This is a genomic window from Singulisphaera rosea (genome assembly GCF_054877945.1).
This window is the reverse complement of record NZ_JBTYIP020000016.1, coordinates 1-229,493: the sequence shown is the minus strand read 5'-3', so window position 1 is coordinate 229,493 and position 229,493 is coordinate 1. Positions and strand designations below refer to the sequence as shown.

Below are 229,493 nucleotides of genomic sequence, written 5' to 3'. Positions count from 1 at the left end.
TTTCCGCCTCCGCTCTCGGGTCGAGCGACACGTCGTGCCCTGCACCAGCCGCACGTTAGCCGCTCTGGGACGTCTACGCCCCGCCCCCGCCCCCGCCGGTCAATCGATCACGATCAGATCCCGGCTGGTCTTCGAGAGGAGTTCCGCACCTCGATCGGTGACGACGACGTTATCGATGAGGCGGGCACCGAGCTGCTCGTCGCCGATGAAGACCGGCGGCTCGACCGTCAGGACCATGCCGGCTTCGATGGTGTAGGGGCTGCCGTTCAGCATGTGGAGCGGCTCCCCCCAGGTGGGGGGGAAGCCCGGGGCCAGGCCGTAGCCCGTCGTGTGGACCCGGCAATGCTCGAGCCCGGCATCGACGATCACCCGCCTGGCAGCCTCGTGAGGGACGACCGCCGAGACGCCTGGGCGGATCGCGGCGATGCAGGCGTCCGACGCCCGGCGGACGAGATCCTGGAGTTCGAGCATCCTCGGCGAGGGCCGTCCCATGCAGAACTGGCGGCCGATGGTGGCCGTGTATCGCTTGAAGGTCGACCCGTATTCAACACTGCCGAAATCCCCTTTTCGCAGACGACGATCGGTGGGGGCCCCGTGGCTGAATGCCGAGCGATCCCCGGAGACGAGGTTGATGGGGCTCGCCGCCAGGCCGCTGCCAGAGTTCATGAGGGATTGATAGACATCCCCCGCGATTTCCAGCTCGCTGCGGCCTTCCTTCAAGGCCCCGATGAAAACGTCCATCGCAACGTCGGCGATCCGGCTCGCCTCGCGGATGTACTTTCGCTCGGTCGCGGACTTGATCAACTTGAGGTCGTGGACGAGCTCACTCGGCTCGGCGACAAGCGAAGCGCCGAGCCATTCCTTGAGGCGCACGTAGTGATGGGGATGGAGGTAGTAGGCCGGGACCTCGATGCCGACCCGGCCGCGCCTGAGGCCATGGTCATCGGCCAGGCGGGCGAATGCGGCGATCGGATCTTCAACCCTCCCGCCTCCCCAGGTTCGAAGGTCGTCCACGATCGCGTCGGCGAGGAATTCATTCTTTTCACCGTCCCGCGTCAGGACGCTGATGGGTCCCGGCTCGGCGGAGATCAGGAGGCATTGGAACTCCTGATAGCTCTTCGCGTCCGAACCCGTCAGCCAGTGGATCGAGACCGGGTGGAAGAGGACCATCCAGTCGAGGCCGGCCGCGCCGATCGCCTCGCGGACCCGGAGCCTCCTCGTCGCAAATTCGTCTGTAGAAAAATCGTGTTTTGACATAGCTATCTAGCTTAGAAACCCAGACATCTTAAGTCCATACCTTCTCTCAAAAATTTAAATTGATGCCCGAAGCTCGCGAGCATCCCGACGCACCCGGCAGTCCGATTGGAGGCCGGGGGCGACGGGGGACGCTCGATCCCCAGGGACGCATCCCCCCCGAAGAGGACGAAACCGGAATGCCCGACACCTCCACGACACGTCCGCCGACCGCCGCCGAAATCACACACGACGCGCCGACCCGCGTCCGATGGCGCGTCCTCGCCTTGCTGATGGCCTACGCCGGGTTCTGCCATTTCAACCGAGTCAGCATCTCCGTGGCGGGCACCGAGCATATCATGGCGGACTATGCCATCGACCCGGAACAGATGGGCACGGTCTATTCTTCGTATCTTTTTATCTATACGATGTGCATGATACCGGGCGGGTGGTTGATCGATCGCTTCGGGCCCAAGAAGGCCCTCATGGCGATGGGATTCGGCTCGGCGATCCTCGTCCCCGCCACCGGCCTGACGAGCCATGCCACGGCGGTGAGCATCCTCCTGCTGCTTTGCCTCATCCGCGGGATGCTCGGGGTCGTCAGCTCGCCGATGCACCCGGCCGCCGCCAAATGCGTCTCCTTGTGGATGCCCCCTCGGCAGCAAGGGCTGGCCAACGGGCTCGTCACCGGCGCGGCGGTCGCAGGTGTCGCATCCACGTATTTCGCGTTCGGCTTCCTCATGGATCTCGTCGGTTGGCCGAATGCCTTCCTGGTGGCCGGCCTCACAACGTTCCTACTGGCGGCCGTGTGGACCCTCTACGCGACCGACCTGCCTGGAGAGCATCGATCGACCAACTCGCGAGAACTCGCCTTGATCGAGGGAGACGAACCCGCCGGGGCGATCATCGCCGAAGCCCCGTCGCGCCCCCCTTTCGGCCCGGATGATCCGGACGAGCAAGGGGGAAGGAGCAGCCTGATCGCCATGCTCGGCAATCGAAGCCTGATCCTGTTGACTCTCAGCTACGCGACCGCCAGTTACTTCCAGTACCTGTTCTTCTACTGGATGCAATATTATTTCGACACGGTGATGAAGTTGGGGAAGGCCGATGGCCGCCTGTATGCGACCATCACGACCGTGGCGATGGCGGTCGGCATGATGTGCGGCGGCTGGCCCGCCGACCGAGCCCGAATCCGATTCGGCCCACGACGGGGGAGGGCCGTCGTCCCGATGGGCGGGATGCTCGCCAGCGCGCTCTTTCTCATCCTCGGGATTTCCTCGAGCCATCTGTTCTGGGTCGTGACCTGTTTCACTCTGGCGATGGCTGCGCTCGGGACGTGCGAATCGTCGTTCTGGGTGACGGGCGTGGAAATCGGCCGGAAGCGAGGCGGGCTGTCCTCCTCGATCCTCAATGCGGGGGGAAATGTCGGCGGTATCCTGGCCCCCATCCTGACCCCGCTCTTCAGTAAATCCTTCGGTTGGCAGGCAGGCCTGGGCGCGGCCAGTGCATTCTGCGTCTTCGGGGCGTTGCTCTGGCTTTGGATCGATCCGGATGCGCGAAGGGATCCCCGCTCTACCTAAGGCGGCCAACGTTCGCGTGGAATTATTTCGACCTTTCGACACGAGCCCGAAGCGCCGGCGAGTGAGTCTCTTCGCACGAAATCGAAGAGACTCACTCGCCGGCGCTTCGGGATCGTAAAGAGTCATCCCAGGGCGATGTGTCCACTGTGACACCGTCAGAATGCTTCACCACAAAGGAACAGAGAACCATCAACGCATATCCAAGGATGACTGGCTCTCTCTGGCTTCTTCTCTTTGTGCCCTTTGTGCCTTTGTGGTGAGATCCTCTCGGTTCGGAACTCCGTCGAAGGCCCCGACCACACCCCTCAATGGGCGAGGGTCTGGGCCTTCTCGATCAGCCCGAAGAACTCGGCGCGATAGCCCGAAGCATCCCGTCCCCGGCACCCGCCCGCAAGGTGGAGGACGTCGGGATAGGTCAGGTTTCCCTTGTAGGGGGAGTCTCGCAAGAGCATCCCGAAACCGGCGACGGCGGAGGCGAATCGGAAGTCGTCGGAGGCGTGGCCCAACACCGTCCCTTCGTCGACGACGGGGTGTTCGACGAGCCGGCTCTCGGTCCCCTCGGGTTCCTTGTATCGAAGCTTGACGGTCAGCGATTCCTGGCTCGGCACGGCCGTCGATGCGGTCGTTTGATACTTCAGCGGGTCGACGCCGGGAAGATCTTTTTCCTTGCCGGGGGGGACCAGCTCGTAGAGGGCGGTCACGTGGTGCCCCGCGCCGATCTCGCCGGCATCCTTGGTGTCGTCGTTGAAGTCTTCCTTGCGGAGCAACCGGTTTTCGTAGCCGATGAGCCGGTAAGCCCCGACCTTCGCCGGGTTGAACTCCACCTGGATCTTCACGTCTTTCGCGATCGTCACCAGGGTCGACCCCATCTCTTCGACGAGGACCTTGTTCGCCTCCTGGGGCGAGTCGATATAGGCGTAGTGGCCATTCCCCTTGTCGGCGAGTTTTTCGAGGGTGGCGTCCTTCAGGTTCCCCATGCCGAAGCCGAGCACGCTGAGGAACACCCCGCTCTTGGCCTTCGCCTCGATCAGGCGGGTCAGCTCCCCTTCGCTCGTCATCCCGACGTTGAAGTCGCCGTCGGTGGCGAGGATCACTCGGTTCGTCCCCCCCTTGATGAAGTGCGCGGTCGCCGTGTCATACGCGAGTTGGATCCCCGCCGCACCGTTCGTCGAGCCGCCCGACTGGAGTTGCTCGAGAGCCGAGAGGATCTGGGCTTTGTGGAGGCAGGAGGTCGAGGGGAGGACCAGGCCCGACGCCCCGGCATACACGGCGATCGCCACGCGGTCGTTCTCGCCGAGTTGCTCCACCATGCGCTGGAGCGAGGCTTTCAGGAGCGGTAGCTTGTTCGGCTCGGCCATCGATCCCGAAACGTCGAGCAGGAAGACGAGGTTGCTCGGCGGGCGCTTGTCCTGCGCGATCGGACGGCCCTTCAGGCCGATCCGGGCCAGCCGATGGTCCGAATTCCAGGGGCAGCCGGCGATCTCGACGCGGACGGAGAAGGGAGTCTCTCCGACTGGGGGCGGGTCGTTGTAGGGGAAGTAGTTGAGCAATTCTTCAATCCGCACCGCATCCTTGGGGGGCAATTGCCCCTGCGCGAGGAATCGGCGGACGTTGGCATAGCTCGCCGTGTCGACGTCGATCGAGAAGGTCGAGAGGGGTTCTTGCCCGACCGGCTTGAACGCATTGTCAACGATCCGGTCGTAGGCCTCGGTATTCGGCTGCACCGCGAGACGTTCGGACTCGCCCTCGGCCAGGCGCCGGTCCTTCAACATCCCGGGCCCCGCCATCCCTCCCCCCATCTGTTGGCGAGCGAGGAGGGCGCCGCTCATGCCGGGTGTCGCCGATTTCGGGGCGGACGAGGCGAGAGCCTCGCTCACCGCCCCAGCTGGGGGTGGCGCGGCGTTCCCCGGAACCCGGGGGGCGACCGTCTGATTTGCGCGATTCGGAGCCGCCTCCTCGCCGCATCCCGCAAACGACGTGGCCAGGACGAGGAACGAGGCGGCGGACCAGGCGCGGCGGGCCGGAATGGACGCTCGCATGAACGCAGACTCCTCGGCAAGAGATGGGAATTGCTCCTCCCCGTTAGACGGGGAGACGACGGCGAAGTTCCCGAGAGATCACGTGCCGAGGGTCGGGTTCCTTAGGAACCTCCTCCGACGAGCCAAAGCGGGCAATCTCGGCGGACCGCCTCGTTCGCGGCGAGTGCGAGCCGGGCGAAGGCGTGGATTTCGGGGGCGTCGGCGACCCAGCCGTCGTCGGGGTCGAGGTAGACGTTCAGGAGGTCGCCCAGGGCCGTGTCATCGAGCGCGAGATCCCAGCGCTCGGCCAGTTCGGCGAGCTCGCGGCGGAGGCCTGGCAGGCTCGCGCACCACAGGGCCGCCCCCGCGGAGAGGGGGAGCGAAACGGCCTGGACGTTCGCGGGGAGGTAGACGCCTCGACCGTCCTCGCCGAGGGCCAGGAGGTTGGGCACCGCGTCGACCCCGAGCTCCTCGGACGCGCGCCGTTGGAGGTCGACCCATCCGGTCTCGGCCAGCTCGCCGAAATGTCGAGGGGGGACGCCTTCCCAGTCCCCCTCCGCGCCGAAGGCATGGTCCAGGACGCCGGCCACCTCGTTGGCGAATCCCTCTTCGAACGTCCCCCTCGTCCCGCCGACCGTGAACGACAAACCCATGGTGCTCTCCTTATCCCCAACCTCCGACATCGGCCGGGATGGGCCAGCATCCTGGTCCGGGCCGGCCTCGTCTACACGCAGGTTTCCGGGAGGGCCGTGCCGTGGCAGGCCGAGGATCCGCAGTGATCGAAGGCCCCGGTCCCCGTGTCATTCGCCTGGGGACGAGCGATCGCATCGTTGCCACGACGAAAAAAACCGTCCCCGAGGGAGTGCCCCGGGGCCGAAGCCCCGATCGGAGACGGTTGGGAGGGACATCGAAATCGGGGGATGCGCGGCGACAAGACTCGGCCCGCGCCCGAGCGGTCGGGCGTCCCCAAAACGAAAACGCGCGAGGTGTCTTCACGTCTCGAAGCGTTTCGCCCCGAGGAGACGAGGAACGGGAAGGACGTGATGGGCGTTACGGAGAGCATGGAACGTCTCTCGACGTCATCGTCTCGGAGCGCGCAACCCGATTGTTGCTCTCGACGGCTTGGGTCTGGATTCAGGAACCGAAGCGTCGTATCCTCGCAGACTGGCGGCAAACGACCACGCCCTGAGTCTGGCCCCGCGATTCGGCTCTGTCAAGCATTTGTTTTCGGGAGGCGGATTTTTATGCGGCGATGTTGGGCGTGCGAGTGGCTCGGCGGTGCATTGATCGTGGCATCGGCGACCTTGGCGGGACTTGGGCAAGACGAGGGGCGATCTTCTTCCCCCGGATTCTCCCCGAATTCGCTGTCGAAGGAAGCGAAGGCCGAGTCCCATGCCCTGACCGTCCCGACCCCTGAAAACGCCCGGACTTGGCTCCGGACCCTGACCGAAGAGCCCCACGTCGCCGGCACCCCGGCCGACCACAAGACCGCGATTTTCGTCCGCGACAAGCTCCGCGAGTGGGGCTGGGAGGCGGAGATTTCGGAATATGAGGTTTTGCTCAATTACCCCGAGACAGTCGGTCGGGGGCCAAATGGCAACGGACAATCCCTTCTCGCCATGGTCGCACCAACCACGAAGCTCCTCCCGAACATCGAGGATCGACTCCCTTCCGATAAGGATTCCGCCAGCCTCGATGCCTTCGGTGCCTTTCACGGATACGGCATCTCCGGAGACGTCACCGGGCAAATCATCTACGCCAACTACGCACGCCCCGAGGATTTCGGCACGCTCGAAAAACTCGGGATTGACGTCAAGGATAAAATCGTCCTCGCGCGCTATGGTGAGATCTTCCGCGGCCTCAAGGTGCGCAACGCCCAGAAGCGCGGAGCCAAGGGGATCCTGATCTATTCCGACCCGGCTGACGACGGATACGCCAAGGGGGACACCTATCCGGCCGGCCCATTCCGCCCCGGTTCGGCCCTCCAGCGCGGCAGCGTCCAGTTCCTCTCTCTCGGGCCGGGAGACCCTTCCACACCACACGGCCCGTCCATCAAGGGGGCGAAGCGGCTCCCCATTCATCCTTTTCATGGCTTCCCTATCGCTTCTTTCTCCTCAATCAATGACGATCCAGAAGGCAACCTCAGCGTGAAGGGGTGGGAGAAAGCGACGGGCTTCGTCCGCGAAGATTACTACGCCACCATCCCCGCCTTGCCGATCTCCTACGACGCCGCCAAGCCGATCCTCGAGGCCCTGAGCGGCCCGAACGTCCCGACAGGTTGGCAAGGGGGACTTCCGCTGGCCTACCACGTCGGGCCCGGGCCGGCCGAGGTCCACTTCGCCACCAAGATGGACTACAAGGTCCGCCCGATCTGGAACGTGATCGCAACCATCAAGGGCGAGGTCGAGCCCGACCGCTGGGTCATGGTCGGCAACCACCGCGACGCCTGGACCTATGGCGCGGTCGACCCGTCGAGCGGCACGGCCGCGACGCTCGAGACCTGCCGGGCCCTCGGGGCGGCGGTCAGGAACGGGTGGAAGCCGAGGCGAAGCCTCGTGTACGCCAGTTGGGATGCCGAGGAATACGGCCTCGTCGGCTCGACCGAGTGGTGCGAGGAACACGCCAAGGAGATCGACGAGAAGGCCGTGATGCTGCTCAACGTCGACTCGGCCGTCGCCGGCCACGACCTCGATGTCGACGGCGTCCCCTCGCTCCGCGATTTCTTCCTCGACGCCCTGGGGGCGATCACCGACGTCCGGTCGGGCCGGTCGCTCCGCCAGATCTGGGTCGACAAGCGACGCTCCCAGTGGGCGAGCCAGGCGAACCTCAACCTGCCCGACCCGCTCTGGGGCGAAACCGCGGACAAGGAGGGGCGGGCCCCTGCCCGGTTCTCACCGCAGTTGGACCCGCTCGGGTCGGGGTCGGACTACACGGCATTTTTGGACCACCTCGGCGTCCCCTCGCTCGACGTCGGTTTCAGCGGCAAGTATGGCGTGTATCATTCGATTTACGACGACTTCACGTGGATGGAGCGAGTCTGCGACCCCGAGTTCCTGACGCACACGATGGCGGCCCGGCTCTACACCGTGATCGCGATGCGTGCCGCCGCGGCGGACGTCATCCCGATGACCTTCGTCCCCTACGCCGAGGTCCTCCGCGAGGAAGTCGACGACCTCCGCCGGATCGTCGAGCGAAAAGCCAGGGCCGCGGACAACGCCTCGGGGAAAGCTCCCCTCGAGTTCAAGGGGCTCTCGAGACTCGTCGACGCCGTCAAAGCCTTCCGCGAACGGGCCGAGGCCCTGGACCTCGCCACGAAGGATCTCGCCGGCCGCGACGGCGTCGCGGACGCCAAGCTCGCCCGAGTCAACGACGCATTGACCCGGATCGAGCGGGCCTTCCTCCTCCCGGCCGGCCTCCCCGGCCGCCCCTGGTTCAAGCACTCCGTCTACGCGCCCGGAGTGACCACCGGCTACGCCTCCTGGCCCCTCCCCGGCGTCCGCCAGGCCATCCTCGAATCCAACCCCGACATGCTCTCCACCCAACTCCCCGCGCTCGTCGACCGCATCAACGCCGCCACGGAAGCGATGAAGACGGCGATCGATGCGGCCCGGTAATGGAAGACACTCTTCACCACAAAGGCACAATGACACAAAGAGGAGAAGATTTTAGCCACGGATTGAACACGGATGAAACACGGATAAATTCAAAAGAATTCATCAAATTTATTTAATACAATTAAATTTGATTTTTTAGAATTTCCATCTGCGCCAATCTGCGTCATCTGTGGATCAACTCTCCTTTCTCTTATCCGTGTTTCATCCGTGTTCAATCCGTGGCTAAAAATCCAAAGACTCGACATCTCTCACAGACCCAGGAACCACCGCACATGAGCATCGAGACGACCGGCCGGGAATCATCCACACTGCCGAGGGTGCTGGGGCCGGTTTCGGCGCTTTGCGTGGTGGTCGGGTCGGTGATCGGGTCGGGGATTTTCATCGTGCCGGCGAAGGTCGCGCGGGATGTCCCGTCGCTCGGTGCGATCGTCGTCGTCTGGATCGTCGGCGGGGCCTTTAGCGCGGCGGGGGCCCTGACCCTGGCCGAGCTCGGTGCGATGCTCCCCCGCGCCGGCGGCCCGTACGTTTATCTTCGCGAGGCCTACGGGGCACTCCCGGCGTTCCTGTTCGGCTGGACCGAATTCTTGATCGCCCGGGCCGGGTCGATGGCAACGCTCGCCGCCGCATTCTCGTACTACTTTTCGCAACTCCTCCCGCCCCCGGGCGAGATCCGCGGCGAGATCTGGCAGGCGGGGGCCGCGGTCACCGCCATCGCGATCGTGACGACGGTCAACGTCCTCGGCACGGCGCTCGGCGGGGGCCTCCAGGTCATCGGGACGGCCCTCAAAGTCGGCGGGGTCGCCACCCTCATCGCCCTCCCCTTCGCCACGGGAGGCGGGAGCGCGGCCAACTTCTCGCCGATCTGGCCGGCCGAATTCACGCCCGCCCTCCTCAGCGGGATGATGGCCGCGATGGTCGGCGTGCTCTGGGCCTACGACGGTTGGATCAACGTCACCCCCCTGGCCGAAGAGGTGCAGGAGCCCGGGAAGAACATCCCACGGGCCTTGATCTTCGGGATGGCGGTGCTCATCGTGCTCTACCTGTCGATGACCCTCGTCTACCACTACGTCCTGCCCTTGTCGAGGATCGCCGACCTGAGCACGGCCAAGGGGGCCGACAAGGCCGTCGCCGCGGCCTTCTGCCGAGAGCTCCTGGGAGGGCCGGGGGTCGTCGCGATCTCGCTCCTGGTGATGGCCTCGACGTTCATCTCGCTGAACGGCAACGCCCTGACCGGGCCCCGGGCCTATTTCGCGATGGCCCGCGACGGACTCTTCCCGATGGGGCTCTGCCGGATCCATCCACGGTTCCAGACCCCGGCCAACGCCGTGCTCGCTCAAGGGACCTGGGCGATCTTGCTCACCATCGCCGGGACCGCCTTGATCCTCGCCACTCCGCACCCCGAGAGCCAGCTCCCCGCCCCGATCCTCGCCGCCTGGACCAAGCTCAACAAGACGCCGCTCTACGACCTGCTCTACACCTACGTCATCTTCGGGGCCAACGTCTTCTACTTGCTGGCCGTCACCAGCGTCTTCGTACTCCGCGCCAAACGCCCCGAGCTCGACCGCCCCTATCGGACCTGGGGCTACCCGATCACGCCGATGATCTACGTCGTGGCCGCGCTCATCCTCCTCGGCAACATGCTCCGCGAAACGCCGACCGAGTCGATGGTCGGGCTCGTCATCATCGCCCTCGGCATCCCAGCCTACTGGGGCTTCCGGCGATACGCTTCGCCCTCACTCGTGGAGACCGCACGCCCATGAGTCGTCCTCCGTTCCATCACCAACACCGCCGAGACTTCGTCCGCACGCTCACCCTCGGCCTCTCGGCCGCCGCCCTGCCCTCGGGCACCACAAGCGCCGACGAACCCGCCAAAGGCGCGACGCCCCTGCCCTCCCCCGAGTCCGAAACCGAAGCGAGGATGGCGCTCGTCCTCGCCCGGTTCGGCAAGCACCTCGACGCCAATGCCCGAGACGCCGTCCGCGCCGAGGTCGAGTCGATCACCCGACGCGCCGAGTCGCTCCGCAAGTTCCCCCTCTCCAACGGCGACGGGCCCCTACCTGTATTCACCCCGTTCCGGGGAGAATTGATTAAAGACTGATTCGCCACAATGGCACAAAGAACACAAGGATTTAAAAATCCTTATTTTACCTTTGTGCCCTTCGTGCCTTCGTGGTGAATCCTCTGGAGCATTCCCCCATGACCGAGCTCACGTTCGCCCCATTGACGTTCCTCGGGGCCCAGCTCCGGTCGGGGGCGGTTTCGTCGGTGGAGTTGACTCGGTTTTTCCTCGATCGTCTGGAGAAGCACGGGGCAAGCTACAATTGCGTGGCCACGATCACGCGTGAGTTGGCGCTCGAGCAGGCGGCGCAGGCCGACGCCGAGTTGAAGAAGGGCCGGGACCGTGGGCCGCTCCACGGGGTCCCCTACGGGGCCAAGGACCTGCTCGCGACCAAGGGGATCCCGACCTCCTGGGGCTGTCCCCAATTCAAGGATCGGATCATCGACCAGGACGCGACCGTGGTCCGCAAGCTCCGCGAGGCCGGGGCGGTGCTCGCGGCCAAGCTGAGCATGGTCGAGCTCGCCGGAGGGATGGGGTACCGACAGGCGAACGCCAGCCTGACCGGCCCGGGTCGCAACCCGTGGAAGCCCTCGCAGTGGAGCGGCGGGAGCTCGTCCGGCTCGGGCTCGGCCGTCGCGGCGGGGCTCGTCCCGTTCGCGATCGGGACCGAGACCTGGGGCAGCATCACCTCGCCGAGCAGCTATTGTGGCCTGACCGGGCTGAGGCCGACCTACGGCCGGGTCTCGCGAGCCGGGGCCATGGCCCTGAGCTGGACGCTCGACAAGATCGGCCCGATGGCCCACAACGCCCACGACTGCGGCCTCATCCTCGCCGCGATCACCGGCCCCGACCCCGACGACCCCTCGGCCAGCGAGCGTCCCTACCGCTACCCTCCCGTCGATGCCCCCGACCGCCCCTTGCGGCTCGCCGTGCTCAAAGGAGGCGTCGACGACGCCGAGCCCGACATGAAGGCGAACTTCGAGCGGGCCGTCAGCCTCTTCAAGACCTTGGGCTCGGTGACGGAAGTCGACCTCCCCGACCTGCCGTTTAACCCGGTTGCCTCGACAATCCTCGGCGCCGAGGCGGCCTCCGCCTTCGAGGAGATGGTCGACTCGGGCGACGTCTTCAAGCTCGTCGCGCCCGAGGACCGGATCGGAGGATTCGCCGACCAGGCGATCCTCGCGACCGACTACCTCCGGGCCCAGCGGATCCGCGGCCGACTCTGCCGCGACCTCGACGCATGGTTCGCCCCCTTCGACGCCGTCCTCACCCTCCCCAGCGCCGACCCGGCCCCGACCGCCGACGGCCCCTTCGACCGCCCCCACCACAGCAAGTCAATGGGAGGCGCCGGCAACATCTGCGGCACCCCCGCGATCGTCATCCCCACCGGCCTGACCAAGGGAAAACTCCCGACCGCGATCCAGCTCGACGGCCGGGCCTATTCCGAAAACCGCCTCGTCGCGATCGCGCACGCATTCCAGGCAATCACGGATTGGCACCGCGCCCACCCAGATCTCTCGTCTCGATAGGAAGTCTTTACCACGATGGCACAAAGACACAAAGTATTTGGAAATCAAATTTTGTTTCTGCTTTCCTTTGTGTCAAGGAGATAGCATCGACCATCGCCGCGGCACGTCGGTTGCCATAGCGGAGCGACTTACTGCACCGTAACCGCCGGACTGGTGAGTGCCCTCAGGGGAAGCGTCCGGCGGCATCGGTCCACGGTCGTACCGCCATGAGGACGGCCGTAGTCGACAGTCCGCCTTGGAGTTCGCGATGTCTCGGCCCGGAACGCTACGGTTCCTGTCCGAGCCTCAGATGGAGGTCATGAACGTCGTCCGGGACCAGGACGAGGCCACGGTCGCGGACCGTACGCGGAGGTGATCGCCGGGAGCTTCCGCTCGACCGTGACCTCCACACCCAGTTGCTTGAGGTGGAGAAACAGCTCCCGCCACTGGTGATGACCCCGCACTCGGACGAGCCTCGGCCTGCGGGCGGATCCGTCCAGCGGACGACTCATGGCGTGGGCCAGGAGCGTGGCGAGGTCATTGACCGAGGGCCTGCCCTGCACCGGCAGATCAGCCAGGAGGTTCTCTCCTGTCTTTGTGACGACCATGCCGAGGTAGTCGGTCCTGGACTGCGTCATCGGCTTGGGTAGTGCCCCGAAGTCGGCCTCCCAGACCTCTTCGCACTGGGGGACTTGCTTCAATTGGCTCTTGACGAAGGCCACCCCTCTGCCGAGCTTGAGCTTCTCCTCCTCAGCCACGGTTATTCTCCTCCAACATTCACCGGCTTCGCCACGAACTCGGAATCGTCGCCTTCGTGAATGAAGAACATGCCGTGCAATTCATCTTCCTGGAGGATTGCCCAGCCGCGGCCCGTTAGCGGGGTGCCGTCCGCGCCATCACCACCTTCCCATGAGAACTCCACGGCAGGTTTTCCTTCACGGTTTGTCATCCTGGCGTCGATCTGCCCCTGGATGTAACCGAACTGGAAGGAGCCACGGCCCTTGTCCTCGACTTTGATGTAAGCTTGGACCTCTTCGTCGAGATAATCATCCTCCCATTCGCTCATCGAGACGATACGCCAGTGGCCGATGAGTGGTGACTTGGGTTGCGTCTTCTTCTTCGCCATCATCATCTCCACCTTGTCTCAACTGCCATTGTGGAACCAGTAAGCATAGTCCTGGATCAGCTTTCGGTTCCCCACGGCATCGTCTAGCTCGGCCAGAGGCACGTCGAAGGATCCCTCTCGGGTCCGGGCTTCGACGATCAACCCGACGTCCTCTTCCAGGTCGTACTCTTTGGGGTCGGGCAATCGGTGGACGGTCAGCGACGAGCCGTCCTCGTCAGACCGGGCCTTGAAAGGGAACTTCAGCTTGTCCTTCAGATAGTGGTAATAAGCAAGTAACGTCTCCTCACTCACCTCGGGGAGTGGATCGTCGCTGGTCAAGCCGAGAGCCATACAGACCCGATCGTCTTGGTCCTTCTCGGACAACGCTCTGGTGACGATCGCCGTCGGCATCTCGATGGGGACAGCGGCACCGTCGTTGATCTCGAGGACTTGCTCACCGAGCCACATCGACTCCGGTTCCAGGCCATCCCGCTCGCACCGCTTCATGTAGATGGGGTGGATCGCAAGAAGGGTCGCCTGGTCCCAGTCGATCAGGTAAACATTCTCGTCCTTGTCGTGCTCGACCTCCCGGATGACCCCCGCCCAACCGCCGAGAGGAATGTCGGCGAAATTCGGGTCGGGGACGCCGGGCTTGACCCGGACTCTGGTCCCCGGCCCGAAGCGGGAGGGGGGTGATCCGCCCTTGGTGCGAGGCATGGCTCACTCCTCGACAGGGCGACCGGAGCGATCGCCCGGGATGAATGGGATCAATCCTTTCTTGAACGCCTCTTCTTGCGCCTCACGCTTCAGGATTCGAGCATCGACGAGGAATCCATGGATCTGGATCATCCAGGCCCTCGGGTTCTCGTCCATCCGGCTGGGCAGTACCCATTGCGGGTCGAGGGTGCGGATCTTGAACAGTTCACGGATCGCCTTCGACTTGCCCTGGCCGGTGCTCTCGGCCACGCCGAACGCCTTGTCGATGGCCGGCAGCTTCATGTGAGGCTTGCTTGCCTTGTCGTCGAGGTAGTTGACCCAGCCGATCGTGCGGACGATCCCGCAGGCCCAGGTCGTCGGCTTGCCCCCGAGCAAAGGAGAGGGCCGCTTGCGGGCCAAGGCCGCTGCGAGCTTCCGACAGAGGGCCTTGTACTCGTCGGTCAGATGCTCTCGACAGAAGGTGTCGGTCAGCGCCACGACAGCATCATAAGCGGGACGGGCCGCCGCCGGCACCTTGCTCTCCTCGCCCGGCTCGTGCTTGCTCCCAGCCATCAGCGAACTCCCCCTTTCTCCTCGCCCCGTTGACGAACTTCGTTTTCGTCGTCGGTCTTGATTGTTCGCCGGTTTCACGGCCCATCATCCCGCCTCGGCTGCTGTCCGCCAACGTCCCGTTCGAAGGCACTCAGACTCGACGGGCTCACCAGGACAAACGCACGGCGGCATCTTCTGCAATCAGCAGACCAGTATTTCGATAGTCTGCGCCACAAACCCTCGACCCAGTTCCTTGGATTATGCAAGGGCTCAAGAACAACCCAAGACCCGAACGGCGTCTTCGATCGAGGGACGATAGAGGTCGGGGAAGTGGCTGGCCAGTCGCGTCGTGTCGAGCGAGACGTCGGCGGGGCGGGGCTCGGTCATGACGGCGTCGGCCTGACGGTTCGCGAGGACGAGGGAGGGATCGAAGCCGGCGGCGGTCGCGACGCGACGGATCAGGTCGAAGCGGCTGACCCGCTCGGCGCCGGCGAGGTGGAGTCGGCCGGTCGCGTCCGAGGTCACCAGTCTGCCCAGGATCGACGCGGCGGTGGCGAAGTCGAGTGGGGTCCGGAATTCGTCCTCGAAGAACGACTGGGCCTCACCCCGACGGAACGCGGCGAGGGTCCGGTCGAAGAAGCCCTCGCGCCCGCAACGCGACGGCCCGTAGAGCAGGCAGACCCGCGTGACCAGACCGTGGGGGGAGGCGAGGACGACGTCCTCGGCCTCGCGTTTCGTCTTGCCGTAGGCCACGACGGGCTCGGCGGGGTCGTCCTCGCGGTTCCAGGCCCGGGCCCCGTCGAAGACCAGGTCGGTGGAGGTGAAGATCAGCCGCCGATCGTGGGAGGTACACCACTCGGCCAATCGCGCGGTCGCCTCAACATTGACGGCCCGGCCGCGTTCGGGGTCGCGCCGGACGCCTTCCGTCGAGCTCAGGGCCGCGGCATGGAGGATCACGTCGGGATTCGCCCGCGACAGGGCGAGTGTGGTGGCCTCGGAGTCGGTCAGGTCGACCGGGATCAACCGGATCCCGCCGCGTTCCGCGGGTTCGCGGTGACTCCAGGCCGACACGTCGTGCCCGAGCCCCAACAGGGTCTCGATCAGGTAGGCCCCAAGCTGGCCGCTCGCTCCCGTCAGGACAACCCGCATCGGCCGAATCTCCCGAATCCCGAAGGCAATCCCGCGCGACATTCGCTGCAAGCCGAACCGTACGACGACCGATCATAGGACGACGAGTGGGATAGGGATAGCCATGAATGACCGCGAGAGAGGTCGGCCTTGGGAAAGGGAGCGGGCGAGATGGACATTCGCGAGTTGCCGTTGCATGACCTGGTCCTCGACCCGAACCTCAACCTGCGCGACCGCCTCGACGACTTCACCGTCGAGCGTTACGCCGAGGCCTGGGACCGACTGCCGCCGATCACGGTCTTCGAAGTCGAGGGCCAGTGGGTCGTCGCCGACGGTTTCCACCGCCACGCGGCGGCGGTGACCCTCGGCCGAAAGTCGATCTCGGCCGAAGTCCGCGAGGGGACGTACACTGACGCACTCGACTTCGTCGCGAGCGTCAACCTCTTCCACGGGCTGCCGCTCACCCGCGCCGAGCGTCGGAGGGCGGTCGACGTCAAGCTCCGGATCCATCACGACTGGTCGGACCGCCGGATGGCCGAGGAGTTGGGGGTCAGCCGAGAGCTCGTCGCCAAGACCAGGCGCAGCCTGATCGAGGCGAACCAGATCCCGAACAACCCCGGCCGGGTCGGGGCCGACGGCAAGGTCTATTCCTCGGCCGGCCTGCCCAAAGATCCGAACGAGCACCTACCGAAAGGTAAGGCGAGCGCCCAGCAGGACGACCCCCGAGACCGGGGCGGTCGAGAGAGCGACACGCCCCCCTGGGACGACGCGACCAGCCCGATGCCCGCCGTGTCCCGGCCTCCGGACTTTTCGGATTCGGCGACGCCCCCCTGGGAGGCCGAGGACGCCAAGGCCGTCGCCCTTTCCGACCCGATCCCCTCGGCCGCTCCCACGATCGACGAAATGCTGGCCCTCATGGGCAAACAGGTGATGGAAGTCATCACCTGGACCCAGGCCGAAGGCTTCAACGAAGCCTATCGAGGCGCCAGCGGCAACGCCCGAGGCCTGTTCCAGGCCGCGGTGATCAAGCTCGCCGCCAGGGCCGACCAGTTGCGGAAGGGTTGATCGGCCGAGATCAGCCCCGGCGACACCTCGACGTCGGCCGACCGAGATCCATCAAAGCATTCCCACTCACCAATCCAAACAACACCCCGTCCGCGACGCTTCGCACGTCGCGGACGGGGTTGCTCATTATCTCGGGCCTCGATCGTTCAGGGGACGTCGGCCTCGACGGTCGAGCCCACGGCTGCCGGGACAATCGGGTCTCGGAGGCGTCGCAAGAGATGCTCACGGACGTCTTCCGGCCAGTCTCGAATGAGTTCCGCGACACGTCCGGAGTCGTCGGCGAAGAGGGCCCGCGTCGCCTCCTCGAACCCGGGCAGGTTGCCGGCGAGGGCCGACATGAACTTGTAGGTCGCCTCCCGCCTTCGTCTTGCGAAGTCTCGGCCTTCGTTCGCGCGCCGCGCCTCGTCCACGAGCTTGCGAAGGGCCACGGACGCCCCTCCCGGCTGGCTGGCCAACCACTCCCAGTGCCTCGGCAAGAGCGTCACCTCGCGGGCGACGACCCCCAGCCTCGGCCGGCCGGGGCCGCGAGGGGTAGCCTCGGCCTCGGTGGTGGATCCCGACGTCTCGTCGGGCGAGGCGAGACGCCCTTCGACATCCTCAACGGTGCCGCGGAAATCCATCTCAACCTGCTCGCCTGTCAGGTCGTCGAAGATCAGGATCGGCTCACGACCTCCCCGATCGACGACCACCTTCGTGCTCAAGGCCACCTCCCGAAGGTCGCCCGAGGCAATACATCGGAACCCCTCGAACGCCATCCACCGCCGCTGCGTCGAGACCACCATCACCTTCACCCCTTCCTCCCGGTCATGATCGACTGCGGAGGAATATTACCCGGACAAAATCACAAGTCAATAATATCCGGGTAAAATATCGACTGTGGAACCCGCGCCAGTTTGGACATCGTCGAAAGACGGGGCCACAGACCACGGCCACCGAAAAAACATGTCATCATTATTAAAAGTTTGGCCCGTGATCCCTATCTTGATTTCAAGGGACGGGTCACGGCACCCAACGAATCGGCGGATTGGGATGGTGCCGGGCCGCGCGACAGGTTCAAACCAGCTCGCAGAGGACGCTGTCGGCGAGGTAGAGGCCTTCGCGGGTGAAGCGGACGCGGCGACCGTCGTCGTCGAGGAGCCCTCGGGCGACGTAGGTCTGGACCACGGGTCCGGCGAGGGCGTCGAGGGTGATGCCGGTCCGGCGTTCGAAGTCGGGGCGATCGATGCCGGTGACGGTCCGACGGAGCATCAAGACGGCGGTTTCGCGGGCGCGGGCCTCGGGGTCGAGCCGCTCGGTCGGGCCGGTGGCCGGCTCGCCCGACTCGAGGCGCCTCAGGTAGGCGGGGAGGTCGCGAGTGTTGACCGATCGGACACCTTCGAGGTATCGGGCCGCGCCGACGCCCACGCCGAAATAGGCGTCGTTCGCCCAGTAGACCAGGTTGTGTCGCGACTCGTGCCCGGGCCTCGCGAAGTTGGAGATCTCGTACATCGCGAGCCCCTCGCGATCGAGACGGTCGATCGTGTGGGCATACATCGTGCGTTCGCTCTCTTCGTCCACCTCGTGGACGAGTCCCGCACGCCACTGCTTCCATAAGGCCGTCCCTTTCTCGTACACGAGGCCGTAGCACGAGAGATGCGAGGGCCCGAGCTCGAGGGCCGTCTCGAGGTCGGCCCGCCAGAGCTCCGGGGTCGAGCCGGGGACGCCGAAGATCAGGTCGAAGGACCATTGAGGGAATCGCGGACGGACCCATTCCAGGGCCCTCGCCACTTCCTCGGGCGCGTGGTTCCGCTCGAGGACCTCAAGCAGCGCCGGCTGGAACGACTGGGCGCCAAGGCTCACCCGGTTTACCCCACCCGCCGCCAGCACGTCCGCCTTCTCTTCGTCGAGCGTCCCCGGGTTGGCCTCGACGGTCCATTCGCCCCCGGGCGTGATCGGATACCAGCGGCGGATCATCTCGACCAGCCGGCGCAGTTGCCCGGCGTCGAGCCGGGTAGGGGTGCCTCCGCCGACGAAGATCGCGTCGACTTCCTGAGGCTCCCCCATCATCGCCATCTCACGCTCGAGTGCGGCGAGGTAGCGGTCGGCCTGGTGATCGACGCCTGCGAGCGAGGCGAAGTCGCAATAGCCGCACTTATGCGCACAAAAGGGAATGTGAATATAAGCGGCGCGAGGCCAGACCCAGGGATCGAGCATGAGAGGTCCAGACGAGGCTACGCCTCGAGACGGGCGGAACCGGAGAGGGTGGGTCGCGGCGACGCGGGCCTTGGTCGGTTCGAGGGATCGAGGCGAGGGGACGTCAGAGGACGGCTTCGAGGAATCGGATCTCGGGGACGTGCGACTTGACGGTCGCCTCGATCCCCATGATCAGGGTCATGGTCGAAGACGGGCACCCGGCGCAGGTTCCCTGCATCCGAACCTGGACGATGTCGTCCTCGTCGACACCGACCAGTTCGACGTCCCCGCCATCGACGAGGAGCCCCGGGCGGACGTGCTGATCGAGCACCGACTCAATCCGATCGCGGAGCTCGCAACGACGGCTATCGGGATCCAACATGCGTGAATCTCCTCGACAGGGCTGCGTAGGGGCGACAAATCCTCGAGATGACGCCTCGGATCAAGACCCAGCCCGCTCCACGCCGGGCTGAGTCGAATCTCATCGGATCAATATTTGCCGCCACCATACCCACCACCGCCGTAGCCACCGCCGCCGCCATAGCCTCCACGACCACCACCGCCGCCGCCATAGCCTCCACCACCATCACCCCGAGGGCCGCCGCCCCCTGGTGTCCGTGGGCGGGCCTCATTGACCGCGAGGCGTCGGCCCTCAAAGTCGTTGCCGTCGAGGGCCTGGATCGCCGCGTCGGCATCGTCGTCGCTGTCCATCTCGACGAAGCCGAACCCTCGGCTCCGCCCCGTCTCGCGGTCGCTCAAGACTTGAGCGGAGCTGACGGGACCGAACTGTCCGAAGAGTTCTTGAAGGAGCTCCGAGGTGGTCGAGTAGCTCAAATTCCCCACATAAAGCCGCTTCGCCATCGCTGATCGCCTGGAACAGGCCCCCCCAATCCACCACGGAATCATCAACACACAAGACTGGGCCGACCGGACGTGTCGAGGTCTCGCCCTGATCCCGAAAGCCGGAGACGTGCGGACGGTCGTAACTCGACCTCGGCGCGACCTCGGATCACGATCACAAGGCAGTATAAGCCGAAGAGTACGCCCCTTCAACGTACCCCCGACAATTCAAGCACTCCCTGAAGTTTGCATCGCCCCGTCAGGGACCCTTCGGCGTTCTCCGTCAAGCAACAAATATCGATGACATTTTCAATAAAAAGCTTCGCTCGCCAAATTTCACCCACTCCACATCAAATCCAAATCCGCACTACATGCGTGGACTCGAAAAACCTTGTCTGTTTTCGACGGCCCGACATCCGATCGAAGACCGAGCAGGAATTCCCAACAATAGATCAACCCATCAAGTTTTATTGTTTTTGAAATCATCCGTGTTCCATCCGTGGCTAAAAAGAACCTCCGTCCTCTCCGCCTTGAAATCGGGCTTGGGCCTTGAGGATGGCCTTCCTCTGGTGCAAGATCATGGCGGCCTCCTCGGGCCGGGGTCGACCACCGGGTGCGGCCGGCGACGCCCCTCCGCATTCGGAGACGCCTTTTCACCCCGATCGCACGCTTCGGACGGAGGGTTAGGCCGGTCGCAACCTCGCGAGCGACGCCCCGACCTCCACGACGTGGCTCGAGGCCAACACCAACGCCCTCAAGTCGGAGTCGCCCATGTTCGCCTCTCGGTATGCTCGGGCCCTCGGAATTGCTTGGACATTCCTACTGCTGTTCACGAACCCGGCCTCTTCAGCCTGGGCCGAGACGTGGCGAGTGACCGTCGAAGGCCAGGGGACCGACCTCGAGGCGACGCCGGTCGTCGCCGAGTTGAGTGTCCCCGTGCCAGCGGGCGACTACGTCCTCCAGACCGACGGGACGAGCAAGCCCCTGCCGGCGAAGGTCTTCGTCGACGGGAAAAAATCCTACCTGAGCGTCGTGCTCGAGCGCGTCCCGGGGAGGTCGCCCGCGACTTACAGCCTGAGGCACGAGGCGACTTCCGCGGGTGCACACCCCGGCATCGAGCTCCGGCCGGCCGGCCAGACGGTGGAGATCCTTTCGGGGGGCAAGCCGTTCACCGTCTACCGGACGGGCCCCGGGCCCAAGCCGTTCTATTTCCCCGTGTTCGGGCCGACCGGGGTCGCGGTCACGCGTGCGTACCCCATGGAGATTATCAAGGGTGAGGACCCGGATCACCCCCACCAGCGGTCGATGTGGTTCACGCACGGCAAGGTCAACGGCATCGACTTCTGGTCGGAGATCAAGGGGCACGGCTCGATCCGCGAAACCTCTCGGGAAATCATCGACGGCGGACCGGCCGTCGGGGTGATCCGGACGACCGACGACTGGTTGGCGCCCGACGGCAAGAAGGTCCTCGAGGACGTCCGCGACGTCCGGTTCCACGACACCGGGGCCGTGCGCATCATCGACTTCGGCATCACGCTGAAGGCGACCGCGGGGCCAGTGACGTTCGGCGACACGAAGGAGGGAATGTTCGGATTGCGGGTGGCGTCGAGCATGGACGTCAACAAGAAGACGGGGGGCAAGATCACCAATGCCGAGGGGCTGACCGACGACGCGGCCTGGGGCAAGCCTTCGCCCTGGGTCGACTACACCGGCCCGGTCGGCGGCCAGACGCTCGGGATCGCGATCATGAACCATCCCGAGAGCTTCCGATTCCCGACCACCTGGCACGTCCGGACCTACGGCCTCTTCGCCGCGAATCCGTTCGGGTGGCACGACTTCGGCAAGGCCCAACCCGGCGACCACACCCTCGCGCCCGGCGAGTCGATCCGCTTCCGATACCGGGTGCTGCTCCACGGCGGCACGACCGCCTCGGCCAAGCTCCCCGCCGCCTTCGAGGGTTACACCAAGCCGCCCAAGGTCAGCGTCGTGGCCGAGTAATCATCGGCGAGATCCATGGACCTCGCGCCTGGAATGAACCCCCGAGGGGGATTACAATGACTTCCTCAACATCCAGGGGCCGTGGGCACTGAATCCCTCGAGGAAGACTGTCGTCGGGCGCAGGTCGAAATGAACGACCGCGACGACGACCCCGAGTTCTTCGAAATGACGCCCCGAGTCTCGTTAGCGTGAGATTCTCCGATCCGTGACCCCCGGGCCGTCCTCGGACGTTCCGGGGAACGCTCGCGGACGACCGAAAGTGACGGGGCGTTCGATGCGAGAAGAGGATCCAGCCGATCGGACGAAGGCTCCCGAGCCTCCCGCGTTCGACGTCTGCGTCGTGGGGGGTTGCGGACACGTCGGCCTGCCCCTGTCGCTTGCGTTCGCCAGGGCGGGCCTCCGGGTCGCCATCTATGACATCGACGAACGTGCGGTCGCCACGGTGCGCTCCGGCACGATGCCCTTCCTCGAGCGGGGTGCCCAGCCCTTGCTCGAGCAGTTCATCGGCAAGTCGTTGATCGTCTCGAGCGACTCGGCCCTCGTGGCCCAGGCGCGATTCGTCGTGGTCGTCATCGGCACCCCCGTCGACGAGCACCTGAATCCGACCTTCCACAAGATGAGGCGATTCTTCCGGTCGCTCCTCCCCCTCCTGGCCGACGGCCAATGCCTGGTGCTCCGCAGCACGGTCCTGCCCGGGACGACCGACAAGATCCGGGAGCTCGTCCAGGCCGCGGGACGTGACGTCCGGATCGCCTACTGCCCCGAGCGGATCGCCGAAGGGAAGTCGCTCGAGGAACTCACCTCGCTGCCCCAGATCGTCTCCGGCTGCGACGAAGAGGCCCTCGCGCTCGCCAGTGAGCTCTTCGGCAAGATCGCCAGCTCGCTCATCCCGCTCTCGCCGATCGAGGCCGAGCTCGCGAAGGTCTTCACCAACGTCTGGCGCTACATCCAGTTCGCCACGTCGAACCAGTTCCTGATGATCGCGACCGACTACGGCCTCGACTTCTACCGGATCTTCGACGCGGTGACCCGCGACTATCCCCGGATGGCCGGCCTGCCCCGCAGCGGCTTCGCCGCCGGCCCCTGCCTGTTCAAAGACACGATGCAGCTCGCCGCCGCGGCGAATGACAACTTCGCGCTCGGCCAGGCCGCGATGCAGATCAACGAAGGGCTGCCGAACTTCCTCGTCCGACGGCTCAAGGTCAACTACCCGCTCTCCCGGATGCGGATCGGCATCCTGGGCATGGCCTTCAAGGCCGAGAGCGACAACGCACGCGAGTCGCTCTCGTACAAGCTCCGCAAGATCCTCGAGTACGAGGCGGCGGACGTCATCTGCACCGACGTCTACATCAAGGACCCCACGTTCGTGCCGGTGTCGGAGCTGATCGAACGCTCCGACCTTGTCATCCTCGGGGCCCCGCACGGTGCGTACCGGTCGCTGAGGTTCCCCGAGGCCTTGCCGGTTGTCGACGTCTGGGATTTCTTCGGGAAGGGAACGGGCCTGAGATGAAGGTTCTCGTCACCGGATCCGGCGGATTCATCGCCGGCTACCTCGTCGAGGAATTGCTGGCGGCGGGACACTCGGTCGTCGGGCTCGACAATTTCTCCAAGTACGGCCCGCTCGACCGAACGTACGACACTCACGACCGTTACCGCAAGGTCGTCGGCGACGCCAAGGACGTCGCCCTCGTCCGCGAGTTGCTCGAGGACTGCGACCACTTCGTCGCGGGCGCGGCGATCATCGGCGGGATCTCCCTGTTCCACGAGCTCGCCTACGACCTGATCGCCGAGAACGAGCGGATCACCGCCGCCGCCTTCGACGCCGCGATCGCCGCCCACCGCGACGCCAAGCTCCAGAAGATCACGGTCGTCTCGTCGTCGATGGTCTTCGAGAGCACGAACGTCTACCCGACCCCCGAAGGCGAGCAGGCCCTCTGCCCTCCCCCGCGCTCGACCTACGGGTTCCAGAAGCTCGCGACCGAATACTTCGCGAAGGGGGCGTGGGAGCAGTATAAGCTCCCCTTCACGATCGTCCGCCCGTTCAATTGCGTCGGCATCGGCGAACGTCGCGCCCTCTCCGACAAGGAAGTCCTCTCGGGCAACGTCCGCCTGGCACTCAGCCACGTGGTGCCGGACCTCGTCCAGAAGATCCTCAAAGGACAGGACCCGCTCCACATCCTCGGCGACGGCCAGCAGGTCCGCCACTACACCTACGGCGGCGACCTCGCCCGGGGGATCCGCCTCGCGGTCGAGTCCCCGGCCGCGCTCAACGACGACTTCAACCTCTCGACCGACGTCTCCACCACCGTCCTCGAGCTCGCCGAGTTGATCTGGCACAAGGTCCGGGGCGACGAGCCTTTCCGATACGTCTCCGACACCCCCTACACCCACGACGTCCAGCGCCGCGTCCCCTCCGTCGAGAAGGCCAAGCGAGTCCTCGGCTTCGAGGCCAACGCCCCCCTCTCCGAGGTCCTCGACGAGATCATCCCCTGGGTCCAAGGCCAGATCGAAATCGGGGGAATTTGATTCTCGGAAGGGCTGACTTGCGAAATCCAGGTTCTGTTTGTCAGTGACCCGACAGAACCCTAAGACCAGCCATGGATGGAGCACTTGCAAGAAAAGGCGGATCCATCCACAGATGACGCAGATTGACACGGATAGAATCGCAACAATTCCTCGATTTCATCCGTGTCAATCTGCGTCATCTGTGGATCGCCTTCAGCGTTATTGGCCTCGCCCGATGTCGAGTCGTTGTCTTTTATCCGTGCCCCATCCGTGGCTAAAAAGGTCCCGGCATCGATGACCACCGCGCCCGTCGACGTCGACTTCGTCATGCCCGTCTACAACGAGGGGGCCCAGATCGGCCGGGCCCTCGAAGAGATCTACGCGAAGGTGCCGCTGACCAAGCGAGTCCTCGTCGTCTACGACTTCGACGGCGACAACACCGTGCCGGTGGTCCGCGAGCTCGCGCCCCGATTCCCCGGCGTTGAGCTCGTCAAGAACAACCTCGGCCGAGGCGTCCTGAACGCCGTGCGGGCGGGCATCGCGGCGACGACCGCCGAGGTCGTCATCATCACGATGGCCGACCTCTCCGACGACCTGGGGAACGTCCCCCGGATGGTCGACCTGATCCGCAACCAAGGCTATGACATCGTCTGCGCCTCGAGGTACATGAAGGGGGGCCGCCAAATCGGTGGCCCTCGGCTCAAGAAGTTCCTCTCGCGATCGGCCGGCCTCTCCCTCCACTGGCTCGCGGGACTCCCCACGCACGACGCGACCAACGCCTTCCGCGCCTACCGTCGCCAGGTCCTTTTAGATCACCCGATCGAAAGCCAGGGCGGCTTCGAATACTCCCTCGAGATCACCGCCAAGGCGTTCGCCGCCGGTTGTCGAATCACCGAAGTCCCGACCACCTGGCGCGACCGCTCCGCCGGCGAGTCCCGCTTCAACCTCCGCGCGTGGCTCCCCCAATACCTCCGCTGGTATTTTTACGCGTTGACCCATCGCCCCTCGGGACGTCGGGTGAAGCCGTAGAGCAGATCCTCGGAGGTACGGAAACGGGGAGGATTCACCACAAAGGCACGAAGGACACAAAGCAAAGCAAAAGCAATTTTTACAATTGTTCGTTTTAGTTTTTCTTTGTGTCCTTCGTGCCTTTGTGGTGAATCCTCCCTCTTAATTGCGCAACCCGGACCGAGACCCAGCACCATGACGTTCGCCAAGCCTGGTTGTTCCCCCCGACTCATCCTGGGCGTCCTCGCCTTCTGCCTGCTCGCGGCATTTGGAGAGGCTCGCGCCTCCGAACTGCGCGTCGGGGCCTCGACCATCAGCATCACCCCCGACCGGCCGGTCGCCCTCTCCGGGCAGATGCATACCCGCATCTCGCAAGGGGTCAGGAGCCCGGTCACGGCGACGGCCTTGGCGTTCGAATCGAGGGATGAGTCCAAGGTTCTCGACCAGGCGATCTTCGTCGCGTGTGACCTCGTCGCCATCGACTCGGCGGTGATCAACCGAGTCCGTGGACTCCTCAAGGGACGGCTCCTCGACTTCGATCCCCAGAAGCTCGTCATCAGCGCCACCCACACGCACACCGCACCGTTGCAGCAGGAGGGGCAATACCTGATCCCCAAGGACGGCGTGATGCAGCCCTCCGAGTACTCCGAATTCCTCGCCGGCCGCGTCGTTGATGCCGTCGCAAAGGCCTGGGAGTCGCGAAAGCCCGGCCGGGTCGGCTGGGGTCTCGGCCACGCCGCGATCCCCCAGAACCGTCGGGCCGTCTACGCCGACGGCCAGACCATCATGTATGGAGCGACCGACCGCCCCGACTTCCGAGGCATCGAAGGGCCCGAGGACCACGGGATCGAGGTCCTCTTCGTCTGGGACGGCGATGGTAAACTGATCGCCTCGGCAGTCAATGTCGCCTGCCCGGCGCAGGAGGTCGAGGGTGACTCTTTCATCGACGCCGACTTCTGGCATCAGGTCCGCGAGTCGTTGAAGGCAAAGCACGGCAAGGACCTCGCCATACTCGGCTGGACGGGAGCGGCCGGCGACCAGTCCCCACACCTGATGTACCGCAAGAAGGCCGAGGAGCGGATGCGGACGCTCCGCAAGATCACCCGGCTCGAGGAGCTCGCGAAGCGGATCGTCGCCGCCTGGGACGAGGCCTACGAAGGAGCCCGCCAGGAACAGATCACCGGGGCCGTGCTCGTCCACCGAGTCGAGACGATCGACTTGCCCCCCAGATTGGTCACCGACGAGGAGTTCGCCCGCACCCGGAAGGAGATCGAGGTGCTCTCCAAGGATCCGCGAAACACCCGCATGACGAACTGGCACCAGGACGTCGTCAACCGCTACGAACGCCAGAAGGCCGGGAAGGTCAAGCCTTATCGGATGGAGTTGCACGCCGTCAGGGTCGGCGACGTCGCGATCACCACCAACGACTTCGAGCTCTTCACCCAGTACGGCCTCCAGATCAAATCCCTCAGCCCGGCGCTCCAGACCTTCATCATCCAGCTCGCGGGCCCCGGCTCCTACCTCCCGACGGCCGAAGCCGTCAAGGGCGGAGGCTACAGCGCGATCGTCGCCAGCAGCGAGGTCGGTCCCGAAGGAGGTCGCGTGCTCGTCGATCGCACGGTGGCGCTGATCCAATCCCTCTGGCCGTCGAAGTGACACTGGGAGGCCCGGATCGCCCTCTTCTACAGGGACAGACGTCATCCGTACGGAGGTTCCCCCAACGAAATTGCCGAACCCGCCCGCCCGAAAGGTGTCCTGGAAAGGAGGGCCTGATCGCCCCTCCCCCGACTCATGCCGGGCCACATACACCTTCGGAAGATGACGTCGCCGAAATGAGCCTGAACCACTATCTCGTCTTCGGCGACCTCCACGGCCGGATCCTCCCGGCGTTCCGACTGGCGATGGCCTGGGAGCGGGAGCATGGGATCCATCTCGACGGGCTGCTCCAGGTCGGCGACCTCGGCTACTTTCCCGATCCGTCTCGGCTCGACAAGGCGACCGCCCGGCATGCCGCCGCCGACCCCCTGGAGTTGGGGGCCTGCCTGATCGCCGAGCCCACTCGCGAGGCCGATGCCGTGCTGAATGGGCAGGACGGCCCGCCGCCTCCCCTCTGGTTCACGGCCGGCAATCACGAAGACTTCGAGGCACTGGCCACGCACGAGCGGAACGGAGGGAGGCATTCGTCGAACTTCCCCGTCGATGCCTACCTGCTCGTCCGCTGCATCCGTGACGGCCGGGTCGAGACCCTGCCCGGCCCCCTACGAGTGGGTGCACTCTGGGGGATCGATGACCGCGCGCCGAACGCCCGCCGCCGGACTCCCGACCGGGGCCGCATCCGGGAGGAGAGCGTGACCGCGCTGGCGAGTTCGTCGTTCGACGTGCTGCTCTCGCACGACGGCCCGAGGGATGCCGTCCTCACGGACAGCGGGAGCGAAGGTCTCGGCCTCATGCTCGAGTTGGCCAAACCCTCGTTCGCCTTCTTCGGCCACTACGGGAGCCGCTTCGGACAGGTCGCGAGCCCGGCGGGCGGCACTCAGGTCTATCAATTGGCGGGGTTCGAGTTGAGGCGAGGTGGCTCCTGTGCGGAAGAGGGCAGCGTCGGCCTCTTGAGTTGGGAGAATGGCTCGGGGACATTCCACTACCTGGAGAATTCCTGGCTACGCGGCTTCACTCGCCACAACTGGCACCACGAACGACACAACCGAGTCAGGGAATGAACCTCGAGACGGAAGCGTATCTCGACCAGAAGTCGCGATGGCCCAAAGCTGGCCGACATATCCTCGCCCAGGCCAATGCCGAGTCGGTCGTCGTGTACCAAGCGTACAACCCGAAGATCGGCCGCTATGCGGCCCAGCATGGCCATTTCGGGGGCGAATTCAAGGTCGGTCGGATGACCTGGATCAAGCCGAACTTCCTCTGGATGATGTATCGTTCGGGGTGGGGCACGAAGGTCGACCAGGAGGTGACTTTGGCCGTCCGCCTGCGCCGGGAGGCCTTCGACGAGATCCTCCGCCGGGCGGTCCCCTCGTCATTCTCGGCGGAGGCCTATGCGAGCCACGACGCGTGGCAGAAGGCGGTTGCCGAGTCCGACGTCCGGCTCCAGTGGGATCCCGACCACGGGCCATCCGGCAATCCCGTCGAGCGCCGGGCGATCCAACTCGGGCTCAGGGGCGACGTGGTTGGCAGATACGTGAAAGACTGGCTCATCGGTATCGAAGACATCTCCGACTTCGTCGCCGAGCAGCGGTCGAACGCGGTCGCCCCATTCGACCGACTGGTCATGCCCCGAGACGCTGTCTATCGCATCGAAGATCCGAAGGTCGCCGCTCGCCTTGGGATCTCCGAGTGGTCCCAGGCGCCTTGAGTCGTTAGAGGAGCCAACGGCGGCTCTCTTCGGTTCATCGCACCGGGGCCGCGGTCTCCGCGCCTGCCCTCGACGGCGCCAGCACTCGACGCGAGTAAAAGAAGAGGCCGACGTCGGAGCGGACGAAGGCGTAATGGGCCCTCGCGGGCTCGACCAGGGCCATCGGGAGACCGAACCCGTAGGATTCATACTCCTTCGCGTTCAGGTCGCTGGTCGTGACGATCCAATCATATTCCTGCGCCTCGATCGCCCGCTTCATCCGGGTCGGTTCGAGCCGTCCGGTCTCGACGAGCATCCGGAAGAGCCAGGGGTCGCCGAACGCCGCCCGTTCTTTCTGGTGGAGGTCGAAGAGGCCGGAGTCGGTCAGCAGTCGCGCCTTCGGATCCTCGGCCATCCGGTACACTTGCTGATAGGTGCGTAGGAGTTGGTGTCCCAATGGCCCTCGCAGGTCCTCGGACGTTTTCCAGGAGGCGAAGGCCTGTTGCGCGGTGAGGAGCGTCCCGAACGGCAAGGCAAGCAGGCCGAGGGTGGCGGCCAGGGTGGTGAAGACGCGTCCCCGCTGAGTCGTGACGGTCGAGGCGGCGTTCCAAAGCGTCCCCACCGCCAAAGCTTCGACCACGCGGAGGCTCAGGTAGTAATTCAGGTCGGCGCCTCGCTTGCTCGACCCCAACAGACTCGCGGCCAGGATCACGACCGCGAGTGTGCTCGAGCGCACGTCGCGGGGCCGGCGCGAGGTCCAGAGGATCAGACCGATGACGGGGAAGACGATGAGGTCGGTCGAGAACAGCAGCACGCGTTCGATGGTCGAGACCCAGTTCGCGAAGTCCGAGGGAGATTTCGACTCACCCAGTAGGTCTCGGGCAAAGTTGGGTTCGGCCACGATCGTGACCGCCGCGACCACGGCTGCGAGGCCGGCCGAACAGCCGAGGACCACCGCGATCGCCCGCCGCCGTTGGCCTTCGAGGAATAACGAGATCCCGAGCGCGACCAGGAAGATCGCCGCGGTCTGCTTGGTCAGGATCGCCGCGATCAGGACCACGCAGCCGAAGACGCATCCCCGACGCGACTTCAGCCCCCCCAGGAAGAACCCGGTGATCCCGAGCGTCTCGGCCATGAGGTCCGGCCGGACCATGACCGAAAACCCGAGCATCGGCCCCGCCCCCAGACTGAGCACCCCGCCGGCGACGGCCGCATCCCGGCCGTATTTCCGGGCGAGGTACCAGGCCAGCCCGAACGTCGTCGCCAACGCCGAGGCGAACGTCAAGGCGCGGCCGATCGTGAACAACCCGGCGATGTCCGCGCCCATCGCCCGACCCAACAGACCAACCAGTGTAAAATACAAGGGTCCGAAGAAATTCGACACATGCGGATAATCGGACCAGGATGGATAGAGCGAAACGCCCTCCTGAACGCGCTCGGCGAGCAGGACCATCTTCGCCTCGAGGTGGAACGTTTCGATGGGCACGACCAGTGCGGAGGACGCGTACGCGAGGTAGAAGATCACCCTCGACGCGCCGAGGACGAGGACCAGGCCGAGTGTCAGGCGAAGGGCAAGACCCATGGACAGCAAGCGACCTCGTGACCACGATATGCGTTGTCTTCGACGACCGGGGCAAAGTCCCCGGGACTCCCACGATAACGTCTCCGAGTCGGTCGGCAACAGACCCGCCACGTGATCCTCCGATCGTCCACGGGCCGGTCCTCCACCAATCGCGGTCCGAGAACCAGGCCATCATGCTCCAAATCCCATCCGCCTTGCGGGCGATCGTACGCCCGGCCGAGAACCTCGCCCGTTCGCTCTGGGCCAGGCCCGAGGTCCGCTCGCGATGGCCCCTGGCGGTCGTGGTCGTGGTCCCGCTGGCCTTCCTCCTGATACCGCTCCTGTTCGATCTCTTCTTCACCATCCCCTGGTCCGTCCGCAAGGTGATGGGGCAGCTCACCTTCATCGGGATCCTGGGACTTGGCCTCCGTCGCCTGCTGACCGTCAAGCCGACCGACGCCTGGCTGGCCGACGACTCCTCGGCCGACATTCCCGCCCCCGGGTTGGTCGCCCGAGCCCTCCCCTGGGTCTTGCAGCTTGCGATTGCCTCGCTCGCGTGGCCATTGCTCCGGTACCCGGAGAACCTAGGATTCGGCGACTGGGATCATCACCTCCAGAAGTTCGAGGCGATCCGGCAGACGATCCTCGTCTGGCACCAGTTCCCCTGGTGGACGCCCTGGGTCAGGGCGGGCTTCCCGCTGGCCTCCGAGCCCGAGAGCGGGTTGGTCTCGCCCGCCACGCTCCTGATCCTCCTGTTCGGCACGGGGGTTGGGCTCCGCCTGGCGACGGTCGCCTGCCTGATGATCGCCGTGGAAGGAGCACGTCGGCTGGCCTGGCACTGGTTCCGCGAGCCTTGGGCGGCCGTGGCGGCGGGCCTGATCTACGGGATCAATGGCGCGGTGCTCGTCTACACGGTGGCCGGGTACTTCATCCCGATGAGCTTCTGCGCGGCCCCCTGGATGATGTACCACGCCTTCCGGATCGGCCACCGCCTACGCGACGGCCTCGCCCTCGGCGCCTGGGCGGCGTTCGACATCCTCAACGGCATCCAGTATCCCAGCGTCTACGCCTTCGTGCTCACGGGGCTTGTTTGGATCCGGGCCCTCCGCGTCCAGCCGCAAGGACTCCGAGCACGCTTGCTGGCCCACACGGTCGCCGCCCTCGGCGTGGTCCTTGCCCTGACAGGCTGGCGGCTCGCCACGAGCGGGGCGGTCCTGTGGGACTATCCCCGAGTCTGGTCGTCGTTCATGGACGACCCGCCGTCGAACGCCTTCCATTGGCTCTTCCTCCGCCCTGGGCCGGCCATCCTCGAGACGGCCACCAGCACCTACTTCTGGGAGTCGACCCGATACGTCGGCCCGGTCGTCGTGATCCTGGCGTTCGCGGGGTTGATCCGAGGCTGGCGCTGGTGGCACACGCTCACGCTGCTCGGCTTCTGGCTCGCGCTCGGGTCGGTCCAGTCGCACCACCCCAGCTACTGGCTCACGATGTGGCCGGTCTTCAAGACGATGCACGTGGTCTCGCGATGGCGGATCTTCGGCATGCTCGGCCTCGGCTTGTCCGTCGCCAGCGTCGTGGCCCGTCTCCGGATCGAAGGAGGAGCGCTGCTCCGAGGTCTCGCTGTCATCCTCGTGCTCGTGATCGCCGTCGACCTCGTCAGCTACGGCCATGAGATCCTCCCCGTCGCGACCAGGGACAAGCCGACTGACGACGTCTTCCCCGGCCCGAAAGTCGAACGGGTCGTGAACGTCCAGAACAACCTCGGCTTCCCCGCGATGCTCCGAGGTTACGGGGTCGTGCGAGCCCACGAGCCCCTCCTCGGCTACGACCGCAACCTCGCCACCGCGCGAATCTGGCGAGGACATCCCGAGTACCTCGGCGAATCCTGGGCGAACGGGAAGGCCGTCGAGCCCGAGTCCTGGAGCCCGAACCGCATCGTCTACCGAGTGCGGCCGAACGAAGAGGTCCACGTCAACCAGAACCCCGGCTCCTGGTGGCTCGTCAACGGCCGGCAACTCTTCCCCGACTGGCGATGCGCGGAGTGGACCAAGGACTTCACCGCTCGGGCCGACGACCAAGGACGGCTCGAGCTCCAGATCGTCCCGAAGGGCCTCGCCCTAGGGCTCTGGATTCACGCCGTGGGGCTCGTCCTCCTCGCCCTAACCGTCGTCTGGTGCCTCCGCCGACCCATCCCCCGCCCGACCATCGACGGAGAAGTCTGCACAGAATCATCCACTTCGATTCCAAATCTTTTACCGCAATAGTCGCAATAGACCTTTGTCGCATCAGATCCCGAGCCCAGTGTTCGCTGCAGATCTCGCGACCTTGCCGGGTGAGACGATCCCGTCGAGTGGGATGTCGTGCGGCTCGACGGGCAACGCATCGACCCATTGGCAATCGAAGGCGATCGCCCAGCGCGGGACGTCGGGGCGAAGGGTGGGGAGGAGGCGGTCGTAGTGGCCCGCACCTCGGCCGATGCGGAAGCCTCGGTCGTCGAACCCGAGGCCGGGCACGAGAACCCAATCGACGCGTTCGGGAGTGACCTCGGGACAATGGGCGGCCGGCTCGGGGATCGCCAGGGTCCCCGGCGTCAGGTCATGGTCGAGGTCCCCAACTTCAAAAAGCCGGAGCTGCCTGGCTCTTCGATCGACTCGGGGACAGATGACGCGTTTGCCGAGCGTGAGGGCACGCTCGAGCATCGGCCGCGTGGCAATCTCCTCGGGAAAGGCCGACGCGTAGAGCAAGACCGTCGATGCGCCCGCGAAACCCGGCAGCTCCGCGAAACGGCCGGCCAGCCATTCTTCCTGAGACCGACGCTCGTCGAGGTCGACGGCCAGGATCCGCTCGACGAGCGCCTTGCGCAACGCACGTTTCTCGGGCTTGAGGTCCATCGTGGGTTCGCACACGCGTTAGGGAAATGCAATCGTGCCCGTGTTCCCTTCGGCTTCCGAAGGGAACACGGGCACGATTAAATAACCTCCACCGCAATGCCGTCAGAGCGCTTTTGAGAACCCGCAGTTCAAGTGGGTGCCTTGGACCTTCATGGACATGCCAAGAGGCCGTGAATCGGCTCCCAACGGGTTTTCATTGGTTCGCCAAAAGAACACCCCGTGTCGAACATGGCAGAGGTTAGTCCGACCGAAGCCAGACGCCCCCAGTCTATCTCCGCCCCGGATCGACTGCAAGACAAAGGCACGCGAGAAACCGGAGGTCATCGGGACGAGGCACCGATGCGTGCGATCATGGCATAGGCTTCGATTCCGAGGGGATTTCCGGGCCTCGGAACCGCTGGAGTTGGTCGCGGATCCGTGCGGCCTCTTCGTAGTCTTCGAGGGCGACGGCCAGCTTCAGTTGCTGCTCGAGTCGATCGACGGGCCCTTGAGGACGGCTGCTCTCGACCTCGCGCTGCCAGCGGAGCAGGAACCCGAGCTCCATGCACTCGGCCTCCTGGTCGGCCCGGTCGTAGTCGACGAGGAAGGCGCGGATCGCCTCGATGCCTCGGTCGATCTCGGCGAGGGCCGTACGGTGGTCCTCACGCTCGAGCGACTGGAGTGCCAGGGCACGCGTATGCATCATCGTCACATAAGGACGATATTGATCGAACTGGAGCCGGTCGCGTCGACGGGCCGCGTGACGGACCACGAACGCGAAGAGGCGCAAGTTTCGCTCGGTGTCGCGAGCGACCAGGTCGAACCGATGAAGATGGAAGGCGGCGAGGTAGCGTCGGTAGTATTGCAGCCCCTCGTGCATCAGGACCGCACAGGACTCGGAGTCGAGCGAGAAACCTTCTTCGTCGCGAACCTTGGCCTCGAAGAACTCCAGGAGGGACTCGAAGCCCGACGGCCTCTGGCCGTCGGGGCGGCCCGCGAGTTCCATCTGGAGCAGGCCGAGATCCACTCTCATCTGGATCTTATCCTGGCCGTCGGCCCCCGCGACGATCCTGACTTGCAGCTCGTCGGGGTCGTGCTCCCAACCGTCCAGGATCGCGGTGATGTCCTTGCTCAAGCGTCGCGCCTCCGTCCGGTTCGCGCCGGGGGTTCGGTGAACGGACTCTCGCGGTTGGTTCTACGCTCCCGCGTGGGGAGGAGTTCGAAACTCAGGTAGGCGAGGTCCCCCTCAGTCGCGAAGGACGCCCAAGTTTAGGCAGCCCCGAGCCCACCGACAAGGGGCGACGGTCGCGAGCCTCGAGTGACAGGCAGATCCCGCCCCCTGCCCTCGAAACAGCCCGCCGGACAGGCAGGGCACCCCTGCTCCAGGGATCGACCGTCGAAAGCAACGGCTAGATCACCAAAAGAAATCCGCGCCTCCCTCGCCCCAGCAGAAGCCTTGGGGCGAGGGAGGCGCGGCGAAAGGAAGACGATCGATCGGAGGAGGATCGCCGGGGGACGACTCAGAGCTCGTTGCCGTCGTGGATCATCGGCTCGAGTTCCTTGGTGTTGCGTTCGACGGCGAGGACGATGGTCCGTTCCTCGACCCCGTCGGGGCTGGCGGCGACGGCCGGGATGATCTGGCGGGAGTCGGGCAGGCTGAAGCGGACGGTGAAGGTCCCGTCGGGCCTCAACTGGACGGGCTCGCCGGACAGGGTCACCCGGGCATTCGGCTCGGTGGTCCCGTAGACGATCAGTTCGGCGTCGAGCTCGAAGTGGAAGTCGCGTCCCAGGGCGGCCAGGGCACCTGTGCCCAGGCTCTGGAGCGAGAGACTCTGCATCGGCCTACGAAGACGCTCCTCGAAGAGGTCGCGGAGGTCATCCGAGCCGCCGCTGCCGGACGCGGTCCCGCCCGACTGGCTGTAGATCTTCTGGAACTGCTCCTGGACGCTCGCCCAATTCTCGTCGAGGGCGTCGGAGGCGCCGGCCTTGGGCGTGCTGACGACGTTGGACCGGGCCAGGACGAAGAACTTGCCGCGGCGGGCGAGGTAGCCGATGTCGACCCGGAACGACCGGGGGGGCGTGGCGACGTCGATGTACCAGTTGTTGACGCCGCCGTGGATTTCAATGTCACGCACGTGCCGCTCGGAGGCGGAGGTCGTGTCCTCGCTCGTGACGTCCGAGACGCGGAGGATCGGCCGGGCGGTGTGCCATTCCTGCCCCAAGGCGGCCTGGGCCCGGGCCAACGTGGATCGGCTCAGCTCCCAGTAGACGTGGAGCCAGTACGGATCGCGGACCATGGCGATGATCCGATCCTTGACGCACGCGTGGTCCAACGCACGCGGCGGCATCACGGTCAGGGGACGCGACGGGGCCGCCGGGGCGGTCGGCTTCCGGGAGGCGGGCGAGGGACGCTCGGCCGATTCCACGGCCTTCGGCACTGGCGCCGCCTTCGCGGACGCCTTCTTCGGGGTCACCGGGGGGACGGACAAGGCGCGGATCAGTTGATCCTTGCGCATCGCATGCCACCCGACAATCCCTTGATCTTTGGCCAATTGCGCCAGATATTTCTTATTGCAGTCCTTGAGCGTTTCGACGGTCATGCGGGGCCACTCCGTCTCCATCCGCGGCGCGTGCATTAGACGCGGACTCGGACAAGGAACGCGGGGGATCATCCCTGAGTAGGCCGATCCGGAAAACTCCATGCCTCCCGGACTGCGATACCGGGGCGGACCACCGTCGGAGTACGACCATCGCCCCTCCGCCGCGTCCTCGACCTAAAAACAGCAAGGGCGGCCATCCTCCCGTTCGTTCCACGGAAAGAGGCCGCCCGTCGTTATTGGTCGGATTCGCAGCGCGAGGGTGACGGCATGGTCGGACCCCGTTCTGGCTCGTGCCGGACGCATTGCGTAAAATCTCGCTTGGTCGTTCATAACAAATCCCACTCTTCGTGTCAACGAAAATTTCGCCCCGAGTGTCCGGCAACGGACATGCGACGCATGGATGTAACGAGAGAAACCGGGTCGTCCCTGCCGGACGTCCGGATCACGCCTGGCGGCCGCTCGAGCCTCGCGGAGTCCCGACCCGGAGGCCTCTCGGGGACTTTGTGAAAAATTTCTCGAAGAGGGTCCCTGGGGAGTTGACAGCCAATTTTGGGCGGGTATAAATGGATCGCGAGTGGTCCGTCCCGCCGCGTTCTATCCCGACCGACTCATGGTCATTCGGCTTCGTCCCTTGCCTTGACGAGGGATTCGGGAGGCGTGCGTGGAACGGCCTGATCCGCCCTCCATCCTGTCGATCGCCATGCGTTGGGCGTCGCGAGTCTCCACCATCGGGTTGGAATTCGCGGTGCCCGCCTTGATCGGGGCGTTCCTGGACCGATGGTGGGCGTCCCCCCCATGGGCCACCGTCATCGGGGCCTTCCTCGGGTTCGTCGTGGGGATGGTTCACATCCTCCGAATCGCCCGAGAGGACAGCGGGGGATCGACTCCGAGCCGTTGATCGCCGGCCGGGGCCGGCGGACTGGCGAGCGTCGACGTCTGACGGCCGCAGTCACCGCTTTCGAGGTCGGGCCCGCAGTAGATTGTCGAGTCATCGAGGACTTTCGCAGCCATGCCCGAGCACGGTCACAGCCCGCTCAGCCACGTGGTGGACCACCCCACCTTGGAACTCCCCTACTGGAAGTTCCCCTATGCCGTGGAGTTCGAACTCCCCAGCATTGCGGGCATCCAGGTCACTCGGTTCATGGTGACCGAGCTCATCGCGGCCGTGCTGATGCTCCTGATCCTGCCCATGGTCGTCGCCCACGCGCGGAAGAACCAGGTGACGCGCGGCGGGTTCATGAACATGTTCGAGGCGATGCTGCTCTTCATCCGAGACCAGGTCGCGCGTCCGGCGATCGGGGGGCACGGGGCCGACAAGTTCCTCCCCTATCTCTGGACCGTCTTCTTCTTCATCCTGTTCAACAACGTCCTCGGCCTGATCCCGGGGATGGCCTCCGCCACGGGGAATATCAACGTGACCGCCGTCCTGGCGGTGATGACGCTGGTGGCCGTGGTCTCGGCGGGGAGCCGAGAGATGGGGGCCGTCGGGTTCTGGATCGGGATCGTGCCCCACCTCGACGTCCCCTTCTGGTGGCTCAAGCCGCCGCTCTGGGGCCTGATGTTCGTGATCGAGGTGGTCGGGCTCTTCATCCGGCACGTCGTGCTCGCCGTGCGACTCTTCGCGAACATGTTCGCGGGCCACGTGGTCCTCGCGGTGATCCTCGGGTTCATCGTGGCGGCCAAGGGGCCGATCTTCTACCCCGTCATGGGGGCGAGCGTGATCGGGCTGATCCTCCTCAGTCTCCTGGAACTATTCGTCGCGTTCTTGCAAGCCTATATCTTCACGTTCTTGTCCGCGTTGTTCATCGGGTCGGCGGTGCACCCGCACTGACCTGCCCCTCGGGCGTCGCGGTTTTCTCGGGTGGTCGTTTCACCCGGGGACGGGGCCGGGGATCCTCGTCCTCAACAGACGGCGGGCCGTTGTTTCGGCCCCGCGGATATCCCCCCCCAAGGTGTCTAGCCAACTAGGAGACAGTGGTCCGATGAAATTCGTCAAGTCCGTCGCTCTCGCTTTCGGCCTCCTCTTGTTCGCGCAGGGCTCGGCGTCCGCCCAGACGACCACCCCGAGCGGCCCGGTGGTTGATTTCGGCGCCGTCGGCGCCGGCATCGTGATCCTCGGGGCCGGCCTCGGCATCGGCGGCCTGACCAAGTCGGCCGTCGAGAGCATGGCCCGCCAGCCGGAGATGGCCGGCAACGTCCAGACGGCCATGATCATCTCGGCCGCGCTGATCGAGGGTGTCTCGTTCTTCGCGCTGATCATCATCCTCATCAAGTGAGCGTGCGACGGGCGGAGCGGCCCGTCCGTGGGGAGATCGCCCGGCGACCCTCGGCCAATTGCCAGGTGGGACGCCGGGCCGCCCTCCGTCTCGTCACACGACTTTGATTCGAGCCTGCCCCCTCACGAGGTCCTCATCCATGTCCCGGCGATCCCTATCGGCCCTCGGACTCCTGACCCTGGCGTTCCTGTTCGGGCCGTCGGCACGGCCGACGGGCGCCGCGGAGCCGACCAAAACCCAAGCCGAACCCGCCGCCCACGCCCCGGCCGCCGCACCCGCCCATCCCGAGGCCGGGCACGCCGCCGAGGGCCACGCGGCCGCGGCCGACCCCAATATCCTCGAGCCCCAGCCCTCGCTCGTCATCTGGACGGTGGTCGTCTTCCTCGGCCTGATGTTCGTCCTGGGCAAGTACGCTTGGAAACCCCTGATCGAGGCGCTCCACCGCCGCGAAGAGCATCTCGAGCACGTGCTGGTCGACACCGAGAAGGCTCGGGCCGAGAGCGAGCGACTGCTCGCCGAGCATCGCCGCCAGATGGCCGAGGCCGAAGACCGCGCCCGCGCCCTCCTCGAAGAAGCCCGCGGCCAGGCCAGGGCCACCGCCGAGGAGATCCTCCAGAAGGCCCGGGCCGAAGCCGAGGCCGAGCAGAAGCGGGCCCAACGTGAGATCGAGGTTTCGCGAGACAACGCCCTCGCCGACATCCGGTCGAAGACGGCCGATCTCGCCGTCTCGGTCGCGGCCAAGGTCCTCTCCAAGACCCTCGACAGCGACGGCCACCGCCGCCTGGTCGAGGCCGCGATCAATGAGTTGCCGACCGCCCCGGCGTCGGCCAACGGACTTGGGGGTTACATCGCATGAGCGCCGCCAGCGCCTCCCCCGCGTCAATCGCCAAGACCTTTTTCCGCGACGAGAACCCCGAGGTCACCCGGTCCTACGCCGAGGCCCTGGTCAACGTCGCGGGTCACGGCGAGCAGGCCGAGGCCGTCCTCGACGAGATCGACGCGATCGCGACCGACGTCTTCCTCGCCCATCCCCAGTTCGCCGAGTTGCTCGGCTCGCCCCTGGTGTCACCCGGCGACAAGGACCGGATCCTCGTGACGACCCTCGAGGGGAAGGCCCAGCCCACGGTCGTCAAGTTCCTCAGGGTGCTCAACCGGCACGGCCGCCTCGGCTCGTTCGGGCCGATCTCGCGAGCGGCCCGTGCCCTCCGGGACCGTCGCCGCAACCACCGTCCCGTCGTCGTCCGCTCGGCCGTCCCGCTCGACGAAGCGCAGGAGAACGCGCTCCGCGATCGGCTCACCCGGATGCTCGGCGCGACCCCGATTCTGCAGCTCGCGGTCGACCCCTCGCTGATCGGGGGTCTGGTCATCCAGGTCGGCGACGACCTCTATGACGCCTCGATCCGCAACCGACTCGAACAGCTTCGCAAACGTCTGATCGAAGGGAAGGCGCATGGATAAGTTCAGGGCCGACGAGATCACATCCGTCATCACGAACGAGATCGAGCAGTTCCAGTCCCAGGTGACGCGGACCGAGGTCGGTCGCGTGCTCGAGGTCGGCGACGGCATCGCCCGGGTCCACGGCCTCTCCGGCGTGATGACCGGCGAGATGGTCGCGTTCGAGAACGGTGTCACCGGGTTGGCCTTCAACCTCGAAGAGTCGTCGGTCGGCGTCATCATCCTCGGCGACTACACGGCGATCCACGAAGGCGAAACCGTCACCGCCACCGGCCAGCTCCTCCGCGTGCCGGTCGGCGAGGCCATGGTCGGCCGCGTCGTCAACCCCCTTGGTGTTCCGATCGACAACAAGGGAGCGATCCAGACCTCGCACTCCCGACTCGTCGAATCGACCGCGCCCGGCATCGCCGGCCGGCAGCCCGTCGACGAGCCGATGCAGACCGGCATCAAGGCCATCGACGCCATGACCCCGATCGGCCGAGGCCAGCGCGAGCTGATCATCGGCGACCGGAAGACCGGCAAGACGGCGATCGCCATCGACACGATCCTGAACCAGAAGGGCAAGGGCGTCATCTGCGTGTACGTCGCCGTCGCCCAGAAGGAGTCGACGACGGCCGGCCTGGTCGAGATCCTCCGCAAACACGGCGCGCTCGACTACACGATCGTCGTCGCCGCAGGCGCCAGCGACCCCGCTTCGCTCCAGTACATCGCCCCCTACGCGGGCTGCGCGATGGCCGAGTACTTCATGTACGAGAAGGGTGAGGCGACCCTCGTCGTCTACGATGACCTCTCGAAGCAGGCCGTCGCCTACCGCGAGCTCTCGCTCCTGCTCCGCCGCCCGCCGGGCCGCGAGGCCTACCCCGGCGACGTCTTCTACGCCCACTCGAGGCTCCTCGAGCGGTCGGCGAAGCTCGCCAACAAGTACGTGATCGTCCCCGACCACGCCCCGACCGAGGCCGAGAACGTCACCGAGCAGTGGGGCGTCAACCAGAAAGTCTACCTCGGCGTCCCCGGCCACGAAGAGGCCACCCACGACCTCAAGGCCAACTACCCGACCGGCCACAAGATCGTCAAGACGACGAGCTCGGGCGGCTCGTTGACCGCGCTCCCCTTGATCGAGACCCTCGAGGGCGAAGTCTCGGCGTACATCCCGACCAACGTGATCTCGATCACCGACGGTCAGATCTACCTCCAGCCCGACCTCTTCTTCGCGGGCGTCCGGCCGGCGGTCGACGTCGGCATCAGCGTCTCGCGCGTCGGCGGCAAGGCCCAGATCCCGGCGATGAAGAAGGTCGCGGGCGGCCTCCGGCTCGACCTCGCCGCCTTCCGAGAGCTCGAAGCCTTCGCGCAGCTCGGCACCGAGCTCGACAAGGCGACCCAGCTCCAGCTCGACCGCGGCTACCGGATGGTCGAGCTGCTCAAGCAGCCCCAGTACCAGCCGATGGAAGTCGTCGACCAGGTCATGAGCATCTATGCCGGCTCGGAAGGTTACCTCGACGACGTGCCGGTCAAGGAGGTCTCGCGCTGGGAGACGCAGTTCCACGAGTTCGTCCGCGACCACAAGTCGAACGTCCGCGGCCGGCTCGAGCAGGAGAAGAAGCTCACCGACGCCATCGTGGGCGACTTGAAGGCGGCCCTCACCGAGTTCAAGGCGCGGTATCGTTCCCCCGCGGCGAAGGCCGCCCCCGCGCTGGCGGGTGCCTAAAGCCTTCGACCCGATGTCGAATTGAAGGGGGTCGTCGGCCGGCGACGCGGACCTTCGCCGACCCGGAATGGTCGTCCTCGAGCGACTCTCCGCGTCGGCCCGCATCCCCCGCCGACGACGTCCCTCGATTCGCAGATCACCCCCGCTTTCGCGAGAGACACCGATGGCCAAGGCCCGAGCGATCGTCAAGCGCCGCAAGTCGGTGCAGAACATCCGGAAGATCACCCGGACGATGGAGCTGATCGCCACCGCCCGGTTCAAGAAGGCGCTCGACCGCGCCACCGAGGCGGAGGCCTACACGCGCAAGATCGCCGAGCTGGTCGCCGACCTCGGCTCGACCTCGCTCGAGGTCTCGCACCCGCTCCTCGAGGTCCGCGAACCCGTCAAGCGGTCTCTCCTGCTCGTCCTGACCAGCAACCGAGGCCTCGCCGGCGGCTACAACGGCAACGTCATCCGGGTGGCGTCGCGGACCTACCAGGACTACCAGCTCGAGGGCGTCGAGCCGATCCTCGAGGTCGCGGGCAAGCGAGGGATCAACTACATGCGGTTCCGGGGGACCCCGGCCGCCAGCACCTACACCCAGTTCGAGGACCGGCCCCAGTTCGACGAGGTAGAAGTCCTCGCGAACAAGTATATCGGCATGTTCATCCGGGGCGAGATCGACCGGCTCGACGTCGCCTACACCCGGTTCATCAACAGCGCCCGGCAAGAAGCCGTCGTCCAAACCCTCCTGCCCATGACCACCGCCCAGGTCGGCGAGGCGGGCGCCTCCGTCCGCCAGGCCAAGCGGAAGGCGGGCGAGGGAGCGGCCGCCAACCCGTCGAAGGCCGAGCGGATCCCCTACGAGTTCGTGCCCGATCCCGAGACCATCCTCGAGGAGATCGTGCCGGTCTCGTTCAAGGTCCGCCTCTTCAAGTGCTTCCTCGACGCGGCCGTCAGCGAGCAGATCGCCCGGATGGTCGCCATGCGGGGCGCGACCGAGAACGCCGACGACATGATCAAGTCCCTCACCCGGCTCTACAACCGAGCCCGGCAGGCGCAGATCACCCGCGAGCTGGCCGAGATCATCGGTGGCGCCGCGGCCTTGGAATAAAAGGAATAAGACTTTCTCACCACAAAGATACAAAGAACCAGACAAGGCCAAGAGTCAGGAAAGATTGTCTCGCCGGACGGTCATGGCGATGCGGGAGATGACTCCCCGGTCTTTCAAGACCATTTTTATCTTTCTTTGTGACTTTGTGCCTTTGTGGTGAATCCCGCATCCCTCAATCCATCCCACAAGGTTCCTCCCAATGGCCACCGCGACCGCGACCGGACGGATTTCCCAGGTGATCGGCTCGACCTTCGACGTCGAGTTCGATGAGGGGCACCTCCCCGACATCTACAATGCCTTGAAGGTCGACGCCAAGGAGAAGGGCGTCGAGATCCACCTGACCGGCGAGGTGCAGCAGCAGCTCGGCGGCAACCGAGTCCGGTGCGTCGCCCTGGGTTCGACCGACGGCCTGGTCCGCGGGATGCCCGTGATCGACACCGGCGGCCCGGTGAGCGTGCCCGTCGGCAAGGAGACCCTGGGCCGCGTTTTCAACCTCCTCGGCGAGCCGATCGACGGCCGTGGCGTCGTCCCCGCCTCCGAGCACTGGCCGATCCACCGCGATCCGCCCGCCTTCGACAACCTCTCGCCCAAGACCGAGTTGTTCGAGACCGGGATCAAGGTCGTCGACCTCCTCACGCCGTTCGTCCGAGGCGGTAAAATCGGCCTCTTCGGTGGCGCCGGGCTGGGCAAGACGGTCATTTTGACCGAGCTCATCGCCCGTATCGCGAAGGTCCACAGCGGCTACTCGGTCTTCGCCGGGGTCGGTGAGCGGACCCGCGAGGGGAACGACCTCTGGCTCGAAATGCAGGAAACGAAGATCGGCAGCACGGGCAAGTCGGTCATCGACAGCACCGTGATGTGCTTCGGCCAGATGAACGAGCCCCCCGGCGCCCGGCTCCGGGTCGCCCTCTCGGCCCTGACGATGGCCGAGTGGTTCCGCGACTCGACCGGTGCCGACACCCTGCTCTTCATCGACAACATCTTCCGCTTCAGCCAGGCCGGTAGCGAAGTGTCCGCACTCCTCGGCCGTATGCCGTCGAACGTGGGCTATCAGCCGACCCTGGCGACCGAAATGGGCGGCCTCCAAGAACGGATCACCTCGACGAACCAGGGTGCGATCACCTCGGTGCAGGCCGTCTACGTCCCCGCCGACGACCTCACCGACCCCGCCCCGGCCACGACGTTCGGCTTCCTCGACGCCTTCATCGTGCTCCAGCGCTCGATCGCCGAGAAGGGGATCTTCCCCGCCGTCGACCCGCTCGGCTCGACCTCGCGCGTCCTCGACGCCCAGTACGTCGGCCAGGAGCACTACGACGTCGCCCGACGCGTCCAGGGTATCCTGCAACGCTATCGCGAGCTCCGCGACATCATCGCGATCCTCGGCGTCGACGAGCTGTCCGAAGAAGACAAGATCGTCGTGCACCGGGCCCGCCGAATCGAGCGGTTCCTCTCGCAGCCGTTCTTCGTCGCCGAAGTCTTCACGAACAAGGCCGGTCAGTACACCCCGCTGGCCGACACGATCCGAAGCTTCAAGGAAATCTGCGAAGGCAAGTGGGACCACCTCCCCGAAGGGGCCTTCCTCTACGTCGGCTCGGTCGAGCAGGCCGAAGAGCAAGCCAAGCGGATGGCGCGCTGAGACCCGAGCGATTGACCCTAGGCCGATTTTCGAGGAGCGTGCACCGCGATGGCTATCCACGAGACGGTGGATCCGGAGAAGACCGGCAAGAAAGGGAGCCACCGGCTCCAGTGCGTGGTCGTCACGCCGGAACGGACCCTGTTCGATGATGTGGTCGAGTTCGTCGTCCTCCCCCTGTACGACGGCGAACTCGGCATCCTCCCCGGGCGCTCCCCGCTGATCGGCCGCCTCGGCTTCGGCGAGCTCCGCACGAAGGAGGCCGGCGATACCAAGCGTTACTTCATCGACGGAGGGTTCGCCCAGGTTCGTGACGACATCGTCACCGTCCTGACCAACCGCGCGATCCCCGCCGCCCAGATCGACACCGCGACCGCCGAGCGCGAGCTCGAGCAGGCCGAGGCCCGGCCCGCCACGTCGGAATACGACCAGGCGGAGAAGGCCAAGGCCGTCGCCCGCGCCAGGGCCCAGCTCCACATCGCCGCGCCCAAGCGTTGAACAAGGCGAGTGATGCGTCAACGCTAAACGTTGAGGCCATATCTCAGGCTTCACCCGCTTAAGGATGATCCCTCGGTAGGCGAGGCACTCCTGCCCCGCTCTTTCCCCTAGGCTCCTGCAACAAGAGCGGGGCAGGAGTGCCCCACCTACCGGGGGGACCTCAGCAAGGACGGGCAAGAGTGCCCCGCCTCTCAAGCCTCGATCGAAGGGGCGAGGCCGGTGTCGAAGAATCCAGGGGCGCGGGCCAAGGACCGTGACGACCATCCCTCGCCGGTCCAGGCGTGATGGACGACGTTCACGTCGTCATCGTTTAGCTCGATCTCCAGGAACCCCGGCGGGCGTAGGCCGGTCGGATCTCGGAGTAAGGGTGCGCCCGCGTTGAGACAGAGCTGCCGAGGAATGGCCTCGGGCACGAACGCCCAGGCGGCGTGCACGTGCCCGCAGCAATAGAGATGCGGGCCAACCTGGCTGAGCCAGTCGGAGACCTCCGACGCGTTCTTCATCCGCTTTGGGGCAAGCTCGGCCGCATAATGGCCGGGGGCCGCCAACGGGTAATGGCTTGCCACGATCACGCGCCTCGGTCGCTCGCCGGGGTGGCCGACGAGCCCTTTCGCGCGGGCGAGTTGTTCGGGCGGAAGATAACCTCTCGCCGAGATGTGCGAACGAGTCGCGTCCATCCCGAGGATGGCCGTTTCCCCGTCGAGGGTTCGAATCCAAGGGTACGCCCCTTGCGGAGCAAAAAGGCCGAACCATTCCTCGAACTGGCGGTAGCGGACCGATCCTGTCGTATATCGGTCGTGGTTCCCGGGGATCACCGTCACCCGCGCCGGGTCCAGCAAGAGTTCCGCGAGCGCCCCGCGCGCATCGCGAAACTCGTCGGGAAGCGCCGTGGTCGTCAGGTCGCCCGTGATCAGGATGTGGTCCGGCGCCAGCCCGACCACCCTCGCCACCACCTCGTGCAACCGCTCCAGCCGGAACTTCCTCGCCCGGCCCGTCACCAACTCCAACATCCCCACCGCCCGCTTGTTCATCAGGCGCAAGGGGTTGAACGCATAACGCCAGACGTGGATGTCAGACAGGTGGACGATCCGCAAGCTCGCACGCCTCCACCGCGGTTGAGAGGTCGGCCGATGGGGTCACGGATCGAAAACGGACAGGAAAATGGATCAACAGATACCGCGAATGAACGCAGATTTTAATCATTCGAGCATTCTCAATCTGCGTTCATCGGCGTCATCTGTTGATTGATATGTCTTCTCTCATCCGTGTTTCATCCGTGGCTCGATCTCCCCTCAGAGATGCCAGCCGAGCCAGCCGACGAGGATATCGTATGCGGAATGCGTGCCAACCGCGACTCCGAACCCTCGAACGACGAAGACCCAGGCGAAATAGACGCCGGCCAGCCAGCGGAAGATGAACGCGAACCAGGTGAAGGTTTCTCCGGGGGTGCCGGCGTGGTGGGCGACGGAGAAGAGCAAGGCGGAGGTCGTCACGGCGAGGCTGCTCGCCAGGACGGTCGGCATCTGGAGCAGGCGGAGGGTCCCGAAGAAGAGGGGCACGAGCGCGAGCCGGAACAGGGCCTCTTCGTAGACACCGGCGCCGAGGAACCCGATCAGCGCCGAGGCAGGATGACTCGAAGCCGGGGGATTCGTCGCCAGGACGGTCGCCGGGGGACGCTCGAGGAACGTGAACCCCAGGTCGACGACCCGGCTCAGCCCGATCAGGGCCACCGCGAAGATCAGGCTCTCGACCGCCATGCCCAGGAGCGAGGACGGGGGAAAACGCCACTCTCGGTGGTCGAACGCATGCCAGGCGAGGAGCGAGACGACGAGGAGCAGCGGGAGGAACCACTGGTCGGTCAGGCCGAGCCTGACCAGGAACTGGCGCAACCAGGCGTCGGCACCCGTACGGAGCGTCTCCGCCGATTCGCCCCCGAGCCAGAGGACCCCGAACTCATAGGCGAGCAGCAACGGGGCGACGAACACCAGGCACGGCAACGGCCGGCGCGTCGTGATCCAGTACGATCGGCGCCCATCCTCGATCGCCGGCGACTCGCCCCACCAGTGGTGGTCGTAGCCAAACCGGGACCGGGACCGCCGAGGAGGAGGCGCCGGGGATCGTCGGGTCGTTGTTTTCACAACTCTTCGGATCGGCCAGCTCCCCCCGAAAAATTGAGGACGCAAAGATTCTGTTGGAGGTTTCGAATTCGACAAAATTTTCGTAATGACCGAAAAGAACGAAATGTCGACGGATCTTGTGGCACTAAACCTCGCCCGCTACCATAATCGCATGGCTATTGTGCCGCCTGCGACGGACAGGTTTCTGAGGTTTTGGTCCGATCCGAGGCCTCGGCACTTTCGGCCACCGCAAGGATTCCGCCCCGCCGCCTTGGGACACGAGCATGTTCGGGTGCTCCAACGTTGTCCCTACAGGCCTATCCGTCCTCCGGATTGAGACGCCTTTCGGTGCGGAACACCCGCCGATTCGCGGGTTGTGGCGGTCGTCCGATTTCGCCCGTGTTGGAGGGTTGGCGTGTGACTTCGCGGTTTTTCCTGGCCCTGCTCGTCGGTACCGTCATCGTGGCCGGCTGCAGCGACGCCTTCAACCCCGGCCCGCTCGTTTACGAAGAGACCGAGGCGCTGACTCGGGAGTTGGCCGACAAGACGAAGCCCCACCTCGCGGGCAAGGCCAAGCTCCAGGACGGCGTCCGCAAAGGCCTGGCGAAGCTCTTCGGCCCGAACCCTCGCGAGATCAACATCCCGAAGGACTCGGGCCTCCCCGCGGGGGGCCGGCGGCTGGCGAGCTTCGAGTGGGTCGGTGAAGGCGCGGGCCGGAAGCGGCAAGCGATCGCCGAGGCCGGCGCGAAGGAGGCCTCAGCCCAACAGAAGGGGGGATTCGCCCTCTATCGCGTCCACTGCGTCCAGTGCCACGGCGTCTCGGGTGCGGGGAACGGGCCGACGGCCGACTTCCTCTTCCCCAGGCCCCGCGACTACCGCCCGGGCAAGTTCAAATTCACCTCCACCCCCAACGGGGCGAAGCCGACCCACGACGACCTCCTCCGGACGATCCGAGACGGCCTGCACGGCACCTCGATGCCCGCGTTCGAGGCCCTGATGAGCCCGTCGGAGCTCGAACAGGTGACCGACTACGTCGTCTTCCTCAGCATAAGAGGGGAGACCGAGCTGGCCCTGATCGACGAGGCCGCGATCGCCGACGAGAATGATCCCGAAGCGCTCAGCGACGAGGTCGTCCAGGGGGTCGCGAACAGCGTCTTCGGCAAGTGGAAAGACGCGGAGACTCAGGTCTTCAATCCCCCGTCGTCCCGAATCGCGTCGACCTCCGAGAGCATCCTCCGCGGTCGGAACCTCTTCCTTGGGCAGAAATCCAAGAGCGGGAACTCGGTCGACTGCGTCGGCTGCCACGGCCGCAAAGCGAACGGCGACGGCGCCAGCTTCGTCTCGCAGGACGTGATCGACGACGTCATGTTCAGCGGGGGGCCTTCCCTCATGCAGGCGAGGCTCGACACGTATCCGGAGAAGGTCCGCGAGATCTGGAAGAACTCGCTCGACGACTGGGGAAACCCGCTGCGTCCGGCAAACCTGAACCGTTCCCTCTACAAAGGAGGGCGACGGCCCATCGACCTCTACTGGCGCGTCGCCAAGGGGATCACCGGCGCCAAGATGCCCGGCCACTATCCGACGCTCGACACCGACGAGGTTTGGGACGTCGTGAACTTCATCCTCGCGCTCCCGTACGACGCCCGGTTGCTCGACGGTGTCCCGCCTGCCGGCACGGCCCCCCCCCCCTCGCCCGCCGTGGCCAGGCGTTGAGAGCGAAGGCCCTCGGCCTCGCCCGGCCCCTTTCGCGTGATCGGGGGCCGGGGGCCGCAAAGCGCCTTGCCGCATCGATGGATCCGCTTTTGATCTTGTGATCGAATCATGGGGCGAGGACTGCCCCCGTGCTCTTGGAGATCGGTGGGTCGGTCCCACCTCATCGAGTCCTCGAAGGTTCCGAACCCGCGACGTCATCGAAATCGGGTCTCGCCCGCCGCCGTCCGACCCCTCGCACTCGAAGCCCGACTATGGGAGCGTTTCCGTGCGTCATTGGAGTCTCTTTTTCGCCCTGGCCGCGCTCGCTTGCATCGGCGCGTTCTTCTACGCGCCATTCTCCCCGGACTGGTGGCTTCCGAATAACCCGAACGAACCCTACCACTCGGTCTCGACGTTCGGGCGCGAGATCGACACCCTCTTCCTGATCATCCTCTGGATCACCGGCCTCACGTTCATCGGCACCCAGGTCGCCCTGGTCTGGGCGACGCACCGCTTCGTCGACCGGAAGGACGACGAGGGGCGCCCGGTCCGCCCGGCGACCTACTTCCACGGCAGCCAGCGGCTCGAGGTAATCTGGACGATCATCCCGGCGGGCATCCTCGTCTTCATCACGATCTACCAGATGGGGACCTGGGCCCAGATCAAGTTCCGGACCTCGGAGCCCAAGGTCCAGCCGATCGCCGAGGTGACCGGCCGACAGTTCCAGTGGTACATGCGATACCCGGGGACCGACGGCCGGCTGAATACGGCCGACGACCTCGTGCGAGTCAACGACCTCCACTTCGTCAAGGACAAGACGGCGCTGATCCACCTCAAGTCGTCGGACGTCCTCCACTCGTTCTTCCTGCCCCAGATGCGGATCAAGCAGGACGCGGTCCCCGGCCTGACGATCCCCGTCTGGTTCGACGCCGACCGATCCGGGAACTACGACCTGGTCTGCGCCGAGCTCTGCGGCTGGGGGCACTACAAGATGCGAGGGAACGTGACCGTCCACGAGACCCAGTCGGACTTCGACGACTGGATGCGGAAGGCGATCGACGCCCAGAACGTCAGCCAACTCACCGGGGCCGGCGGCCCCCAGGGAGAGACGACACCACAATGAGCGCCGAACACGCCGCCAACAGCCACGCGCCAGGGCACGGTCACCACGCGGACCCGCACGTCCACGAGGACCACCGGAACTTCATCCAGAAGTATATCTTCTCGACCGACCACAAGGTGATCGGGATCCAGTTCCTCTTCTCCGGCCTGCTCTTCTTCGTGATCGGCGGCCTGCTGGCGATCGCGATCCGCTGGCAGCTCGCCTGGCCCTGGTCGCCGATCCCGTTCCTGAGCAAGGCCCTCTGGTCGAACCCCGCGTACGGCTACAAGATGCCGCCGGAGTTCTTCAACAAGCTATTCACGATGCACGCGACGATCATGATCTTCTTCGTGATCATCCCCATCCTGACGGGCGCCTTCGGGAACTACCTGATCCCGCTGATGATCGGGGCGCGCGACATGGCGTTCCCGAAGCTGAACATGGTCTCGTACTGGGCGATGCCGTTCGCCTTCGCCGCGATCATCGGGTCGTTCTTCGTCGAAGGCGGGGCCCCCGAGAGCGGCTGGACGAGCTATCCCCCCTTGTCGACCTTCAAATGGGCGACCCCCGGCTCGCTCGACGGGCAGACCCTCTGGCTGGTCGCGCTGCTCTTCGCGGGGATCTCGTCGCTGATGGGGTCGATCAACTACATCACGACGATCCTCATGCTCCGGGCCCCCGGCATGACCCTCTTCCGGATGCCGATGACGGTCTGGGCGCTCTTCATCACCGCGCTCCTCCAGGCATTCGCGCTCCCGGTGCTGACGTCGGCCCTGGTCATGCAGCTCCTCGACCGCCTGGCGGGGACGAACTTCTTCAGCCCGTTCGACTGGAGCGTGGGCAACGCCCCGGCGGTGGTCGGCGGCGGCCAGCCGCTCCTGTTCCAGCACCTGTTCTGGTTCTACTCCCACCCGGCGGTCTACATCATGATCCTGCCGGCGATGGGGTTCGTCTCCGACATCATCTCGACGTTCTCGCGCAAGCCCCTCTTCGGCTACAAGCCGATGGTCATCGCGATCGGCACGATCGCCGGCCTCGGCTTCCTCGTCTGGGGGCACCACATGTTCCAGTCGGGCATGAACCCGACCCTGGGCGCGACGTTCATGCTCTCGACGATGATGATCGCGCTCCCCTCGGCCGTGAAGGTCTTCAACTGGCTCGGCACGATGTGGGGCGGCCGGCTCCAACTGACCTCGGCCATGCTCAACGCCATGGCCTTCGTCTCGATGTTCGTCATCGGCGGGCTGTCGGGGATCTTCATGGCCGCGACGCCCGTGGACATCCACATCCACGACACGTATTTTATCGTAGCACACATCCATTATGTGCTCTTCGGCGGGAGCACGTTCGGCATCTTCGCGGCGCTGTACTACTGGTTCCCGAAGATCTTCGGCCGGATGATGAACGAGAAGCTGGGGAAGTTCCACTTCTTCTTCTCATTCCTTTTCTTCAACGGCACGTTCTTCCTGATGCACATCATCGGGATGCACGGCCACCCGCGCCGGGTCGCCGACCCTTCGGTCTATCCGTTCCTCCAGGGGGCGGGGATTACGAATATGAACATTTTCATGACCTATAGCGCCTTCGGCCTCGGCCTGGCGCAGATCCCGCTCATCCTGAATTTCTTCTACAGCCTGGTGTTCGGCCCGAAGGCGGAGGCGAACCCCTGGCACGCGAACTCGCTCGAATGGGTAGCCCCCTCGCCGCCTCCCCACTACAACTTCGAGACGATCCCGACCGTCTACCACCCGGCGTACGAGTACAGCCTGCCCGGCACGGCCTCGGACTTCCTGCCCCAGACCGAGCCCAGGCCGCCCAAGGCGGGGCCGCTCGACCCGATCATGGCCTAGACCCGATCCCGACCCTTTTCGGAGCGCCTTCGGGGCGGCCCCCGGCTTCCCGAGGCCCCTTTGCAAAGCGATCCCATGAAACCCGACCCCGATCCTGAGCCCCGCACCCCCCGGCCCGACGCCTATCGGCGCGGGCCGCACTGGGTCGCCGTCTTCGCCGCCGTGTTCACCTGGCCGCTCATCTTCGTCGGCGGCTCGGTGACCACCTACCGCGTCGGCATGGCCGTCCCCGACTGGCCGACGACGTTCGGGATCAACATGTTCCTGTATGATTTCTGGAACGCCCCGTTCGGCGTCAAGGTCGAGCACACTCACCGGCTCTACGGCGCCGCCGTCGGGCTCTCGACCCTCTTCCTCGCGGGCTGGTTCCTCCTGGCCGAGCGCCGCCGGCTGATGAAAGGGCTCGGCGTGCTCGCGCTGGTGACGGTCATCATCCAAGGGGTGCTCGGGGGGACCCGGGTGACCCACAACTCGACCATGCTCGCGGCGATCCACGGCGTGACGGGCCAGGCCTTCTTCGCGCTCATGGTCACGCTCTGCGTCCTGACCGGCCGAGACTGGATCGAAGGGGCGAATCCCCTGCCCGACCCCGGGAAGTTCCGCCGGCGCACGGCCGTGACCCTGGGCATGGTCGCCGCCCAGATCGCCGCCGGGGCCTGGCTCCGGCACTTCCCCTCGGCCCACGCCTTGTGGTTCCACGCCCTGGTGGCCGCGGCCGTCTGGGGCCATGCCACGATGCTCGCCATCCGAGTGGAACGGCAGAAGGCCGAGGTCCCCTCGCTCGTCCCGTCGTCGAGGGCGATGACCATGGCCGTGGCGATCCAGATCGCCTTGGGCGTCGCCGCCTGGTGGATGCTCAGCCCGATCGACGGGACCCCTCGGACGGTCACGATCCTGCAGGCCATGATCCGCACCGGCCACCAGGCCAACGGGGCCCTGCTCCTCGCCTCGACCGTCGTCCTGACCCTGCGAGCGTTCCGGCACCTGGCACCGGCCGGCGAGCCTGTGCAAGTCCCTCGAGTCTCCCTGAATCCGGAGGTGGTCGCGTGAAGACGGCGGTGTCCCTCGGCCCGACGAGCCTGGCCGATTCCCCGGAGGATTCGATCTGGGCCGACACCCGCGGCCGACTCTCCTCGTATGCGGCCCTCGCCAAGTTGCGAGTCGCCTCGCTGGTCCTCGTCACCGTCGCGGTGGGCTTCGTGCTCGGGGCCCGCGGGGCTTCGCACCCCTCCACCCTGCTCTTCACGGTCCTCGGGACGGGCCTCGTCGCCACCGGCGCGAGTGCCTGGAACCAGTACCTCGAGCGGCATCGGGACCGACTGATGCGGCGGACGGCGAACCGCCCCCTGCCCGGCGGCCGGATCTCCCCGCGCGAGGCCGCGATCTTCGGCACCGCCACCGCCGTCGTCGGCGTCGTCATCCTCTTGGCCGCAGCTAACCCACTCGCGGCGGCGGTCGCCTCGGTCACCTTCGTGCTCTACGCCTTCGTGTATACGCCGCTCAAGCCCGTCACGACCCTCAACACGGCAATCGGCGCGATCCCCGGAGCCCTCCCCCCCGTCATCGGCTGGGCCGCGGCCACGGGTCGGCTCGGCGTCGAGGCCTGGGCCCTGTTCCTGATCGTCTTCCTCTGGCAGTTCCCGCACTTCCTCGCGATCGCCTGGATCTACCGCGAGGACTACGCGAAGGCGGGCCACATGATGCTCCCGACCGTCGACCCCCACGGGGCGATCACGGGCCGCCAGGCCGCGGGGTACGCCCTGGCCCTGGTGCCCGCCGGCCTCCTGCCCGCGTCCATCGGGCTCGCCGGCCCGGTCTACTTCGTTGGGGCGCTCGCGCTGGGGATCTACTACCTGGTGTACGCCGTCCGGTTCTGGGCCGGGGTCAATGACGCCTCCGCCCGCAAGCTGATGTGGTCCTCGTTCATCTACCTCCCCGCGATCCTCGCGCTCCTGCTCCTGAACCCCATGCCCGCCTGACCCTCGGGACGTCCGAGCATCGAGGCACGCGGCCAGGTCGGCGGTCCGACGGGCCACCCGAGCTGATCAATCGCCCCCTCCGTACCTTCGCGGAGAATCTCTTCCCTTGAGGGAAACCAGTCGAGATGGCAGACAACGACCATCCCCAGGACGGCGCTGAATCCGAGCTCGTCGGCCACGTGACGCCGGCCGGCCGGACGGCCATCCAGCACCCCCCGGTGACCCCCGGCAAGGTCGCGATGTGGCTCTTCCTCGCCACCGAGATCATGTTCTTCACCGGGCTGATCGGCTCGTACATCGTCCTCCGGGGAGGGAGCCCCCCCAACGCCTTCAGCAACGCCTTCCCCCCCGCGACCGACCTCACCGGGAAGCTGGACACCAAGGCCCTGATCCTCAAGTCGGCCGGGGCCAAGCCCGAGGAAGTCGCCGGGGTGGTCGAGGAGGCGATGGTCCTGGACAAGATGCAAACCCGGGCGCTCGACCGGCGCATCGTCGCGATCGAGCAGCAGAAGCTCGACGCCGGCGAGACCGCCGCCAAGCTCGGCGAGGCCACCAAGGAATTCCGCAAGGAACAGGCCGAGCACCTGATCCACGCGCTCCCCGCCGGCCTCCTCTTCGGGGTCTCCGAGGACGCCGCAAAAAAGGTCCTCGACCGCCTCGTCGCCGCCGGGGCCGAGGCCGAAGTCGTCCCGCTGGCCACCTTCAACTGGCCTCGGCCCTACGACTTCATGACCAACCCCCTGAGCATCGACCTCACGGCGGCGAACACGTTTATTTTGATTTGCTCATCGCTCACCATGGTCTTCGCCCTGAGCGCCTTCCAGCAGAACGAGCGGCGCAAGGGGACGCTCCTGCTCCTCGCCACCGCCCTGATCGGCGCCACTTTCCTCGGGGTGCAAGTCTACGAATACTATCAGTTGTGGGAGGGCCACCACTATCCGCCCGGCGTCAGCGCGAGCGGGCACTTCCGCCCCAACGTGAGCTTGTTCGCCTCGTGCTTCTTCACCATGACGGGGTTCCACGGCGCCCACGTCGCGGCGGGCGTCATCATGCTCGTCTGCATCACGCTCCGCTCGGCATTCACGGGAGCCTATCACCGCAGCCATTACAGTCCCGTCGAGCTCGTCGGCCTCTACTGGCACTTCGTCGACCTCGTCTGGATCATCCTGTTCACCGTCGTCTACTTGATCTGATCGGAACCGAACCGGACGGGCGCCGACCGCCCCGTCCCAGGCTGAGCGAGAACCTCTCCATGGGCGAGACCAACCTGACCCCCGACCAGGAGATCGAAGTCGAGTCCCACGCGCCCTATGCAAAGGTCTTCGTGGCGCTCCTGGTCTTTACGGTCCTCGAATACGCCTACGCCTCGTTCCTGACCCTGCCGTTCCTCGTCCTCGTCTCCGGCCTGCTGGTGATGGCGTTCACCAAGGCCGCGCTGGTGGGGATCTACTTCATGCACCTGAAGTTCGAGGGGCTCTGGGTCTACGCCCTCCTCGTGCCCGCGGTGATCCTCGCGGTCGTGCTGACCACGGCCCTGATCCCCGACGTGGTCTGGCAACCCGTCAACCAGAAGAATCCCGACCTCAAGGATATCCCGAAGACCCCGATCCAGCCCGGCGCGGCGGCCTCCCTGACCCGGTCTATCGGCCCCGTCGCCTGACCCTTCGAAGCGGATCAGCCCCCCTTCGCCTCGCCTCCTCCTCTAGCCCCAAATGGTAGGCCGACCGTGGACGCGTCTTATCGCCTCGGACTGTCGATCGTCGTCGCGACCGTCGTCGCCACGGCCGGGCTCTGCCTCGCCGCAACCGCCCTGCGTCCCCAAGCCGCCCGATCCGGCCAGGATCTCGGACAGGACCCGTTCGGGCTCGGGACCTTCCGCCTCACGGAGCGGTCCGGGAAGACGATCACCGACGCCGACCTCACCGACCGCGTCTGGATCGCCTCGTTCATCTTCACCCGATGCCCGCTGTCGTGCCCGCGGATCTCGAGCGTCATGAAGAGCCTGCAGAGCCGCCTCGAAGGCTCCTCCGCCAGGCTCGTCAGCGTCTCGGTCGACCCCGAGCACGACACCCCCGCGGTCCTCGCCGAGTATGCCGCCAAGTTCTCCGCCGACCCCGACCGCTGGTGGTTCCTGACCGGGCCGAAAGACGAAGTAAGCCACCTGGTGGTCGACCGGTTCAAGCTCGGCCTGTCGATGGCCAGCGAGGCCGACCAGAAGGCGGGGGCCGAGGCCTTCTCGCACAGCAACCGCCTCGCGCTGGTCGATCGGGGCAACAAGGTCGTCGGCTACTTCGACACGACCGACCCCGCCGCCCTCGAGTCTCTCCTCGGCAGGGTGAAGGCCCTGGCCCCTGCCGAGGCTTCGGTGCCCCCCTGGGTCCGACAGCTCCCCGCCGTCAACGCGACCCTGAATGCGGCCGCCGCCATCCTCCTCGTCCTCGGCTGGACCCTGATCCGGCTCGGGAGGATCCGAGGCCACGTCATCTGCATGGTCTCGGGGGTCGCGGTCTCCGGCCTCTTCCTGGGCTGCTACCTCGTCTACCACTTCCAGATCCAGGGGGGCGTCCCGTTCCGAGGGACCGGGCCGATCCGGCTCCTCTACTTCACGATCCTGATCTCGCACATCCTCCTGGCCGTGGCGATCGTCCCGTTGGTCGCCCTGACCCTGACCCGGGCCCTGCGGAGACAGTTCGACCGCCATGCCCGGATCGCCAAGCTGACGTTCCCGATCTGGCTCTACGTCTCCATCACGGGAGTCGTGATCTACGTGATGCTCTACCAACTCCCGCTCGCCTCGTCATGAACCTCGCGACGGCCCGAGTCAGCGCGACTCGGGTCGTTCAAAGACGAGGACACTCGCCCAGACCCCTTCGCCCGGGTTGAACTCCTTGGGCCGTCGGTCGTTGAAGCCACCACTCCGGATGACGAACCGGTCCCCTTCGAGCCGGTAGATCGCGCGAACCTCGGGGACTTCCTCACCGTCGAGCGTCGTAAACTTGATCCAGTCGACGGCCTTCGGGCTGACCGACTCGTCGATCTTCAACTCGCCCTCTGCCTGGATCTTGATCCCGAGGGGTGTCGAGATCGTGGCGGCGACATCCTTCCCCTTGATCTCGATCCGCACCGTCGTCCCCTTCTTGAGGCCGACTTTGGTCTCCCAGTGTCCCTGAAGCTTCCCCAGGTCGCCCTCAGTCGAAGGTGCCCCAGCGAACGCCGAAACCGCAAGCAGCAGGCCCAGAGTCATCGTGGTCTTCATCGGGGTCCAACCTCATCTATGGAGAATTACGCTTGGAGTCTGCCCTCATCATCGAAGGCCGCGTCGAGGAGATCTCGGCCTTCTTCACTCGCGTCACGACAATAATTTAGTATCTCAATCGCAATAGTCAAGATTTTTTGCAATCATCCTGATCAAGATCAGGATGATTCGCCGCCACGCGACGCCCCATTGGTACGCACCGGGGACAATCTTGGGACGATGACGCATCAAAAGAGATGCGAGTCCGACCTCCCGATCGAGGGAAAAGGACCGCCCTGCGTGCGACCGTCAAATCCGGCGCGGCCTGCCCGATATACTTGAGATTCAATGACATAAAAACCCATCAGGATTTTCGACAAAAGCAACTGTCCGGAATCACCATCCCGCCGCCATCGCGACGGAATTGACGCAAGTCCTGGACAGGAGTAAACTTCGTAATACGTTGTCGTTTCAGGAGATTCTGCAGGTCGTCCGGATCCGACGAGGTGGTTTTTTTGGGATTTCGGCGAAGGGCCGGGAGTTGGCGAAATGCGACGATTCGGACGAGTCTTGCGGGCGTTGGTGGTCGTGGCGGCGTTGTCGCAGGTCGCGTCTGCCTGCCCCAACTGCAAGGAGGCGGTCGCCGCGCAGCCGAGCGAGGTCGCCGGAATGCAGGCAGGTTATAACTGGAGCGTCCTCTTCATGATCGCCGTGCCCTTTACCCTTATGGGCACCGGATCGTTCATGGTCGCCCGCGCCGTGAAACACGGCGCCATGCCCGAGTTGTGATCCGAATGGACGACTTCGCGGCTGCCGCAACCCTGGTGGCAAAGGCCCAGAGGATTGCCGTCCTCACGGGGGCGGGCGTCTCGGCCGAGAGCGGGATCCCGACCTTCCGAGGCCTCGGTGGGCTCTGGAACGGGCGAGACCCGATGAGTCTCGCCACCCCGCAAGCCTTCGACGACGACCCCGCCCTGGTCTGGGAGTTCTACAACTTCCGCCGCGACCTCGTCGCGAAGGCCGAACCGAACGCTGGCCACCGCGCGCTCGCCCAATTCGCCGATCGCCACCCTCACGTCGCCCTGATCACCCAGAACGTCGATCGTCTCCACCAACGGGCCGGGAGCCGCGACGTCCTCGAGTTGCACGGCAACCTCGCCGACGTCCGCTGCACGGGCTGCCGCCGGACGGTCGACCGATCTGGCGAGACACTTCCTCCCCTGCCCCGTTGCGAATCGTGCGGAGCCCTGGAGCGTCCGGCCGTCGTCTGGTTCGGCGAGAGCCTACCTCAAGAGGTGTGGCGGGCCGCCGAGGCGGCCGTGGAGTCGTGCGACCTCCTCCTTGTTGTCGGCACGAGCGCCGTGGTCTACCCGGCCGCCGGCCTCGTCGTCTCCGCGCAGAACGCGGGGGCCTCCGTCATCGAGGTCAACCTGGAGTCGACCCCGGCGGGCGATTGCGCCGACGTCGGGCTCTACGGCAAGGCCGGAGAGATCCTTCCCAGGCTCCTCGCCGGCCCTCCCGCGTAGACTTACTGCAGGCGCCTACCTCGTTGAAAATCACCCTCAGACCGGGGAACGGAGCCGCCCCGCGGGTGTGTTCGCGGCGAGGTCATTGCCCATCTCGAGGACAGCCTCCTCGATCGCCGCCTGCCAGCGGTCGCCGTGCTTGGCGACGGCCGCGGGTCGGTTATAGGCGAAGGTGAGACCTCGCGAGTTATTGATCAGGGCACCGAGGCCGTTCGCGTCGAACGCCGGGGCGACATCCACGGCCGATCCCCCCTGCGCCCCGTATCCCGGGACGAGGAACGGGACCTGGGGCAACGCCTCGCGGAGCTCGGCGAGTTGCGTGGGATACGTCGCCCCGACAACCGCTCCGACCAGGCTATACCCCGACTCCCCGCAATGGGGCGAGCCCCACTGCCCCACCTTCTCGGCCACGTGCCGATAAATAGGCTTTCCGTCGCTGAGCAGATCCTGGAAATCGCCTGCGGATGCGTTGCTCGTCCGGACGAGGACGAAAATCCCCTTCCCCTCCCGAGCGGCGACCTTCACGAACGGCGCGATGCCGTCACCCCCGAGATACGCGTTCACAGTCAGGGCATCGGCCTGCCAACTGGGCTCGAACTGCCCCCCCACCGGTACCTTCCCCAGATACGCCCGCGCGTACGCCTCGGCCGTCGACCCGATATCGTTCCGCTTCCCGTCGATCAGGACGACGAGCCCTTTCTCCTTGGCATAAGCCGCCGTCGCATGCAGGGCCGCAAACCCTTCCGGCCCGTACGCCTCGTAAAACGCCGCCTGAAACTTGACCACCGGCACGAGGGGCGCGACCACGTCGACGACCCCCCTCCCAAACACCCGAAACGCCTCCGCCACCCCTCCCCGATCACCCGGGAACGCGTCGAGAAACCCCGCAGGCAAATCCTCAGGCCGCGGGTCGATCCCCACACAGATGGGATTCCCCGCCTTCCGAGTCGCCGTGATCAAACGATCAGAAAAATGCACGACGCTTATTCTCCCAAGACTGCATTGACATCACGCTCGGAGATCATACAATACTCACTCACCTGCGGGTAGCCGCCAGTGTGAACAGCAAAACGGGGCGTAGCGCAGTTTGGCTAGCGCGCTAGACTGGGGGTCTAGAGGTCGTGGGTTCAAATCCCGCCGCCCCGATTGCTTACTACAAAAGGACTTACGTCGATTCGGCGTGAGTCCTTTTTCATTTCCTCGCTTCAACTCCACAACAATTCCACAACATCGCGGGCTTTACGTGGGGATAGGATTGGGCGACGGCCCCTCCTGTTCCACGGAGAATCCGCATGGCGACCCTGGTCAAGGACAAGCGCGGCAACTACTTAGTCGCATTCCGCTGGGCCGGGAAGCAATTCACCCGGTCGCTCGACACGACCGACGAGCAGCTGGCGTCCGCCGGCGTCGCCCGCGTCGAGGAGACGATGATGCGGCTCAAGCGAGGCTGGGCGACCATGTCCGCCGACGCCGACCCGGGCATTTTCATCGTCTCGGGGGGCACCGTTTCGACCAAACCTGTTGTGGAATCGCCCGAGGTCCACAACACTTTTCCGGCCGCAATGACCCTGGGCCGGCTGTTCGACCTCTATGTCGCCGACCTGCCGGCCGGGAAGAAAGAATCGAACACGCTGCTCACCGAGCGCATCCACCGGAACCACCTCTCACGCATCCTCGGGGGCGAGAGCGCCGTCGAGTCGGTCACGTTGGCCTCCGCCCAGCGTTACGCCGCCCGGCGCTCCCAGGAGCGGTGGCGCGACCGCCCCATCAGCAGCGACACCATCCGCAAGGAACTCAAGACCCTCCGCTACGTCTGGGGATGGGGCCAGAGCCTCGGCCATTTACCGGTCGCCTGCCCGTGGCAGCTCAAGGATCTGCAGCTCGGCAAGGACCGAGGTCGCGAGCCGTTTCGGACGACCGAGGAGATCGAGCGCCGCATCGCGCGCGGAGGCCTCTCCAAAGAGGAGCAGGAACGGCTCTGGGAGTGCCTCTTCCTGAGCGGGTCGGAAATCCAGGCGTGCCTCGATTACGTCAGGCGCTTCGCCACCGCCCGCTTCGTCTACCCCATGATGGTCTTTTGCGCCCTGACCGGCGCCCGGCGCAGCGAGATCTGCCGGTCGCGCATCGACGACTTCGATTTCGACAACCGGGTCGTCCATATCCGGGAACGCAAGCGCGACCAGAGCAAGCGGGAAACGATGCGCCTCGTCGACATGCACGAGGTTCTCGCGGACGTCATGGCCGACTGGTTCTCCCACCATCCCGGCGGCCAGTACACCCTCTGCCAGGAGGACGGCAATCCCGTCTCGGTGTCCCTGGCGACGGAGCAACTCGGGCGTACCCTGGCGGAAAGCGAGGAGTGGCGGAACGTGCGGGGCTTCCACACGTTCCGCCACTCCTTCGCCTCGATCCTGGCGATGAAGGGCGTCGACCAGCGGATCATCGACTCGATGATGGGGCACCAGACGGAGGAGATGCGGGCGCGTTACCAGCATCTCTTCCCCAAGGCCAAGAAACGGGCCATCGACGAGCTGTTATCGTAGCGGCAGTAAGCCATGGTTGCGGATGCGCTCGAGTTCTTGACGGGGGACAACCCATTCCTTGGTCCGGCCCCGGCCGCAGGACCGCTTCTCGGCCCTGATCCGCCCCAGTCGCGCCCACTCGCGGACCGTGTACGGATCACGATCGAGGATCTCGCCGACTTCGGCGGTCGTGTACCAGTCCTTCACCGTCTTCTCCTGCACCAGCGTTTCCAGCATGCGCTCGATCCGCTCCAGCCGACCGATCATTTCCATTGTCATTCGCCCCTCCGAATCGTGTCAGTTCCTCATGGATGATCAGGTAAAACTCCCGGTCCGCATCGCCCCACTCTTCCTCGCGAAGACAGGCCTGGACGATACGGCGACAACGTTTGGCGATGCGGATCGCCGTCTCATGGGTCCTGGGGTCAGTTGGTGCTGAATCCCACACGCCGATCCCTCCTCTCTTTTTCTTCCTCGTACCGATCCATCGCGTGAAGGATCGAAAAGAGGGTCTGGGCCAGGCGTTGATGCTTCGGTTCGCCGGGCGAACGGTCGAACTGATCGAGAATGACCAGGGCCGCCGCCAGCGCGTGCTCATAGCGAGAATCCGGGTCCATGACTCATTCCTCGTAATTATTAGAATATTCTTACTTGATTTCTCTTCGAGCATGAGAGTCGACGCCATCCCTGGACAGGTCTCCTTCCTGCCCTGCGCGATGGGCCAATTGCCGTCGGTTTCCGGGCGGATCTCAGCGCCGACGTCGTTTTTCGGGACCGTCATTTCCGCCCTGGCGCCGGTCATTGCCCGAAATCTCAAGGCCACCATCCCTGGCCGCGCCATCACCCGCTCCAGCCCCTTCCACGGCGCGTCCGAACACGACATCCCAAGACGTGAGGAACGCGATCTCCTTGTGCGGATTACTGGGCGCCGCTCTCACCAGCTCGGTGAGCTTCTGGCCGTCGCCCAGGGCGGCATCCAGCACCTTGGGCGAGATCTCGCCCTGGCGAATCGGATAGTACAACGCCTCGTAATGCTCCTGGCTGTCGAGGCCGAAATCCACGATGACCCCGGCGCTCGGCCAGACGTCGATCAGGATCGCCGCGACCAGGTTCTTCGTCGCCGGGCGAACTTCGGCGAGTTGAGTCTCAAAATCACGTCCTTCGCTCATGAAATTTCTCCACGATTTTTTATGATCAACCAACTTGCAATTTGACTCCGCGGCCTGGAACTGGCTCGCTACCGTCCACGGCCGTGGGACCGCTCCTGCTCAATGCCGAGATCCTGCTCCGGCGAATAAGGCTGCGCCTCCTGCACCATCTCGCCGAGTGACGGCATCTCGACATTGCGGTCCTTGCTCACCTCGTAGGGAGTGGGGCTGAAAATCGTCCCCATCTCGTAGGCCTGGATGCTGTCGGGGAACGCCTTGAGGGCCATCCCGATCTCATCGATGCCCTGGCGGCCCGCCGCCTGGATGAAGCTATCCCCGAGGATGGCCTGGATCGGGCTGGCGACGGCCTCCGCGGAGATCTTCGCCGTTTCCCACAACACGCCGGCCAGGGTGATCGATTCCTCTCTCGCGTCCTCTTCAGCCACGTGAAGCCTTCCTTTCTGGGTTGATGGCTACCAGGTTTCCGGAAGCCAGGGATTGAATCCGGAGCCGTCATGAGGCATGGGATTCGGAGGAACGTAAGGCCGCCGACGCCGCGACCGCGTACGAGCGGGCGGCTCCATCGGCTGCCAGGGATCGGCGGGCCGCCACTGCGGACCGCCATCGCCGGGAAACGCCCCGGCCATGCGACTCGGTTGCAGGCGAGGTACCGGCACCGTCGAGACGAACGCCAGCCCGAAGACGCTCGCGGCGAGCAGGAACACCGACGTCAGCATGGTCCCCAGGCCCAGCCGGTTCGAGCGGCCTGTACCGCCGTCGCGGAACTCGGGGTCGGCGTAGTAACGAATCAGCCGGGCGGGAATGACCGGCATGTTTTTATGGAATAAGAGGGCCATGTCGGCTGGAAGCCGCAGCACCTCTTCGGGCTTGTAGAGCCGCCTCGCCATCTCCGACGTGGTCACGCTCGAGCTGGTCGAGCGCTGGCCCGACTGCGGCCCATTGCCGGCGAAACCGGTCGGTTCGGAATAGCTGGTGCTCCTTTGCCGCGACTGGGTGGTGATCGTCGCGTCGCCGATCCTGCGGCTGATGACATCCGCCGAGTCGATGGCGTTGATCCCGAAATATTGCTGCGTGTCGATATTGTCGAGGAACACACCGGCCCGCTCGCCGAACGCCTTGGAAAGCTGCCCCATCGACTGGAAGAAGAACCAGAGCCGGATGCCGTAGCCACGCATCAGCGTCACGGCATCCTCCAGCGCCTGGATGTGGCCCAGATGCCCCGCCTCGTCGATCAGGAGAAGGAGCGGGTTGCGCTCGTCGGCCCCTCCCCGCGTGACGCGCCGCAGGATGCTGCCGATCCAGAGCCGCATGAGCGGGGCCAGCGTGACCAGGCGGTCGGGCGGCAGGCAGAGATACACCGTCGCCCGTTCCCGCCGGAGATCGAGCGGGTCGAAATCGTTGGTCGTGCTGTGATTCCTGATGGCCGCGCTGTCCAGCCATGCCGTCTGACGCTGGAGCGTGGACATGACGCTGGCCTGTTCCTCGTCCTTGAGCCAGCGCAGTTGATGACCGAGGCGGGCCAGGTGGGGGATTTTCGTCATATGCCCGATCGCCTTGGCGAAGTTATCGGGGTTGGCGATGATGTCCCGCACCCACTGAAGGTTGCGCTCATCGGGGTTCGGCGAACTGCAGACGAAGGCGATGATGCAGGTCAGGACCACCTCGGCCATGTCGTTCCAGTGCGGCTCGTGCTCTTTCCCGGTCCTGACGATCAGCATGTTCGCGACGTCCCGGCACTGGTCGAGGAAATCGGGCGAGGCCGAATCGAGGAAAGCGAGAGGATTGAAGGACAGGCCTTCCCGGCCGGTGATGCCGAACGGGTCGAAGAGCACGATCCGATGCCCGAACTTTCGTTGCCTGTGCCCGGCCGTGATCGAGTACAGCTCCCCCTTCGGATCAACGACCACGCACGAGAACACATAACTGAGCAGGTTCGGCACGAGCACGCTGACCGACTTCCCGGCTCCGGTCGGCGCGAAGGTGACGAGGTGGACGAACTGGCCCAGCCGGATCAGCCCCCGGCGACCCCACACGGAGCCGAGATGGGCGGCCAGGAAGCATTCAATCGCCTGCGTCGACCGCCAGCGGGGAGACAGGAGTGCTCCCAACCCTTCAAGCCGCGTCGGTCCCGGGAGGTAACCCGTGCCGCCGAGGACCACGCCGTGATCGGTGGCCGTCATCCCCGTCGCGAGCAGGTCACTGAACGTGGCCTCCCTGGCCGTGCCATGCGCGTATCCCGAGCCAAATCGGCCCCGGCACGTCCGCCAGGCGACGAGGACAACAAGCAGGATGCCCGGCCCAGAGAACCGGTGGCCAAGGGTGGCGAGGCAGGCAACAAAGCCCGCGACGGCCGCCACGAGCACGATCCGAGTGACGATCGCGCAGAATCCGCGAAACATCGGGGAACCCTCCGACCTGGCCGGGGAATTCTCCTGGCCGCCTACCCCCCGGTCTGGGCAGTCGACCTGTCCTGGGACGCATGAGGATCGGTATGACAACCCGGTCATCCGCGAGTCAGGCGGTAACGGGCATGGTGTGGCAGTCAAGCCTGAAGAAGCCCGGCCGGGGAGGAGACCCCCGGCCGGCATCGGTGGTCAGTTGACGCCGGGCATTCGGTTCGGCCTCATGGCCTTGCGGGCCGCGACGTAGCCCATGCCCAGGGCAACGGCGTCGTCGGCGAAGCCCACGGGAAAGAGCAGATCCGGGATGCAATCGATCGGCATGGCAAAGTAGCCGACCGCCAGGAGCACGCAGCCCCAGTAACAGATCCGCATGCACATCTGACGCATTTCGGAATTCTGGGGCATCGACAGGGCCACGAGGAAGGCAACCGGCAGGACCACGGACGCGAGCGTGAGGCAGATCACCATCGTTTGCAGCAGCTGGAACATGTCACCTCTCCTGAACGAGGGAACCTGGGAAGGGAAAACCGCACGACCACATTCGGATCATGGATCACTTATAAAAGCCACAATTGATGTCGCGGATCAGCCGGGCGACGCCCGCGACCGAGATGCCGTCCTGGCGGATCGGGATGCCGTCGGGATCGACGATGGTCAGCTGATACAGGGCTGGCGCCTCGCCCGGCCACAGCCTGCGAGCGAGGCTCCGTACACCGGTGAAAGCACCACCTACAACCAGGCCGAGGCCTCCGCCCGCGAGTCCGACGCAGGCCCATCCGCCCAACATTTCCAACATGGTGAGTCCCTCGAATCTGCCCGATCGGCGATCCGCCTACGCCGGCGGAACGCACGGCCGGTCACGCGATTTCTCGACAATCCGGTCGGCCGGTCGGCGCGACCTCACTGGAACAGGAAGGGCCAGCCTTCGGGCGGCACGTCGACATACTTGGCGAGCCTGCCCGCAAGGGCCTTCATGTCCTCGGACACGGCGAAGGCCGAGTCCTTCTCGCCCACGGCGACGGTCACCGCCCGGCCGTTATGCCGGAGCGTGACGGTCCGGACCCGGGTGCCCTTGGACGTCGATCCCTTCTTGAGCCGCGCGATGAAGGCCGCGACTTCGTCACGGGTCGGCCTCCTGCCTTCCTCGCCGTGGACTTCCGCGAAGTCGAGAGCAGGTCCCATCAGCGCCAAAGGAGCGGCCGCGATCAGCGACCGGACACTGAGGCCGAGGCGCTCGGCGCGGCTCCTGTATTCGGGCGGGATGCGCCGCTCGCCGAAGGCCCGGCTGAGCGTCGCCCCCGAGACATTGAGATGCTGGGCCGCCTCGCCGTGCGTGCAGCCGGTCAGTTCGATATACCTGGCCGCCCGCTCGGCGATCTCGTCGCGACTCATCACGCGACGCGAGTGATTGTGCTGGAACGTGAGCTTGATCCGCTCCGCCTCCTGCACGAACCGGCCACGGTCGAAGGCCCAGAAAGGCTTTCCCAACGCACGGGCCACCGCGAGGCGACGGCTCCCCTCCAGGCAGAACCGTTTTTCCGGCGGCAGGTCCGGCGACGGGTACACCCACCCCGGCACCAATTGCCCGTGCTCCCGCACGCTCTCCATGAGGTCGGCGAGCATCGCCGGTGAATAGGCCGGATTCCCTTCCGGCGTGATGATCAACTCCGGGTCGAAGAATCGGGGAAGCGGGTCCGGCCGCGAGGCCGTGGGTTCCAGGATCGCAATGTTCATCGAGGAGTCATCCTTTCGAGGATCAGGCAGGCGGGGCGCGCACGCCGGACGCAGGCGGGACACGCGTTCCGCGGGATCGGGATACCGAGGCAATCGGCAAGGAAAGACCGCGAGAGTACCGGCGAAGAGGCGGGACGGAGGTTTACTTCAGGACTTCGAGGATATCCACATCCCTGCCGCAACCGCTGCAGACGAAGTAGCTCCCCAGCTTCTGCGACTCCTGCATCAGCTTGATCTTCATGTGAATGATTTTCGTGGCATCCCTCGAGCCCGACCAGGCGGCCGCCAGGAGCGCCAGCCAGCCGGTGCTGACGCCCATCACCGCCCCGGCGGCCATGACCATGGCGGTGCCCCCGAGCACGGTGGCGACCTTCTTCGTCTTGGGCTTGACCCTACCGCCGCAGGTCTTGCAGGTCAGCGTCATCGAAAGCTCCTCCAGGGTTCGGCCTCCGGGCGATCCGCGAAGCCAGTTGTTTGGCTTCCGCTCCTGCCCTCGCCAACCAGTACACGCCCCCCACGGGATGTTGACCGAATCCCAAGGATTTTTCTCCGGAGCGTCCGAATCGTGTCACTTCATTCAACATGTCTCGTCACCATCACAGGTCATATCCCCTTCCCAGCGTGTCACCGGATTGTCAAAATAAGGATCCGCGCGTGGAGAGCACGCGACAAGAAAAGCCGTTGCAAAATTAAAAGCTGTGGTTGGGTGGCAAACGGGGGTACCTCGATGGAAAACCGGGAGAAGGATGGTTTGCGAACGAGTACCCGATTTCTCGATCGGCTACGCGACGGCGCTGATAGCGAGGCCGTTGTGCTGTTCGTCGGGCGTTACCAGGGGGTTATCTGGAAATGGTGCCGCGCCAAGGGATTACAAGTCGCCGACGCGGATGACATATCTCAAGCCGTCATAATGCGAGCCCTTAATCACTTTCAAAACACGGCCTATGACCGCACGCGTGGCGGGTTCCGGAAATGGCTCGGCACGGTAACACGAAATGCCTGCATCAATTTCTTCAAGCGGGACGAATCGGCACGTTACCGTCCCCTCGCGGACGACATCATGAGCCTGGAGAAGGCCGTCGACGATCTTGCGAACGACGAGTTGATCCGGGCGGCCCTCGACTCCGTCGAGAAGGAAGTGTCGCCCCGCGACTGGGACATCTACCGGCGGACGACCTTCGAGTGTCATAAGTCGGCCGCTATCGCCGCGGAATTCGGTATGAAGGAACTCGCCGTTCATAAAGTCGTGAGCCGCGTGCGCGGTCGATTGAAGGATAAGTACGCCGAGCTCGAGGGCAACGATGACGAGCCGGAGGCCATGGCATGAAGAAATGCCCCTCCGACGAGCAGTTGAAGCAGCTCGTGGACGACGAGCTGGGAGGGGCCGAGTCGGCGGTCGCCGAGGCCCATGTCGAAGCCTGCCCCGATTGCCGGGATCGTCTCGACCTGCTGGCCCGATTGGCCGAGCCCTCGCAGTGGCGAAAACGAGTGGTGCAAGCCTATCAGGATGAAGTCGTCTCCTTACCCCGGGCGACCGCCGCCGGCTTCATCGGCCGCCTGGGCTCCTACGACATCAAGGACGAGTTGGGGCAAGGCGGGATGGGGCGGGTCTACCGCGCCTACGACAGCCGGATCCGCCAGTGGCGTGCCATCAAGGTCGTGAACCGCGACATGGCCGCGTCCCCCAAGTATCGCGCTCAATTCATGCGCGAAGCACGGGCGGCGGCGGCCATCACGAGCGACTTCATTGTCATCGTCCATCACGTCGAGGACGACGCCCCCGGTTTCCCGTGGCCATTCCTGGTGATGGAGCTCATCGAAGGCCAGTCGCTCGACAAGTGGCTGGCACGGGCGCACGAATCCGAGGCATCGGCGGGGCACTTGACCGCACGGCAGACCGCCACGATCGCCTACCAGATCGCCAGAGGACTGGCCGCCGCTCACAACCAGGGCCTTGTTCATCGCGATGTGAAGCCCTCGAATATCCTGCTCGACCGGAAGACGAAACGGGCCAAGATCGCGGATTTCGGGCTGGCCAGGCTGATCGAAGGCGACGAGGTGCGGCTGACGGAGACCTCCGAGGCCCCCGGATCTCCGTCCTACATGAGCCCGGAGCAGTTCGACGCGCCGGGGTCGGTCGACGGGCAGAGCGATGTCTTCAGCCTGGGCGTCGTCCTCTACGAGATGCTCACCGGCCGGCTCCCCTTCCCCGGCAAGACGCGAACGGTCGTCTCGGACCAGGTCCGAAACAGCTTCCCGGCCGCACCTCAGGCACTGTGTCGTTCCGTGCCGCGCGATCTCGGGATCCTTTGCATGGGGTGCCTGGAAAAGGACCGGGCCGACCGCATCGGCAGCGCGGCCAAACTGGCGGAAGACCTGCGCCGGTTCCTCAATCATGAACCGATTCGGTACCGACCCCCGGGTCCGATCCGCCGTGCCCAGCTCTTCGCCCGCCGCAATCCCACGCTGGTGATGTTGACGTCGGTGTTTTTCATCGTCGCGGTCTTCGGGACGGCCCAGTTTCGCACCGCCCTCCTGAACGCGCAGGAACAGACCAAGAATGAACAAAAGACCCACGAGCTGACCAAAGGAGAGCGGGCAAAGGCAGAGGCCCTCGCCAGGGCGAAATCCAAGCTTGCCGAGGACAAGGCGAAGGAGGCCAGGGAAAAGGCCGCGGAAGCGGCGGCGAGCGACCGGCGCAAGCGCCACGAGATATACATATCCGATATGCAACGAGCCTGGCTGACGCAGGCGGAGAACCGCCCCGACGAGGTCAGGACCCTGCTCATGAAACACATCCCCCAGGATCAGACGGGCGTCCCTGACCTGCGCGGATTCGAGTGGTTCTACCTCGACCGTTTGCTCAGCACCGGCGTCCGTTCGCTTTCGTTCGGCGATGTCGCGCGCGCCGTCCGTTTCAGCCCCGACGGCACCCGGCTCGCCGTGCTCGGGTCCCTCAACGGTACGTCCTGCGTCAAGGTCTGGCAGGTCTCCGACGGCGCGCACCTGTCGACCCTCACGCTCGGCCGCACCCAGATTGTCAACACCACCGAAGGCTCAGGAGCCACGGTCGAGGTCAACTACGGGGGGCACGAGGGTGTGGCTTACAGCCCCGACGGGGCGTTCATCGCCGCGACCTGCCTGCTCTTCCGGGGCAATCGCGGCGATCGTCGCGACGGCATGGTCAAGGTTTGGGAGACCGGCACGGGGCGTGAGGTCTTCACCGCCACGGACGCCGCGATCGCGGGCCGCTCCGTCATCTTCAGCCCCGATGGTAACTACCTCCTGGCGGGCGGATACAATTTCGCGACGTTGGTCTGGGAACTCTCGAGCCGAGAGTTGAAGTGGACCCTGCCCGCCTACGAGCCGGGGTCACCCTTCGGAGCGGGACTGTCCCCCGAAGTTCCCCGACCCCGCCCGGCCTCGGCCGGCATCTTCAGTCCCGTCATCACCCTGGCCTTCAGCCCGGACGGAAAGCGCCTCGCGCGATCCACCGGCCACATCATGCACTCTCCGCCGACGGACCGCACGCTCGTCCGGTCCCTATGGCTCCCAGGGCGTGAAAGGGGGCGCGGAGACCTGGGGTCCGAGGTGACGAACGAAGGCCCATCACGCGACAACCTCCTGACATTCAACCCAACGGGAGCCTGGGGGGTGGCAGCTCAGGAACGTTCCGCCGACTCGGTCTGCATCGTCGACCCTAACCGTCCTCAGCCACGATCGCATTCCGTGGGTATTCGCTCCGACCGGAACGACCGATTTGAGGGACCTGCGTTTTCCATCGAGGGAGGTCCGATTCTGGCGTTAGCCGCCGGAAACTCGCATCTCGCCATCGCCGGCCGCGATGGCTTCGTGACCTTCGGTGCCGTCGATCCGGACACACGTCTCTTCTCGAACCCCACGCGTCTGCGCGGCCATGTCAGCGAGATCCGATCCCTGGCGATCAGCCCGGACGACAACCATGTCGCCGCCGTGAGCAACAGCGAGGTCACCCTCTGGGATGTCCGCCAGAAACAGGGACGAGAAGCGTTCCTGAGCGCAATGCTCAGGTTGCATCGGCCAGGCGCGCTCGACAACAACTCTCCGCAGAGCAGCCCCGACGGCCGTTGGCTCTACAGCACCGAGCGACAGCACAACCTCAACACCATGAATGGCCCACCCGAATCCCGTATCGACATCTTCGATACCGCCAATCCCGATCAGGGTCCACGGCATCTCAAGACCCACCTCGTGAGTGCCAGCATGTTGGCGGTGAGCCCGGACGGCTCGCTGTGCGCCATCCCAGGGGAAGACCGGGAAGCGAATCAAGCGGTGAAGCGATACATGGCCGGCGACCGCAACCGCGCGCCAAGTCTCGCGGAAATCACCAGACGAACGGAGCAGGACGTCGGCATCAGTCTCGTGGAAATCTCGACGGGGCAGGTCAGACGGGAGCTGAAGGGTCATAAGGGGCCGATCACGACCCTGAGGTTCAACCGCGACGGAACGCGTCTCATCTCCGGCTCGCTGGATCACACCTGGCGTATCTGGGACGTATCCACCGGCGGCGAGCTGCGACGCCAGTCGGGACAAGCACGTGCGGTGCGTGCCGGGTTCAGCCCGGACGGGCAATGGATCGTGAGCGGGGACGGCCAGCGCAAGATCCGGGTCTGGTCCCAAGCCAGCGAGCAACCCCTCCGAACATTCGATTGCGACCGCGGCGAGAACGCGAAGGACACGCTGCCCCGACCGGTCGTCTGGGCCATTCATACCAGCCCATCCAAGGCGCTACTCGCATTCCCAGAGGCCGGTGGCAATGTCCAGGTCTGGGATTTGACACATGACATATCGCGATACCTCTGCATCAATTTCGGCCGGTCAATCGAGGCCATCGCATTTTTCGGTGATGGCACCCGACTGCTCACGGCCGGAGACGGAGTCCTGAGATTCTGGTACCTGGAAACGGGGAAGGAAATCTTCTCCATCCCAGCCGATCGCGACTTATACGGCCGGTTGCCCGAGATCGCCGCATTGGTGGATCGCCTTGAGCGTGAGATGGAGACCTCGGGGCAAAAGGACCGCTCCTTGACAGGTCAGGACTCACTGTAATGGCTTCGCACCTCGTTCCGAAACGACTTCGCGATTGGTAAGCATGGATGAAATGATGCTGCCATCTGTCCCAAAGGGAACGAAAGCCGTTGCATTTGCAACGATTGACGCTCATTTCGATCGAAATAACACAATCGCCTGGAGCTTTAATGTCTCAGAATAGGGTTTTAAGGACAGTTGGGGCAATCGAGGAAATGACTTCGGTCGATCACACCGGAGCGGGCAACGAGTTCCTATCAGCCAACCGCACATTCCCGCCGGGGTCCGAACGAACCCTCGATCATCGTCGGGCGTCTGTTTCGATGGACAATGACGCAACGGGAGAGCGGCATGAGCGCAGAGGAAGAAAGACTTGAGACGCCTTCGTGGCTGGTTCCCGTTCTCGATCGATTCGAGCGGGTCGGCTACTTTGAGGATTACTTCATCGCGGGACACATTTCCGAAGCCATCACGAAGGCGGAGTCCACCACGGAGGCGGAGAAGAAGGCCGCTAACGCGGAACGCTGGGCATTTCAGCTCTCTCCGCAGGATTCCGGCGAGCCGAGTTGCTGGAAGACGCACTTCGGCCCTTCGATGGAGATGGGCGACGCCCGCGTCCCGGACATCACCTGGATCAACCCCGCCGTCATCGCCTACTGGACGGAGCGGATGGCCCAGGCCAAGCACCCGCTGCTCCGCGCGCGGTACGCAGATTTGGTCTGGGACCTGTCCAAGGTTGCCTGCAACTTGAAGCCTCCGATCGAGGCGGCGAGAACGGCCGTCGACGGATATGCGGCCTGCGCCGGGCTGGCCGAGGCGGACAGCACAATCGCCGTCTCCGACAAATTGCAGCGGGCATTGAAGATCGCCTTGAGCGTCGGGGACAAGCCCCGGGCCGATAATATCCGCAACGCTCTGTTCGATCTCTTCAGCCGAGTGAACGAGACCTGGGGATGGTTGACGCTCTTCGACATCGTCGAGGAGCAGACCAAGATCAAGTTCTCCTCGACGCAAACCGACTCGATGATCGCTGGGCTGGAGTCGTACGTCACCACCATCGCCGCGAAGCCGGAGGGCGAGGAACCGGGTCCGGTCTTCTCCGTGGCTGGGCGCCTCATAAACTATTATCAGCGCCTCGGCGGAAAGGCGAACGCCGAGCGGGTCATACTGGCGAGCGGGCAGGCAGTCGAGCGCCGATCGGCCTCCGCCAACCACACCGTCGCCCACTTCTGGCTCGACCAGGTGTTCCGGTTCTACCGAGTCCACGGCTTTGATGTGGAAGCCGAGCGAATCCAGATCTTGGCTCGCCAGCGTGGCGAGAAGGCCGAAGGCGAGATGAAGTCCGTCGCCGTCGAGTTGGAGATTCCGCCCGAGGATCTCGAGAAGTTCCTGAGCGGCATCACCGAAGGAGGACTGGACCAGGCATTGACCAACATCGCGGGTTACTTCGTTCCCAACCCTGATGAGCTGCGGGCCACTTCGGAGAAGCTACGGAAGCAGTTTCCGCTCGCCTCGATGATCCCGATAACGAAGGTGAGCGAGGGGCAGGTCGTCGGCAACATCGGGACGGTCGATTCCGACCCGGAAGGTGCGTTGCTGCACGAGATCTCGAAGGCTATCGGCTATGCCATGCCATTCCTGGAGAAGGCGCTCGACAGGGCGAGAGAGCGGTATTCGGCAACACCCGAGCAGATCGTCGGGTTCCTGTCCAAGTCCCCGGCCTTTACCGTCAGGTTTCAGGGCATCATCAAGCTCGGAGTCGAGGCTTACTTCGCAGGCGACCATCCGAAGGCGATCCATCTTCTCGTTCCGCAGATCGAGAGTGCTCTTCGGTTCCTGCTGACCTTGCTCGGTCGCCCGGCCAATAAGGCTCGTCGCGGTGATCTATCCTCGATGACGGAAAAGACCCTGACGGACATCCTCGAGCACGAGCCCGTCATCAAGGGGATGATGGGAGAGGCGGCCCACGTCTACGTGCTTTCGTTTCTTGCCGATCCGCGAGGCAGAAACCTCCGCAACCGAATGTCCCACGGCCTGATGGCCGCCGAGGAGTTCAACCGTGGGATTAGCGACCGCGTCCTCCACATCCTTCTGATGCTCGGCACGATTCGGCGGAAGGAGACCACGGAGGCCCGGCCGGATGAACCGGGAGGCGAGGCCACCTCCCCAAACTGACTTAGAGCCTATCCCAGTAGGCGGGTTTGAGCCTTGAAAACAAGGCGATTTTCAGCCTACTGGGATAGGCTCTTAGCCACCCCCGATGGCTCGATGCGGCGGTGTGGCTGAAAGCTAGGTCGACGAACTCAGTCCAACACCTCGGGCGATGAAACCGACGCGCAGCGTCCTCAAGGTTCAGCGGGTCACATCCGCCACTTGCTCGCGGCGAAGGCGGATTACGGGAAGATGCAGGTGGATGGTGGTTCAAGGAAAATGTTCTCTGCGATCCGTAGAATGCCTGAAGAAGAGCCCCCACGTCTTCCTTGCGTGTCCAGGGAAAAGGCAGGTGTCGCGTGCCCAGCATTACCGCTAGTTCTACCCCGCCCAACCAGGCCGCCCTCACCGCCCTGCTGAACCAATATGCAGGACGCCTGAACGGCCTCGGCCGCTATACCGCCACCGTCGTGGGTTCCAGACTGGACCTGACACCCGTCCTTGCGCCAGTGCACTTCCTGCAGGTCTCGCCCGGAGCGCGTGCGGGCCACATGACCGATTTTTGCACCTTCGTGGGGCAAAACCCACCGAGGCCGATGGTGGATGCCTACGCTAATCACGCGGGTGATGTCGGCATGCCGACGGAACAGTTCAAAACGGACCTCACCGGTTGTCTGGTGGACGCCAACCGAACTTTCCCCGACAAACTTCAGGTTCTCCAGAACGCCTTGGCCCAGGTCCATCGAGATGCGCTCCCTGATATCTTCGAGACAGTGATTCTGCCGTGGTTCTTCGGTGTCTACCCCAACGGACGAGTGCTCGCCGCCACGCAGACAGCGGAGGGGGGGACTTACGAATTCCTCCTGCGCAACTTAGTTGGACTGGCGCGCTACGGTTTCGAGACCCTCCGGGCCGATGCAGCTCGCCGTAAGCCCTACATGGATCTACTCCAGCCGCTCGATGCTCGGATTGAGAATATCGCCAAGCTCTGTGTGCAGTACAATGGCCCGTTTATCGACGGTTTCTGTCTCCGTGGCATTTTCTCGGTGTTCGTCCTCATCCCCGACGAGTCGGTCCATAGGCGATCGTTCCAGAATGTGAGCATGTTCGATATGATTGCCCCATATTCCTCTGTTGGGGCGGCTGGGGACATACACGTCGAGGATGGGCATAGCGACACGATCCGCGCCATCCATCCGAAGCGGGCCGCTGCCGACATCGAGGACTGGGTGCGGTATTGGCTGAATCGGGCGGATGCAACGCTCGATCGACTCTACAACCTCTGCCGGGCAGCGGACGGAGCCGGGAACGTTGACTTGGACGAGTACCTGCGGGGCATCCTCCAGTTCGAGCGCATCTTCTTCGAGATCACGTGGTCCTGCTCGATGCTGGACCAGTTCCTGCGAAAAGTGGTGACTTACGCGGTTCTCGACAAGGTCACGGCCTTTATGTCCGGTGCCTGGGGCGCGAATGGAACGGCAAAGTTCGTCAACTTCATGACGTCTGCGTTCATGGTGACTCGCCTGTCACAACTGATTCAGAAGCCAGGTCTTCCGGCAGCCACTCTGGGCTGGCTCCAAACGATACACAGCAACATGGTGGCCAAACAGCGAATGCATACGTTTCCGAGCAACCTGATCCAGGGAGGGACGGTCGATTGGGCCGCCAGAGCAGCCCACCTTGGTCAATGCGCAGCCTTGCCGGGGAGCGCTGCAGTCGTGAGCGAAGAGGCTTACATCGGGCAACTTGTCCGCGCAGTGCGGAACACTCACCATGGGTTCGCCGATCTCTACGACCGACCGTTCGCTGTCCTGAGTTCCAGCAGTGGCGTGATCAGCGACGAGCTTCCGGCCGTGCTGCCGTTTCTCGCCTTCGCCATGCTTGATGATCCCGATGCGGCTCTCTCGCATTCGTGGTGAGAGCATTCCTTGGAAGACGTGGTCAACTTTCCGGCGGTGCTTGGCCATGAAACCCCTGCCGTGCGGGTTGGAACCCGCTGTTGCGCGCCTCGGTCCGGCATACCGACGCGCGTTAGAGAACGGGGAGGAGAGTCCTCCCTCCGTGCCCGTTTCAAGCCAGTTCGCTTGATATAAAAAAGAGCACTGATCCGCTTGGGTTCGTGCTGGTTTGCTTTCGGAAAGCCACGGCCGACACGACGCATTCCCCGGCCTATGGGCCTGGGGCTTCCGTTGATTGATAACCTCCAAGCTTCAGGGCCGCATCCAGCCCTGCACTCATGGTCCGGTCTCGAATTTGGCCGATCAGCGGCCAGGCACTATGGCCACGATCCGCGTGCGTTTCACAAGCGATCTCGATGGCGATCAGAAGTGCCGGTAGCCCGAATAGCTGGAGCACATCCCCCGAAGCGACTGAGCCGGGCGAGACATGGCCCTCCTCCAATTGCCGCAAGGCGCGGTGGATTCCCTCCAGTCGGTTCGCATATGAAACCAGGTGCGGCAACTCTCTGCCCGCATCGTTTCTCAGGAGCGACGCCAGTCGCATTTCCGGCGGTTCCGGCTCGCCGACCGACGCCTGGCGATATTTCCTGGCCGATTCGATCAAGGAACCGGTGACCGATCCTCCGAAGAGCACCCGACCGACCACACTCGTCACCAAACCCCAGCTTTCGGAACCGAGATCCCGTCGTGTCAATTCGGTGCGTTCCCCCGAGGATGTCTCGAGCGTCGCCCGAGGCACGGGATTGCCGCTCAGTCGGGAGTACCGGCTTCGATACCGGTAAGGTGCGGCTGGGCCACCTGCTCGCCTGATATGCTCATCGTCCATGGCTTTCCCCATTTGCGAGAATTGCCAACATCTCACTTAAGCCAAGTTTTCATAGAAAAATCAGATATTCACACCACTATATAAATCACTAATACAATCAAATGTACATATCCAGAGAGTCAGTCCTTGGCCCCGGATGGCCTCAAACGACCACCGACCGTTCATCCTTGTCTCCCCCCAGGCGTGGAACTGGCCCCGGGTTGTGGAGCGGCGGAGGGGCCGTTTCAGTCAGATTTCTGAACTTGATCGAGTGGACCACCGGCTTGTCATCCTCCTCGAAATCCCTGGCTTCCGGCAGTTCGTAAACCCACAGCATCCGCTCCTGGACGAGGTATTCGTAGAGATGCCAGAGCTTCCGTCCTTCGAGCGTGACTTCGATGACGGCGCGTGCGCCGGCGAACTGAAGTTTCAGGACGTTCCCTTTGCCCAAAGCGGACGGAATGAACTGGCAGCCGCCCGGATGATCCGTGTCGAGATGCGCGTAAAGGCAGGTGCGCACGGAGAGGTCCCGCGAGATGAAATTCACCGAGGGAACCTGGTGAGGACTGGGCCGGGCATACGCCTGGTAGTTCTCATGGTCGGGATTGAAAGAATCGAGACTGGAGGGAGGGGCCGCCGCCTCGGCCGTTTTGGGACCGGGCGGCGGATTGTCGAGCAGGTCCTTCATGCTCGTCCGCACCCAGTTACGCTCACGTACCGAACTATCGTCCATGGCTCATCTGCCTTTCCTCGGCTTGTGGCTTGAGGTGATCGTCTCCGTGTGCCGTCCAGGGCCGAACCAGCATAGCGGCCCGTCGCCAGCGCGCAAGCTGAACCCGCCAGCGGCTGCGTTGAACCGTCGGCATCGATTCGGGCTTGGGAGGTTCCAGCAGGTCGAGGGCTGCCAGCTTGGCCGAGGACCGGCCGATTGCGTCACGCAGTCCGGCTTTATCGTCGGTATAGACCGTCACGCCCTGCTTCGCGCGACTCGCGGTCACATAGATCTGCTCCATGTTGGACGCGGCGAAGGAGTGCGACGACTGGCCGACGATCGCCCGCTTGACGGTCTTGCCCTGCGCGCCGAGCGACGTTTCCACGCCGTATTTGAAGTGACCGAAGTCCGCGGCAACGATCCAGCCGTTTTCCAGTCGGATGTTGCCGTCTTCGGTGAAACCCGCCACCTTGTACGCTTTGCCGTTACGGATCTGGTGATCGCCGACCAGGGTCTTGCCATTGGCAGTGAAGCGGATCACGTCCCCTTCCGACAGCTTGATCGACGCCTTGCGGTATGCCTGGAACTTGGCCGCCTCGCCCAGCGGTAGTGATTCGCGATCGACCTCCGCCACCTCGATCCGCGAGCCCGAATTGTGCCCCTTCGCCCGTTGGAAAAACTGAAGTATGTCCACAACGCCAGGCTGGTAGAAGCGATCTTCTCCCCGCTGCGCTTCGGTCAGGTTCGATGCGATTAGCTGCGGGAATTCCCGTTCATCCTCACCGAGCCTACCCGCGCTTCGCAGGGCGTCCCGGACCGCGTCGGTCACCCGCCTCCCTTCGGCATGCGTCGGGCTCAACAGCAGAATCTCATCCCATTTGAGGCCGTGCTTCAGGAGCTGAACATACTCGTCTGCGATCGAGTGGTAACGCTGCGCGTCGTCGCCGATCTCCTTTACCCATCCCAGCGCGTCGATTTTGTCGAAGCCCTCGGCCGTCTGTCCGGCATACATCAGCCCAACCGCGCCCTTATGGTCGGCGTTCTCCTGACGTTTGATCGTCCTGATCCGGAACGGCGTCAGGCCGCCGTACTCCTGGATGACCCGCATGAACGCCCCTGCCCCGACACTGCCGTGCTGACGGGAGTCGCCGACGAGATCGAGCCGCATCTCCCCGGCTTTGGCCGTCTGGAACAGCCGGAACGCGTCCTTGTGCGAAAGCATGCTGACCTCGTCGACGACGACACGGCCCCCTTGGGCCACTTTCTGCATTTTTTCGCTCAGCAGAAACGCGGCAACGGTCTCCGCCTGGAAGCCGGCCTTGCGCAGTTCGTCCACCGCCGTGGTCGTACTGCCCAGGTAGGTCACCCCCTGCCCCGCCAGTCGCATCCCCTCGTGGAGGGACTGCAGGGCGGTCGTCTTCCCGACCCCGGCCGCCGCATCGGTAAGCGTCACCCGGTCCTGCGAGCCAAGCAGCCCGGTCACCATGCTCCACTGGTCATCATCGAGCTGGCCGCGCTCCAGGCCGACGGGCACGTCGACCGGAGATACTGTGCCCCGCCCGCTGGCGGCCCAGCCGGTGTAGAACCGTTCCTCCGCAAGCGTCTTCTTCGTGGTCGCCACCACGCGACCGTTCTTGACCCGGGTGATGACCCCTTGGTCCAACAATTCGCGATTGATCCCTTCCGGGGTCGCGCTCCCCAGGCCGTAGCGTAACGCCTCGATTTCCAGATGCTTGAGCGGCACGACACTTTCCTGCTCGAAGTGATGCAGGATGCTATGTCGGACTGCTTCGGCATTGCCGATGCCTGGCTGCGGAGCTGGAAGCGACGACTGTTTGACCACCCTGTCCAGTTCCGCCTTATCCTGGGTCGTGAGCCGGCCGAACCAGTGGTCGCGCAGTTGCTCACGCGAGAGATCTTTCTGCTTGTTCTGCCGCGTCGTCGCCGCCAGCTTGGCGATCGCCTTCGGATCGGTGATACCCAGTTGCTTGGCCGTGGCCATCACCTCCTGGGTCCGCCGGGAGTATTTTTCGACCAACCCGCGACTGACACCATCGACATCCCAACCGGCGTATTTGAGTTTGCCCCGGTCGTCGACTTCGTACCGCGGCGCCGCTTGAAAGCCGATCCCCGCGAGTTGCTCGGCCAGACGCGCGTGGAACCGCATCATCCATTTGTCGCCGTCGGATTTCAGGTCACCGAACTGCCCGGCCTTGAAACAGTGCTCGACGGGATCATAGGTCACGTTGAACGCGACCACGTGCCGGTGCATCTGGGGATCCGGCAGACCGTCTTGCTTGGTGGGTCGGCCCTCGAAATGGTTGAAGCTGGCGTAGACCAGCTTGCCCGTCACACGGTCATAGTCCGCTCCGTCTTTCCTCACCCGTGTCTTGGCCTCCGCTTCGATGTCGCGCATGGTCTCATCAACCGCCCGGTTGAAGGCACCGAGGATTCGCCCGTCCTGCGTCCATTCGTAGAGCAGGCTCACGCTCTTTGGGGCCGAGAAGGTGAAGTCGTAGGCAACGCGTCGCTCGGTATTGTGCCGAAGCGTCAGCGGCGTCATGTCGCGCGGGTCGAGATTATCGGCCAGGGCGTCGAATTCGCGCTGACCAACCTCGCCCGACAGGCCAAGCATTTTCGCCAGTTGCCCGCCCCATCGGCCCGGTGGTTCGTGGCTCCCCTCGATGTAGTAGTCCCCGGCCGAGTAGTAGGCCTTCACGGCATCGGCGGACTCGCACACGTGGATTTCGAGCATGGCGAAATTCTAAGCCGTCATTGTGATCGGTCAATCGATACTTATCAGCTTTCTGTTTCATTCTGAGACGGTTGCGCGTAGCCGCGGCTCCCTGTCCCAACGCCTCACTTCGCAAGCCGAACGGCGTCCTCTCTACTTACACGCGATCCGCCCAATCCTGACATTACCCTCTCCGTTTTTTGTGTCCGGTTCTTCAGAGCGATCTTCCTTCCCATTCCGATTCCAGCCCGCCCGTGGCCTTTGCGTCGGCACGTATGAACCCGCCGTCCGGCCAGGCAAGCGGAATGACGGTTCCGTCCCAGAGGGTGCCCTCCGTAATTCCGCTTGCCTGTCACTTCGCTCCGGACTGCGGCGGGTTCTCATGTCGTGCCGTAAGGCCTCGATGGTCGGGGCCGGAAATGCAAAAGAGAAGGAGAACACCATGTCAAAACCCGCACACAAGATCCGCATCGGGGTCCTGCAAGTCACGATCTGGAGAAACAGCGGAGAGAAGGGCAACTGGTACAGCGTCGTGCCGAGCCGCAGCTACAAGGACAGCCACGACACCTGGCGCGAGACCGAAAGCCTGGCTTTCGACGATCTGCTGACGATGGCCAAGTTGTTCGACAAGGCCCACAGTTGGATCGCGGACCAGCAACGAGCCGAACAGGCGGCCCGCAAGAACGCCGAGGCAGGCGAACAGGAGGCTGCCTGAGGTGGATGCCGGCGAGGCGGTCTTCCGCCCGCCGGCTCCCGCTCTTTTCACCATCCAACAAAAGGAGAATCTCATGAAACATCACGAAATCACCGATATTCCGACCCGACTGATCGCCCTTGGCAAACTCGAGAAATCCCCGCTCAATGCCCGCCGCACCGCGGGCAAGAACGGCCTCGACGAGCTTAAGGCGTCCCTCCGCGCGCACGGGCTGATGCAAAACCTCGTCGTCACGGCCACGCCTGGCGACACTTACCTTGTAATCGCTGGAAGCAGGCGGCTCGACGCGCTTCGGTCGCTGGTCGCCGAAGGCGTATGGCCCGACGACTACGCCGTGCCGTGCCAGGTCGTGAGCGAAGAACACGCCCTGGAGATGAGCCTCGCCGAGAACACGGTCCGCCTCGCCATGCATCCGGCGGACGAGTTCGAGACGTTTGCCGAGTTGATCGCCAAGGGTTATGCCACGTCGGCGGTTGCCGAGCGATTCGGCGTGGACGAGAAGCATGTCCTGAAGCGCATGAAGCTCGGCCGCGTCGCGCCTGAGTTGCTGGCGGAATATCGCGAAGGCCAGCTCGATCTCGAATGCCTGATGGCGTTCACCATCACCGATGACCGCGCGCAGCAGATTAGGGTCTACGAATCGCTCCAGCCCTGGCAACAGGACAACGCCCGCCACATCCGAAGCTGCCTCACGGAGGCCATGGTCGAGGCCGACAGCAAGCTCGCGAAATTCGTCGGCATCGAGGCCTACCGGGCGGAAGGCGGCACGACCCGGGCCGATCTCTTCGGCGAGGACGTCTATCTCGAAAAGCCGGAACTACTCCAGCAACTGGCGGTCGAGAAACTCGACGGCATTCGCCAGGAACTCGAAGCCGAGGGCTGGGGATGGGTCGAAGTCAGCCTCGACCGCGATTGGAATGTCACCTCCGGGTGCAGCCGGCTCGAACCGGTGCCTCTCGATCCTCCCCAGGAATTACTGGAACAGAAGGTCGCCGTCGAGGCAGAGATCGACGAGATCCAGCAAGCCCTTGAGGACATGGAATCGGACGAGCTCCTCGAAGCACTGGATGAACTTGAAAGCCGGCTGAGCGATATCGAGAGCCAGCTCGATTCCTTTGCGGCCTTCGATCCCGAGCAGATGAAATCGGCGGGCTGTTACGTCACCATCTCCCGCGATGGCGAACTTTCCGTCGAGGAGGGGCTGGTTCGCCGACAGGACCAGAAGAAGGTCGATGCCGAGGTGGACGAGCTTCCCACGGCAAGGCAAGCCAAACCGAAGGGCGGGTTGCCGGAATCGCTCCAGCGCGATCTCGAAGCCTACCGCCTCCAGGCGGCCCAGGTCGAAATCGCGAAGCACCCCGGGATCGCCTTCGACCTCCTCGTCTTCAAGGTGGCTCGTTCCGCGTTGGGGACGTATCCGGTCTACGACGGGCCGGACGTGCTTTTCCGCCAGCACCACGGGACCCCTGCCGTGCAGCGGGAAGAGACCGACGCACGGATCGCCCTTGAGAGCATCAAGGACGGTCTGCCCGCCGAATGGCTGAATCCCAATAGCGAGGCGGAGCAGTTCGCCGCCTTCCGTAAATTACCGGACGCCGGGAAACAAGCGATCCTCGCGTACTGCACGGCGCTGACCCTTCAACCTGATCTCTCGGCCGAAGACGTCGAAGCCAGCGCGTACGACGCCGCCCTGGCTCTCACCCAAGGAAACGTGGCCGGCTACTGGCGTCCGACGAAGGACAACTTTCTCGGTCGCATCACCCGCGATCAACTGCTTTCGATCGGCCGCGAGACGTTTGGCGAGCAGTGGGCACAGGCCCGACGAAACGACAAGAAGGGCGAGCTCGTCGACCAACTCGACCGAGCCTTCCGAGCTCCCGAGCAGCACGGTCGCACGAAGCAGCAGGTCGAGGCACTGAGAAACTGGCTCCCCGCCGGGATGCAGTTCACTTTCTGCCCAGCCGAGCCTGAATCACCCTTGACCGAGGAAGCGACGAAGGCGGCATAACTAACCAACGGGCGGGCCGCAGCGCCCGCCCGCTGCTTGATCGACGGCACCAGACTCTCATCAAAGGTCAACATCGAAAGCCCGCGAGTCCCAGTCCAGCGCCAGCAATTGGTCCAGGGCAGGCTCTTGGATTGGCAGGGCGTACTCGTCCTGGAACCAGACGATCACGAGGACGGACAGGTCACGATCAGGGTCGCGTGCGGTGCCCACATCCTTGAACACCCCGATGCACCGCACCATCGGCAGCCATTCGGGAGTTCGGTGCGGGGAGTGTTCGACGATTGGCCGCATATCCCCGGGCTCTCTCAAGTAATCTCGCCGGGATGGCGGGATCAGATGCGGCCTGGCACCGGGCACACAGCGCCGCGCGGCCACTCGAAGCGAAGACTCGATGTACCAATCGTTGGTCTTGGCGTCCGGAGTGCCTTCCAGTAAGCCGGCATAGGACATCTCCTGGTCGAGGGCTTCCAGGGTGATCGTTCGTCCGGACTGAAGCGTGATCTGGCATCGGAGGTGATAGGCGACGTTGTATTGCAGCCCCACGGGATATCTCCGCCTCGCAACGGCGCGGTTCATCGGACCGGACAGACGACGACGCCCTTGAGGATACCAATAGCGGCGTAGCGAGCCAGTTCCAAGCTGCCTCATTGGCAAGAATCTGGGTATCAGAAGGTCAATCACCTCAAATCGGTCGCCATTTCCCACCATCCAAAGCGATCCTTCCTCCCTGGCTTCATTGACGCCCTGCGGCCTTCCCTGAGGCACGCTGGACCCGCCGCCGGCCCGTTCAAGCTGCCAAGGCCGTTTCCCTTCGGGAGCCTCGGCCTTTCGCTTGAGCGGTGTGCTGCGCTCCGGACTCGGACGGGTCCCAACGCGGTGCCATCAGGCCGCGATGGTCGCGGCTGAAAACGCAAGGAAGGGAGATCACCCATGGTTGATGCCAACAACGACATGCCGGGAGACGAGACCTATGACTCGGTCGCCGCACTGATGAGCTACGAGTCCGGTGAACTGGACGAAGCGGGTACGATCACGCTGTTCCAGCACCTCGTCGACACGGGACTGGCCTGGAAGCTTCAGGGCCACTACGGACGAACCGCCCACGCCCTCATCACTGCCGGGCGAATCACCCCGCCGGAACCGGACGCGAAGCCGGATGGAACCGCCGGCGATGCCACGGCGGGTCCCGAACCAAAATCGCATCGCGTTTCGACCGGCCAGATCGTCGCCACCCGCAACGCTCTCGAGCGGCTATCCGCCGATGAGATCACCCTGGGCCTGACCCGTCACATGACCGGCGACTGGGGAAAAGTCTGCCCCGAGGACGCCAGACAAAACGAGCTCGCGCTTCGCGAGGGCTTCCGGCTCTTCTCCGTGTACGGCGAAGGCGAACGGCGATTCTGGATCATCACCGAGGCCGACCGCTCCTTGACCACGGTCTTGCTCCCTCTCGACTACTGAACACTCCCACGGAAAGGAACCCCATCATGACTCTCTTCAACGTTCACATCTACCGCGAGATGAGGCTCAGTTTCGAGGGCATCGAGGCGGATAGCCCGGAGGCTGCCGCGACGATCGCCCACGAGAGACCGACCGGCGACGCCGACGGCATCGACGATTGCGACGGCGAGGACCTCGGCGCGCTCGTTGACGTGGTTGGCGACGAGACGTTCGAGCAATCCGTGATCATCGATTTCGCCGCCGAGCGCCTCCGAAAGGCCGCCCCGGACCTACTGGCCTGGTCGAAACAGGTCGTCCAGTTACAGGGATCGGGAGCCTCCATTCCCGACACTCTCCGCGTCGCTGCCACCCTGCTGATCGCCACACTCGAAAACGATCCCACGACCACGTACCAGCCGGAGCCATGCCGTCTGGATACCCCCTCGACCGGCGAGGCGGGTACCGCCAGGGCGAACTACCTTGAAATCTCCGAGGACGCGTGCCACGACCACGATCCGATGGTGACCAACCACCTCAATCCCGAGGCAGGGTGAGCCTTCCTTGACCAAGGGCGATGCCTGTTCGAGACCTACGGCGAGGAACTCGAATTCGAGGGGCAGCAGGCTCCGAACACAGTCTGGACCCTGGTAGACGCGGATGAGGCCAAACACCGCGTCGGCCGGTCCGCCTATGCCAGAAGCCTCAGCAACCGGCCGAGCACATCCTCGACGATCTCTCGCGGGACGTTCCCGGCATAGCCCGCCTCAAGGGCCAGAAGATCGAGAGCACGCGGTCGATGGCACAGCACCACTCCCTGGGTATACGTGCCCCACAGGCTAACGGCAAACTCCTGGTCGCGGACGAGACTGCCGGCTGAAGTAATCGGGCAGACCAACTGAGTACCGCGCGCGTTGAACGCACGAGGAGAAACGACCAGAACGTGGGAAGAACCGGCATACTCCCATCCCTGGAGCGGGTGGAGTTCGACGTAGTAAATGTCGCCGCGATCCATTACCGCGTTTCTCGGCCCATCGGTGCCGCCCCAATACAGACCTGATCGGCAACACCTGGCGACACGGCGAGTCCGCGCGGGGCCAGCCCGCGGCGCGGCCGCCAGCACGGTTCACAGGTCAGGAGACCATCATTCGTCGACAGCCTGAGCTCGGAGTGCGACCACAGGCCGAGGCCGCCGAGAATCCGTTGCGGTCTCGGTATCACCACCGATCCGTCCGCACGTTGAGGTCTTGCCCTGCTCATGAGGATCCCCTCGGTTGAGATTTCTTCAATCTCAACGCGTCTATCGCCGTCGCGCAAACGGACGGCATGGGCACCCTCTCCGATCCTTCCAAGCTGCGAGGTCTTGTCCTGTTCACGCCGATTACCGCGGTTGCGATTTCTTCAATTCTAACGCAGAGATCGCCGTCGCGCAAGCAGATCGTTGAGCGACTGACCGTCGGTGACATGACCTTCACCCCTCTCCCCTCACGCCCTCCGGATGCATCTCGGGCCACAATGACTGGCCCCGGTTCCCTGCCTTTCTGCACTGGGTCGCCCGGAGTTCCGGATCATCAGTCGATTGGCTGAATCTATCAACGAAAGTGGATTGGTAGCTTTCAGACTCCTCCCCTTAACTTCGTTAAGGCCATTTTTCCCGGGAAAGTCCTCGCCGCGGACCAATCCTGAGGCCTCGCCCAGTTGGATGACTGACATCCTTCATTCTTTCCGGATTTCCATCTTTCCCTCTTGCTCGCAAGATGGCTTTCAAGCCAGAAAGCAAGCTTTCCGTCTTTCCTTCAATCTCGCCCTGCGGCCTTCCACCCGGATTTCTTTCAAGCCATCTTTCATGATTGATTTCTGGCCATCTTTCCCTGCGTCAATCTGACGGGCTTTCTTGCCGTCATTCCGTCCGTCTGTTCTGAAGGAAAGAAGGAAACACATCTTTCCATAAATAATTCTTGCAAGTCTAAAAGAAAGCCAGTAAGCCAGCAGACATGATCATCGCAATCGCCAATTCAAAGGGTGGGGTCGGCAAATCGACACTCGCCGTCCATCTCGCCGCCTGGCTTCACGAGCAAGGCCATCGGGTGACCCTGGCCGACTGCGACACCCAGCATTCGAGCTCCGAATGGATTGGCGAAGCGATGCCTGAGGTCAAGACGGTCCGGCTCGACAGCCCGAACATGATCCTGAACGAATTGCCGCTCCTGGGCAGCGATGCCGACTACGTGGTGGCCGACGGTCCCGGTAGCAATACGGAAACCAGCCGGGCACTCTTGCTGCGGGCCGACCTCGCCATCGTACCCTGCAAAGCGAGCATGCTCGAAGTCCGGGCGCTGGCCAAGGCCACGGAAGTGCTCCGACAGGCCCAGGATATCCGGGCCGGCAAGCCGAAGGCCGTGATCGTCCTCAGCATGGTCGGCAAGAACTACCGCCTCACCAAGGACATGAAAGAGGCCGCCGCCGCGCTGCAATTGCCGCTGGCGAGCACACCGATGATCTTGCGCCAGATCTACGCCGACGCGCCGGGACAGGTCGCCGTCGTCTGGAACTTGGGTTCACGCGCTCACGAGGCGGCGAAAGAGGTGACGCAGCTCTTCCGCGAGTTGCTTCCCGACGCGGTCCGCAAGAGATCCAGGAAAACAAAGACGTCTCCGGCGAAAGCCGTGGCGGGGTGAGGGGAGGCGAGGATGGCTGAACGACGCGCACTGGTCGAAGGATTGAAGCCATCCTCGCCTCCGGTCGACCCGCAGAAGGAGAAGGAATTCGTCTTCCGGGGAAAAGCCGACCCGGAATCGGAGGCACCCGTGGCAACCCAGGTCGCAAGCGCTCCATCGGCTGCCGGCAGTCAGGCGAGAGTACCGCTGAGCACACGCATGCGGGCGGAGCTTTTCGGCGCGTTGAAACGAGCCTCGCTCGAGCGCCAGCTCGGCGGGATCGAGCCGAACACGGTGATGGATATCGTCGATCTCGCCGTCGAACACTGGCTACACACGAATGGACACATCAAGTAACTCAAGGGACGCAGTTTAGAACCTGGCAAAAGCGAACTCGGCCCCCGAACGAAGCAGGCGTAACCTGCTAACCGTCTCACATTGCGTGGTTCTCCGTGGATGCGACCGTAACCGATACCTCGAACCAAACGCCGACTCCGAAGGATTCGGCCGAGGTAGCAATACCGGCGGCGGGCGGCCGGACGACACGTCGCCTCCTCAATGCCCGCGAGCAAATCGTCAATACCCCTCCCGATCGGACGGATTTCCTTCATACGGTCATGTGCCAGGTCGGGATGCCTCGACGCATGACGGAGGCCCGCGTCTTCGAACGCCATTGCGGTCACGTCAGCGTCCTCCTCGAGGCCGGGCAGCTCTGGAACGGCAAGGAATGGGTTCGACAACCGCTCCCTCATGGGACGACCCCGCGCCTCGTGATGGTGCATCTCAGCTCCGAGGCCATCCGGACGCAAAGCCGCCGCGTCGAGATCGGCGACAGCACCAAGCAATTCCTCACGGCCCTCGGCATGCAGCCGAACGGAGGAGAACGGGGAGGCTACACCATCTTCCGGAAGCAGATGGAGGCCCTGGCCGCCTGCCGGCTGACGATCGGCATGCAGACCGAGGGCAAGGTCGTCACCGTCGACGCCAAGCCAATCAAACGCTTCGAGGCCTGGCTGCAACATGACGGGGCCCAAAAGACGCTTTGGCCCGGCGTCCTGGAACTCTCGCAGGACTTCTACGAAACCCTGGCCAACCACGCCGTCCCGCTCGACTATCGAGCAATCTCCGCCCTCAAGCATTCCGCCCTGGCCCTCGACATCTACACATGGCTCGCCCACCGCCTCTGCCGGATCGGCAAACCCGAGGGGATCAAGCTGAGCTGGGAAAACCTCCGGGACCAGTTCGGACAAGAGTACCTGGACTCGAAGAATTTCAAGCGCGAGTTTCGGGATGTTCTCCGCCAGGTCTGCACGGTCTACCCCGATGCCAAGATCGACGGGACGCCTGGAGGGCTAATCCTCCGTCCCTCACCGCCGCCGATCTCGAAAACGCTGGTCGCGCTCCCGCGATTCCTTCAAAACCAAGAGGTTGTGGACAAGCCAGAGGATTGACGAGGTTATCCACGCTGAATCGCCACCCCCTCAGCGCCGAATCGCCACCCCTCATTGGTAAATTCTCACGCTGAATCGCCACCCCCTAAAACCTATAGTAGTAATACCTATAATCCTTTACTGGTAGTTTATCGGCCTTATCTTGTGGAAAACTCGCTTCTCGGCATAGGAAACACGAACCCCTCGAACGACGGCATGGGAAAGGCAAGATGCATTCGGAACGGCACGGAACTGCCCTAGCCACCTCGACATGCCCCGTAAACCGCTCTGAAGGCCCTCCAGGGATGTGCTCCACACTGGGCGGCTACCCTCCCAGTCAGGGACCAGCTTAAGCCCTCCAAGGGGCATTTCCAGGGTACTGTCGGCTACCCATTCCGGAACGCCAGCGAGGGCAGCCTCCACCTCATGGCGAACGCCATGCGCCGCTTACATCCGGTTAGAAATGCGTTTGAAGCAATCGATGCTCGCGGTGGTAGTGCAACCCTGGTTCTGTAATTTCCTGGGCCGACGCCAGGCGGATCACCCCAGCCCCATCGTCAGATACTTCCGGTTCATCTCCCGGTCGTCGCTCACTTCCATCAGCACCGCACTAACCAGCCGGAGCAGCGAGGCATCGTTGGGAAACAGCCCCGCCACCCTCATCCGACGCTTCAACTCCGCGTTGAAGCGTTCCAGCATTTTCGATGTCCTCAACCGTCGCCGATGCGGCCGGGGCAAGGCTATAGACGGGCAGGCCCTCCGACAACGTTCGCCTCCAGCCACGACACCAGCTTCGGGGCACTCGCCCGGTACTTCTTCACCACCAGGTCCGCGTGCCAGACCCGCTCAAGGCCGCCCACAGGCGGCTGGTCGAGCGCAATGCCGAGACGTTCTTCCGCGACCATTTCCGCAAGGGGCTGCCGAGCAGCATCGACGAACTGGAGTGGGGCTCCCTTATCCTCGCCGGGCTGCACGACATCCCCTGGCCCCAACGATCACCGCCCACTCCATTATCGCTGTCCGGTCCGGCTCCACGCCGAGGGCCCGGAGCGACGGGCTCGTCAGCTTCGAGAGCGCCAGCATGACGGGCGTAGCGTCCGAGAAGGTCATCTCCACGGGGCATCTCTGCCGGGATCACCCCGAGGTGATCGCCAAGGTCGGGCGGATCCTCGCCGCGTGCGGCAGCCCGGCCCGTGGTGAAAAGCGACAAGGCACGCCCTGATCGAGAAGGTCTCGCAGTGATGAATCTGCCGCTGAGACGTGGGAACGACCGAGTAACACCCGAGGCGGCGGGGGATCGGAAGGCGGGGGATCGTCGCCGCCAGTAGCTAACCCCGATGCCTCGCCTGACCCTTGAACACCTCGCGGCCGTGCCAGTCGAGATGCTTCGGCTCCGGCCGCCAGTCGGGGTTCTGCGGATCGCGAATCGGCTTGCCGTGGTGAGCCAGCAGCAACTCCTGGAAGCCCGTGGTAACGTTGGCCTGGTCGGAGACGAGCAGCACGCCCTCGCGCACGGTGAAGGCTCCCAGATCGAACGTCTTGTGGTGCAGGACGCAGAGAGCCAGGCCGTTATCCTCCGTCTCGGGGCCGCCCGCCTGATGCCAGCGGATGTGGGCAGCGTCCAGGGCGATCGTGACCGAACCGAGGTGCACGTCGAAGCCGCAGACGGCGCAGCGATACTCGTAAGCCTTCAGGACTCGCAGGCGGAAGGCCGGGTCGCGCTTTCGGCGAGTGATGGCGGTCTCCAGCGTCAGGCCGACCGCGTTCAGAATGTCGGAGTGAAGCGACTCGGGAAAGTGCCGCTCGAGGATCCGGCTCGCGATGGCGGCGGCGAGGCTGGGATCCGAGGAGAGGGCGGCCTGCACGTCGGGCGAAAACTCGGCCCGGACGTCCTTCGACCGCAGCTCGCCAATGCGGGGGATGTCGTCGCCAGTCTTGAGGGCCAGACCAGGCGGCGCGTGGACAGTCCAAACGCCGTCGCGCTGGAGCCGCCAGAAGGGCTGCTCGGGGTGGTCAGACTTCCGCGGCGGCCCGAACTCGCGCAGCAGGGCGGTTAAGTCCGGCTCGACCTGGCGGAACGTGACGTCCTTCTGCCCAGCCTGCCACCGGCCGAGAGCGTAGAGGACGAGGAGCGGCTTGTGCGGGGCGCGTTGGTCGCCCTGCTTCCAAATGCTGATGTCGTCGAAGCGAGTTAGAACATCGTCGGTGTTCACGTTTACTATCCATCACGACAGGCTGTTGATCTACAGCCGGAACACCTGCTGAGACTGTCGGACACGACAACACGGGCAGATTCAACTCCCATCGAAGCCGGGATCAAACTCCGGTTCGTCGCCCTCGCCGTGATCAACCTCCGCGTGAACTTCCTGGTATTCGACCCGTCCCTCCGAGTCGATGACGGCTTCGCAGTTCCCCACGATGCGATCACCACATTGAATCTTATCCTCGAGCTGTTCGCCCGAAGCACTGAAGTTCAGATTTACGATGCACTCTCCGTTCGCGAAGTTGATGTCCTCGATTTGGTAATCGTCCAAGAAGAAGTACACAGCGTTTGTACTCGCGATCGCACTGTTGAACTCCTCCGAATCGGCGATCTGATGGTGCGTGTCCGCGATCTTGGCTTCCACCGCCTCGAACCGCTCAGTCTCTGAGAGAACATTCAGGTACTCGATGTACCCAGCCTCCACGAATGCGAGAAGCTCTTTGAGCTTGTGAAGCGCCCCCTTTATAGTCTCCATCGGGATTTCAGACCCCGGGCCGTGGACGATGGTGTTGCGAATCTTGCGGACCTCGTTGTAAAGATCCACACGGGACCGGTCCAAAACCTGATACTTCACCAGATCATCAGCCGAGGGGATGATCTTCCTTGCCTTACCCACTCCAGAGGCGCGACGCCCGATCTCAGACTCCAGTTGCTGCCAGCACGTGATGAACCCCCCAATCGTGGCGTTCACCCGCCCGGCGGCGTTCTCCGCAACCGCCTCGGCGTCTTCTGCCGGGACCTTGACCTTGGAGAGCTTACCGATCGCCTCTTGCAGCTTCGGTTTTATCTCACCGATGAGCTTCTCGATGTCGTCCAAGTCGGATTTGCCCATTAGGGCGTTGTGTGCGACCTTGCACCGAAGCTCATAGAGCTTCTCCCACCGGGACTTCAAGTACCCGTCCTCGCAGGTCACCAACTCTCCGAAGTATCGCTTTCCAGTTCGACTCAGGGATGAAGGTCTGGAGGGCCTTCGCATCCTCCTCTGTCTTCACATCTTTGAGTTTGGCGTACAAGTCCTGCGGTGTTTTCTTCGAGTAGTTCGCAAAAAGAAACTCACCGAGGTGGATGAAGTCCACGGTATCGAGAACGTTCAGGTAGTCCTTGCGCTTGCTGTTGCGAACGGCATCCTCCACCGCCTTCGGCAACGTCTCTTCCGCCCATTCACGCCCGACGGTCACCAACATGAAGTTGGCGATCAGTCGCCGCATCAGGTTCTCGATCTCGTGGATCAGGGGGTACGCCTTGCGGGCATAGTGGGCTGAGAGGTCATCCCAAAGGGTTTCCGTCTCGCCTCCGGCCTGACGTACCGTGCCGCGAACGGTTTTGAGGAGTGAATTGAATCGCTCTAACGACTCGACATCGGCGTCTGGGTCGCCATCCCATGTGAAATGGAGATGGAAGTACCGCTGCTTCTTCGTAGCCACTTCGCCGTCAGAGAGTTGGAGATTGCAGGCGGGCTGTCCTTCGTACCGGATCTCACCACCCGCCACCTTGATTTTGGAGTCTACCTGCAGGAGGCGCGTGAAACTGGCCGCCGAATCACAAAACGACTCGGCGCGTCGAAATATCGCCAAATACTCGATGGTTACCGCCATGCTCGTGCCCGTATTCCCTGCCTATCGGAACATCCCATCGGTGCGCTCGCCCTAACCGGGGATGTATACAAGGGTTTCGATCGTGGATCGGAGATTGTACGCTCCGCCCGCACTCGGTCAAAGCGTCTCGGGACGCAGGTCGAGTCGGTGTTGCTGGGGCTTCCTCGGCGCCGCCTTGGCCAGCCCTTCGAGGATGGCCGGAAGTGGATTGGCGATTACATTGCGGAGCCTGCCAGCAGCCGTGAACCCGTGCCCGCAGCTAGAACAGGTGCGGGCCGCCGAGGGGGTATAGGCCGCCTCGCCTCGGTCGAACTGGGGCTGTTTGCAGGCCGGGCAGTTGGCCGACCGGACCCGGCCTTTCAGCGACGGCATGACGTTCTGGGCCATCAACACCCGGACCATCTCGGCTTCGAGCCGGACCCCGTCGATGATAACCTCATTGTAGGTCTCGTCCGTCTCCGGTTCCGACTGGCCTTCGCGATAAGCGTGGACGTGGATGCCCTCGGCTTCCTCGTGATCCCCTGTCCAAATGAAAGCCGCGTTCGACCCCCAAATCTGGATGCCGCCTGGGTAATCAGCCTGCCGGATATCCAGATTCTCTTTCGCCGGGGCCGTCCGGTGCTCGCCCACCCCGCACGCCTGGCGAACGCCCATGATCGGATTCCCGATCCCATCCTTCGAGTCGCGGAAGTGCCGCCCACAGTCCGCGCAGAGGTGACGGTGATGAGGGTGGACACTGAAGAAGTCCTTGTCGAGGTGTGCCCAGCCACAATGGGTACACTGAACGTAGGACATCTGGAAGCCGAACACCGACGAGACCATGTAGTAGATCGCGTCGATCTCGTTGACGAGCACGCCGTCTTTCGGCAATCGGGAGCCCTTGAGCCGCACGGCCCGGCGCGTCCAGTCGATTTCCTTCTTGTCGCCCGGCTTGGGCCTGGCGTGAACGTGGATGCCGCGGTCCATGTCGAGCCGCGTCGTATCGTAGACGGCCGGAACGGCACCCCACAGGGCGACGCCGCCGAGGAACTTGTCTAGGTTCAGGTCGAGGATATCTTCCGGAAGCAAGGGCGGCTCGTCGGCCGCGCGGCATTTGGCCGCCGGCTTCCCGTACTTCGCGGTCGCGTCGGCCTTGTGGACGCTGCACCAGTATCGGATGCCGCCGTCCCGGCGTTTCGCCACGGCGGTTACATGGCATGGAGTGCCCGGGGCGACCAGCTCGCTGCCGGGGAAGTCCATCGCCTCGAACAGCGATTGTTGACGGTCTGACCGCTTACCCGAAGCCTTCGCGACCATCGTCCTTCCTCCTTATCCCACCATGCGGGCCACCTCGCTCAATCCACGAAGCACCGCGACGGGGCGTGGCTGACGCACGTTGTCCTTTAGCGCCTCCAGTAGGCGGCGCAGCTTCTCAACCTGCTTCTCGTTCATGTTGCTGCAGCGACCGATGATCGAGCGGACGGAGTCGCCCTTCTTCCCGAACACGTCCTGCAGGATCTCCAGCGTCAGCCGCCGCCCTTCGGCAATCTCCGTCGGAGTGGACAGCACAATGGGATTCGTCCCGATGATGTAGTTCTGAATTCGCCGGTCGAATTTGTTGTGGCCGTCCAGCACGTGCTGCTTCCCCTCAGCGTTGACGATCACGTTGCCCGTGAGCTGGCCGTCCTCGCGCTTCCTCAACCGCAAGTCCGGGAATCGTTCGTAGGCCTCGATAGCCGGGATCTTCTCCGCGATTTCGAAGCCGCCCATCACGAGCTGAGGCACGCCCGGGACCTTGCCCGAGACCGTGAAAATCTGGTCGCCCTTCTGGAGCTTCTCCCGGATGTCGGGGCGGCACGCCCCCAGCGTCGGGCACGGCCCGAGGTAGGGGTCTTTGACGTGCTTGCCCTTGTCGGGGTCATACCCGCTGCTGGTCACAAAGATCTTGGCCTTCATGGTTCAATCCTCGGGGGTGAAGCCCCAATCCAGAAACTGCTTGAACTCTTTCCCCTGCCAATGCTCCAGAACCTTGTCGTGCTGGAGGCGACCGATCACGATGCCCGGCCCGATTCCGATAGACTCCGAGAACTCATAAATCTCCTCGCTGGTCAAAGTCTTGCCGTGAAGCCGTAGGAACTCGGCGAGTGCCTTCGGCGGGATGAGCGTGTCGGCCGCAAAGCGGTCGGCCTCCTCCTCGTACCTCGCCATGTCCTCGTCAACGACCTCGTCGCCCATCTCCTTCGCCGCGTTGTCGATCACGAACGCCTGCAATCCGCGATGAAGAAGGATGTGGGCGACTTCGTGGAAGAACGTGAACCAGAACTGGTCATCGGTCTTGTACCGGATGGTAAGTCCGATCACGGCGTGCTTATCGTCGATCCACCAGGCGCAACCGCTGATCCGAGTGCCCGGTAGTCCCGGCACGAACACGAGGGCGACCCCGGCCCGCGAGCAGATCGCAACGGCCTCTTCCAAGGCCTCGCCGACCTTCTTTTGGGTCAACCGTCGCAGTTGTTCCAGCGACGCCCGCAATCGGACCTCATCGAAGTCCGCAAGCTTCAACTTGGCGGCCTCGATCTCGACTTCGCGTACCCATGCCGAGATCGCTTCCTTTCGGGGGTCGAACACCTGCGTCTGGCGGAAGGCGACCGGTTGGGCGTCCCACTTAGACTGCCACGCGGCGGGCGATCCCACGCCGAAGTAATCCAAGAGGGCTTGGGCGTCGGAAACGCCCTCGGCCAGCGTGTACTGAAACGCCCTCATCACTTTCACCGGGAACCGCCGGGTCCACTCGCTCAGCGACGGCGACTTGGCCGGCTGCTGGGCACCGGTCGCGAACTTAACGATGTCGCTGATCCGGGCCGCCGAGAGCGGGACTGCGGCGGCGGTTTCGTATGCGGCCTCGGCCTCCTCGGGCGTAAGCGGGCTGAATCCCTTCTTCCTTCGGAGCTTGCCGATGGCGCGATCCCAAGCTTTATCGGCGTCCGAGTTCATGGGTTTACCTCTGTGTGGTCCCGGAGGGTTTCCAGATGTTGGACCTTCTCCCGGATTTTCTTCCACACCTTGCTCCGCGTCGCTTGGACCACATTCTTCTTCTTGTCGTGTTGCCTCATGAGCAGCGCGGTGTCCGCCTCACCGGGGCCTCCGGCCGCAACGTCCGCCCGCGCCACGATCTGCTCGAACCCTTTCAGCTCGTAGTCGATTATCCGCTCCAACTGCTTCATGTACCAAGCCGTCCGCGACGACAGCTCATCGTCGGGCTGCTCCGATAGCGGATCAGTCGGATCGAATTCCAACTCGTTGGCCGGTTTTCTCCTCACGCCTTTCAGGATGTCCAGAGCGGCGTGATGGGCGATCTTCAGGAACCACGGGCCGAACGGTCTCGTCCCTTTGAAGCGGTGAGCGTTCCTCCACAGCTTCATGGCGGCCCTGTTGACCGCGTCGTCGATGTCGGGGTGTTGCAATTGGTGCCGGAACCGGTGACGGAGATCCCCGGTAACTTTCGGGGCGTGTCGCTCCATCAGTTCGGCCAGCGCGTGCTCGTCCTGATTCTCCGCAATTCTGCGGACGAGCGTCGCGTCGTCGTCTCCTGGCGTTTCACCCATCGCTTGGAGCCTCCGGCCTTCCACCCTCCTATACGCCCGCCTCTTAACCAGAACCGCGAGAATTTCTGCGACCTGGCCAAATGTCCAGAATAACAAGCTTCCGTCCGGCCGTCGCCGACAAAAATCGCCGGGACGGTTAAGCGGTCGCCGTAACCAAGGGCGAGGCGGGAGAGCCGCCCGGGAATCCACCCCAGAGTGGACGACAGCGCACAGTCGCCCCAGCGGCGACCGGAGAAGGCCCGATGGATACCATTGCAGAGGCCCGCAAGGGTCACGACCACGGTCATCACGACGACTGCGAGAAGCGGGTCAAGGTGCCGTTCAACAACAAGGAGGTCTTCCTCCACCCCGGTCACCTGAGCGTGGCGACGCTCAAGCTGCTGGCGGGCATCCCGCTTACCGACGACCTCGACCAGTTGGTCGGGTCGAAGATCGTGGCCCTGCCCGACGACGGCAAGGTCCACATCACGGGTTGCGAGATCTTCCTCCACCACCCAAAGGACGGCGGATCGTCATGATCTTCTCCCCCGACGAAGCCCGGGAGCTGGCCGACACGTTCCCGGGCACCGAACGGGCGGAAGAGGCTGGGGTCACCTACTTCCGCATCCCCGACGTGACCCTCCCGGACGGCTGCGGCCCGTCCCCCATGACGTTGTTGCTCTGCCCCTCGCATCTGGGGGGCTACGAATATCGGTTGTTCTTCTCCGAGCGGGTTAACACCCCGGTCGCGAAGAACTGGAATGGCAGCATCCACATCCTCGGTCGGACGTGGCACGCCTTCTCCTGGCAGGCGAAGGAGAAGGTCACGCTGACCCAGATGGTGGCCCGCCTATTGAGGGCATTGACATGCCCATAACCATCCACCTTCCGCGGGACCTCTACCAAGGGGTCCTTGCGGACCTCCGCCGGCCGCATGAGCACGCCGCCGAGCGGATCGGTTTCCTCTATAGCCGACTCGAACCAGCCCAGCATCTGGTGGTGATGACCAGGTACGTGCCCATCCCGGACGAGCGGTACGTGGTCGATGACACGGTCGGCGCTCGGATCGATGGCGACGCCATCCGGGCCGCCATGCAGGGCGTCCTCGACACTGGGGAGGGGGTGTTTCACACCCACCTTCACGAGGGGCCGGGAATCCCTTGGTTCTCCCGGAAGGACGACGAGGAACTGCCGAGGCTGATTCCAGCCTTCCGCGCGGTCGGCCGGACACAGGCGACAGGCTTGTTCCTGCTCAGCCCCGATTCGGCAATTGCCGATGTCTGGGTGCCCGGTGCGCAGGGGCCAGAACGGGTCACCAGAATCTCGATCGTCTAGACCTTCAAGAATAGGAGCGAGGCATGAGCGAACGATACTCCCGGCAGGGCTTCCTCGGCGAGGCCGGGCAGCGCGCCATCGAGACCGCCCGGGTCTGCATCAATGGCCTGGGCGGTGGTGGCTCGATCATCGCGCCGGAGCTGGCCCATCTCGGCGTCCAGAACTTCGTGCTGTACGACCCTGACCCTAGCGACGAGTCCAACCTGAACCGGACTATGACGCTGACCATCGCGGACGTCGCGATCAGAACCATGAAGGTCGAGGCGGCTCGGCGGCGGATTTTGGAGATCAATCCGCTGGCCGACGTCGAGACCTACGCCTGCCGATGGCAGGATCGACCGCAGGCCCTGGACGGCAGCACCCTCGTCATGGGGTGCGTCGATTCCTTCAGCGAGCGCCAGCAGATCGAGGCCTGCTGCCGCCGCCTGTTGGTCCCTTACATCGACATCGGCATGGACGTCCACGCGGGCGACCCGCCGGCGATGAGCGGCCAGATCATCCTGTCGGCCCCGGGCGGCCCGTGTATGTTCTGCATGCACTTCCTGACCGGGGAGAAGATCGGCCGCGAAGTCGCGAACTACGGGGTCGCCGGGGGTAAACCGCAGGTCGTCTGGGCGAACGGCGTGCTGGCCTCAACCGCCGTGGGGATCGCCGTCAACATCCTGACCGGCTGGACCACAACGACGCCGATCTACCTCCAATACAACGGCAACGATGGCACGCTGGCGCCGCACATCCGGTTGAGGTACATTGCGCCCGGCCCCTGTCCGCACTACCCGGTCGATCAGGCCGGAGACCCCGTGTTCGTGAAGCTCTAGCTTAGGCTACGACGGATCCGTTAGGCACGCACAAAGTCTTAGGACGCGAGTTCAATTCTTCCCACCTCCAACCCCCGTCCCGAGACTCAGCCACCTCCGGCCAACCCCATGATCTGCCGCCTAACGGAAGGCGTCAGGACGGGCCATTTTGCGACCAGCTCGCGGAGTACCGCGGCCGTACAGACATCATGCAAACACCCGGTGGGGCAATCGTCGCAAGTGCAATCCCGAAAAGGCGTTTCGGAACAGTCGGTTGCGGGTGCAATTCCTGCCGCCTCCATAACTTGCGTCGAATGCCAGCTCCTAACTGGCGACGCCAAGAGATGACGAACCCCCTTCTCCGGAGGGGGTTTCGTCGTTTACAGGCTGTCCGCTCTTCTCGCCCTCCGTGCCACCCGCTGACAGCTCCTGACCCAAGACGCCGCCCGAAACCCGACGTATTTCCGACAATTCAACAGGTACGCATTTTTTTGGCACAGGAAGATTGCCCAGCGCATCGGCCCGGTCCTGCATCCCGATGTGGGTGTACTTGGCCGTCTGCCTGATGTCGGCGTGGCGGGCGAGTTCCTTGGCCTCCATGATCGAGGCCCCCGACTTCACCAACCCGGTGATGTGGGAGTGCCGCCCCGCGGCGTGGAAGTCGGCCAGCCCCTCGTGCGTCTCGTAGGGCATGCCCGCGCGCTCCAAATCCTTCTGGACCATCGTGTAGGTTTTCTTCCGGGCCAGCCGGGGGAACAGTGGCGCGTCCGGCTCCATGTCCTGCGTCCATTCACGCACCATTGCAACCAGTTCCGGATGCATCGACAGCGTGTCCTTGCGGTGGTGCTTTGAACTGGACGCCTGCACGACGAGGGTCGGCTGCTCGTCGTCGAGCTTGAAGGAGTTCGGCGTCAGGCTGGCCAGCTCCAGCCGCCCGAGCCCGGTGAGGACCGCAACACCGACGTTGCCGCCGGTGGGAGTGAACATGCAGGACATCATGGACTCAGCACTCAATGGCTCAGGTGGTACGCCGGGCAGTGCGAAGGCTACCGCCGACAAGTGATCGTGTTGAAAAACGTCGATGCCGAAACGCGAAAAGCGAACGGTTAATGATCGAACGTCGAACCGACCGCGTAGAGCGCGCACGCGCCGCCCAGCGATTTCTTGACGGCATCGCATCCCTGATCTTCATCGGCCTTGTCCTCGCGTCCTGCTTTGGCTGCACCAGCCACGCTTGCCACATCCTTCCTCCGTTGGCTTCCCCTCAGTAACCGGCACTCTCCGAAGCGGAAAATCCGGCCGCGTGTGGCCATGCGCCCACCGGTCGCTTAGAATCCACCCATTTGCCGCCCCGACACGGTTGATCCGTCCGTCCCGCCGATGTAGGTCGCAACGGTTATGCGGACTGAACAAGCGAAGAATAGGAAATCTGGGCATTTTTCCGGTTGCACCGTCGTGGTACGCTCTAGCTGCAAGTCCAAGCGGCAAAGCGGAAAGTGAACTTCGCTAGCCCTTGAGAATAAGGTATACTCCGGTAACGGGTTACGGCATTCTACCTTGATATCGAAAGGCGGCGGCGGTCCTATGGTTCCGGGCTCAGATCGCTGGGACGTCGGTGACGCTTCAGACTGGGCGCGCGTGCTTGGTCTCGTGCCGGTGCCTCTGTTCGGAAAAGCCTCATCGGTCTACCACCAGAGCGGGAATGTCCTGCTGGACGGCCAGCGCTCGAGCTTCACCTTCCTGATGTCCGACGACGCCACGGACCTTTTCAGCAACCGGCCGCTCGAATGGTCGTGGTCATCCTTCCTGAATCACGCCATCATCGCCGACGTGAAAAAGGAAGTCGTCCTTCTTCGCAGGTGGGATTCACCCGAGGCGATCCGCAAGTTCCAGCTCCCGAATTCACCGCGCGGCGTCACGCAGCTCTTCAACATCGTGAAGAGCGGCAAGCCCGTCGCTCACACGGATGTCATCCTGCACCTCCTGCGGGCTTTTCGTGCCATACGCGGGGCCATCAGTGGAGCGGACAACGGCCACGAGTCGCTAAAGGTCTTCAACGCCCTGATCCTTGCCTCGAAGGCCGTAGCCGACAAAGCAATCGACCGGGCCGAGATCGGCAAACGGAACAACATCGGCGGTATCGTCTCGATGCTTGAGGGCCTGAAGGGCGGCTACATCGAGCTGCTAAAAGCGAGCGGAGCGCTGGAAATCATCGGCACGACAAGATCAATAAATTCCGACATTTTGCTTTCGCGGTTTATCGACGCTGAAACCCAGTTCCAGTATTCGCTCGAACCCAATCTCCTGATGCGGCATGCCTCCGGCCAGCTCTATCAGGAAGCGCATTTGGCCCTAGAGCGCCAACCGGCACAGCCTTCACTTTTCCCCGGCATGGATGAAGCCGACGCGGCTACGCTCCCGCCAGCTCGTTCAGACGTGAGATTCACGCCCGTCGCCCTCGCCCGCACCCTTGTGCAGCAGGCTCTGGACGCGCTTGGCGATCTTGCCGCTTTCTCCTTTCTCGACATCCTTGACCCCGCGTGCGGGTCGGGCGTCTTTCTCATCCAGGCGATCCTTGAGCTGGTGAATCGCGGGTACGGCGGGAATGTCAGGATTCGCGGGCTCGACCTGTCGCCTATCTCATGCACGATGGCGAATTTCTGCCTTGAGCACGCGAGTCAGGACGCCATTGCTGCCGGGATGAGCGTCACCTATAAGGTCGATGCCGAGGACGCGCTGAAGGCCGATTGGGGCCACCCGGATGTCGTCCTCATGAATCCGCCGTTCAGTCATGTGGACCGGATGGACAAGGATCAGCTCGACATCGTGAAGGCGGTATTGGGAAAGCTCGACAGGGGCCGAAGCGATAAGGCGATGGCGTTCTCGTGGAAGGCATTCGAGAGCGTTAAGCCGGGCGGCGTCGTGTCGTCTGTGCTACCCGCGCCGCTGTTAGAGACTTCGGCGGGCGACCGCTGGCGTGAGACGCTTGCGAAGGAATCTCGCTTATCGCTGCTGGGCTGCTTCCGGGGCTATGGCTATTTCAAAGGCACGAAAGTCGAGCCCGCATTCATCGTGCTGAAGAAGCCAAAGGGTGCGCCGCCACCGGAACAAGTCACCGTCGTCATCGCCACGGATGGGGCCGAAGACAGCGCGCTTCGGGCCCTGCGCCAAGACCCGGAGTTCGTGGACCGGCAGGACAAGAGCTTCGAAGTTTATAAGGCACCCGCTGAATTCATCACCGAGCAACCGACATGGACGCCGCGATCAGAGGGATACCGCCGCGCCGTCGAATGGTTGGAGACTTTGGAGATTCCAACGGTTGGCGCTTTGTTCAACGTCCACCAAGGGGCGCTCACCGGGCTGAACGACGCCTTCCTAATCGGCGCGGAAACCTACGACAAATTCAAGCCGGGCGAGAAGGATTATTTCAGGCCCACGGCGGCGACATCGACGATCCGAAACGGAAAGCTGTCGCCAAAGGCATATGTATTTTTCCCCTACGGAAGCAATGGCCTGAAGCTGAATACGGAGGATGAAGTAAGGACGGCCGTTCCGACCTATTACCGTGAAATTCTGCTGCCGCTCAAATCGAAGCTGCTGGCTCGCGCCCGCGTCGATGAAGAATTCTGGTGGAAGCTCACCCACGAACGCGAATGGCAGCGTGAGCCGTCCCCCAAGATCGTATCGGCTTATTTCGGGCAGCGGGGAAGCTTCGCCTACGACGACTCCGGGCAATATGTCGTCACGCAGGGGTATGCTTGGGTTTGGCTACGCGAGCAGTCCTCCTCCATCGAAATCGAAGACCCCGCCGATCTCGACTCAGGCCTGCCAACACCGGTTGGGTTCCATGACAGCCCGCTGCCGTGGGCTTATCTCGCCCTGCTGAACAGCGAAGTATTCGGCAGGTTTCTTTCCTTCGCCTGCCCGGTCATGCAGGGCGGCCAGCTCAACCTTTCTTCCCGGTACGTGAGCAAGGTCCACATCCCCGACCTGTCCGCCGAATCGCCCTCCACCAAGGATATGGTCAAAGGGCTTTCCCGCATCGGACGCGCGATTCACTCCGGCGACGACTACGACCTAGAGCGGCTCAATAACCTCGCTGCTCGGGCCTATCAGATGCCGCTCGGAGAAATCCTCTCCCGCGACATCTAATGGGAAATCCCATGCACGGGGTAAATAAGGCCAGTATCGATTCCTTACACACGAATATCGCCGACATCGCCCAAGCGGCGGCGGAAAGCCCGCTCAGGATAGTCTCGCCCAGCCATCCGAAAGGGTTCGGAAACGTCGATGCCAAGACGCAAATAAACTTCGAGCTTGATGTCGATAATGCGGGCGGTGGCGTTATCGACGGCACATCCTTCGACCGGATCGAACGCGATCTTGGCGGCCGGGTTTTCGTCTTCCGGCTCAGGAAGCAATCGCCGGAAGAGCCGACTCTTTGGGCCGGTTGGTACGAGCAGTGGATGGCCGAGGGCGACGGAAAATTTAATCTGGTCGGGCTATCGTGGACGTTTTATTGGGGCGTCCTCTATCGTCCGCGAAAGGCGATCCTCCGGGCTGAATGGGACTCGCTTCATTATCGGAGCCCTCGGGCTGGCCAGCCGCATTGGCACATCGACCCCGACCTGCTGGTCGATTCGTACCACCTGTTGCCCGCTGAAGCGCCGCCCGCTCAGGCCGAGGGCGACCTGATCGAACTTCCCGCCGAAGAAGAGCCGGGGCTTGTCGAGATCGTCGAGCCCAGCGGGATGCAGGAGCTTTCGCTGAAGGGGATGCACCTTGCTATGGGTGGATGGAATCATGGAGAAGCCCACCCGAATTGGTGGCGATGCTCGCTCCCCGAAAAATGGAACGAGATCACCAAATGGGCGGAGCGCACGCTGGTCTACGCCAAGGAGCAATTCGAGAAAGAGTTCCACGCCAACGCGCCGATTTGAAGCCGCGGAATCTCGCGACGCAGGTGCAATTCACCCGGCCTCCAACCCCCGTCCCGAAACTCAAACGCCCCGCACCAAATCAATGATCGCGTCCCTGACTTCCGGCGTCAGCGAGTGCCATTTTCCGACAAGCTCGCGGAGTGCCACGTCCTCCCGATAGCCGTCGCGACAAGCCCACCCAAGGGTTTCCGCAACTGCATATGGACAAATTGTTTGCGTCATCAGAGACATGGGTACAATTCCCGCCACCTTCGGTGTAATCCTTGAAAGCGTTTCTCTCCGAACTAACATGAAAAGAATTTCGCCATAACCTCGCCCGGCAGCCTGGCTCCAGCATGGATTCCGGAGGCCGTGCTCAGAGTCGTCAAGCGATAATGGCAGCCGATCCGGCTGGGAGCCGACAAACAGCGCATAAGCCGCTCGCGGATAATGGCCCGCGCTTCATCCTGTTCTGGGCGAGTGAAGCGCCTTTACAGACCGCTCTGACCGGCGTCACTATACGTGATCGACACGGTCCAGTCTTCGACCACGTCGCGGCCAACTCCGGATTTGGAACTGGCGGTGGTGATTCAACTCCGCATGGTGCGTCTCGAAGGCGATGGTCAGAAGGTTGTCCATGCCGAATCCCTTCCCTGTTATGTTGATGAAGATGCCAGCACCCCGGTGAATCCGCACGGATCCGTCGGCATACGATTCAAAGAGTCAACGAGCGTCGATCGCGGCACGCCCACCGACCGCGCCACCCCGGAGACCGTCATCCCGCTTAGCATCAGCGCACGGGCTGCCCCTATTCTTTCGTCATCGAGCTTGCGGGGCCGTCCGCCTTTGCGGCCCCGGCGTTTCGCCGCCGCCAGGCCCGCAAGAACTCGCTCCCGGATCAGCGACCGTTCGTACTGCGCCAGCGCCCCAAAGACATGAAACAGGAACTCGCCCATGGCTGTCGTCGTATCGATGGTTTCGGTAAGCGAGCGAAATCCAACCCCTCTGGCCCGAACTCCGCTCACGATCTCGATCAAATGTGGCAGGGAACGTCCAAGGCGGTCGAGCTTCCAGACGACCAGGATGTCGCCCTCGCGGAGGAATTCGAGACAGGCCTGGAGTCCAGGCCGGTCATCGCGGGCGCCGGACGCTTTGTCTTCGTAGATATTCCGCTCATCGACTCCAGCCGCGCGCAGTGCATCACGTTGCAGATCGGTCGATTGCCGATCATCAGAGGTCGAAACCCGTACATAGCCGACAAGCATTTCACGAAAACCATCAAAACAGACCGTTTCCGTGATAAATCACGTCTCGGAGTTTCCGTCAAGGTTTTTCGTGAATCGGCAACTCTCTCGGATCGAGAAAACCGGTCGAAGGTGGCTGGCCCGTTCTGGTCTTACGGAAAACACCTGTTATACCGAATCTTGTGGATCACTGACTATTGAGGGCAGCGGCCCACCGGAAGCCGACCGCCCCGCGTACGACCTCGGGCTGGTCGATCAGCCAGCGGCATCGCTCCACCAGGGTCCCTTGCAGAGAATCCAGGTCGTCGAACGCCTGGTTCGCCACCGCCTCGCGCAACAGGGGCCATAAGGGCTCCGCCGGCTGCAGCTCCGGCGTGTAGGCCGGCAGCCGGTGCAGCACCACGTTCGCCGGGATCACCAGACGCTTCGCCACGTGCCACCCCGCGTTGTCCACCAGCACGGCCAGCAGCTTCTCGCCCGAGGGGTCCGCCCAGCGGGCGAACTCCTCCAGGGCCAGGCCCATCCAGTCCGCGTTCGCCGACGGGAGCAGCAACTCGAGGTTGCGGCCGCTGGCCGGGTGCACGAAGCCGTAGGCGTAGAGCCACTCGTACCTCGTCCGGCCTGGCGCGATCGGCCGACGGCCGATCGTCGACCAGACCCGGCGGGTGATCGGCTTCAGGCCCAGCCTCGCCTCGTCCTCGGCCCAGAGCTCCACCACCTTATCGGGGTGGTCCCGCCGCAGGCCCTCGAGCCGGTCCCCCAGTGCGTCTTTTCCACGCCCGCTGCTGGGCGGGCGTGGCGGCCTCCGTGTGGACGGGTCGAGGGACCTGCAGCGACATCCCCAGGCCTCGCAGCCAGGACCAGCCGGTCTGCTTGCAGACGACGACCCCCCAACGCTGGCGGACGTAGGCGGCGACCTTGGGCCCGCTCCAGAGGCCGCCGTCGGGCGGGGCGTGCCGCAGGGCGTCCCAGAGGTCGATCTGCTGGTCGTCGGTGAGCTTGGATTGGCCGCCGTTGGTCCGCACGCGGCGATCTTGCAGGCCGTCGGGGCCTTCGGCGTTCCAGCGCTTGAGGACCTTCCGGACCCAGCCGGGCGAGAGGCCGACGACGCCTGAGACGCGCTCCGGAGTGGGGGAGTCGGGCCCGGTCAGGAGCCAGAGGACCTGCCAATGGGTCTTCTCCAAACCCGAGCGGCAGGAGCGGTAGCGAAGGGAGATCTCGTCGTGAGTCAGGTGAGGGGCGATCGGCAAACGTGTCCGGGCCATGGTGATACCCTCCAGTCGTGGATCACCCCTCTATTGTAACGCTTCTGATCCAGAAGATTCCGTATTATTCGTGATAGCAGCCACGTCTGAAAGCGAGAATCTTCTCACTGACGACGGCTTCACCTCCCACGCTAAGGGGTCCCTCCACTCCGGCCGTCGTCGGATGAATTGACGGAACGTTCGCGGAACTTGTTTCAGCCCCGAACGCGACGATCGTCGGCGCCGAGTGGGTCATCCTCAAGCGTCGCGATAAGGAGGACCGACGCGACATGGAGTTGATCGGAGACGGTTTCCCCGGCTAATCTCGCCTGGACGACGCGATGCGACAGCGCCAGAAGGTCGGGGATCGACTGGCGGAGACGCTCGGCCGCGAAATCGATGGTCACGGGTTGATCGGGCATCTCGTCTCCGGCCGGAGTGATCTCGGCGGCCAGGTTTTCACCGTCGCAATCCTCGATGGCAACGGCTTCGTCGGTCGGCTTGTCGTGAGCGATCGCGGCAGCGGCCTGCGCTGTTTCCGCCTCGATGCCTTCGAACGTCAGCCGCATCTCGCGGTAAAGGTGGACGTGGTAGAGTGTCATCATCTGACTCCTTTCAGAAGAGGGGCGGCCGGCAGAAACGCCCCAGTTGTGAACCTTGTTCGGATCAAAGACAATCCGACTGCCGAAGTCTGGTCGCCCGGCCCTTGGCGAAAAAGACCGGTTTAGGACGCAACGGCAGGCCTGGAACGCTGGTCTGCCCTCCTGGCCGAACTTCCATTCCTGGTTTCGGCGACCCGCGATCAAACGGTCTTGCCGACGCCACGCGCCCTTGGTTAAGCTATCATGCAGGATAAAGGACATTATCTGTAACTGTCTAACAATGTCCGAGTGTCCGCATGTCAGATGGAGATTCGTTTCACCTCCTCCACCGTAGCCTTATCTCCTCTCCGATCGTAGAGCTTGGTTGTGCGGGGCGACTCGTGGCCGGCGATCGCCTGAGCACCCTCGAGTGTGCCGCCGTTCTCAAGGTAGTTGGTGATACCGGTGGCGCGAAAGCTGTGGCAGCCAATCGTCTCGGGTAATGCCGCCGCTCGGGCTCGTCGTTTGATCCTCTTGAGCGCGTCGATGGGCGACATCGCCTTCCGCGTCAGTGCATGATCACGTCCAACGGTACGGAAGAGTGGACCCTTTTGGTCATCCACGATGCCGCCTGTTGCGATGTATGCGTCAAGATAGAGGGCGGCCTTGGGGTGCGCCGGGACGTAGTGAAGCTTGCCGCCCTTTTCGTGCAGCCGGAACCAGCCTTGGCCACCTTCGGTGTAATAATCACCCACCTCCATCCCCAGGGCGGCTCCGATCCGGGCGAAACTGAAGGCCATGACACCGATCAGAGCACGGTCGCGCAGGCCGATGATCGTCGAGGCGTCGATGCTGTCGATCAGGCGCCGGGCTTCCACCGCCGTGAGTACCGGCGTTCGGCCCCGCTTGATGACGTACTTTGGCCCGCGCACGGACGACGCCGGGTTGAACGCCACGACGTGGCCCGTCACCAACCAGTCGAAAAGCATGCGGATCGCGGATAGGCATTGCTTGACGCTCGGCTTCGAACCCGGGTGCTGCTCGACATAGGCCGCGACCGTGACCGGTTCGACCTGCTGAAGTTCGAGGCCGCGATCATCGCACCAGGCAAGAAACTTGGCGACGGCCCGCGCGTAGGCCCGCCGCGTGTTCGCGTTCCGGATCTGGGCTGTGAAGAATTCCACGAATCGCTTGCCCGCCTTGTCTCCCGCCCTGACGACGATGGCTGGAAGCCGAAAGCCATTCCCTGGCCATTCGACCAATTCTGCCAACCCTTCCCTTGCTCCCCGAGCGGCACACATTCGCAGGCCTCCGTCGATGCAGGATAATGTCCTTTATCCTGCACTCAATCATATCTCAATTGATTAGGACGGCGCAAGCAAAAAAACGCCATCGAGCGTCTGTGCGATCCTCCGCCCCGAACGGAAAGCCTCCGAGGTCCTCGAAACCAGCGTGCCTCTGATCAAGTCGCAGGTTTTCTCCAATCGACAAAGGTGTGCCGATGAAAACGCCCGGGAAACGCCCAGAGAGAGCATCCGCGATCCGCCCGCGACAGGTGGGGGGCGAATGGAGCCGTAAGAGACGCGAACGCAAGCCGGTCCTTTCATTCGAAGCGATGGAGGGGCGGATCGTCTGCGCTGCGGGCAATCTCGACACGACGTTCAACAGGACCGGGACGCAGATTGTTCGCTTCCCAAACACCGACCTGCAGAGTCCGACGGCCGTTGCCAATGCGATCGCTGTTCAGAGCAACGGCAAGACGATTTTGGCAGGCCAGATCAACGGAGGATTCAATTTCGGATTTCAAATGGCCGTGGCCCGTCTGAACACAGACGGTTCGCCCGATACCACATTCGGCACTGGGGGCACCCTCACCATCCCCGTCAAAGTGAACGGCGAAAGCACCGCCGTGGATGACGTTTCCGGAGTCGTCATTCAGCCCGATGGAAAGATCGTCATTGCCGGAACCGCCGATTGGGGATCGCGGTTCGCCGTCTTTGCGGTGGTGCGCCTGATGCCGGACGGCTCGCTCGACTCGACGTTCGGCAATGGCGGCGTCCAGACGGTGGGATTCGCAGGAGCCGCCACCACCGCGGGAATGGCGATCGATTCTTCCGGGAAGATCGTCGTGGCGGGCACCATGACCACAGATACGAACGGCTCCGAGTTCGCCGTCGCCCGCTTGACGTCCAACGGAAGCCTCGACACGAGCTTCGGGCAGTCCGGCACGCAGACGATCACGTTCGATCCCGCCTCGTCCTCGAAGGACACGGATCGCGCCATCGCGATCCAGTCGGATGGAAAGATCGTCCTGGCAGGTTATCACCCGAGCGTCCGGCAGGGATCCTTTGCACTCGCCCGGTTGAATTCCAATGGCACTCTGGATCGTTCCTTTGGGACTTCTGGTGTTCAATACACGGCGCTGGCCGGGACTTCCAACACAGGCGCGACGGCGATGGCCATCCAGCCCGACGGCAGGATCGTCGTCGTCGGCACGATGGATCACACCGGTTATGAAATCGCGCGTTTCGACACCTCCGGGGCGCTCGATCCCACCTTCAATGGCACCGGTCAATTCTTTCTCCCCTTCCACAATGCCCTTGGATTGGGTCTGACCGCCGACGCCAGCGGCGTCGCCATCGAACCCGATGGCCGGATCCTTGTCTGCGGGAACGTCACCGCGGCAGTGTCCGGCGACCTTGTCGATTTCGGAGTTGTCCGCCTCAACGCGAACGGAACCCTCGACACGACCTTTGCCGAGAGTGGCGAGCGATTCATCGGCTTCGATGAGAAACCGACCGGCATCGATCAGAACGCCGCCCGAGCGCACGCACTCGCACAGACACCCGATGGAAAGCTGGTGGTCGCAGGCTCCGCCGGGATCAGCTCGATCGCCAGCGCCGACGATCTCAGCTCGGATTTTGGCGTCGCCCGTCTCATCCTGGGGGGATCGACCACACCCACTCCGACACCAACCCCGACTCCCACCCCAACGCCAACTCCCACACCTACCCCAACGCCAACGCCGACTCCCACCCCGACTCCGACCAGGGGTCCCATCAAGTCGCCATCAGGGGCGACGAATCCCAACCAACCACTCACACCGCCTCCGGCAGCGTCGCCGCTCCCCCCGGGCTATGCGACCACCCCTCCGCGCATCATCCGTAATCGGTTCGTGCGCGGACGCGGCGGCGTGAGACAGATCGTCCTGAAACTCGACCAGGCCATCCCGTCACGGGCCGCGATGAGCGCAGCGATCATCACCCTGGATGGATTGGGCGTGGCCGGGACGTTCGACCAGACCATCCGCATCGCAAGGGTTGTCTACAATCGCGCAGCCCACACGATTTCCATCGTGCTACCCAGGCGCCAAACGTTTCATGGGCAGGCCCAGTTAACCGTCAGCGCGGCCGGCATCGTGAATCTGCTCGGCCAGAAACTCGACGGCAACGGCGACGGAACGGGAGGGTGTGGCAAATAATCCTGGCGCCAGGCCTGCGGGTTAGTCAAGATAGGCAGGAACTCTTTCCCATCGGAGGTCTTTGCCATGTCAGCCGAGCCGAAACTCTCACGCGACGAGTTCATCGCACAGATGCGAGCCAAGATGGAGGCGATGCTCGGCCAGGTCGCCGACGCGATCAACGACGCTCCCCCTGGGTACATCATCTCGGGCAGCGAGGAGCGGGTCCGCGACCTCTTCGCGGGCCTGCGACAGCAGGCCTTCGAGAAGGGATTGCAGATGCGAGTCGATGCGGCGGAGGCCGCTTCCCCCCCCTCCGGTGGACCCGAGCACCGGCAAGGCCAAGCGGAATAAGGGCCGGCAAGACTTCACCGTGCTGACGATCAATGGCCGGGTGCGGCTCCGGCGACGCCGCTGGCATTCCCCGCACGAAGGCTCGACGGCGCCGATGGACGCCTGGCTGGATACGGTCGAGGGCACGATCAGCCTGGGCGTGCGCGAGATGGCCTGCCGGCTCAACGGCGATGGCAAGAACTTCGATAAGGCCGCGGCCAACCTCAAGCGCACCGCGCAGGTCCAGCTCAGCGGCGAGACGCTCCGGGTGCTCGTCGAGGCCGAAGGCAGGCGCGTCTTGCAGGCGCAGCGGTCGGGCGGACTGCCGTTGGGCTGGTCGGCGGCCGACTGCAAGACCGAGGGGAAGGCCACGCGGATCTATGTCGGCAGCGACGGCGTGATGGTGCCGCTGGTGACCGAGGCCGAGAAGGCGTCGCGACGGAAGAAGGTCAGGGAGAAGCGGCGGCGGCGAGGGAGGAAGGCGCGGCCGTTGCCCGCGAGGAAGCCGGGCGCCGACCAGTCGTACAAGGAGTTCAAGATCATCGCCATCTACGACGAGGCCCAGGACCATCGCCTGGTCTGCGGCACGCGAGGCGATTGCGAGGCGGCCGGGCGGCTGATGCGGCGAGAAGCCGGCCGAGTCCGGCTGGACCGAGCCGACGAGAAGGTAGGCAACGTCGACGGCTCCCCGTGGATCCGGAACCAGGTCGAGCGTCAGGGCCTGCCCCTGGATGCCTTGGGATTGGACTTCTACCACCTCGGCGAGAACGTGCATAAGGCCCGGCGGGCGATCTATGGGGATGATGACGAGGCGGGCAAGGAATGGGCCGGCCATCTGCTGCACGTCTTCAAGCACGAGGGCTACGAGGCGGCCTGGACCCGACTGCTGGCGTGGCGCGTGGCGCTGAAGCAGGGCCGTCCTGCGGCGGATCGGCTGGTGAACTACATCGGCGAGCGACGGGAGATGATCCGTTATCCCGAGTTCCGGTCCAAGGGCTGGCAGATCGGCAGCGGTCCGACGGAGGCGACCTGCAAGACGCTCACGGCGCGGCTGAAAGGGTCGGGCATGCGCTGGGACAGCGACAATGCCGAGGCGATCATGGCGCTGGAAGCATTGACCCAAAGCGACCAGTGGGATGAATACTGGCAAACACAGCTACGGCGAACGGGTTGAGTCCGCCATGAACTTTTGCCACACCCGAACGGGAGGGGATGATTTCGTCGAGACGGTCCGTCTCTAAAATGTCCCGGCGACGCTGGCGGCTGGCGACCTGATCTTTCCAGGAGGTTTTCCGCTCCGAATCTCCCCGTGACGAGCGGTCTTGACGCTCCACCGCCAGCCGATCGCAACTCCCGGAATGGACTCGATCCGTTCGGAGGCGAGGGAGGTCTCTGTCTTCCGCCTTGCTCTTCCCCCGAACCATGTTATAGGGAAGCATGGCGAAAAAACGCACCCCTTCCAAATCCGTGGCCGCCCAACTGCCGGACGCCGGCTACGACGCTGTCCTGGCCGAAGTGATCCATCTGCTGGAATCGGCCCGGCAGGTCGCCGCACGTTCCGTCAACTCGATCATGACCGCCACCTACTGGGAAGTGGGTCGACGAATCGTCGAGGAGGAGCAGCGGGGAAAGGGCCGCGCCGAGTATGGCGAGCAACTCATCACCCGGATGGCCAAAGACCTCACGAAACGATGCGGCCGGGGCTTTGGATACCGCAACCTTTACCAGATGCGTCAGTTTTACTCGGCTTACCCGCCGATTTTGCAGACGCCGTCTGCAAAATCCGGACGGGGCGAGATGCCCGAAAGGCCGGCGCTGGCCGATATCGCAACCCGGTTCCCTCTCTCCTGGTCTCACTATATCCGCCTGATGTCGGTCGCGAATCCCAAGGCTCGGGACTTCTACGAATCGGAAGCCTTGCGAGGCGGGTGGAGCGTTCGGCAACTCGACCGCCAGATCAGCACGCAGTTCTACGAGCGGACGATGCTCTCTCGCAACAAGGCGGCCATGCTCACCAAGGGCCGGAAGGCGCGGCCCGAGGACGCCGTCACTCCCGAAGAGGAGATCAAGGATCCGCTGGTCCTGGAATTCCTCAATCTCAAGGATGAATACTCCGAAAGCGACCTCGAAGAGGCACTCATCCGCCACCTGGAGACCTTTTTACTCGAGTTGGGGGACGATTTCACCTTCGTCGGCCGCCAGAAACGGCTACGCATCGATGACGAATGGTTCCGCATCGATCTCGTCTTCTTTCACCGCCGCCTTCGCTGCCTCATCTTGATCGACCTCAAACTTGCTGCCCTCACCGCAGCAGATATTGGTCAAATGAACCTCTATTTGAATTATGCCCGACATCACTGGACACGCGTAGGCGAGAACCCGCCGGTAGGGCTGATCCTTTGCGCCGAACACCGGGCCGGTGTCGCCAGATATGCTCTGGAAGGCCTGTCGAGCAAGATCCTTGCCGCCGAGTATCGCACGGCCCTACCGAGCGAGGAAACCTTGACCGCCGAACTGGAGCGGACGCGCAAGGCCCTGGAGGCGCGGAGCGGCATTGCCCCAGACGCTGATCATTCTTGATCGAGAGCGTTTCCCGACTGCTGCGAAATCGAACGGCCCTGGACCTGTCGGGGCGCAACGATCGGCACCGCTTGCGGGCATGGCGGCCTCCATTGAGATTTGCCTGGGCGGAACGGCGGACGCGAAATCTCGTGCGCCCTGTCGCTCCGATTCCAACGGACGAAGCCATGCCGATTCCGTCGCCTGAGGCGTCCCCGCTTCGCGGGCCGGGTGCTTTCAGGCTCCGCTTCGCTGCGGTCCCTCCGGGACGGCCTCCGGCCCCTTCCCGCCCCCTGACGCTGGTCGGCGACGGGCAAGCAGAACGCCCGGCATCCCTGCCGGTCATCCCGCTGGCCGATCCGTCGCCTGGCGGAAGGTCGCTGCGCTCCCGCGCGGTCATGATTCCAGCCGGTTTCACCCCATGTTGACGTGGGGGGTGAAACCCGCCGGTTTGCTTTGAGCGGAGGGCCGCTTCGCGCCTGCTCCGCAAGGATCCCCCTCCCGTCCCCCGGCGGGGGACGCGGGGAGTTAAAGGCGAAAGAAGGGTATCGCCGGTTTGACGGATCGCTCCCGTTGGTCGGCATGTGCTGTTGTTCTCAAACGTGCCACCTCGTCGCTTCCGGCTTGCGCTTTCTCTCCCTCTGTGCTATGAGCCTGACAAACAGCGATCGATCGTTCCCACCTTCCCATGGCACCGGGGCCGTCTCTTCCACCGCCCCTCCTGCCGGGGTTTCTTCGCAAACCCGACGATGCCGACAGGCGCCGGGACGCCGTTTCGCAACCAGGAGGCGCGGCCCATGCAATACAAGACGATCATGCTCGAACTGATCCAGGACCGCCCGAAGCTGCACAGGCAGCTCCAGGCGAGCCGAACGCTGCTGTCGACCCTGGACCGCTACGCTTCGAGCCTCAAATCCCGCCACGCCCACTGGACCGGCCAGCTCATCCGGGCCGGGCTGGCCAAAGACCCGCTGGTGATCGCGAGCGAGGCCCTGGAACTGGCGATCGAGGAGATGAAGAGCGCTTTACCCTCGGGAGCGACCCCGAGCGGAAGCGATTCGGAGCCGCCCTCTCTCGACGCGGCGATGAGTTATCTCCGCCGTCATACGCCGCCCGCCTGAACGCCTCGCGTGCGACCTCCCGCCAACCCCGCCTTCCCTTTCAGGTTTCTCCAGGCCGGCGCGATCCTGACGGCACTCCCCAGCCGCAGGAACCGCCGGCACCAGTTTCAGAGGATGCCCCTCCCCTGCCCTCGTCCCCGCACCGGGCCCTGGATGACGGCACGGTAATCAGCCCGCCGGGCCGGGCCAGCGGAAACCCGGTTCCCCCTGAAGGCCTCCCCCCATTTTCCGCTGGCCCGGTCGCTGCGCTCGCTTTGCCCCAGCCTGGGGCTGATTCCTTTCCGAGCCGTCAGGCCCCGATGGCGGGGCCGGGAACCGAAGAAGGAAACCACGTCATGGAAAGCACCGCCACACACGTACCCATTGCCAGACTGCCAGCCCTTGAATGCAGCGCCGACGTCGCGCGGACTGGCGGCGAGAAAGCCAAGGCCCGAGACCTGCTGGCGGCGATCCGCACCCTGAAACGGATCGAGCAGGACCAGCGAACAGCGACACCGGAGGAACGCGAGATCCTCGCCCGCTTCGCAGGCTTCGGCCCGGTGGCGCTGTCGATCTTCCCGGACCCCGGCACTCAGCTGTACAAGGACGCCAGCTGGCAGGCGCTGGGCGAGGACCTGTTCTCATTGCTTACGACCGAGGAATATGAGAGCGCCCGGCGCACGACATTCAATGCGTTTTACACGTCGCCCACCGTCATCCGGGCCTTGCATGCGGCGCTGGCCCGCCTCGGTATACCGCCAACCGCCACCACGCTCGAGCCGGGCTGCGGCGTCGGGAATTTCATGGGCCTCGCCCCGCAGGAGATGCGTTTCATCGGCGTTGAGCTTGATAGCATCTCGGGCCGCATCGCCCGCGTGCTCCATCCCCTTGCGGACATCCGCATCGAAAACTTCCGCGACACGCGCCTCCCCGAAGGCAGCATCGACGCCGTGATCGGCAACGTCCCCTTCGCCGACGTGCGGCTCGACTATCGCGGCCGGAAGCTGGCCCTGCACGACTACTTCTTCGCCAAGTCACTCGATGCGCTCAGGCCCGGCGGGGTGCTCGCGCTGGTGACCACCCACTTCACCCTCGACAAGCAGAACGCCGCCATTCGCGAGACCCTCGGCTCGAAAGCCGATTTCCTGGGAGCGATCCGCCTGCCTTCCGACGCCTTCAAACGCGAAGGCACCTCCGTCGTCACCGACATCGTGTTCCTGCGCAAGCGAGCCCCTGCTGAGCCGGTCAACCACGCCGACGACACCTGGCTGGAGACCGCACCGCTTGTCATCGAGGGGGTCGAGTTTCCCATCAACCGCTACTTCCTGAAGCATCCCGAGATGGTGCTGGGCACCTGGAGCCGCAAGAACCGGCTCTATGGCGATGAATCGGGTTACAGCGTCAGTGGCAACGGCGATCTCGCCTTGCAACTCGACGCCGCCATCCGGCATCTCCCTGAACTCGCACCGGCGGCGGTCTCGGACCGGCCCGCACCGGCTTTCACTCCGCCACCCCTTGAGCGACACATCGCCGAGGGAAGTTTCTTCGTAGGCGATGACCGCACGATCTGCCAGATCGAGGAAGGGCAGTCACGACCGGTCACCTATAGCGGCACGCTGCTCAGAGCCGACGGCACCATGACCGGCAAACGGCTGGCCGCCCTGGTCGGCCTACGCGGCCTCGCCCGCCGTGTATTGCAATCGCAGAACGAAGGCTGGCCGGAGGAGGACCGCGTCGAGGCCCGCCGTACCCTGAACCGGGCGTACGACCTGTTTGCGTTTACCTACGGACCCATCAACAAAACCACCTTCTCCGAGGCGAAAGACGGTGGTGTCATCCGCCGCATGCCCAACCTCGTGAAATTCCGGGAAGACCCAGACGCCATGCTGGTCATGGCCCTCGAGGACTATGACGAGGTGACCGGCAAGGCGGTCAAAGCCCCGATCCTGCTCAAGGACGTGGTGGGCAAAAGCCCGCCGATCACATCGGTGACCTCGGCCGAAGAAGGGCTGCTGGTGTCGCTCGACCGCACCGGCGGCATCGACTTGCCGTTCATCTCGCGGCTCTACGGCAAGCCGGAGGAGATGATCGTCGCCGAACTCGGCGACCTGATCTACCGCGACCCGGAAACGAACGACTGGCAGACCGCCGACCAGTATCTCTCGGGCAACGTGCGCGCGAAGCTCGCCATCGCCGAAAGCGCCGGCGCCGAGTTCTCCCGCAACGCCGAGGCGTTACGTCATGTCCAACCGGAAGACGTGCTGCCGGGCGACATCGACGCCGGCCTCGGTGCCCCGTGGATACCGGTCAGCGACATACAGGCGTTCGCCGCCGAGTTGTTTGGCGTCGCACCGACATCCATCCCCATCGGACATCTCAAGAAGGACGCCCTCTGGAGCGTCGAGGCAAGCCACGCCGCAGAGGCCTCGGTGGCGGCCATCGCCGAATACGGCACGAGCCGGGCCAACGGCACCTGGCTGCTCGAGTTGGCCTTGAACCTGAAAACTCCCGTCATTTACGACATCGTGCATAACGGTGAACGTGAAGAGCGAGTGGTCAACCAGGACGCGACGCTCGCCGCTCGCGAGAAGCAAACGCAGATCAAGCAGCGCTTCAAGTCCTGGGTCTTCGCCGATCTTGACCGCACCGAGCGACTGGTTCGGCTCTATAACGACACCTACAACAACCTGCGTCCGCGGCTGTTCGACGGCTCGCACCTGGAGTTCCCCGGCCTGAGCCAGGGCATCCGGCTCAACCCCCACCAGGTGGATGCCGTGTGGCGAGGGATGAGCAGCGGCAACACGCTGCTCGCCCACGCCGTCGGCGCCGGCAAGACCTTTACCATGGCCGCCACCGGCATGAAGCTCAAGCAGGCCGGCTTGGTCAAAAAGCCCATGTACGTGGTTCCCAACCACATGCTGGAACAATTCGCCCGCGAGTTCATGCAGCTCTACCCCAACGCCCGGCTTCTCGTCGCCACCAAGGACGACCTGGCCCACGACCGCCGCAAGCTTCTCACCGCCAGGATCGCCAGTGGCGAGTGGGATGGCATCGTCATCACACATTCGAGCTTCGAGCGCATCGGCATGTCGAACGACTACCTGGAGCGGTTCCTCCGCGAGCAGATCGCCGAATACGACCAGTTGCTCCGCGACCACGCCAGCGGCGGGACACCGCGCAATATCATCAAGACCATCGAGAAGCAGAAAGTCCGACGCGAGGAGCGGCTGAAGGAACTGGCCGCCGAGGACAAGAAAGATGATGGGCTGGTGTTCGACGAGTTGGGCGTCGATCACGTGTTCATCGACGAGGCCCATTATTTCAAGAACCTCGAGACGCCGACGAAGATGGAACGCGTGGCCGGCATCCAGACCGGGGGCAGCGAGCGGGCGTTCGACCTCTACATGAAGGCCCGCTACCTCGGCGAGCGTCACCCCGGCCACGGCGTCACCTTCGCCACCGGCACGCCGATCAGCAATACCATGGTCGAGCTTTTCACCATGCAACGCTTCCTCAATCCCGAGGGCCTGGCCTCGCGCGGCATCGAGCATTTCGACAGCTGGGCCGCCACTTTCGGCGAAGTAGTCGACACCATGGAAATCTCGCCCGACGGAGCGTCCTTGCGACCCCGAAGCCGGTTCGCACGCTTCACCAACCTCCCGGAATTGCAGCAGATGTTCCGCGCCTTCGCCGACGTGCAGACGGCCGACATGCTCGACCTGCCCCGGCCGAGGCTCGAAACCGGCAAACCGATCGTCGTCGCCTGCCCGATGTCTGACGAGCAGCGGGCGCTCCAGGCCGAACTGGTCGCCCGCTACGAGCGGCTACGATCGCAGAAGGTCGATCCGAGAGTCGACAACGCCCTGGCCATCACCACCGACGGCCGCAAGCTCGCCCTCGACGCCCGGCTGCTCTCGAATACGGCCGAGGATTTCCCCGGCTCGAAGATCAACGCCCTGGCCGAAAACGTGACCGCGGTCTGGAAGAAAACCGCCGCGACACGCGGCACGCAGATGATCTTCTGCGATATGGGCGTCCATCCGACACCCTGGGACTATTGCGTCTATGATGAGGTGATCGAAAAGCTGATCGCGAGCGGGATTCCCCGCGATCAGATCGCCGCCATCGGCGACGCCGATTCCGACGCCAAGAAGCAAGCCTTGTTCGACCGGGTCCGCTCGGGTGCGGTGCGAGTGTTGCTCGGTAGCACCCAGAAGATGGGCACCGGCACCAACGTCCAGAAACGACTGGTGGCCCTGCATCATCTCGATGCCCCATGGAAGCCGGCCGAGGTCGAGCAACGCGAGGGGCGCATCCTGCGACAGGGCAACGCCAATGAGGAAGTGGCGGTCTACCGTTATGTGACCGAAGGATCATTCGACGCCTATATGTGGCAGGCACTCGAGACCAAGGCCCGTTTCATCTCGCAAGTGATGACCGGCGACAACGCCGCGCGCCGGGCTGAGGACATCGGCGGCCAGGAATTGAGCTATGCCGAGGTGAAGGCGATCGCCTCGGGCAACCCGGCCGTCCTCACGCTGGCCGAAGCAGACGCCGAGTTGCAACGCCTGGCCGTGCTCAAGAAGAACCACTCCGACGAGCAGTACCTCGCCCGGCGCGCCCTGCGCGAGTTGCCGCAGACCATCGCACGGCTCTCGCAACGCCTGGCGGGGCTATCGTCCGACCTGGCCACCGCCGTCGCACATGCCGCCGATCCGCTCACCGTCAGGGATCGCGCCTACCGCGGCGACGAGGCCCTGGCGGCGCTTGGCCGCAGCCTCGACGCCTTGCCGGAAAAGCCGCGCGCCTTCCAAACCTTCACGCTCGGACGATATCGCGGCCTCGCCTTCGGGCTGATGCTGCACGCGAATGGAGTCGCCGAGGTCTTCCTCGAAGAGCAAGCGGTCCGCTCCGTCATGCTCTCGCGCGACCATCGCGGTCCCCGGGCGGTGCTGAACGCCCTGGCCCGGCTCGCCGATAGCTACCCGGACCACTGCGCGGCCACACAGCAGGATCTCGCAATCGCCGAGGGTCAGCGCCGCGACTACGAGGCACGCATCGGCCACCTTTTCCCTCATGACGCCTATCTCGCCGCGCTAACCGACTTACGCAACCAGCTCAAAGCTGGACTGTCCGCATCGCAGCACGAGCCAACGGAGGGCAAGCTGCCCGTGTCCGAGCTTGCCGACCGCATCAAAGCCTTGAAAGCCGCCCATACGATCGACGGGACGCCAGAGAGGACTGTGGCACGCCTTCACCTCGCCGGCGAGGTACCCGTCACCACCCGCATCCGCCGCCGCAATGAAGGGCCCGCCACAAACTCGGGGCCAGCCTTTAACGAACCGACCTCCATTGCCGTCCACCAAGAAGCGGCGTCAGAAAGCGATTCCCAATCGCGTTCACATGCGATAATACATCTGGCAGACGATGCAGAAGACCGCATGTCAGAACCAACGACTCAACAGGAAAGGAGATACGTCATGGGAAGGAGCAAGAACAAACCCGCCGAATCCGCACAAGACATGGACACGTCAGGGCAAGCCGCCAAGGACGCCGCGCCCCCAAGCGCCGTTGATTCCACTCAGGCCGGACATGACCTGGTGTCGACTCCAGACCGGCCCTCTGGCCAAGAAATCGGGGCGGAACCGAGAAAGCCCATCGTCACGCCAGACCCGCGCCCGGTCATGTCGATCAGTCTCGGCGATACGCGGGGAAGCCCAAGGGTTCAGCTACGGCGCAGTCATAAATACCGACAGATGCAAATTTATTTCGAGCAGCGGCCCGAGGATAAATATCTTCTGATGCTCAAGCACGCCGGTTGGATCGACCGCACCGAAAGCGAAGGCGTGTGGACCAAGCAGATCGCCCCGGACGCGCGCTGGCAATCGGTCGATAAGATGGAGCGAGAGTTCAAGGAGGTCGTCAACGCCATCCGCCAGGACAAAGGCATAGAACCAGTCATGGCCGTAGTTTCCATCGCGTAGACTGAAATGCTTTCGGTTAGTCGGACACTACGCGCAGGTTCCGACCTCGGTTCGGGAACGCCCTCCAAGGTCGATCCGAGAGAAAAGGGACGACGCTCCTCTGGAATCGCGGCGAGAAATGTTGAACCGGCACCCGATTCGAGGACGGACGATCCCGTAACTGGGGCACGCTGACAGGTGTTGACACTCGGCCCGCTGCTAGGTTGCTGTGGCCATTCATTGGGAATTAGCCGATCTCACTGCCAGTCTCAGTGGTTCGGAATTCATCACAATCGAGTTTCATGTTGCATTGAGCTGTGGCGGTTGCCTTTCGATCAATAACGCTCCTTCGGATCCGTATAACGAAGTGGACACATCTCGAAGCCATAGCAGCATCGTCCTCAGCCGGAGGCGCGCCATCTGGTAGCGCGCCCCGCCGCGGCGAGGGGTCGACAGCACCTCCCGGTGCAGCCACACCCAGATGCTCCGCAGCAGGAAGCCGATCTCCACGTACAGGAACCGCGCGTCGAATCTCCGCGTCGTGGTTCAAATCCAGCACTGGTTCATCTGGCGATAGCTGGTCTCGACCCCGAACCGCTTCCGATAGGTCAACCGGACCCGATCGGGCGACTTGCGGCCGATACACCAGCAGGCGTAGGCGAGCGCCTCACGGCCCTTCTTACCCCGCTCGCCGCGAGAGTTGCGGCATTGCACGCGGATCGTCACGATCGCCTTGCGCCTCGCGGAATTGCTCAGGGTGTGGCGGGCCCATCCGCCCCGCTTCCATCGCTTGAGGGCCTGCGAGCCGCTCGGCCCCGAGGGATGGGTCGCGGGCCGGCCGTGGGCCACCACGGGCATCAGGAACGGATGGCGAGCGGCCTGGAAGTAGCGGATCTCCTCGACCGAGTAGAACTCGCGGTCGACCACGATCTCGCCGCCCGCTAGGCCGAGGTGCAGTCCGTCCCGGAGGGGAGTTCCGGGTCGTTCGGAGGCGTGCCATCCGAAACTGGAAGGCTGCCTTCACCGGGAGCTCACTGCGGGCCAACGCGTCATACGGGCTGATTCACCCGCTTCCGCGCCTCTGCTGCAAGGCGGACATTCTATGGCCGACATCACGCCCAGAGACGCTGCTCGAGCCACTGGAACGAGAGCTTCCTCTTCTCATCGCTCAGGGCCATATCCGGCTCGCGCTTCACGCCCTCGGGCATCCAGATCTCGATCCTCACCGAGTACCACTCGGTGGGCTCGCCGCGCACGATCTCCGCGTGCTCTGGATTCGTCGGGTCGTGGATATAGGACAGGTCCAGGCCGGTGAAGGGCTTCTCCGATTTCGACCCTGTCGATGCCGAAGATTATCGAGCTGGCGCGTTGCGAGTGGATCGGCCAGAAATCGAACTGTTGACTCATCAGGAGCCATAGAACTGGAAGGACACATATTTCAATTGGACTCGGACTTGCCGCGTGTGGGTCGGGCCTGCGGTTGCGGTTCTTCACAGCGGCCGACTGGACAATCGACTCGGGGTGGAACAAAAAAATAATACACACTCGATCTCTTCTTGTTTTTCTAGAACTATATTACTTGTTGATCGGTGATGAGTTGGGATACGTCACCATGAGAAGGGGCGGAGTTGATCTCCTGTTCCGAGTCGTAGCCGACCGCCACGAACGTGGCAACATCCTGGTAACGAGCAACCTGCCGTTCAGCCAGTGGAATCAAATCCTTCGGGGCGAGCGGATGACGGCGGCGCTGTTGGATCGCCTGGCCCACTATTCGCAAATTTTCGAGATGAACGGAGAGCTGCCGTTTCCGAGAGCCGATGAAAAAAATAAATATAAAATTTCAAGTGATGATTTGTTGACGCTCTTGCCCAGAGCGGCCATTCTGAAGACCGAGGTGGGTTAGCATTATTCGCTCAGGGTGGATCAATTTTGCGCGCCCGGTTCCACATGAAGTGGCCGAGCGCATTTGAGGTGATCATGATGGCGCCAGGCATCTGATGGTCCTGCCACCACTGCTTGTCCCCCTGGGCACAGAAGATGTCGTGAGGTTGGCGAACCGGAGGTACTCCCATCAATGAGGAATGCCCGGTCAATTACCATATCAATGGCAGCCTCTCGGAAGTGTTCGGCATCGCACCGAGGTCCTAGCCGACGAACCGGCGCAGGACGATGGTCGTGTTCTGGCCGCCGAAGCCGAAGCTGTTCGAAAGGACCGTGTCCACCCTTTGCTCTCGGGCCGCGTTCGGGATGTAATCGAGGTCGCATTCCGGGTCTGGATTCTCCAGATTGATGGTCGGCGGCAGGACGCCATCGCGGATGGCGTGCAGGCAGGCGATCGCCTCCACCGCGCCACCTGCCGAGACGAGATGGCCGGTCATACTCTTGGTGCTCGAGATCGGCACCTTGCGGGCCGAATGGCCGAAGACGCCCTTGATCGCCAGGGTCTCGATCGAGTCGTTCGATGGAGTGCTCGTCCCGTGCGCGTTGATGTAGTCGATGTCCTCGGGGTCGACCCCCGCATCGGCCAAGGCCCCGTTCATCGCGGCGATGGCGCCGCGTCCCTCGGAGTGGCTGTCGGTCAGGCGGAATGCGTCGGCTGTGGAGCAATAGCCGATGATCTCGCCGAAGATGCTGGCCCCGCGGGCTCTAGCATGTCCCAGTTCTTCGAGGACCAGCACGCCCCCCCCCTCGCCGAGGACGAAGCCGTCGCGGTCCCGGTCAAACGGCCGGCTCGCCCTCTCCGGCTCGTCGTTCCGGGTCGACATCGCCGTCAGGAGGATGAAGCCCGTAAGCCCGAGCGGATGGACCATGCTATGCGTGCCCCCGGCGAGCATCACGTCGGCGTCGCCCCGGCGGATGACCTCTGTCGCCTCGCCGATCGCCTGGGCGCTGGCGGCGCACGCCGTCTGGCAGGTCGCGTTGACGCCCCGGGCCCCAAAGACGGCCGAGAGGTGACCGGCGGGCCCCCCTGGTTCCTGGTCTGCTTCGCGGACCGGGTGGAGTGTTCGGAGCCCGAGGCTCGTGAATCGCGCCGTGTCGACGACGCCCTCGCGGCTCGAGCGATGCATCAGGCTGGCGAAGCGATCGAAGTCCTGCTGGCCCTCGCCGGAGCCCAGGTAGACGCCGAGCCGGGACCGATCGTGCTGGGCGTCATCAAGGCCGGAATGCTCGATGGCGAGCGTCGCCGCGGCCAGCGCGAGCTGCGTGGTGCGGCTGTGATGCTCCCAGCGAGAGGCATCCCCCCGGTAGGCCGACAGGCTGAACCCGGTCACCTCGGCCGCGATCCGCGTGGCGAACATCGAGGCGTCGAAGAGCGTGACCGGCCCCACACCGCTCCGGCCTTCGCGCAGGTTCCTCCAGGACGACTCGGTGTCGCCCCCCACCGGGGTGATCATCCCCATGCCCGTCACGACCACCCGCCGCCTGGCTCGATCCATCGTTCACGCCCCCTATACCATGCCAACGCCACCTGGGCGCTTGTGTATACGGCGGCCGGCCGATGCGGCGCGCATGAGAATTCTTCGCAGAGCATGGCGAGTTCGATCGCCTACACGCCGCCGTACCGGATTGCCGCCGCTTCATATCCGCCGAGGGGCTCGATGCGCATCAACTTCTCGACGCCGAAATCGTCGCGGGGTGGCGCCTCCGAGAATTGTGTGCTCGTCGCCCCGCGCAGGAGGGCGCAGACCGCGTCCATGTGGGCGTCGAACAGCCTGATCAGCGAATCGGGGTTCTCTTCTAGCTCGGTGGCGTCTCCGCCGGGGCGGAAGGTGGTGGCTAACCCGGATGGGAGCTCCTCCACTGCCGTCCCGCCGAAGCCCACCAGGACGCTCCTCAACATCAGGGCCAAGGACCCGAGCGGGCGAGAGTTCCAATGAGGACTCGGCGGCCATAAGTTCGCAGGGTTGGGATTCGAGCCGGTGGTGGATATTGCGTCCCAGGCGTTCGAACCCCTGCCGGAGCTGCTCCGGGGTCTCCGCCGTCTGGTATTGGGGTTTCATGACCCATAAGAAGTCATCCTGCGTCTCGAATCCATTGATAGGCCTTCAAAGTCATGTGAGATCCCCGATCTAAATCAAGCAGGTATGGCTCCCCTACGGGCCTTGTTGACCCTCGGCCCCACGCCCACCTATTGGCCGCCCTTCAGGACACGCTCGGTCGATGCCGGATACTTCGCCAGCATCGCGGCCGGCCGCCTGGGTCGGGCGACGAGTTCGCCGCCGCAGTTCGGGCAGAGCCCGTGCAACTCGCCCTCAGCGCAGGCGGAGCAGAAGGTGCACTCGAAGGAACAGATCCGGGCCTCGGGCGATTCCGGGGGCAGATCTCCGTCGCAGCGTTCACAGTTGGGGCGAATCTGGAGCATTATTTAATCTCGGAGCCAGGTCTTCGTCCGCCGCAGCCCTCGCCGATCGGGCCCGGCCCAGCGCGACCCGATGCCGCCGCCAGACGGCGGAGCGATCGAGCTGGACGTGGGTCAGTTGATGTTGCAGCACTCTCCTGGGCAACCGAAGACCTTCTCGCCCTTATTGATGGACATCCTCGCTTCGGCGCGAGCTTTTTCTAACCGAATCTTGTGGTCGAAGAAGCCGAGGTTCAACTCGATGTCCTTGCCGACGGTTTCGGTGGCCGCGTCAAAATTCTCCTGGATTAAGGACCGCTATCGTCTTGGTTTGCGGGTCCTTGAAACATACCTGTCTGTTTCGAGCGTGCGATTTTAGAGCGGGACGGGGGGAAAGGCAACAGGCCCATTCCGGGCACGCCCCCCCTGCCCGCCTGTGTGCATATCGCCCCCTCGTTCATGCCGTGCCTTCAGGCCATGCCGGTAACCTGACCGATCCGCTTGTGGAGCTGGCCGAAGTCGATCCCCAGAGTGGTCGAGGGTTTTTCGCCGGAGCCTGTCGCCAAGTCGCCGGACAAGAGCTCGGTCGCCGCCTGGGCAAGATTTCCCATGACGCGAGCGTAGAGCGCGACGCCGAGGCTCAGCCGCGCCACGCCGGCTGCCTGGACCTCGGACCAGGGTGCGATCCCTTGCATGGTGCCGACGACCAGGTTCACCGGTTTCGGGGCGACGGCACGTACGATGGCGCGTACCGCGTCCATGTCGCTCGGGTAGGGTGCGTAGAGGACGTCGGCGCCGACCTCGGCGAAGGCTACGAGCCGCCGGATCGTGTCGTCGAGGTCCGGCCGCCCCTGGAGGAAGTTATCCGTGCGGCCTGTGAGCACGATGCGGCCCTTGGCGACCTTGGCAGCAGCCTTCACCCTGGCCACGGCCTTATCGAAGTCGTGGATCGGCCGCTCGGGGTCGGCGGTCGTGTCCTCGATCCCGACTCCGGCGAGCCCCGCGGCGATCGCCGCCTCGACCGTCTCCGCGACGTCGCTCGGCTCCGGGCCGAAGCCGTCCTCGAGGTCGCCGTTCACGGGCAGGCCGGTGACGCGGATGATGAGCCGCGCGTTCGCCAGGTGCTCGTCGCGGCTGACGGCATGACGCCCGTCCTGTCGGCCGAGGGACAGGGCGATCGCCGCCGACGACGTGCCCAAGGCCTCGAAGCCCGCGTCCTTCATCAGGAGGGCGGACGCGCCGTCCCAGGGATTCGGCATGATGAATCCTCCGGGCCTTTCGTGCAAGGCCCGGAAGCGTTCGTAGAGTTCTGACTGGCTGGGCATCGTGAATCTCCGTTTCGATTTCAAGTCACAAGGAACGCGCCAGGGCAGTTGACGCAGGCTCAGGTGAACGTTTTCCGGTGCGCGCTTTACGTAGCGGCAAATGGCGTATCAGGCTGATCGGCGGGCTCGACCTGCTGCCGATCTCTCGATTTGCTCCTATGAATGATCGTGTAAAACGCAGGGGTGAACACGAGCCCGAATATCGTCACGCCGATCATCCCGGAGAACACCGCAGTCCCGAGAGATTGGCGCATCTCCGAGCCGGCCCCGGTCGCGACGGCCAGCGGCGCCACGCCCGCGATGAAGGCGAGCGAGGTCATCAGGATCGGGCGGAGGCGCGTCTGCGCGGAGTGTACCGCCGCTTGCTCGGCGGAATCGCCTTCGTTGTCCTGCCGGTGCTTCGCGAATTCGACGATCAAGATTGCGTTCTTGGCCGCCAATCCCAGGAGCACCACGAATCCAATCTGGGCCAGGATGTCGATCGGCATGCTCCGGGCGTCGAGACCGAAAGCCGAGGCGAGCAGGCACATGGGCACGATCAGCAGGATCGCCAGCGGCGTCTTCCAGCTCTCATACTGGGCGGCGAGCACGAGGAAGACGAACAGGCCGGAGGCCGCGAAGATGACGAGAGTCGGGATGCCCGGCTTCTGTTGCTGGAAGGCCAGATCGGTCCACTCCGTCGCGATGCCGGTGGGGAGCACTTCGCGGGCGATCTCGGCGATACGCTTCATCGCCGTGCCCGAGGAGACCCCGGGCCCCGGCGCGCCCATGACCTCGGCGGCGGGAAAGAGGTTGTAGCGCGGCACGCGGTAAGGCGCGGGCTTGTCCCTGAAGCTCGCCACCGAGCCGATCGGCACCATCTCGCCGAAGGCGTTGCGCACCTTGAACCGCGAGGCGTCCTCCGTCGTCCTCCGGAATTGCTCGTCCGCCTGGACGAACACCGGATATGTGCGCCCGAGATAATTGAAATCATTCACGTACTGCGATCCGAGATAGAGCTGGAGGGTGGAGAATACGTCGGTCGGCGTCAGGCCGACCTTCTCGGCCTTCAGCCTGTCGATGTCGGCGTAGACCGAGGGCGACGACGCGTTGTAGAGGGTGAAGACGCCGCCGAACGTCGCATCCTTGTTCGCCGCGGCGACCAGGGTGTTGGCCGCTTTGGCGAGCGCCTCTGGGCCCACTCCGGCTCGATCTTCGAGCATCAGCTTGAAGCCGCCCGCGGTGCCCAGGCCCTGGACGGGCGGCGGCTGGATCACGAGGATGTTGGCATCCTTGTAGCCGACGAAGCGTTTGCGCAGGGATTCGATCATCGTCACCGCGTCCGAACCGGGCTCCGAGATCCCGTACAACGAGGGCAGCGAGCAGAAGACCGTCCCCACGTTGGGGGCGACCGTCGCGGTGGTCACGTCGTACCCGGTAGCGGGCGAGGTATGCGCGACGCGGGTCTTCAGGGCGATGTCGTTCACGTCGCGCACCACCCTGTCGGTCCGCGCCAGGCTCGAGCCCGGCGGCAGCTGGATCACGATGGCGAAGTAACCGATGTCCTGATCCGGGATGAAGCCGCTGCTCATGCGAGACATCTGATAGCCCGTCAGGCCAATCAGCCCGAGATAGACGACCACGATGACGGCGGTCGCCCTGACCAGGCGGCCAGTCACCTTGCCGTAGCTCGCGGACAGCCACTCGAAGGCGGCGTTGAAGCGGCCGAACAAGAGCCGACCAAGACGGCCCAGGACGTTCGGCTTCTTGTGGTGTTCCCCCACTTCGTGCGGCTTCAGGAGGACGGCGCAGAGGGCGGGACTCAGCGTGAGGGAGACGAAGCACGAGATCACCGTCGAAGCGGCGATGGTGGTCGCGAATTGCTGGAAGAACAGCCCCGAGATGCCGGAGATGAAGGCCGTCGGGACGAACACGGCGCAGAGGGTCAGGGCGATTGCGATCAGCGCCGTGGAGACCTCGGTCATCGTCTGATGCGCCGCCTCGCGCGGCTGCATGCCGAGGGCCATGTTCCGCTCGACGTTCTCGACCACCACGATGGCGTCGTCCACCACGATCCCCACCGCCAATACCAGGCCGAACAGCGACAGGTTGTTGATCGACATGCCGAACCCGGCCAGGGCCGTGAAGGTGCCGATCAGCGAGATCGGGATGGCGACCACCGGGATGATCGTCGCCCGCCAGCTCTGCAGGAATATGTAGACGACGCCGACCACCAGGGCGATCGCGATGAAGATGGTCTCGATGACCTCCTCGATGGAATAGCTCACGAAGGTCGTCGGGTCATAGATCTTTATGTAGTCGATGCCCGGCGGGAAGCTCTTCTTCAGCTCCGCCATCCTGGCCCAGATCGCCTGCTCGACCTGGACCACGTTCGCATCCGGCGTGGCGATGACCCACCAAGGGCTCGCCACATGGCGATCCGCATAAGCCAAGGAGCCATAGTCGATCGAGCCGAGCTCGACCCTGCCGATGTCGCGGATGCGAGTGACGTGCCCCAGGTGGTCCGATTTGACGATGATCTCGCCGAACTGCTCGGGGGTCGTGAGACGGCCCAGCGCCTCGACGTTGATCTGGTAGGCCGCGGGGTTCGTGACCGGCGGCCGATTCAGCACACCCGCCGAGACCTGGATGTTCTGGGCGCGCAACACATCCAGAATTTCATTTGCGTTGATGTTATAGGCCGCGGCCTTGTCCGGATCGATCCAGATCCGCATAGCGTACTGCCGCTCGCCCAGGGTCCAGAAATCCGAGACGCCCGGGAGCCGCGCGATCTCGTCCCTGATGCGGAGCATGTAGTTCGACATGTACTCGGCACTGCGAGATCCGTCCGGCGAGTACACGTGCACGCCCAGAAGGAGCGCCTGGATAGTCTTCTTCACCTGCACGCCCTGGAGTTGCACCTCAAGTGGCAGGCGGGACAGCGTGTCCTGCACGCGATTCCTCGTGAGCAGGAGCGCCGTGTTCGGGTCAGTGCCGATCTTGAAGATCACCGTGATGGCGAGGCGGCCGTCGCCCGTGGACTGGCTGGTGATGTAGTCCATCTTCTCGACGCCGTTCACCGACTGTTCCAGCGGCGTCGCGACCGAGCGTGCGATCGTCTCCGCCGATGCGCCCGGATAGTAGGCGGAGATCTGGATCGTCGGCGGGACGATGCTCGGGTACTGCGAGATCGGCAGGAGCATCATCGCCGCCAGGCCGAACAGGGCGATGAAGACGTTGACCACCGTGGCGAATCGCGGGTGGTCGATGAAGAAATGCGCGAGCTTCATGGGATTAGTCCTGGTCGTTCCCGAACTTGATCGAACCGGCCTTCGGCGAGACCTTCGATCCCGGCGTCGTCGTCTCAACGCCCTCGACGACGACCCGGTCGGTGGGGTCGAGGCCTGAACGGATCACCCTCAGACCGCCGCGAAGGTCGCCCAACTGCACGGCCTTCGGCTTCACCACGTCGTCCGACCCCACGGTCATGACGGCGTACCCCGATTGATCGGGGAGTACGGCCGAGTCCGGCACGAGGAGAGAGGCCGAATGGTTCGGCAACGCCAGGCGGACCCGGGCGAATACGCCGGGCGCCAGCAGCAGGTCGGCGTTGGCCACGGTGGCCCGGGCGTGGATCGTGCCGCTCGATCGATTGAGGCCATTGTCGATGAAGTCGAGGGTGCCGATGCGGCTGTAAACTTTTTCGTCGCCGAGCGACACCTGGAGCTTGTCGGCGAGCGGCCCCTTCTGGGTCGCACGTTCACGGGCGAACGTCAGGTAATCCGCTTCGCTCATGTCGAAGTCGAGCCAGATCGGGTCGAGCGACACGAGCGTCGCCAGGAGGGTGGTGGCGACCCCGCCCCGGCTCCCCGCGATCAGATTGCCGACGGAGACGAGATGGGTCCCCATGCGGCCCGTGAAGGGCGCCGTGATGCGGCAGCGATCCAAGTCGAACTGGGCGTCGCGGATCATCGCCTTGGCGCCTTCTACGGATGCCTGGGCCGCCCTTTGTTCCGCGGCCCACTGGTCGACTTCCTCAGCGGTGCCCGCGTCTCGGCGCCTCAGAGCCTCGCGACGGTCGAGCTGGCGGGCGGTGAGAGTCAGGCGCGCATTCGCGCTGTGCAACTGGGCCTGCGCCTGACTCAGCTTGATCTCGTACGGCACCGGGTCGATCGCGAACAGAAGGTCGCCCTGCTTGACGACATCGCCATCCTTGAAGCCGATCTCGGTCAGCGTGCCGCCGACTTGGGCACGCAGCTCGACTCGCTTAACCGGCGAGAACTGGCCCAAAAATCCGAGCCTACCCTCGATGTCGCGCTGGAGTGGCGTGCTGACGATCACGGTCGGGAGAGCCGGAGGAGGAGCCGTTTCAGCCTCTACCGACGACGGGAACGGGTATCGCGTTGCGAAGGTTGCAGCTACAAGCAGAGCCAGCGCGACAGCCGTGCTCGCAAGAATCTTGACGCCGCGCCCCGTCGAACTTTGGTGGGCGGAGGGGGCGGCTTCCAATTGGTTGAGGCTGACGTTCACTGCATCCATCGTCTAAGTCCTTCAAATGACCTTGTGTTTATCGACTTCCTCGCCAGTCCCCCATCCTCATTTCGACGCTCGATAGATGATCGACGTCCTCTATAAAAATTTATAAGAGAGCCACCGGCGATTGTCAATGGCTGGAAAATCCCGGTCATCGGCGTTACTATACATGATAGCCAACAGCTAAGATTTTTCCGGGAGGGTCGTTCGGATGAAAAAATCGAGAGAGGAGACGGCGGAAACCCGGAGGCGGATCCTGGAGGTCGCCGCTCAGGAGTTCCGACGCAAAGGGATCCTCGGGACCGGATTGGCCGAGATCATGGCGGCCGCGGGGCTGAGCCACGGCGGCTTCTACCGCCATTTCGCATCCAAGGACCAGCTGGTCGCCGAGGCCTTCGCGGCGGACATGGAACAGTTCATCGGCTCGGCCGCGGCCGCGGCCGAGGGGGGTGAGGACAGCCTCCTGAAACACTTCGAGGACTACCTTTCGGGCGAGCGGCGCGACGATTGTCTGGGGCCATGCCCGCTCACCGCCCTCGGGAGCGAGCTGGTGCGGGCCGACGCGGAGACGCGCCAGGCCGCATCGCTGAGCGTCCGCAAATTGATCGACGCCCTTGCCGCGCGAGGGCACACCAGGAGCGCGGCGTCGGCGAAGGCCGACGCCATCTTCACGCTGTCCTCCCTCATCGGGGCGGCCACGCTGGCGAGAATGGTCGACGACCGCGAACTCTCGGACACGATCCTCGGCGAGGCGAGGAAGCGCCTGGCGACCTCGCGGATGAGGCACCGGTCGAAGCCCGCTGCATCGACCGGCCAATGACTCAAGTACACCGAGGCCGGCCTTTCGCTGGGCGAAGAGCGAGTCGTCTCCTGTTCCCCCGGCGAGGACGGGTGGACGGGCCGTGCCTCTTTCGTCGCGGGGATCGATAGAGGCCGGGAAGCGGTGGGGTGATGCGTTGAGCGGATATGAGCCGGACATCCTTGGTGACGGTCTCGACGTGATATTTTGCGGCTTGAACCCCGCCGCGGGCGCCGCGGTAGCAGGCCACAATTTCTCGAATCCATCAAATCGCTTCTGGCGGGTGCTGCATCTGTCCGGGTTCACGGGCGTCTGCCTCCGACCTCAAGACGAGCGCCGCCTGCTCGATTACGGATGCGGCATCACCGCGGTCGTCCGCCGGCCGACCAGGCGGGCGGCTGAGATATCGCCGGAAGAATTCAGAGCAGCCCGGCCCGGCTTTGAGGCGAAGATGCGGCGTTACGCACCTCGTTCGATCGCCTTTCTCGGGAAGCGGGCCGTGTTGGTCATGCTCGGCCTGCCGGAAGTCGAGTGGGGTCAGCTCCCCACGGGATTCGCGGGGACGAAGGCCTGGGTACTCCCCAACCCAAGCGGCCTTAACAGGGGGTTCACGCTCGAAGCTCTCGTGGGAGCCTACTCCGAACTTCGGCGGCAGCTTTGATCCTCGGTCGGGCCAAGTCGCCCACGCGATCACGAGTGAAGATCGCCGTGCTGCCGTCGTAGTAGCACGGGGCGTCCGTCGACCTGAAGCGCATGAGGCTCATGGCTCTCCCTGCCTGTCAGGCTTCATGAGCCGGGAAATCCGTGTACCCTACTCCCCGCTCGGCGAGTACCAGGTCGTCTCGTCCGGTGCCGCCAGCGGCCAACCGTTCCTGAACCGCTCCACGAGGTCCGGATTGCTGATATACGGTCGTCCAATTGAGATCATGCAGATGGAGGGGCCGGAAAAAGGCGCTGCCCATGCCTGCCTCTTATACAACCATGTGAGGTGGTGTTCCAAACAATTACAAGTCACCGACAGCTCGGCGGAGCCGGAAGATGGCGAGGCTCTCGTCGTAGAGCGCGCTATAGAAGTTGTAAAGGGACTGGATTCGCCGATTCTCGGCGTCGAGAACTTCCGTATAATTGCTCACTTCATTGGCATAACGATCTCTGATGACATTGGTGTTTTCTTCGGCCTGGGCGACCGCGTCGCGAGCGACTGGAACTCGGAGATGGGCCGTTTGCAGGTCGATCCACCGGGTTCGCACCTGGAGAGCGATATCGGCTCCGAGGTCAGCGCGCTGGTTGAGCGTGGCTAACTCTCGCTGGCGGATCGCCGCGGCGCGTCGGCGTGTAGCCCCACTGTCGGTGATGGTCCAGTTGGCCGAGAGCGACATCGCCCCGTATCCTTGGGGCGCGAGGCCGTCGGCTCCCAGGAACGCGAAACCGCCGCTGATGCCGACTTGCGGACGAATGTTCGAGAGCGTCGACCGTGCCTGGGCACCGAACGTCTGCGCTTGCGAGGTCAGGCTGGCAAGTTCAGGACGCCTCATCGCTTGACTGGTCAACGAGGCGAGCTCGGATTCGTTCATTTCCCCGGAATCCGAATTCGCCTCCATAGCCCGCTCTGCGAGCGCCTTCCAGTCAGCGTCCATGGGCGGGACCTTCGACAGCTCGTCGAGTTCAACGACAGTGCCGAGGGGGCGACTGAGATAGCGGTTGTAGGTCGCCCAAGCCGTCTTCAGCGCGTTTGCCGCCTGGATCTCGCCGATCCGGGCGTTCTTCAGAGAGACCTGGGCCGCCAGTTCATCGCTGCGGATCGCCAACCCCTGCTCGCGGCGAGTCTTTACGTCCTTTGCGAAGGACGAGAGTTGCTTGACATTGCTCCTTGCAACGTCGAGATTCCGCCGGGCGCGAAGGACGCCGATGTAGGACTCGGCTACGATCAGTTTCAGGTCGAGCGCGGTCCGAGATTCCTCGTGCCGCTGCGTGTTCATCCGAAAGCCTGCGGCATCGATGTCGCGTAGGAGTTTGCCGCCGGTGTAGAGCGGCAGGTTTGCAAATGTGAGCGATATTGGAAGATCGTTCTGATTCTGCCCTATCGCAGGGAAGTAATGTGGTAGGCCCGTGCTCGGTGAGATCCTTGAGCCGAGATTGACCGTCGGCGAGTTGGTGAGGAGGAAGTTGTAGTTCTGCGTAGTCACGGTCGGCAACCGTGCCCGCTTCGCGGCGGACAGGTCGCCTCCTGCCGCGTTGCTCAACACATGTTGTGACTGCAACCTGTCATTGACCTGGAGAGCGATGCCCCAGGCATGGTCGAGGCTTTCCGCTCGCGCCTCGCGGACCGGCTGCCCTACGGCGAGGAGCGCCGTCAGTGCGAGGACGGCCCCAGAAATTCTCGTCATCAGAATCACCACCCTTCCGTGGGCTAGGCGAGCATCCTTGTTCTTGCGGCTTGCCTCGCCGCCCTGGCGAACTTTCGGCCGATCCGGAGGACCGTCCTCCATTCTTCTGTCTTGTTGCGGAACCGGCATCGATTCTCCGTCTCTGCGTCGCTGAGTCCCCGCCCGGCAGACCTCCGACCGTACACGATCCGCCCTCGCTGCCGCTGGGACACCCGGCACGTCGTTCAACAGGGACCGGCGGAGCGGATGGGCGCAGACGTGCCACTCGCCACGTCCGCATGTCTCTCTACTCCGAGGATTCGTAGAACGCAGCAGGCTCTATGGAAATACATGCCGGCGTAATCGAGCGCAGCGGCCGCATGGCCGTGGAGAGTGTCATGAGGCAACAGCGAGCCGAGGCTTAAACCGTCGCAGCGCGTTGAATTGAGAAGGGATGAAGGCCCTGCTCAGTCTAGGAACGAGACAAGCTCTTCGACCTGGACGTCGGACACCTCGATGAGGCGGCAGTTCGCCTCTGGCGCCCGCGGCCAGCAATAGCAACGGGAGGCGTGTCGCCCCAGGCGACGGGCGGATCAGGGGGACCATGGATCCCGCCTTCGGTATTATCGTAACAATAAAAGGCACAATTTAGAAATCCCGGGTCTTTTCGCCCCCACTCGATCGTCGATCGGTCAAGCGGAGCAGCTCATCGCACGGGTCGAGCGCGGCGGGCTTACCCAGCGCCAGCCGGATCACCGACGCCTCGCCGGCCAAGAGGTGAATGTAGCCGGAAACGGAGAGGATCATCTTCTCGACCGTCGCGAAGTAGAAGAGCCCATCCTCATCGAAGGCGCCCGGTGAGTCGACGGGTTCGCTCAGATGGTGTGGTCCGAGGCTCCGCAGAGCTCCAATAAGGGTCTCCAAGTGCTCCGAGAAGATGAGGGTCAGGTCGGGGACGGTCTCTTCCAGTTCGGCCCCCGTCCCCCAGCGGGCGTAACGGGCCTCGAAGCCGTCGGGAACTTCCGGCAGATCTTCATGGCGGATGGTTACGAGCGTCTCCCTCAGGGCCATCGTCGCCTCGCCGAGGAGAGACTCGATGCTCCTCCATCCGTTGCCGGGCTCGCGATCCATCTCCTTCGCGCAGATGCCGGCCACTGCCGACCGCATCGAAATCCCTGCCGTCGTGAGGCTTATGATGAATATGGCCGTTACTTCGGGCATGCAATTCTCCTTAACGGCAGGCGTCGGCGAACGGGTTTCTTGACGATGAGCGGCCGGATCTCCGCGACATTGAGCAGACGAACGGTTGGCGATAGAACAACTACTGTTCGCTCAGGCGCTGACCTTGGCTTTCACCAATCTTGATTGCATCTGACACAAGCAAGAGAGCCGCGCGTTCGATCCACGGTCATCGACTTGGCGCCATCGCTCGTTTAGAATGACTGAGCGTGTGGCTCCTTCGACTGGACGCTCACATGAAGGAGCGGATGAGGTGCGCGCCGAGTCGGTCTCGAGCTTTTGACGGGGCGCGACATGATTAGAGCCGAAGTCACAATATGCGAAGCTCGAACGTCCAGTTTTCTGTCGCCGTGCACATCATGACGGTCCTCGGGTACTACGACCACGCGCTGAATTCCTCGACGCTGGCGAAGAGCGTCGCGGCCGAGCCCAGCTTCGTCCGCCGCTCGCTCTCCAAGCTCGTCAAGGCGGGCCTCGTCAAGACGACGCGCGGCAAGACCGGAGCCTCCGTGCTGTCGCGCCCCGCCGAGGACATCACCCTCCTGGAGATCTATCGGGCAAGCGCCGCACCGGGCGTGTTCACGATCCACGAATACCCCGTCGATGAAGAATGCCCGATCAGCTGTCATATCAAAGATAGCCTCTCGACGGTTTTCAATGATACTCAGGCGAGCTATGAGCGAGCCCTGGGCAGGACGAGCCTCGCCGACATCGTCGCCGACATTCGGCGGCGGGAAGGCTGACAGTTTTCCGACGCTCCTTATTGTGATATTAGTCGTCGCATTTCAATAATGCAAGGGTCGGGATGCCGTCCTCAGGGCACCGACTCCATGGGGACTATGCAAGTGAGGGGCTTCTGCTGCCGGCGGTCCGGGTTGCCTCCATGCGCCGCCGAGGATTTGGTTCCTGGGAGTTGGGATGGAGTTGCCGATGGCACGCGACTGCGAAACACTCGCTGCCATCCACGGCCGCTTCGACGAGCTCGCCAGCCATCACCGGACCGAGGACGTGCCGCAGGCGATTCAGGAATTCGTTCGCCGCGCCGCGAATGATCAGCAGAAAGTGACGCGCGGATGAAACTGCCACGGCATGTATACCACTTGGCCGAGGAGTCGAACTGGCCGTCGATCCGGCGCAGCGGCCTCTTGCCGGCAGCGGAATTGATCGCCCGTGCCGGGCTGAGCGAGTCCGACCGCAATCGACTGGTGCGGTCGCAGCGGCCAGCCCACACGATACTGCCGGATGGGGTCGAGATCCGAGATCAGCGGCCGATGCCGGCCACCGCCCTGCTCGCCTGCCTGGTCGGCATGGATCCGGCCGACTGGTATGCCCTGGTGAACGCTCGGGTGTTCTTCTGGCTCGATCCGGACCGGCTCAACCGGCAGCGAGCCGCATGCCGATCACGGCCGCAGATCGTCCTCACCATGGACGCCGCGCGTCTGGTCCGGGGCTATGGCCATGCGGCGACTGTCAGCCCGATCAACAGCGGTAATGCCCGACGTCGGCCCGCGCGACGCGGGGCCGCGACGTTCGTCCCCTACTCAACGTGGATCGAGTCGGCATGGGCAAGCGAGGCGATGTCGCTCGGCACCAAGGAGCGGAAATCATCGCACCAGCCGGCCGAGCTGACGATAGCCGGAGCGATCCCCGACGCGATGCAATACGTGCTCACCACGATCCGTCTCGCAGCGGGCGAGCGGTTCCAGGAGAGCTGAGAGTTCTCTCGTCACCAGGTACGACGTGCTGTAGAGATATCCGAGCAGGGTCCTCGGCTCGATGCTCGGGAAGTGGTCGCGAGCGAGGGCGGCGCCACGTGCGAAGTGATGCGCACCGATCAATTACCCGCTCCTGCCCGGGCCTCATGAACGAGCGACGTCTCCCGGGGCCTTCCGCTCAGCTTGAGAAGGGCGACATAGAACGCCGGGGTGAGGAACAGGCTGAAGATCGGGACGCCGAGCATCCCTCTAAAGACCGTGATCCCGAGCACCTTCCCCATTTCGGAGCCCGGACCGACCGTCCAGGCAAACGGGAGGACGCCGAAGATGAAGGCTAGGTAGCCGTCCAAATCCTGGGGAGGCTGAAAGCAAGGGGTCTCGGAGGCCTGTGCTCCTCAAGACAATCGGTTTGGGAACATCCTGTTCACTCAAACCGCTTGTTTTCCAGGGTCTCCAGACTGTGAACAGCTAACGAGGGGCGTCATGATGATCGGCCGGAGCCGAAGTCAACAGGCCTCGGCGGCGGCCTCGAAGGCATCCTGGCCAAGTTCCTCCTGCTGCTTGGCGAACTCCACGATCAGAAGGGCGTTCTTGGCCGCCAGGCCGAGGAGCACGACGAAGCTGATCTGGGTGATCAGGTTGTTGCCCATACCGCGCAGCCACATTTCCCCGAAAGCGAATGGGAGGCAAGTCGGGGCAATCAAGATGATGGTCAGCGGCAGCGACCAGCCCTCACACTCCGCCGAGTGCACGAGGAAGGCGAAGAGCACGCAGATAGCGAAGTTGTACAGTGCGATGTTGCCCGCGAATTGCTCCAGGCACGCAAGGTCGGTCCACTCGATCGTCAGATCGGCCTGCAATAGAGGCGCGTGGTCCTGACCGCCGCGAAGAACAGCCATCGAATCGATGATCCCGCGCGGCCACGGCTTCGTGCCAACGGTCAGAGTCGATTAGCCCGAGCTCTTCCACTTCTTGCACGATATTCGGGCCTACTGAAGGTTTCACTGGATGACTGTCGGTCCTCATCCCGATCGCCATCCCCTTCGGCCCGAAACAGGCCGGAAATGAGGCACACCGCGACCCGTCACGCAGGGGTCACCATCCTGAACGTGGCATGTTCCGGCCCGAGCGCCTTGAGCAGGTCCTCGGGGATGAAGACCTCTCCGGGGGCCCTCGCGCCGACCGTGATGAATTCACCCCGGACCAGGCGATCGACCGCTATCCCGGTGAGGGGGGCGGAGACCGCGTATCCGTCGCGCCCGCGCGTAATGGCCCGCCGTCGTTCGTCACCGCGAGTGACGATCACATCGACCACGAAGTTCTGGTCGGATCGGCCCATCTCGTCGGCGGGTTTCGGCCCGGGCGTCGAGGGATTAAGGACGTCCTTGATTGCGATCTGCGTGAGATAGTTGTGGTGCTCGGCGGTCTTCACGTGCCGCGAGAGGAGTATGGTTTCGCAGAACGGCACCTCGAGGACGACCTGCTCACCAACCGGTTCCTCAAAAATCCAGGTCTTCTGGGCGGGCTGGGACGGAGCGGGCGTGAGCCGGCCGCCGACGTAGATCAGATTTCCGACGCGCTTACCTTCGATGGTATTCCGCGTCCCCTGCGTGGGATGCCACCTGTCGAATCCGATGTAGGTCTCCACCCGGTCCGCCGCGTCCCACCCCTTCATGAGGGCGGTGACCATCAGGTCGGAGAGGCCGCCGAAGAATGCCATCGCGGGGAGGAAGACGATCCCCGCTTCGCGCGCCGGCCCGTCGAACTTCTCGAAGATCCTGGCCGTCGCTCCCTGCTCCGCGGAGACGTCGGTGTAGTGGATCTTGGCTCGCAAGGCCGCGTCGGCGACGGCCTCAGCCGTGTCGAAGAACGGCCCCGCGGCGTTGATGACCGCGTGAGCCCCGACGAGGGCCCGATCGAGCGACCCTGGATCATCGATCGTCGCGTGTCGGCGAATGACCCTCTCGTCGAACCCCGCCGCTTCGAGCGCCCCTGCGTTCCTCGCGATGGCGATCGGCGTAATGCCGCGCCGCAGCAGGTCCGCAACCATAAACCGGCCCGTGTAGCCGGTCGCCGCGACGACGGCCACCACAAACTCGGTCGCCATTGATTGGCCCATCCGCCCCTCCATTCGCAAGCTACAGACCTGTTTGTATCGGACGCTACAGAACCGTATGTTTCGTGTCAAGCCCACCAGCATCGGACCGCTGGACCGACGCCTCAGGGGCGACCCACTCCGTGGGCGGTCTTACGGCGATCGGCCGGATTAACCAGCAGCGCCGGTCCCTCCGCCATGGAGGGGGCCCTCTGGCCGTGGCTTCAGACGGTCACGACGATCTTCCCGAATTGTGTGTTGGCTTCGAGAAAGCGGTGGGACTCGACGATCTGATCGAGGCTGAACGTCTTGGCAATGATCGGCTTGAGCCCGCCCGACTCGAGGCCGTCAACGACCCAGGCGACGGCGGCCTTCAACTTGTCGGGGTCCGACGTGGTCGTCAGCAGGACGGCGCCGGAGATGTTCAGCACCTTCGGGAAGAGCGAGAAATGTGGCAGCACGATCGGCTCCGGACTCAGCGCGCCGTAGACCAGCATGCGCGCGTGCGGAGCGGCGGCTTCCATCAGCTTGTTGAAGGTCGGGCCGCCCACCGGATCCAAGACGACCTCCGCCCCCTTGCCACGGGTGACTTTTTTCACCTCGGCGACGAGATCCTGCTCTTCGGTCGCAACCACATGGGCGGCACCGGCGGCCTTGAGCCGTTCGCGTTTTTCGCTCGTTCGCGTCAGGGCCACGGGGACAGCCCCGACCAGATTCGCGAGCTGGATCGCGGCGATGCCGACGCTGCTGGAGGCGGCGGGAATGAGGACGAATTCGCCCTGAGAAAGCCGAGCCGAGCCGATGAGGGCATCGTAGGCCGTGAGATACGCCATCCAGACGGATGCGGCCTCCTCATAGGAGAGCCTCGAGGGGTGTTTCACCACCGCACTCACTGGCGCAATGGCCGTGTCGCCGTAGACGCCGTAAGCGTTCATGGAGAAGTTGGGCACCGTCGAGACGACGTCCCCGGCCTTGAAGTTCTCGACGTCGGCGCCGACGGCGTCGATCACGCCGGCCGCCTCGTAGCCGATCCTCGCCGGCAGGATCGGCGTCTCGAAGTATTTCCCCCGGCGGAAGGCCGCTTCCGCGCGGTTCAGCCCGAGCGCCTTGACCTTGATGCGCACCTCGCCCTTGCCCGGGGCCGCGACTTCCTCCTCGAGAACTTCCAACTTCTCGGGCCCGCCGACCTCTTTGAATCGAACGACTCGTGACATCTCTTATCCCCTTTGGTCTCAACAAAATGGCGAATCGTTCCCGGCCATGAGCTGTCCGGATAGCGGCGATCGGATTCGACGAACCCGTTGTCATCCCGCAATAACCGATTCGTCGTCGGCCTTGATGCCGAACGGCCTTAGAATTCTCATTGCTACAGACCTGTCTGTTTCGGACGATACAGATGGCTCCGTAGTGTGTCAAGAAAGCTTCAGGTAGAATCCCCTTATGGCTAATCAAGGGGATCGCATCAGAACGCCCAGGAATTCCTCTGTCGGTCAGGGTGGGGCCGACGTCCGCAACAAGATCCTCTCCACGGCCACGGAGCTCTTCTACAACCAGTGCATCCGCGCGGTCGGCGTGGACCTCGTCGTCGAGAAGGCCGGCGTGGCCAAGACGAGCCTCTATCGCCATTTCGGGGCGAAGGACGACCTCGTTGTTGCCTTCCTGCAGCGCATGGACCAGGACTTCTGGGAGACTTGGGATAAAGTCGCGGAGGAGCACCCGACGGACCCCAGGGCCGAGCTCAATGCGCAGCTCGATTGGATCGGCGAACGCGTCGCCCGGCCGGAGTATCGAGGCTGTCCCCAAATCAATGTCGCGGCCGAGTATCCCGAGCTCGATCATCCGGCGCGCAAGCTCGCCAAGGCGCACAAACTCGAGATGCGACGCCGACTGAGGGTCATCGTGGAGAAATTGAATTGCGAGTCGCCCGAAGAACTTGCGGGCCAGCTCGCTGTGCTCATCAACGGTGCTTTCGTCAGCACGCCGATGTACGAGCCGGGCGAGGCGACCACGCTGCTGCGGCGGGCGGCTGACGCGCTGATCACCGCCAGGCTTCCGGCGAAGGCCGCGAAAACCCGCGTCAAGCCGAAACGCCGATCCGGCGGCAAGCCCTAGGGTCGATCGCAGCGGACTTCGGTCACTCCCGCCTCTTATCAGCCACGGGCCTCCATCCACCGCTTGAGCGTGCAGGTGGATCTGCCGTGAGTCATGCGCGAGTCTCCGCGCCTCAGGAAGACTGCCCCGTCCGAGTTTGGCTCGCTACCCGGACCAGGAACCCCTCCCCCCATCCCTTCATCTGGATCAGAATCGGCTCCAGCGTGCGCCCGAACTCCGTCAGCGAATAATCGACCCTCGGAGGCACCTCGGCGTAGACCTTCCGATCGACGATGCCGTGGGCCTCCAGCTCCCTCAGCTGCGTCGTGAGCATGCGCTGGGTGACTTCGGGGAGTTTACGCTTCAACTCGCCGAACCTCATCGTCCCGCCAAGGAGGTAGCCGAGGATGACCCCCTTCCACTTGCCGCCGATCACCTCCAAGCAGGCTTCCATCGGACAACCGTAATGCCTGTCGTAGCTCTTGTGCCTCATGGTTTCCGCCGCCCCATTGGTATCTTTTTTCTCACTACCACACATTATTGTGCCTACTTGCCACGTTCAAGGGTAGCGTCCTAGGATTCGCCCATTCATGGATCGGATTCGGTAGCGATTCGAGCGAGGACGGAACGATGAGCAGGTTCGGCGACAAGGTTGCGGTGATCACGGGCGGCAGCAGCGGGATCGGACTCGCGGCTGCCCACCAGTTCCAGAAGGAAGGGGCCGCGGTCGTCATCTCCGGTCGTGACCAGCGCACGCTCTCGGAGGCCGGCGGCGCGCTAGGGGACGATACGCTGGCCGTCCAGGCCGACGTTACGGTGATGGCCGACCTCGATCGCCTCTTCGCTGCGATCGAGCAGCGCTTCGGGCGGATCGACGTCCTCTTCGTCAACGCTGGCGTCGCCAAGTTGTCGCCGTTCGAGTCAACCCCCGAGAGCCTGTTCGACGAGGTGGTGGACACGAACCTCAGGGGTGCCTTCTTCACCGCGCAGAAGGCGTTGCCGCTGCTCGCCAAGGGCGGGGCGGTCATCTTCAACACCTCGTTCTTCGGCCATATCGGGGCGGCGGGCACGTCGGCCTACTCCGCCAGCAAGGCGGCGGTGAGGTCGCTGACGCGGACGCTCGCGACGGAACTCCTCCCGGTCGGGGTGCGGGTCAACGCCGTCAGCCCCGGCCCGATCTCGACCCCGATCTACGGCAAGCTTGGCCTACCGGCCGAGGCCGTCGAACGGCTCGGCAAAGTGATCCAGGATCAGATCCCCCTCAAGCGATTCGGCACACCCGAGGAGATAGCCACCGTGGTCGCCTTCCTGGCCTCCGACGAATCGTCTTACATGACCGGGTGCGAGCTGGCCGTGGACGGCGGACGGACTCAACTCTGATTCGCAGGCGGGAAGGCCCATTTTTCACGGCGACCGGAAACGATGAAGGACAATCAACAGGAGATACCATGTTCACACATCGCGTAGAGATGAACTTGGACAAGCAACACTCCGCCCTGGTGTTGACGGACATTCAGAACGATTTCCTTACGGAGGGGGGCATCTACCAAAGCATGATCCGTGAGGGGCTGAAACGCAACAACGTGAATGCAAACATCGAGGCTCTGCTGAAGGCCGCGAAGGACTACAGCTTTCCCGTCTTCCTCTCGCCCCACTACTTCTATCCCCACGATCACAAATGGGTCGCTCCGCTCGGCGCGATGGAGGATCTCGCGCTCAAGGGGGGGGTGGCGGCGCGACGTGATCCGCTCAGCCTCGAAGGCTTTGCAGGCTCGGGCGCCGATTTCCCCGAACATCTCAGGAAGTATCTCCAGGACGGCGAGACGACGGTCACTTCGCCGCACAAGACCTACTCGCCCACCAACGACCTGGTGCTCCAGCTTCGCCGGCGGCGGATCGACAAGGTGATCATGGCCGGCCCCGTCGGGAACCTCTGCCTCGAAGGTCACATGCGCGAGCTCATCACGAACGGCTTCGAGATCGCGATGGTCCGCGATGCCACGGCCGGCGGGACGAACGAGGAGGGGGACGGTTACCAGGCCGCGATGGTGAATTGGCGGTTCATGGCCAATGCCGTGTGGACCACGGAGGAGGCAGTCCGCCGGATGACCGAAGCCGCGAAAAGCTGAGGCACGCTTTGGTCGAGTCGGGCTGACGCCCTTCCGGCCACGCCGGGACCGGACCCGGCGACGTGGCGACAACCGAGGGGCGGCGCCGCGATGCTGCCGCCCCACGTCAGTCCCGCGCCACTAGCAAGGAAGCGCGAACAACTCACGCTTGATCACAGGAGGTTCTCATGGGCAAAAGTCTTATTCTCGTCGTCGGTTCCAACTCCACTCAGCTCGAAGCGCTGGGTGGCGGCACGATCACGGTCGGCCAGTTCCTGAACGAAACCGCTATTCCCATCCTGGCGCTGCTCGAAGCGGGCTATGATTTCCTGCTGGCCACCCCCACCGGCGAGAAGCCGCATGTCGACAAGGATTCCGATGTTCCGTTGTATTTCGGCGGCGACGAGGCGGCCCACAAGCGCGCCAAGGACTTCTTCGTCGACCATCCCGCGATGAACGATGTCCGTACCCTGCGCTCGGTCATCGACGAAGGCCTGGGTCGCTTCGCCGGTGTGTTCTTCCCCGGCGGTCACGCGCCGGTGGTCGATCTCATGCAGGACCCCGAAGTGGGCGAGTTACTGCGTCACTTCCATCACCACAACAAGCCGACCGCCGCGCTCTGCCACGGCCCCATGGCGATCCTGGGCACGCTCGAGAATGCCCGGGATTTCCGGTCGGCTCTGCTCGACGGCGACTTCGAGAAGGCCTCCAACCTGGCCGAGGGATGGCCGTACGCCGGCTACCGTATGACCGTCTTCTCGCGCAGCGAGGAGGCATTCGCCGAGGAGAACGTCTTCCGCAAGAAGCTCCGCTTCAACATGCCCGACGCGCTCGAGACGGCGGGAGGAGAGGTCGTCACCGCCGGGGCGAATTTCACGCCGCATGTGATCGAGGATCGCGAGCTCGTGACCGGCCAGAACCCGATGTCGGACCACGCGCTGGCCTCCAGATTCATCCAGGCGCTCGACCGAGCGGCCGTCCGGTGAGGTCGCAGGCGGTGAATCTCATGCCTCATTCTTCCATTCGGCAAAGGGGCCTCGGGATGGATCAGGAACAAGTCGCCTCGGTGGTCGCCCGGTTCTACGCCGCACTGCGGGCAAACGACGTGGACGCCTGGGTAGGACTCTTCGCCGCCGACGCCACGGCCCGCGACCCGGTCGGGACGCCGCCCCTCCGGGGGCACGACGGGCTGCGGGATTTCCTGCTGGGCGTCATGCGGCAGTTTGAGACGTTCGGCCTGACCGAGGAGGAAGTCTTCTGCGTACCCGGTGGGGCGGCCGTCCGATGGAAGGGGTCGGGCCGAGGCAAGAACGGCAAGGACGTTTCGTTCCGGGGGATCGACGTCTTCGCCATCGACAGCGAGGGGCGGGTCACCTCGCTCGACGCTTATTGGGACCCTGCTCCGGTGATGCAGTCCATTTCCCGGTCAGGCTGAGGGATGGCGCGTCGCCATCGCGATCTTCTCGAATCCAGGCGTGGCCGACCACGATAGTCCGGCCGCTTTCGAAACAGGAAACCAGGCAATCCTGTGACTCAAATCATGGATAACTCGCATCCACTCTTTATCACAATCCGGCTCGGAGCGATCGAGCTTGCTCATCGCATCGTGCTCCCAGCCATGAGTCGTCTGAGGGGTCATTGGCCGAGCAGCGTGCCGAGCGACCTGATGCTCGAGTACTACAGCCAGCGGGCCTCCGCCGGAGGTTTGCTGATCACCGAGGCCACCGCGATTGCGCCGAACGCACGCGGATCCTGGGGGATGCCGGCCATCTACAACGACGAGCAGGTGGCAGGCTGGAAGCGCATCACGGACGCGGTCCATGCCAAGGGAGGATACATGTTCTCCCAAATCTTTCACGCCGGCCGCACGTCGCACATCTCCTTGATCGGTGAGCAGCCGCTCGCACCTTCCGTTGTTCCTGCATATTGCGAAGACCCGGAGGTCTACGTGGCCGTGGCAGACGACGGCTTCGTGCACCCCTCCCCCCACAGGGCCTTGGAGACTGTCGAGATACCGGGCATCGTCGAGGAGTTCCGCGCCGCCGCCGTCAACGCGAAACGTGCGGGCTTCGACGGCGTCGAGGTGATGTCCGACAACGGCCAATTGCTCGACCAGTTCCTCCAGGACAGCAGCAACAAGCGAACCGATCACTATGGCGGCTCGGTCGAGAACCGGTCGCGAATTCTCTTCGATGTGTTGAATGCGGTCATCCCCGTCTGGGGATCACACCGGGTCGGCGTACGCCTCTCGCCGAGCGGAACGTTCAACGGCATGACGGACAGCAACCCTCGCGTGCTGTTCCGTTCCATCACAGAACGGCTGAACGACTTCGGCCTCGCCTATCTCCACATCATCGAGCCGCGAGTCAAAGGCCACGAGACGATTGCCGAACGCCAGGAGCCGCTTGCGGCCCGGGAGTTGAGTAAGGTATTCAGCGGGCCGGTGATCGCCGCGGGCGGCTTCCGCCCCGAGACGGCTCGAGCCGCCGTCGCGAACGGCGACGCTAGCTTGGTCGCGTTCGGCCGCCATTTTATCTCGAACCCAGACTTGCCCAAGCGGATCCGGGCGGGAATCCCGCTCACTCCGTACGATCGGAGCACCTTCTACACACATGACGCGCGAGGCTATACGGACTATCCCCCGGCCGGCTCGGACTCAGCGAAATGAGCGCGACGACGACTTCGGTCGCGTCTGACTTTCGGTTGCTTCTGGCAACCGACACTCGTGACGCGACTCGCCCGAGGTTACCCCAGGGGATCCCGATCCAACGAGCCATGGCTATCCCGCCCTTCATCGGTCATTACCTCGCCGACGACTTTCTCAACGGATGGACGACGTCCAAAGGCGTCAAGGCGGATTGGGTCCACGATGGGAGAGCGTCCCAAGATTGGCTCGAGCGATCAGCGGTGCAATCGCGTCTCGCTTTCGTGAAGGCGCAGGCAACGGGCTACCTCTCTATGCAGCCGCGTGAGGGCCAGGGACCTCCGCGAGTGGCCGCAGGAACCCGCCCGACCTCATACCGGCCGAGGGCTCACCGCCGACGTTTGCCCCGGGTTGGCCCTCCTGAACGAGCTTCTCCTCAGAGGAGACAAGCATCTTCGCGTCGAATCTAGCGGCCAAGTCGATGAAACGTCGAAGTCCGACCGTCGGCCCCACGGCCTCGTCGACGTGGGGCGGTGGACTACGAGCGAACATTTCCTGGAGCCTATCGCCGAGATCGCTGGCCTTCCTCGACGAGATCAAAGCGCCCGTCAGGCAGTGGTGCAGGATGGGCCAGTGCCGCAATCGGGCAATGGCCGCGGCACGTCGGGCTCGCGCCTCGCGAGGCGGCGGTCCCAAATGGCGGCCGGCGAGCGTCCTCCTGGCGACTCGACATTTTGACTCGCATCGGCGTTGGCGGCGTGAAAGGCCAGCATATCGAATCCGCCTATTGATCTTTTGGCAAATTTGACGGCAGAATTGCCGACACAGGAAACAGACCGTTCTGTTTCATCGGCCGCCGTCTACCTGATCGGTCGAACCTCAAGCGAATAGGAGTTAGCATGACTGCACAGCCTGGGACGATCGTCACCTATCCCGAAGACCTGAAGTGGCAGGCCGTCGGGCCGCTCGACGAGAACGGCAAGGGGATCTTCGTGTCGCTCATCTATGGCGACCTCGAGAAGAAGGGTCCCACGAATTTCCTGATGAAGTATTCCGCAGGAGTCAAAGCGCCGCCGCACATCCATTCGGGTGATTACTACGCCGTCGTGGTGTCCGGTCGATTTCGGCACTATCTCGAGTCGGAGAACGAATACGAGATCCTGACGCCCGGCGCGATGTGGTTTCAACGAGGAGATGTGGTGCACCAAGACGCCTGCGTCGGCCCCGAGGACTGCATCCTGAACATCTTCTGGCCGCAAGGCTTCGACGTGCATTTCGTCGACGCGAAATGACCGCTCTGGGCCTCAATCGAGGAGATTTCCGGCGGATCCTGGCAATTCACGCTTCGAGTTCCGGTGCCTGAGGTATCCGGTGAGGTGGTCGTTGACGATCCCCGTCGCCTGCATCAAGGTATAGCAGATCGTCGCCCCGACGAAGTCGAAACCCCGCTCCTTCAAGTCCTTGCTGACCGCATCGGACAGCGCGGTACGAGCGGGGAACTCCTGGTGCGTCTGCTATGCGTTCTGCACCAGTATTTCATCCCGGAGCTTATATGTATAGTCATTAAATACCCAGAATTTCTTATGCGTCGCCAGAAGATGACCTGCCCCCGGCCGTGCTCCCACTCGCTATGTTGGTGCCCCAGCTGCTTGGCCCGCTACCGATTTCCTGGCCCATAAGCCATGCGTCCTTGGATACGATCTCGCTCTTGGTCGAAGAGCACCAAGGCCATGAAGAAGTCGCGCTACACCGAGGAACAGTTTGCCTTCTCGCTTCAGCGGGCCGAGGCCGGCACGCCCGTGGAGAACTTCTACCGCAAGCTGGGCGTCAGCGAAAGGACGGCAGCAGACTGCCCCTGCAGACGCGCCTCTTCCGTGTCCGGGCGACCCTGGGATAATTGAAGCTGTCGCCCTTCTCCGCCTGAGCCGATGGATTGCTCGAAGCCTCCATCAGTCCGATGGAGCTATGCCATGTCAACTCGAATCGAATGCCGGCCTCCCGCTCCTATCCCCCCGCCTCCACTACGCCGCCCGAATCAACGAGGGCGAGGATGGCAAGGACGAAGTCCTGGGGGAGCGAAGCCCAAGCCGCACAAAGGCATTCGAGATAGGGTCAGCCGCTGTCAAATCGTGTAATTCGGTGGCCGGGGCGTGCTGCTGAGGCGTTGCCAGCAAGCGAGATGAAATCCGTAAATCATTGTCGTTAAAAGAACTTGAGGACGCCGGACTTCGGGTACAATTCCCGCCACTCGCGGCGTAGGTACCGATCGACTACCCACCCAGTCGGCACCTAGCGTTACCGTATTCAGAATGCCAACTTCGATCACATGCTTCGAGATGCCGTAACCTGCTTCTGTCTGGTCTACGGTGGCTTTGATCTACGAGCGAAATCGGGTGCTATTCTCGCATGTCCCGATGATCCCAACCACCCACGGCTTGATACTTCCCAGATATCATTTCGACCAAGTATGCACACATTCATGCAATCCTGAAACCATCTGGGTGACATGCCTCTTCGCAACCCAGGTGTCCGGCCGCCCGAATTCCACAACAATTCCACAACAAAATGGCACATGGACAGACCATGCAGCCCACATCCAATCCCCACGAGGAATTTCCATAACTCTCTTAAAATCAAAGTGTTGCACTTAAATCCAATACAAAACAAATACGAATCCATTGCGGCAAAGTCAGACTGGGGGTCTAGAGGTCGTGGGTTCAAATCCCGCCGCCCCGATTGACAGAAGTCCTTGCGGGACAATAAGGTAGGACGACCGAAAGGTCGTCCTATTTTTATTTGTCCCCTGCCTATGACACGCTATCCGGAAAATTGTCCGCCGATTTGCACGGATTCTTACCGCTTGGGACGGGTTCCAGGGGCGGCCGGCCCGCGATAGAATCCGGGCCGTCGAGGACTTCACGGAGGGGAACCTATGCCCGAGATGATCTCTCTATCTGAATCCGCCTCGGCGTTGCTCCGCCGCCTCGTCCTCACGGACGACCATGTCGAGGTCACGCCCGACACGAGGCCGCTCTAGCGGGAGCTGGCCGAAGCCGGGGTCATGTATCCGGTGTCGGGCTTCCGGCACGGGCCGGAGGCGATGTTCCGCTTCACCGAATCCGGCTGGAGGGACCGCCTGGAAATCCTCGCTCGGAGAGGCGGATCGCCCTCAGCAGCTTCCTGACCCGGCCGCCGACCGGCAGGTCGGGCTCCGGCGCGTGCTCCACGGCGAAGTCGTGCGTCCCGCCCCGAGCCTCCTCGTATTCGTGGGCGATGGTTGCGTCGATGCGCACTCGCAACGTCTCCGCGGCTCAGGACCCGATCGGGTGGAGTCCGGGATTCAGCACGCCCGAGTCGACGCTGATCGTGCCCCCGGGGGCCACCCAACTTCGGTGACCAGTTTCATTGCGGCACGGCACCTAAATCCTTGGCCGGAATCGCTTTTGTTGCCTGTTCAGGGTGTGCAGTTTCGGGGGCTTCGGAGGCTTGTGTGGCTTCCGACGGGCCACTCCCGACAGGCCTTGGCACTCTTCTGCTCTCGACCTTCGGCAACGCATCCCTCCAGACGCTTGCCGTAGCCCTGATTTCTCCCTTTGGCCCGCCCTTCGAGTTCCTTGCGGATCTCGATCAGCACCCTCCGGGGGCTGATCGCCGGCCCTTCCACCTTCCTGGCACCCTCTCCCCTCAATGCCAGATCGGCATGGGCCAAGAGCACCTGCGTCGCCAATAACGAGAGCTCGGCCTCGCGACGGACCAGCCTCACCGTACGGCTTGACAATTTCACTTTATTAATCGTACGCTTGTAAATCCGGAACACCCCCTCATTTCGCCAACGCCATCGGTAGAATCGGGCGGCCGTCTCCAACGACAACCGGGCCGGGTCGAGGATATCGGTCAAGAGCCAGACATTTCGCTTCGCACTCCCCTTGGCCTTGATCCGGAGCACGCGGCACTTGATCGCCGGCTTCCCCGCCTCCTGCATGCACTTGGGCCAGTACAGGACCGGCCCTTCGCTCCATGTCCGCATCTCCGCCTCCTCGAGCGTATACAGCGAGACGCGAGATGACATCCGGAACAGGAACGAGCGGTCGGTCTGGAGGATCGCTCGCACGAGGTCGTAGCCCATGTAAGCGGCATCGCAAATGATCAACGCCCGTGGCGAGAGCGTCGCCAGCAATCCTCGCAGGTGCACCTGCTCGGCCGCGGTGCCCGGGCCGATTTCCCAGGACCACAACAGCCCGGTCGAGAGGTGCACGAACGCGGTCACCCAGAGGGTCGGGGCCCCATCGGTCTTGCCCGCCTAGCCGAGCCGCGCCTCGAGTTCGGTGGTCCGAGGGCACTCGAGCCGGGAGCCGTCGCAGCCCATCGGCTCGAAGCCCTCGACGGTGAGGCGCGAGGCGTAGCGGTTGCGGAGCTCCTGTCGGACCCCCTCGGCCAACGCCCCCAACTGACGCATCGGGATCCGACGAAAGGCCTTCTGGAATCCTTTGATGGTCGCGCCCGGCCGCTTGCGCGCCCGGTAACAGGTGACGTAGAACCCGCGAGCGGTCTCGAATCGTTCGCCCTGGGAATCGTCGGCGGCCCAGGTCATGGTCATCATGATCAGGACGAGCGGTTGGAGGTCCCAGCGCGGCAGGGACCGGCGCCGGGCGTTGGCCCCTCAGGCTTGCTTCCAGACCGAGGGGGTAAGAAACTTGCCGGAGGTTGCCGATCAACGATTGAGGTCGTTGCAAGGTGCGCAGCTTTCGGGCTGCCTTCATCGCCGTCGTTCCTAAGCCGGGTGAGTGTTGGTTGGTAGCCACACCCATCTTGCCGGACGAAGGCGATGTTTTCATCCCAAACGCGAGGGCGCCGGATGGCGGCAAAGCACCCGTCAGGTTGAGTTTACGAGCGAAACCTGGCATCAATCGTCATCGACATTGGACGCCACGCCGAACCTCAAGGCTCGGGCCGAGGAACTACCTGCGGAGGTCTGGGAGGTCCTGGAACGCCCCGCGCGGCCGGAGCCGACGAGCGGCCGGCGAACGCCAAGGATGCAATCGTTCGACGCCGAGAGTTCACCACGTTGCGATTGGTGTCGGAGGATGTGGCGGAATTCGACCATCGGCCGACGACGTGCGAGCAGGACTATCGGTTGGTGGTGGTGCGCAAGAACATCTCGAAGGAGAAGGGTGAGGCTCGGTTGCAGGACGAGGTCCGGTATTTCTACTACATCACCAATGACCGGGAGAGCACGAAGGCCGAGGTGGTGTTCGCGGCGAATGACCGTTGCGACCAGGAGAACCTGCTGGTCCAGTTGCACGGCGGGTGTCGCGTCTTGCGGGCGCCGCTGGGCGACCTGTCGAGCATCTGGGCGTACATGGTGATGACGGCGTTGGCGTGGGTTTTGAAGGTGTGGTGGGGGCTGCGGCCGCCGGAAGGCCCCGGTCGCCATCGGGAGTCGTACCGTGAGGAGAAGGAGTGGGTGCTAGGCCTTGAGTTCGAGTCGTTCGTGCAGGCATTCGTACGCCTTCCCTGCCAGTTGGTGCGGACGGGCCGACGGCTGGTCTATCGGATGTTGTCATGGAATCCGTATCAACGGATTTTCTTCCGACTTGTCGGTGTGTTGCGATGTTGAATCGAGCCTCCACTTGAAGTCGGAGTCCGGATGCTCCGATCAACCCGCGGCGCCGAGAGCGATCGAGCAGTCAAGCGGTGTGAAGTGATGCAGACTCGATCGCCTGTGGCTCGATCGCTCGAAGTCGGGCGATAGGATCGGCGTCCGCTCATGATTACCGGGCGAGCGAGCTGGCAAACGCACGATCGGTTCGCTTGTTTAAGGCCTAGTGGCGGATATCTCGGCGTCCATATGTCATGAGCAAGCTCTCGCTTCCGAATCCGCCGTGTCCGTTAGGGGAGATCGGATCTCAGCAGGCCGCCCACGGCCTCGTGAAACCGATCTGACAGCCGAATCCACATATTGCGATCGGCCTCGGCGTTCAGTCTAGTCGGATCTCCAGCGGTGGCGATGGCCAGCCGTACCAACTCGGCAGTCGTGAGATCCACGACCTCCTCCCGTGGATCGATCCCGTCCAACCGCTCGGCGATCTCGTCGTCAAGTTTCGCCGTTTTGAGGATCAGACGACGTTCGGCGGCTGAGAATGGCACGCTCACTGTATGGATGCCTCGGGCCATTGCCCCCGTCGCTTCTCCACCTCGGCCCCGAGATGGTTGGCGTCGTGCAGCAGCCTTTGTGTTCTTCGCCCGCTGGACGGGCCACTTCGCCTGGGCAATCCACTCTTGCAAGGTGGTCAACGCTTCGCCCACAGTTTTGCCGGTCTTGCCTTCAAACACGACCCCTTCCTCGTCCATGACACGGACCACGAAGCCTTGCCCTGCTTCGACTCCGATCTCGATGCGGCCGTGGGTCTTGACCCAGTTGACCACCGCCGGGAAAGCCTCGTCGAATTGCTGGGGAGTCGTGATGATTGGCACCTCCTGCCCGATCCGGCTCGACTTCAACTTCCTGACATAATCGGCGGCGGCATCATCCCAGAGGGGAAGCTCCCCCTGCGTCTCGACCTCGATCTTGAGTTGCCCGAGGTGTGGGATCAATTCTTGCCACTGCGGGTTGTTCCGCAGGATCAGACGGGCGGGTCGCCGTGCCCCCATCGTCCAGGGACGCTCCATCGCTTTCGCCAACAGATTGGCGAGATCGTTGATCGTCGGTGCTTCTTCGTGTGCCAGGAGGGCGAGGTGGAAGTCCTCAAGCCGGGTCAACACCATGCCAAGCCAGAGTTCGCCATGACGCCGAGCATTCCAGCCCTGGACCGAGATCGGCTGGATGTCGGCCTCCCAGACCTCGTCGGTCCTCGGGAGGCGACTCAGGCGGCTCTTCACGAAGTGCGAGGTCTTCCCCAGGATTAGTCGGTCGGGGACTTGCGTCATGGTTCGTGACTCCGAATCGGGGAGGTTCGATCGAGGCCGCCGGATCAGAGCAAACGGGCCTCATTCCCCCCGGCCCCGTACGCCCCGGATCGCCGGCAAGTTGGCCTCTGTCAGGACGGAGTTGAGTCGGTCGATCACCGCCTGCTTCTTCGCCTCGAAATCGTGGAACATCGAGTGCCTCCAGAATTCGCAAGTGCAACTCTCCTCGTCGATCTCACCGGACCTGACGTGCGACGTGTAGAGGCCACGCAACACCTTCATTTCGTGGTAGAGGGCTTCGAGCGACATCCGCCACGCTCCGAGCAAGCTCATCGACTCGGCCAGGATGCTGGGCCGGTCGTGCTCATGGAGTAGAAGACGATGCCGATGAGCATGCCATTCCGGCAGAGCCAGTAGCTCACGAGCAGGGACCAGTCGGTGATGTCGCCCAGGGGAGCGAGTCGGGCCATCATGGTCCCGGACGTTATGCGTCCCTGAGCAACCCGATGCGGCCCCGTCGGGAACCTACATCCAACGTCACGCCTCGCTCCTCACGGCCCGCACCATCGCCGCCGCCGACTCCCTCCCGAATCGCCGCTGGACCCGCCGCATGTACGGGTAGCCGATCCGGGCCAGGACGGTGTGCGGGCGGGAGAACGCCAGGATGTCGTACCAGACCCCGCCGCCCGCCCTGTCCCACTCGACCAGGAACCGCTCCTCGCCCGTCCCGGAGTGACCCGGCAGCGTCCCGTTGGCGAACCCGAACCTCGTGACTGGCCCCGCCTCGTCCACGACGTAGGCGATCCGGCAGGCGTTGAGCCACCACAGGCCCAGGCACCGGGCCACGACCGCCACGACACCGCCCGCCTCGATCGGAGCCTCGGGTGGCCACGCCTCCACCCAACCCAGGGGGAACTGGTCCCAGCGTCCCAGGGCCGCCCTCGCCGCCCGGAACGCCGCCTCGCCCTCGCCCAGCCTGATCCGGGTGTGGTCCACGAGGTAACCCGGAGGGGGCGTCGTCGCCGTCGCCCCGACCTCTGGGTAGGAGAAGTCGAACTGCGCCTGCGCCGCCAGGAAGTCCCGGATCGTGTCGTCGGACGGCCTGCGGAGCGGCATCATCGGCGTCCCCTGGGTTGGCCGTCGCCTATCAACGGCTCGGGCCCTGAGGTTATGATAGGCATCGTCACGAGAGATTCCAGCGGCCCACGGGCCCGGGGGACACCAGACCATGCCGATCCGGGAGGGCGAGGGCGGCCCGATCACCCTGCTGACCGGCGGCAGCGGCTACGTCGGCGGGCGGCTGATCCCGCTGCTCGAACGGCGGGGCGGCAGGCTGCGGTGCCTGGCCCGCAGCCCGGAGGCGATGCGCACCCGTGTCGGCCCCACGACGGAGGTCGTGCGGGGGGACTTGCTGGACCGTCCGTCGCTGGACATGGCCCTGCGGGGCGTCCACACGGCCTACTACCTCGTCCACCTGATGTCCGGGTCCGGGTCGAAGGACTTCGAGCGGGAGGACCGCCGGGCGGCGTCGAACTTCGCCGACGCCGCCAGGGAGGCCGGGGTCCGACGGCTCGTCTACCTCGGCGGCCTGGGCGACGACGCCGACCCCGGCCTCTCGCCCCACCTCCGCAGTCGCCACGAGGTCGGCGACATCCTCCGGGCCTCCGGCGTCGAGACCGTCGAATTCCGGGCCTCGATGGTCGTCGGGGCCGGCAGTCTCTCCTTCCAGATGATGAAGGCGCTGACCGACCGGCTGCCGGTGATGCTCTGCCCGAGGTGGCTGACGACGCCCACCCAGCCGATCGCCGTGGACGACGTGCTGGCCTACCTCGTGGCGGCCCTGGACCTGCCGCCGGGCGGGAGCCGCACCTTCGAGGTCGGCGGCACGGACGTGGTGAGCTACGGCGACCTGATCCGGGAGTACGCACGGCAGGTGGGGCTGCGGCGGTGGCTGATCTCGGTGCCGGTCCTAACGCCGTGGCTGTCGGGCCTCTGGCTGGCCCTGGTGACGCCAACCAGCTTCGTGGTCGGGCGGCACCTGATCGAGGGGCTGAAGAACCCGACGGTCGTGCGGGATCGGGCGGCCCTGGAATCGTTTCCCATCCAACCGATGGGCGTCGGGGAAGCGATCCGGCGGTCGCTGGAGGTCGTGCCCCCCCCGGCCTGATTCCCACCTCCTCTGCGACCGACCCCCCGCTACCGCAGCCGCTTGAGCGGCTTGTTCATGGCGTCGAGGTCGTGAGCCTCCGGATCGAATTCGCCCTCCCACTCCAAATACTCCTCGTGCCGCTCGTGCTCGGGGTCTCGGATCGCCTCTGCGAACTCCAGGTAGCCCCACGGCCCGCCCAAGTCGCCCGGTGGGCCGGCCCCGCTTGCCGTCGATGCACAGCGGGTGGGCCATCCCCTGCTCCGGCGACACGATCTTCTCGACGAGCACCTCGTGCCGCCAGTTGTCGCCGAAGTCGTAGGTGTAACGGAGCTTCGTCTTCCCCTCCGAGGCGAACCAGCCGAGCTTCGCCCGCCTGGAGTGCTTCATTTCGAGGTCGGTCATATCGCTGGGATCGGAGTAATGCAAGCCGCCGACCTCGAATTCGTACAGGTGGTAGTTCTCCTAACTCATCGCCACCTGAATGACCTCGTGCAGCTTCGCCAGCGAACAGTCGGGGACCAGCCGCCGCCGCCAGATCGGCGGCCTGATGTGCTTGAACTTGACCTTCAGTTGGTAGACAATCCTCGTGGCTTACGACTTCGCCGTGACCCTCTTCGCCGTATTCCTGCCGGCCTTTGGGGTGGCCCGCCTGGGCCCTCCGACTCGCTCCACTTCGGCGACGGCCTGGTTCAGCAGGTCGGTGATCTTGCCGGTTCGAGCTACAACCTCCGGACGCAACTCCGAGGAGACAGGCCAGGCACAACACTCAGCCGCTCGTAAAACGACGGTGGAGTTCCTGGACGGTGAGTCGAACCCTGCGACAGAGCAAATGAGCCGTTGGGGCATCCACGGGGTCACTCTTTTCTTCATCATTTGCCTCAACCATGGTGGGAGGGTCGTCTTCCACCACTTCGTCGGGGATGGCTGAGAGGTCGAACTCCTCGACATCGGAGGTCTCACCCTCCGTGACGCTTCCAGACTGAGTCATCGCCGCCCTCATAGGGGACACTAACCGGGTCACCTCACTACCTTCTTGTCTAAGGGAATAATAATTGAACTTCCCAACCCGCCTCGTCTCTACCAGTCCGCCGTGACGCAGAAGCGCAAGGTGGTGGCTGACGGCGGGCTGGCTCATGCCGCCCAGGTCGGAGCAGAGTTCGCCGACGTTTCTATCTCCGCCAGATAGCATGATAAGGATCTGGAGCCGGGTCGGGTCCGAGGCCTGGCGGAACAGGGCGCTCACCCTGGTCCCATCCGGGTTTCCGAACCGAAGTACGGCCTCGGTCAGCGTGACGCCCTGGTCGGTCAAATTATAAAAATTAAACTGTCCTTCCCGACTGGGCGTGACCAGCCCTGAGACCCGCAGGAGTGCAAGATGGTGGCTGACGGCGGGCTGGCTTTGGCCAAGCAGGACCTCGCAAAGTTCCCCGACATTGTGGCTCTGGTCGGCGAGCAGGATGAGGATCTGGAGTCGGGTCGGGTCGGCCAGGATTCGGAACTGGTTGGCAACCTCCCGAACGACCTTATCGAATGAGGGGCTGGCTGCCACGGTTGCCTCTCGGACCGGCGGATCGGTATCTTCCGCTTGGTCTTCTGGCTCTTCGGGGTCGACGTCTTCCTTCTCGTCAGCCTCCAAACCCCAGAGGACGAGCTCCTCCTTTTCCGTCCGCTCAATGTCCTCCATATCGGTGAGGCCGTGATCTCTGCCAGGTTCCTCGAGCTCGGGTATGTCCGTGGCACTCGTGTCATTTAGGGCCACACGATCGCCAGCGTCATGCGAAGTAACCTGATGAGATCGCCTCAGTGCAGCTGTTAGTTCGGCGATTTCCTGGGCGGACCCCTCGGCCTCGACGACGACCCCATCGAGTAGGACGATCTTTGCCCGCATCGCTAATCTCCGCTCTTCGTGCAGTTTCAGACCTCAGATGCAATCAACGCCCCGTTGGCTTCCGCCCGCTGCCACTGGCTCCGCTGAACGATCTCCTCGCTGAGCGAGCGGTAGAGCTTGGCGAAGGGCGGCGTATACTTGACATTGAACGATCTCGGATTACGGTTCGGCTCGGTCGCCTCGGCGATGGCTGCGGCATTGGGGATCACGGTCTCGAACGGTCTCGGCAGTTGGGAGTAAGGCTCGATGCCCTTGGCCGTGGCTTCGATGACCTTGCGGTGCATCTTGTTCTGGTCACGATAGAGCGACCAAAGTGTCCCCATGCCCTTGATCTTGATACCTTGTGACTGGATACGCTCGTGCAGGTATAGCGAACCCCGGACAGAGAGCCGGTCCGGGATGGAAGGGACGATAAAGGCGTCGGCGACCATCAGGAATACTTTGACCTGGAGGGCGATACTAGGCGGGCAATCGATAATTGTAAAATCATAATTTGCCTGAAGCCATCTCTGTAAAACCTCTCTGCGATTTCGGAAGAAGGCGAGGAACTGATCGTTCGACTTATGGCCCCGACGTGCCTTCGCCATATTCGTCGAGAAGTCATCGATTCGGAACGAGCAAGGGATGGCGGAGAGCTTTGGTATCCCTCCCCCGATGTCCGACACCTTGGAAATCACGTAATGCGGGAATTGGGACGATCGAAACTCGTCATCGAGCATCGCCGCCAGCATGTCGTGGAGGGTGGACTTCTTCCGTTCGCTGTTCAGCAGACGGCTTTCACCTAACAGGAGTTCGCCGGACATGCACTGGTGATCGGCATCGATCAAGAGGGTGCGATATCCCGATTCAGCCAGGCATTCGGCGACGGCAACGGCGTTGGTGGTCTTCGCCACGCCGCCCTTGAGGTTGACGAAGAGCAGGATGGACATCGGAGGCTCCGATCATCTTCGGGTATAGCCTCCTTGCTCGGCGGAAAACGTCGGACGAGCCGTCGTCGGCTTCGAATCGATGGAACCCCGGGCCGCTTCGCGTGACCGGGGTTTCGTAGAAAACACTTTATCCAGCCTGCACCTCTTACGCAATCAACTCACGATCGATTTGTTCAGCCGAACTAATCCGTGATCTCCTCAATGCGATGACCGGCCCAGATCCTCGCCGCGCCAAAGTCCATGGTCGAAGCCGATGTCGGCAGCTGCTTCGACAACCCGCCCGAGGGGGTGGTCATGCCCCACGGTGACGGGAAGCCGTGACTCTACCGACGGGGCCGGAAGGTAGGCTACGCCCGCCGGGACGCCTTCGACCGCTAGCCCTAAAACAAGCGTACCCAACACGATGACATAGGGATGACAGCGGTCTGCGCCCTATAAAACAAGGCATGCCACGAAACTATGGAAATCGAAGAGGCGCTCACTCGAAAACGCACACGCTCGCGCAAGTGCCGTTGCCAAAACCCCTTAAATCCAAGTTGGAGGGGCGTGAGAGGGTTTTCGATACGCTTGGTTTAGGGCTAGCTGGGCCGACTGGGCGAGCAGTTCGCCGTCGAGGTCGAGCGGCGTCGGCTCGTGGAAGCCGGGCGTGATGACCTGGCGACCAGGGTCGAGCAGTTCGCCGAAACATGCGGGGACGGCGGGGGGTTCGACGTGCTGTCGTTTGAGGGGACCGACGACTTGGTGTGGTGGATCGAGGTCAAGACGACGGGGCTGGGGAAGTATTTCTCGTTCGTCATGTCGGCCAACGAGGTGCGGTGCATGGAAGCCTTCCTCGAGCGGTTCTGCCTATATCAGGCTTTCGAAATTCGCCGTGGATCTTGAGATCGCCATTGAATACGACCGTTAGACTACACAGCCTATCTAAAACCAGATGTTCTTAAAAAAAGCACCCCTATAAAATTGATGCTAATCCCGAATTCAAAGAATCGACCAAAGTGAAAACATACGGTGCTTACTGCCGCCACGGTGCAGATCCGCAATTCCAAGACCAATGCTCCCCGGGCGAATATTCCCTTGTATGTCCAAAATATTTCTCGAATGTACGAGTAGCCTCTGGACTTCGGCTTCCCTTCCGTTTGCCATGCATTTGTTTATGCGCAAGAATCCGCTTGATTAATTCGGGAGGCCAGTCGTGAGTTCCTGACGAATCGAGAACAATCAGTTCGTCCAGCGACAACTTTCTCAATTGCTGAATAATTGCACTGCTTAGGTGCATAGTTCTGTTTCAGAACTTGCTCTGCAATCTTTTTTAACTCTTGATCGTTTTCCTGCTCAATACGACTTGCGGTTCGCTCGTGCTGAGGGATAGATTTCGAGAATCCCGGACGCAAAAGTGGTCGGTGGGTAGACTGGCGGGATGAACACCACCGAACCCCGCATCGTGCGTGTCGAAGCCGTGGCCGACCTCCCTGTCCTTTGGGCCACCTTCCAACGACTGGACCTGCCGGCCACCCTGGACCGCCACTTCCCCACACCGCTCCACTGGAAGGGGCCGCTCACACCGGGCGAGGTGCTGACCGTCTGGCTCCTCTTTCTCGTCTCTCAGGGGGATCACTGCCTCAACCACGTCCAACCCTGGGTCGCCCAGCACCAGGGGACCCTCTCCGCCCTTCTGGGCAAGCCTGTCCGGCCCACCGACGCCCACGACGACCGGCTCGCCGATTGGCTCACTCGACTCGGCGTCGGCGACGCCTTCCGCGCCTTGGAGCAGGACCTGAGCCAGCAGACCGTCCGCGTCTACCAACTCCCCACCGACCTGGTCCGCATCGATGCCACGACGGCCAACTCCTACGCCGAGGTCCTCTCCGAGCAGGGACTCTTGCAGTTCGGCCACAGCAAGGACGACCCCAATCGCCCCCAACTCAAGATCGCGGCGGCCATCCTAGATCCCCTGGGCCTGCCCCTGGCCACGACCGTCGTGCCCGGCAACACGGCCGACGATCCGTTATCTATCCCGGCCATTCAAGCCGTACAACAGTCCCATTGAGCCTGGCATTGCGTGCGTTGACGCTGGTGGAGTGGGTGGTGCGCGAGAGTCTGCGGGTGGACGGTTCGAAGCATGGAAGGGAGCTATGCAGGTCAGCCGGGCCGCAAGACGGCTCGTCCCGGCGCGGAGTTTCTGCTGGGAGCGATGGAAACGATCAGCGCGAGCGTAGTGGAAGTCAACGGGCAGAGATACTCACTGCTTTCGCCGTTGACCGATGTGCAGAAACGCCTACTCGAACTCTGGGGACTACCACTAGACTTATATGAAGCGGTCGCCCGCGGATTCCCAAAACTTCCCGCAAATACGAGCGAACCGTAAGTTTGGATGATCATCCTCAAAAAGTCTTTCGGTGTCGAAAAGAAGTTATCGTTTCTTCTTGCCGACGGCCTTCAGGCGTGGCAGGAGCAACAAGTCGGCCGCTTCCTCGACATCTCCGAGCAGCGTCTCGCGCGGCGTGCCCATCTGTGCGCGCACGGTCAAACCGCGGGAAAGGTCGATGACTTGGCTCGCGCGTGCGGCGATAGGGAAGTCGGACGGGATTTCTCCCGCGCTGATCCCCTCCCGGAAACGACGTTCCACCAGCGCCACGGCGCCTGCTGCGGCGTTCTGGAGGAACTGCCGAACCTCGGCGTCGTTCACGAGCGGCGCGACGCACACGATGAGACATCCCGGGACGCACCCCTCTTCGGTCGCACTTTCGACGGCGAATCTCATGAAGCTTGCGAGCGAGTCGCGAATGGATTGCGGCGTGAGGAGTGCCTTCGCGGCGAGAGCGCCCTTCGTCTCGGCGTACGCGCGGAGGACGCGCAAGAATAGAGTCCGTTTGTCCCCGAAGACGGAATACAGGCTCGGCCGTCCCACGCCCATCCCGGCGACGAGGTCGTCGATCGTCACACCGTCGTAACCCTTCGACCGGAACACCCGAGTCGCCTTTTCCAGCGCCTCCTTCTCGTCGAAGCCGCGCGGTCGTCCACGCGGCCTAGCGTTATTTTGAATCATTTGGTTCAAAACTCCTTGACGATGCCAATCACTCCCATTATCCTACCGTGCGGTTCTAAATTCAAGGCATAAGGAGAGCATGCATGGAACATTCGATCGCGCTCGTTACCGGCACGACCTCCGGGCTCGGTTATGCGGCAGCCAGCATGCTCGCCACCAAGGGCTACCGCCAGGTCCTCGTCACCGGGCGCAGCCTGGCGCGGGTCCAGGAAACGGCCGCTCAACTCGCGGCCGAGACCAAGACGCAGGTCTTCACGCCGCTGGAGCTGGAGCTGGACACCCCGTCCAGCGTCAAGTCCGCGTTCGCCGAGTTGGTCAAGCGGGGTCGGCCGATCGATTTCCTACTGCTCAATGCCGGGATGGTCCCAGGTAAGGAGCGCGTGCTCACCGCGGAGGGCATCGAAGCGTCTCAGGGCCCGCTGATCGGCCATCATGAACTGACTGTCGGGTTGCTCAGCGCCAACCTCCTGAGCCCCAACGCGCGGATTGTTATCGCCGGCGCGGAACCTGCCCGAGGGGGCGTACCCTTTTTCAGCTACACCGACGTGCCCGCCTTCGCGGCCAAACACCATCAGGGTGACCGAACCGCCGCTGTGGAAGCCCTGATCCGCAACGGGCCGAGCGTCAAGTACGTGCCCAACAATGCGTATGCCGACGCAAAGCTCATCATCGCTTGGTGGGTCGCGGCGCTGGCGCGGCGGCTGCCCTCCGGCATGGCCGCGTACGCTGTCTCGCCCGGTGCGGCGACCGACACCAAGGTGGTTCGAAACGCTGGCCCGGCGTTGAAGTATCTGTTTATCCCAATCGTGAACCTCATTCCCGGCATGAATCAGACGCCGGAGACCGCGGCCCGTCGGTACCTCCAGGCGTCGGAGTTCGGAACCGACGTCTCGGGGCAATTCTTCGCCTCGGCTCAAGGGAAATTCACAGGCCCCATTGAGGCGATGCGCCACCCTCACCTCCACGACCGCGCCAGCCAGGAAGCCGCGTGGCAGGCCGTCGTCAAGGTCTCCGGCGTCGACTTGTCTTACTCAGCCTCAAGGGCGGTGTCCTGAAGGAGCGTCAGTCGCCGAGAACTGGTGGCGGCGACCGGAGTCAGCAGGCGATCGCAGAGCTACATGCTCGTCCATGGGGTCCTCCGGTATTTTAAAACAGATAGTTCAAAAATCCCTTGACCGCGGGCGCAACGCCCCTTATGATACTAAACAGTTCAAAATCAGCAAAGCAACCCTGACCTCAGGATAGGAACAAACATGGATCGATACCAAGGCAAAAAGGTGGTAATCATCGGCGGCACGAGCGGCATCGGGCTCGCGACGGCGAAGATGCTCGTCGATGGGGGGGCACGCGTCCTCGTGACGGGTCGCTCGCAGGCCGGCCTGGAATCGACGCAGAAAGAGCTTGGGAAGGGCGGCGTCGCGGTTTCGAGCGACGCGCGCTCGTTGACGGACATCGACGCCCTCGCCTCTCGGGTGAACGCCGAGTTCGACACCATCGACCTGCTCTTCGTCAACGCCGGCTTCAGCCTCTTCGCACCTCTCGAGAACACGACCGAGGCGACCTTCGACGAGATGTTCAACCTGAACGCCAAGGGACCGTTCTTCGCGGTACAGAAGCTCGCGCCGCTGATCAACCAGGGAGGCGCCGTTGTCCTCACGACCTCGACCGCAAACATCAAGGGGATGCCCTTGATCGCCGCATATGGGGGGGCCAAGGCCGCGCTGCGATCATTCGCTCGGACGTTCGCCGCCGAACTGCTTCCTCGGGGGATTCGCGTCAACGCGGTGTCGCCCGGCCCCACCGAGACGCCGATCATCGGCAAGGCGTTTCCCGATAAAGCAACGGCCGACCACCTCACCGGGCAGATGCGCGAAGCCAATCCGATGAAGCGCTTCGGGACGCCGGAGGAGGTCGCCAAGGCCGTCCTCTTCCTCGCGTTCGACGCGACCTTCACGACCGGCGTCGAGTTTCCGGTCGACGGGGGTTGGTCGCAACTCTGAAATGCAGGGCACTCCGCACACTTCACCCAGACGGAGGTTCCGGCGTAACAATCCTTGTGCCGGTCCTCTGTTCCATTGCGACTCACGGGCCGAAGACACTCCGATCTCGGTGCGATCGGGAGCGCGTCGATTCGCCATCCGATCAAAGGCGGTGTCGCTGCTTAACTTTCCGGGGAGACTTGCAAAATGAAGATGCGGAGAATCGTGACCGCCGAAAGCAAGGCGGGCGTCGTGGTGCAGGTGAGCGACCTGCTCGAGACGACCTCGGCCGATCTCCCGACCAATATCTGGGGGTTCGACCAGCTTCCTGACCTGCCCCTCGCAGCCGAGCAGGTGCTCGGCGAGTACAAGCAAAAGGGCTTGTTCGGTCCGAAAGGCGCCGTCCGCGTCGACGTCCAATCATTGCCCCCGGAGACGGGCAACCAGGCGCCGGATCTTGAAGCGCTTCTGGCCAAGCTCGATCTCGGGACGGGCCACAACATCACGCCCGGCAAATCGGGCGGGGGGATGCACCGCACCGACAGCATCGATCTCGTGGTCGTGATCAGCGGCGAAGGGGAACTGGCTTACCCCGACGAAGACGGCCAGTTGAAGGAAATCCACCTCGAACCTGGCGATTTCATCGTGCAGAACGGCAACTTTCACGAGTGGCGCAACCGCTCCGGCTCGCACTTCGTGGTTCTCATCGTCACGCTCGGGGCCGAACGAAAAGCGACCTGAGGAACAAGGGGCCATCAAGCAAGCACCCGACGCTGCCCCCAACCGGGAACGAAACAAAGTGCCTAAACTGAAAAATGAGAACGTTCCCGTGATGGTGTTTGATGGCGTCGTAAAGCTTCCTCCAGAAGCAAACGGTGCCGTCATTGTTGGCGGTTCGAATGCCACGGCTTACGCGGCGTATTTCTCGGCCAAAGCCGGCGTTCGCGCTGCCATACATCATGACTGCGGCATCGGTCGGGATGAGGCGGGGGTCAGAGGTCTGCCTTGGGCGGACCAGCATGGCATGGCTATGGCGGCCGTAGCGACGGACAGCGCCCGGGCCGGCGACGCCGCAGACATGCTCCACCGGGGGATCATCAGTCGCGTCAACAAACTTGCGGCCATGTGTGGCGTAGAGACCGGTCAAACCGTCGCACAAGCAGTGGAGCTATTGAAGTCTGCCCCCTGGCCCCACGCAGACGTGGAAGCACTGGTAGAGGAACGCGCCTTTGTTGACGGCATCCTCTGCATAGGCTCCATCTCATTTGCTACTCCAGAAGATGCAGGCTTGGTCGTGGCAAGCGGTAGTCATGGCGGCGTAACGGCTGCTCCATTTACGCGTTCCTTCAAGCCTCGCCTTGTTTTCTTCAACGATGCCGGCTTCGGCGTCGATCGCGCGGGCGTAGCCTGCCTTCCTCTTCTCGATTCGGATGGTATTGCCGCCGCTACGGTCGCCGCGAGTTCGGCGCGTATCGGTGATGGCGAGTCGACGCTGACACGGGGCATTATCTCGGCGGTGAATGAAACGGCATACCGACTCGGTGCCAGGGTCGGGGCGACGGCCCTTGAAGTGGCGCGCACCGTAGTGGAGAGAACATGAATAGTCCACGCGCGGAACAAGCCGAATCACAACGAGGAAGAAAACAAAATGTCTTTATTGAAAAACAAGATCGCCGTCGTCACGGGGGGCAGCAGCGGCATCGGCCTCGCGACCGCCAAGAGGTTCGTTGAAGAGGGCGCCTCTGTGTTCATCGCCGGTCGCCGCCAGGCCGAGCTCGACCAGGCCGTCGCGGAGATCGGCATGAACGTCACCGGAGTAAAGACCGACATCTCAAAGCTCGATGATCTCGACCATCTCTACGAGATCGTTGCGAAGAAGGGCAAGATTGACGTGATTTTTGCGGGTGCGGCTTTCGTCGAGAAGACGATGACCGCAGCTGCGACACCTGAGCATTTCGACAAGACCTTCAAAACCAACGCCAGCGGCACCTATTTCACCGTTCAAAAGGCGCTGCCCTACTTGAATGATGGGGCTTCCATCATCCTCGTGGCGTCCGCCGGGAAGGACAGAGGCTTTCCGGGCCGCAGCACCTACAGCGCCACCAAGGCGGCGCTCCGGTCGTTCGCCCGGACCTGGACCAACGAATTCAAGGAACGGAAGATCAGGACCAACGTGCTGAGCCCGGGCCCGGTCGACACGCCGATGTTCGACTCGCAGTTCCCGTCCAAGGAAGGCGCCGCCGAGGCCAGAAAGCAGATCACGGCGATGATACCTCTGGCGCGTCTGGGGCGCCCCGAGGAGGTCGCCTGCGCAGCCTTGTTCCTCGCCTCGGGCCTGAGCAGCTACGTCGCCGGCATCGACCTGCTCGTCGACGGAGGCCTGACGTCTGTCTAGCCGATAGGTGAGAGTACCGTGATGTTTTTGAACTTCCCCGCCTCGCGCCGCTGGAGTTGATTTGGTCCCCGACACGACGTGGGTTACCCGGACGGCCATTCCACGGTGGGCTGAGACGCCACCCGGGATCGCCCCTAAAAGAAACGGACGAAGATATGGCCCCGCGTGAAGCCGTGTTTCCCGCCAACCGACATGCTCTCTACGAGGCCCACGGCTATTCCGCCGCTGTGCGGTCGGAGAATCTTCTATTCGTGTCGGGCCAGGTCGGCGCCCGCCCAGATGGTTCGCCCGAACCCGATTTCGAAGCTCAGGTTCGCCGAGCCTTCGCCAATCTAGAAGCCGCGTTGATCGCCGGAGGGTGCGGGTTCGATGATATCGTCGATGTCACGACGTTTCATACCGACCCCGAGGAGCAGCTCGGCACGATCATGACCGTGAAGGGCGAAGTCTTCAAAAGCGCTCCTTACCCGAGCTGGACGGCGGTTGGGGTCAACTGGCTTGCGGGCTTCGACTTCGAGATCAAGGTAATCGCACGCATTCCGTCTCGTACATCAGCGTCGGTGAGCCGCAGCAACCCTCCAACGATGTGGAATATGGCATCGGTCGGGTTCTCGCAGATCAGTGTGGTGGAACCAGGCCGCCTCGCCTTCCTGTCCGGCCAGATCGCAGCAACGCCTGGCAGCGAGGACGTGCCCGAAGACGTCGCTGGCCAGGCCAAGCTCGCAACCGCCAGCCTCGCCGCTGCACTCAAGGAACTGGGGGCGTCTGCACATGACATTGTCATGCTGCGCGTCTACGTCGTGAATGCGACCCGGGAAACGTTCCAGCAGGCCATTACCCCTTTACGCGAACTGCTCGGGGACGCGATGCCCAGCATCACGACGATTGGCGTCCAGGCACTCTATACGCCGGAAATCAAGGTCGAGATTGAAATGGCGGTGCGTCTCCCCTGAAGAGGGAAATACCGGTCACGGCCATCGAACTCCGGCGGGCGTGTCAAAGGCGGAAGCGCGTGTCGGCTAAATTGCTAGCGATCCGTCAATCGAAGATCGACGGATCAGGGGCGTGAGTAGCAATGGACCGTAGCCGTTCACAAGGTGGCTTGGCTGCTTCGGTGTGGTCGATCGGAGGGTCTGATCTGCGAGCGAAATCGGGTGTGCTTCTCGCATTTCCTGATTACCCCAACACGCCGTGCCCTGATACTTCCCACGTATCAAATCCGAGAAAGAGATACAACCGTTCACGCAAACTCGAAGGCATCTGGGAGACCGCCCTCCTCGCAATCCAGGTGTCCGGCCGCCCGAACTCCACAACAAAATGGCACATGGACGGGCCATGCAGCCCCCATTCAATCCCCACAAGGGATTTCCATAACTCTCCTAAAACTATTGAGTTACACCTATATCCATTACAAAACAAATACGAATCCATTACGACAAACTCAGACCGGGAGCCTAGAGGTCGCGGGTTCAAATCCCGCCGCCCCGATTCGACGAAAAGCTTTACAAGACATAGAGATGCGACGAAATCAATGTTGTCAATTTGTTATTTGACCATATGACCTTATATTCTATCCGAAAAATCATCCGCCGATTCGCACGGATTCCCATCGAATGGGATGGGTTCCAGGGGTGGTCACGCGGTGATAGAATCCGGTCGTCGGAGGTCATCACGGAGGGGAACCCAATGCCCGAGACGGTCGCGCTGTCCGAATCCGCCCCGGCCCTGCTCCGCCGCCTCGTCCTCACGGACGATCACGTCGAGGTCACGGCCGACACCCGGCCGCCCTACCGTGAGCTGGCCGCGGCCGGGATCATGTATCCGGTGTCGGGGATGACGCGCGGGCCGGAGGCGAACTTCCGCTTTACCGACGAGGGCTGGGCGCGCCGCCACGAGATCCTTGCTCCTCAGTCGGATTGTCCTGAGCAGACTCCTCGCCGCCCCGCCGATCGGGAGGTCGGTCTCCGGGGCGAGTTCCACCGCCGCCTCGTGAGTACTGGCTCGCTATTCCATGTCCTCGTAGGCGATGGGGGCGTCGATTCGCGTGCGGGGCCGCGCCTCCCGCCAGGCCTGCGGGGTGGGGGGCGGCAGGTGCGGCATCTGCTCGGGATTCAGGACGCCGGAATCGACGTTGATCCTCCCGTCCGGCGTGACGCCGCCCGCGTCCCGCTCGTACGGGTTGAAGGCGCTCGCCGCGAGCCCTCGCCTGACGTAGGACTCCGCGATCTCCCTCCATTCGCGGGCGGACGACACGGCGTGCAACGCCGGATCGGCGGGCACGGCGGCGAGCCCGCGCCCGGAAGGCGACGGGCCGATTATGCCGGGAGATGAGGTTCAGTCGGGCGGATCCGCGCTCATGGGACGAGCATACAACGCCCAATGGGCCGGCGCAATCATAGAGACGGTGCTTGGCCATAGGCTCGCGCGGAGATGCGAAAGACGGACGGTGCCGAACTTTTCCGGTATTCGGGACGATTTTCACCGATTATAACTGATCCAATTAACATCGAGCCCCACCAGCTAGTAATCTCGCTGCGGTACGATCCGTCAAGGATCGAGACTCTGGAAAAGAAGGTTGAAGCGCTGGTGGGGAGCATCAAAGACGGCCTTCTCCACATCAGAGAACTCGTGGACCACTACAATTCCTATTGCAAGTAGAATGCCCTTGCAAGGATTCGGGAACGGCAGCAGGAAGTCGCAAAACACAAGTTTTTAAATCGGGGATGACGGCGTGGGAATCAAAGCACTCGTCTTCATTTGCGCCCTTGGCCTGGGGATTGGCTGTGACCGTTCGAACAATGTGGGTCCTAGTCCCGTAAGCCCCTCGACGCCGGGCAATACCCATCAGCAAGAGGGAGAGTTCGCCTCGAAGGACGCATTCTCCTACGCGGGGAGGGCACAAGACTTTCTGGTTGAGGGCAAATACGACCAAGCCTTGCAGCAATATGATCGGGCCCTTGAGCTTAGACCTGACGAGTCAACGTTCCGGAATTCTCGCGGTTTCACATGGCACATGAAAGGAATCCAAGACAACGATCGCCCTGCTTGTGAAGACAGAGCACTGGCTGACTACGCTGAAGCAATACGGCTTGCTCCGAATCGTGCCTCGGCTATCAACAATCGGGCGTGGCTTTACGCAACTTCCAAAGTTGATCGGTGTAGAAATGGGAAGCTCGCAGTCGAGGAGGCCACCAAGGCGTGTGAACTCACCGGCTGGAATAATCCCGGTTACGTCGACACGCTCTCGTGCGCATATGCCGAGATCGGAGATTTCGAGCAGGCCATCCGATGGCAAAGGAAGGCGCTCGAAGACCCAACCTACCGGCAAGATGAGGGTGATAATGCGAATGTCAAACTTACATTGTATGGCGACAAGAAACCATTCTGGGAATGAGCAGGACTGCGATCGATTAAAATATTAGCTATCATTATTAAGATATGTTCATTATTAAAAGTTTCGGCCTGATTCAGGACTGAATGGCACTCGCCATAGGCTCCGCCGAAAAGGGGCCTCTAGCAGGTGATTCGGAGATAACGTTTGATGAACGTCATTTTGATCATGCCGACGCAATTCACCGCTGTCTTCTCGTAGCGTGAGACGATCCGGCGACATTCCTTCCGCCAGCCGATCAGGCGCCACGACGTTGCGTCGACGGTGCGCCTTTGTCGAATTCCACCGGCCGCCGAACGATCTTCGTTCTCCTTCGATGGGACTACCAACTTGATCTCCAGATCGATCAGGTACTTGTCGATCCAATCGGCCCGGTATCCCTAGTCCCCAGACGCCGCCACCGGCAAGGCGACCGGCTCACCCTCGCCGTTGCGGATTTGCTCGTCGGCACCCACCAACACTGGATTGAAAGGATCGCATGTCCCCAAGACGGGATTTGAATGGAAGGTCTGCGGGCGGCCGGGCGCGATACCCGATTGTGATGGTAGGAATCGCTGATTTCGGTTATGGTCGCCCGCGGCGCGACCGAACTGGCAAGGTGGCCACGTCCTGCATCACGGCCGGAGGACTTCGGCGAACTCGTGGTTGTGGGCGAACGGTTTGAGGATTGTGCCGCGATGGTGCTTGGCAATCGCGGTATCACGTATTCCATGGATGGGATCGCTCCCTCGGATAGAGAATATTCATGCCGCTCAAGCTGATCCCCCTCGGCGCCGTTACTTCTGGCTCGGCCGGGAGTTCGGGCTCTCGATCCCCCCGGTCCGTCCTCCGCGAGGGCGTACTGATCGGCTTGTTGGCCTTGACTCTCAACCTCATCGGCAACGGCCGGATCAGCCTTTGGGATCGGGACGAACCGCGATATGCGGAAGCCACCCGAGAGATGCGGCAAAGCGGCGACTGGGTCCATCCCACGTTCAACGCCGAACCGCGCTACCATAAACCCGTTCTGATTTACTGGCTGATGCTCGCCGGGACGGCCATCGGCGGCGACAACCCGTTCGGAGCGCGTCTCGTGTCGGCCCTGATGGGTACGTGCACGGTTCTCCTGACGTGGTGGTGGGGGCAGCGTATCCTGGGTGATCGGGTTGGGCGCCTTGCGGCCCTCGTGCTGACGACCATGCCACTCATGGTGGCCGAATCGAAGTTGGCGACGACGGATGCGACCTTGACCTTCTTCGTCGTCGGCTGTCAGGTCGCGCTGTGGGAGCTCTGGCAAAGGCCTTCCCGCGGAGCCTGCGCGGCGTTTTGGTCGCTCCTGGGACTCGCGGTTTTGACCAAGTCGCCGGCGGGCCCGGTGTTGCTCGTCGCCTCGGTCATGACCGGCTGGCTCTGCGGCGGACCAAGCCCGCTCACCTACCTTTCTCGGCTCCGATGGCGGTGGGGCCCCTTGTTGTTCGCGGCGATCGTGGTGCCGTGGAACGTCGCCATCCTGTTGCGTTCGCAGGGCGAATATTTCAATGTCGCAATAGGCTTTCACATCATCAAGAGAGCCACTCACGGGCTGGAGGAACACGGCGGGTTCCCCGGCTATTACGTCGTGCTGGGGATGGCGACCCTCTTTCCATGGTCGGCGCTCTTGCCCACGGCGCTCGTGTCGGCCTGGTCGAGCCGGAAGGCGACCCCCCTCGTGGGCTTCTTGCTCGGTTGGGTGGTGGGGCCGCTCGTCCTCCTGGAGTGCGTGCGGACGAAGTTGATCCACTACTATTTGCCGGCCGTGCCGGCGATCGCGCTACTGATCGCGTGGGTGCTCGTGCGATCGAGCGAGTCGCGAGTCGGTTTACCCTCGTGGCGGCTGGGCCGGGTTGCTTGCGCGACGCTCGCAACGGTCGGCTTCGCCTTGACGGCGGGTCTGGTCGGGTTTGCTCTCAAGGTCCTCCCGCCCCCCATGCAAGTCCCTGCGTTGGTCCTGACCGGCGTGATCGGGGTGGCGACGGTTTTCAGCCTTCGCGAGCTGTCGGCCGGCCGGATCGAACGCGCGACTCGAGGAGCGATGATCTTCTCGGCGCTCTCGCTCGCCATCTTCGCCGGCTGGCTTCTCCCCTCGGGCGAGCCGTATCGCACGTCGGCCGTCGTCGGCCGTCGTCTCGCCGCACTCGAGGCTTCGTCAGGGGCTCAACCGTTACTTAGCTCCTTCAAACCGCCCGGGGCCGTCTTCGCGCTTGGCCATCCTGCCCCTACGGTCCGGACCTGGGCCGACCTCCGGGAGAGGGTCGATGGCTCCAACGCGGTCCTCATCCCCCTGATGCCGCACGAACTCTCGCAACTTCGACGTGACCCCCAGTTCGTCGCCGAGATTCAAGAGACCGTAAGCGGGTTCAACGCCGAAAAGGTCCAGTCGGAGACCTTGTACCTCACCATCGTCCGCTCGAACCCATCTCAGGTTGCGACTCGACGTATTCCGCAGACGAAGTAGGTCGACGGAAGCCGTCGCACAACGACGTGAATCCCGAGGCCAGCGGACCGGTCGGGGGCGTGGTGCGGGCGCGTCCTCGATTCCCTCCACCCCGATCACGGGGCACCTGCGTGGCGGTCGCAGGCCCAATTATCCGCCGATTGGCTGACGCGTTCTGTGGCTCTCCTGAAGCGATCGGAGCCATATAATTCGGCGAAATGGGCGAGGAAGGCTGCAACGGCGTTGAGTTCATTCGCAGTGAACACTTTCCTCCGGCTATAGTCCAGCATCGAAGAGGCGATGCCTTCGGGTTTGACATCCGCAGCTTCCGAATCCTCCAGGGAGCCGAGCATGAACGCGGGGAGCCAATAACGGAAGGCGGGCCCGGTGAAGAAGGAGAGCGCGGCAGAGTGGTGACGCAGGTCTTGGATCCCGTGACCTCGCCAGGTCGTCCCTCGAAAATATTCGACGATGCCCTCGTCCTGATGGGTTGCGGAGATCTCGAGGAAGGCGTCACCCGGCGCGGGAGTCTCCGCGAAGGCCGCCTCGATTCGATCTCGAATCTCTGCGATTGTCATGATTCTTGACCTCCGTGGGTGTGCCGCATAGAAGCCAGGACCGAATACCCAGGATCATCCGCGGGGTTTCATCGGTTCAAGCTCGAATCGTGCGACAGGAAAGCATCGCGGGGCCAGCCATGAACATGACCATCGCTCGACAGTCCGAACAGACGAGCATGCCTGCCATCCGGTCGATGTTCCTCGACTACGCAGATTCGATGGGTCTCGACCTCGAATTCCAGGGATTCTCCGAGGAACTCGCCTCGCTCCCCGGCAAGTACGCCCCTCCCTCCGGTTGCATCCTGCTGGCGACGGTCGAAGCCGAACCGGCGGGTTGCGTCGCGTTGAGGGCGTTGGGCGACGGTGTGTGCGAGATGAAACGGCTGTTCGTCGATCCGAGATTCCGGGGGCTCAAGCTGGGCCGGAAGCTCGCGGGGCGAGTCATTGAGGAGGCACGGACCCTCGGATATGACCGGGGATGCGGCTCGACACCATCGCCTCGAGGATCGGGGACGCGGTCGCCCTCAATCGGGCGCTGGGCTTCCGCGAAATCCCTCCCTACTGCGACAGCCCGTTCCCCGACGCAGCATTCATGGAATTGGATTTACGTTGAATGATCATCAACCAATAGATTCCGCCGGCGCAGCACCTCGCGAAGGACGGAACGATCGCCGCGCATGGCGCGGGCTTCGTCATCGGCCCGAGGGCGCGTCTCGCCGTTTGAGCATTCCTCGTTTTGCGACACAACCTATCGAACGGGTCGCTTGAGCAGCGGTTGGAGAACCTTCTCGAACTCTTTCGCCTGCCGATAGAAGCCAAGGTCCGTCGGGTGTGAAGAGTCGACGGCTCCTTCATTGTCGTCGCCGAGCAACTGGTCACCGGATAGATAAAGCAGGTTCTTGTCTCCCGCCGCGATCAGGGCATCGAAGGCTTTCTTGAGGGCGGCATGGTTGCCGACGTTGCGTTCGGCATGTTGGATTTGGATCCAGGAATCGGTGTAGCGGCGATCCTCCACGAGGAGGATCGGGACGGTGGGGTGGGCCGCGCGGAGTTGGGCGACGAGTGGTCCGGTCCGCTCGGCCGTTTCCTGGCCGACGAGATTCGGACAGCAGTCGATCACGAACACCGCCGGTTTCAATTCCACCAGGAACCGTCCGACCTCGGGCTCCATCTTGCCGTTGCCCGAAAAGCCCAGGTTGATCACAGGTCGACCGAACCAGCGTCCGAGGAGCGCGGTATGCGTCATCCCGGGACGGCTCGCGCTCGCGCCGTGGGTGATGGACGTGCCATAGAACACGATCGGCTTCGCCAGGTCGGCAGGATAATCAGGGGCGTCGGCGATCGATTCGTTCGAGGGGACGCCGACTTCCAAGGACTCGACGATGTTGTAGAGCGGCAGATACAGGAGATACTCGCGGTGACCTGGAACTAAGCCCGTCGCGAGGATGAGCTCATTGGTTTTCGCGGCCGGCTTACCGCAGGCGACCCATCGCCAGGTTCCTGCCGGATCCCTGGCATACAGGTCGACACCGCTCACACCCGTGGCGGACATGTGGGGTCGGGCGAGTTCGCTCTTCGCGAGAGTCCAGCGGGCATGAATGGTCGTCGCCGAGGTCGTGAAGCGGACGCACAAACCGGCCGAGTCTCGGCTTAGATTCCAGACCTCGTCGCGGACGACCCCCTTGGCCCGAGAGGGGAGTCGATCGTAGGGGGCGAGCGTGTCCGTCCAGCCCCGGCCTTCGACTCCTAACTGTCGGACGTCATACCAGCGAACTCCGTCCTTCTCGGTGGACTTCAGGTCGTCCGCCTTGAGGGAGGCCGTCGTCAAGAAGGGTAGCAAAAGCCAAGCAGATAGGACTCGTTGAACGTGGCCGGACATTCGCTTCTCGTTTCTTGTCTATGGGACAGACCCCAGCGACCGCCTGATCGGGGAGAGTGAATTCTCAGTCGAAGAGGAGCCCGACCTAAAACGGATCGACCCCCGTCGAGCCCGTTCCGAGCCGTTGGTTTGCTGAGGATCGTGACGGAATCGCACGGTTTCCGATGCACCGAAGGTGTCCGAGAACACCGGAGGGCGAGGGTCATTACAACGCGCCCATCTCGGACATGCAAATGGGTGACTTCGATCCGTCGAGCGACGGCCGACAACCCTGACCGGAGCTTGAATCGTGCGCGACTCGCTGACCGCACAACTTATGACGCCATCGACACCTGAGGCATTGTCAACGAACCTCGCGGCACGTGGCAGGTCCTCCCTGCGGGTCATGTCTCGAACGACATCAAGGACGTTCCTATCCCTTCACGTCGTCACGACTTCCTGCGAGAACAGGTCGTCGGATGTGGGCTTTTTCCAAACCCTCGAAAAAACTCTGTCACGCCCCGCGCAATTCACCGGTTGAGGACAGATTGATGAATTCCCCGGGCCGAGCCCTTCGGTCCGGTTGGGAATTGCACCCGGGGCACGTGCTCGCGACGTCTCGGGCTCATGGAATTGCGCTTGCGACCCCCTCTCCTCTTGAAGTCGTCAGCCCCGGACCTCGGCCGTTCTCGATTCGACGATTTTCCACTGAAGGAGTCCTTCATGCGACGACGTCGCGGCTTTACCCTGATCGAACTGCTCGTCGTGATCGCCATCATCGCGGTCCTCATCGCCCTGCTCCTGCCCGCGGTCCAGGCCGCGCGCGAAGCCGCCCGACGTGCCCAGTGCGTCAACAATCTCAAGCAGCTCGGGATCGGGATGCATAACTACATCAGCTCGGTGGGCACGCTCCCGCAGGGGATGAACGGGGACGCCTGGGGGACCTGGTGCAACGCGATCCTCCCGTTCATCGAACAGCAACCGCTGTTCAACGCCTGGAATTCTTATGGGAACAACATGGGCCGGCCCGGCGATGTCGACAGCCCCTTGCGCTACAGCGGCGAGTGCAATATCACGGTCACTTCGAGCCGCGTGAGCGCGTTCTACTGCCCGTCGGACTCGAACAACAGGGTCACCTCGGGCATCAACGTCAACTTGAACGGCGTGCCGACGCCGATCACTTCGCAGAACTACGTGGTCAACTTCGGCAACACCGACATGGAGCAGATGACCCTCAACGGGGCCACGTTCCTGATGGCCCCGTTCACCGACATCGGCTCGCCGCTGGTCGACATCGCGGGGGCAAACTACCAGCAGCGTCAGGCTGACGGCACGGCCATGACCACCTACCCGGTCAGCTCGATCAGCGACGGGCTCAGCAACACCATGATGGTCTCGGAGGCCGTGGTGGGCGTCCCGGGGAACGGGGCGCTCGACCTCCGCGGGTTCACCTGGCTTGGCCCTTGTGCGCTCTTCACGGCGTACCTCGCGCCCAACAGCACCTCGCCGGACGTCACGTTCCCGGGCCTGTGCAACTACCCCTACGCCCAGAATCCCCCCTGCACCACCGCCGACCTCATCTGGTACCTGGCGGCCCGGAGCCGGCATTCGGGAGGCGTGAACGTCGGCATGTGCGACGGGAGCGTGAAATTCATGAAGAACTCGATTAACCTCGTGACGTGGAGCGCACTCAGCACGTCCCAGGGAAATGAGGTGATCAGCGCCGATGCGTACTGACATCCCTGGCGTATCCCGAACGGCTTCGCTCCGACGGTTTCTCGGAATCGTCCCCGCGCTCGCCCTGGTCGGTTGCGGAGGGGGGGAGGAGGACAAACTCCCCCGGGAGGCCGTCTGGGGAAAGGTCTCGTATGACGGGATCCCCCTCGCGAAAGGGGCCATCCAGCTCCGGTCGGCACCGAACGGCGGGGGGACACCCATCGTGATCGGGGGCCTGATCCGAGACGGAGAGTACTCGATCGCTCGGGCCGAAGGGCCCGTGCCGGGGACCTACCAAGTCTCGATCACCGAGGAAACCGAATCGAAACTGAAACCCGGCGAGGCGCCCGGGCCGTTCCTGAAGCCCAAGGCGTCGCGGCTCCCGACGATCTACAACATGCGCTCGACACTCAAGGCCGAGGTCAAGGCCGGCCAGGCCGAGTCCATCGACTTCGACCTCAAGAAGGCCGAGGAACCGGCGCCCGGCTCTTCGAAGTCCAGATTCCGTCACCGATGAGGAACAGGAACCGAGCCCCGATGAAAACGCATCCCGCCCTCATCCTGTGTGCCCTGGCCATGAGCATGATCACCTTCGCCGACGAGGTCCCCCCCACCTCCGTCGGCGTCGCCAGGGTCGACATCACGCCGACGGGGCCGATCCGGCTCCACGGCTACCTCGGCCGCTCCGCCGAGGCGACGGGGGTCGGACAAAAAATCTGGGCGAAGGCCCTGGCGATCGGCACCGACGAGCAAAAGCCCGCGGTTCTCGTGGCGGTCGACAACCTCGGAGTTCCCGAGGCGATCACCGCCGAGGTCGCCGCGAGGCTCGGCCGACGGGCCGGGCTCGCACGAGAGCGGCTCTCCGTCGGCTCGTCGCACACCCACTCGGCCCCCTGCCTCACGGGGGTCGCACCCAACATCTTCGGCAAGCCGATCCCGGCCGAGGACCAAGCTCATATCAACAAATACACACGCGACCTCGTCGACAAGCTCGAGGCGGTCTGCCTCGACGCCCTGGCCGACCGCAAGCCCGGGCGGCTTTCGTGGTCGCAGGGCCGCGCCAAGTTCGCCGCGAACCGGAGAACGCCCGGCGGGCCCGTGGACCACAGCTTACCAGTCCTCAAGCTTGTCGGGCCCGACGGGGCACTCCGGGCGATCGTCGCGAACTACGCCTGCCACTGCACCACGCTCCGTCCCGAGGAAAACCTCATCGACGGCGACTGGGCCGGTTACGCCCAAACGGCGATCGAGGCCGACCACCCGGGCTGCATCGCCCTGACCCTGGTCGGCTGCGGGGCCGACGCCAACCCGACCCGGCAGTACGTCGCCGGCGCCGCGAAGGACCACGGCAGGGCGCTCGCCGACGAGGTCAACCAACTGCTCAAAGGGTCCTGGACCGAGCTCCCCGAGGTCCCGAAGATCTCCTATGAAAAACTCTCGCTGCCCTTCGACAAGGTGCCCACCCGCGCCGAGCTCGAGGCGATCGAGAAAGGGGGCGGGCCCGTCGGCCACAACGCGACGCTCCAACTCGCCAGGCTCGCCCGAGGCGAGGCGATCCCGGCCGAGCTCCCGTACTCGGTGCAGGCCTGGCGGTTCGGCAACGCGCTCGCAATGGTCTTCCTCCCCGGCGAAGTCGTCGTCGACTACGTTCTCAGGCTCAAGAAAGAGCTCGACCCGGCCCGGCTCTGGGTCACCGCCTACGCCAACGACGTCCCCTGCTACATCCCCTCCGAGCGCATCCTCCGCGAAGGGGGCTATGAAGGCGGGCTCGCGATGACCTACTACGCCCGGGCGTCGCGATTGAAGCCCGGCGTCGAGGCGATCATCATCGACGCGGTCCATCGCGTCGTCGGGCCCGGGTTCGACCCTTCGAACACGAAGCATGCGGACGACGACTCGCCCCCGGCGCTTTCGCCCGAGGAGTCGCGACGGGCCTTCCGAACCAAGCCGGGGCTCAAGGTCGAGCTCGTGGCCTCCGAGCCGCTCGTGAAGAGCCCGGTCGCCGTCGACTTCGGCGCCGACGGCAAGCTCTGGGTCTGCGAGATGTATGACTACCCGTCGGGTCTCGACGGCGAAGGGAAGCCCGGCGGGATCATCAAGTTCCTGGAAGATCGCGACGGCGACGGCCGCTACGACACGGCGACCGATTTCCTCAAAGGGATCCCGTTCCCGACCGGCGTAACGGCCTGGCGCAAAGGGGTGCTCATTTGTGCCGCGCCGGACATCATCTACGCGGAGGACACCGACGGCGACGGCAAGGCCGACGTCCGCCGGACGCTCTTCGAGGGGTTCGCGACCGAGAACTTCCAGGCACGCGTCAACGGGCTCGCGCTCGGCCTCGACAACTGGGTCTACGGCGCGAACGGCCTGATCGGCGGCGCGATCCGAGGGACCGCGAGCGGGCGGGATATCAGCATCGGCGGGCGTGACTTCCGCATGAGGCCCGACACGGGCGAGTTCGAGCCGGCGTCGGGCCTGACCCAGCAGGGGCGGGTCCGGGACGACTGGGGGAACCAGTTCGGCGGCAACAACAGCGTGCTCATCCAGCACTATCCCCTCCCCGACCACTACGCCCATCGCAACCCGAGGGTCGCCGCCCCCTACCCCAGCGTCGTGCCCGCCCAAGGGGAGGCGATGCAGCGGCTCTACCCCGCGAGCCGGACCCTGGCCCGCTACAACGAGCCCGATAGTGCCAACCACGTGACCTCGGCGTGCAGCCCGCTCATCTACCGCGACACGCTCCTCGGGGCCGAGTACGCCGGCAATTCGTTCACCTGTGAACCGGTCCACAACCTCGTGCGACGGCTCATCCTGGAGCCCGACGGGGTGACCTTCTCCGCCCGCAAGGCCCAGGACGAGCAGTCGTCGGAGTTCCTCGCCTCGACCGACCCGTGGTGCCGGCCGGTGCAGGTCCGCACCGGCCCCGACGGGGCGCTCTGGGTGGTCGACATGTACCGATTCGTGGTCGAGCATCCGCGCTGGATCAGCCCCGAACGCCTGGCGACCCTGGACGTCCGGGCGGGAGCCGAAAAAGGGCGGATCTACCGCGTCTTCCCCGAAGGCCAGCCCCCCAGGGCGGTCCCGCGCCTCGACGCCCTGTCGACCCTCGACCTGGCCTCGGCGATCGACAGCCCCAACGGCACACTTCGAGACAACGTCCAACGCCTGCTCCTCCACCGCGCCGACCGCGAGGCGGTCCCGGTGCTGGAACGCCTCGCCCGCGAGGCCGGCCACCCGGCGGCGCGTGCCCAGGCCCTCTGTGCCCTCGACGGTCTCGGCTCGCTCACCCCGAAGCTGCTCCCGGCGGCGCTCGCCGACGCCAGCCCCGGCGTCCGTCGCGAGGCGGTCCGACTCTCCGAGCCCTGGTTGGGCAAGGATCCCGCGGTCGTTAAGGCGATCCTGGCGATGGTCGACGACCCGGCGGCCACGGTCCGCTACCAGGTCGCCCTGAGCCTGGGAGAGTGGGCCTCGCCCGAAGCCGGCAAGGCCCTCGGCAAGATCGCGGTCGAGGACGGCGCGGACCACTGGATCCGCGCGGCCCTGCTCAGCTCGTCGATGCACCACGCCGGGATTGTGCTGGAGAGCGTGGTCGCCTCGGCGAACGCCGGCGGTCCCCCTTCGGCGCTCGTCGAGCCTCTGATCGCGACGGTCGCGGGATCGAAGGACCGAAACGCGATCGCCCAGGCGCTCGCCGCGATCCGAGTCGACGGCACGAAGCCCGAGCCCTGGAAACTCGGAGCCCTCGCCGAGCTCCTCGACGGCGCCCGCGATGAGTCCCTGGCCAACGACCCCGTCGTCAGGGCGTCGATCGCCTCGGCGGCCACCCTGGCGGCCGACCAGGGGGCGCAGGTCGCCGCTCGCCTCGTCGCGCTCCGGCTCCTGGGCCGTGTCACTGCCTCGCGCGACGCCGACCGCAGTACGCTCGCCGAACGACTCGACCCGAGCGAGCCGGCCGAGATCCAGCTCGAGGCGGTCCGAACCCTGGCCAAGCTCGGCGATCGCCCTGCCGCCGAGGCGATTATCGCCCGTTGGGCACGCCTCGGGCCGAGCGGCCGGGCCGAAGCCCTCGACGCCTTGCTCGCCCGGCCGGAGACTTCCGAGACGCTCGTGGCCGCATTGGAGAGCGGCTCGATCGTCCCCGGCCAGATCGACGCCGCGCACCGCGAGCAGTTCCTCTCGAAAGGTTCGGAGTCGCTCCGCGATCGAGCCTCACGCATTTTTGGATCCCAGGGAATCGGGCCGCGCCGAGCCGTGCTCGAGGCGTTCGCCCCGGCCAAGCAGATGACCGGTGATTCGACGCGCGGCAAGCAGGTGTTCGGGAGGATCTGCGCCGCCTGCCACAAAGTCGGCGGTGTCGGCCACGAGGTCGGCCCGGACCTCGCCGCGTTGACCGACACGTCGGCCGACGCGCTGATCGGGGCGATCCTCGACCCGAACCACGAGGTCGACGCACGATACGCCAGTTACACCGCCGCACTCAAGGATGGTCGTGTCCTCACCGGACTGATCGCCGGCGAGACCGCCAGCGCGATCACCCTGAAGCGGCAGGAAGGACAAGCCGACACGATCCTCCGCGCCGACCTGGAAGAGCTGGCGACCTCGGGACGTTCGCTCATGCCGGAAGGCCTGGAGAACGACCTCAAGCCGGCCGATTTGGCCGACCTCATCGCCTTCCTCTCCCGGGACGTCCCCCGTCCGAAGGACCTCGACGGGAACCGGCCGAGGACCGTCGAGCCGGGCCCCGACGGTTCGATCCGCCTCGCGGCGGAGGCGGCCGAGGTCTATGGCCCGACCCTCACTTATGAGACCGAGTTCGGCAACCTCGGCTACTGGCACAGCGCGGGGGACCGCGCCGCCTGGAACTTCCGCGTCGAGAAGCCGTCGACGTATACGGTCACCGTCGAATGGGCCTGCGACGACGCCTCGGCGGGCAACGCCTACCTCGTCCACGTCGACGGCGCACCGATCCGGAGCCGGTTCACGTCGACCGGATCCTGGGCCAATTATGACTCCATGTTCCTCCGCGAGCTCACCCTGGCGGCCGGGGTCCACCGGCTCGAGATCCGGCCGTCGGGGCCGGTCCAGGGGGCCCTGGCCGACGTCCGCGCGATTGTGTTCACGTCACGATCCGGCGGCGGCCTCCGCGAGGATCCTGCTCCCGCGACGAAGGCGAAGCCCAAGGCCTCGGCGGACGAGTTGGCAAAGACGATCCTCGACCCGGCGACATCCGGCCCTCGGCGGGAGGCGATCATCGGCGAGCACCCCGAGCTCTCGTCCGAGCTCGTCACGGCGATGAGCCGAGGCCTGGGCCCCGACCGTGAGGAGCAATACCGCCGGATCCCCTGGATCTGGCGCGTCGCGATCGCGGCCGGACGCCGCAACGACGCCGACGAGCTCGGTCGCCTGCTCGCCGCGTCGCTTCCCAATGACAAGGCGCCGCTCGAGGACTGGCAGGCCGTCGTGATCGGGGGAGGCCTCATCAACGGGATCACCCAGGCGGGTGCCTGGCCCGCCGAACGGCTCGAGTCCATCGTCCGCGACGACCAGGCCCTCAGGGGCCGTTGGCGAAGGGCCCTCGACCTCGCCTCGACCATGACCGACGCCAAGGACGTCCCCGAAGGGACCCGCTACGACGCCTTGCGCATGCTCGGCGTCGAGCCCTGGGAACGCCGCGGTGCCCAGATCGCGCGTTACCTCGCCAAGGGCGTCTCCGCCGAGCTCCAGCAAGGCGCCGTCTGTGCACTCGGCGACGTCCCTTCCCCCGAGGCGACCAAAGCCCTCCTCGCCAACTTCGGCCACTACACGCCCGGAAACCGCAAGTTCACGATCGAGGCGTTGCTCCGCGACGACGACCGACGCGCCTCCCTGCTGGACGCCGTCGAGGCCGGCCGCATCACCAAAGCCGACCTCGGCGACGAGGCGACCCAGACCTTGCTCGACCCCTCGAAGAATCGCTCCCACGAGCGGGCGAAGCGGCTCCTCACCCGGTGAGCTCACCCCGCCGACATCTCAACGACATGGCCCCCGGCATCATCCAAAGATGTCGAGGGCCGTTTTCGTTGGCACCTCGATCGGGGAAACCCGTCGCACACTGCGTGAAGAGGCTACCCTGAGATAAGAGGACGTTTCGCGGCCACAAGACCTCGGCAGGGTCTCAACTTTAGGCTGGGTCCGGGCGATCGGCCACGGCAGCCCCCATCGGGGCCCGAAGCCGAAACGGCCACTTTCCAAGCCTCGATGTCGGACCTCACCGGAAAGGATGGGATGCGGCGATGAAACGCACCTTAGGCGCGATCCTCCTCTGCTTGATCTCGGGCGAGTCGCTGGCCTGGGAGAGTCCTCCGAGACCGTCCCCCGGATCGGCGACGTCGAGTCCCTCGTCCGCTGCCATCGACGAAGCCATCCTGGGCGAGATGCGGAAGCGTCACGTCCCCGGCCTATCTCTGGCCGTGATCCAGGGGGGCAAGATCGTCAAGGCGACGGCCTACGGCGTGACGGAAGAGGGTGGAGTCTCGCCGGTGACGACCTCCACACTCTTCCAGGCCGGGTCGGTCAGCAAATCGGTCGCGGCCTCGGCCGCTCTGCGACTGGTGGAACGGGGCAAGCTCTCGCTAGATGACGACGTGAACACTCGGCTCACCACATGGAAGGTCCCGGAGAACGAATTCACCAAGACGAAGAAGGTCACCCTCCGCGGACTCGTCAGCCATACGGCCGGCCTGACCGTCCACGGATTTCCCGGCTATCCCTCGGGTGCGCCGGTCCCGACCCTCGTCCAGATCCTGGACGGAGTGAAGCCGGCGACGACCGAGCCTATCCGGGTGGACTGCCTTCCCGGCAGCCGTTGGCGATACTCGGGCGGGGGGTACACCGTGATGCAGCAGATGATCGTCGACGTCACGGGCGAGCCGTTCCCGAAGTTCATGCGCGACACCGTGCTGGAGTCGTTCGGGATGAAGGAGAGCACATTCGAGCAACCGTTGCCACCCGAGAAAGCCGGGCTCTCGGCGTGCGGCCACGATCAAGCCCGGGGCCGAGTGAAAGGGAGGTGGCACATCTACCCGGAGATGGCGGCGGCCGGGCTGTGGACGACCCCTTCCGACCTGGCGCATTTCGCCATCGGGGTGCAGGAGGCCCTTGAGGGGAAATCGGACAAGGTGCTGTCTCGCTCGATGGCGCGACAGATGCTCACCAGCCAGAAGAACGACGTTGGGCTCGGAGTATTCCTGGAGGGGAGCGGCCATGCGCTCCGATTCGGCCACAACGGCCGCGATCGGGGGTTCGACGCGAGATTGATCGCCTACGCGGAGACCGGCCAGGGCGCGGCGATCATGATCAACGCAAACGACAACTCCGGCATGCTCTCCCGCATCGTGCAAGCCATCGCCCGAGAGTATCACTGGCCCGACTATCCCTTGCCGGATCTCGCGCAGGCTCCGGCGGTCGCAGTGGCCGAGGACCAGCTCCTCGCCCGGGCCGGATATTACGAGTTCGCGAGCCACCGGATCATGACGCTGGCGACGGGCCCTGACCGGCTGCAAACCGTCGTCGATGGGCTCCCAGACGAAGACTTCCTGCCGGAGACCGACGACCGTTATCGTTCGACGCAACATAACGCCCGGATCACCTTCATCAAGGATGCAAGTGGTGAGATCCGTGAGTTCGTCTGGAAGGAAAACGATCGCGAATGGAACGTGCCACGCATCGGGCCCCTCTTCACCTCCCTCGAGCCGCGAACCGATCCCGACCCGCGGAGGACGGAGACGATCGTTGCCACCTTGGGGGCCATCCAACAGGGAGGGAAGTTCGTCGCCGACACGCCCGCACTCACCCCAGGTGCACGCGACGTCTTCGGCAAAGGCTCCGAACCGGAGATGGCCGGCCTGCAATCGCTGAGATATCTCGCCGAGCAGGACGTCTCCGGGCGAAAGATCCAGCGACACAAGAGCGAAGTGGGCCGCATCGTGTTCTTCCAGATGGTGACCGACAAGGCGAATCACTGTCTCCTCATCCACCTCACGGCAGATGGCACGATCACGGACTACGACATCGTCCGAGCCGGAACGAAGCGTTGAGGCGCACCGTCGGGGCCTTTCCTTGATCGCACAAGGGCCCCGCCTCCATGAGCTGCGGATCCCGCGCGCAAGCTCCTCAGGCCGCCCGAGGAGACCGGTCCAAGCTTGCGACCGAGCCAAGGTCCATCGACAGAGCGACTGGCCCTTGGCCTTTTACCACCAAGGTCGAAGTCCCGCTCCTTGACACGATTCGACGTTTAGCTTATTATCGAATCATGAGCCACGTTTTCAAAGCCCTTTCCGATCCGACACGTCGTCGTGTGCTGCTGCTCCTGCGCAAGGGGCCGATGAGCGCGGGCGATCTCAGCGACCAGTTCGACGTCTCCAAGCCGACGATGTCGGCGCACTTCGCGGTGCTGAAGGAGGCCGACCTGGTGCACACCGAGAAGTCCGGCAAGTCGATCATCTATCACCTGAAACTCTCGGTGCTCGAAGAAGCTTTGCTGGGCTTCGTCCATTCGTTCGGCCTGGGCGCGAAGGCAACGGAACCCAAGAAGGAGACGTCTCGATGAACAAGGAACTGAAGGCCGGTCTCGCCTGGTGCGGCGGTATCTTCGCCGTGGCGATCGGCGCGACCATCGCACGCAAGCTCGGATATATCGAGGGCGATACGGTCACACGGATGGTCATCGGCATGAACGGGTTGATGATCGCCTCCAACGGCAACCAGCTCCCCAAAGCCGTGATACCGCACCCCTACGCATTCCGAGCCAGGCGGGTGGCAGGCTGGACCGCGGTGTTGAGCGGGCTCGTGTTTGCCGGACTGTTTGCCTTCGCGCCGATCCCGGTGGCTGCGGCGGTCGGGACAGGCGCGGTCGTTGCGGGCATCGTGGTGACTCTCGGTTATTGCGTGTGGCTGGATCATAAGGCGAAAGCCGCCTGATTCAGCTTTCTCCGAGGCCCGCCAACCGCGTGGCCGGGCAGTCGTCGATCGACGAGGATCGACGAAGACGCGTCGTGGTGCATCGACGGCACAGCACAGTGGGCCAGGCGAAGTCTCGGACGACGAGGCCGACGCTCACCGGGGATATTCCGGATCATTCCCGCGAGAGGACTCCAGGGCCCAGCCCTGCGAGAACGATTCGGCACGCACCGGCCGGAACGCGGCCCATCCCCAAACGCAGAAGGCCCCTGATCCAATCGCCAAGAGTTACCCAAGGAGAGTTCCATGACTAACCATCGATTGAGTTTATGCCAGCGGACTGCGATCTGGATCGCAGTCGTGTGGTTAGGCCCGGTGTGCCTATCGACCGGGGCCGAGGAGAGGGCAGCCTTCCCGGTCGCCACGCCCGAAAGCCAGGGCGTCTCGGCCGAGGCCGTACGACGATTGGCCGATGAGGTGGAAGCCTACGTGATGAACGGCACGATCGTCGGAGGCGAGCTCCTGATCGTCAAGAACCGCAAGACGATCTTGCACGAGGTCTTTGGAGCACGCGATCGCGAAGCCAAACGACCGATGGAGCGCAACACGATTTTCAACATCCGCTCGATGACCAAAACCCTGACGGGCGTCGCCGTGCAGATGCTGGCCGACGAGGGAAAGCTGCGCCTGGACGACCCGGTGGCGAAATACCTGCCTGGCTTCGACAACGACAAGTCGAAGGCCATCACGATCGAGCAACTCCTGCAACATCGGAGTGGTTTACCCCTGACGATCATGACGGTCAAAATGGACCAATACCCCGACCTGCAAGCCCAGGCGAAAGCCGTCGGGGAGAAGGGGCCACAATTCAAGCCGGGCGAGAAGTTCTGGTACTCGGACGCCGGCAGCGACGCCGCGGCGGCCGTCGTCGAACGGATCAGTGGAATGACGATCGACCGCTTCGTCGCGGAGCGGATCCTCCAGCCGATGGGGATGGCCGATACGTTCTATCTCTCGAAGGCCGACGACCCGCGCAAGCCGCGAGTTGCCAGCCTGTATTTCGGCGCCCCGGGGAAGTTTACGCGGTACTGGAAGCCGGACGGGGCACCGTTCTACCCCTTCGCGTGGGGCTCGCAGTCGCTCTACTCCACCCCCGCCGATTATGCCCGCTTCCTCACGCTCTGGATGGACGGCGGCATGGCCGGTGGGAAACGACTGCTCTCGAACGAGGCGATCGCCCGGATCCTGACTCCCGTGTCGCCGATGAAAGCACTCGGAAGCGACGGACCTTACCCGTGCGGGTTTTTCGGTCTGAAGCCGCAATACGGCCAGATGTCCATGCTCTACGCGCCGGGCGAAAGCCCCACCCGGTCGGAAGTGAGGGGCTTCGGTCATGGCGGTTCGGATGGTACAGGGGCCTGGGCCTTTCCCGCGGAGGACCTGATCGTCTGCTACTTTACTCAATCGCGGGGCGGGGTCAGCACGGTCCGGTTGGAGACGACGATCCAGGACGCGCTGCTCAAGCGCGAGGGTACCGGCGAAGTGCCCGATGAGTTGAAACCCCTGATCGGCACCTATACCGCGAACTTCGGGCCATTCAAGAACACCCCGTTCCAGGTGCTATTCCGCTGTGGAAAGCTCGCCCTGGATATCCCCAGTCAACTGGTTTTCGAGCTGAAGGAGCCCGACAAGGAAGGGCGTTGGTCGTTTGCACTCGCCAGCTCCATCGCCGTCTCGTTCAAGAAAGACGGCGGGGGCAAAGTGCTGGCCCTGGTGCTGCACCAATCCGGGATGTCATTCGAGTTGCCGAGGGACAAGCCGGTTGAGGGCGAACCGCCCAGGAAGTGAGTGTTGGCCCACACGGGATGCAATCCTTGCCCCATAAGTCGTCGAGATCCAATCCCTCGTTTCCAAGACCACTGTCATCTTTTACCCATAAGACGCGAGAGATCCATCACTCGTCCCCGCGGGAATGCCGTCTTCGGACGCCCTGCGTCCTCTTTTTCGACGACGGAAGGCCGCCTGAAACCCGTCGGAGCGAGCGAACGAGCCCTCGGCAAAATTCCCGATTCGATCCCTCATCGGCAAGGGAGGCTTGATCCGGATCGTGCCACTTCTGTACGGCACAAGGGTCGTCCGCGGCCCGAAACACCGACGCGGAGCGTCGAAGACGGCATTCCCACGGGGTCCGTGGGACGGAGAATTGAACACTCAACGGCATTTTGTGGCAAAGTGTGGATGTCGTGGAGCTCATGAATGCTGCCCCGAGCACCTGGAGTCAGATGCTCGGGGCGGTTGCCTCTTGATCGACGACATGTTTATTTCCGTTCAGATCCGGAATGCACGTCTTTACTGATCCTTCGGGTCGAGGGGCTGGAACAGGGTCTCGGGGATCTTCACGTCGAAGTCGAGGAAGAACCTCGTCACCTGCACGCCCGAGGAGTTCGACGTCTTGCGGCGCACCCGGCCCGGATACCAGTAGCCAGCCGGAGAGCGTTTCAGGTCTTCCAACGTGGTCGTGTCGATGTATTCGACCTTGGAAGAGTTGGCCCCCGAGAAGACGGCGGTCTCCGTCTTCATCGAGAGATAGCCCTCGTTGGGTGCGACCCAGAGGCGGTAGAGGTCGGGAAATTTCGGATCAGTAGCGTGGGTGTTGCGTACGCGAACCCGGATCGTGCCGGGCGGGCCGTCGTCGGGCTTGGGCTCGAGCACGAATTCGCGGTCGTCGCTCGGCTGCCAGACCGAAGGATGGCCGATCTGCTCGGGCATCATGTGGGCCCAGGGCATCAGCGGGTCGTCCGACGGGTTGATCGCCTGGGTCATCGCCAAGGATACCGGAGGCAACTCCTTGAAGCCCGGATTCAGGTTGCCTTCCGCCAGGCGATAGTATCGGATCTTCTCGCCGTCGCAGATCGCGGATGCGACAGAGGCATAGTCGTCCTGATGGGTCGCCCACCAGGAAGGGTCGGTTAGAGCCTCGGAAGGCCATTCCAACGACCGGGCGAAGAGTTGGTCGATCCGCCACTTCCGGCCTTTGCGCCAGACACGGTTCGCGTCCCCGATCCGCCCCTCGACGCCGAAGAGCATGATCGCCCGGTAGTCGTCGAATCGGTTGCGGCCGGCCTTGAGCCCCGCCAGGATTCGGTCGAGGTCGTCGCCGGGGATGCGGTCGATGACCTTGGCGTCGCGAGGCGCGCCGAGCTGATAGATGTCCGCGGGGCCCGAGTCCGGGTAGTCGAACTGGGTCACGTGCGACATCCCGTCGTTGTCCGTCGTCCACGACTTGGGGAGCTTGGACCTCGGGTCGACGCGGATCGTCATCCGCTGGGGCCCCTTCGCGGGGTTGCCGACGATGCGGAGGGTGAGCGCTATATCGAGCCAGGGCTTCCCCCCCTCTTCGACCTCACGGCGAGACTGGCTGACCACATCCATTCCCGGGAATGGGGATTTGGATGGCCCCTTGGCGTCGAGAAGTTGCTCGTAGAAATTCAAGCTCATGGCCTGGCGATCGGACGACTCGGGGAGGCGGTAGAGGATCCCCTCGGCGGGGGCATATTTCATGTAGATCCGCAGCGTGTGGTCGTGGTACTCGAGGGTCTGTCCGTGCCGAAAGGCGACGATCCCCGCCTTCGGGCTGAACCAGGTCTCGCCGTAGACCTTGTCATCCGGCCCGAGGCTTCGGCCATGGATCCAGGGTTTCCCCTGCATCGCCTGCGCGACCTGGGCCCATGCGACCTTGGGGCGACTCATGGCGACGATCAGGCCCACGACCACCAGGGCGGCCACGCCGGTCCCGAGGAGCCAGCGGAGCGTCCTGGGCCTGGCTTCTCGAAGGGGGCCGAGCTGCTCGAGGATGCGAGAGCGGAGCGCCTCGACATGATCGGGGAGGGGTTCGGCGCGAGGGTCGCCGGCTTCGCGGAGCCAATCGCTCATCTGTCGATCCTCATCGGACGGTCCGGACATCGCTGGGTTCATGGGACTCGCCCTCGCTCGTGTTGGTGTTGGAGACGTAAGGCCGCAGCAACGCCCGGAGCTGTTCCCGGGCCCGAGTGAGGAGCGACTCGACCGCCTTGGCCGACTTCCCGGTCCGGTCGGCGATCTCCGAGACGGACAGCCCCTCGACATACTTGAGCCGCAACGCCCCCCGCCGATCTTCGTGGAGGCAGAGGAGCGCGGCCCGCACCATGTCGACCCGCTCGACGCCTTCGAGCCAATCGAGGGGCGGGAGAGCGTCGGAGGGGCCGTCGACGAAGCCTTCTCGCGTCGCGAGCCGGCGATGGTGGCGCAAGGCCCGATGCCGGGCAATGCCGAGGAGCCAGTCGCGAAACCGGCCGCGGCGGTGATCGAAGCGGTCGAAGCGTTCGATGGCGAGCAGCCAGACCTCCTGGTGGATCTCCTCGGCGGTCCCCCGGTCCCCGCCGACCAGGTGATAGATCAGGCCGAAACTCTCGCCGACATGGCGATCGTACATCGTCGCCCACGCGGCCCGGTCGCGCCGGGCCATCGCCCGCACCAGGCGGTGTTCGTTGTCCATGTCCGGAAGCCCCGGTGGATTGGTCGTTTCCTCCGCCAGTCTATTGCCGCGAGGCGCTCGAATCCTTCGCCTCGCCGTAGTCGCGGCGCGGGCCATCCGCGTGATCCGGTGCAACGCCCTCGATCCGGGGCGATTTTCTTCAGGGCGCTCGAATTCTTGATCGGAGGGTCCCCGGCCACCCCTTATTCTTCATGGTGAGACATTTGAGGCCGGGGGCCGATGACATGGCAAGCGCCACGCTGGGAACCGCGCTGAGGGAGTTGCAACGGCTGTTCACGGGCGGGGGCGTCGCGTCGATGACCGACGCCCAACTGCTCGGGCGGTTCGTCGAGCGAGGTGACGAGACGGCCTTCGGCGTCTTGGTGGCGCGACACGGGCCGATGGTCCTGTCGGTCTGCAGGGGGGTGCTCCGCGACCCGCTCGATGCCGAGGATGCCTTCCAGGCGACCTTCCTGATCCTCGTCCGCAAAGGGGGATCGCTGTGGATTGGAGACTCGATCGGGGGGTGGCTCCACCGCGTCGCCTCTCGGGTCTCTCACCAGGCCAACGCCGACGCATCCCGGCGTCGTGCCGAGGAAGCGAAAGCCACGCACTCGGAGTCCTCTCAGGCGGAGCTCGCCGAAGACGTCCGACGAGTCCTGCATGAGGAGATCGCCCGACTGCCCGAGCGGTTCCGCCTGCCGGTGGTCCTCTCCGACCTCGAAGGGCTGACACACCTCCAAGTCGCCTCGGAGCTCCGCTGCGGCGAGGCAACAGTCCGGCGCCGGCTGGTCGAAGCCCGGGGACTCCTGAAGTCCCGACTGACCCGTCGAGGGCTCGCCCCCTCGAGCCTCCTGGCCACCAGCATCCTGGCGAAGGACGCTTCGGCCGTCCTGCCCGAGTCGTGGACGTCGGCGACCATCCGGGCCGCGTCGAGTTGGCGAGTGTTCGGTGCCACCGTCCCATCCACGACGGTCCTGCTCGCCCGGCGGACCTTGAAGGTCATGGCCTTATCCCGCCTCCGGGTCGCCTCGACGATCGTCCTGGTCCTTGGCGGTACGGTGTCACTCGCACTCTCCCTCGGCCTAGGCCTCGCGACGGCCGGAACGACTCCCACAGGGAATGGTCAGGGCCCGGCCGCGAAGTCGGCGGCACCAACGGTCGCCCAAAACGTCTCCTCCACGAAACCGGCACCGGCCGACCCGGCAGAGGCCGTGACCTGCGCCGGGCGCGTGCTCGACCCGAGTGGAAAGCCCTTGGCCAAGGCCAGGATCTACCTCGTCTATGACAGCACCCGCACCACACTTCCAGCACCGAGCGTGCGTTCCACGACCGGTGTCGGCGGGGAATTCCGGTTCACGATTCCCCGGACCGAGCTCGAGGCCACGGTTTCTCGGGACTCCTCCCGAGCCGCCCAGATTGTCGCCGTGGCGGAGGGGTTTGGGCCTGCGTGGGCCGACGTCTCCGAGTTCGAGCGGTCTGACGAGGCGAAGGATTTGACGCTGGTGGTGGACGACGTCCCGATCCTCGGCCGGATCCTCGACCTCGAAGGCCGGCCCGTCGCCGGCGCGACGATTCGGGTCGAACGGACTTCCGTCCCCCCCGGTGGAGACCTCTCGCTCTATCTCCCCGGCGGCCGAGAGAAGAGAGGCGACGAAAAACTGCCGAAGCTGGAGTTCCGCCGAGGTGTGATCCCCGGGCAGCCCGAGGCCGTGACGACCGACGCCCAGGGACGGTTCCGGTTAGTCGGCATCGGTCGCGATCGGATCGTCTGGCTCTGGGTCGGTGGGCCTCGGATCCAGAACGATACCTTCCATGTCATGACGCGCAACGGCCCGACCCTCGTCGGGAAGGGCCGCCTGGCCCCGGCTCCGACGACGACCTATGGAGCGACTTTCGACCATATGGTCCTCCCCGGGCGGACGCTGGTCGGGGTCGTGACCGACCGAGAGACCGGCAAGCCCCTGGCCGGGGTCGAGGTTCGAAGTTCCGGACCCCACGCCGTGGCGACGACTGATGCATCCGGCCGATACGAGTTGCCCGGTTCCGCGAAGTCGAAGGAGTACAAGCTGTACGTCAGGCCGGCGGAACGAGGGCTCCCCTACTTCAACACCCAGTTCCGGTTCGAAGATACGCCGGGCCTTGGTCCGCTCCAGGCCGACCTCGTTTTGAGGCGTGGAATCCCGTTGCACCTGCGTGTGGTCGACGGCGAGACGGGGAAATCGCTCCCCGGGGCGGTGGTCTATTACGAGCCCCTGTTTCCCAACCCGAACGTCCGCCCGGAGTCGAGCTTCGGCCTGTTCACCCCCGCCTATCCCCAGCCTGACGGGTCTTACCTGGGGGTCGCCTGGCCAGGGCCGGCGGCGATCTGCGTCCGCGCCGCGGGGGATATCCGCTCGCTCACGGATCGCTTCATGCACGTTCCGGTCGACCCGAGACCATTCTTCAACGACAAGCCCGACGGCAAGGCCCAGTCGTTCGGCGACGACAAAACCCTGATCGTCTCGCTCGGGGGCACTCCTCAACCGATCCCCCAATCCCAGTTCCACAAAATAGTCCCGATCAACCCGGCGGTTGATGCACCTCCCCTGCACCTCGTCATTCCCCTCGAGGTTGGGAAGACGCTTACTCTGGAGATCCTCGGGCGCGACGGCAATCCCCTGACTGGGGCCAGGGTCGAGGATCGGGAGGCCCGAGACGGCTGGGGACGACCCTTGAAGACGTCTTTATTTCACGCAATGGGACTGAACCCCCTCCGACCTCGATCCCTCGTGATCGAGCACGAACCGGAGAAACTCGCCGCCATCCTCGTGGCCCGAGGCGATGAACGGGGTGCGGTCCGAGTCCGCCTCAGGCCCTGGGGCTCGGCCACAGGGAGACTGATCGTCGATGGCAAGCCGAAACCGGGGGCCCGCCTGCGTGCGGTGGGAACGACTGACGACGAGCCTTACGCTGGCCACGTTGGGTCGATCGTGCCCACCGACGCCGAAGGGCATTTCGTCGTCGATCGGCTAATCGAAGGCCTTCGCTATAGCTTGGACGTCGTCGACTTCATCGAACCCTACGACGATGTGATCCTCGGGAGGACTGTTAGGGGGGCGACCATCCAAGCCGGAGCCCAAGTCGATCTTGGCGACGTCTCGATGCTACCCCTGGCCCAGTCCCAGTGACGGGCTGGGAACAACCCCGGATATGGCATCACCGGGAGGGAAGCACCGGCGCGACCGGTGCTACCCATTTCAACCAGACGATCGATCAACTCATCGCCCATTAAAACCCATCATTCATTCAGACCAACCTTCGGCAAGGTGACGAGTCCGAAGGTCGAGTCGGACGCCTGGACCTGGACTCCTTCAGGAACGGCCGAGGGGGTCCCTCGAACATTTCCACCTCGGGATGCGAGGGTGGGGAGCTCGGCGGCGAGGGTGTGCAGGAGGCGGTCGGCGTAGTCTCGGAGCTCCTGGGTGGAGACGACGCCGTCGCCGTCGATGTCGGCGTTCGAGGCCCCTTCGAGCTTGGGGAGCGGGGCCGGCAGCGGCTTCAGGCCGGGGGCTTGCATGCCTCGGAGCAATACGTAGGTCAAAAGCCCGTGGCCCAGGGTCTCCGACTCGGTGGCGAGCTCACCGCGGCGGGCGGCCAAAAGGTACGAGGTCTTCGTCCGGCGCGACTCCTGCTCGTTCGCCATCAGTTGCTGGATCTGACGGACGCCGGGGTCGTCGCGGACCGCTTCGGCCTGGCACGCGTCGATGATGATCAATCGTTGGAGCGCCCCGAGCCGGCTCAGGTTGCGATAGATGACGTAGAAGGGAAGGTCCACGCCCGTCGGCAACCCCGGGCCGGCGGAGTCTGCCATGCCGATACCTCGGTTCATGGCGAGCAAGGGGGCGGTCTCGGGGAACGGGAACCGCGAGAGGAGGAGCGTAAACCGCTCGCGGCCGTTCGGGGCCTTGAGGATGTCGGTGTGGCCGGCCAGGAAGACGACGACGGTGTCCTCGGGGCGATCCCTGACCACGCGCCGGAGGTCGTTGAAGGCGTTCTCGACGCTCCGCTCGTTCACCTGGGTGTCGGTCAGGACGATCTTCTCGCCGAGGTCTTCCGAGTCGCCCACGCCATGGCGATGGATGTGGTCGGCGATGCCTCGGGCGTCGCCGTCCGGGTATCGGAGCGAGTTCCGCTGGTAAGATTGGATCCCCAGTGCCAGGACGTGGACCCGAGCCGGGGCGACGCCCTTATCGTACGAGAGCTCGACATCCGGCGAACGGGCGTCGACGTCGTTGTGACGGCTCGCCATCGCGTAGAACCGGTTCGACCCTCGGCGGAGGCGGACCCGGACGGAGTATTGCCCCAGGTTGGCCCCTTCGGGGACGAAGTCGTCCCCCTCTCGGACCGGCACGCCGTTCTGGAACAGCCGGAGCCCGTCTCGAGGGAGCGAGGGGTCGGACGTCGCGACCTTCAGCTCGACGTCCCGGCCCGCGTCCTCGGGGATCGGCGGCACGTCGAGGATGAGGTTCGGCGGGACCGTCGAGGTGAGGGGGACGGGGCTCTTCCCCTGGCGCAGGTCCTCGGTCAGTTGGAACCGGTAGTATCGCGAGGCGTATTGCTCGAGGGGCCGGACCTCGCGGTCGAGCACGAAGCTCACCAGGCGATCGCCCTGGAACGAGCTGTCGTAGACCCCTTCGGGAGTGAACGCAATCCAGTCGGCGCCCACGGACGCCTGCGAGACGTGCTCCAGGGCGGGCTCGTCGACGCGTATGGCGGGGGCCGCCACGAGCGTGCCGAGCAGGTTTCCCTGGCGTGTCTTCGGGTCGAGACCCCAGAGCCGGATGGTCGTGTCGTCGCCGCCGCTGGCGAACATCGTCGCGCCTGGCCACGCGACGAGGGCGTTGACCTGTTCGGTGTGCTGCTGGCCGGGCTGGAACCGTACTCGCGCCGGGGCCTGGCCGTCGGCGAGGGTCCAGGCGTTCAACGAACGTTCCTGGCCGGAGACCCCGAGCCAACGGCCATCGTCGCTGAACACGACCGCGTGGGCCCTCCCCTGGATGTCGCCCAGGGACCGGGGGCGGGCCGGCTTGCCGGCCTCCCACTCCCACAGGACCACCTGGCTGGCATGGGTCCCCGTCAAGTGGCTCGCGAGGACCCGGTGGGGGTCGCTCGGGCTGAACTGGGCCGCCGTGATCGGGGTCGTCTTCGCGTCGGCCAACTCGGCGACCGGCCGGTCCGGGCCGGGGCCTTCGGGCGCGAGGTCCCAGACCTTTGCCATCCCGTCCTCGCTCGCGGTCAGCAGGAACCGGCCGTCCGCCGAGAAGCCCAGGCTGGTGAGCATCCGCGTGTGTCCCCGGAAGACGCGGGGCTTTCCTCCGCCGACGTCCCAGACGCAGGCGATCTCGTCCTGGCCTCGGACGGTGGTCGCGGCGACGTTCCGGCCGTCCCGGGAGACAACCACGCGGTCGAATCCGACAAGGGACAAGCGCTTACCGTCCTGAGAAACGGGCCGGTCGAAGATCGGCCGCACGTTGCCGCCGGCGCGGTCGACCATCACGACGTCGCCGCCGTTCTTCGCGTCGCGCGTCAACACGAGCCGAGAGCCGTCGGCGACGAAGGTCCCCGAGGTCCAGCCGCCGGGGAGGGGTTTGGCCCCTCGGCCGACCTTGAGGTCCCAGAGCAAGGCATGGTGGTCGTGGGTGATCTGGAGGAGATACCGGCCGTCGGGGGAGACTGCGAGGCGTTCCACCTTCCCGCGGTGGGGGGAGATCCGCGGGTCCTCGCGGCGGGCGGCGAGCTCCCAGCTCCGCACGCCCCCGTCGCCTTCGCCCGCGACGAGCCTGCGGCCGTCGCGCGAGAAGGCCTGGCACGTGAATCCAGCCGACCTCCCCTCGACGGGCAAGGTGCGGAGCTCGGGGTGGGCGCGGTCGTCGAGATCCCAAAGGAGTTGCCCGCCGCCGGTCGAGAGGGCCGCCAGCCATCGGCCGTCGGGGGAGAACGTGGCCGAGTCGATCTCGTTGTCGCCCGACGAGAGCACGAGACCGGGGCCGTCCTGTCCGGGGTTCGAGATGTGGACCTTCGCCCCCGAGGCCGCAGCCAGGGCCCCCGAGGGGTCGAAGCGGAGGGCCCCGACCTTCTCGCCAAGCTCGAGGCGGGAGACGTTCGCCCCGGTCTCGACCTCGCAGACGAGGACCCGGCCGTCCTCATCTCCGACCGCCAGGCGACGCCCGTCGGGAGAGAAGCCGAGGGATGTCGGGCGGCCCCCCGTCCCCTTCAGGCGAGGCCCTGCGGGGTTGCCGTCGCCGTCGAGTCGGTGGATCGTCCCGTCGGCCTCGGTGAGGGCGAACGTCGCGCCCGCCTCTCGGCCGGTCCCCGAGACCCGGATCACTTCCGCGTGCGAGAGTGGCTTACCGCGAAGGACCTGGCCCGTGGGATCCCAGACGACGCCCCGACCGTCCTGGTCGAGCGAGATGAGCCGGGGGCCGTCCTTACCCTGCCCGAAGGCCACTTGCGAGATCCGCACTGCGTGCGGCGAAGGACCTTCCTTCGGCTTCTCCGCCTGGGCGACCATGTCCCAGACGCGCAACTGCCCCGTGCCGTCGCCGCTGGCGACGAACCGGCCGTCGGGGCTCAGGGCCAGGGCGGTCACGCCGACCATGTGATAAGGGAGGACTTTGAGCAGGACCGACTCCCGATCGCGGAGCCGCCAGATGCGGACGGTGGAGTCGAGCGACGCGGTGACGAGGAGCTCGCCGTCGGCCGACGAGGCGACGGCGGTCACCGCGTCGGCGTGCCCTTGTTGTAGCAGGAGCCCGGGGCGGAACTGGTGCTCCGGCAGGAGGTCGACCGGCCAGAGCGTGAGGTCGGGGGAGATGCCGCCGCGGACCCGGAACCCTTGCGCCCGGAGGTCGGGGTCCTGCTGCATCCGGTCGAGGCACGCCAGGACGTTGTTGGGCCGCGTCCCGAGCCCGTCGAGCAACGCGGCGGCGAACGGGCTGTGGGTCTTCCCATCGGCGGCGGGCCGGCCGTCGGCGGCGAGCCAGGCCGAGACGCCGGGCCATCGCGTGAGCCGGTTCAGGAAGCGGGCCCCCACGCCCGGGTCGACCTCGCCCGGGGCCACGGCCCGCTCCCGTCCGGACGGGGACGTGTCGAGCCAGAGCGTCACCGCGCAACGCTTCCGGGCCAGGTCGTCGATCGCTTCCTCGGGCGACCAGCCGGTGTGCGTCAAGTCATCGGCCTTGGCGTCGATCGGCAGGAGCACCGCACGGTCGCCGGCGACGGCCGCCTGGCCGGAGTATGAGACGACCACCAGGTCGCCCGGCCGGACTCGGTGGCCGAGCCATCGGGTGAGGGCCCAGTTCAGGTTGCTCCGGGTCGGGGTCAGGTCGCTGATCGGGTCCTCGGGAGCCCCCGGCCGCGAGACTCCGTTCTCATTCATCATGAGGACGTGAGACCGACCCCAGTGCGCGGTCTCCGTGAACCAACGGACCAGCCCCGCGCCGTCTCGAATCGCGCCATGACCGTCGGGGATGGCAGAGTCGTTGTAGGCGTCGATCGCGATGATCACCGCCCAGACCTCCGGCTTCCGGGCGGTCGGCTCCGCGGCGACCCCAGGACGGCTTACCCCCGAGATCAAAACGCAGGCAAGTGCAACACGCGCCGCGGTCATGGCCCTGTTCACGCTCTCGCCTCCGTTTGTCGGCTCTCGGACGACTACTCAGAGCCTCTCTCGAAGCCTGTTTTTTTCTTAAAAAACGGGTTTCTGTGGGATTCGACGACGACATCCCGGGAGGGGTCGTCATCACCCAGGGCGTTAGAAACCCGTTTTTTAAGAAAAAAACAGGCTTCGGGACAGACACTCACGTTTTCGGGTGGGAGCCCTGCGAGGATGACGGGAATAGCCCCAGGTTGTGACTCGCCCGAGGCCGCCCCAACGCCACGTGCGGGAGCTCAACCGGGGTCCGGCGTTCCCATGAGAACATCGTTTCAAAATGCTGACTCCACGAATCTTTTCATGCGCCGACCGCCCCGAGATAGTGGCGCAGGTGCGTGGCCAGCGAGGCCGCCCCGGGGTCGCGGTCGCTCGGGCGCTTCGCCAGGCAACGCAGGCAGGCTCGTTCCAGTATCTCAGGGAGCGTCGGGTCGATCGATCGGGGGGCCGGCGGGTCGTCGTGGATGATCTGCGCCCGCAACGCGACCGTCGAGGCCGCGGAGAACGGGCGACGGCCGGTCAGCAGCTCGTAGAAGACGACCCCGAGCGAGAACAGGTCGGACCGCGAGTCTGCGGAGCCGAATTGCCCATCGAGTTGCTCGGGGGCCATGTAGGGGAGCGTCCCCGCGGCGCCGACGTCCCGGAGCAGTTCCTCCTCGACGACCGCGATGCCGAAGTCGGTCAGGTAAGCCCTGCCCTGCGGGTCGATCAGGATGTTCTCGGGCTTGATGTCGCGGTGGATGAACCCCGCGCGATGGGCGTGGTCGAGCGCCTCGGCGACCTCGGCCACGATCCGGGCCGACTCGCGAGGCCCCGGGCGACCACCCCGGATCCGGGTCGCCAGGTTTTCGCCCTCGATCCACTCGCCGACGATGAAGCAACTCGCGCCGTCCCGCCCGACGTCGTGGACCGGCACGATGTTCGGATGCCGGAGCCGGGCGACCTTCCGCCCCTCGAGGCGGCAGAGGTCGACCTCGGCCCCGGAGACCGTCCGGTTCACCTTCGGGATCTTGATGGCGACCGGCCGCTCGAGCCAGGTGTCGTAACCCCGGTAGACCCGGCCGAAGCCCCCCGAGCCGATCAAGGCGTCGAGGCGGTAACGGTCGGCCATCGTCCTCGGCAAGCCGGGCTCCGGGAGCGGCAATGCCCTGTCCCCCGAGGTTGAAAGGCCGGTCTCGTCGATGGGCTCGTTCAGCCACTCGAGCTGCTCGAGCTTCTCCAACTGGCGGCGGAACTCGTCGAGCACCTCGGGACAGTCCGAGCAGATCTCCTCGGCTGAGGGAGACTGTCCCTGGGACTTCGCGTCTTCCCAGCGGACGATCAGGTCGAGGATCGCGTCGCGTTGCGTGTTCATCGCCCTCCCCTTCATTCCTCGCGCGGAGACTCGCCGTGGAGTGCGTCGTGGAGGAGGAGCCTGGCCGAGGTCCATCGGCGCTGGACGGTCTTCGAGGCGACGCCCAGGGCCTCGGCCACCTGCTGGTGGGTCATCCCCTGGTACCACAGCAGGTCCATGACTTCACGCTCCGCCTCGGGCAGTCGATCCACGGCCTCGTGGAAGGCGGCCCAATCCTCCAGGACCTCGGGCCGGCCCGAGCCGTCGGGGACCTGCGCCAGGCGTTCCCCGGGATCCTTGCCGTCGGTGTGGTGCCGGCCCGCCACCCCCTCAGGCCCCCGGTCTCTGCGGGCCAGGTCGATCAATTCCCGGCGAATCTGCGAGGCGGCCAGGTTGTCGAAATGCCGGACGCTCTCAGGACGGACCTCGGCGAGCCCTCGGTGGAGGCGGAGCAACGCCGCTTGGAGGAGGTCATCCGTCTCCTCCCAGCGCCTCACGTGCGGGAACCTCCGGAGCATCGCCCGCGCGAGGGCCACGAACCGCCCCTGGGCTAGCGAGATAAGCTGTTCGCGCGCGGACGGATCGCCGGCGCGATGCCGATCGAGAAGGTCCTGCGCCTCGGCGGTCCGGCCCATCCCGCTCCTCCTCATCCCCTCAGGAGCCATTCACTCATGCCGCGGGAGTCCCACCCCTATTCTAACGGCCGCCTTCGAGGGTGGCGTCCCCACTCGGCCGGATGCGAAGCACCGAGCTCCTTTCGAGGAATTCCGAAAGGGGGAGTGTCCACCACCGGGGCCGGGTCTCGCATTCTCCTCCCGAGCGATGAGGGTTCAGCACCCTCCTCGAATCCCGAAGTCCGGTTTTCCAAAGAACGTGAAAGGATGTGGGCCATGGCCCGCGAAATCAACGCCGCCGAGTATGACGCCGAGGTCCTCGCCGCCTCGGTGCCGGTCCTGCTGGACGTCTACGGCGACTACTGCCCTCCCTGCCGACAGCTCGCCCCGGTGCTCGACAAGCTCGCCGAAGAATATGAAGGGCGGGCCAAGGTGCTGAAGATCGAGGCGGGATCGAACGGCGAGCTGGCCGGTCGGCTGGGCGTTTCCTCGGTCCCGGCGGTCCTGGCGTACAGCAACGGCCGGGAAGTGGGCCGGCTCGTCGGCTTGAGGCCGGAATCGGCGTATCGGAAGCTCCTGGAGGCCTCGGGCGTGACGTCCTGAGACGTCAACCAGCGAAAGTCAGGAAAGTCATGCTCGGTTCATGATCCGAGGTGGGGCGGGCAACGCCCACGGGGCGCTCACGAAGGCCTCTGAGGGGTGCCCGCCCTACGAGATGCGAGGACCGCCATGCCCCCCGGCCGGCGTCCAAGTTTGGGGGGTTTTGCCCCCCGGGAATGATGCAAGAGTGCGTGTCGGATCCCTTTAGCCCGAACCCCTAACGGCCCGACCACGATCACAACTCGCGCGTTCCACATAATAAGTATAAACAGAGCTTCCGTCTTCGACGATAATTACTCTCGCACGAGGCGAAAAGTGTGCTCTTGCACTCGCAAGCGACGCCGTCGGCGGCCAGGAAGGCTCCGCCGACCCCATAATTCGCGAGATTCCGCGACGGGACCCGAGGCCCATGGCCTCGCCCAAAGACTCATCGGGCGGCTCCGCGGGCCTCGATCGGGCCGGCACCGCGTCACGATCTATCCGTCGTACGAAACTATTAGGAGCTCCTGGCCCGATGGACAGGATCACGAGACTATCACTAGGGATGGTGTTCGCCAGCCTCGGATCGTGGGTCGCGGGGCCGGCCGTTGCAGCAGGTGTTTCGCCCGCCCTTGACGGGGTGCGAGCGTCCGCCGGGGACACGCGTTCGGCTTCGCCGAGAGCCGCGGAACCGATCTTGCTCGCCCAGGCGGGCCCTGCGCCGGGTGTCTATCCGGATGGCCAGTATCCGCCCGGGGTTCCCAGCCCGCAGTACCCCGGCAATGAGCCGGTGCCCGAATCGCAGGGAGGGTTCGGGGCCGACGGATCGACACCGGGCTCGGGGATGCCAGGTCAGGGTGGCACGGGCGCCGACGGGTCATCGACCTCGCCCGGCTCGGGTGCAGGTTCCAACCCCAATTCCCCGGGCGATACCGGGTCGGCGAACACCTCGACACCGGGGTCGGATGCCGCCTCCTCGGGCACGGACGCCGGGGCCAACGCCTTCGGTGACAGCTCGACGTATTCTCCCGCGGCGGGAGGAGTTCAGAGCGGGGCTCCTTCGGCCTTCGGCGTGATGATCGGCGACCAGGCCCCGATCTTCGGCCGAGCCATCTCGAATCGCCCGACCATCCCCGGTGTGCCCCACCAGCCGGGCTCCCGAAGCGAGTTGTCTCCCGCGCTCGCGACCCGGGCCAAAACGGCCGTGCCTTACATCCGGGCCATGAAGTATTCGGATAACCAGAGCCCGATCCCCCAGGATCGTATCTATACGAACTTCAACTACTTCAACAACGTGAACTACGCCACGAACCAACGATTCGGGGCGCCGGTCTCGTCGATCCAGATTTACCGCTACGTGCTCGGGTTCGAGAAGACGATCTTCGGCGGCATGGGCTCGATCGGCTTCAGCGAGAGCTTGAACACCCTCTCGGCCCGCAGCTCGTTCCAGGGCCTCGGCGGGACGAGCACCGCGATGGGCGACCTGAACCTGTTCGGCAAGTTCATCTTGTGGCAGCGTTGGAATACGGACCAGAACGTCCCGGGATTCGGGGGCTTCGGATATCCCGCCCAGTATCCCGGCCAGAGGGACGGCGGCCTGATCTCGGGCGGGTTGTCGATGACCTTGCCGACCGGCCCCGGCTCGTTCGCCGGCTCGAACTTCAGCAAGAGCTTCCGCAACGTCGCACTCCAGCCGTTCGTCGCCTACTTCTTCACCAAGGGTGACTTCTACTTCCACGGCTTCGAGTCGATCGTCGCCCCGACGGACCCGAACGACGTGACGATGCTGTTCAGTGACGTCGGCGTCGGTTACTACCTGTACCGCAACGAGAGGCTCGACACCTTCCTCACCGCCTTCGCGCCGATCTTCGAGCTCCACGTGAACGTGCCGCTGAACCATACCGACGTGTTCAACGTCCGGGACCCGGTCGGCACGCAGACCGTCGTCGACCTGACGTTGGGGGCCAACACCCAGTTCGGCCAGCGAACGGTTTTGACCCTCGGTGCCGTGGCGCCCGTCTCGGGTCCGAGGCCCTTCAGCGTCGAGGCCGTGGCCCAGTTGAACATCTACTTCGGCGGCCGCCAGCGGAATGCCCCCACGATGGCCGGGCAGTAACCGACCTCGTCACCTCCATCCCGACGTCCGAGAACGCGAAGGGCCGGGGGCCGTCCGAGTCGAACTCGGGCGGCGACCCCGGCCTTTCGATGTTTGCAGGCGTGAGCAAAACACTCCGCGAACAGGGATCAACCCTTCTTCGCGAGGTGATGCAAGGGGCCGACCGGATGATGGCCGCCGGATCGGATCGAGAGGTGAGAAACTTTGAGGGCGTGCGCCCCCGACCGAGCCCTCAGGCCCGAGGCCCCTCGGGTGCGCTGCCTGGCCTGGACGGGTCCCCGCTGGGATCCCCGGGCGCTTCCCAGGAAGTGGTTCCCCGCGAGCCCTCCGAACTTCGGAGGCACGTTGTTCCTGAGGACCTGGAACGCCCCGCCGCGGTTGCCTCGGATCAGGTTCCCCGCAACCCCGGTCCCGCCGATCAGGTTCTGGGTCCCGTTGTTGATCAGGATGCCGTAGAGCGAGGACTGCGAGATCGCATTCCCGGCAACCCGGTTCTGGGACGAAGCCGGGCCGTCGAGGAAGACCCCCGAGAAGCCGCTCCCCTGGATCGTGTTGCCGTTGACGACGCCGTTCGTCCCCACGCCGATCAGGTTGTTGGCAGCGTTGTAGAGATAGATCCCGTCGTGGCCGCTCCCGGTGATGATGTTGTTGATCACCGCGTTGCCGATCGAACTCGCCCCCGATGGGACAACCCCGCCACTCCCGGGGACCACGTCGACAGCGATCTGGACGCCGCTGAAGCCGTTGTCCTGGATGAGATTCCCGCCCGCCGAAACGCCGCCGGAGCTCCCGGGACCCGACGCGACACCGCTGGTCGAGGTGCCGACCTGGTTGCCCGAGGCGTTGAGGATGTACACCCCGTTCTGGCCGTTGGCGATGAGGTAACTGAAGGCCACGACGTTGTTCGTCGCGTCGGTCCCGCCCGGGAAGCCGCTATTGAAGATGAGGACGCCGGACGTCGCGTTGCCCGCGACGATGTTCGAGGTGTCGGAAGTGAACCCGCCGATTCGGTTACCGCTCGAATCCGCGATCACCACGCCCGTCTGGTTGCCGAGCGTATGTGCGGCGTCGGCGATCCCGATCTTGTTCCCGATCAGCGTGGTGCCGGTCGTCCCACCGTAGAGATAGACGCCCGCCGCGTTGTTGCCGGCGATGATGTTGCCGGCGATCGTGTTGCCGCTGGCGCCGACGATATCGACACCGTCGAAGTTGGGTAGCGAATGCGTCCCTTGAGCGTCGGTTCCGATCTCGTTGTTGAGGAGCATGTTCCCCGAGGCCGTGGGCCCGAAGAACCCGACGCCGAAGCCCACGAGGTCGCTCGGGTTGCCCGGAGTGGGGTTGCCCGACCCACCGTTACCCGAGATCACGTTCCCCTGGATGGTGTTCCCCGCCGAGACGATGAGCAAGCCCCCGAGCTTGTTCCCCATCGAGGCGCTCGTGGTCGACCCGCTGGGATCGGTCCCGATGAAGTTGCCCGCGATCAGGCTGCCGCCGCTGTTGGAGTCGAGCACGAGGCCCACCCCCTGCGACGCCTGAAACGTCAGGCCTTTGATGATGCTTCCCGGTGCGTTCACGTCGAGCAGGGCCGGAAAGGGCGAGGCCGTCACGCTCGGGTTCGATCCGAAGCTGACCAGACTCCCGTCGATGACGAAGGGCGCCGGGGGAACCTGCGAGTAGGGCGATTGGATCGTGTCGTCGATGGTGGTGGTCGACGTGACCGTCGGCAAGGGGGAGAGCAGATGCAAAACGTTCGGCCCCGCGGACGGGACCGCGAAGGTGATCGTGCCCCCACCAAACTGGTTGGCGGCGTTGATCGCGAACCGGAGGGACCCCCGCCCGTCATCGTTCGTATTGGTGACCACCAGGGCCGGGACGACGATGAACGTGCTGTTGGCCGTGGCGGTGGCCGTCCCGGGTGAGACGTCGCTCAGTGTGACGCGGCCGGCGAACTGCCCGGGCGCGTTGAAGGTGTGCGTCCCCGTGACGGTGTAGACGCCGGGGGTACTGGAGTTCACGGTGCCCGCCGTGGTGGTCCCGTCGCCCCAGTTGATCGTCGCGGTGAAGCTGCTGGTCGGCTCGCCCGTGTAGGCATCGTTGAACGTGGCCACCGTGCCGGTGAAGGCCTGGCCTTCAAGGACGGTGTTGGTGGTGTCGACCGGGGTCAGGACGTTGGCGTCGGAGACGTTGGCCGTCCCGTTGGTCGCCGCGGTCACGGAGCTCACGAAGCTCTCCGAGTTGACCGTGACACCGCCGACCGTGCCCGATCCGCCGTTCCCCGTCGTGGTCTCGACGTCCGTCCCGACCGTGAACGTGCCGTAGGCCGTATATGTGTGCGACCCGATGATGTTGTAGGTCCCGGTCCCCGTGGGCACCACGGTCCCTGCGGAGGTCGTCCCGTCGCCCCAGTCGATCGTCACGAGGAAGTGCTGCGGCCCGACGTAGATCGCGGCGTTGGCGAAGCTCGCCACGACCGCGTTCGACAGCGCCGTACCCTCGGTTGCATTCAGTGTGGTCGGCGTGATCGATGTGATGTGGTCGGTGATGTTTGACAGGTCGATCGTCTGGAACGACGAGTAGTTGAACGTCTGTGTCCCGATGGCCACCTGGGTCGTGGTGAGGTTCACGGGCTCGGTGCCGGCGGCGTCGACACCCAGGGTGCTATTCGCCGCAGCACCGTTGGCGGTGAAGGTGGTCCCACCAGCGGTCGCGGGGGGTGCCAGGCCCGTGATCAACACGTTGACCGCGTTGTTCGCGCCGAGGGTGGTGACGGTCGTCAGGACCGAGCCGGGGTCCAACGCGATGCCCGGGGTGGCCGTCACGTTGACCGTGTCCCCCTGGCTCGACGAGTCGGAGGCGACGTTCAGGGCCACCAGCCCGGCCGAGGCGGTCGGGCTGTTGAGGTTGACGGTATTGGGGCCGACGCCAAGGTTGACGTTGACGGTCTGTTTGTTGGCGAGGTTGATCGGCGCGAAGGCCGACGGCGAGCTCCCCGAGCCATCGGAGACCGTCATCGACTGGGCAGAGCCCAGCAGCGGGCCATCGGTGATGTCGGTCGACGCGAACGGATGGAGGTCCGTGGTAAAGATCGGCGTCGAGTCGTTGATGGAGGCCAGGCCGCTGAAGTCGATCCCGATGGGGACAGTCGGGCCGCTACCAAACGAGAACTGGAATCCGATCTCCCCGGCGCCAGGACCGCTCGGGGTGTAGTCCTCGTCGTCAATACCCCCGTTCACCAGGCTCCCCTGGATATTCAGGGTGTTACTACCGGCCCCACCGTTGAAGACGACCCCGGGGACCTGGCTCTGGGGGATGGGATTCCCGCCCGCGCCCCCGAAATCGACGGTCAAGGCATCCGCCGCGGCACCGCCGTCCAGCGTGACCAGTTGGAGCGTGTTATCGAGCGAATACGTGATGTCCGCCGGAGAAAAACCGGTGATGAGGCCGTTCGCCTGCAACGTCGAGGGGTTTTGCGCGGACGTAAGAGTCGCGTTCCGACCGGGGCTCGTGGTCGTGGAATCGTCCACGACGAGTTGCGTGACCGTCCCGACAGAAGTCGAGGAATCGACGTTGACGGCTTGCGCGATCCCCGACGTGCCGTTGACCCCGTCGCCAATGGTGACGATCCCCGTCCCGGCGATGTTGACGATGTCGACGGGGTCGTTGTTCGAGTGCAGGTCGATGGTGTTCGGGTTGGCCGGCGTGCCCGTGAAGAGGTTGAACGTCAACGACGCCGACGGCGTCGACGAGAGATTCGTGATCGTGACCGTCGGGGTCCCATCTCCCGCCACGGTCACGCCGCCGCCGAGATTCGTCACCGAAATCGTGGTCGACGGGTCGGAGATCACATAAGAATTGCCCGAGAACGACACGTCCACGTTGTTGACGACGGCGAGATCACTGTTGAAGACCAGGTTGTTCCCCGACCCGATCGTGATGTCGGCGGCGAGCAACGTCCGGCGTTCCAGGGTCTCGAGCCGGGCCTGGGAGCGCGTCCGACGAGAGGACGTAGGCCGCTCTCGTTCGGTAGGCCGGGGCTCTGCGGTCTGGCCGTTCATGTCGATCTTCATCGGTCGAAAATCTCCCGAGCCGCGAGGCGTGGCGTCGAGCGGCGGAGTGGGCCAACGATGGACAGTTCAACTCTCGAAGAGAGTCGGCACCTATTGATCCAATCACGATAGGCCATACGAGCGAGGCGTCGAGCGGTCCCGGTTGCCGATCGGGCGGTCATCCCTGTGGGTCGACGTTCGATCCCCCAAAAGGGAGGATCGACGAGTCCGTTCGAAGCCGACGGCGCAACAATTCCACACCCCACGGACAGAGTTTCTCGGAGGCCAAAGCCAACCGTCACCGCCGACATGGCCCGCGAAGCCGGGGCATCCCGACGGATCGCGGCTTTCCACAAAACCGGAACCCGCGATCACTCCTCAATACGACCCATGGGACGGAGGGTCGCGGGTTCGGCCTGGAAGACTCCGACGCTCCCACGCCTAAGGATTACCATCGGGCCCGGTGAGGTCCCAGGACCTCAGGGTTCGCCGACGGCCGAATCGATGGGCGCAAGTCGGTGCTCGTCGCGAGGGTGTAAAAGTTGGTGATCTATAACACAGTAAGATAGAAGATGATTACCACTCGGTCAAGAACTTTTCCCCAGACCACCAAGATCCAGCAAGACCCCCAAACCCCGCATTATGCAAATCACCCGTTGTGGGTAAAGTTTGCCCGTCGGACGACCTGCCCGATTTCCAGCGATCCGGCCCCCCGAATCGGTTCTATGGGCATGACCTACTCGTTCGCGCGAAGGCTCGAGCCTTCGCGAAACAAGGGAAGGGATGCCCAATCGATCCGGATCAGTCGGCCGTTCGACTTCAGGACTCGGGCCGAGTTTGGAGGCCCAAGTCGCTTCTCAGGGCTTCGGCGTAGCCGGCAGCGCCCCTGCGGGCAGCTCGGGGCACTCGAGGACGATCCGGAAGCCGATGTCGGCGGCATGGTCGTTCCACTGGAGCTTGTCGACGCGATAGGTCGTGCGGGCCGATTCGGGGTAGGACTGATACGAGCCCCCTCGGACCACGACCGAAACGTCGCGATTCGTGGCGTCGGGCAGGAACTGGGGATCGAGTTCCGGCTCCTTCTTCGTTTGGTAAGGCATCCAGACGTCCCGGCAGAGCTCTCGGACATTGCCGGTCAAGTCCATGATGCCGTTGGCGGTCGCATCCTTGGGGTAAGAGCGGAACTTCGCCGTGTTGAGTGTGCTTCCGTCCCCGACCGTGTAGATATTCGCCAGTTGCTGGAGCGGCACGTCGAGCTCATCGCCGAAATCCCAAACGTGGAGGTAGTCTTTGCCGCCGGAACGGGCCGCGTATTCCCACTGAGCCTCGGTCGGGAGGCGTCCCCCTCGTTGGCGGGCGTATTCGCTCGCAAGCTCGTAGCGGAGGTGGACGGCAGGATGTTTGCGTGCCTCCTCGGTGGAGCTTTCCTTGACGAGCGTGTCGAACCGCTTTTTCCATTCGGGTGGGACGCTCGAATTCGACTCGCGGAAGAGGTGCTCGACCTCACCGTTCGTCACCTCCGTCGTTTGGAGGTAGAAGCTCGAGAGCGAGACCGGATGCGCCGGGTCCGACCGGCCTTCGAGGTCGGGCGTCTCGCTGAAATTCCCCATGCGGAAGGTGCCGCCGACGATGCGAACGAAGGTCGCCCCGTCCTCGTCACGTTTCAGGACCAGGGGCATCCCTTTGGGGTCGAGCTTCTCGCCCGGCGAGTATCCTGCGGGCAAGTACATCCGGCGCCCGTTGAGCTCGAGCCGGATCCCGTCCGTCGAGGTCAGTGCGTTGGGCCACCCCTGGTCGGATTGCCCCGCCTTCGGGTCGGCAGTATACCCTCGCGCCTTCCAGAGTTCGAGTTGCGCGGCAACCTCAGGAGTTTTGCCGCCCCCAAAGCCGCCGACCAGCTTGGTCCGTTCCTTGAGGTCCTTCAACGTCGGTATGGTCACGTATCGGGGACCGACGACCGCGGCCACGAAGGCGAAGGCGATCCCCAACGCGACGATCAGCTTCCAGGGACGGCGGCGAGGCTTGGGAGGGACCGGGGGCTCTTCGACGGCCACTTCGGTCTCCGCCGGCTTGTCCCCTCGGCGGTAAGGCCCGTCCTGTGTGAACGGTTGCGTGCGCGTCAACGGGTCGACTCGAGAGCCCCGATACGCCGCGATCTTCTCGGTCTTAGGCCCGTCCCCACGCAACCCGCCCCAGGCATCCAACGCCTCGTGGAACATCTCGAGGAGTTCGTGAGGCGACTGGGGCCGGTCCTTGGCATCCTTCGCCAGGCAGATCATCACGACGTCTTCGATCTCGGGCGCGATTTCGACGTCGGGATTCTTGTCGGCGAACGCGGGCGGGGCCACGGACAGGTGGCTGGCGATCAGCGCGTTGGGGGGCCCCGAGAACGGCCGGAAGCCCGTGAGAAGCTCGTAGAGCAAGACCCCCACCGAGTACAGGTCGCTCCGGGTGTCGATGTCGTCGCCCCGGATCTGCTCGGGGCTCGCGTATGGGAGCGTCCCGATGAACAGCCCGGTCTGGGTCGTGATGTCGTCGACCTCGCCGCCGTCGCGGAACTTGGCGATGCCGAAATCCAGGAGCTTCAGGATCTTCTTCCCGGGGACCCGAGACTCGACGAGCATCAGGTTCGAGGGCTTCAGGTCGCGGTGGATGATCCCTTCGTCGTTGGCGGCCTGGAGGACGTCGCAGAGCTGGTCGATGAGGGCGACGACCTGCTCGATCGGCATCGGCTGGCCGGGCTTAAGGACTCGGTTGAGGCTCTCGCCCCGGACAAGCTCCATCTCGATGAAGGCGGTCCCCGTGCCGAGCTTGGCGTCGTAGACCCGCACCGCGCTCGGATGGTTGAGCCGGTCCATCATGCGGGCCTCACGCCTGAAGCGGGCCCGCATCTGGGAATCCATGGCGATCCCCGAGACGATCAGCTTCAGCGCCCGCTCCGAGTCGAGCTCGAGGTGGCGCACCAGCCAGACGGTCCCCATCCCCCCTTCGCCGAGTTGCCGGACGACCAGGTATCGGCCGAACAGGACCTGCCCCGGGACCGGCGAGTCGGTCATGTCGAACGACGAGTCGAGGGTCGACGCACCGTCCGAGTCTTTTATGGAGTCGCCCCCCGAGCCCGAAGCCGGGCTGAGATAAGGGATGTGGGTCGGGACCGTCGTTCCCCCTTCGACGTGACTCTCCTGGCGAAGGGTTTCGCCCGAGTCCGAGTCGCGAGGAGTCTCCGGTCGATCCGTGCTCGGCCTGGTGGGGCCTTGCTCGAATCCGAAGACCGTCCTCCGCGCACCGATGTCGTCTCGTCCTTCCACCATGAGCGTTCATCCATCAGGGAGTCGACGGCCAAAACTCCAGGTGTTGCTATCTTATCCAGAAAACGGGGCTCGACGGACAACGTTAGAGAGCATCGCGGGCGATCACAAGAAACGACCCCGGCCCCTCTCTTGAGAACGCCAAAAAACCAAGAGCCGGACAGGATTCCCCGCCGGCTCTCTTCAACCCGACTTTGGGGGGCCAGTCCCGGAAGAATTCGACGACCCTTCGTCTCGTCAGCCGAGACATCGTCGGATCACTTCCCAATCACACCTATTGTGGTCTCGGGTCACGCCCCCGAGCAAGATAATAAGGTCGCCAAGCCACCCCCGAAACGCGATCCGGGACGCCCCCGACCATGCGAGAACGTCCCGGATTCGACCGATTACAAAAACCAGGCAAGCTAGGCAGCCGTTCTCCCGCCAACCCGAAGGCTTTGTTCTGTTCACGGCGTGGAGGGGCTTGGATCATCGAACTCCGCGTTCAACATATATTCCCGAATAGTTTTCGGGGCCTTGCCTTCTGCAACTCGGCCGGAGCAAAGCAGACGATGGTCACGATATCCTGCTGTGTGCCCTCGGGAAGTCGACCGATCCGGTCCTCGTCCCGTCGTTCTCGTTCATCACGAGACATCGCATCGAATCGCGAATCGACGACTCGGACGCGGATCGACGCCGAGTTGTGGCGATACGAGTCGACGCGTTCGAATTCGTTTCCCAGGGCATCCTCGACCATACGTGTTTCGTCGGTGCGTTTGGCTTCCCAGGTAGGCATCGTTGTCACCGAACCTGTCCCCTGCCCCCGCAGCCGATCTTCTCCTCTCGGATCACTCGATGGCATACTGGAAGGCCCCTTCGCCGTCGACCGAGACGTGGACCTTGGCGATCGCCTGGCCCAACGCCATGCGGGTGAGGAACTCTCGGGAGAGTTCGGGCAGGAGCGTACGAGTCAGGATGTGGTCGACATTCCGGGCGCCGCTCTCGACCTCCTGGCAACGGCCCGCGATGTTGTCGACGAGCGCGTCGGTGTAGGAAAACTGCGCCTTGTGGTTCTCCCGCATCCGCTTTGCGACTCGGCCGAGCTGGAGCCGGATGATCTGCTTCATGACGTCGTCGGCGATCGGGTAGTAGGGGACCACGATCAGTCGGCCGAGGAGCGCCGGCGGGAACGCCTTCAGGAGGTCGGGACGGAGGGCATCGGCGAGACCGGTCGGCTCGGGCATGGTGTCGGGGTCGGCGCAGAGCTTCATCACGGTGTCGGTCCCGACGTTCGACGTCAGGAGGATCACGGTGTTCTTGAAGTCGATCTCCCGCCCCTCGCCGTCCTCCAGGACCCCCTTGTCGAAGACCTGGAAGAACAGTTCCATGACGTCGGGGTGGGCCTTCTCGACCTCGTCGAGCAGGACCACGCAGTAAGGCTTGCGCCGGACGGCCTCGGTCAAGACACCCCCTTCGCCGTAGCCGACATAGCCGGGAGGCGAGCCCTTCAGTCCGGAGACGGTGTGGGCCTCCTGGTACTCCGACATGTTGATGACCACGAGGTTACGCTCGCCGCCGTAGAGGGTATCGGCGAGGGCCATTGCGGTCTCGGTCTTGCCGACGCCGCTGGGGCCGACGAGCATGAAGACGCCGATCGGGCGCCTCGGGTCGGTGAGGTTGGCCCTCGAGGTGCGGATCCGCTGCGCGATGGCATCGAGCGAGTGGGCCTGGCCGATGACGCGCTCTTCGAGCTTCGCCTTGAGGTCGAGGACGGTCCGGATCTCGTCGGCGAGCATCTTGCCGACGGGGATGCCCGTCCAGCCGGCGATGACCTCGGCGATCGTCTGCGAATCGACCCGGACCTGCATCAAGGGGGATTCCCCCTGGAGGGCCCGGAGCCCGGACGTCTTCGCGTCCAGGTCGGCGCGAAGCGTCGCGATCTCGGGTGATGGGCTGGCCGGCGCCCCCCCGGCGGTCGCCGAAGCGGCGTGGAGGGACTCGATCCGGTCGCCGAGGGCCTGGACCTCTTCGATCAGGGCGCGTTCCTTCTCCCAACGCGACTCCATCTCCGCTTGCCGGGTTTCGGCCTGCGCCAGGGCCTCTCGGGCCTCGGCGAGCCGTTCGTCGTGCCGGGGGGCCGTGATGTTCTCGCGGTCGAGGACGGCGATCTCGACCTTGAGGTTCTCGATCCGACGCCGGCCGTCTTCGACGGCGGGGGGGATCGCGCCCCGGCCGATCGCGACGCGGGCGCAGGCCGTGTCGAGGAGGCTTACCGACTTGTCCGGGAGCTGCCGGCCGGGGATGTACCGGTGCGAGAGCTTGACCGAAGCCTCGACCGCCTCGTCCAAAATCCGGACGCCGTGGTGCTTCTCGAGCATGGCGACGATCCCGCGCATCATGATGATGGCGCGTTCTTCGGTCGGCTCCTCGACCTTGACGACCTGGAACCGCCTCGCCAGGGCCGCATCCTTCTCGAAATACTTCTTGTACTCGGCCCAGGTGGTCGCCGCGATCGTGCGGAGGTCGCCTCGGGCCAGGGCCGGCTTGAGCAGGTTCGCGGCATCCCCCTGCCCCGCCTGCCCGCCGGCCCCGATCATCGTGTGGGCCTCGTCGATGAACAGGATGACCGGGACGGGGCTCGCCTTGACCTCGGCGATCACCTGCTTGAGCCGGTTCTCAAACTCTCCTTTGATCCCCGCCCCGGCCTGGAGGAGCCCGAGGTCGAGGGTCCGGAGCACCACATTCTTCAAGGGTGTGGGCACGTCGCCATTGGCGATCCGAAGCGCGAAGCCTTCGACGACGGCGGTCTTGCCGACGCCGGCCTCGCCCGTGAGGATCGGGTTGTTCTGCCGGCGCCGGATCAAGATATCGACCATCTGCCGGACCTCGGCGTCTCGACCGAGGACGGGGTCGATCTTCCCTTCGCGGGCCCGTTCGGTCAGGTTGACCGTGAACTGGTCGAGCGACGGGGTCGCCCCCTTCGAGGGGGTCCCGGCCGGGGCCCCGGGCTCGGACGAGCCCCGATCGGCGGCAGTCCCCTGGTCCTCGCTCGAGCCCGCGACGAGCGTCAGGAGATTCGCGAAGAGCACGTTGGTGTCGACCTTCGCCAGCTCGGACGACGACCCTCGGGCCTGTCGGCCGAGGCGTTCGTCGCTGAGCAGGGCGAGCAGGAGCATGCCCGAGCGGACCTGACGGGCCTGGTACTGGACCGAGGCCAGCACCCAGGCTTCGCGGATGAGCTGGTCGATCGACAGCGAGAGCGACGGTGTTCGCGCATTACCCGTCTTGAGCTCGTCGATGGCGCGGGTCAGGTCTCGCTGGAGATTCGACGGGTTGATCTCGAAGTGCCGGAAGATCTTGGCGAAGTCGGTGTCGGTCGGCTCCGCGAGCTTCAACAGCCAGTGCTCGATCTCGACCGACGAGTTGGTCCGGGAGAGGCAGAGCCCGGCCGCCGACTGCAAGGCGTTGAGGCAAGTCTTATTCAGCGTCTTGATCAGTGCACCCGAGTCCAGACCCATCGTCCCCTCCCCGTCGAGACTAGGCCGCGCCACCCCGGCCGGCGTTGCTAAGGGAACGCAAGCCCAGGGCGACCCGTGACACAAAGAACGCCCGAGATTTGTGCGATCCGTGGATGGATCACCGAGGCCGCCCGAGGATAACCCAACGGTCGGGCCGTGGGGAACGGTAAGGACGACCAACATCCCAATTGAGCTTCAGCGCCCTTCGATAGACGCCGAGTGCCCCGCCAAGCCTGGATTCGGCGTATGTCGCGGCTGCTTTCGTTGTCATCAGACGCTCAAGACCGCACCGACGTCCCCCCGGTAGGTGGGTCACTCTTGCCCCGCTCTTCCTGCGGAAGCCAAGGCGAAAGACGCGGGGCAAGAGTGACCCACCTACCGGGGGGAGGGGAAGTTGGGATTATCCTCATCCGAATGAAACCGTAAATCGAGCCCCAACTTTTAGAGTCGACGCATCACGAGCCCAATTTCACCAGCGGGTGAACCGGAAGGCCGCCACGATCCAGACCAGGCCGAGGGCAAACGGCCCGATCCACCACCATGCACTCGTCGATGCGACGATGATCGCCACCCAACCCATGAGGACCAGAAATCCACCGACCAGGCCGACGGCGAGTGCGATCCGGCGGAAGAACCGGTCGTCGTCCTCGGCCTGCTGGGTCCACTGGGTGAACGAATGGTCGGCGAAGATTCGCCCGCGAGGCCCACGGAGGAGGCCCGCCGTGAACGCCTGCTCGCGAGAGCTCTCGCCGGTCGCGAGGAAATAGCATCCACGGAAGAGGACCGGCTCGACGCCGCTGTGGGTCGAGAAGGCGGCCTCCATGACGGAGCGCAACCGTTTCCGATAGCGCCGGACTTCATGGTCGAGCAGGAACAGGCGGTTATTCCCGGGCTGATTGAAGAGGTCCTCGGTCATCAGGCTCAGGGTCCACCCGTGGAACCAGCCCGAGATCCAGATCAAGCCGCGCTGCATCAGGTCGCCGCTGAACGGCTGCGAGCTCGGGACGGCGAAGCCGCAGCGCCCTTGTCTCAGGGCCGGGGACATCCGGCCGGCGAACTCGGCGAAGCCCGGGGTCGTCTCCATCTGGGGGAAGAGGGCGAAGACCGGGCAGCGGATCTTGAAGACTCGCTCGACCACGCGGAGGTCGTCGCGGAGGGACGAGGACCACTTGATCGATTCGGGGGAGCCGGCCCAGGTGATCGGGAAGAGGACGACGACCCCCCGGACGATCGGGCAGTCGGGCCGCTCGTCCAGCAGGAGTCGGCAGACGGACTCCAGCCGCCGAACCCCTTCTGGGTCCTGCATCCCGAACCCCGAGGCGCCCGAAAGACTCAGGATCACCCCCTCGGCGGTCGCGAACGCATGGACCGGCGACGGGGCCGCGGGCGCCTGGGCGAACAGTTGGAGGCCGGCCGACTGCACCAGCGCCGTGGTCCACTCTTCGTGGGGCGTCAGGACCAGGATCACGTTCTGAGTGCCCAGGTCGATCTGCGCATGCCCCAGGCTCAGATGGATCTCCTCCCAGGCGGCCCGGATCTCGGCGGGGACTTCGGCCGGGTCGACCGCCGCCACCTCCGTCCTGGCGGGGATCCGCCCCGCGCGGAAGAACCGGACGAGGAGGAGCACCGAGGCGACCATCCCCACGATCAGCAGCAGGATCCAGGTCCAGAAGTGGTTCGCGAGGATCGTCGGGGTCGACGCGTCGAGGAACCCCGAAGCCGGCAATCGCGCCGGCAACACCATGAGGAAGAGGATCGCGGCGACCGCCAGGAGCGCGATCAGGAACCAGCGCCAGGACCACCGGAGGAGGAGGTAGGCCCCGAACGCCGTCACCAGGGTCCCGAGGGATAGGAGCACCCACTGCCACGTGCTGAGGATGGTAGAAGTCACGTCGCGTCGGGTCCCGGAAGGGCGGCCTCGTTATTGAGGCGGCACGGCCATTACGAAGCACGCCAGGGTGATCAACGCCGAGATCGAGACCAGGATGCTGACCGCCAACAGGATCGACTGCCCGGGCAGCGGGTGCAACGACGTGCGGGCGGTCGTCTCGTCGGGCAAGAACTTGTCGGGCTGTCGGCTCCCCGACGCAATCCGGTTGTACACACGCTCGGCCCACCTGCGAAGCTCGGGCTGGGCCTCCATGTAGCGCCCCCGGAAACCCAGGGCGACGCAGAGGTAGAATGTCTCGAGCGGGTCCGTGTTCGCCAGCCCCTCCGCCTCCTGCGCCTTCTCGAAGAATCGTTCGGAGCGGAGACGTTCCTGATAGATGTCCCACTCGAGGATCTGCTGGCGCCACTCCGTCGCGTGGCTCCACGACGAGTTGATCAGGATCTCGTCGATCCAGTAGACCAGGCCGTGCTTGGCGAGCTCGAAGTCGTGCGCGAGCTGGCTCGACTCGCCGGCCTTCCGCTCGGCCTCGCCGAGAAGGACCACGATCGCCTCCCGCTCGACCCCGAGCGGGGGGTTCTCACCGTCCTCCAGCCGGAGCTGGAGATCGATCACGCGCTGGAACACAGGGCTGACGAGGTTGGCGAAGGCATCCGTCATATTAAACGATAAACAACGCGAATTGGAGATTCGTGGTCTTGCTGCTCTTGGGATGAACGACCGACAGGATCCGGTCGCTCTTGAACGAGGCCCGCGAGAGGTTCATGCGGATGGCCATCGACGCCGTGTCGGCCACGTCTCGCCAGAAGACCTGATCGCGTTCGATCTGGTAGTAGACGATCCCGGTGCCCGCGGGCAAAGCCCGGGGGGGCCGGGCCATCGGCACCAGCTTCAGGCCGCGGAGCGCCTGCTTGAAGATCTGCTCGACCCGCGACGTGCTCCCCAGCTTCATGTCCATCGAGCGCAGGAGCTGCTCGCAATCCTCGTCCCCCAGCTCGGTCTCGACCCCCAGGAAGAGGATCTGGTCGCTGCTCAGCCAGCGCGGCTCGAGGCTCACCTGGAGGCGCTCGCCGTTCCGCTCGAAGTACCGCTTCTCGAACGCCGAAGGGGCGATCGTGTCGAGCCCGAGTTGAATATACTTGATCACCGTGTAGAAACAACCGCCGAGGTCCTCATGGTCGTAAGGCGGCAAGGACGGGGGTCGACGCGCCTCCATGAAGATCGAGAGCTGGCCGACGAACCGGCAGAGCTCGTGATACAGGTAGAGCGGCGTGAGCCCTCGGATGAAGGCGATCGACTCGAACGCCGACACCGCGCCATTCAGCACGGTCAGCTTCAGCAGTCGCTCCGCGTCGCCGGGGATCTGGCTGTCGAACGAGATGCTCCGGTCGATGACCTGGGACGCAAGTTGGTCGACCTTCGCCCCGACCTGGTGATAGAGCGACTGGACGAGCTGCCAGAGGGGCGCCCAGCCGTCCATGACGAGCAGCGGCGGGACGTAGTCGATATCGAGTTGGGGCGGGGCCTCGAGCTGGGCCGAACGCTCGACCCGGGCCAAAGGGAGGACCTCGTAACCCGTGTGGTCCTGGTCCGACAGCAGGAGCCGGGCGCGGACGCGTCTGACGAGGATCGGCTGGTCGGCACCGCCGGTATTCTCGTCGTCGACCTCGTGGCGGTCGACCCAGTACCTCGGGCCGTTGGCAGTCGGCGTCTCCTCCACGTTCGCCCGGCCCGCGACGAGCGAGGGGATGGCCAGGTAGACCGTCACGGCCCCGGTGCTCGCCAGCGACCCGCGGAGCTCGACGGGGTCGACGGTGCCGTCCGCGGGGATCGAGAGCCTCGTCCCGTCCTTGAAACGGGCCTCGCACGATCGGAGCACGGCCGAGTAGTTGCCGAAAGCCTCGCGGTCGAAGTCGACCGTGCGGACGCCCCAGTTGTAAGGGTGCAGCCAGTCCTCGGATTCCCGCAGGGCCTCCCGCGCATGCCGGTCGGCGGCCTGGAAATGCTGCGGCCGCAGGAACATGCCTTCATGCCAGTGGATCGGACGGCTTGCCATGGGACGTTCCCCGCTCCTTCCTCGCAACCGGGACGGCCCCCCGAGTCTAACCGATCGGGAGGCGAATCCGAAGGGCCGGCCCCTCCCCCTCGCGAAAGCCGAAACGGCCTCCGGCGCCCGGCGCGATTCTCGCCGAGCCGGACGGGGAAATCGACGACCCGAGGACCTGATCGTCTCGCGACGACCGACCGGACCGAGGGGGCCTTGAGACCGAGGCCGAATGACACCGACGACGCCGGTTGCGGCCCCGACTTCGCCGACTTACGGGCGGCAAGCCCGGGTTGTGACGGCCCATGCCCCGAGCGGGACCACACGGTGCCGAACCTCACATCACTGCTCAGGCGCCGCCGCCGGAGGCTGGACCAGATTCGGGGGAGGCGGCGTGTCGATGGTCTCGCGATACGCGTTCGGCACGTGCTCGACGCCGACCCGCCAGGTGACCGACTTGACCATCAGCGGCACGGGGAACGAGAAGGTCGCGATCCGAGAACGCGGGGTAACGACCCGGATCTCACCCCCGCCGACCGACGCAATGATCGTCACCGGGCCCGTCACCGGGTCGCTGCCCAGGTGGCTCACCCAAATGTTGATATAACGCGAGGCCGGGTCGAATTCCGCGAACGTCGCGATGTACTGGTTGGGCGGGATCACCCGGAAAACATACTTGGCCCTCCCCTGCACCTCGCCGTTCTCCCGGTCCTTCCAGATGGTTACCATCAGGTTCAGCGGGGCGAGTGCGAGCGTCTCTTCCTTGATGAGAGGGAAGTCGGTCCCCTTGATGATGTCGTGGATCTCGCCCGCCTTCTTCGGGCCGATTTCCACGGTCTTGGTCTTGAACGACTCGAGGTGTTCTTTGAACCCGTAGCGGACCACGACCTTCATCGGCTTCGTGGTCGTCATCATGAGCTTGTACTTGAGCTCGGTGCCGAAGTGCAGGTAGCCCTGGCCGGGATGCTCCTTGAACTGGTCGGTGAAATTCTTGTTGATCCCTTCGTACGACTGGCGGATCGTCACCGTGACCGGGTCGCTCGCCGGATCCAACGTGACGTCGACCCCTCGCTCGGCCGGGAAGATCCGGCCGCGGTAGAAGGCGACAGGCGACAGGCGAACCGCCAGGGACTCGTGCGTGGATTCGGTCCGACCGACCAGGAAATCCTTCCGGCCACCCAGTCGGTCCGCGTGGACCGGCAGGAGACTCCCCTCGCGGGCGTTGGCGCGTGAGGCCTTCTCGGTGACGCTGACCGGGAGCGTCGGGTCGAAGCCAACGAGGATCGTGGCTTCCCCTTCGGGCAGGCTCCCGGCGGCATTCAACGCGACCGCCATCGGCTGTTCCGTCCAGTCGGTGACAGTCAGCGAGCCGATCGGGTCGGACTTGAGCTCGAGCCGGGCGCGTTCCATCGCCGCGGCCAGGTCGAAGGCCTCCCGGAGCGGCTCGGTCTCCGCAAACTGGCGCGCGTCTTCGAGGACGCGACGAGCATGGGTCGGGGCATAGTCCTGGAGCAACCGGTTGCCCTGCCAGACCAACAAGGTGTGACGGTGGTAGCGGTTGAGGGCCTCGGCCGGCTTGTCGGAGAGCCCGAGGGCGTCGGACAAGGGGAGCGCCCGAAGCGCCCGATCGGCGTCGACGAGGGCGGCGAAGGTCTGGCCACGGTCCTGCTGGATCGCCCTCGCCCGACCCGCCCTGAGGGCCCGCAACCGCTCCGAGAGTCGGTCGAACGACTCGTTCGACCCGCCGGGGCGGCCCGTCAACGAGCCTCGGGCCGAGTCATACGTGTCCGAGAGGCCGGCAAGGTCGGTGTCCGAGGCGCCACCGAGTTCGAGCAGGCCCCACTCCAGTCGCGCGAGCCGAAGCGCGATCCGCCCCAATTCGGGGTCGGGCGAGGCCATGTCCCCCCCGTCACCGCCGGCCTTGGCTTCGGCGGATCGCCCGCCCAAGCTCCCCACGTCCGAACCGACGAGCGCCGAGAGCTTCGACTTCTCGAGGGGACGCTCCGACAGGTCGGGGCTTGCCAAGGCCCCGGCCGTCGTCGACGAACGCACGCCTTGGAGGAGTTGTCGACGCAGCTCAACATCGATCAGGGGGACGTCGAGGGCGGCGTCGAGGTCACGCCAACGCCCCGAACCCCCCGAAGCCGCGAGCCCGGCGCAATGGCCCTGGAAGTCCTCACGCAAGCGGTCGAAGGCGGACCGGACCAGACGCGTCTGCGTCTCCCACTTCTTGGCCAAGGCGAGGTGGGCCGTCAGCGGATCCTCGCCCCCATCCTTCGCATCGGCCCCCGACGAGGAGACCTGGACCTGGGCCGCAATCTGACGAGCCAGCGAGGTCGTCGCCGCCAGAAGCTCGACGAACGCCGGGTCGAGGGCGGAGTCTCGCCTGGGATCGCGCCTCGCCTTCCACTCGCCGTAGTAGGGCAATTCGGCCTCGAGCTGCTCGACGAGGTCGATTGCCCGGGTCCCCTGATCGGCGACCTCGAGGGCCTGGCGGTAGCGTTCTCGGGCCTGTTCGAGGAGCTTGGCGAGGGCCTCGAACTGCGCCGGGTCGGCGCCGAAGAGCTCGTCCTGGGCCCGGCGACGCAGCAGGTCCCCCGCCTCGACCAGCGGGACCACCCACCGGGAAATGCGTTCGTCGGCCGCGACCGCCCGCTCGGCCGCGCGTCGGGTGCGCAAGGCGTCGGCGAGCAGGTCCCCTCGGGCCCCTCGGAACGCGTCGCGCAACGGCCCACGCTTGGTGAACGTGTCGGCCCAGACGAGCAACTGGGCCTCGAGATACTGGGGATAGGCCTCGTCGGACTTCACGATCAAGGTCGAGAGCATCGACTCGCCCCCCTTCGGCTTCGCTCGGGGCGACTTCGGGGTCTTCGTCGAGCTCGAGACGACCCCACGCGGGCGACCCTTCGTCGCACCCTCGGCGCCAGGCGTGTCTCCCTCTTCCGGCCCCGGAGCTTCGGCCTTCTTCGCCGGGTCGGGGGCGGGAGCAGGATCGGGACTCTTGGCCCCCTCTTCGGCCGGAGCTTCGGCCTCCGGCGTCCCCTCGACCAACTCCTTCAAGGCTTGATCGAGACGATCGTTGGCACCCGCCACTTCCGCAGCAAGGGACTTGGCCTCCGACGAATGGCGCTCGAGGAGGGCGAGCGACCAGTAGGTCTCCATCGGGACCCCCGCCGCCCCATCGGCGATCCGCTTGCCGAGGCTGGCCAGGTTCCCGAGGGTGGCCTCGGCCTCGATCAGGTCGCCGGCACGAATCAGGCGCTCGCCGTGGAGGAGCGTCTCCTGATACTGTCGCCAGAGCGTCGGCGTGTTGCGAAACGGCCGACGGGCCCGGAGTGCATCGTGCTTGGCCCACCCGTCGTTCAACAGGGCCAGCACCTTGTCGGCGGCCGGATCGCCGGCCGCCGGCGCCGGCCGGGCCGGCGACATCCGAGGCAAGGCGAAGTTGACGTCCGGGTCGCCGAGCAACTCCGGCGTCTGTTCGGCCTGGCGATTCGCCGAGGCCCAATCCCTCACGTGCTGCCGGACGTAGTTGGCCAGCGCCCGGACCGTCAGCCCTCGGGTCGTGCTATCCCACCCCGCCGCCTTCCCGGACATCCCCAGGGCGACGTAATACCCGAAGACCGAGCAGCGGTCGGCCTCGCTCGTCCAGCTCAACTGGCCGGGGGCGGACGAGCTGAGCACGACGAACCCCTTCACGGGTTTCGACTCGAGGTATGACTTCAGTTGATGCATGAATCCATTCGAATAAACCCCCAGGTTCCGGTCGCTCCCGACCTGCCCGGCATCCAAGATCAGCAACTTGGGTCGAGTGGGGTCGTCGTCGAAGAGTCCGACGAGCGTCTCGACGCTGATCGGCGACGGCCCCGACCCCGACGACCGATCGGGCGGCAATGGACCGGGCTCGGGGCGGAGCAGAAACCCGCCGCGTTCATCCGAGACGCCCGCGGCCGAGAGATAGACCACAACGGGTCGGCGGCCGGTGCTCGCGACCCGATTCCGCAGGAGTTGCTCGACCGACGGGTAACCCGAATCGGCAGGGACCGCCCCCAACGCTCCTCGGGCGATCCTCCGAACGTCCTCGCCTTGGTATCCGATCACGGGGAGTGTGAGCCCTCGCTGGGCGACCCACCAGCCCGCGACGCCGGTCCTGGGCCGATTGAGCCAGAGGAGGACCCAGACCAATAAGACCACCGCGACGATCAGCGTGGTCGTCGTCAGGATGACCCAGGAGAGCGTCGGCCGGGAAACGCGCCGAATGCCGAAGAGGCCGGCGAGCCGGGACTTCCTGCGGCCGGGAAGGACCATCGCGCTTGTCATGACCTGCCTTCGGATGAAGTTCCCGGGGGGGGCGGACGATCCCGACAATCGGCCGAGGGACCGGGCCGTTCGCGTCGGCAAACGGCCTCGCGAACCTTCGCAGACGCCGACGGAGCCGGCGCGAGGGGAAACCCCACCTCGCCTCAGCCGCCGGCCTGATCGACGACGCGGAAGAGCACACGTCCCGCGAGGATGACGTCGCCCGACTTGACGACATACGGGTCGAAAATCTGGACGAAGGTCCCGTTCCGGCTCCGGAGGTCTTCCAGGTAGAAGCTCCCGTCTTGCTGCCGGATCTGCGCGTGCATCCCGCTGACGGCGTTGTCGCCCGTCAGGGCGATGTCGACGGCGGACCCTTCGCGGCCGATGACCGTGACGCCCGGCTTGGTGATCGGGAAGCGGAGGCCCGGCTTGCCGTTCGGGCGGATCATGTCCAGGAACGCGAGCGGCACGAGGTCGCCCCCGCAGAACTCCTCACCGTCCTCGGCGACGAGGGGAGTGACGGAGTCGAACCCTTCGGGCCGGTGGAACTCGATCCGCTGGCTGCCGACCCGGAACCGCATCCCGTCGGCGAGTTCGAGCGGGCTGGTCACCTGCACGAAGACCCCGTTGATCGAGCCCATGTCCTCGACCATGAGGTTCGCCCGGTTGTAACTGAACTTCATGTGCCGGACGGCCATGCTGTTGAGGCCGGGGAAGTCGGCGCTACTCTTGGCGCGGCCGACGTTCATCCCCTTGGCATGGATCGGGCCCCAATCATACCACTGTCCGTTGCTCCCGAGGATCTGGAGCGTGTTGACATGCCTCGGGATGTTCAACTTGTCGATGTTGACGCCGGCGATGAAACGGGTCTTCCCGTCGTCGTCATCATTGTTCCGATCGAACAGAGACGGCGAGAGTGGCCGCGCCGGGTCGGTCGTCGGTGACGGTGCGGGAGAAGGCGGGGACGGTTGCGGTGGCGGTGGCGGGTAGGAGTGCCCCGGATAGCCCGGCGGCTCGGCGCGGTACTGGGGAGCCGGCTCGGGTCGATACTGTGGGGGAGGTTCGGGCCGATACTGGGGCGGGGGCGGAGGCGCCTGATACCCGTCCATCGGGGAATACACGGGCGTCGGCGCCGGGTGACGGTCGTGGGACGGGCCCTGGGGGGCTTTGGGGGCCCCGCCCAGCATCTTGATCATCCACCCTCGGACGCCGCCCGGGGGTTCGGAAGGCGCGGAGGCCGCCGGGGCCACGCTCGGCTGGCCGTAGGGCGGCGGGGTCGGGTCGGGAGGAGGCGCCGGATACCCGGGAGCCGGACCCGGCGCCGGCGTCTGATAGGGTCGGGGCGGTGCCGGCGTGGGAGACGCCTGGGCCTGGGGATGGGCGGTCCCGCTGGTGATCCGAGGCGGGGACGACGCCGGGCGCGACCCGGCCGACGATTTCTTCCGGGCCGGCATGGGGGGCGCAGGTGCGTACGAGTCCAACTCCGAAGGCCGATCCGAAGATTCCGGTCGAGAGGACTTACGCGACGGGCTTGGAGACTTCGACGGACTCCGGTGGCGCGGTTGTGCCGGCGGGATCGTGCGGCAGGGGTCGAGGTCCTCTCCGCATTCCGGACAACGCACGAGTTCGTCGCCGACCGTCGATTGGCAACGGGGGCAGGCTTGCGCCATCCGTCTCCTCCGGTTCCAGGGCTGTCGGATCGACACCCTTATCGGGTCGCGCCTCGACTCTCGAGTCTTCCCGGGTTCGTCCAGGACGTGTTCAGATAGGTTACGCGGGCGAGCGTCCCCTGCCCAGATCCTTCCTTACTATAGGCGTTCCGCACGGGCACCGTCAAAGCACCTTTTACGGGATGGCCGGCCTTTTCCCAAGCCATTCCAGGCCGGACGGTTCCGTCGATGAACCCCGAAGCCGATCAGGCCACGGTCGCTCCCCCGAGAGTATGAAGTCAACTACCCGAAGGACGGGGGCTCGTGACCCCCCTCGGGAAAATCTCCGATTCTCGCAACCCAAGTGTCCTCATAAAACATGAGCCTCGTATGACTGCCGTGGCCACCATGTACAATGGAAAATCGGCGATGGGTCGTCGCCTCGCGACATACCGTCGTCATGGCCGAGGTCGTCACGCGATCCTTTTGGAAACGCGTGGCGATGCCGCCCCTCCGTCCTCTCGACAGAAAAGGGACGTCATGAAAGCCCGAGGGTTCTTGGACAAGGGCGAGCTGGTCGGAGCGATCGGGTCGTTGACGGAGGAGATCCGGAAATCTCCGAGCGACCTGACCAGGCGCATCTTCCTGTTCGAGCTCCTCTGCTACGCCGGCGACCTCACCCGCGCCCACCGTCAGCTCGACGCGATCGCCCAGTTGAGCGAGGGTGCCGAGGCCCAGATCGGGGCCCAGTCCTACAAAGACCTCCTCGCCGCCGAAACGGCCCGAGCCCAGCTCTTTGAAGAAGGCCGGCGCCCCCGGTTCATCCTCGCTCCCCCCGAACGCTCGGACCGGCACCTCGAGGCCCTGGAGATGGTCCGGCAAGGGCGCCTCGATGAGGCCCGAACGATCCTCGATCGCTCGGCCGCCGAGGCGGACGTGATCCGAGGGACGTCGGCAAACGCCCAATTCGAGGGGTTCCAGGACGCCGACGACATCCTCGCCCCCGTCTTGGAAGTCTTCGCGCGAGGCAGCTACTTCTGGCTCCCCTGGGAGCACATTCAATACCTCGAGGTCTCGCAGCCGAAGACCCTCCGAGACCTCCTCTGGATCCCCGCTCAGGTCGCGACATTCGACGGACAACTCGGCGAAGTGCACCTGCCGAACCTCTACCCCGGCACCACGAAGAGCGAGGATGACCTCCTCAAGCTCGGGCGCAAGACCGAGTGGCTCGACCTGGGCTCGGGGATTACCAAGGGGCTCGGACAGAAGCTGTTCTTGATCGGCGACGACGCGAAGACCCTGCTGGAACTCGGCGAGGTCCAGTTCAACACCACCTCAGGCGCCGCAGACGCCCCCGCGTCACCCGAACAACCCGAGGACCAGGCCTGACCTATGTCCACCCCGACCGTCCTCGACGTCGAAGACGCCCTGACACCGATCCCCGGCGACAATCCCTCGGGCGAAAACCTCGCCTATGAGCCCGCCTACGACGAGCTCCGCGAAGCCAGGCGCTCCGAGGACGACACCGCCCAGGGCGATTGGCAGCGCAAGGCGAAGACGGCCGACTGGGAGCGCGTGATCGAGCTCGGGATGGAGCTCCTGAAGCGCAAGACCAAGGACCTCCAGATCGCCGCCTGGATCACCGAAGGCCTCGGGAAACGGCACAAGTTCGCCGGCCTCCGCGACGGATTCCGACTCCTCCGAGAACTCCAGGAAGCCTTCTGGGAGACCTGCTATCCGGAGATCGACGACGGCGACCTCGAATCTCGAGGGTCCCCCTACGAGCTCCTCAACCGGGTCCTCCCGACGATGATCCGAAGCGTCCCGATGACCTCGGGATTCGGCGAAGAGCAGTACTCGTACTACCGCTATCAGGAATCCCGCGCGACGGACAACGTCGGCCTCAAGAACCCGGAGTTGATGGAGACCCTCATCTCCGAGGGCAAGATCACCTCGAGGCAGTTCGACGAGGCCGTCTCCCAGTCCCCTCGGCGATTCTACGAAGCGCTCGCCGAGGATCTCAAGGAGTGCGCCGAGAGCCTCAAGGCGCTCGACGACAGCCTCGATCAGCGCTTCGGCAGGCAGTCGCCCGGCCTGAGCCACATCCGCAAGGCGATCGAAGACTGCCGGGTCCTCCTCGGGCCGATCCTCACGGCCAAGCGCGCGGCCGAGCCCGACCCTGCCGACGAAGAGTCTTCGCCCGCCGAGGAGGCGGAATCGGAGACGTATGAGTCCGAGTCGTCGAGCTGGGACGAGGAGCCGAAGCCGGCCCCTCGCCGACGCGCCCCGGCCCGCGCCTCGGGGGGCCCGATCGCGGACGTGCCCGACGCGTATGAGCGGGTCAAGGAGGTCGCCGCCTACCTCCGCGAGAACGACCCGTCGAGCCCGGTACCGTTCCTCGTCGTCCGTGCCCTGCGCATGGGCGAAGTGTATGGGCCGGGCCAGCCCGCCGACACGTCCCTCTGCGACGCGCCTTCGAGCACGGTCCGGATGAACCTCAAGCGGCTCATGGCCGAGGGGGAGTGGGACCAGCTCCTCGAACAGGTCGAGCAGGCCCTCTCCCGGACCGAGGGGCGTGCCTGGCTCGACCTCCACCGCTACGCCCTCGTGGCGATGGCCTCGACCTACCCCGATCGCACCGCCGCCGCGAACGCCTGCAAGGGGCTGCTGCGGACCTTCCTCGCCGACTACCCCGACCTGCTCGAGGGCGAGCTCGCCGACGGCACGCCGACCGCGAGCTCCGAGACGCGCGCCTGGCTGAAGGACGAGGTCCTCCCCGCCCCCCCCGAGGCGGCCCAATCGTCGGACGGGTACGCCCCTCCCCCTCCGATGCCGGCTTACGTCCCGGTCGCCACTCCGGAGGACGGGACGCCCGACATCTGGGCCTCGGCGCTCGAGCTCGCCCGGGCAGGGCGGACCCCCGAGGCGATCGACCTGGTCCGCCGGGCGATGTCGACCGCGCCGACGGGCCGCGAGCGGTTCCACCGCAAGCTCGAGCTCGCCGAGCTCTGCCTCATGGGCAATCGCCACCACGTGGCGCTGCCGCTCTGCGAGGACCTCGCGCGGCAGGTCGACGAGTTCCACCTCGAGACCTGGGAGTCGGAGACCCTCTGCGCCCGAGTCTGGGCGGCCTATTATCGCTGCCTCCGAACCCCGGGGATCGCGAACGGCTCGGAAGAAAAAGCCCGGCAAGTTTTCGCGCGTTTATGCCGGCTCGACATCAACCAGGCGTCGTCCTTCGCGGCGGACCTCTTCGGCTGAGCGCCGGACGACCCGCCGGCGACGAATGCAATCATCAAGGCACTCCGATCGTTCCCGGCGATGGGGAGCCCGGTCGCTCGCGCCGTAAATTCTTGCGAGAGAACGAGTGACGCCCCCTCGGCTCGCAACCCGGTCGGCGTCCGGAAAGGCCCTCGGATGATCGAAAAAATGATTGACACACCGGGGATGTGGCCACATTCTTGAGCGATCCAACGTCGATTCACCCCATGTCCTGCGCGTTGTCATGGCCGTCCTCGCCCCCTCGGAAAAAACCGGGAAAGGCGAGATGTCCGTTTCGGTCCGGGAAAGCGATATCCATTGGGACGGCGAGTCCCGGGACGTGCACCGAGACTCGGGCCCAGGCGTCCAGCCTCTTTCCAAACCGAACGAGGCGTCTTTTCGGAGAAGGAACCGATGCCGTCGATCGAAAGTACGCAGCACAAGCTGGACCGCGTCCGCCGTCCTCGCGTCCATCTGACTTATGACGTCGAGGTCGGCGGCGCGATCCAAATGAAGGAGTTGCCGTTCGTCCTGGGCGTCCTGGCCGACCTCTCGGGCAAGCCCGAAGAGGCCCTGCCCCGGCTCAAGGACCGCAAGTTCGTCGACATCGACCGCGACAATTTCAACAAGGTCCTCTCGGCGATCAAGCCCCGCCTGGCCTTCCAGGTCGACAACACGCTCCAGGACGACGGCTCCAAGGTCAACGTCGAGCTCAAATTCAACCACATCCGGGACTTCGAGCCCGAGCAGGTCGTCCGGCAGATCGATCCGCTCCGCAAGCTGCTGGAGGCCCGGGACCGACTCTCCGACCTCCTCAACAAGATGGACGGCAATGACAAGCTCGAGCAACTGCTCCTGGACGTGGTGACCAACACCGACTCACTCAAGAAGCTCAGTGACGAAATGGGACGGGGTACGACCACGCCCGAGGAGGCCTAAGATGAGCGGTGCCGCCGAACAAAGCCAGACGACGTCGTCCGCGGAAACCCAGGAAACCAGCCTCCTGGACCAGATCATCTCCCAAGGGCGCATGGCCCGGGATGACGAACAACGGGCGCTCGCGAAAGACCTGATCGGCACGTTCGTCGACCAGGTCATGGCCGGGACCATGAAGGTGTCGAAGGACACCCAGGCCATGGTCAACGCCCGGATCGCCGACATCGACAAGTTGATCTCCAAGCAGCTCAACGCCATCCTCCACCACGAGGATTTCCAGAAGCTCGAGGCGTCCTGGCGCGGCCTGCACTACCTGGTGCATCAGTCGGAGACCAGCACATCGCTCAAGCTCAAGGTGATGAACACGTCGAAGAAGGACCTGCTCAAAGACATGGAGCGGGCGCCGGAGTTCGACCAGAGCGCCTTGTTCAAGAAGGTGTATGAAGAAGAGTTCGGCACGTTCGGCGGCTCGCCGTTCGGCGCCCTGGTCGGCGACTACGAGTTCACGCGCCACCCTCAGGACATCGCCCTGCTCGAGAAGATCTCGAACGTGGCCGCCGCGTCGCACGCCCCGTTCCTCACGGCGGCGAGCCCGCAACTGTTCAACTGGGACGACTTCACCGAGATGTCGGGCCCGCGCGACCTGAGCAAGACCTTCGAGACGAATGACTACGTGAAGTGGCGTTCGTTCCGCGAGTCGGAAGACGCGCGATACGTGGGCCTCGCCCTGCCGCACATCCTGATGCGGCTCCCCTACGGCCGCGACACCACGCCGGTGGAGGCGTTCAACTTCGAGGAAGAGGTCGACGGCACCGACCACTCGAAGTATCTCTGGGGCAACGCCGCTTACGCCTTCGCCACCCGGTTGACCGAAGCGTTCGCCCGGCATCACTGGTGCGCCGCAATTCGTGGCGTCGAGGGGGGTGGCCTCGTCACAGGCCTGCCCTCCCACACGTTCAAGACGGACGCCGGTGATGTGGCATTGAAGTGTCCGACCGAGATCGCCATCACCGACCGGCGTGAGAAGGAGCTCTCGGACCTCGGCTTCATCCCCCTGGTCCACTGCAAGAACACCGACTACGCCGCCTTCTTCGCCGCCCAGTCGGCCCAGAAGTCCAAGCTCTACAACACCGACGCGGCGAACGCCAACGCGAGGCTCTCGACCCAGCTCCCGTACATCTTCTCGGTATCGAGGTTCGCCCACTACCTCAAGTCGATGATGCGGGACAAGATCGGCAGCTTCTCGAGCCGGGCCGACTGCGAGCGGTTCCTCAACACCTGGATCGTGAACTACGTGACGCCCGACGACACGGCGTCCGCCGACACCAAGGCGCAGTTCCCGCTGCGTGACGCCCGGATCGAGGTCGTGGACGTGCCGGGCAAGCCGGGCTGCTACAAGGCGGTGGCGTTCCTGAAGCCCCACTTCCAGCTCGACGAACTGACGATCTCCCTGCGCCTGGTGGCCGAGCTGCCGCCGCCCGCGCAAGGGGGCTGACCGCCCCCCTTTCGACGACGGCCTCGCATGGCCGCTCGTCGCCGCGTAAACCCAGGCGTCCCACCCTTCAGGGAGGTGTCGCCGGCCACCCGACCAGGCCGGCCGACGACACCACTCCCCGGGTGCCGCCACGGCCCAAACGCCCCTCAGGGGCGGCCTCTTCGGGAAACGATCGGCTCGAGAAAACGACCGTCACTTCCCGCCGAAAGCCGCGTAATGAGGGTGAGTCAGAAGAGACCGCAGTAACAAACCAACAAGTTTTCAAAGGAGAGTTTCCGATGGCTGTCGACATGTTCCTGAAGATTGATGGGATCGAAGGCGAGTCGCAGGACGCCAAGCACAAGGGCGAGATCGACATCGAGTCGTTCAGCTTCGGTGCGTCGCAGACCGGGACGAGCGCGGGCGGCGGCGGTGCCGGTGCGGGCAAGGTCAACATGCAGGACTTCCACTTCGTGATGAAGAACTGCAAGGCCTCCCCCAAGCTGCTCCTGGCGTGCGCCGGCGGCGACCACATCAAGTCGGCCATCTTCGTCTGCCGCAAGGCGGGCAAGGAGCAGCAGGAATTCTTGAAGGTCACGATGTCCGACGTGCTCATCTCCAGCTACCAGACCGGCGGGAGCCACGGCGGCAACGAAGTCCCGGTCGACCAGATCAGCTTCAACTTCACCAAGATCGAGACCGAGTACAAGGAGCAGAAGTCCGACGGTACCCTCTCCGGCGTCGTCAAGGCGGGGTGGGACGTCAAGGCGAACAAGAAGGTCTGATCCCAGGCCGGGAGACGACCCCGACCCTCGGTCCGCAAGAGCCCGGGCCCCGGTCCTCCCGACCGTCTTCCCCTCCCGACCCCGAGCCCGGAGGGGGTGGCCCCAGAGAGTCGACGCCCCAGCCGCCCTCGGCGGCCCGGGGATGGCCGCCCGCGACAGTCCGTGCCTTCCCGCCCAGACCAGACCGACCTCCCAGAACTCTCCCCGCGACCCAACGCCCCACCACCCTCGGAACCCCGATCAAGGTCCGTGGGGCCGGACTCCGTGCCGAGAGATCTGGACTGGCCACGCCGGCCCCACCACGGGCCGGCCGGTTTCCCGGGCGACGAAAGGGACGACTTCGCGGCGCGGCCATCGTCCGTTGAACACGAGTTGAACCCCAATTTCAATCATCCATACAATCAAGGATGATTTCTCCCCTCGATCGCGGCCCCAAGGGACGAGCCCATGCCCCGAGCGGAAAACGACCTCGACCTGCGCCCCTCGATCCTGGACCGGCTGATCGACCGCGAGCCCAAGGTCTCCGAGGAGGCCGCGCCCAACCGCTCGCAGCACCTGGCCATGATCAAGGCGTCGGTCAAGCGCGACCTCGAGTGGTTGCTCAACAGCCGGCAGATCGTCGTCAATCGTCCGATCGAGTACCCGCACCTGGCCCGGTCGCTCCTGACCTTCGGAATGCCCGACTTCGTCTCCTCGATGTTGAACAACCCGCACGATCAGGACAAACTGAGGAGGCAGGTCGAGGCGGCGATCACCCGCTTCGACCCCCGGCTGATCCACGTCCGAGTCACCCTGGTCGAGAGTCGGGACTACGACCGCACGCTCCGATTCCGGATCGACGCAATGCTCAAGGTCGAGCCCGCCCCGGAGCCGGTCACGTTCGACTCGGTCTTCCAGGTGAGCCGGAGGGCGTTCGTGGTCGAGGGAGAATGAGATGATCGACGAGCTCCTGCACTACTACAACGGCGAGCTCGCCTACCTGAGAGAGCTCGGGGCCGAGTTCGCCCAGAAGTACCCCAAGGTCGCCTCCCGGCTCTTCCTCGACGCCGACAAATGCGAGGACCCCCACGTCGAACGCCTCCTCGAAGGGGTCGCGTTCCTCACGGCGCGGATCCGGCACAAGATCGACGACGAGTTCCCCGAGATCACCGACTCGCTCCTGAGCCTCCTCTACCCGCACTTCCTCCGCCCCTTGCCGTCGATGTCCGTCGTCCAGTTCATGCCCGGCCGCGAGCAGGTCAAGCTCGCCTCCGGGTTCACGATCGAACGCGGGAGCCGCCTGAATACCCGGCCGGTGGGGGGCACCCCTTGCCGGTTCCGGACCGCCTACCCCGTCACCCTCTGGCCGGTCGAAGTCGAGGCGGCCAAGCTCGACCCCGACCGCGTCGTCTTCCCCAACAAACCCCCCGGCGCCGTCGCCCTGCTCCGGCTCACGCTCCGCTGCACGGCAGGGATGACCTTCTCGCAACTGGCGATCAACCGGCTCCGCTTCTACCTCGACGGCAGCGGCCCGCTCCCCTACAGCCTGTACGAGTTCCTCCACAACAACGTCTGCCAGGTCCTCGTCCGCGGCCAGTCGGGAGACCGCCGGAGCGAGACCATCGCGCTGGGGCCTGGAGCCGTCGAGCCCGTCGGCTTCTCCAGAGACGAGGGGATGTTCGACTACCCGAACCGCTCGTTCGTCGGATACCGGCTGCTCCAGGAGTATTTCGCCTTCCCCGAGAAGTTCCTCTTCTTCGACCTCGTCGGCCTCGACGCGCTGGCTGGCAAGAACTTCGGCGATTCCATCGAAGTCCTCTTCTTCCTGAATCGGTCGCCGAGGACCGACATGCCGGTCCAGCCCGAGAACTTCCGCCTCGGCTGCACCCCGATCGTGAACCTGTTCACGACCGTGGCCGAGCCGATCCCCTTGAATCAGGCCCAGTTCCAGTACCGCGTCGTCCCCGACGTCCATCGGCCGATGGCCACCGAGCTCTATTCCATCGACCGGGTCACGAGCGTCGGCGGCTACCTCGACGAGCCCATCGAATACGAGCCTTTTTATTCGATGCGTCACGCCCGCCCGGGCAGCCCTCGAGGTGCTTACTGGTACGCCACGCGCCGGCCCTCCCAAAAGAAGGACGACCCGGGGACCGAGGTCGACATCTCCTTCGTCGACCCGAAGTTCGACCCGAAGCTCCCGGCGACCGAGACGATCACGATCCACGCGACCTGCACGAATCGCGACCTGCCGGGCCGCCTGCCGTTCGGCGGCGACCAGGGCGACTTCGAGCTCGAGGGGCAAGGGCCCGTGAGCCGCGTCCGCTGCCTCGTCAAGCCGACCCGGCCGCTCCGCCCCCCGTCGGGGCGCGGCGCCCAATGGCGGCTCATCTCCCACCTCTCGCTCAACCACCTCTCGCTTGCCGACAAGGAAGAGGGGCTTGAAGCCCTCCGCGAAGTCCTCACGATCTACGACTTCGCCGACGTCGCGGCGACCCGCCAGCAGGTCGCCGGGATCACGGGGGTCTCGAGCCGGCGGGTGACCGGGCGGACCGGCCGCAAGATCGGTGGCGCCGTCTGCGTCGGGGTCGAGGTTGAACTCGAGTTCGACGAGTCGCAATATGTAGGCGGTGGGGTCTTCTTGATGGCCAGCGTCCTGGAGCGGTTCCTGGGACTCTACGCGTCGATCAACTCATTCACGCGGCTGGTGGCCCGGACCCGACAACGCGAAGGAATCCTCAAGCAATGGCCACCCCGAGCCGGCGAACGGACCCTCCTCTAGAGCAGGAGCTCGCCGAGGAGCCCTATCGGTTCGACTTCTTCCAGGCCGTCCGGCTCCTCGAGCGCCTGCGCCCCGACCGCGCCTTGGTCGGCCACAAAGGGCCCGCCTCCCGCGAAGTCGCCCGGTTCCGCTCGCTCCTCTCCCTCAATTTCCCCGCCAGTGCGATCAACCAGCTCGAGTCCTCTCCCCATCCCCAAAGCCCGCCGGAGATGGTCGTCAACTTCTTCGGCCTGATGGGCCCTTCGGGGGTCCTCCCCCAGGTCTATACCGAACTCTTGATCGAGCGCAAGCGGCAAGGCGACTCCACGCTTGCGGCCTTCCTCGACCTCTTCAATCACCGGCTCCTCTCCCTCTTCTACCGCGCCTGGGAGAAGCACCACGTCTTCGTCGCCCACGGCCGAGGCGCCGACGAACCCTTCGCCCGCAGCCTCTTCCAACTGATCGGGATGGGTGCCCCGCCCCTCCAAAACCGGCACGACTTCCCCGACGACGCCCTCCTCCCCTACGCCGGCTTCTTCGCCCAGCGCCATCGTCCCGCCATTGTCCTGGAAGGACTCCTGCGCGACTATTTCGGCATGCCGATCGAGGTCCACCAGTTCTCCGGCCGCTGGCTCGAGCTCGAGCCCGGCGACCGCTCCGTGATGGGCTCCTCCGGCCAGCACAACCAGTTGGGCGTCAGCCTCGTGATCGGCTCCCGAGTCTGGGACGAGCAAGGGACCATCCGCCTCAAGATCGGCCCCCTCACCTTCGAACGCTTCCGCGCCTTGCTCCCCGACGGCACCGACTTCCGCCCCTTCGTCCAGATGGCCCGCCTGTTCGTCGACCTCGAATTCGAGTTCGACGTCCAGCTCGTCCTCAAAGCCGAAGAAGTCCCCGAATGCCGCCTCGGCTCCGGCCCCTCCGACACCGGCGCCTGCCTCGGCCGCTTCGCCTGGCTCTGCAGCCGCCCGCCCGAAAAGGACGTCGAGGACGCCGTCTTCGCCAGCCAGGTCTGAACGGCCTCGACTCTCCCTTGGGCGGCGGCATCGTAAAGAAACTAGAAACTAGGTCTGACCTTGCGCCAAGAAGCTCGGGAAAGGGGAATCATTGCGAATGTGAAACCTTTCATCGGAACCCTGCGGGTAACCAATCCCGTCCGGCAGAGCCGGGCCAGCAGCCGGAAGCGAGTCTTGCGTGGGGGCG

The 229,493-nt window shown here is 64.4% G+C and carries 193 protein-coding genes, 1 tRNA gene, 1 other RNA gene and 7 pseudogenes; 106 read left to right on the top strand and 96 right to left on the bottom strand.

Annotated elements, in window-relative coordinates; genetic code table 11:
- Nucleotides 1-99: 99 nt before the first annotated feature.
- Nucleotides 100-1,257, bottom strand: a complete 1,158-nt coding sequence (locus tag ACYOEI_RS24855) for a M24 family metallopeptidase (protein ID WP_462852323.1) — start codon at nt 1,255-1,257, stop codon at nt 100-102.
- Nucleotides 1,258-1,319: 62 nt separating this feature from the next.
- Between ACYOEI_RS24855 and ACYOEI_RS24850 the strand changes: the two genes are divergently transcribed.
- On the top strand, nt 1,320-2,813 hold the full coding sequence (locus ACYOEI_RS24850) for an MFS transporter (RefSeq protein ID WP_462852322.1): 1,494 nt from the start codon (nt 1,320-1,322) through the stop codon (nt 2,811-2,813).
- A gap of 305 nt (nt 2,814-3,118) precedes the next feature.
- Here the strand turns inward: ACYOEI_RS24850 and ACYOEI_RS24845 are convergent, their stop codons facing one another.
- The gene (locus tag ACYOEI_RS24845) at nt 3,119-4,852 is read right to left on the bottom strand and encodes a vWA domain-containing protein (protein WP_462852321.1); all 1,734 of its coding nucleotides are present in this window, start codon (nt 4,850-4,852) and stop codon (nt 3,119-3,121) included.
- A gap of 101 nt (nt 4,853-4,953) precedes the next feature.
- On the bottom strand, nt 4,954-5,484 hold the full coding sequence (locus tag ACYOEI_RS24840) for a hypothetical protein (protein ID WP_462852320.1): 531 nt from the start codon (nt 5,482-5,484) through the stop codon (nt 4,954-4,956).
- A 591-nt stretch (nt 5,485-6,075) separates the two neighbouring features.
- Between ACYOEI_RS24840 and ACYOEI_RS24835 the strand changes: the two genes are divergently transcribed.
- The 4 genes from ACYOEI_RS24835 (at nt 6,076) to ACYOEI_RS24820 (ending at nt 12,033) form a co-directional block, all read left to right on the top strand.
- Complete coding sequence (locus ACYOEI_RS24835; RefSeq protein WP_462852319.1) at nt 6,076-8,445, top strand: M28 family metallopeptidase; 2,370 nt, start codon at nt 6,076-6,078, stop codon at nt 8,443-8,445.
- 272 nt (nt 8,446-8,717) lie between these two features.
- Nucleotides 8,718-10,205: an APC family permease gene (locus ACYOEI_RS24830; RefSeq protein WP_462852318.1), complete on the top strand. Its 1,488-nt coding sequence runs from the start codon at nt 8,718-8,720 to the stop codon at nt 10,203-10,205.
- Nucleotides 10,202-10,543, top strand: a complete 342-nt coding sequence (locus ACYOEI_RS24825; RefSeq protein ID WP_462852317.1) for a hypothetical protein — start codon at nt 10,202-10,204, stop codon at nt 10,541-10,543. Before ACYOEI_RS24830 ends, ACYOEI_RS24825 begins: the two co-directional genes overlap by 4 nt.
- 98 nt (nt 10,544-10,641) lie before the next feature.
- Nucleotides 10,642-12,033, top strand: a complete 1,392-nt coding sequence (locus tag ACYOEI_RS24820; protein ID WP_462852316.1) for an amidase — start codon at nt 10,642-10,644, stop codon at nt 12,031-12,033.
- 296 nt (nt 12,034-12,329) lie between these two features.
- Here ACYOEI_RS24820 and ACYOEI_RS24815 read toward each other — a convergent pair whose 3' ends face one another.
- The 5 genes from ACYOEI_RS24815 to ACYOEI_RS24795 all read right to left on the bottom strand — a co-directional run bounded on the left by ACYOEI_RS24815 (nt 12,330) and on the right by ACYOEI_RS24795 (nt 15,514).
- Nucleotides 12,330-12,770, bottom strand: a complete 441-nt coding sequence (locus tag ACYOEI_RS24815) for a DUF6930 domain-containing protein (RefSeq protein ID WP_462852315.1) — start codon at nt 12,768-12,770, stop codon at nt 12,330-12,332.
- A gap of 2 nt (nt 12,771-12,772) precedes the next feature.
- Complete coding sequence (locus tag ACYOEI_RS24810) at nt 12,773-13,144, bottom strand: hypothetical protein (protein ID WP_462852314.1); 372 nt, start codon at nt 13,142-13,144, stop codon at nt 12,773-12,775.
- 12 nt (nt 13,145-13,156) lie between these two features.
- Nucleotides 13,157-13,834 carry a calcium-binding protein gene (locus ACYOEI_RS24805; protein WP_462852313.1) on the bottom strand — a complete coding sequence of 226 codons (678 nt, stop codon included), beginning with the start codon at nt 13,832-13,834 and terminating at the stop codon, nt 13,157-13,159.
- Nucleotides 13,835-13,837: 3 nt separating this feature from the next.
- Nucleotides 13,838-14,386 (bottom strand): DUF6398 domain-containing protein, encoded by a 549-nt coding sequence (locus ACYOEI_RS24800; protein WP_462852312.1) that lies wholly within the window; start codon nt 14,384-14,386, stop codon nt 13,838-13,840.
- A 249-nt stretch (nt 14,387-14,635) separates the two neighbouring features.
- Nucleotides 14,636-15,514, bottom strand: a complete 879-nt coding sequence (locus ACYOEI_RS24795; protein WP_462852311.1) for an SDR family oxidoreductase — start codon at nt 15,512-15,514, stop codon at nt 14,636-14,638.
- A 150-nt stretch (nt 15,515-15,664) separates the two neighbouring features.
- Between ACYOEI_RS24795 and ACYOEI_RS24790 the strand changes: the two genes are divergently transcribed.
- Nucleotides 15,665-16,558 (top strand): ParB/RepB/Spo0J family partition protein, encoded by an 894-nt coding sequence (locus ACYOEI_RS24790; RefSeq protein ID WP_462852310.1) that lies wholly within the window; start codon nt 15,665-15,667, stop codon nt 16,556-16,558.
- 146 nt (nt 16,559-16,704) lie between these two features.
- Here ACYOEI_RS24790 and ACYOEI_RS24785 read toward each other — a convergent pair whose 3' ends face one another.
- From ACYOEI_RS24785 to ACYOEI_RS24770, 4 genes are all read right to left on the bottom strand, one after another.
- On the bottom strand, nt 16,705-17,340 hold the full coding sequence (locus ACYOEI_RS24785) for a DUF2239 family protein (protein ID WP_462852326.1): 636 nt from the start codon (nt 17,338-17,340) through the stop codon (nt 16,705-16,707).
- 271 nt (nt 17,341-17,611) lie between these two features.
- Nucleotides 17,612-18,751 carry a radical SAM family heme chaperone HemW gene (gene hemW / locus ACYOEI_RS24780; RefSeq protein WP_462852309.1) on the bottom strand — a complete coding sequence of 380 codons (1,140 nt, stop codon included), beginning with the start codon at nt 18,749-18,751 and terminating at the stop codon, nt 17,612-17,614.
- Between the two features lie 103 nt (nt 18,752-18,854).
- Nucleotides 18,855-19,112, bottom strand: a complete 258-nt coding sequence (locus ACYOEI_RS24775) for a NifU family protein (protein WP_462852308.1) — start codon at nt 19,110-19,112, stop codon at nt 18,855-18,857.
- 107 nt (nt 19,113-19,219) lie between these two features.
- Complete coding sequence (locus ACYOEI_RS24770; RefSeq protein ID WP_462852307.1) at nt 19,220-19,591, bottom strand: RNA-binding regulator; 372 nt, start codon at nt 19,589-19,591, stop codon at nt 19,220-19,222.
- Nucleotides 19,592-20,341: 750 nt separating this feature from the next.
- On the opposite strand from ACYOEI_RS24770, the gene ACYOEI_RS24765 reads away from it, so the two are divergent.
- The 7 genes from ACYOEI_RS24765 (at nt 20,342) to ACYOEI_RS24735 (ending at nt 28,445) form a co-directional block, all read left to right on the top strand.
- Nucleotides 20,342-21,568 carry a DUF6807 domain-containing protein gene (locus tag ACYOEI_RS24765; RefSeq protein WP_462852306.1) on the top strand — a complete coding sequence of 409 codons (1,227 nt, stop codon included), beginning with the start codon at nt 20,342-20,344 and terminating at the stop codon, nt 21,566-21,568.
- Nucleotides 21,569-21,842: 274 nt separating this feature from the next.
- Nucleotides 21,843-23,078 (top strand): nucleotide sugar dehydrogenase, encoded by a 1,236-nt coding sequence (locus ACYOEI_RS24760; RefSeq protein WP_462852305.1) that lies wholly within the window; start codon nt 21,843-21,845, stop codon nt 23,076-23,078.
- Nucleotides 23,075-24,094 carry an NAD-dependent epimerase/dehydratase family protein gene (locus tag ACYOEI_RS24755; RefSeq protein WP_462852304.1) on the top strand — a complete coding sequence of 340 codons (1,020 nt, stop codon included), beginning with the start codon at nt 23,075-23,077 and terminating at the stop codon, nt 24,092-24,094. The genes ACYOEI_RS24760 and ACYOEI_RS24755 overlap by 4 nt, the downstream gene beginning before the upstream one ends.
- Nucleotides 24,095-24,367: 273 nt before the next feature.
- Nucleotides 24,368-25,102 (top strand): glycosyltransferase, encoded by a 735-nt coding sequence (locus ACYOEI_RS24750; RefSeq protein ID WP_462852303.1) that lies wholly within the window; start codon nt 24,368-24,370, stop codon nt 25,100-25,102.
- Between the two features lie 174 nt (nt 25,103-25,276).
- Complete coding sequence (locus ACYOEI_RS24745; protein WP_462852302.1) at nt 25,277-26,737, top strand: hypothetical protein; 1,461 nt, start codon at nt 25,277-25,279, stop codon at nt 26,735-26,737.
- Nucleotides 26,738-26,913: 176 nt separating this feature from the next.
- Complete coding sequence (locus ACYOEI_RS24740; RefSeq protein ID WP_462852301.1) at nt 26,914-27,798, top strand: metallophosphoesterase family protein; 885 nt, start codon at nt 26,914-26,916, stop codon at nt 27,796-27,798.
- Nucleotides 27,795-28,445: a DUF4291 domain-containing protein gene (locus tag ACYOEI_RS24735; RefSeq protein ID WP_462852300.1), complete on the top strand. Its 651-nt coding sequence runs from the start codon at nt 27,795-27,797 to the stop codon at nt 28,443-28,445. The genes ACYOEI_RS24740 and ACYOEI_RS24735 overlap by 4 nt, the downstream gene beginning before the upstream one ends.
- A gap of 34 nt (nt 28,446-28,479) precedes the next feature.
- Here ACYOEI_RS24735 and ACYOEI_RS24730 read toward each other — a convergent pair whose 3' ends face one another.
- Complete coding sequence (locus ACYOEI_RS24730) at nt 28,480-30,006, bottom strand: hypothetical protein (RefSeq protein WP_462852299.1); 1,527 nt, start codon at nt 30,004-30,006, stop codon at nt 28,480-28,482.
- A 173-nt stretch (nt 30,007-30,179) separates the two neighbouring features.
- Between ACYOEI_RS24730 and ACYOEI_RS24725 the strand changes: the two genes are divergently transcribed.
- Nucleotides 30,180-32,249 carry a hypothetical protein gene (locus ACYOEI_RS24725; RefSeq protein WP_462852298.1) on the top strand — a complete coding sequence of 690 codons (2,070 nt, stop codon included), beginning with the start codon at nt 30,180-30,182 and terminating at the stop codon, nt 32,247-32,249.
- A gap of 21 nt (nt 32,250-32,270) precedes the next feature.
- Here the strand turns inward: ACYOEI_RS24725 and ACYOEI_RS24720 are convergent, their stop codons facing one another.
- The 4 genes from ACYOEI_RS24720 to ACYOEI_RS24705 form a co-directional block, all read right to left on the bottom strand.
- Nucleotides 32,271-32,876 (bottom strand): 5-formyltetrahydrofolate cyclo-ligase, encoded by a 606-nt coding sequence (locus ACYOEI_RS24720; RefSeq protein ID WP_462852297.1) that lies wholly within the window; start codon nt 32,874-32,876, stop codon nt 32,271-32,273.
- Nucleotides 32,877-32,957: 81 nt separating this feature from the next.
- Nucleotides 32,958-33,117, bottom strand: a non-coding RNA gene (ssrS, locus tag ACYOEI_RS24715) — 6S RNA.
- Nucleotides 33,118-33,225: 108 nt separating this feature from the next.
- Nucleotides 33,226-33,990, bottom strand: coding sequence for a UvrB/UvrC motif-containing protein (locus ACYOEI_RS24710; protein ID WP_462852296.1), 765 nt, complete (start codon nt 33,988-33,990; stop codon nt 33,226-33,228).
- A gap of 385 nt (nt 33,991-34,375) precedes the next feature.
- Nucleotides 34,376-35,455 carry a DUF4912 domain-containing protein gene (locus tag ACYOEI_RS24705; protein ID WP_462852295.1) on the bottom strand — a complete coding sequence of 360 codons (1,080 nt, stop codon included), beginning with the start codon at nt 35,453-35,455 and terminating at the stop codon, nt 34,376-34,378.
- Between the two features lie 661 nt (nt 35,456-36,116).
- On the opposite strand from ACYOEI_RS24705, the gene ACYOEI_RS24700 reads away from it, so the two are divergent.
- The 9 genes from ACYOEI_RS24700 (at nt 36,117) to atpC (ending at nt 44,115) form a co-directional block, all read left to right on the top strand.
- Nucleotides 36,117-36,353, top strand: coding sequence for an AtpZ/AtpI family protein (locus ACYOEI_RS24700; protein ID WP_462852294.1), 237 nt, complete (start codon nt 36,117-36,119; stop codon nt 36,351-36,353).
- Nucleotides 36,354-36,464: 111 nt separating this feature from the next.
- Nucleotides 36,465-37,286, top strand: coding sequence for a F0F1 ATP synthase subunit A (atpB, locus tag ACYOEI_RS24695; RefSeq protein ID WP_462852293.1), 822 nt, complete (start codon nt 36,465-36,467; stop codon nt 37,284-37,286).
- 151 nt (nt 37,287-37,437) lie between these two features.
- Complete coding sequence (atpE, locus tag ACYOEI_RS24690) at nt 37,438-37,731, top strand: ATP synthase F0 subunit C (protein WP_462852292.1); 294 nt, start codon at nt 37,438-37,440, stop codon at nt 37,729-37,731.
- 139 nt (nt 37,732-37,870) lie between these two features.
- Nucleotides 37,871-38,587: a F0F1 ATP synthase subunit B gene (atpF, locus tag ACYOEI_RS24685; RefSeq protein WP_462852291.1), complete on the top strand. Its 717-nt coding sequence runs from the start codon at nt 37,871-37,873 to the stop codon at nt 38,585-38,587.
- Nucleotides 38,584-39,189 (top strand): ATP synthase F1 subunit delta, encoded by a 606-nt coding sequence (atpH, locus tag ACYOEI_RS24680; RefSeq protein WP_462852290.1) that lies wholly within the window; start codon nt 38,584-38,586, stop codon nt 39,187-39,189. Before atpF ends, atpH begins: the two co-directional genes overlap by 4 nt.
- Nucleotides 39,182-40,891, top strand: a complete 1,710-nt coding sequence (gene atpA / locus ACYOEI_RS24675; protein ID WP_462852289.1) for a F0F1 ATP synthase subunit alpha — start codon at nt 39,182-39,184, stop codon at nt 40,889-40,891. The genes atpH and atpA overlap by 8 nt, the downstream gene beginning before the upstream one ends.
- A 163-nt stretch (nt 40,892-41,054) precedes the next feature.
- A complete protein-coding gene (gene atpG, locus ACYOEI_RS24670; protein ID WP_462852288.1) occupies nt 41,055-41,984 on the top strand; it encodes an ATP synthase F1 subunit gamma in 930 nt (309 codons plus the stop codon).
- A 199-nt stretch (nt 41,985-42,183) separates the two neighbouring features.
- Nucleotides 42,184-43,620: a F0F1 ATP synthase subunit beta gene (atpD, locus tag ACYOEI_RS24665; protein WP_462852287.1), complete on the top strand. Its 1,437-nt coding sequence runs from the start codon at nt 42,184-42,186 to the stop codon at nt 43,618-43,620.
- Between the two features lie 48 nt (nt 43,621-43,668).
- A complete protein-coding gene (gene atpC / locus ACYOEI_RS24660; protein ID WP_462852286.1) occupies nt 43,669-44,115 on the top strand; it encodes an ATP synthase F1 subunit epsilon in 447 nt (148 codons plus the stop codon).
- A 191-nt stretch (nt 44,116-44,306) separates the two neighbouring features.
- Here the strand turns inward: atpC and ACYOEI_RS24655 are convergent, their stop codons facing one another.
- The gene (locus ACYOEI_RS24655; RefSeq protein WP_462852285.1) at nt 44,307-45,209 is read right to left on the bottom strand and encodes a metallophosphoesterase family protein; all 903 of its coding nucleotides are present in this window, start codon (nt 45,207-45,209) and stop codon (nt 44,307-44,309) included.
- A 198-nt stretch (nt 45,210-45,407) separates the two neighbouring features.
- Nucleotides 45,408-46,253, bottom strand: coding sequence for a CPBP family intramembrane glutamic endopeptidase (locus tag ACYOEI_RS24650; RefSeq protein WP_462852284.1), 846 nt, complete (start codon nt 46,251-46,253; stop codon nt 45,408-45,410).
- 396 nt (nt 46,254-46,649) lie between these two features.
- Between ACYOEI_RS24650 and ACYOEI_RS24645 the strand changes: the two genes are divergently transcribed.
- From ACYOEI_RS24645 to ACYOEI_RS24610, 8 genes are all read left to right on the top strand, one after another.
- Nucleotides 46,650-47,945, top strand: coding sequence for a c-type cytochrome (locus ACYOEI_RS24645; protein WP_462852283.1), 1,296 nt, complete (start codon nt 46,650-46,652; stop codon nt 47,943-47,945).
- A gap of 265 nt (nt 47,946-48,210) precedes the next feature.
- Nucleotides 48,211-49,047: a cytochrome c oxidase subunit II gene (locus ACYOEI_RS24640; protein ID WP_462852282.1), complete on the top strand. Its 837-nt coding sequence runs from the start codon at nt 48,211-48,213 to the stop codon at nt 49,045-49,047.
- The gene (locus ACYOEI_RS24635; protein ID WP_462852281.1) at nt 49,044-50,876 is read left to right on the top strand and encodes a cytochrome c oxidase subunit I; all 1,833 of its coding nucleotides are present in this window, start codon (nt 49,044-49,046) and stop codon (nt 50,874-50,876) included. Before ACYOEI_RS24640 ends, ACYOEI_RS24635 begins: the two co-directional genes overlap by 4 nt.
- Nucleotides 50,877-50,951: 75 nt before the next feature.
- A complete protein-coding gene (locus tag ACYOEI_RS24630; RefSeq protein WP_462852280.1) occupies nt 50,952-51,926 on the top strand; it encodes a COX15/CtaA family protein in 975 nt (324 codons plus the stop codon).
- The gene (gene cyoE, locus ACYOEI_RS24625; RefSeq protein WP_462852279.1) at nt 51,923-52,855 is read left to right on the top strand and encodes a heme o synthase; all 933 of its coding nucleotides are present in this window, start codon (nt 51,923-51,925) and stop codon (nt 52,853-52,855) included. Before ACYOEI_RS24630 ends, cyoE begins: the two co-directional genes overlap by 4 nt.
- Before the next feature lie 125 nt (nt 52,856-52,980).
- The gene (locus tag ACYOEI_RS24620) at nt 52,981-54,048 is read left to right on the top strand and encodes a cytochrome c oxidase subunit 3 (protein WP_462852278.1); all 1,068 of its coding nucleotides are present in this window, start codon (nt 52,981-52,983) and stop codon (nt 54,046-54,048) included.
- Between the two features lie 59 nt (nt 54,049-54,107).
- On the top strand, nt 54,108-54,515 hold the full coding sequence (locus tag ACYOEI_RS24615; RefSeq protein ID WP_462852277.1) for a cytochrome C oxidase subunit IV family protein: 408 nt from the start codon (nt 54,108-54,110) through the stop codon (nt 54,513-54,515).
- Nucleotides 54,516-54,581: 66 nt separating this feature from the next.
- Nucleotides 54,582-55,658: a DUF420 domain-containing protein gene (locus ACYOEI_RS24610; protein ID WP_462852276.1), complete on the top strand. Its 1,077-nt coding sequence runs from the start codon at nt 54,582-54,584 to the stop codon at nt 55,656-55,658.
- A gap of 18 nt (nt 55,659-55,676) precedes the next feature.
- On the opposite strand, the gene ACYOEI_RS24605 is transcribed toward ACYOEI_RS24610, so the two are convergent.
- Nucleotides 55,677-56,111, bottom strand: a complete 435-nt coding sequence (locus ACYOEI_RS24605; protein WP_462852275.1) for a hypothetical protein — start codon at nt 56,109-56,111, stop codon at nt 55,677-55,679.
- Nucleotides 56,112-56,639: 528 nt separating this feature from the next.
- Here ACYOEI_RS24605 and ACYOEI_RS24600 point away from each other — a divergent pair.
- Entirely contained in the window at nt 56,640-56,879 is a 240-nt protein-coding gene (locus tag ACYOEI_RS24600) for a hypothetical protein (RefSeq protein ID WP_462852274.1), read from the top strand.
- 5 nt (nt 56,880-56,884) lie between these two features.
- Nucleotides 56,885-57,616: an SIR2 family NAD-dependent protein deacylase gene (locus ACYOEI_RS24595; RefSeq protein WP_462852273.1), complete on the top strand. Its 732-nt coding sequence runs from the start codon at nt 56,885-56,887 to the stop codon at nt 57,614-57,616.
- Between the two features lie 36 nt (nt 57,617-57,652).
- Here the strand turns inward: ACYOEI_RS24595 and pyrF are convergent, their stop codons facing one another.
- Entirely contained in the window at nt 57,653-58,594 is a 942-nt protein-coding gene (pyrF, locus tag ACYOEI_RS24590; RefSeq protein WP_462852272.1) for an orotidine-5'-phosphate decarboxylase, read from the bottom strand.
- Nucleotides 58,595-58,687: 93 nt separating this feature from the next.
- Here pyrF and ACYOEI_RS24585 point away from each other — a divergent pair.
- Nucleotides 58,688-58,762: transfer RNA gene (locus ACYOEI_RS24585), tRNA-Pro, on the top strand.
- 146 nt (nt 58,763-58,908) lie between these two features.
- Nucleotides 58,909-60,159 carry a tyrosine-type recombinase/integrase gene (locus tag ACYOEI_RS24580; protein WP_462852271.1) on the top strand — a complete coding sequence of 417 codons (1,251 nt, stop codon included), beginning with the start codon at nt 58,909-58,911 and terminating at the stop codon, nt 60,157-60,159.
- On the opposite strand, the gene ACYOEI_RS24575 is transcribed toward ACYOEI_RS24580, so the two are convergent.
- The 9 genes from ACYOEI_RS24575 to ACYOEI_RS24535 form a co-directional block, all read right to left on the bottom strand.
- Nucleotides 60,151-60,417 (bottom strand): helix-turn-helix domain-containing protein, encoded by a 267-nt coding sequence (locus ACYOEI_RS24575; RefSeq protein WP_462852270.1) that lies wholly within the window; start codon nt 60,415-60,417, stop codon nt 60,151-60,153. The two genes, ACYOEI_RS24580 and ACYOEI_RS24575, sit on opposite strands and share 9 nt — an antisense overlap.
- A gap of 146 nt (nt 60,418-60,563) precedes the next feature.
- Nucleotides 60,564-60,755, bottom strand: a complete 192-nt coding sequence (locus tag ACYOEI_RS24570; RefSeq protein WP_462852269.1) for a hypothetical protein — start codon at nt 60,753-60,755, stop codon at nt 60,564-60,566.
- Nucleotides 60,756-60,887: 132 nt separating this feature from the next.
- Nucleotides 60,888-61,307, bottom strand: a complete 420-nt coding sequence (locus tag ACYOEI_RS24565; RefSeq protein ID WP_462852268.1) for a hypothetical protein — start codon at nt 61,305-61,307, stop codon at nt 60,888-60,890.
- 68 nt (nt 61,308-61,375) lie between these two features.
- On the bottom strand, nt 61,376-61,732 hold the full coding sequence (locus ACYOEI_RS24560) for a hypothetical protein (RefSeq protein ID WP_462852267.1): 357 nt from the start codon (nt 61,730-61,732) through the stop codon (nt 61,376-61,378).
- Between the two features lie 27 nt (nt 61,733-61,759).
- Nucleotides 61,760-63,706 carry a type IV secretory system conjugative DNA transfer family protein gene (locus tag ACYOEI_RS24555; protein WP_462852266.1) on the bottom strand — a complete coding sequence of 649 codons (1,947 nt, stop codon included), beginning with the start codon at nt 63,704-63,706 and terminating at the stop codon, nt 61,760-61,762.
- Nucleotides 63,707-63,901: 195 nt separating this feature from the next.
- Nucleotides 63,902-64,198, bottom strand: coding sequence for a YkvA family protein (locus ACYOEI_RS24550; RefSeq protein WP_462852265.1), 297 nt, complete (start codon nt 64,196-64,198; stop codon nt 63,902-63,904).
- Nucleotides 64,199-64,262: 64 nt separating this feature from the next.
- On the bottom strand, nt 64,263-64,505 hold the full coding sequence (locus ACYOEI_RS24545) for a hypothetical protein (protein ID WP_462852264.1): 243 nt from the start codon (nt 64,503-64,505) through the stop codon (nt 64,263-64,265).
- 104 nt (nt 64,506-64,609) lie between these two features.
- Nucleotides 64,610-65,443 carry a ParB/RepB/Spo0J family partition protein gene (locus tag ACYOEI_RS24540; protein ID WP_462852263.1) on the bottom strand — a complete coding sequence of 278 codons (834 nt, stop codon included), beginning with the start codon at nt 65,441-65,443 and terminating at the stop codon, nt 64,610-64,612.
- A 142-nt stretch (nt 65,444-65,585) separates the two neighbouring features.
- Complete coding sequence (locus ACYOEI_RS24535) at nt 65,586-65,867, bottom strand: hypothetical protein (RefSeq protein WP_462852262.1); 282 nt, start codon at nt 65,865-65,867, stop codon at nt 65,586-65,588.
- A 303-nt stretch (nt 65,868-66,170) separates the two neighbouring features.
- Between ACYOEI_RS24535 and ACYOEI_RS24530 the strand changes: the two genes are divergently transcribed.
- The 4 genes from ACYOEI_RS24530 to ACYOEI_RS24515 all read left to right on the top strand — a co-directional run bounded on the left by ACYOEI_RS24530 (nt 66,171) and on the right by ACYOEI_RS24515 (nt 74,580).
- Nucleotides 66,171-66,770 (top strand): RNA polymerase sigma factor, encoded by a 600-nt coding sequence (locus ACYOEI_RS24530; RefSeq protein WP_462852261.1) that lies wholly within the window; start codon nt 66,171-66,173, stop codon nt 66,768-66,770.
- Nucleotides 66,767-70,531, top strand: a complete 3,765-nt coding sequence (locus tag ACYOEI_RS24525; RefSeq protein WP_462852260.1) for a WD40 repeat domain-containing serine/threonine protein kinase — start codon at nt 66,767-66,769, stop codon at nt 70,529-70,531. Before ACYOEI_RS24530 ends, ACYOEI_RS24525 begins: the two co-directional genes overlap by 4 nt.
- 330 nt (nt 70,532-70,861) lie before the next feature.
- The gene (locus ACYOEI_RS24520) at nt 70,862-72,685 is read left to right on the top strand and encodes a DUF7380 domain-containing protein (RefSeq protein ID WP_462852259.1); all 1,824 of its coding nucleotides are present in this window, start codon (nt 70,862-70,864) and stop codon (nt 72,683-72,685) included.
- A 335-nt stretch (nt 72,686-73,020) separates the two neighbouring features.
- Nucleotides 73,021-74,580 carry a hypothetical protein gene (locus tag ACYOEI_RS24515; protein ID WP_462852258.1) on the top strand — a complete coding sequence of 520 codons (1,560 nt, stop codon included), beginning with the start codon at nt 73,021-73,023 and terminating at the stop codon, nt 74,578-74,580.
- Nucleotides 74,581-74,830: 250 nt separating this feature from the next.
- On the opposite strand, the gene ACYOEI_RS24510 is transcribed toward ACYOEI_RS24515, so the two are convergent.
- The 3 genes from ACYOEI_RS24510 to mobF all read right to left on the bottom strand — a co-directional run bounded on the left by ACYOEI_RS24510 (nt 74,831) and on the right by mobF (nt 78,891).
- Nucleotides 74,831-75,223, bottom strand: a complete 393-nt coding sequence (locus ACYOEI_RS24510) for a hypothetical protein (RefSeq protein ID WP_462852257.1) — start codon at nt 75,221-75,223, stop codon at nt 74,831-74,833.
- Nucleotides 75,224-75,587: 364 nt separating this feature from the next.
- Nucleotides 75,588-76,112: a hypothetical protein gene (locus ACYOEI_RS24505; protein ID WP_462852256.1), complete on the bottom strand. Its 525-nt coding sequence runs from the start codon at nt 76,110-76,112 to the stop codon at nt 75,588-75,590.
- A 34-nt stretch (nt 76,113-76,146) separates the two neighbouring features.
- Nucleotides 76,147-78,891: a MobF family relaxase gene (gene mobF, locus ACYOEI_RS24500; RefSeq protein ID WP_462852255.1), complete on the bottom strand. Its 2,745-nt coding sequence runs from the start codon at nt 78,889-78,891 to the stop codon at nt 76,147-76,149.
- Nucleotides 78,892-79,312: 421 nt separating this feature from the next.
- Between mobF and ACYOEI_RS24495 the strand changes: the two genes are divergently transcribed.
- A complete protein-coding gene (locus tag ACYOEI_RS24495; RefSeq protein WP_462852254.1) occupies nt 79,313-79,585 on the top strand; it encodes a hypothetical protein in 273 nt (90 codons plus the stop codon).
- A 73-nt stretch (nt 79,586-79,658) separates the two neighbouring features.
- Complete coding sequence (locus ACYOEI_RS24490; protein WP_462852253.1) at nt 79,659-81,593, top strand: ParB/RepB/Spo0J family partition protein; 1,935 nt, start codon at nt 79,659-79,661, stop codon at nt 81,591-81,593.
- 60 nt (nt 81,594-81,653) lie between these two features.
- On the opposite strand, the gene ACYOEI_RS24485 is transcribed toward ACYOEI_RS24490, so the two are convergent.
- Entirely contained in the window at nt 81,654-82,136 is a 483-nt protein-coding gene (locus ACYOEI_RS24485; protein WP_462852252.1) for a hypothetical protein, read from the bottom strand.
- Nucleotides 82,137-82,523: 387 nt separating this feature from the next.
- Between ACYOEI_RS24485 and ACYOEI_RS24480 the strand changes: the two genes are divergently transcribed.
- Nucleotides 82,524-83,054, top strand: a complete 531-nt coding sequence (locus ACYOEI_RS24480; RefSeq protein WP_462852251.1) for a DUF7417 domain-containing protein — start codon at nt 82,524-82,526, stop codon at nt 83,052-83,054.
- A gap of 26 nt (nt 83,055-83,080) precedes the next feature.
- Nucleotides 83,081-83,587, top strand: coding sequence for a hypothetical protein (locus ACYOEI_RS24475; RefSeq protein WP_462852250.1), 507 nt, complete (start codon nt 83,081-83,083; stop codon nt 83,585-83,587).
- 134 nt (nt 83,588-83,721) lie between these two features.
- Here ACYOEI_RS24475 and ACYOEI_RS24470 read toward each other — a convergent pair whose 3' ends face one another.
- Nucleotides 83,722-84,045, bottom strand: a complete 324-nt coding sequence (locus tag ACYOEI_RS24470) for a type II toxin-antitoxin system PemK/MazF family toxin (protein ID WP_462852249.1) — start codon at nt 84,043-84,045, stop codon at nt 83,722-83,724.
- A gap of 979 nt (nt 84,046-85,024) precedes the next feature.
- Here ACYOEI_RS24470 and ACYOEI_RS24465 point away from each other — a divergent pair.
- The 3 genes from ACYOEI_RS24465 to ACYOEI_RS24455 all read left to right on the top strand — a co-directional run bounded on the left by ACYOEI_RS24465 (nt 85,025) and on the right by ACYOEI_RS24455 (nt 87,138).
- Entirely contained in the window at nt 85,025-85,708 is a 684-nt protein-coding gene (locus ACYOEI_RS24465; RefSeq protein WP_462852248.1) for a nucleotide-binding protein, read from the top strand.
- Nucleotides 85,709-85,720: 12 nt separating this feature from the next.
- Nucleotides 85,721-86,044 (top strand): hypothetical protein, encoded by a 324-nt coding sequence (locus tag ACYOEI_RS24460; RefSeq protein WP_462852247.1) that lies wholly within the window; start codon nt 85,721-85,723, stop codon nt 86,042-86,044.
- Between the two features lie 287 nt (nt 86,045-86,331).
- On the top strand, nt 86,332-87,138 hold the full coding sequence (locus ACYOEI_RS24455; RefSeq protein WP_462852246.1) for a replication protein RepA: 807 nt from the start codon (nt 86,332-86,334) through the stop codon (nt 87,136-87,138).
- 519 nt (nt 87,139-87,657) lie between these two features.
- Here ACYOEI_RS24455 and ACYOEI_RS24450 read toward each other — a convergent pair.
- Nucleotides 87,658-87,947, bottom strand: a pseudogene (locus tag ACYOEI_RS24450) (transposase); the annotation flags it as partial.
- Nucleotides 87,948-88,060: 113 nt separating this feature from the next.
- On the opposite strand from ACYOEI_RS24450, the gene ACYOEI_RS24445 reads away from it, so the two are divergent.
- Nucleotides 88,061-88,339 carry a hypothetical protein gene (locus ACYOEI_RS24445; RefSeq protein WP_462852327.1) on the top strand — a complete coding sequence of 93 codons (279 nt, stop codon included), beginning with the start codon at nt 88,061-88,063 and terminating at the stop codon, nt 88,337-88,339.
- A 106-nt stretch (nt 88,340-88,445) separates the two neighbouring features.
- On the opposite strand, the gene ACYOEI_RS24440 is transcribed toward ACYOEI_RS24445, so the two are convergent.
- From ACYOEI_RS24440 to ACYOEI_RS24410, 7 genes are all read right to left on the bottom strand, one after another.
- Nucleotides 88,446-89,330, bottom strand: coding sequence for a phosphorothioated DNA-binding restriction endonuclease (locus ACYOEI_RS24440; RefSeq protein ID WP_462852245.1), 885 nt, complete (start codon nt 89,328-89,330; stop codon nt 88,446-88,448).
- 81 nt (nt 89,331-89,411) lie between these two features.
- Nucleotides 89,412-90,293 carry a hypothetical protein gene (locus ACYOEI_RS24435; RefSeq protein ID WP_462852244.1) on the bottom strand — a complete coding sequence of 294 codons (882 nt, stop codon included), beginning with the start codon at nt 90,291-90,293 and terminating at the stop codon, nt 89,412-89,414.
- Nucleotides 90,244-90,975: a hypothetical protein gene (locus ACYOEI_RS24430; RefSeq protein ID WP_462852243.1), complete on the bottom strand. Its 732-nt coding sequence runs from the start codon at nt 90,973-90,975 to the stop codon at nt 90,244-90,246. The genes ACYOEI_RS24435 and ACYOEI_RS24430 overlap by 50 nt, the downstream gene beginning before the upstream one ends.
- A 117-nt stretch (nt 90,976-91,092) precedes the next feature.
- Nucleotides 91,093-92,271 carry a hypothetical protein gene (locus ACYOEI_RS24425; RefSeq protein WP_462852242.1) on the bottom strand — a complete coding sequence of 393 codons (1,179 nt, stop codon included), beginning with the start codon at nt 92,269-92,271 and terminating at the stop codon, nt 91,093-91,095.
- 12 nt (nt 92,272-92,283) lie between these two features.
- Nucleotides 92,284-92,910 carry a hypothetical protein gene (locus ACYOEI_RS24420; RefSeq protein WP_462852241.1) on the bottom strand — a complete coding sequence of 209 codons (627 nt, stop codon included), beginning with the start codon at nt 92,908-92,910 and terminating at the stop codon, nt 92,284-92,286.
- A gap of 3 nt (nt 92,911-92,913) precedes the next feature.
- A complete protein-coding gene (locus tag ACYOEI_RS24415) occupies nt 92,914-93,948 on the bottom strand; it encodes an ImmA/IrrE family metallo-endopeptidase (protein ID WP_462852240.1) in 1,035 nt (344 codons plus the stop codon).
- Entirely contained in the window at nt 93,945-94,655 is a 711-nt protein-coding gene (locus tag ACYOEI_RS24410) for an RNA polymerase sigma factor (RefSeq protein WP_462852239.1), read from the bottom strand. The genes ACYOEI_RS24415 and ACYOEI_RS24410 overlap by 4 nt, the downstream gene beginning before the upstream one ends.
- A gap of 146 nt (nt 94,656-94,801) precedes the next feature.
- On the opposite strand from ACYOEI_RS24410, the gene ACYOEI_RS24405 reads away from it, so the two are divergent.
- The 4 genes from ACYOEI_RS24405 to ACYOEI_RS24390 are packed head-to-tail and all read left to right on the top strand — an operon-like array spanning nt 94,802 to nt 96,691.
- Nucleotides 94,802-95,077 carry a hypothetical protein gene (locus ACYOEI_RS24405; protein WP_462852238.1) on the top strand — a complete coding sequence of 92 codons (276 nt, stop codon included), beginning with the start codon at nt 94,802-94,804 and terminating at the stop codon, nt 95,075-95,077.
- Nucleotides 95,074-95,415 carry a hypothetical protein gene (locus tag ACYOEI_RS24400; protein WP_462852237.1) on the top strand — a complete coding sequence of 114 codons (342 nt, stop codon included), beginning with the start codon at nt 95,074-95,076 and terminating at the stop codon, nt 95,413-95,415. Before ACYOEI_RS24405 ends, ACYOEI_RS24400 begins: the two co-directional genes overlap by 4 nt.
- Nucleotides 95,406-95,873, top strand: coding sequence for a hypothetical protein (locus ACYOEI_RS24395; RefSeq protein WP_462852236.1), 468 nt, complete (start codon nt 95,406-95,408; stop codon nt 95,871-95,873). The genes ACYOEI_RS24400 and ACYOEI_RS24395 overlap by 10 nt, the downstream gene beginning before the upstream one ends.
- Before the next feature lie 23 nt (nt 95,874-95,896).
- Entirely contained in the window at nt 95,897-96,691 is a 795-nt protein-coding gene (locus ACYOEI_RS24390) for a HesA/MoeB/ThiF family protein (protein ID WP_462852235.1), read from the top strand.
- Nucleotides 96,692-96,994: 303 nt separating this feature from the next.
- Here the strand turns inward: ACYOEI_RS24390 and ACYOEI_RS24385 are convergent, their stop codons facing one another.
- Both ACYOEI_RS24385 and ACYOEI_RS24380 read right to left on the bottom strand, forming a co-directional pair.
- Nucleotides 96,995-97,657 (bottom strand): tyrosine-type recombinase/integrase, encoded by a 663-nt coding sequence (locus ACYOEI_RS24385; protein ID WP_462852234.1) that lies wholly within the window; start codon nt 97,655-97,657, stop codon nt 96,995-96,997.
- A 119-nt stretch (nt 97,658-97,776) separates the two neighbouring features.
- Nucleotides 97,777-97,902, bottom strand: coding sequence for a hypothetical protein (locus ACYOEI_RS24380; RefSeq protein WP_462852233.1), 126 nt, complete (start codon nt 97,900-97,902; stop codon nt 97,777-97,779).
- A 406-nt stretch (nt 97,903-98,308) separates the two neighbouring features.
- Between ACYOEI_RS24380 and ACYOEI_RS24375 the strand changes: the two genes are divergently transcribed.
- Together ACYOEI_RS24375 and ACYOEI_RS24370 are read left to right on the top strand one after the other, a co-directional pair.
- Complete coding sequence (locus ACYOEI_RS24375; RefSeq protein ID WP_462852232.1) at nt 98,309-100,822, top strand: HsdM family class I SAM-dependent methyltransferase; 2,514 nt, start codon at nt 98,309-98,311, stop codon at nt 100,820-100,822.
- Between the two features lie 11 nt (nt 100,823-100,833).
- Nucleotides 100,834-101,610, top strand: a complete 777-nt coding sequence (locus ACYOEI_RS24370) for a hypothetical protein (RefSeq protein ID WP_462852231.1) — start codon at nt 100,834-100,836, stop codon at nt 101,608-101,610.
- A gap of 635 nt (nt 101,611-102,245) precedes the next feature.
- Here ACYOEI_RS24370 and ACYOEI_RS24365 read toward each other — a convergent pair.
- The 5 genes from ACYOEI_RS24365 to ACYOEI_RS24345 form a co-directional block, all read right to left on the bottom strand.
- Nucleotides 102,246-102,854, bottom strand: a complete 609-nt coding sequence (locus tag ACYOEI_RS24365; protein ID WP_462852230.1) for a recombinase family protein — start codon at nt 102,852-102,854, stop codon at nt 102,246-102,248.
- Between the two features lie 166 nt (nt 102,855-103,020).
- Nucleotides 103,021-103,551, bottom strand: coding sequence for an IS630 family transposase (locus ACYOEI_RS24360; protein WP_462852229.1), 531 nt, complete (start codon nt 103,549-103,551; stop codon nt 103,021-103,023).
- A 1-nt stretch (nt 103,552) separates the two neighbouring features.
- The gene (locus ACYOEI_RS24355) at nt 103,553-104,098 is read right to left on the bottom strand and encodes a winged helix-turn-helix domain-containing protein (protein WP_462852228.1); all 546 of its coding nucleotides are present in this window, start codon (nt 104,096-104,098) and stop codon (nt 103,553-103,555) included.
- A gap of 194 nt (nt 104,099-104,292) precedes the next feature.
- Nucleotides 104,293-104,646: a hypothetical protein gene (locus ACYOEI_RS24350; protein ID WP_462852227.1), complete on the bottom strand. Its 354-nt coding sequence runs from the start codon at nt 104,644-104,646 to the stop codon at nt 104,293-104,295.
- A 332-nt stretch (nt 104,647-104,978) separates the two neighbouring features.
- Nucleotides 104,979-105,929, bottom strand: a complete 951-nt coding sequence (locus ACYOEI_RS24345; protein WP_462852226.1) for a tyrosine-type recombinase/integrase — start codon at nt 105,927-105,929, stop codon at nt 104,979-104,981.
- 230 nt (nt 105,930-106,159) lie between these two features.
- On the opposite strand from ACYOEI_RS24345, the gene ACYOEI_RS24340 reads away from it, so the two are divergent.
- The 6 genes from ACYOEI_RS24340 to ACYOEI_RS24315 all read left to right on the top strand — a co-directional run bounded on the left by ACYOEI_RS24340 (nt 106,160) and on the right by ACYOEI_RS24315 (nt 118,094).
- Entirely contained in the window at nt 106,160-108,139 is a 1,980-nt protein-coding gene (locus ACYOEI_RS24340) for an NHL repeat-containing protein (protein ID WP_462852225.1), read from the top strand.
- Between the two features lie 66 nt (nt 108,140-108,205).
- On the top strand, nt 108,206-108,472 hold the full coding sequence (locus ACYOEI_RS24335) for a hypothetical protein (RefSeq protein WP_462852224.1): 267 nt from the start codon (nt 108,206-108,208) through the stop codon (nt 108,470-108,472).
- Nucleotides 108,408-109,625 carry a hypothetical protein gene (locus ACYOEI_RS24330; protein WP_462852223.1) on the top strand — a complete coding sequence of 406 codons (1,218 nt, stop codon included), beginning with the start codon at nt 108,408-108,410 and terminating at the stop codon, nt 109,623-109,625. The genes ACYOEI_RS24335 and ACYOEI_RS24330 overlap by 65 nt, the downstream gene beginning before the upstream one ends.
- Nucleotides 109,626-109,888: 263 nt before the next feature.
- Nucleotides 109,889-111,031, top strand: a complete 1,143-nt coding sequence (locus tag ACYOEI_RS24325; RefSeq protein WP_462852222.1) for a PDDEXK nuclease domain-containing protein — start codon at nt 109,889-109,891, stop codon at nt 111,029-111,031.
- A 776-nt stretch (nt 111,032-111,807) separates the two neighbouring features.
- Nucleotides 111,808-112,131: a hypothetical protein gene (locus tag ACYOEI_RS24320; protein WP_462852221.1), complete on the top strand. Its 324-nt coding sequence runs from the start codon at nt 111,808-111,810 to the stop codon at nt 112,129-112,131.
- A gap of 335 nt (nt 112,132-112,466) precedes the next feature.
- Nucleotides 112,467-118,094 carry a DEAD/DEAH box helicase family protein gene (locus ACYOEI_RS24315; RefSeq protein WP_462852220.1) on the top strand — a complete coding sequence of 1,876 codons (5,628 nt, stop codon included), beginning with the start codon at nt 112,467-112,469 and terminating at the stop codon, nt 118,092-118,094.
- Between the two features lie 525 nt (nt 118,095-118,619).
- On the opposite strand, the gene ACYOEI_RS24310 is transcribed toward ACYOEI_RS24315, so the two are convergent.
- Nucleotides 118,620-119,000, bottom strand: coding sequence for a hypothetical protein (locus ACYOEI_RS24310; protein ID WP_462852219.1), 381 nt, complete (start codon nt 118,998-119,000; stop codon nt 118,620-118,622).
- 185 nt (nt 119,001-119,185) lie between these two features.
- Nucleotides 119,186-119,329, bottom strand: coding sequence for a hypothetical protein (locus ACYOEI_RS24305; protein WP_462852218.1), 144 nt, complete (start codon nt 119,327-119,329; stop codon nt 119,186-119,188).
- Nucleotides 119,330-119,478: 149 nt separating this feature from the next.
- On the opposite strand from ACYOEI_RS24305, the gene ACYOEI_RS24300 reads away from it, so the two are divergent.
- Nucleotides 119,479-119,976, top strand: a complete 498-nt coding sequence (locus tag ACYOEI_RS24300; RefSeq protein WP_462852325.1) for an ATP-binding protein — start codon at nt 119,479-119,481, stop codon at nt 119,974-119,976.
- A gap of 241 nt (nt 119,977-120,217) precedes the next feature.
- Here ACYOEI_RS24300 and fabF read toward each other — a convergent pair whose 3' ends face one another.
- From fabF to ACYOEI_RS24270, 6 genes are all read right to left on the bottom strand, one after another.
- On the bottom strand, nt 120,218-121,510 hold the full coding sequence (gene fabF, locus ACYOEI_RS24295; protein WP_462852217.1) for a beta-ketoacyl-ACP synthase II: 1,293 nt from the start codon (nt 121,508-121,510) through the stop codon (nt 120,218-120,220).
- A 110-nt stretch (nt 121,511-121,620) separates the two neighbouring features.
- Nucleotides 121,621-121,914, bottom strand: coding sequence for a hypothetical protein (locus ACYOEI_RS24290; RefSeq protein ID WP_462852216.1), 294 nt, complete (start codon nt 121,912-121,914; stop codon nt 121,621-121,623).
- 288 nt (nt 121,915-122,202) lie between these two features.
- Nucleotides 122,203-122,436 (bottom strand): DUF1272 domain-containing protein, encoded by a 234-nt coding sequence (locus ACYOEI_RS24285; RefSeq protein ID WP_462852215.1) that lies wholly within the window; start codon nt 122,434-122,436, stop codon nt 122,203-122,205.
- 446 nt (nt 122,437-122,882) lie between these two features.
- On the bottom strand, nt 122,883-123,737 hold the full coding sequence (locus tag ACYOEI_RS24280; protein WP_462852214.1) for an isocitrate lyase/PEP mutase family protein: 855 nt from the start codon (nt 123,735-123,737) through the stop codon (nt 122,883-122,885).
- Nucleotides 123,738-123,823: 86 nt separating this feature from the next.
- Nucleotides 123,824-127,006 (bottom strand): efflux RND transporter permease subunit, encoded by a 3,183-nt coding sequence (locus ACYOEI_RS24275; protein ID WP_462852213.1) that lies wholly within the window; start codon nt 127,004-127,006, stop codon nt 123,824-123,826.
- 4 nt (nt 127,007-127,010) lie between these two features.
- The gene (locus ACYOEI_RS24270; protein WP_462852212.1) at nt 127,011-128,255 is read right to left on the bottom strand and encodes an efflux RND transporter periplasmic adaptor subunit; all 1,245 of its coding nucleotides are present in this window, start codon (nt 128,253-128,255) and stop codon (nt 127,011-127,013) included.
- A 205-nt stretch (nt 128,256-128,460) separates the two neighbouring features.
- On the opposite strand from ACYOEI_RS24270, the gene ACYOEI_RS24265 reads away from it, so the two are divergent.
- A complete protein-coding gene (locus ACYOEI_RS24265) occupies nt 128,461-129,069 on the top strand; it encodes a TetR/AcrR family transcriptional regulator (protein ID WP_462852211.1) in 609 nt (202 codons plus the stop codon).
- Between the two features lie 136 nt (nt 129,070-129,205).
- Complete coding sequence (mug, locus tag ACYOEI_RS24260) at nt 129,206-129,709, top strand: G/U mismatch-specific DNA glycosylase (protein WP_462852210.1); 504 nt, start codon at nt 129,206-129,208, stop codon at nt 129,707-129,709.
- Between the two features lie 343 nt (nt 129,710-130,052).
- Here the strand turns inward: mug and ACYOEI_RS24255 are convergent, their stop codons facing one another.
- Nucleotides 130,053-131,435 carry a TolC family protein gene (locus ACYOEI_RS24255; RefSeq protein ID WP_462852209.1) on the bottom strand — a complete coding sequence of 461 codons (1,383 nt, stop codon included), beginning with the start codon at nt 131,433-131,435 and terminating at the stop codon, nt 130,053-130,055.
- A gap of 627 nt (nt 131,436-132,062) precedes the next feature.
- Complete coding sequence (locus tag ACYOEI_RS24250) at nt 132,063-132,635, bottom strand: hypothetical protein (RefSeq protein ID WP_462852208.1); 573 nt, start codon at nt 132,633-132,635, stop codon at nt 132,063-132,065.
- A 335-nt stretch (nt 132,636-132,970) separates the two neighbouring features.
- Between ACYOEI_RS24250 and ACYOEI_RS24245 the strand changes: the two genes are divergently transcribed.
- From ACYOEI_RS24245 to ACYOEI_RS24235, 3 genes are all read left to right on the top strand, one after another.
- Entirely contained in the window at nt 132,971-133,396 is a 426-nt protein-coding gene (locus ACYOEI_RS24245; RefSeq protein WP_462852207.1) for an Rrf2 family transcriptional regulator, read from the top strand.
- A gap of 175 nt (nt 133,397-133,571) precedes the next feature.
- On the top strand, nt 133,572-133,730 hold the full coding sequence (locus ACYOEI_RS24240; protein WP_462852206.1) for a hypothetical protein: 159 nt from the start codon (nt 133,572-133,574) through the stop codon (nt 133,728-133,730).
- Nucleotides 133,727-134,368, top strand: coding sequence for a DUF7002 family protein (locus ACYOEI_RS24235; protein ID WP_462852205.1), 642 nt, complete (start codon nt 133,727-133,729; stop codon nt 134,366-134,368). Before ACYOEI_RS24240 ends, ACYOEI_RS24235 begins: the two co-directional genes overlap by 4 nt.
- Nucleotides 134,369-134,487: 119 nt before the next feature.
- Here ACYOEI_RS24235 and ACYOEI_RS24230 read toward each other — a convergent pair whose 3' ends face one another.
- From ACYOEI_RS24230 to ACYOEI_RS24215, 4 genes are all read right to left on the bottom strand, one after another.
- Nucleotides 134,488-134,718 (bottom strand): efflux RND transporter permease subunit, encoded by a 231-nt coding sequence (locus ACYOEI_RS24230; RefSeq protein WP_462852204.1) that lies wholly within the window; start codon nt 134,716-134,718, stop codon nt 134,488-134,490.
- 156 nt (nt 134,719-134,874) lie between these two features.
- A complete protein-coding gene (locus tag ACYOEI_RS24225) occupies nt 134,875-135,267 on the bottom strand; it encodes an efflux RND transporter permease subunit (protein WP_462852203.1) in 393 nt (130 codons plus the stop codon).
- A 185-nt stretch (nt 135,268-135,452) separates the two neighbouring features.
- Entirely contained in the window at nt 135,453-136,487 is a 1,035-nt protein-coding gene (locus ACYOEI_RS24220) for a saccharopine dehydrogenase NADP-binding domain-containing protein (protein WP_462852202.1), read from the bottom strand.
- Between the two features lie 200 nt (nt 136,488-136,687).
- Nucleotides 136,688-137,677 carry a zinc-dependent alcohol dehydrogenase family protein gene (locus tag ACYOEI_RS24215; RefSeq protein WP_462852201.1) on the bottom strand — a complete coding sequence of 330 codons (990 nt, stop codon included), beginning with the start codon at nt 137,675-137,677 and terminating at the stop codon, nt 136,688-136,690.
- Between the two features lie 226 nt (nt 137,678-137,903).
- Between ACYOEI_RS24215 and ACYOEI_RS24210 the strand changes: the two genes are divergently transcribed.
- On the top strand, nt 137,904-138,575 hold the full coding sequence (locus ACYOEI_RS24210; protein ID WP_462852200.1) for a TetR/AcrR family transcriptional regulator: 672 nt from the start codon (nt 137,904-137,906) through the stop codon (nt 138,573-138,575).
- A gap of 112 nt (nt 138,576-138,687) precedes the next feature.
- On the opposite strand, the gene ACYOEI_RS24205 is transcribed toward ACYOEI_RS24210, so the two are convergent.
- Nucleotides 138,688-139,008 (bottom strand): winged helix-turn-helix transcriptional regulator, encoded by a 321-nt coding sequence (locus tag ACYOEI_RS24205; protein WP_462852199.1) that lies wholly within the window; start codon nt 139,006-139,008, stop codon nt 138,688-138,690.
- A gap of 176 nt (nt 139,009-139,184) precedes the next feature.
- On the opposite strand from ACYOEI_RS24205, the gene ACYOEI_RS24200 reads away from it, so the two are divergent.
- The 4 genes from ACYOEI_RS24200 (at nt 139,185) to ACYOEI_RS24185 (ending at nt 142,097) form a co-directional block, all read left to right on the top strand.
- On the top strand, nt 139,185-139,934 hold the full coding sequence (locus tag ACYOEI_RS24200; protein ID WP_462852198.1) for an SDR family oxidoreductase: 750 nt from the start codon (nt 139,185-139,187) through the stop codon (nt 139,932-139,934).
- A gap of 68 nt (nt 139,935-140,002) precedes the next feature.
- Complete coding sequence (locus ACYOEI_RS24195; protein WP_462852197.1) at nt 140,003-140,683, top strand: isochorismatase family protein; 681 nt, start codon at nt 140,003-140,005, stop codon at nt 140,681-140,683.
- Nucleotides 140,684-140,850: 167 nt separating this feature from the next.
- The gene (locus ACYOEI_RS24190) at nt 140,851-141,648 is read left to right on the top strand and encodes a type 1 glutamine amidotransferase domain-containing protein (RefSeq protein ID WP_462852196.1); all 798 of its coding nucleotides are present in this window, start codon (nt 140,851-140,853) and stop codon (nt 141,646-141,648) included.
- A 56-nt stretch (nt 141,649-141,704) separates the two neighbouring features.
- A complete protein-coding gene (locus ACYOEI_RS24185; protein ID WP_462852195.1) occupies nt 141,705-142,097 on the top strand; it encodes a nuclear transport factor 2 family protein in 393 nt (130 codons plus the stop codon).
- Here the strand turns inward: ACYOEI_RS24185 and ACYOEI_RS24180 are convergent.
- Nucleotides 142,089-142,262 (bottom strand): hypothetical protein, encoded by a 174-nt coding sequence (locus ACYOEI_RS24180; RefSeq protein WP_462852194.1) that lies wholly within the window; start codon nt 142,260-142,262, stop codon nt 142,089-142,091. The two genes, ACYOEI_RS24185 and ACYOEI_RS24180, sit on opposite strands and share 9 nt — an antisense overlap.
- An 18-nt stretch (nt 142,263-142,280) precedes the next feature.
- On the opposite strand from ACYOEI_RS24180, the gene ACYOEI_RS24175 reads away from it, so the two are divergent.
- From ACYOEI_RS24175 to ACYOEI_RS24165, 3 genes are all read left to right on the top strand, one after another.
- The gene (locus ACYOEI_RS24175; RefSeq protein ID WP_462852193.1) at nt 142,281-143,330 is read left to right on the top strand and encodes an alkene reductase; all 1,050 of its coding nucleotides are present in this window, start codon (nt 142,281-142,283) and stop codon (nt 143,328-143,330) included.
- A 457-nt stretch (nt 143,331-143,787) separates the two neighbouring features.
- Nucleotides 143,788-144,114 (top strand): CGNR zinc finger domain-containing protein, encoded by a 327-nt coding sequence (locus ACYOEI_RS24170; protein WP_462852192.1) that lies wholly within the window; start codon nt 143,788-143,790, stop codon nt 144,112-144,114.
- Between the two features lie 91 nt (nt 144,115-144,205).
- On the top strand, nt 144,206-144,598 hold the full coding sequence (locus ACYOEI_RS24165) for a DUF4437 domain-containing protein (protein ID WP_462852191.1): 393 nt from the start codon (nt 144,206-144,208) through the stop codon (nt 144,596-144,598).
- A 12-nt stretch (nt 144,599-144,610) separates the two neighbouring features.
- Here ACYOEI_RS24165 and ACYOEI_RS24160 read toward each other — a convergent pair.
- Nucleotides 144,611-144,805: pseudogene (locus ACYOEI_RS24160) on the bottom strand (DNA-3-methyladenine glycosylase I); the annotation flags it as partial.
- Nucleotides 144,806-145,036: 231 nt separating this feature from the next.
- Between ACYOEI_RS24160 and ACYOEI_RS24155 the strand changes: the two are divergent.
- A pseudogene (locus ACYOEI_RS24155) lies at nt 145,037-145,147 on the top strand (IS3 family transposase); the annotation flags it as partial.
- A gap of 1,269 nt (nt 145,148-146,416) precedes the next feature.
- Here ACYOEI_RS24155 and ACYOEI_RS24150 read toward each other — a convergent pair.
- The 3 genes from ACYOEI_RS24150 to ACYOEI_RS24140 all read right to left on the bottom strand — a co-directional run bounded on the left by ACYOEI_RS24150 (nt 146,417) and on the right by ACYOEI_RS24140 (nt 147,906).
- Entirely contained in the window at nt 146,417-146,599 is a 183-nt protein-coding gene (locus ACYOEI_RS24150) for a hypothetical protein (RefSeq protein WP_462852190.1), read from the bottom strand.
- Nucleotides 146,600-146,760: 161 nt separating this feature from the next.
- The gene (locus tag ACYOEI_RS24145; protein ID WP_462852189.1) at nt 146,761-147,573 is read right to left on the bottom strand and encodes a transposase; all 813 of its coding nucleotides are present in this window, start codon (nt 147,571-147,573) and stop codon (nt 146,761-146,763) included.
- A 33-nt stretch (nt 147,574-147,606) separates the two neighbouring features.
- A complete protein-coding gene (locus tag ACYOEI_RS24140; RefSeq protein ID WP_462852188.1) occupies nt 147,607-147,906 on the bottom strand; it encodes a hypothetical protein in 300 nt (99 codons plus the stop codon).
- Nucleotides 147,907-148,228: 322 nt separating this feature from the next.
- Here ACYOEI_RS24140 and ACYOEI_RS24135 point away from each other — a divergent pair.
- Nucleotides 148,229-148,923 (top strand): annotated as a pseudogene (locus ACYOEI_RS24135) (IS1380 family transposase); the annotation flags it as partial.
- A 272-nt stretch (nt 148,924-149,195) separates the two neighbouring features.
- Here the strand turns inward: ACYOEI_RS24135 and ACYOEI_RS24130 are convergent.
- From ACYOEI_RS24130 to ACYOEI_RS24115, 4 genes are all read right to left on the bottom strand, one after another.
- Nucleotides 149,196-150,233 carry a DUF6930 domain-containing protein gene (locus ACYOEI_RS24130; RefSeq protein WP_462852187.1) on the bottom strand — a complete coding sequence of 346 codons (1,038 nt, stop codon included), beginning with the start codon at nt 150,231-150,233 and terminating at the stop codon, nt 149,196-149,198.
- A gap of 60 nt (nt 150,234-150,293) precedes the next feature.
- On the bottom strand, nt 150,294-150,521 hold the full coding sequence (locus ACYOEI_RS24125) for a hypothetical protein (protein ID WP_462852186.1): 228 nt from the start codon (nt 150,519-150,521) through the stop codon (nt 150,294-150,296).
- A 20-nt stretch (nt 150,522-150,541) separates the two neighbouring features.
- Nucleotides 150,542-150,685, bottom strand: a complete 144-nt coding sequence (locus ACYOEI_RS24120) for a hypothetical protein (RefSeq protein WP_462852185.1) — start codon at nt 150,683-150,685, stop codon at nt 150,542-150,544.
- A 64-nt stretch (nt 150,686-150,749) separates the two neighbouring features.
- Nucleotides 150,750-151,331, bottom strand: coding sequence for a DUF1990 domain-containing protein (locus ACYOEI_RS24115; RefSeq protein ID WP_462852184.1), 582 nt, complete (start codon nt 151,329-151,331; stop codon nt 150,750-150,752).
- A 109-nt stretch (nt 151,332-151,440) separates the two neighbouring features.
- Between ACYOEI_RS24115 and ACYOEI_RS24110 the strand changes: the two genes are divergently transcribed.
- On the top strand, nt 151,441-152,379 hold the full coding sequence (locus ACYOEI_RS24110) for an NAD(P)H-binding protein (protein WP_462852183.1): 939 nt from the start codon (nt 151,441-151,443) through the stop codon (nt 152,377-152,379).
- Nucleotides 152,380-152,408: 29 nt separating this feature from the next.
- Here the strand turns inward: ACYOEI_RS24110 and ACYOEI_RS24105 are convergent.
- The 4 genes and pseudogenes from ACYOEI_RS24105 to ACYOEI_RS24090 form a co-directional block, all read right to left on the bottom strand.
- Nucleotides 152,409-152,582: pseudogene (locus tag ACYOEI_RS24105) on the bottom strand (IS1096 element passenger TnpR family protein); the annotation flags it as partial.
- 25 nt (nt 152,583-152,607) lie between these two features.
- Nucleotides 152,608-152,931 (bottom strand): annotated as a pseudogene (locus ACYOEI_RS24100) (plasmid pRiA4b ORF-3 family protein); the annotation flags it as partial.
- 196 nt (nt 152,932-153,127) lie between these two features.
- Nucleotides 153,128-154,249, bottom strand: coding sequence for an ArsR/SmtB family transcription factor (locus ACYOEI_RS24095; RefSeq protein WP_462852182.1), 1,122 nt, complete (start codon nt 154,247-154,249; stop codon nt 153,128-153,130).
- Between the two features lie 26 nt (nt 154,250-154,275).
- Nucleotides 154,276-155,178, bottom strand: coding sequence for a ParA family protein (locus ACYOEI_RS24090; protein ID WP_462852181.1), 903 nt, complete (start codon nt 155,176-155,178; stop codon nt 154,276-154,278).
- Nucleotides 155,179-155,811: 633 nt separating this feature from the next.
- Between ACYOEI_RS24090 and ACYOEI_RS24085 the strand changes: the two genes are divergently transcribed.
- Complete coding sequence (locus ACYOEI_RS24085) at nt 155,812-156,060, top strand: protein NO VEIN domain-containing protein (protein ID WP_462852180.1); 249 nt, start codon at nt 155,812-155,814, stop codon at nt 156,058-156,060.
- Nucleotides 156,061-156,595: 535 nt separating this feature from the next.
- On the top strand, nt 156,596-157,225 hold the full coding sequence (locus ACYOEI_RS24080) for a hypothetical protein (protein ID WP_462852179.1): 630 nt from the start codon (nt 156,596-156,598) through the stop codon (nt 157,223-157,225).
- 363 nt (nt 157,226-157,588) lie between these two features.
- On the opposite strand, the gene ACYOEI_RS24075 is transcribed toward ACYOEI_RS24080, so the two are convergent.
- Nucleotides 157,589-158,224, bottom strand: a complete 636-nt coding sequence (locus tag ACYOEI_RS24075; RefSeq protein WP_462852178.1) for a TetR/AcrR family transcriptional regulator — start codon at nt 158,222-158,224, stop codon at nt 157,589-157,591.
- Between the two features lie 83 nt (nt 158,225-158,307).
- On the opposite strand from ACYOEI_RS24075, the gene ACYOEI_RS24070 reads away from it, so the two are divergent.
- From ACYOEI_RS24070 to ACYOEI_RS24040, 7 genes and pseudogenes are all read left to right on the top strand, one after another.
- Nucleotides 158,308-159,279: an SDR family NAD(P)-dependent oxidoreductase gene (locus tag ACYOEI_RS24070; RefSeq protein WP_462852177.1), complete on the top strand. Its 972-nt coding sequence runs from the start codon at nt 158,308-158,310 to the stop codon at nt 159,277-159,279.
- A gap of 198 nt (nt 159,280-159,477) precedes the next feature.
- Complete coding sequence (locus ACYOEI_RS24065) at nt 159,478-160,224, top strand: SDR family oxidoreductase (RefSeq protein ID WP_462852176.1); 747 nt, start codon at nt 159,478-159,480, stop codon at nt 160,222-160,224.
- Nucleotides 160,225-160,428: 204 nt separating this feature from the next.
- The gene (locus tag ACYOEI_RS24060) at nt 160,429-160,944 is read left to right on the top strand and encodes a cupin domain-containing protein (protein WP_462852175.1); all 516 of its coding nucleotides are present in this window, start codon (nt 160,429-160,431) and stop codon (nt 160,942-160,944) included.
- A gap of 58 nt (nt 160,945-161,002) precedes the next feature.
- The gene (locus ACYOEI_RS24055) at nt 161,003-161,803 is read left to right on the top strand and encodes a hypothetical protein (protein WP_462852174.1); all 801 of its coding nucleotides are present in this window, start codon (nt 161,003-161,005) and stop codon (nt 161,801-161,803) included.
- 48 nt (nt 161,804-161,851) lie between these two features.
- A complete protein-coding gene (locus ACYOEI_RS24050; RefSeq protein WP_462852173.1) occupies nt 161,852-162,598 on the top strand; it encodes an SDR family NAD(P)-dependent oxidoreductase in 747 nt (248 codons plus the stop codon).
- 155 nt (nt 162,599-162,753) lie between these two features.
- Nucleotides 162,754-163,140 (top strand): annotated as a pseudogene (locus tag ACYOEI_RS24045) (RidA family protein); the annotation flags it as partial.
- Nucleotides 163,141-163,182: 42 nt separating this feature from the next.
- The gene (locus tag ACYOEI_RS24040) at nt 163,183-163,551 is read left to right on the top strand and encodes a Rid family hydrolase (RefSeq protein ID WP_462852324.1); all 369 of its coding nucleotides are present in this window, start codon (nt 163,183-163,185) and stop codon (nt 163,549-163,551) included.
- A gap of 682 nt (nt 163,552-164,233) precedes the next feature.
- Here ACYOEI_RS24040 and ACYOEI_RS24035 read toward each other — a convergent pair.
- Nucleotides 164,234-164,578, bottom strand: coding sequence for a hypothetical protein (locus ACYOEI_RS24035; protein WP_462852172.1), 345 nt, complete (start codon nt 164,576-164,578; stop codon nt 164,234-164,236).
- Nucleotides 164,579-164,602: 24 nt separating this feature from the next.
- Complete coding sequence (locus ACYOEI_RS24030; protein WP_462852171.1) at nt 164,603-164,860, bottom strand: hypothetical protein; 258 nt, start codon at nt 164,858-164,860, stop codon at nt 164,603-164,605.
- 469 nt (nt 164,861-165,329) lie between these two features.
- On the opposite strand from ACYOEI_RS24030, the gene ACYOEI_RS24025 reads away from it, so the two are divergent.
- Nucleotides 165,330-165,992 carry a tetratricopeptide repeat protein gene (locus tag ACYOEI_RS24025; protein ID WP_462852170.1) on the top strand — a complete coding sequence of 221 codons (663 nt, stop codon included), beginning with the start codon at nt 165,330-165,332 and terminating at the stop codon, nt 165,990-165,992.
- Nucleotides 165,993-166,734: 742 nt separating this feature from the next.
- Nucleotides 166,735-168,462: an ArnT family glycosyltransferase gene (locus ACYOEI_RS24020; RefSeq protein WP_462852169.1), complete on the top strand. Its 1,728-nt coding sequence runs from the start codon at nt 166,735-166,737 to the stop codon at nt 168,460-168,462.
- A 95-nt stretch (nt 168,463-168,557) separates the two neighbouring features.
- Here the strand turns inward: ACYOEI_RS24020 and ACYOEI_RS24015 are convergent, their stop codons facing one another.
- Nucleotides 168,558-169,019 carry a DUF6714 family protein gene (locus ACYOEI_RS24015; RefSeq protein WP_462852168.1) on the bottom strand — a complete coding sequence of 154 codons (462 nt, stop codon included), beginning with the start codon at nt 169,017-169,019 and terminating at the stop codon, nt 168,558-168,560.
- Nucleotides 169,020-169,138: 119 nt separating this feature from the next.
- Here ACYOEI_RS24015 and ACYOEI_RS24010 point away from each other — a divergent pair, with 119 nt between their 5' ends.
- Nucleotides 169,139-169,618 (top strand): GNAT family N-acetyltransferase, encoded by a 480-nt coding sequence (locus ACYOEI_RS24010; RefSeq protein ID WP_462852167.1) that lies wholly within the window; start codon nt 169,139-169,141, stop codon nt 169,616-169,618.
- Between the two features lie 131 nt (nt 169,619-169,749).
- On the opposite strand, the gene ACYOEI_RS24005 is transcribed toward ACYOEI_RS24010, so the two are convergent.
- A complete protein-coding gene (locus ACYOEI_RS24005; RefSeq protein ID WP_462852166.1) occupies nt 169,750-170,880 on the bottom strand; it encodes an SGNH/GDSL hydrolase family protein in 1,131 nt (376 codons plus the stop codon).
- Nucleotides 170,881-171,582: 702 nt separating this feature from the next.
- On the opposite strand from ACYOEI_RS24005, the gene ACYOEI_RS24000 reads away from it, so the two are divergent.
- The 7 genes from ACYOEI_RS24000 (at nt 171,583) to ACYOEI_RS23970 (ending at nt 183,360) form a co-directional block, all read left to right on the top strand.
- A complete protein-coding gene (locus ACYOEI_RS24000; RefSeq protein ID WP_462852165.1) occupies nt 171,583-172,596 on the top strand; it encodes a DUF1559 family PulG-like putative transporter in 1,014 nt (337 codons plus the stop codon).
- Nucleotides 172,586-173,092, top strand: coding sequence for a hypothetical protein (locus ACYOEI_RS23995; protein WP_462852164.1), 507 nt, complete (start codon nt 172,586-172,588; stop codon nt 173,090-173,092). The genes ACYOEI_RS24000 and ACYOEI_RS23995 overlap by 11 nt, the downstream gene beginning before the upstream one ends.
- Nucleotides 173,093-173,112: 20 nt before the next feature.
- Nucleotides 173,113-178,566: a neutral/alkaline non-lysosomal ceramidase N-terminal domain-containing protein gene (locus ACYOEI_RS23990; RefSeq protein WP_462852163.1), complete on the top strand. Its 5,454-nt coding sequence runs from the start codon at nt 173,113-173,115 to the stop codon at nt 178,564-178,566.
- Nucleotides 178,567-178,847: 281 nt separating this feature from the next.
- Complete coding sequence (locus ACYOEI_RS23985) at nt 178,848-180,650, top strand: serine hydrolase domain-containing protein (protein ID WP_462852162.1); 1,803 nt, start codon at nt 178,848-178,850, stop codon at nt 180,648-180,650.
- Nucleotides 180,651-180,865: 215 nt separating this feature from the next.
- Entirely contained in the window at nt 180,866-181,162 is a 297-nt protein-coding gene (locus ACYOEI_RS23980; RefSeq protein WP_462852161.1) for an autorepressor SdpR family transcription factor, read from the top strand.
- Nucleotides 181,159-181,533 (top strand): ammonium transporter, encoded by a 375-nt coding sequence (locus ACYOEI_RS23975; RefSeq protein ID WP_462852160.1) that lies wholly within the window; start codon nt 181,159-181,161, stop codon nt 181,531-181,533. The genes ACYOEI_RS23980 and ACYOEI_RS23975 overlap by 4 nt, the downstream gene beginning before the upstream one ends.
- A gap of 285 nt (nt 181,534-181,818) precedes the next feature.
- Nucleotides 181,819-183,360: a serine hydrolase domain-containing protein gene (locus tag ACYOEI_RS23970; RefSeq protein WP_462852159.1), complete on the top strand. Its 1,542-nt coding sequence runs from the start codon at nt 181,819-181,821 to the stop codon at nt 183,358-183,360.
- A gap of 501 nt (nt 183,361-183,861) precedes the next feature.
- Here ACYOEI_RS23970 and ACYOEI_RS23965 read toward each other — a convergent pair.
- Both ACYOEI_RS23965 and ACYOEI_RS23960 read right to left on the bottom strand, forming a co-directional pair.
- Nucleotides 183,862-185,445, bottom strand: a complete 1,584-nt coding sequence (locus tag ACYOEI_RS23965) for a hypothetical protein (RefSeq protein WP_462852158.1) — start codon at nt 185,443-185,445, stop codon at nt 183,862-183,864.
- A 10-nt stretch (nt 185,446-185,455) separates the two neighbouring features.
- Nucleotides 185,456-186,046: an RNA polymerase sigma factor gene (locus ACYOEI_RS23960; protein ID WP_462852157.1), complete on the bottom strand. Its 591-nt coding sequence runs from the start codon at nt 186,044-186,046 to the stop codon at nt 185,456-185,458.
- A 224-nt stretch (nt 186,047-186,270) separates the two neighbouring features.
- Here ACYOEI_RS23960 and ACYOEI_RS23955 point away from each other — a divergent pair, with 224 nt between their 5' ends.
- Nucleotides 186,271-189,195 (top strand): sigma-70 family RNA polymerase sigma factor, encoded by a 2,925-nt coding sequence (locus ACYOEI_RS23955; protein ID WP_462852156.1) that lies wholly within the window; start codon nt 186,271-186,273, stop codon nt 189,193-189,195.
- A 110-nt stretch (nt 189,196-189,305) separates the two neighbouring features.
- Here ACYOEI_RS23955 and ACYOEI_RS23950 read toward each other — a convergent pair whose 3' ends face one another.
- The 3 genes from ACYOEI_RS23950 to ACYOEI_RS23940 all read right to left on the bottom strand — a co-directional run bounded on the left by ACYOEI_RS23950 (nt 189,306) and on the right by ACYOEI_RS23940 (nt 195,686).
- On the bottom strand, nt 189,306-193,688 hold the full coding sequence (locus tag ACYOEI_RS23950; RefSeq protein ID WP_462852155.1) for a WD40 domain-containing protein: 4,383 nt from the start codon (nt 193,686-193,688) through the stop codon (nt 189,306-189,308).
- Between the two features lie 331 nt (nt 193,689-194,019).
- Entirely contained in the window at nt 194,020-195,072 is a 1,053-nt protein-coding gene (locus ACYOEI_RS23945; protein ID WP_462852154.1) for a serine/threonine-protein kinase, read from the bottom strand.
- An 11-nt stretch (nt 195,073-195,083) separates the two neighbouring features.
- Nucleotides 195,084-195,686, bottom strand: a complete 603-nt coding sequence (locus tag ACYOEI_RS23940) for an RNA polymerase sigma factor (RefSeq protein ID WP_462852153.1) — start codon at nt 195,684-195,686, stop codon at nt 195,084-195,086.
- Nucleotides 195,687-195,941: 255 nt separating this feature from the next.
- Here ACYOEI_RS23940 and ACYOEI_RS23935 point away from each other — a divergent pair, with 255 nt between their 5' ends.
- Together ACYOEI_RS23935 and ACYOEI_RS23930 are read left to right on the top strand one after the other, a co-directional pair.
- On the top strand, nt 195,942-196,268 hold the full coding sequence (locus ACYOEI_RS23935; RefSeq protein WP_462852152.1) for a thioredoxin family protein: 327 nt from the start codon (nt 195,942-195,944) through the stop codon (nt 196,266-196,268).
- A gap of 511 nt (nt 196,269-196,779) precedes the next feature.
- Nucleotides 196,780-198,360 carry a hypothetical protein gene (locus ACYOEI_RS23930; protein ID WP_462852151.1) on the top strand — a complete coding sequence of 527 codons (1,581 nt, stop codon included), beginning with the start codon at nt 196,780-196,782 and terminating at the stop codon, nt 198,358-198,360.
- 128 nt (nt 198,361-198,488) lie between these two features.
- Here ACYOEI_RS23930 and ACYOEI_RS23925 read toward each other — a convergent pair whose 3' ends face one another.
- The 8 genes from ACYOEI_RS23925 to ACYOEI_RS23890 form a co-directional block, all read right to left on the bottom strand.
- Nucleotides 198,489-202,427: a beta strand repeat-containing protein gene (locus tag ACYOEI_RS23925; protein WP_462852150.1), complete on the bottom strand. Its 3,939-nt coding sequence runs from the start codon at nt 202,425-202,427 to the stop codon at nt 198,489-198,491.
- 836 nt (nt 202,428-203,263) lie between these two features.
- Complete coding sequence (locus ACYOEI_RS23920) at nt 203,264-205,717, bottom strand: protein kinase domain-containing protein (protein WP_462852149.1); 2,454 nt, start codon at nt 205,715-205,717, stop codon at nt 203,264-203,266.
- A gap of 824 nt (nt 205,718-206,541) precedes the next feature.
- Entirely contained in the window at nt 206,542-209,211 is a 2,670-nt protein-coding gene (gene tssH, locus ACYOEI_RS23915; protein WP_462852148.1) for a type VI secretion system ATPase TssH, read from the bottom strand.
- Between the two features lie 469 nt (nt 209,212-209,680).
- Nucleotides 209,681-211,102 (bottom strand): type VI secretion protein IcmF/TssM N-terminal domain-containing protein, encoded by a 1,422-nt coding sequence (locus ACYOEI_RS23910; RefSeq protein ID WP_462852147.1) that lies wholly within the window; start codon nt 211,100-211,102, stop codon nt 209,681-209,683.
- A gap of 30 nt (nt 211,103-211,132) precedes the next feature.
- Nucleotides 211,133-211,759, bottom strand: a complete 627-nt coding sequence (locus ACYOEI_RS23905; protein WP_462852146.1) for a DotU family type IV/VI secretion system protein — start codon at nt 211,757-211,759, stop codon at nt 211,133-211,135.
- A 1-nt stretch (nt 211,760) separates the two neighbouring features.
- Nucleotides 211,761-213,155, bottom strand: a complete 1,395-nt coding sequence (gene tssK / locus ACYOEI_RS23900) for a type VI secretion system baseplate subunit TssK (protein WP_462852145.1) — start codon at nt 213,153-213,155, stop codon at nt 211,761-211,763.
- 330 nt (nt 213,156-213,485) lie between these two features.
- Entirely contained in the window at nt 213,486-217,463 is a 3,978-nt protein-coding gene (locus ACYOEI_RS23895; RefSeq protein ID WP_462852144.1) for a hypothetical protein, read from the bottom strand.
- Nucleotides 217,464-217,606: 143 nt separating this feature from the next.
- Nucleotides 217,607-218,926 (bottom strand): FHA domain-containing protein, encoded by a 1,320-nt coding sequence (locus tag ACYOEI_RS23890; RefSeq protein WP_462852143.1) that lies wholly within the window; start codon nt 218,924-218,926, stop codon nt 217,607-217,609.
- Between the two features lie 708 nt (nt 218,927-219,634).
- On the opposite strand from ACYOEI_RS23890, the gene ACYOEI_RS23885 reads away from it, so the two are divergent.
- From ACYOEI_RS23885 to tssG, 8 genes are all read left to right on the top strand, one after another.
- A complete protein-coding gene (locus ACYOEI_RS23885; protein WP_462852142.1) occupies nt 219,635-220,483 on the top strand; it encodes a type VI secretion system accessory protein TagJ in 849 nt (282 codons plus the stop codon).
- Nucleotides 220,484-220,486: 3 nt separating this feature from the next.
- Nucleotides 220,487-222,355 carry a type VI secretion system protein TssA gene (gene tssA, locus ACYOEI_RS23880; RefSeq protein WP_462852141.1) on the top strand — a complete coding sequence of 623 codons (1,869 nt, stop codon included), beginning with the start codon at nt 220,487-220,489 and terminating at the stop codon, nt 222,353-222,355.
- A 414-nt stretch (nt 222,356-222,769) separates the two neighbouring features.
- Nucleotides 222,770-223,294 (top strand): type VI secretion system contractile sheath small subunit, encoded by a 525-nt coding sequence (tssB, locus tag ACYOEI_RS23875; protein WP_462852140.1) that lies wholly within the window; start codon nt 222,770-222,772, stop codon nt 223,292-223,294.
- Between the two features lies 1 nt (nt 223,295).
- Nucleotides 223,296-224,786: a type VI secretion system contractile sheath large subunit gene (gene tssC, locus ACYOEI_RS23870; RefSeq protein WP_462852139.1), complete on the top strand. Its 1,491-nt coding sequence runs from the start codon at nt 223,296-223,298 to the stop codon at nt 224,784-224,786.
- Nucleotides 224,787-225,064: 278 nt separating this feature from the next.
- Nucleotides 225,065-225,550 (top strand): Hcp family type VI secretion system effector, encoded by a 486-nt coding sequence (locus ACYOEI_RS23865; protein ID WP_462852138.1) that lies wholly within the window; start codon nt 225,065-225,067, stop codon nt 225,548-225,550.
- 447 nt (nt 225,551-225,997) lie between these two features.
- A complete protein-coding gene (tssE, locus tag ACYOEI_RS23860) occupies nt 225,998-226,483 on the top strand; it encodes a type VI secretion system baseplate subunit TssE (RefSeq protein ID WP_462852137.1) in 486 nt (161 codons plus the stop codon).
- Nucleotide 226,484: 1 nt separating this feature from the next.
- Nucleotides 226,485-228,311 carry a type VI secretion system baseplate subunit TssF gene (gene tssF / locus ACYOEI_RS23855; RefSeq protein ID WP_462852136.1) on the top strand — a complete coding sequence of 609 codons (1,827 nt, stop codon included), beginning with the start codon at nt 226,485-226,487 and terminating at the stop codon, nt 228,309-228,311.
- A complete protein-coding gene (gene tssG, locus ACYOEI_RS23850; protein WP_462852135.1) occupies nt 228,275-229,306 on the top strand; it encodes a type VI secretion system baseplate subunit TssG in 1,032 nt (343 codons plus the stop codon). Before tssF ends, tssG begins: the two co-directional genes overlap by 37 nt.
- The last annotated feature ends 187 nt before the right edge of the window (nt 229,307-229,493 follow it).

Excerpts from the sequence above, each read along its gene's own strand:
- ACYOEI_RS24855 (WP_462852323.1), bottom strand. The coding sequence starts at position 1,257 with ATGTCAAAACACGATTTTTCTACAGACGAATTTGCGACGAGGAGGCTC.
- ACYOEI_RS24850 (WP_462852322.1), top strand. The coding sequence starts at position 1,320 with ATGCCCGAAGCTCGCGAGCATCCCGACGCACCCGGCAGTCCGATTGGA.
- ACYOEI_RS24845 (WP_462852321.1), bottom strand. The coding sequence starts at position 4,852 with ATGCGAGCGTCCATTCCGGCCCGCCGCGCCTGGTCCGCCGCCTCGTTC.
- ACYOEI_RS24840 (WP_462852320.1), bottom strand. The coding sequence starts at position 5,484 with ATGGGTTTGTCGTTCACGGTCGGCGGGACGAGGGGGACGTTCGAAGAG.
- ACYOEI_RS24835 (WP_462852319.1), top strand. The coding sequence starts at position 6,076 with ATGCGGCGATGTTGGGCGTGCGAGTGGCTCGGCGGTGCATTGATCGTG.
- ACYOEI_RS24830 (WP_462852318.1), top strand. The coding sequence starts at position 8,718 with ATGAGCATCGAGACGACCGGCCGGGAATCATCCACACTGCCGAGGGTG.
- ACYOEI_RS24825 (WP_462852317.1), top strand. The coding sequence starts at position 10,202 with ATGAGTCGTCCTCCGTTCCATCACCAACACCGCCGAGACTTCGTCCGC.
- ACYOEI_RS24820 (WP_462852316.1), top strand. The coding sequence starts at position 10,642 with ATGACCGAGCTCACGTTCGCCCCATTGACGTTCCTCGGGGCCCAGCTC.
- ACYOEI_RS24810 (WP_462852314.1), bottom strand. The coding sequence starts at position 13,144 with ATGATGATGGCGAAGAAGAAGACGCAACCCAAGTCACCACTCATCGGC.
- ACYOEI_RS24805 (WP_462852313.1), bottom strand. The coding sequence starts at position 13,834 with ATGCCTCGCACCAAGGGCGGATCACCCCCCTCCCGCTTCGGGCCGGGG.
- ACYOEI_RS24800 (WP_462852312.1), bottom strand. The coding sequence starts at position 14,386 with ATGGCTGGGAGCAAGCACGAGCCGGGCGAGGAGAGCAAGGTGCCGGCG.
- ACYOEI_RS24795 (WP_462852311.1), bottom strand. The coding sequence starts at position 15,514 with ATGCGGGTTGTCCTGACGGGAGCGAGCGGCCAGCTTGGGGCCTACCTG.
- ACYOEI_RS24790 (WP_462852310.1), top strand. The coding sequence starts at position 15,665 with ATGGACATTCGCGAGTTGCCGTTGCATGACCTGGTCCTCGACCCGAAC.
- ACYOEI_RS24785 (WP_462852326.1), bottom strand. The coding sequence starts at position 17,340 with ATGGTGGTCTCGACGCAGCGGCGGTGGATGGCGTTCGAGGGGTTCCGA.
- hemW (WP_462852309.1), bottom strand. The coding sequence starts at position 18,751 with ATGCTCGATCCCTGGGTCTGGCCTCGCGCCGCTTATATTCACATTCCC.
- ACYOEI_RS24775 (WP_462852308.1), bottom strand. The coding sequence starts at position 19,112 with ATGTTGGATCCCGATAGCCGTCGTTGCGAGCTCCGCGATCGGATTGAG.
- ACYOEI_RS24770 (WP_462852307.1), bottom strand. The coding sequence starts at position 19,591 with ATGGCGAAGCGGCTTTATGTGGGGAATTTGAGCTACTCGACCACCTCG.
- ACYOEI_RS24765 (WP_462852306.1), top strand. The coding sequence starts at position 20,342 with ATGTTCGCCTCTCGGTATGCTCGGGCCCTCGGAATTGCTTGGACATTC.
- ACYOEI_RS24760 (WP_462852305.1), top strand. The coding sequence starts at position 21,843 with ATGCGAGAAGAGGATCCAGCCGATCGGACGAAGGCTCCCGAGCCTCCC.
- ACYOEI_RS24755 (WP_462852304.1), top strand. The coding sequence starts at position 23,075 with ATGAAGGTTCTCGTCACCGGATCCGGCGGATTCATCGCCGGCTACCTC.
- ACYOEI_RS24750 (WP_462852303.1), top strand. The coding sequence starts at position 24,368 with ATGACCACCGCGCCCGTCGACGTCGACTTCGTCATGCCCGTCTACAAC.
- ACYOEI_RS24745 (WP_462852302.1), top strand. The coding sequence starts at position 25,277 with ATGACGTTCGCCAAGCCTGGTTGTTCCCCCCGACTCATCCTGGGCGTC.
- ACYOEI_RS24740 (WP_462852301.1), top strand. The coding sequence starts at position 26,914 with ATGAGCCTGAACCACTATCTCGTCTTCGGCGACCTCCACGGCCGGATC.
- ACYOEI_RS24735 (WP_462852300.1), top strand. The coding sequence starts at position 27,795 with ATGAACCTCGAGACGGAAGCGTATCTCGACCAGAAGTCGCGATGGCCC.
- ACYOEI_RS24730 (WP_462852299.1), bottom strand. The coding sequence starts at position 30,006 with ATGGGTCTTGCCCTTCGCCTGACACTCGGCCTGGTCCTCGTCCTCGGC.
- ACYOEI_RS24725 (WP_462852298.1), top strand. The coding sequence starts at position 30,180 with ATGCTCCAAATCCCATCCGCCTTGCGGGCGATCGTACGCCCGGCCGAG.
- ACYOEI_RS24720 (WP_462852297.1), bottom strand. The coding sequence starts at position 32,876 with ATGGACCTCAAGCCCGAGAAACGTGCGTTGCGCAAGGCGCTCGTCGAG.
- ACYOEI_RS24705 (WP_462852295.1), bottom strand. The coding sequence starts at position 35,455 with ATGACCGTCGAAACGCTCAAGGACTGCAATAAGAAATATCTGGCGCAA.
- atpB (WP_462852293.1), top strand. The coding sequence starts at position 36,465 with ATGCCCGAGCACGGTCACAGCCCGCTCAGCCACGTGGTGGACCACCCC.
- atpE (WP_462852292.1), top strand. The coding sequence starts at position 37,438 with ATGAAATTCGTCAAGTCCGTCGCTCTCGCTTTCGGCCTCCTCTTGTTC.
- atpF (WP_462852291.1), top strand. The coding sequence starts at position 37,871 with ATGTCCCGGCGATCCCTATCGGCCCTCGGACTCCTGACCCTGGCGTTC.
- atpH (WP_462852290.1), top strand. The coding sequence starts at position 38,584 with ATGAGCGCCGCCAGCGCCTCCCCCGCGTCAATCGCCAAGACCTTTTTC.
- atpA (WP_462852289.1), top strand. The coding sequence starts at position 39,182 with ATGGATAAGTTCAGGGCCGACGAGATCACATCCGTCATCACGAACGAG.
- atpG (WP_462852288.1), top strand. The coding sequence starts at position 41,055 with ATGGCCAAGGCCCGAGCGATCGTCAAGCGCCGCAAGTCGGTGCAGAAC.
- atpD (WP_462852287.1), top strand. The coding sequence starts at position 42,184 with ATGGCCACCGCGACCGCGACCGGACGGATTTCCCAGGTGATCGGCTCG.
- atpC (WP_462852286.1), top strand. The coding sequence starts at position 43,669 with ATGGCTATCCACGAGACGGTGGATCCGGAGAAGACCGGCAAGAAAGGG.
- ACYOEI_RS24635 (WP_462852281.1), top strand. The coding sequence starts at position 49,044 with ATGAGCGCCGAACACGCCGCCAACAGCCACGCGCCAGGGCACGGTCAC.
- ACYOEI_RS24630 (WP_462852280.1), top strand. The coding sequence starts at position 50,952 with ATGAAACCCGACCCCGATCCTGAGCCCCGCACCCCCCGGCCCGACGCC.
- ACYOEI_RS24620 (WP_462852278.1), top strand. The coding sequence starts at position 52,981 with ATGGCAGACAACGACCATCCCCAGGACGGCGCTGAATCCGAGCTCGTC.
- ACYOEI_RS24615 (WP_462852277.1), top strand. The coding sequence starts at position 54,108 with ATGGGCGAGACCAACCTGACCCCCGACCAGGAGATCGAAGTCGAGTCC.
- ACYOEI_RS24605 (WP_462852275.1), bottom strand. The coding sequence starts at position 56,111 with ATGAAGACCACGATGACTCTGGGCCTGCTGCTTGCGGTTTCGGCGTTC.
- ACYOEI_RS24600 (WP_462852274.1), top strand. The coding sequence starts at position 56,640 with ATGCGACGATTCGGACGAGTCTTGCGGGCGTTGGTGGTCGTGGCGGCG.
- ACYOEI_RS24595 (WP_462852273.1), top strand. The coding sequence starts at position 56,885 with ATGGACGACTTCGCGGCTGCCGCAACCCTGGTGGCAAAGGCCCAGAGG.
- ACYOEI_RS24580 (WP_462852271.1), top strand. The coding sequence starts at position 58,909 with ATGGCGACCCTGGTCAAGGACAAGCGCGGCAACTACTTAGTCGCATTC.
- ACYOEI_RS24575 (WP_462852270.1), bottom strand. The coding sequence starts at position 60,417 with ATGACAATGGAAATGATCGGTCGGCTGGAGCGGATCGAGCGCATGCTG.
- ACYOEI_RS24570 (WP_462852269.1), bottom strand. The coding sequence starts at position 60,755 with ATGGACCCGGATTCTCGCTATGAGCACGCGCTGGCGGCGGCCCTGGTC.
- ACYOEI_RS24565 (WP_462852268.1), bottom strand. The coding sequence starts at position 61,307 with ATGAGCGAAGGACGTGATTTTGAGACTCAACTCGCCGAAGTTCGCCCG.
- ACYOEI_RS24555 (WP_462852266.1), bottom strand. The coding sequence starts at position 63,706 with ATGTTTCGCGGATTCTGCGCGATCGTCACTCGGATCGTGCTCGTGGCG.
- ACYOEI_RS24550 (WP_462852265.1), bottom strand. The coding sequence starts at position 64,198 with ATGTTCCAGCTGCTGCAAACGATGGTGATCTGCCTCACGCTCGCGTCC.
- ACYOEI_RS24545 (WP_462852264.1), bottom strand. The coding sequence starts at position 64,505 with ATGTTGGAAATGTTGGGCGGATGGGCCTGCGTCGGACTCGCGGGCGGA.
- ACYOEI_RS24540 (WP_462852263.1), bottom strand. The coding sequence starts at position 65,443 with ATGAACATTGCGATCCTGGAACCCACGGCCTCGCGGCCGGACCCGCTT.
- ACYOEI_RS24535 (WP_462852262.1), bottom strand. The coding sequence starts at position 65,867 with ATGACGCTGACCTGCAAGACCTGCGGCGGTAGGGTCAAGCCCAAGACG.
- ACYOEI_RS24530 (WP_462852261.1), top strand. The coding sequence starts at position 66,171 with ATGGAAAACCGGGAGAAGGATGGTTTGCGAACGAGTACCCGATTTCTC.
- ACYOEI_RS24525 (WP_462852260.1), top strand. The coding sequence starts at position 66,767 with ATGAAGAAATGCCCCTCCGACGAGCAGTTGAAGCAGCTCGTGGACGAC.
- ACYOEI_RS24520 (WP_462852259.1), top strand. The coding sequence starts at position 70,862 with ATGAGCGCAGAGGAAGAAAGACTTGAGACGCCTTCGTGGCTGGTTCCC.
- ACYOEI_RS24505 (WP_462852256.1), bottom strand. The coding sequence starts at position 76,112 with ATGAAGGACCTGCTCGACAATCCGCCGCCCGGTCCCAAAACGGCCGAG.
- mobF (WP_462852255.1), bottom strand. The coding sequence starts at position 78,891 with ATGCTCGAAATCCACGTGTGCGAGTCCGCCGATGCCGTGAAGGCCTAC.
- ACYOEI_RS24495 (WP_462852254.1), top strand. The coding sequence starts at position 79,313 with ATGTCAAAACCCGCACACAAGATCCGCATCGGGGTCCTGCAAGTCACG.
- ACYOEI_RS24490 (WP_462852253.1), top strand. The coding sequence starts at position 79,659 with ATGAAACATCACGAAATCACCGATATTCCGACCCGACTGATCGCCCTT.
- ACYOEI_RS24480 (WP_462852251.1), top strand. The coding sequence starts at position 82,524 with ATGGTTGATGCCAACAACGACATGCCGGGAGACGAGACCTATGACTCG.
- ACYOEI_RS24475 (WP_462852250.1), top strand. The coding sequence starts at position 83,081 with ATGACTCTCTTCAACGTTCACATCTACCGCGAGATGAGGCTCAGTTTC.
- ACYOEI_RS24470 (WP_462852249.1), bottom strand. The coding sequence starts at position 84,045 with ATGGATCGCGGCGACATTTACTACGTCGAACTCCACCCGCTCCAGGGA.
- ACYOEI_RS24465 (WP_462852248.1), top strand. The coding sequence starts at position 85,025 with ATGATCATCGCAATCGCCAATTCAAAGGGTGGGGTCGGCAAATCGACA.
- ACYOEI_RS24460 (WP_462852247.1), top strand. The coding sequence starts at position 85,721 with ATGGCTGAACGACGCGCACTGGTCGAAGGATTGAAGCCATCCTCGCCT.
- ACYOEI_RS24455 (WP_462852246.1), top strand. The coding sequence starts at position 86,332 with ATGACGGAGGCCCGCGTCTTCGAACGCCATTGCGGTCACGTCAGCGTC.
- ACYOEI_RS24430 (WP_462852243.1), bottom strand. The coding sequence starts at position 90,975 with ATGGCGGTAACCATCGAGTATTTGGCGATATTTCGACGCGCCGAGTCG.
- ACYOEI_RS24425 (WP_462852242.1), bottom strand. The coding sequence starts at position 92,271 with ATGGTCGCGAAGGCTTCGGGTAAGCGGTCAGACCGTCAACAATCGCTG.
- ACYOEI_RS24420 (WP_462852241.1), bottom strand. The coding sequence starts at position 92,910 with ATGAAGGCCAAGATCTTTGTGACCAGCAGCGGGTATGACCCCGACAAG.
- ACYOEI_RS24415 (WP_462852240.1), bottom strand. The coding sequence starts at position 93,948 with ATGAACTCGGACGCCGATAAAGCTTGGGATCGCGCCATCGGCAAGCTC.
- ACYOEI_RS24405 (WP_462852238.1), top strand. The coding sequence starts at position 94,802 with ATGGATACCATTGCAGAGGCCCGCAAGGGTCACGACCACGGTCATCAC.
- ACYOEI_RS24400 (WP_462852237.1), top strand. The coding sequence starts at position 95,074 with ATGATCTTCTCCCCCGACGAAGCCCGGGAGCTGGCCGACACGTTCCCG.
- ACYOEI_RS24395 (WP_462852236.1), top strand. The coding sequence starts at position 95,406 with ATGCCCATAACCATCCACCTTCCGCGGGACCTCTACCAAGGGGTCCTT.
- ACYOEI_RS24390 (WP_462852235.1), top strand. The coding sequence starts at position 95,897 with ATGAGCGAACGATACTCCCGGCAGGGCTTCCTCGGCGAGGCCGGGCAG.
- ACYOEI_RS24385 (WP_462852234.1), bottom strand. The coding sequence starts at position 97,657 with ATGTTCACTCCCACCGGCGGCAACGTCGGTGTTGCGGTCCTCACCGGG.
- ACYOEI_RS24370 (WP_462852231.1), top strand. The coding sequence starts at position 100,834 with ATGCACGGGGTAAATAAGGCCAGTATCGATTCCTTACACACGAATATC.
- ACYOEI_RS24365 (WP_462852230.1), bottom strand. The coding sequence starts at position 102,854 with ATGCTTGTCGGCTATGTACGGGTTTCGACCTCTGATGATCGGCAATCG.
- ACYOEI_RS24355 (WP_462852228.1), bottom strand. The coding sequence starts at position 104,098 with ATGGCCCGGACACGTTTGCCGATCGCCCCTCACCTGACTCACGACGAG.
- ACYOEI_RS24350 (WP_462852227.1), bottom strand. The coding sequence starts at position 104,646 with ATGCGGCTGACGTTCGAAGGCATCGAGGCGGAAACAGCGCAGGCCGCT.
- ACYOEI_RS24340 (WP_462852225.1), top strand. The coding sequence starts at position 106,160 with ATGAAAACGCCCGGGAAACGCCCAGAGAGAGCATCCGCGATCCGCCCG.
- ACYOEI_RS24335 (WP_462852224.1), top strand. The coding sequence starts at position 108,206 with ATGTCAGCCGAGCCGAAACTCTCACGCGACGAGTTCATCGCACAGATG.
- ACYOEI_RS24330 (WP_462852223.1), top strand. The coding sequence starts at position 108,408 with ATGCGGCGGAGGCCGCTTCCCCCCCCTCCGGTGGACCCGAGCACCGGC.
- ACYOEI_RS24325 (WP_462852222.1), top strand. The coding sequence starts at position 109,889 with ATGGCGAAAAAACGCACCCCTTCCAAATCCGTGGCCGCCCAACTGCCG.
- ACYOEI_RS24320 (WP_462852221.1), top strand. The coding sequence starts at position 111,808 with ATGCAATACAAGACGATCATGCTCGAACTGATCCAGGACCGCCCGAAG.
- ACYOEI_RS24315 (WP_462852220.1), top strand. The coding sequence starts at position 112,467 with ATGGAAAGCACCGCCACACACGTACCCATTGCCAGACTGCCAGCCCTT.
- fabF (WP_462852217.1), bottom strand. The coding sequence starts at position 121,510 with ATGGATCGAGCCAGGCGGCGGGTGGTCGTGACGGGCATGGGGATGATC.
- ACYOEI_RS24290 (WP_462852216.1), bottom strand. The coding sequence starts at position 121,914 with ATGTTGAGGAGCGTCCTGGTGGGCTTCGGCGGGACGGCAGTGGAGGAG.
- ACYOEI_RS24285 (WP_462852215.1), bottom strand. The coding sequence starts at position 122,436 with ATGCTCCAGATTCGCCCCAACTGTGAACGCTGCGACGGAGATCTGCCC.
- ACYOEI_RS24280 (WP_462852214.1), bottom strand. The coding sequence starts at position 123,737 with ATGCCCAGCCAGTCAGAACTCTACGAACGCTTCCGGGCCTTGCACGAA.
- ACYOEI_RS24275 (WP_462852213.1), bottom strand. The coding sequence starts at position 127,006 with ATGAAGCTCGCGCATTTCTTCATCGACCACCCGCGATTCGCCACGGTG.
- ACYOEI_RS24270 (WP_462852212.1), bottom strand. The coding sequence starts at position 128,255 with ATGGATGCAGTGAACGTCAGCCTCAACCAATTGGAAGCCGCCCCCTCC.
- ACYOEI_RS24265 (WP_462852211.1), top strand. The coding sequence starts at position 128,461 with ATGAAAAAATCGAGAGAGGAGACGGCGGAAACCCGGAGGCGGATCCTG.
- ACYOEI_RS24255 (WP_462852209.1), bottom strand. The coding sequence starts at position 131,435 with ATGACGAGAATTTCTGGGGCCGTCCTCGCACTGACGGCGCTCCTCGCC.
- ACYOEI_RS24250 (WP_462852208.1), bottom strand. The coding sequence starts at position 132,635 with ATGCCCGAAGTAACGGCCATATTCATCATAAGCCTCACGACGGCAGGG.
- ACYOEI_RS24245 (WP_462852207.1), top strand. The coding sequence starts at position 132,971 with ATGCGAAGCTCGAACGTCCAGTTTTCTGTCGCCGTGCACATCATGACG.
- ACYOEI_RS24240 (WP_462852206.1), top strand. The coding sequence starts at position 133,572 with ATGGAGTTGCCGATGGCACGCGACTGCGAAACACTCGCTGCCATCCAC.
- ACYOEI_RS24235 (WP_462852205.1), top strand. The coding sequence starts at position 133,727 with ATGAAACTGCCACGGCATGTATACCACTTGGCCGAGGAGTCGAACTGG.
- ACYOEI_RS24225 (WP_462852203.1), bottom strand. The coding sequence starts at position 135,267 with ATGGCTGTTCTTCGCGGCGGTCAGGACCACGCGCCTCTATTGCAGGCC.
- ACYOEI_RS24220 (WP_462852202.1), bottom strand. The coding sequence starts at position 136,487 with ATGGGCCAATCAATGGCGACCGAGTTTGTGGTGGCCGTCGTCGCGGCG.
- ACYOEI_RS24215 (WP_462852201.1), bottom strand. The coding sequence starts at position 137,677 with ATGTCACGAGTCGTTCGATTCAAAGAGGTCGGCGGGCCCGAGAAGTTG.
- ACYOEI_RS24210 (WP_462852200.1), top strand. The coding sequence starts at position 137,904 with ATGGCTAATCAAGGGGATCGCATCAGAACGCCCAGGAATTCCTCTGTC.
- ACYOEI_RS24205 (WP_462852199.1), bottom strand. The coding sequence starts at position 139,008 with ATGGAAGCCTGCTTGGAGGTGATCGGCGGCAAGTGGAAGGGGGTCATC.
- ACYOEI_RS24200 (WP_462852198.1), top strand. The coding sequence starts at position 139,185 with ATGAGCAGGTTCGGCGACAAGGTTGCGGTGATCACGGGCGGCAGCAGC.
- ACYOEI_RS24195 (WP_462852197.1), top strand. The coding sequence starts at position 140,003 with ATGTTCACACATCGCGTAGAGATGAACTTGGACAAGCAACACTCCGCC.
- ACYOEI_RS24190 (WP_462852196.1), top strand. The coding sequence starts at position 140,851 with ATGGGCAAAAGTCTTATTCTCGTCGTCGGTTCCAACTCCACTCAGCTC.
- ACYOEI_RS24185 (WP_462852195.1), top strand. The coding sequence starts at position 141,705 with ATGGATCAGGAACAAGTCGCCTCGGTGGTCGCCCGGTTCTACGCCGCA.
- ACYOEI_RS24180 (WP_462852194.1), bottom strand. The coding sequence starts at position 142,262 with ATGAGCAAGCTCGATCGCTCCGAGCCGGATTGTGATAAAGAGTGGATG.
- ACYOEI_RS24175 (WP_462852193.1), top strand. The coding sequence starts at position 142,281 with ATGAGTCGTCTGAGGGGTCATTGGCCGAGCAGCGTGCCGAGCGACCTG.
- ACYOEI_RS24170 (WP_462852192.1), top strand. The coding sequence starts at position 143,788 with ATGAAACGTCGAAGTCCGACCGTCGGCCCCACGGCCTCGTCGACGTGG.
- ACYOEI_RS24165 (WP_462852191.1), top strand. The coding sequence starts at position 144,206 with ATGACTGCACAGCCTGGGACGATCGTCACCTATCCCGAAGACCTGAAG.
- ACYOEI_RS24140 (WP_462852188.1), bottom strand. The coding sequence starts at position 147,906 with ATGATGACCATGACCTGGGCCGCCGACGATTCCCAGGGCGAACGATTC.
- ACYOEI_RS24130 (WP_462852187.1), bottom strand. The coding sequence starts at position 150,233 with ATGACGCAAGTCCCCGACCGACTAATCCTGGGGAAGACCTCGCACTTC.
- ACYOEI_RS24125 (WP_462852186.1), bottom strand. The coding sequence starts at position 150,521 with ATGTCGCTCGAAGCCCTCTACCACGAAATGAAGGTGTTGCGTGGCCTC.
- ACYOEI_RS24120 (WP_462852185.1), bottom strand. The coding sequence starts at position 150,685 with ATGATGGCCCGACTCGCTCCCCTGGGCGACATCACCGACTGGTCCCTG.
- ACYOEI_RS24115 (WP_462852184.1), bottom strand. The coding sequence starts at position 151,331 with ATGATGCCGCTCCGCAGGCCGTCCGACGACACGATCCGGGACTTCCTG.
- ACYOEI_RS24110 (WP_462852183.1), top strand. The coding sequence starts at position 151,441 with ATGCCGATCCGGGAGGGCGAGGGCGGCCCGATCACCCTGCTGACCGGC.
- ACYOEI_RS24095 (WP_462852182.1), bottom strand. The coding sequence starts at position 154,249 with ATGCGGGCAAAGATCGTCCTACTCGATGGGGTCGTCGTCGAGGCCGAG.
- ACYOEI_RS24090 (WP_462852181.1), bottom strand. The coding sequence starts at position 155,178 with ATGTCCATCCTGCTCTTCGTCAACCTCAAGGGCGGCGTGGCGAAGACC.
- ACYOEI_RS24080 (WP_462852179.1), top strand. The coding sequence starts at position 156,596 with ATGAACACCACCGAACCCCGCATCGTGCGTGTCGAAGCCGTGGCCGAC.
- ACYOEI_RS24075 (WP_462852178.1), bottom strand. The coding sequence starts at position 158,224 with ATGATTCAAAATAACGCTAGGCCGCGTGGACGACCGCGCGGCTTCGAC.
- ACYOEI_RS24070 (WP_462852177.1), top strand. The coding sequence starts at position 158,308 with ATGGAACATTCGATCGCGCTCGTTACCGGCACGACCTCCGGGCTCGGT.
- ACYOEI_RS24065 (WP_462852176.1), top strand. The coding sequence starts at position 159,478 with ATGGATCGATACCAAGGCAAAAAGGTGGTAATCATCGGCGGCACGAGC.
- ACYOEI_RS24050 (WP_462852173.1), top strand. The coding sequence starts at position 161,852 with ATGTCTTTATTGAAAAACAAGATCGCCGTCGTCACGGGGGGCAGCAGC.
- ACYOEI_RS24040 (WP_462852324.1), top strand. The coding sequence starts at position 163,183 with ATGTGGAATATGGCATCGGTCGGGTTCTCGCAGATCAGTGTGGTGGAA.
- ACYOEI_RS24020 (WP_462852169.1), top strand. The coding sequence starts at position 166,735 with ATGCCGCTCAAGCTGATCCCCCTCGGCGCCGTTACTTCTGGCTCGGCC.
- ACYOEI_RS24015 (WP_462852168.1), bottom strand. The coding sequence starts at position 169,019 with ATGACAATCGCAGAGATTCGAGATCGAATCGAGGCGGCCTTCGCGGAG.
- ACYOEI_RS24010 (WP_462852167.1), top strand. The coding sequence starts at position 169,139 with ATGAACATGACCATCGCTCGACAGTCCGAACAGACGAGCATGCCTGCC.
- ACYOEI_RS24005 (WP_462852166.1), bottom strand. The coding sequence starts at position 170,880 with ATGTCCGGCCACGTTCAACGAGTCCTATCTGCTTGGCTTTTGCTACCC.
- ACYOEI_RS24000 (WP_462852165.1), top strand. The coding sequence starts at position 171,583 with ATGCGACGACGTCGCGGCTTTACCCTGATCGAACTGCTCGTCGTGATC.
- ACYOEI_RS23995 (WP_462852164.1), top strand. The coding sequence starts at position 172,586 with ATGCGTACTGACATCCCTGGCGTATCCCGAACGGCTTCGCTCCGACGG.
- ACYOEI_RS23990 (WP_462852163.1), top strand. The coding sequence starts at position 173,113 with ATGAAAACGCATCCCGCCCTCATCCTGTGTGCCCTGGCCATGAGCATG.
- ACYOEI_RS23985 (WP_462852162.1), top strand. The coding sequence starts at position 178,848 with ATGAAACGCACCTTAGGCGCGATCCTCCTCTGCTTGATCTCGGGCGAG.
- ACYOEI_RS23980 (WP_462852161.1), top strand. The coding sequence starts at position 180,866 with ATGAGCCACGTTTTCAAAGCCCTTTCCGATCCGACACGTCGTCGTGTG.
- ACYOEI_RS23975 (WP_462852160.1), top strand. The coding sequence starts at position 181,159 with ATGAACAAGGAACTGAAGGCCGGTCTCGCCTGGTGCGGCGGTATCTTC.
- ACYOEI_RS23970 (WP_462852159.1), top strand. The coding sequence starts at position 181,819 with ATGACTAACCATCGATTGAGTTTATGCCAGCGGACTGCGATCTGGATC.
- ACYOEI_RS23965 (WP_462852158.1), bottom strand. The coding sequence starts at position 185,445 with ATGAGCGATTGGCTCCGCGAAGCCGGCGACCCTCGCGCCGAACCCCTC.
- ACYOEI_RS23960 (WP_462852157.1), bottom strand. The coding sequence starts at position 186,046 with ATGGACAACGAACACCGCCTGGTGCGGGCGATGGCCCGGCGCGACCGG.
- ACYOEI_RS23955 (WP_462852156.1), top strand. The coding sequence starts at position 186,271 with ATGGCAAGCGCCACGCTGGGAACCGCGCTGAGGGAGTTGCAACGGCTG.
- ACYOEI_RS23945 (WP_462852154.1), bottom strand. The coding sequence starts at position 195,072 with ATGAACACGCAACGCGACGCGATCCTCGACCTGATCGTCCGCTGGGAA.
- ACYOEI_RS23940 (WP_462852153.1), bottom strand. The coding sequence starts at position 195,686 with ATGGGCCGGACCGCCGAGGCGCAGGACCTTCTCGATCGGCATCGCGCC.
- ACYOEI_RS23935 (WP_462852152.1), top strand. The coding sequence starts at position 195,942 with ATGGCCCGCGAAATCAACGCCGCCGAGTATGACGCCGAGGTCCTCGCC.
- ACYOEI_RS23930 (WP_462852151.1), top strand. The coding sequence starts at position 196,780 with ATGGACAGGATCACGAGACTATCACTAGGGATGGTGTTCGCCAGCCTC.
- ACYOEI_RS23925 (WP_462852150.1), bottom strand. The coding sequence starts at position 202,427 with ATGAAGATCGACATGAACGGCCAGACCGCAGAGCCCCGGCCTACCGAA.
- ACYOEI_RS23920 (WP_462852149.1), bottom strand. The coding sequence starts at position 205,717 with ATGGTGGAAGGACGAGACGACATCGGTGCGCGGAGGACGGTCTTCGGA.
- tssH (WP_462852148.1), bottom strand. The coding sequence starts at position 209,211 with ATGGGTCTGGACTCGGGTGCACTGATCAAGACGCTGAATAAGACTTGC.
- ACYOEI_RS23905 (WP_462852146.1), bottom strand. The coding sequence starts at position 211,759 with ATGACGGATGCCTTCGCCAACCTCGTCAGCCCTGTGTTCCAGCGCGTG.
- tssK (WP_462852145.1), bottom strand. The coding sequence starts at position 213,155 with ATGGCAAGCCGTCCGATCCACTGGCATGAAGGCATGTTCCTGCGGCCG.
- ACYOEI_RS23895 (WP_462852144.1), bottom strand. The coding sequence starts at position 217,463 with ATGACAAGCGCGATGGTCCTTCCCGGCCGCAGGAAGTCCCGGCTCGCC.
- ACYOEI_RS23885 (WP_462852142.1), top strand. The coding sequence starts at position 219,635 with ATGAAAGCCCGAGGGTTCTTGGACAAGGGCGAGCTGGTCGGAGCGATC.
- tssA (WP_462852141.1), top strand. The coding sequence starts at position 220,487 with ATGTCCACCCCGACCGTCCTCGACGTCGAAGACGCCCTGACACCGATC.
- tssB (WP_462852140.1), top strand. The coding sequence starts at position 222,770 with ATGCCGTCGATCGAAAGTACGCAGCACAAGCTGGACCGCGTCCGCCGT.
- tssC (WP_462852139.1), top strand. The coding sequence starts at position 223,296 with ATGAGCGGTGCCGCCGAACAAAGCCAGACGACGTCGTCCGCGGAAACC.
- ACYOEI_RS23865 (WP_462852138.1), top strand. The coding sequence starts at position 225,065 with ATGGCTGTCGACATGTTCCTGAAGATTGATGGGATCGAAGGCGAGTCG.
- tssE (WP_462852137.1), top strand. The coding sequence starts at position 225,998 with ATGCCCCGAGCGGAAAACGACCTCGACCTGCGCCCCTCGATCCTGGAC.
- tssF (WP_462852136.1), top strand. The coding sequence starts at position 226,485 with ATGATCGACGAGCTCCTGCACTACTACAACGGCGAGCTCGCCTACCTG.
- tssG (WP_462852135.1), top strand. The coding sequence starts at position 228,275 with ATGGCCACCCCGAGCCGGCGAACGGACCCTCCTCTAGAGCAGGAGCTC.